The sequence below is a fragment of the Nonomuraea sp. NPDC023979 genome, from assembly GCF_040639085.1.
GTDB classification, from domain to species: domain Bacteria; phylum Actinomycetota; class Actinomycetes; order Streptosporangiales; family Streptosporangiaceae; genus Nonomuraea; species Nonomuraea ceibae.
The window spans coordinates 1-221,942 of sequence record NZ_JBEZZG010000011.1; the positions used below are offsets into that span (position 1 = coordinate 1).

Consider the following 221,942-nt stretch of genomic DNA (forward strand, 5'->3'; position numbering starts at 1 on the left):
CCTTTCCGCTCGACTTGCATGTGTTAAGCACGCCGCCAGCGTTCGTCCTGAGCCAGGATCAAACTCTCCAAAAAAGGTTTGATACCAGGCAACATTATCTCCGTCATATTTGACGAGGTGTTGCATGAAAAACTTCATGCACTGGCTTTTGACACACTGTTGAGTTCTCAAGAAACGGACGCTTGCTCCCCAGTCCTGCGAGAGGCGCGATCTCGTCTTTCGCAATCTTATCAGGCCCGCCGATCGGCTGTCAAATCCGAGGATTTGTTTCCGATCGCTCAACCCATCTAGGATTGCGCACCCCGTCTCCGAGGCAACCCTCGTAACTTACCGTGGCATCCGGTTCCTGTCGAATCAACCGATTTCGCGGTGATCCAACAGACACCCGAGACGACTCGTGCCATGACGCGCAAGAGCGCCCACAGCCGAGTGGTTCGTTCTCAAGGGGCTGCCCTGGGGCCCGTCCGCCGTGTCAGGCGTCCGGCTCGCTCCCGGGGCGAGGTCAAACATTAGGTCGCGATTCGCCGGACGTCAAATCACACGCCGCTCACAGTTCGGACGAAGCCCGGCGGATCGCTTCGCCGCACCGCGCGAGCAGGGCGCGGAGGGTGTCGCGCTCCTCGTCGTCGAACTCGTCGGCGATCGCGCGCTCGATGACGACGGCGCGGGCGTCGGCCGTCTCCAGCGCCACGCGCCCCGGCTCGGTCAGCCGGGTCTCCAGCACGTTGCGGTGCCAGGGGTGCGGGGTGCGCTCGACCAGGCCGCGCTCCTCGAGGTTCTTGAGCACGACGGTCATCGCCTGCGGGGTGACCAGGCACGCCCTGGCCAGCGCGGCGCCCGAGATGCCGGGGTTGCCGGCCAGCGCGAACAGCGCCGCGTACTGCGGGACCGTCAGGCCCGCCGCCCGCACCGCGACCTGCTTGGCCGCGATCAGCTCCTGCTCGGCCCGCTTGATGTCGAGGCCGAGCCGCTCCTGCGCGGGCATGTCCACCATGGCGGCAAGCGTACAAGGCTTCGAGTCTTGATAATCATCAAAGCTTTGATATCGTCCCCTGCGCCAGCCATCACGAAGGAGATCGCAACGTGATTCCCGAGAGCCACCTCGACCTGCTGACCCGCCCGCTGTTCGCGCACCTGGCGACCGTCGGGCCCGGCGGCGCGCCGCAGGTGAACCCGGTCTGGACGGTGTGGGACGGCGAGCACCTGCGCTTCACGACCACCACCGACCGCCGCAAGTGCCGCAACGTCGCCGACCACCCGGAGGTGGCCGTCTCCGTCAACGACCCCGACCAGCCGTACCGCTATCTGGAGATCCGCGGCCTGGTCGAGCGCGTCGAGCCCGACCCGTCCGGCGACTTCTTCGACGTCCTGGCCACCCGCTACGGCCTGCCGTACGAGCGGCCGGTCGGCGACGCCGCCCGCCGCGTCGTGATCGTCGTCCGCCCCACGCACACGACCAGCCAGTAGCGCCGGGGCGCCCTCGGTCAGCGGGCGACGCTCGCGCGCACCTGCTCGGGGGAGACGAACAGCTCGGCCGCCATCCCCGCCTGCCGCGCCGCCACCACGTTCGCCTCGTTGTCGTCGAAGAACAGCACGTCGCCCGGGGCGACCCCGTGCCGGGAGGCGCAGATCTCGTACGCGCGGGGGTCGGGCTTGGCCACGCCGATCCGGCAGGAGTAGGTGAGCGCGTCGAAGCGGCCCAGCCAGTCGCCGTGCCGCTCCTCCCACACGGGCACCAGGTCCTCGATGATGTTCGACAGCAGCCCGAGCCTGCGTCCGCCGTCGGCCAGCTCGTGCACGAGGGCCACCATCTCGGGGTCGACGTGGGACCAGCTCTCCAGGTCGGCCTCGGTCAGCGCCGCCACGTCGGCGAACCGCGCGCCGAGCCGCTCGGCGACGGCCGCCCAGTAGAGGTCGCTCGGCTGCCCGGCGTCGTAGGGCGGCCGGCAGGCCCAGTACGCCTCCCAGAAGCGGTCCGCCGACACCCCGGCCAGGTCAACGAGCTGCTGCTTGGCCTCGTCGGTCTGCGTCCTGGCGATGACGCCGTACAAATCGAAAACGATCACTTCGGGCATGCTTCCGAGCTTATGCGCGTATCCTGCCCCGGTGACCAGTGCCGCCACACTAGCCCCGCCCACCACTCCTGAACCCCGTACGCGCGGGCACGCGAGCGCCTGGCTCGCGGGGGCGGCGGCGGGAGCCGTCGCGTTCAGCGGGACGGGCGCGGCGACGCTGAACGGCGACGAGCTGGCCACGATCAGCGCCGCGTCCCGCTCGCTCGCCGGGCTGTGGGAGCTGGCCCAGCACATCGACGGGCACTTCCTGCCTTACTACGTGTTCATGCACTTCTGGGCCAAGGCGGGCACGGCCGAGCTGTGGCTGCGGCTGCCGTCGGCGCTGGCGATCGCGGTGGCGGCGGGGCTGCTGGTCGCGCTGGGCAGGCGGCTGCACAGCACGCGGGCGGGGGTGACGGCGGCGGCGGTCTTCGCGGTGCTGCCGTCGGTGTCCTACTACGGGGCGTTCGCCCGCTCCTACGCGTTCGCCGCCGCGGCGGTCGTGCTGTCGTTCTGGGCGCTGCACCGGGCGGCCGAGCGGCCGGAGGCGGCCCGCCGGTGGGTGGTGTACGGGGTGAGCGTGGCGCTGGTGTGCTGCACGCACCTGTTCGCCGTGCTGGTGCTGCCCGCGCAGCTCGTGGCGGCCGTCGCGCTGCTGCCGCGGCGGGACCTGCTGCTGCGGGCGCTGCCCGCGCTGGCCGCCGGCGGCGTGCCGGCCGTGGTGCTCGGCCTGGTCGGCTACGGCGAGCGGCACGCGATCAGCTGGATCCCGCAGCGGGGTCCCGAGGTGCTGCTGAAGTTCCCGAAGATGGCGGCGGGCGCGGCCGAGGCGGGCCTGCCGCTGTTCGCGGTGGCGCTGGCGGGCGCGGGACTGCTGTGGTGGTCGGCGCGCACCCGCCCCGGGGGCCGGGTGTGGGCGGCGACGCTGCTCGGGTGGCTGGTCCTGCCGCCGCTGCTGCTGCTCGCGGTCTCCCACCTGGTGACACCTGCGTACGTGGACCGCTACCTTTTCGTCACCGCTCCGGCGCTGGCGCTGCTGGCTGGGCTGGCGGCGGCGAGCGTGCCGAGGATGGCCGTGGCCGCGTGCTGCGCGCTGGTGGCGGTGACGGTGGCGGCCGGGTTCGCCCAGCACGTCGAGGTGCGCGAGCCGAACGGCCGGTTCGAGGACGTCCCGTGGGCGCTGCGCAGGATGGACGTGCGGCCGGGTGACGCGATCGTCTACGGCCAGAGCTCGGTCAGGGCCGGGTTCGACTACTACGGCGCCGGGGCGACGCCGGACGACGTGCTCCGGATCGGCACGGCCCCGGACCCCGACGGGTTCGGCTTCCCCGAGCGCGACGACGTCGCCGAGGCGCTGGCCGGGCGGGAACGGGTGTGGGTCGTGTGGCGCGGCGCCAAGTCGAGCGGGGCCCGGCTGCCCCGGGTCGAGGCGGTGCGCGAGGCCGGGTTCGAGCAGAAGTCGGCCTGGCACTCGGCCGACCTGCCGGGACTCACGGTCGCGCTCTACACCGCCCCGTGAACGACCGGAGGCGGGCCCCCGGAACGAGAGCCCGCCTCCGCCTGATCCTGTGGGCCGTCAGCCGACCTCGACGCCGCCGATCGACTTCTTGCCGCGCCGCAGCACCAGGTAGCGCCCGTGCAGCAGGTCGTCGCCCGACGGGACGTAGGACTCGTCGGTGATCTTGACGTTGTTGAGGTAGGCGCCGCCCTCCTTGACCGCGCGCCGCGCCGCCGACTTGGACTCGACCAGGCCGCTGTCGGCCAGCAGGTCGACCAGCGTCGCGCCCAGCGCCGGCACGGTGGCCTTCGGCACCTCGGCCAGCGCGGCGCCGAGTGTCGCGGCCGGCAGCTCCTCCAGCGCGCCCTGGCCGAACAGCGCCTTGGACGCGGCGACCACGGCCGCCAGCTCCTGCTTGCCGTGCAGCAGCTCGGTGAGCTCCTCGGCCAGCGTGCGCTGCGCCTCACGGGCGAAGGGCCGCTCGGCGACCGCCTTCTCCAGCTCCTCGATCTCCTCCCGGCCGCGGAAGGTGAACACCTTGAGGTAGTGGATCACGTCACGGTCGTCGGAGTTGAGGAAGTACTGGTAGAAGGCGTACGGGGAGGTCATCTCCGGGTCGAGCCAGAGGGCGCCGCCCGCGGTCTTGCCGAACTTGGTGCCGTCGGCCTTGGTGATGAGCGGCAGCGTGAGCGCGTGCACGTGCGCGCCCTCGATGCGGCGCACCAGGTCGGCGCCCGCGGTGATGTTGCCCCACTGGTCGCTGCCGCCGATCTGCAGCGTGCAGCCGTAGCGCCGGAACAGCTCCAGGTAGTCGTTGGACTGCAGGATCTGGTAGCTGAACTCGGTGTAGCTCAGCCCCTCACCGGCCAGCCGGGCCGACACCGACTCGCGCGCCAGCATCCGGTTGACCGGGAAGTGCTTGCCGATGTCGCGCAGGAAGTCGATGGCCGACAGCTCGCCGGTCCAGTCGAGGTTGCTCACCATGAGGGCGGCGTTGGGCACCTCGCCGAAGTCGAGGAACCGGCCCACCTGGCCGCGCAGCCGCTCCACCCACTGGGCCACGACGTCGCCGGAGTTGAGCGAACGCTCGGTGTTGCGGCCGCTCGGGTCGCCGATCAGCCCGGTCGCGCCGCCGACGAGCCCGATCGGCCGGTGGCCGGCGAGCTGGAAGCGCCGCAGCGTGAGCAGCGGGACGAAGTGACCGACGTGCAGGGAGGCGGCGGTCGGGTCGAAGCCCGCATAGACCGTGATCGGCCCCTTGGCCATGGACGCGCGCAGGGCGTCGAGGTCGGTTGACTGCGCGATCAGGCCTCGCCAGGCGAGGTCGTCGAGGATGTCGGTCACGGTGCTGGCTTTCCGGTAGGTGTCGGGTGGTTACAGCGTGCCCGATCGCGTGGAGTGACCGCTACTTGGATAGTCTCGGTCCCCATGTGGAGGGTCCGTCGCGAGCTGGCCGTTTTCAAGATCTTAGGGGCTCTGGCGTGCGCCGGGCTCGCCGTCTACTGGTATCTCGGCGGCGACCTGCGCGGGGTGATCCTGGCCGTGCCCGCCGCCGTGCTGGTGGGCGCGATGGGCCTGCGTGACGTGCTGGTGCCGGTGCGGCTGGCGGCCGACGAGAGCGGCATCACCGTGACGCACGGCTTCGCCGGCCGGCGGCACGTGCCGTGGGAGGACATCCAGGACGTCAAGGTCGACGTGCGGACGCGGTTCGGGCTGCGCAGCGAGATGCTGGAGATCGACACCGGCGACCATCTGCACATCTTCAGCCCTCACGAGCTGGGCGCCTCGCCCACGGAGGTGGCCGCGGCGTTGCGCCGCCGCGGCACGTGAGCCCGGTACGGCGAGACGGTCGGGTCGGCGTCGATCCAGAACCGCCACGGCGTGTCCTTGGCGGTCGAGATCCCGGTCCGGGGACCTGACCGGATCCGCGCGCGGGCGGGCGGGCTGCCTTCGAGCACGGCCGCCGCCCCGGCCGGCCACCCGGTGAGCCGGTCTCCCGGCATGAAGCCGGGTGCCACCCCGTCCAGGACGGCGTCGAGCCCGTTGTGCTCGCGCCGCAGCCCGAGCGCCACGGCCAGCCTGGCGGGACCGCGGGCGAGGTCACGGTCCGCGGGCCGCCTGGTCCCGTTCGAGCGCCGCTCGCGCGCCAGGTCGAGGCCCGCCACCACCTCACCGGCCCGCAGCAGCACCGCCGAGCCGTGCTCCTCGGGCAGGCAGACCAGGTTGGCGCAGAAGTGCATCCCGTACGTGAAGTACACGTACAGGTGTCCCGGCGGGCCGAACATCACGGCGTTGCGCGGCGTCTTGCCCCGGTAGGTGTGGGCGGCGGGGTCCTCGCCGGGCCCGCCGTACGCCTCGACCTCGGTGAGGCGCACGGCGACGGACCCGTCGGCACCGCTGTGCACGAGGACGCGCCCGAGCAGGTCGGGCGCCACCTCGTGGGAGGGCCGGTCGAAGAAGCCGCGCGGGAGCGGCTCGAAGGACAGCGCGGATGACGACACTGCGGTCAGGACTCGCCCGCCGCCCAGGCCGCCTGCGCGTCGACCGACTCGCGCAGCGCGACGAGCTGGTCGCGGACACGGTCGGGGGCCGTGCCGCCGTGGGCCTTGCGGGCGGCCAGCGCGCCGGGCACGTTGAGCACGTCGCGCACGTCGGGCGTCAGGTGGGCCGACACCTTGGCCAGCTCGTCGTCGGTGAGGTCGCCGAGGTCCTTGTCGTTGACCTGGCACCACACGACCAGGTGGCCGACGGCCTCGTGCGCCTCGCGGAACGGCACGCCGCGCCGCACCAGCAGCTCGGCCAGGTCGGTGGCGAGCGCGAACCCGTCGGGGGCCGACGCCTCCATGCGGGCGGTGTTGACGCGCATGGTGGCGACCAGGCCGGCCATCGCGGGCAGGACGAGCAGCAGCGTGTCGACCGAGTCGAACACCGGCTCCTTGTCCTCCTGGAGGTCGCGGTTGTAGGTCAGCGGCAGGCCCTTGAGCGTCGTCAGCAGCGCCATGAGGTTGCCGATGAGGCGGCCGGACTTGCCTCGGGCCAGCTCGGCCACGTCGGGGTTCTTCTTCTGCGGCATGATCGACGAGCCGGTGGAGTAGGCGTCGTCCATCTCGATCCAGCGGAACTCCTGCGAGGCCCACAGGACGATCTCCTCGCCCAGCCGCGACAGGTGGGTGCCGATCATCGCCGCGGCGAACAGGAACTCGGCGGCGAAGTCGCGGTCGGCGACGGCGTCCATCGAGTTGGGAGCCGCCGAGGAGAAGCCGAGCTCCTCCGCCACGGCCTGCGGGTCGAGCGGCAGCGACGAGCCGGCCAGCGCGCCCGCGCCGAGCGGCGAGACGGCGGCGCGCCGGTCCCAGTCGGACAGCCGGTCGACGTCGCGGGCGAAGGCGTGCACGTGGGCCAGGAGCTGGTGGCCGAACGAGACGGGCTGGGCGTGCTGCAGGTGGGTCATGCCGGGCGCGGCCGTCTCGGCGTGCTGCTCGGCCTGCGCCATGAGCGCCGTCTCCAGCTCGACCAGCCGCGAGACGATCGTGCGGGCGTGGTCGCGCAGGTAGAGGCGCAGGTCGGTGGCGATCTGGTCGTTGCGGCTGCGGCCGGCGCGGAGCTTGCCGCCGAGCGAGCCGAGCCGCTCCAGCAGGCCGCGCTCCAGGGCGGTGTGCACGTCCTCGTCGGCGACCGTCGGCCGGAACTCTCCGGCCTTGCAGGCGCGCTCCAGGTCGTCGAGGGCGCCGATCATGCGCTCGAGCTCGTCCGCGCTGAGCAGCCCCGCCCTGTGCAGCACGCGGGCGTGCGCCCTGGACGCCGCCAGGTCGTACGGCACCAGCCGCCAGTCGAAGTGCACGCTCACCGACAGCCGGGTCAGCGCGTCGGACGGTCCCCCTTCGAAACGCCCGCCCCACAGCCGCATCGGCTTGCCATCACTCACCGTCATCTCCTCAAACTGTCCTGCCACCGTCTCCGCGACCATAGTGCACCCCGGCCGTTCCCCGTGTCGCGGGTCGCGGCGATCATGGAAGGCGGGTGCACGAACCCTGTGGCCTGGTCGTGGCCGGCGGTGTGGCGCCCGGCGGCGCCGGGAGGGCGGCGGACGTGCCGGGCCCTCCCGGGCGAGCCGGGACCACTCTCGCGGTCATGGGTCGAACTTCGTCACTCGGCGTGCTGGCTGCGCCTGTCGGCCGTCTTCAGCAGCGCCTCGGCCACCGCCTGCCCGCCGAGCGGGTCGCGGCTGATGACCAGGATCGTGTCGTCGCCGGCGACGGTGCCGAGGATGGACTCCCAGTCGGCGTGGTCGATGGCGGAGGCCAGGAACTGGGCGGCTCCCGGCGGTGTCCTGACGAGGATCAGGTTGGCCGACGCCTCGGCGCTGACCAGCAGTTCCTCGGCGATACGGTGCAGCCGGGCGGCCGGCGACTCGCCGGTGCCGAGCCGGGCGAGCGGGATGCGCCCGCCGCCCTCGCCGGGCAGCGCGTAGACGAGGGAGCCGTCCTCGGCGCGCAGCTTGAGCGCGCCGAGCTCGTCGAGGTCGCGGGACAGGGTGGCCTGGGTGACCTCCACGCCGCTCTCGGCGAGCAGCTTGGCCAGCTCCGGCTGGGAGCGGACGGGCTGGCGCTGCAGCAGGTCGGTGATCTTGGCCTGTCTGCCGGCCTTGGTCATCGGGATCGTCATGTCTCGCTCATCAGCCAGTGGAGCAGGGCCTTCTGCGCGTGCAGCCGGTTCTCCGCCTGGTCCCAGACGGCGCTGCGCGGGCCTTCGAGGACCTCGGCGGTGATCTCGTGGCCGCGGTAGGCGGGCAGGCAGTGCAGCACGATCGCCTCGGCGTCGGCGTGCTCCAGCAGCTCGTCGTTGACCTGGCAGGGCATGAGGTCGGCGATGCGCCGTTCCTTGCCGTCCTGGCCCATCGACACCCAGGTGTCGGTGGCGACCACGTGCGCGCCCTGGACGGCGGCCGCCGCGTCGGACAGCGCGACCACCGAGCCGCCGGTGCGGGCGGCGATGGCGGCGGCGCGGCCGAGGATGACGGCGTCGGGCTGGTAGCCGGGCGGGGCGGCGATCCGTACGTGCATGCCGGCGGTGGCGCCGCCGAGCAGGTAGGAGTGGGCCATGTTGTTGGCGCCGTCGCCGGTGTAGGCGAGGGTCAGCCCGGCGGTGCGGCCGAACCGCTCGCGCACCGTCTGCAGGTCGGCGAGGATCTGGCAGGGGTGGTAGTCGTCGGTGAGCGCGTTGACCACGGGCACGCCGGCGTGGGCGGCCATGGTCTCGATCAGCTCCTGGCCGCTGGTGCGCCAGACGATGGCGGACACCTGCCTGCCGAGCACGCGGGCGATGTCTTCAGTGGGCTCGCCGCGTCCCATGAGCGTGGAGACGCCGTCGACGATGAGCGGCAGGCCGCCGAGCTCGCCGATGCCGGTGTGGAAGGACACGCGGGTGCGCGCGGACGGCTTGTCGAACAGGACGGCGACCGACTGGGGGCCCTCGAAGGGCCGGTAGCCGAACCGGTCCTTCTTCATCGCGGCGGCCAGGTCGAGAACCTCGGCCTGCTCCTCGGGCGTGAGGTCGTCGTCCTTGAGGAAGTGGCGGGTCATTTGGCTGCCTCCGAGAGAATCCGGGGGAACGCCGTCACGAAGGCGTCGATCTCCTGCTCGGTCACGACCAGCGGGGGCGCGAGGCGTACGGCGTCGGGCTGCAGGGCGTTGACGAGGAAGCCGGCGTCGGCGGCGGCCTTCTGGACCCGCGCCGAGACCGGTTCGGTGAGGACGACGCCCAGCCACAGGCCGCGCCCGCGCACCCCCTTCAGCAGCGGGTGGCCGATCGCCTCCAGGCCGTCGCGCAGCCGCGCGGCGACCGTGCGGACGTGGCCGAGGTCGACGTTGGCGAGCACGGCCAGCGCGGCGGCGCAGGAGACCGGGTTGCCGCCGAACGTCGAGCCGTGGTCGCCCTTGTCGAACAGCGTGCCCGCCTCGCCGAAGCCGACGCAGGCGCCGATCGGCAGGCCGCCGCCGAGGCCCTTGGCCAGCGTGAGGATGTCGGGCGTGCAGCCGTCGGCCTGGTGGGCGAACCAGTGGCCGGTGCGGCCGATCGCCGACTGGATCTCATCGGCCACCAGCAGCGCGCCGGCGGCGTCGCAGATCTCGCGGGCGGCCGCCAGGTAGCCGTCGGGCGGCGGGACCACGCCCGCCTCGCCCTGCGTGGGCTCCAGGAAGACGGCGGCGCACTCGCCGGTCACGGCCGCCTTCAGCGCGTCGGCGTCGCCGTAGGGGACGAAGCGGACCTCGACCGGGAACGGGCCGAACTGGTCGCGGATCGCCTGCTTGCCGGTCAGCGACAGGGCGCCGAGGGTGCGGCCGTGGAAGCCGTTCTCGGCGGCGACGAAGTAGGTGCGGCCGTGGCGCTTGCCGTACTTGATGGCGAGCTTGAGCGCGGCCTCGTTGGCCTCGGTGCCGGAGTTGGCGAGGAAGACGCGGCCGGGGGCCTGGAGCAGCTCCAGCAGCTTCTCGGCGAGCAGCACCTCGGGCTCGTGCAGGAACAGGTTGCTCGTGTGGGCGAGCGTGGCCACCTGGGAGGAGACGGCCTCGACAAGCGCCGGGTGGGCGTGGCCGAGCGAGGTGACGGCGATGCCGCCGATGAAGTCGAGGTAGGCCCGGCCGTCGACGTCCCAGACGCGGGTGCCCTCGCCGCGCGCCAGCGCGACCGGGGGGACTCCGTAGTTGGGCATGAAGGCCTGCTCGAACCTGTCGAAGAGGCTCATGAGGGCACCACCATCGTTCCGATTCCTTCGTTGGTGAAGATTTCCAGCAGCAGCGCGTGCGGCTCCCGGCCGTCGAGCACGTGGGCCTGCGGCACGCCGCCCTTGACCGCGGTCAGGCACGCCTCCATCTTGGGCACCATGCCGCTCGACAGCGTCGGCATGAGCTCGGCCAGCTCGGCGGCGTCGAGCCGGCTGATGACCTCCGAGTCGTCGGGCCAGTTGGCGTACAGGCCCTCGACGTCGGTGAGGACGACGAGCTTGTCGGCCTGCAGCGCCACGGCGAGCGCGGCGGCCGCGGTGTCGGCGTTCACGTTGTAGATCTCCCCGTCGTCGCCGCGCGCCACGCTGGAGACGACGGGGATGCGGCCGTCGGCGAGCAGCGCGCGCACGGCTCCGGCCTGGACGTCGACGATCTCGCCGACCTGGCCGATGTCGACGGGGCTGCCGTCGACGACGGCGCTCTTGCGCTCGGCGGTGAACAGGTGGGCGTCCTCGCCCGACAGGCCGACGGCGAACGGGCCGTGCTGGTTGAGCAGCCCGACGATGTCGCGGCCGACCTGGCCGACCAGGACCATCCGGACGACCTGCATGGCCTCGGGCGTGGTCACGCGCAGCCCGGCGGTGAACGTGGACTCGATGCCGAGCTTGTCGAGGTGCTCGCTGATCTGCGGGCCGCCGCCGTGCACGACGACCGGGCGCAGCCCGGCGTAGCGCAGGAAGACGACGTCCTCGGCGAACGACGCCCTGAGGGACTCGTCGGTCATGGCGTTGCCGCCGTACTTGATGACGACGGTCGCGCCGTGGAAGCGCGTCAGCCAGGGCAGCGCCTCGATGAGCGTGCCGGCCTTCGCCTGCGCGGTGCCGGCCCTCATGAGGAGTACGCCGAGTTCTCGTGGACGTAGTCGGCCGTCAGGTCCGTGGTGTGGACGGTGGCCGTGTGGGGGCCGGCCGACAGGTCGATGGTGATCGTCACGTCGCGGGGGCGCATGTCGACCTTGGCGCGGTCGTCGCCGACGGCCCCGGCGCGGCAGATCCAGATGCCGTTGATGGCGACGTTGAGCCGGTCGGGCTCGAAGACGGCGTCGGTGGTGCCGACGGCGGCCAGCACCCGGCCCCAGTTGGGGTCCTCGCCGTGGATGGCGCACTTGAGCAGGTTGGAGCGGGAGACCGCGCGGCCGACGGTGACGGCGTCGTCCTCGGAGGCGGCGCCGATGACCTCGATGGCGATGGCCTTGGAGGCGCCCTCGGCGTCGACGAGGAGCTGGCGGGCGAGGTCGGCGCAGACCTCGGTGACCTTCTGCTCGAACTCGGCGAGCTCGGGCCTCACGCCCGCAGCGCCGCTGGACAGCAGCAGGACGGTGTCGTTGGTCGACATGCAGCCGTCGGTGTCGAGCCGGTCGAAGGTGCGCGAGGTGGCGCGGCGCAGCACGGTGTCGAGCTGCTCGGCGGTCAGGTCGGCGTCGGTGGTGATGACGCAGAGCATGGTGGCCAGGCCGGGGGCGAGCATGCCCGCGCCTTTGGCCATGCCGCCCACCATGTAGCCGTCGCCGCGCTTGAAGGAGATCTTGGAGACGGTGTCGGTGGTGCGGATCGCGTCGGCGGCGGCCAGGCCGCCGTCGCGGGAGAGCTGGGAGGCGGCCAGCTCGACGCCGGGCAGCAGCGCGTCCATCGGCAGCCGCTCGCCGATCAGGCCGGTGGAGCAGACCGCGATCTCTCCCGCGGAGTCGCCGAGCGCGGCGGCGGCCTTCTCGGCCGTGGCGTGGGTGTCCTGGAAGCCCTCGGGGCCGGTGCAGGCGTTGGCGCCGCCGGAGTTGAGCACCACCGCTCGCAACCGCCCGCCGCGCAGCACCTGCTGCGACCAGAGCACCGGGGCGGCCTTCACGCGGTTGGCCGTGAAGACGCCGGCGGCGGCACGGCTCGGCCCGTCGTTGACGACGAGGGCCAGGTCGCGGGCGCCGCCGGCCTTGATGCCTGCGGCTATGCCCGCGGCCCTGAAGCCGAGGGGGGCGGTCACGCTCATGGAGCAACTCCTGTCGTGGGAAGTCCGAGCTCTTCCGGGAGGCCGAGGGCGAGGTTGGCGCTCTGGATCGCGCCTCCGGCCGTGCCCTTGGTCAGGTTGTCGATGGCGATGACGGCGATCACCCGGCCCGCGCGCTCGTCGAGCGCGACCTGGAGGGCGGCGGTGTTGGCGCCGTAGGTCATGGCGGTGGCGGGCCAGGCTCCCTCGGGGAGCAGGTGGACGAACGGCTCCGCCTTGTAGGCCATCTCGTAGGCCGCCCGGAGCGAGTCGCGGGTGACGCCGGGCCGGGCGGGGGCCGTGCAGGTGGCCAGGATGCCGCGGCTCATGGGGGCGAGCGTCGGGGTGAACGAGACCCGTACGGGCGCGCCCGCGGCGGCGCTGAGGCCCTGCTCCATCTCGGGGGTGTGGCGGTGGACACCGCCGGCGCTGTAGGCGCTGACGGAGCCCATGACCTCGCTGCCGAGCAGGCTGGGCTTGAGCGACTTGCCGGCGCCGCTGGTGCCGCTGGCGGCGACGACGACCACGTCCGGCTCGGCGAGCCCGGCGGCGAACGCGGGCGTCAGCGCGAGCAGCACGGAGGTGGGGTAGCAGCCGGGGACGGCGACGCGGCGGGTGCTCCGGAGCGCTTCGCGCTGGCCGGGCAGCTCGGGCAGGCCGTAGGGCCAGGTGCCGGCGTGCTCGCCGCCGTAGAACTCCTGCCAGGCGGCGGGGTCGGCGAGCCGGTGGTCGGCGCCGCAGTCGACGACGAGCGTCGCGGGGCCGAGCTGGGCGGCCACGGCGGCGGAGTGGCCGTGGGGCAGGGCGAGGAAGACGACATCGTGCCCGGCGAGGGCGTCGGCGGTGGTCTCCTGGATGACCCGGTCGGCCAGCTGCGGCAGGTGGGGCTGGTGGGAGCCGAGCGCGCTGCCGGCGCTGGACGCCGCGGTGAGGGCGCCGATCTCCAGCTCCGGATGGCCGAGCAGCAGGCGGAGCAGCTCGCCGCCCGCATAGCCGCTGGCTCCGGCGATCGCGGCTCTCATCTGACCTCCTGCATATTCATGCATCATAGCTCATAGGCTTGCTTGTAAAGACTATGTACTCCCGATGATGAACATGCAAGTCGAGGCGTCTCGCCGTCCCACATGTCGAGATCAGGAACTCCGGAACATTGGTCTAGCGCGACGTACTAACCGGTCGGTACTGTGATTTATCCGGATGCCGTTCCACTGCGGGAGTTCTGCGTCATGACCCTGTCGCACGCCGAGGTGCAAGCCCAGCTCACCGGCCCTGGCCAGCTCTTCGAGGTCGAGGAGATCGGCGAGAGCGGGATACGGACGTGGAAGCACGCCCCCGGCCACTTCCGCACCCTGCTGGAGAACAGCGCCTTCCACGGCGACAAGGTCTTCCTGGTGTACGAGGACGAGCACGTCACGTTCGAGGACCACTTCCGCAGGGCCGCCACGCTCGCCAACCGGCTCGTCGAGGAGTACGGGGTCCGCAAGGGCGACCGGGTCGCCGTGGCCATGCGCAACTACCCGGAGTGGTCGATCGCGTTCTCGGCGGCGCTGGCCGCCGGGGCCATCGCGGTGCCGCTCAACGCCTGGTGGACGGAGAAGGAGCTGGCCTACGGGGTCAGCGACTCGGGCGCCAAGGTGATCGTCGCCGACGGGGAGCGCGCGGCCCGGCTGACGGGCACCGGCGTGCCGCTGATCGTCGCCCGCGGCGAGGTCCCGGCGGGCGCGCGCTCGTTCGAGGACGTGCTGGGCGTGGTCGAGCCCGGCGTGCGGCTGCCCGACGTGGAGCTGTCCCCCGAGGACCCGGCCACGATCTTCTACACCTCCGGCACCACCGGCAGCCCCAAGGGCGCGCTGGGCAGCCACCGCAACCTGGGCCAGGCGCCGATGACGGTCGCCTACGGGCTGATGCGCGCGGTGACGATGGCGGGCAAGGACTACGCCGAGGCGTCGGCGGTGCGCCGGGTGACGCTGCTGACGGTGCCGCTGTTCCACGTGACGGGCTGCTTCTCGGCGCTGATGACGACGATCTTCAGCGGCGGCGGCCTGGTGCTCATGTACAAGTGGGACCCCAAGCAGGCGCTGGAGCTGATCGAGCGGGAGAAGGTCACCGCGATGATCGGCGTGCCGACGAACGCCTGGCAGCTCATGTCGCACCCCGACTTCGGCAAGCACGACCTGTCCTCGCTGACGACGCTCGGCTACGGCGGCGCCCCCGCCCCGCCCAAGCTGCTGGAGCGCATCACCGCGAACCTGCCCGACCGGGCGCCGTCCAACGGCTACGGCATGACCGAGACGACCGCGCTGGCCATCGGCAACGGCGGCGCCGACTACCAGGCCAAGCCCGACAGCATCGGCCGCCCGACGGCCGTGGTGGACGTGCGCGTGGTGGACCCGATGGGCGAGGAGCTGCCGCCGGGCGAGGTGGGCGAGCTCTGCCTGCGCGGCCCGAACGTGATCATGGGCTACTGGAACAAGCCGCAGGCCACCGCCGAGACGTTCGTCGACAACTGGCTGCACACGGGCGACCTGGCCAGGATCGACGAGGAGGGCTTCGTCTACATCGTCGACCGGGCCAAGGACATGGTGATCAGGGGCGGCGAGAACGTCTACTGCGCCGAGGTCGAGGCCGCGCTGTTCGAGCACCCGGCGGTGGACGACGTGGCGGTGATCGGCGTGCCGCACGACGAGCTGGGCGAGGAGGTCGGGGCGGTGATCCGGCTCGCCCCGGGCGCCTCGGCCACGCGCGAGGAGCTGACGGCGTTCCTGGCCGACCGGATCGCCAAGTTCAAGATCCCGGCGCACGTGTGGTTCCGCGACACCGAGCTGCCCCGCAACCCCGGCGGCAAGATCCTCAAGACCCGCCTGCGCAGGGAGGTGCTGGGCGCCTAACCGCGCAGCAGCTCCAGCAGCGACTCGACGTACGGCTGCGTGGCGCCGCGGTGGCGGCGCGGCGTGGCCACGCCAATGTGGCGCGCCGGGGCGGGCGGCTCCAGCGGCACGGCCACCAGGCCGGGCGTGTCGCCGAGCGCGACGCTCGGGATGAGCGCGACGCCGACGCCCGCGCCGACCAGCGACTGGGCGAACCCGTAGTCGGTGGCCGCGCAGCAGACGCGCGGCTCGAACCCGGCCAGCGCGGCGTAGCGGTCCATCAGCCCGGCCGTCTTGAGGCAGCCGAGCACCCACCGCTCGCCCGCCAGCTCGGCCAGGTGCACGGCGGCGCGCCCGGCGTGCGGGTGGCCCGCGGGCAGCACCACCTGGAGCGGGTCGGCGGCGAGCGGCGTCCAGTCGAGGCCGGACCGGTCACCCGGCCTGGCGGGCGGCGGGCCGTCGAAGTGGTAGGCGAGGGCGAGGTCGGCCCGCCCCTCCCGGACGAGCGGCAGGCTCTCCTCCGGCTCCCGTTCCAGGATCGTCAGCTCCGCCTCGGGGTGCCGGGCGCTGAAGGCGGCCAGCGCGGCCGGCAGCAGCCGCCTGCCGCCGCTGGCGAACGCCGCGACCGTGAACCGCGCGCTCTGGCGGGAGAGCCGGTCGAGGCGCTCCTGGGCGTCGGCCAGCTCGGCCGCGATGGCGTCGGCGGTCTCCACCAGCGTGCGCCCGGCCGCGGTGAGCGTCACGCCGCGCGTGCTGCGCTCGACCACCGGGAGGCCGAGGCCGCGTTCGAGGGCGGCGATCTGCTGGGAGACGGCCGACGGGGTGAAGCGCAGGGTGGCGGCGGCGCGGTTGAAGCTGCCGTGCCGGGCGACCTCGCGCAGCACCCGCAGGCGCTGGACATCGATCATCAGTGCTCCTTACGACCGGATAAGCAGATCACCACTACCGCTGATGACTGTAGTGCCGCGAGGCTGTGCGCATGGACAGTGTGTGCGTGATCGGCGGCAGCCGGTACTTCGGCAGGCGGGTGGTCGAGCGCCTGCGCGACGAGGGGGCCGACGTGACCGTGGTCAGCCGCGGCTCGGCCCCCGTGCCCGAAGGGGTGCGGCACGTGGCGGCCGACCGCGACGACGAGGCGGGGCTGCGGGCCGCGCTCGCGGGACGCTCCTTCGACGTGGTGCTCGACCAGGTCTGCTACACGCCGCTGCAGGCGGCGTCGGCGCGGCGCGTCTTCGCCGGGCGCGCCGGCCGCTACGTGATGACCTCGACGGCCGAGGTGTACGACCGGCTCGACGGCGGCCCGTGGGCGGAGGACGCGGTGGACGCGGGCGCCTGGCCGGTGCGGCCGGAGCTGCCGTGGCGCGACCCGGGCTTCCTGGCGGCCCATTACGGCGAGGGCAAGCGGCAGGCGGAGGCGGTGCTGGCCGGGCGCCCGCCGTTCGAGGTGGTGGCGGTGCGCACCGCGCACGTGCTGGGCGGGGCCGACTTCACCGGGCGGCTGGCCCACTACGCGCGGCGGATGCGCGACGGCGTCCCCATCGTGGTGCACCGGCGGCCCCGCCCGGCGACGTTCGTCAGCCACGAGGAGATCGCCGACGTGCTCGTGTGGGCGGTGCGCGGCTCGTTCACCGGGCCGGTCAACGCCTGCTCGCACGGGGCGGCCGACGTGTTCGGCCTGTGCGACGCACTGGCCGCCGCGGGGGCCGGCCGGGCCGTCTACACCGTCGGCGAGGAGGTGTCCCCGTACTCGTTCGGGCGCGCGTACGCCCTGGACAACGGCCGGGCGAGCGGGCTCGGGTTCCGCTTCTCGGAGCTGGGCGCCTGGCTGCCCGGGGTGGCGGCGGAGGTTGTGGCGGGGGTGGCAGGGTGCGCGTGATCGGGGACGTCCGCGTGGGCGCCGTCGGGCTGGGCGCGATGCCGCTGTCCGTCGAGGGGCGGCCGGACCGCGACCGGGCCGTGGCCACGATCCGCGCGGCGCTGGACGCCGGCGTCACGCTGATCGACACGGCCGACTCCTACCACTGGCACGCCGGCGAGGAGGGCCACAACGAGCGGCTCGTCGCCCGGGCCCTGCGGGGCGTCGACGGCGTCCTGGTGGCCACCAAGGGCGGGCGGGGGCGGCCCGGCGACGGCTCCTGGACGGTGAACGGCGACCCGCGCCACCTCAGGCGCGCCTGCGAGGCGTCGCTGCGGCGGCTGGGCGCCGAGGCCATCGGCCTGTACCAGCTGCACAAGCCGGACCCGGCGGTGCCGTTCGCCGAGTCGGTCGGGGCGCTGCGCGAGCTGCACGACGAGGGCAAGATCCGCATGATCGGCCTGTCGAACGTGGACCGCGACCAGATCGCCCTGGCCCGGCTCGACCTGGGCGAAAGGCTGGTGTCGGTGCAGAACCGCTTCTCCCCCGCCGTCCGCGACGGCGAGCCGGAGCTGCGGCTGTGCGACGAGCTCGGGCTGGCGTTCCTGCCGTGGAGCCCGCTCGGCGGCATCTCCCGCAGCGCCCTGGAGAGCGGCGAGCCCGCCGGGGGGACCGTCTTCCACGAGGTCGCCCGCGAGCGCGGGGTGAGCCCGCAGCGCGTCTGCCTCGCCTGGCTGCTCGCGCTGAGCCCGCGGGTGATTCCCATCCCGGGCGCGACCCGGCCTGCCTCGATCACCGACTCGGCCGCCGCCGCCGGGCTGAAGCTCACCCCCGGCGAGCTCGCCCGCCTGAACCGCCGCCCGGAGGCCGCATTACCTCACGCGTAATCGCGCCGCCTACGCCCGTGATGGCACGGTTGCGGTGTCGGACAGAATCCTTGAAGGAGAAGCGAGATGACCACTCTCACCGTCGCCACCACCGGCCGCGCCAAGTTCCTGCGCCTCGTGCTGGCCCTCGACGCCGTCGTCACCGGCGCCAACGGGCTGGTCTACCTCGCCGGGGCCGGCCTGGTGAGCGACCTGCTCGGGCCGGACGCGGGCCTGCTGCGCGGCATCGGGGCGTTCCTGCTCGTGTACGGCGTCGCCGTCGGCCTCCTGGCGGCCAGGGGCACGGTCAGCCAGGCGGGCGTCAAGGCCGTGATCGGGCTGAACATCGCCTGGACGCTCGGCAGCGTCGCCGCCGTGATCACCGGGATGATGGAGTTCACCACGATCGGCGCCGTGTGGGCCATCGCCCAGGCGCTCGTGGTGGGCGTGTTCGCCGAGCTGCAGATCATGGGCCTGCGCAAGCTCCGCTGACCCGGGCGGAAAACGGTTTGCCGGGAACGCGCACGGGCGTGGACAATCGACGCCCGTGCGCCGTCGTGTGATATCCCAGCTCAGCAGACTCGCCCCGGACCTGAGCCCGCTGCGTGACTCGCGTGACTTCCGGCTGCTGATGGCCTCCGGCGTCGTGACGATGTTCGGCACGTTCATCACGATGGTGGCGCTGCCGTTCCAGATGTGGCAGCTCACCGGCTCGTACGTGGCCGTCGGGATGATGAGCCTGGTCGAGTTCGTGCCCATGGTCGTGTTCGGGCTGTGGGGCGGCGCGATCGCCGACTCCCTCGACCGGCGCAGGATCATCCTGCTGAGCGAGGTCGGGCTGGCCGTGACGGCGGCGGCGCTCATGGTCAACGCCATGCTGCCGGAGCCGCAGATCTGGGTGCTGTACGTGGTCGGGGCGCTGGCGATGGCCATCTCGTGCCTGCAGCGGCCCAGCATGGAGTCGCTGATCCCGCAGGTGGTCAAGCACGAGCAGCTCGGCGCCGCGGCGGTGCTGACGAGCCTGCGGTGGAACTTCGGCGCGATCGCCGCCCCCGCGCTGGGCGGCTGGCTGGTGGCCGAATGGGGTGCGGCCTTCGCCTACGGGCTCGACACGGTCAGCTTCCTGCTGTCGCTGGCGCTGCTGTGGCGGATCGGATCCCGCCCGCCGGCCGAGGACGCCCAGCCCGCCTCGATCAGGTCGCTGATCGACGGGCTGCGCTACGCGGTGAGCCGCAAGGACCTGGTCGGCACCTACCTGGTGGACATCGCGGCGATGGTGTTCGCCATGTCCACCGCGCTGTTCCCCGGCCTGGCCGAGGAGTACGGGGCGCTGCCGGCCGTCGGCCTGCTCTACTCGGCGGGCGCGATCGGCTCCCTCATCGCCTCGGTGACCGGCGGCTGGGCGGCCCGGGTGCAGCGGCAGGGGCTCGGCGTGATCGTGGCCGCGTCGGTGTGGGGCGTCGCGGTGGCGCTGGCCGCCGCGATCCCGCAGTTCTGGGCGCTGGTCGCCTGCCTGGCCCTGGCCGGGGCCGCCGACATGATCAGCGGCATCTTCCGGATGACGATGTGGAACCAGACGATCCCGAACGAGATGCGCGGCCGGCTGGCGGGCATCGAGCTGCTGTCCTACTCGACCGGGCCGATGCTGGGCAACGCCAGGGCGTCGCTGATGGGCCAGCTCGGCGGGCCGAGGCTGTCGCTGGGCCTGGGCGGGCTGATGTGCGTGGGCGCGGTCGCGCTGCTGAGCGCGGCGCTGCCCGCCTTCCGCCGCTACGACGCCCGTACCGACGAGCACGCGCTGGCGGAGCGGGCGCGCCGCGCCCAGGAGCCGACGACCGCCTAGGCCGGGCTCACGCCGGGCTGCTCTCCGGCTCGAAGGCGCTCAGGCTCGGGTCGTAGTCCGAGGCGCCGATGTCGTACATGGGCGTCATCCAGTGATAGAAGTTGTCGCCGCGCTCCCGGAGCAGGTCGTACAGCCTGCGCATGAGGCGCTGACGGACCGGGCGCAGCTCGGGGTGCTCGTAGCGGTTGCTGAGCTCGTGCGGGTCGCCGGCGAGGTCGTACAGCTCGTTGACGGACTCGGGGTTGACCACCAGCTTGTAGCGCTCGTCGCGGATCATCCGCTGCGGGTAGGGGAAGTGGTGGCCGTGGAACTCGGCGACCAGCTCGGGGGCCCACTCCGGCCGCTCGCCGCGCACCAGCGGGACCAGGCTGCGGCTGTCGACCGCCGGGGAGGTGTCGCAGCCGGCCAGGTCGAGGATCGTCGCCGTGCAGTCGGTGAGCGTGACGAACTCGTCCCTGACCTGCGGCTGCGCCCCCGGGACGCGGATGATGCCGGGGATGCGGTAGATGTCCTCGTACATCGCCGGGCCCTTGTCGTGCAGCCGGTGCGCCCCGGTGAACTCGCCGTGGTCCGCGGTGAAGAACACCCCGGTCCGGTCGGAGAGGCCAAGCTCGTCGAGCCTGTCCAGGATGCGGCCGATCTGCTGGTCGATGAGCGTCACGTACCCCCAGTAGACGGCGATCAGCTTGCGCGTCACCTCGATGGGGATCGTGTCGAACGTCCAGTGCTCGCTGTAGTTGCGCTGCACCGGCGGCTTGCCCTCGAACGTCTCAGCGATCGAGGGCGGCAGCTCGACCAGCGCCGGGTCGTACAGGTCGAAGTACTCGTCCGGCAGCAAGTAGGGCAGGTGCGGCCCGAAGAAGTGGGTCGCCAGGAAGAACGGCTCCCCGGTGGCCGCGTAACGGTCCAGGTGCTCGATCGCCCGCGTCGCCAGGTAGTGCTCGAACGTGGCCTCCACCGGCTGGTGCAGCCGCGCCGCCAGCAGGTTGCCCGGGTTGCCGTTGGGCGTGGTGCCGCGGATCAGGTCCGAGATCCGGTACGGCGGCAGGTCACGCTCCTTCAGGTACGCCAGGTAGTCGGGGTGGTCGACGGGGTTGTGCCAGCCGGGCAGGTCGGGGCCGTCGAAGCCGTACGAGGCGGCGTTGCGGTGGGTGCCGCCGTGCCACTTGCCGATCAGCCCGAGCCGGTAGCCGCGCTCCTTCAGCGCCTCCGGGAAGGTGAAGGCGTCGTCGCGCAGGTCCTCCAGGTAGCCGACGTTGCGCTCGTAGTTGGCCAGCAGCCGGTGCCGGAACGGCGCCTGCCCGGTGAGCAGGCTGGCCCGCGCCGGGGTGCAGATGGCCGTGGGCGTGTAGAACCGGTCGAACCGCGTGCCGGTCTCGGCCAGCCGGTCGAGATTCGGCGTGGCGACGTGCGGGTTGCCGTAGCAGCCCAGCGTGTCGACGCGGTGCTGGTCGGTCATCAGGAACAGCAGGTTCACTTACTGTAGGCCTTCGTGTAGAGATCGCCGGTGTAGTAGGTGGCCGGGTCGGGGGCCGACGGGAGCTGGCCGGTGCTGACGAAGAACTCGCTCAGGCTGTTCAGCCACTTGCCGACGCTGCCGTCCTGGGTCTTGGCGACCAGGTCGGCGGTCGACATCGTCTGCACGTTCGCCGCGTCGGCCGCGACCTTGGCCTTGTCGAGCTTGAGCAGGGCCGCCGCCTCGGCGATCGCCTCGTCCGGGTGGGCGGCGCGCCAGTCGTTGGCCTCCTGCAGCACCTTGAGCACCTTCTCGGTCAGCTCAGGCGCCACCTCGTTGCCGCCGACGAACGCGGTCGGGAACGAGTTGTCCGGGAACTCCTTGGTGCTGGCCAGCTCGACCGTGCCGGGCACCTTGGCCTTGATCGTGTCGATCAGCGGGTACCAGATGCCGGCGCCGTCGATCTGCCCGGCGGCGAACGCGGAGACGACCGTGGCCGGGTCCATCGGCACCTTCTCGATGTCCTCGACGGTCATGCCGGCCTTCCGCAGGGCCAGGTTGAGCACCATGTCGCCGGAGGTGCCCTCGGGCACGCCGACCTTCTTGCCCTTCAGGTCCCGGATGCTCGCGATGCCGGGCCGGGCGATGACGCGGTCGGCGTAGGCGAGGGTGTTGACGGCCACGACCTTGGCCTTGCCGGACGCGGGCAGCCACATGGCGCCCGGGCCGATGTAGCCGAAGTCGAGGTCGCCCGCGCCGAGCGCCTGGATCTGCAGCGGGCCGTTGGTGAACACCTTGATCTCGGGCGTCAGGCCCTGCTTCTCCCACAGGCCCTGCTTGTCGGCGATGGCCAGCAGGCTGGCGCCGTTGTAGTCGCTGATGTAGCCGAAGCGGACGGTGGAGCCGTCCTCGGAGCACGCGGACACGGACAGCGACATCATGATCACCGCTGTGGCGGCCGTCAGGGCGCGGCGAAGCACACGCATGGCGGGTACGTCCTTTCCGGGGGGTTTCGTCGGCCGATCAGGCCGCGGGAGCTTGGTGGTAGACGGAGTGCCAGACCTCGTTGCGAATGCGGCCGAACTCGGGCGACAGGCGGATCTCCTCGGTGCGCGGGTAGGGCAGGCCGACGTCGATGATCCGCTGGACCCGGCCGGGCCTGGCGGCCATGACGATCACCCGGCTGGCCAGGTAGACGGCCTCGTCCACGTCGTGGGTGATGAACATGACCGTGCGCTGGTCCTGGCTCCAGGTGTGCAGGAGCTGGTCCTGGAGCTGCACCCGGGTGAGCGCGTCGAGGGCGCCGAACGGCTCGTCCATGAGCAGCACCTTCGGGTTGACCGCGTAGGCGCGGGCGATGGCGCAGCGCTGCTTCATGCCGCCGGACAGCGTCTTGGGCAGCGCGTCGGCGAAGTCCGACAGGCCGACGAGCTCGATGGCCCGCTCGGCGCGGCGCTTGCGCTCCTCCGCCGGGAGGTCGGCCAGCTTCAGCCCGAACTCGACGTTCTTGCGCACGGTCAGCCAGGGGAACAGCGCGTACTGCTGGAAGATCACGCCGCGGTCGGGGCCGGGGCCGGCGACCGGCTCGCCGTCCACGAGCACCTGGCCCGCCGACGGCTCGACGAGCCCGGCGGCCATGCTCATCAGCGTGCTCTTGCCGCACCCCGACGGGCCGACGACGGTGACGAACTCCTGGTCGGCGATGTCCAGGCTGACGTGGTCGAGCGCGGTGAACGTGCCCTCGCGCATCGGGTAGGTCTTGACGACGTCCCTGAAGGAGATCTTGGTGGTCATCGGCGCTCCTGCCAGTCGGTGAGTCGTCGCTCGGCCAGGAGCAGCAGCCGGTCCATCAGCAGGCCGAGCACGCCGATGGCGATCAGTCCGACGAAGATCGTGGACAGGTCGTAGTAGAGCTGGGCCTGCTGCATCCGGAAGCCGAGCCCCTCCTGCGCGGCGATCAGCTCGGCGGCCACCAGCGTGCCCCACGCCGAGCCGAGCCCGACCCGCATGCCGACCAGGATGAACGGCGTGGAGGCCGGCACCACGACCTTGAGGAAGATGGTCCGGTCCGAGGCGCCGAGCACCCGGGCGGCGTTGATCAGCGTCTTGTCCACGTCCACCACGCCCTGGAACGTCGCCACGACGCTCGACAGGAACGACGCCAGGAAGATCACGAAGACCTTGGGCACCTCGCCGATGCCCATGAGCACGATGGCCAGCGGAATGATCGCCAGCGGCGGGATCGTGCGGAAGAACTGCACGTACGGCTCCAGCAGGCCGCGCGCGGTGGCGTACCAGCCCATCAGGAACCCGACCGGCACGGCCAGCAGCGTGCCCAGCAGGAAGCCGAGCAGCACGCGGCGCAGGCTGGCCAGCGCGTCCATCGCCAGCGTGCCGTCGGCGACCAGCTCGACCGCCCGGGCGGCGACCTCGGCCGGGCCGGGCATGCCCTGCACGCCGACCGACGCCAGCAGCGTCCAGACCGCCAGGCCGATGACGACGGCCACCAGGTTGAGCACGATCGAGCGGCGCGGCCTGCGCCCCTCGGCCCCGCCGCCCGTCTTGCGCTGCGGCGCGGAGATCGCGGTCATCGCCGCCTCCCAGGGTTCATGGTCTCCTCCGCTCGCTCCGGCGCCGCCGGAGGCCGCTCCGCCTCGTCGCCGTCCGCCGGATAGCGGGACAGCAGGGGCGATTCATGCAGGACCAGGGCGATCGCCCCGAGCGCGCCCGCGGCCTCGCCCAGCGTGGCCCTGCGCAGGCTCACCCGGTCGCGGGTGACGGGCATGATCTGCGCGCCCAGCGTCTCCCCGACCGGGTCCAGCAGCGCGGCCCCGGCCTCCGCCAGCTCGCCGCCGACGACGACCACGCTGGGGCCGATCGCGTTGCACAGCGCGGCGAGCACCGCACCGACGCGCGAGCCGACGTCGCGCAGCAGGCCGAGCGCGACGGCGTCGCCCTCGCGCACCGCCTTCACCAGCTCCGGCACGTCCTCGGCGCGCCCGCCCGCCGCCCGGTAGGCGTCGAGCACGGCCCTTATCGACGCGACGGTCTCCAGGCAGCCGGTCCCGCCGCAGTCACAGCGCGCGCCCGCCGGGTCGACCGTGATGTGGCCGAACTCCCCCGACAGCCCGTACGCGCCGCGGTGCAGCGATCCGCCGACCACCAGCCCGCCGCCGACACCGTGCGACAGCCGCAGGTAGAGCACGTCCTCGACACCGGTGGCCGCGCCCCAGATGGACTCGGCCAGCGCCGCCAGCCGGGTGTTGTTGTCGGCCAGCACCGGCACGCCGAAGCGCTCGCGCAGCAGCCCGGCGAGCCGTTCGTGCCCCCGGGGATCGCTCCCCCCGCGACCGTCACCGCGACCGTCACCGCGACCGTCCTCGGTTCTCGGGCCGCCGCCCACGGGGCCGACGACGCCGACGCCGATCGCGCTGAGCGCGCCGAGCCGCAGCGCGCCGCCGCCGTGGGCGCCGGTCAGGCCGCGCACCAGCCGGGCGGCGAGCTCCACCCGCTCCTCCCACGGCAGGCCGGCCGGATGCGGCTCGCTCGCCGAGCCGACGACCTCGTGCGCCACGTTGACGGCGGCGACGTGCACGGCGCGCCGGGCGAAGTCGATGCCGATGGCCTGGCCGGCGTCGGGATTGAGGGTGAGGGTCTCGGCGGGCCTGCCGCGTCCGCGCGGCGCCTCCTGCTGAGTGGCGGCGACGACGGCGCCGCTGGCCACGAGCTCGGCCAGGATGTCGTACAGGGTGGTGCGGGACAGGCCGCAGTGCTTGCCGAGCTCGCCGCGGCTCAGCGGGCCGTGCCGGCGCAACAGGCCGAGGACGAGCTCCTCGTGCCCGCGGCGCAACTGTGAGAGTGGACCGGGCATAGGGCAGAGTCTGCCGACCGCCACTCTTTTTGGTCAATAACCCGGAAAAAACGGTCCACGGGCCGAAATTTCGGCTTTCACCAGCAGAAATGACGCCGTAGATGATCGTGTACGGCCCGTAACGTTCGCGTAACGAGGGTTGCGGCGCGTGACGAACGGCGGGTTAATTTCGCAATCTGAGCAAATTTCACGGCGGCCTCCGCGGGCCGCCCGTTCCCGCCTGCGAGGCCCCATGCCCCTCCCCCCGATCGACCCCGCCGGCGCGACCGTCGTCCTGCGGCCCGAACGCGACGAGCCCGGCTACTGGGCCGGCAGCGCCGGCGTGCTGCACGACGGCGAGCGGTTCTGGCTCACCTACCGGCAGCGCCGCCCCCGGGGCGCCGACGCCGAGCGCGGCTGGCGCTGCGCCGTGGCCGTCTCCGACGACGGCGTGCGCTTCACCGACGTGTGGTCGGTGCGCAAGGACGAGCTCGGCACCCCCTCCATGGAACGCTTCTGCCTGACCCGCACCGCGTCCGGCGGCTACCGGCTGCTGATCTCGTACGTGGATCCGGCCGACAACCGCTGGCGGATCGACGGGCTGACCGCCGCCCACCCCGCGCGCTTCGACCTCGCCGCCCGCCGCCCGATCCTGACGGCCGCGTCCACCGGCACCGAGGGGGTCAAGGACCCGTACGCGCTGACCTGGGGCGGGGTGACGTACCTGTTCGCCAGCTACGCCGCCCCGTTCGCCGGGCCGCGCGCGGACGCCCACGCGAGCGGCGACGTCTACGCGGTCGGCGCCACCATCCACCCCACCGGCCTGGCCGTCTCCGACGACGGCGGCGAGGAGTTCCGCTGGGAAGGCGAGGCGCTGGCGGTCGGCGGCGGCTGGGACCGCTACCAGGCCCGGCTCAACAGCGTCGTGCCCGTCGAGGGCGGCTTCCTCGGCCTCTACGACGGCTCGGCCTCCCACGAGGAGAACTACGAGGAGCGCTGCGGCCTGGCCGTCTCCGCCGACCTGCGCTCCTGGCGCAGCCTCACGCCCGGCGGTCCCTGGTCGGTCTCGCCGTATGGCACCGGATCACTCCGCTACGTGAACGCGCTGGCCGTAGGGGACGAGTGGTGGTTCTACTACGAGCTGACCCGCGCCGACGGCTCCCACGACCTCCGCCTCACCAGGAGTTTGACCAGCGGACATGGACTGGCCGTCTAGAAGTCTGTAAGGATCTTCTGCGACGCCCTATTGTCCGGGTTCGTCAAGGAACATCCTGAAAGGCAACACATGCGGGTCGCACACGTCCTGGCCGCCGCCCTCACGGCTTCCACCCTCGTCTCCCTCCCCGCCCACGCGGCCGACCGGCCGTCCTTCCCGGCGGAGGTGTACGGCGGGGCCTGGCAGGCGGGGCACGTCCAGGGGATCGCGGTGGACGAGAAGAAGGGCTTCATGTACTTCTCGTTCACCAACCTCCTCGTCAAGACCGACCTGACCGGCAAGCCCGTCGGCTCGGTGACCGGCTTCACCGGCCACCTGGGCGACCTCGATCTCAACCGGCAGGACGGCCGCGTCTACGGCTCGCTGGAGTACAAGGACGCCAAGGCGTTCTACATCGCGATCTTCGACGTCGACCGCATCACCAGCCTCGGCATGGACGCCGAGAACTCCGACGTGGTCAAGACCGTCTACCTCAAGGAGGTCGTGGCCGACTACAGCGCCGACATGAACGGCGACGGCGTCTTCGACGGCAACGTGGCCGACACCCCCGACCACCGCTACGGCTGCAGCGGCATCGACGGCGTCGCGTTCGGGCCCGAGTTCGGCAAGCGGCACGGCAAGCAGAAGCTCACCGTCGCCTACGGCGTCTACTCCAACACCACCCGCGCCGACAACGACCACCAGGTCCTGCTGCAGTACGACGTGAACCAGTGGCGCAAGTACGAGCGCCCCCTCACCCAGTCGGCCCCGCACACCGCCGGACCCGACGCCCCCGCCGGCAAGTACTTCGTCCGCACCGGCAACACCAGGTACGGAGTGCAGAACCTGGAGTTCGACGGCCACAGCGGCACCTGGCTCATGGCCGCCTACAAGGGCGCCAAGCCGGGCTTCCCCAACTACTCGCTCTTCACCGTCGACGCCTCGGCCAAGCCCGTCACCGGGCCCGTCGAGGGCCAGCCGCAGCCGGAGCAGGGCGCCATCCTCCCCCTCGCCCCCAAGGGCCTGCACGACCCGCAGAGCGGCGTCCGAGGCTGGGAGTCGGGCGGCCAGTACGGCCTGGCCTCGCTGGACGACGGCCGCTTCTACGTCGTCAAGGACGGCAAGATCGTCGAGGACGGGGTGACCAAGCAGACCGCCCACGCCCAGCTCCACCGCTGGACCGCCCAGCCCCCGAACCCCTTCGAGCCCATCGGCTGACCCGCACCGCCCCGCCGGGCGCCGGAGCACGCCCGCTCCGGCGCCCTACGCGTCCTCGCGCCACCCGTCGTAGCGCTCCACCAGCTCGTCGACCTTCACCGGATCCACCCCGTCGGCGCCGTCGAGCACCACGACCCACTGGGCGTCCTCGGCGTCGTCCTCCCCCGCCAGGGTCTCCCGCACCACCCGCGGCACCCCCAGCCCCGGGAACCACTCCCCCAGCGTCTCGGCCACCTCTTCGGCGTCGTCCCTCTCACCGAACACGAGCAGCTGCCTCATAGAGCCGCATTCTCTCACCACTCGTCAGCCCGGCACTCGTTCACCTACAGTGATCGAAGTAGCTTGCTACGGTAAGAACCATGACGGCCGAAGCGGTGAGCCTGACGATGACGCCACCTTCGCTACCCGACTGGGTGTTCCCGCCACCGCAGGGCTTCACGGCGGAAGACCTCGATCACATTCCGGATCTGCCTGCGCACACGGAGTTGATTGACGGAAGCTTGGTCTTCGTGAGCCCACAGCGAGACTTCCACACCTCGGCGCTGTTCTTGCTGGCCGTGGGGCTGCGCGCGGCGGCCCCCGAAGGGCACCGGGTCCGCCGCGAGATGAGCGTGAAGCTCGGCCCCCGGCAGCGCCCCGAGCCGGACCTCATCGTCCTCGGCCCCCGGGCCGTCATCCGCCCCGACGCCACCTTCTACGAGGCCGCCGACGTGGTGCTGGCGGCGGAGGTGGTCTCGCCCGAGTCGGAGGAGCGCGACCGCGACCGCAAGCCCGTCCTCTACGCCGAAGCCGGCATCCCGCACTTCTGGCGCGTCGAAAGCGACTCCGGCAGGCCCGTCGTCTACGTCCACGAGCTCAACCCGCCCACCCGCTCCTACGTGCCCACCGGCATCTACCACGACCGCCTCAAGGTCACCGTCCCCTTCGACATCGACCTCGACCTCACCGAGATCGACGCCTTCTAGGCATGGCGAGGGCCGGTACGGGAGTCCGTACCGGCCCTGGGGGTCGGGGTCAGGAGGTGCGCAGGTGGGCGCCGACGCGGTCGGCGGCGAGGGCGACGGCGGCGTCGCGGGCGGCCGTCGTCTCCTCCACCGTCAGCGTGCGGTCCGGGGCGCGGAAGCGCAGGCTGTAGGCGAGCGACTTGTTGCCTTCGCCCACCTGCTCGCCCGCGTAGACGTCGAACAGCCGCACCGACTCCAGCAGCTCGCCCGCCCCGTCACGCAGCGCGGCCTCGACGTCCGCGACCGGGGTGAAGTCGGGGACGACGAGCGCCACGTCCTGGGTGGCGATCGGGTAGGACGAGATGGCCGGGGCGTCGACGGGGCCGGTCAGCGCCGCCTCCAGGCGGGTCAGCTCCAGCTCCAGCGCGGCGGTGCGCGGCGGCAGCCCGTAGGCCTCGACCACGCGCGGGTGCAGCTCGCCGGCGTGGCCGATGAGCGTGTCGCCCAGGTAGAGGGCGGCGCAGCGGCCCGGGTGCCACGGCTCGTGCTGGTCGGCGGTGATCGACAGCTCCAGCCCGGCCTCGCCGGCGATCAGGCGGGCGGCCTGGACGGCGTCGGCCCAGGAGGCCTGGCGGCCGGCGCCCCACCAGCCGGAGCGCTCGAACTCGCCGGCGAGCACGGCCGCGACCCGGATCGGCTGGTCGGGCAGCGCCTCCTCGATGGAGGCGAGCTCGTCGGCCGTGGGGCGGCGTTCGACGCCGAGCACCGGCGCGACCGAGGGGGCGCCCTCGCGCGGCCGGTAGACCGCGCCGGTCTCGAACAGCGCCACGTCGGCGAAGCCGCGCCCGGCGTTGCGGACCAGGACCTTGAGCAGCCCCGGCAGCAGCGTGGTGCGCATCAGCGGCTCGTCCTCGGCCAGCGGGTTGGACAGCCGCATGGCCCGGCGGCGCGCGTCGTCGGCGGGCAGCTGGAGCCGGTCGAAGTCGTCGGCGCTGATGAACGGGTAGGCCAGCACCTCGACGTAGCCCGCCTCGGCGAGCGCCCGGCCGACGCGCCTGCGCAGCCGCTGCCCTTCGGTGAGCCCGGCGCCGGCCGGGGCCTTGGGCAGCACGGAGGGCAGCTTCTCGTAGCCCTCCAGCCGGATGACCTCTTCGGCCAGGTCGTTGGGGTCGGTGAGGTCGGGGCGCCACGACGGCGGCGTCACCGTAATCATGTCGTCGCCGGTGACGGCCAGCCGGGCGGCCAGCTCGCCGCCGGTGACGACGCCGGTCGGGTCGACGCCGCCGCTGCGCACCGCCGGGTCGGCGCCGTCGGTGACGACGCAGCCGACCTGCTCCAGGCGGTGGACGACGGTCTCCTTGGAGTAGGGCAGGCCCGCGATGTCGCCGGGGTGGCTCGCCGGGATGGCGATGCGGGCGGGCGTCACGTCCACCTCGGCGTGCGTGACGCCCGGCTGGACGGTGGCGCCGCCGAGCTCCGCCAGCAGCGACACGGCCCGCCAGGAGGCGACGAGCGGCAGCTCGCGGTCGACGCCCCGCTCGAACCGCTTGGACGCCTCGGAGACGAGGTTGTGCCTGCGGGACTCGCGGGAGATGCCGGTCGCGGAGAAGTGCGCGGCCTCGATGACGATGTCGGTCGAGCCCTCGGAGATCTCGGTCTGCAGGCCGCCCATGGTGCCGGCCATCGAGATCGGCCCGGACTCGTCGGTGATGAGGATGTCGTCGGGGTCGAGGTCGCGTACGACGTGGTCGAGCGTCTCCAGCCGCTCGCCCGCGCGCGCCCGGCGCACCACGACGGGGCCGGTGAGCTTGGCGCCGTCGAAGGCGTGCAGCGGCTGGCCGAGCTCCAGCATGAGGTAGTTGGTGATGTCGACGGCGAGCGACACGGGCCGCATGCCGGCGCGGGTGAGGCGTACGCGCATCCACAGCGGGCTCTGCGCGGCCGGGTCGAAGCCGGTGACGCGGCGCAGCACGAACCGGTCGCAGGCGGTCTCGTCGGCGATGGACGCCGGCCAGGACTGCTCGGTCTCGGCGGGCGGCTCGACGGCGGCGGGGTCGCGGAACGGCACGCCGAAGGCGGTGGCGACCTCGCGGGCCACGCCCCGGATCGACAGCGCGTAGCCGATGTCGGGGGTGATCTCCAGCTCCAGCACGTCGTCGCGCAGGCCGAGCAGCTCGACCACGTCGGCGCCGATGGGCGTGCCCTCGGGCAGCACCATGATGCCGCCGTGGTCGTCGCCCAGGCCCAGCTCGCGCTCGGAGCAGATCATGCCCTCGGACATGCGGCCGTAGGTCTTGCGGGCGCCGACCTCGAACCCGCCGGGCAGCACGCCGCCCGGCAGGACGACCGGGACGCGGTCGCCGGCGGCGAAGTTGGTGGCGCCGCAGACGATCTCGCGGGGCGCGGCCTCGCCGACCTCGACCTTGCAGTGGCGGATCGGCTTCTTGAAGCCGGTCAGCTCCTCGATCTCCAGCACCTCGCCGACGACGACGTTCTTGACGTCGTGGCCGTGCGAGGTGATGGACTCCAGCTTGAGCCCTGCCGCGGTGAGCTGGTCGGCCACCTCTTGCGCGGTGACCGCCGCCGGGAGATCGACACACTCCCGCAGCCAGGAAAGCGGGACCCTCATCAGATCTCCATTCCGAACGGGAGCGTGAAGCGCACGTCTCCCTCGATCATGTCGCGCATGTCCTCGGCGTTGTGGCGGAACATCAGCGTCCGCTCGATGCCCATCCCGAAGGCGAACCCGGAGTAGACCGACGGGTCGACGCCGCAGGCGACGAGCACCCGCGGGTTGACCATGCCGCAGCCGCCCCACTCGATCCAGCCCTCGCTCTTGCAGGTGCGGCAGGGCGGGTTGCCGGGCACCGCGGAGGCGCCGCGGCACACGAAGCACTTCAGGTCCAGCTCGGCCGACGGCTCGGTGAACGGGAAGTAGTTGGGCCGGAACCGGGTCGTGATGCCCTCGCCGAACATGACCTCGGCGAACCGGTCGAGCGTGCCCTTGAGGTGGGCCATCGTCAGGCCCTTGTCGACGGCCAGGCCCTCGGTCTGGTGGAAGACCGGGGTGTGCGTGGCGTCGAGCTCGTCGGTGCGGAACGTCTTGCCGGGCGCGATCGCGTAGCAGGGCACGCCGCGCTCCAGCAGCGCGCGGATCTGCAGCGGCGAGGTCTGGGTGCGCAGCACCATGCCCGAGTCGGCGGAGCCGACGAAGAACGTGTCGTGCTCGGAGCGGGCCGGGTGGTCCTTGGCGATGTTGAGCGCCTCGAAGTTGAACCATTCGCCTTCGAGCTCGGGGCCTTCGACGACCTCGTAGCCCATGGCGACGAAGGTGTCGGCGATGCGCTCCTGCATCGTGGTCAGCGGGTGGCGGGCGCCGCGCGGGCGCCGGTCCCAGGGCAGGGTGACGTCGACGGTCTCCTCGACGAGCACGCGGGCGTCGCGTTCGGCCTCCAGCTCGGCCTGGCGGGCGGCCAGCGCCTCGCCGATGGCCCTGCGGGCGGCGCCGACGCGCTTGCCGGCCTCGGCGCGGGCGGCCGGAGGCAGGGCGCCGATCTCGCGGTTGGCCAGGGCGATGGGCGAGCGGTCGCCGGCGTGCGCCAGCCTGGCCTGCTTGAGTGCGTCGAGCGTGTCGGCCGCCTTGATCGCCTCCAGGGCGCCGGCCTCCATGCGCGCCACCTCGTCGGCGTGCAGCGGGGTGACCTCGACGGGGTCGTAGTCAGACAAGAGTGAGCTCCGTATCCAGGGCTTGAGCGGGAAAAGTCTAGTGGCCCGGCCCACCGGTCCTGTTTATGCGAAGTCAGGAGTGCCGGTGGGCATGGTAAATCGGAACTCCGCGCCGCCCTCGGGGGCGCGCTGCACGATGATGGTGCCGCCGTGCGCCTCGACCAGGCCCTTGACGATGAACAGGCCCAGGCCGGTGCCGCCCCGCCGGCGGCTGTTGCCGCCGCGCCAGAACTGCCTGAAGACGCGCGGAGCCAGCTCGGGCTTGACGCCCTCGCCCTCGTCGCGCACCGACACGGCCACTCCCCATTCGACGGACTCGATCTCGATCGTCACAGTTCCGCGCCCGTGACGCACTCCGTTTTCCACCAGGTTAGCCAGGATCTGGTCAACCTTGTCCTGGTCGAGCCACATCTCGGGCAGGTCGTCGCCGACGACGAGGCGGAAGCGGTCCTCCTGCTCGCCCGCGGCGACCCGGCCGGCGATGACCCGGCGCGCCCGCGCGGGCAGGTCGACGACCTGGCGGTGCAGCTCCAGCCGGCCCGACTCGATGCGGGAGACGTCGAGCAGCTCGGTGATGAGCCGGGTGACGCGGTCGGCGTCGTTGTTGACGGTCTCCAGCATGACGCGCTTCTGCTCGTCGGTGAAGCGCGTCCACTTGGCGAGCAGCGTGGCGGTGAAGCCCTTGACGCTGGTCAGCGGGGAGCGCAGCTCGTGGGCGACGGTGGAGACCAGGTCGGCGCGGCTGCGCTCCAGCCGGGCGCGGGCGCCGCCGTCGCGCAGGGTGATCGTGACGCGCTCGACGTCGCCGCACCGCTCGGGCTCGCGCACGAGCCTGGCCGCCACGTACAGCTCCTGGCCGCCGGGCAGGTGGAGCGGGCGCTCGGGGACGCGGCTGCGGGTGCGCAGGCCGCCCTCGGGGTCGAGGGCCTTCCACCACTCGCGCCCGTCGTTGTCGCGGAAGGGGAAGACCTCGCTCATGTCGCGGCCGACGGCGCGCTCGGCCGTCACGGAGGTGAGGCGGGCGGCGGCCCGGTTGACGGCGAGGACACGGCCGAACCGGTCGGTCACGATGAGCCCGTCGGGCAGGTCGTCGATGGCGATCGAACACGCGGCGGCCACCACCCGCCCGTCGGTGTCTGCGCCGTGCACGACCTCGCCTCCTCCGCCTACAAGGCCGACAATAGCGGGTTTCCCGCCGCCTAGGGCACTCGCTGAGCCCTCGCGGACGAGTAAAGGCAGACCGCCGCGGCGGTCGCCAGGTTGAGGCTTTCCGCCTGCCCGTAGATGGGCACCCGGACCACGTCGTCGGCGAGCGCGAGCACGTCGTCGGGCAGCCCCCACGCCTCGTTGCCGAAGATCCACGCGGCCGGCCCGGACAGGTCGACGTCGTCGAGGGTGTGCTTGCCCGCGCCGTCGGCCGCCAGCACGCGCAGCCCGCGCTCCTTGAGCCGCGCCACGGCCGCCGCCACCGGCTCGCCGATGACGACCGGCAGGTGGAACAGGCTCCCGGCGCTGGCGCGCACGCACTTGCCGTTGTACGGGTCGACGGAGGCGTCGGTGAAGACCACGGCGTCGGCCCCGACGGCGTCGGCGGCCCGCATCACGGTGCCGGCGTTGCCCGGGTCGCGTACGTGGGCGAGCAGGGCGACCAGCTTCGGCTCGGCGGGCAGCGCCTCGCCGAGCGGCACGTGGACGTGGCGGCAGACGGCCAGCAGCCCCTGCGGGGTGACGGTCTGCGACAGCTCGGCCATGACCTCGCCGCTGGCCCGGTGGACCGGCAGGCCCTGGAGGGTGGCCTGGGTGACGAGCTCGGGATGGCGCAGCTCGGCCTCGGCGGTGGTGAACAGCTCCAGCGTCACGCCGTCGAGCTTGAGCGCCTCGCGCACCGCCTGCGGGCCCTCGGCCAGGAACTTGCGGTCCTGTTCGCGGAAGGCGCGCTTGGTGAGCCTGCGGGCCGCCTTCACGCGCGGCGACCTCAGGTTGGTCAGCTCGGTCCCGGCCATCTCATCCCCCTGGCTCTCACAACGGTCGGCCCGGACGACCGGCTTCGGGCGAACCGGTCCCGGGCACGGCAAAGGGCCCACCGTCAGGCGGGCCCTTGGCTCAGCTCGGTACGGCTCAGCTCGCGGCCGGCGCGTTCACGTTCGCCGGGAGCGCCTTCTTGGCGGCCTCGACGAGCGTGGCGAAGGTCTGGCTGTCGTTCACCGCGAGGTCGGCGAGGATCTTGCGGTCGACCTCGATGTTGGCCAGACGCAGACCCTGGATCAGGCGGTTGTAGGTGATGCCGTTCTGGCGGGCGGCGGCGTTGATCCGCTGGATCCAGAGACGACGGAACGTGCCCTTACGGTCCTTGCGGTCCCGGTAGGCGTACGTCATCGAGTGGAGCATCTGCTCCTTGGCCTTGCGGTAGAGCCGCGACCGCTGGCCACGGTAACCGCTCGCCCGCTCGAGGACGACCTTGCGCTTCTTCTTGGCGTTGAGCGCCCGCTTCACGCGTGCCATGTTTCTTCTCCCCGGGGAAAGTTCGCGCTACTTGGCGAGCAGCTTCTTGATCTTCTTGGAATCGGCGTCGGAAAGGACGACCTCGTTCTTGAGACGGCGCGTCAGCGTGGACGACTTCCACTCGTTGTAGTGCGCGCGGTTGGCGCGGCGGCGCTTGACCTTGCCGGTGCCGGTGAGCCGGAACCGCTTCTTCGCACCGCTGTGCGTCTTCATCTTCGGCATGTCGCCGTCTCTCCTCATTCGGTCGTGCCGGTGGCCGGGCCGGTGCTGGCCGGCCCGGTCGCGGCGTCTTCGTGTGGCGGGGTGGCCTGCTCGGGTGTCCAGTAAGGCTAAACCCGAACCGCGGGTCACACTTCCTCTACGGAAGGCTCCTCGCTGCCACGCTGTGCCTTGGCGGCGGCCTTCTCGGCCTTGGCCTCGGCCTTCTTCTTGTGCGGACCGATCACCATGATCATGTTTCGGCCGTCCTGCTTGGGCTGGGATTCGACGAACCCGAGCTCCTGGACGTCCTCGGCGAGCCGCTGCAGCAGCCGGAAGCCGAGCTCCGGCCGGGACTGCTCACGGCCGCGGAACATGATCGTGACTTTGACCTTGTCTCCCGCCTTGAGGAACCGCACCACGTGACCCTTCTTGGTCTCGTAGTCGTGCGGGTCGATCTTCGGCCGGAGCTTGATCTCCTTGATGATCGTGTGCGCCTGATTCTTGCGCGCTTCGCGCGCCTTCATCGCGGACTCGTACTTGAACTTGCCGTAGTCCATGAGCTTGCACACGGGCGGTCGAGCCGTCGCCGCGACCTCGACGAGGTCCAGGTCGGCTTCCTGGGCGAGCTTCAGGGCGTCGTGAATGGACACGATGCCCACCTGCTCGCCGTTCGGGCCCACGAGGCGGACCTCGGGAACTCGGATACGCTCGTTGATGCGGGGCTCAGTGCTGATGGGGCCTCCTAGGTTTGCGATCCCTACGTGCTCGTCGTGCCGGGCAGCTCTTCGCCGCAACGCGAAAAGCCCCGCACGTCGCGCATGCGGGGCCACTGAGCTTTTCGGCTTCGTGGCCTCAAGCTCCCCGGAGTAGTCCGGCGTGATCCTTTACCCGGCCACCTCGCGGCGACTCGGGTGGGAGGGAGACCTCCGCTTGCGCGTCCAGCAAGTCATGCCGGACCGATCAGAGAGCTACATTACCACAACCACGGAGCTTCCTCGAATCATCCCCGCTGGTCATCCGCGCTGGTCATGCCCGCTCGCTGGATCGCCTGAGGATCTCCGCCTCGCCGGCCGCGCGCATGGCGTCCACCGGCACGTCCGTGCGGCCGGTCATGAGCTCCACCTGCCGCACCGCCTGGTGCAGCAGCATGGCGAACCCGCCGACCACGGTGCCGCCCGCCGCGCGCACGGCCGCCGCCGCGACGGTCGGCCAGGGCGCGTAGACCACGTCGAAGAGCGCCGGCACCCGCGCCAGCCGGTCGGCGTAGGCGTCGGCGGCACCGCCGGGCAGCGTCGAGACGACCAGGTCGGCCTCCAGCGCGGCGTCGAGCTTGTCGAACGTCCGCACCGAGAGCGTCACTCCGAGCCGTTCGGCCACGGCCGCGGTCTCCCCCGCCCGGGCCGGATCGCGCACGATCAGCGTCACCGCGAACAGCCCCAGCTCGCGCAGCGCCGCGAGCGCCGACCCGGCCGTGGCGCCGCCGCCGAGCACGGTGGCCGAGCGCGGCGCTGGCACCCCGGCCTCCGCCAGCGCCTGGGTGATCCCGTACACGTCGGTGTTGTCGCCGTGCGCGGCGCCATCGGAGAACACCACGGTGTTGGCGCCGCCCACCTCGACGGCCAGCTCCGAGACGGTGTCGAGCAGGGGCAGCACGGCGCGCTTGAGCGGCATCGTGAGCGACAGCCCCGCCCACGCGCTCGCGTCACCGGCGCGCTCGCCGCGCACCGGGCGCAGCTCGCGCAGCTTCGCGGGCAGCCGCGCCTCGTCGCACTCGAACGCCTCGTAGCTCCAGCCGGTCAGGCCCATCTCCCGGTACGCCGCCCGGTGCAGGAACGGCGAGAGCGAGTGGCTGATGGGCGAGCCCAGGACCGCGGCCCTCATCCCCGGATCAGCCGCCGTTCCGTCTGTATTCGGCGAGCAGCGCCTCGAACTCGGCCTCGGTGGTGGCGAACTTGGTCACGCTGCTCCTGCTGGGATCGGTGGCCACGAAGTACAGCCAGGAGCCCTTGGCGGGATTCAGCGCCGCCTCGATCGCGTGGTCGCCGGGGTTGGCGATCGGGCCCGGCGGCAGGCCGAGGTGCTTGTAGGTGTTGTACGGCGAATCGATCTCCAGCTCGGCGTGCGTGGCCGCGGTCTTGTAGCGCTTCCAGGCGTACATCACCGTGCTGTCCATGCGCAGGTGCATCTCCGGCTGGTGGTCGAGCCGGTTGTAGATGACCCGGGCGATCTTGGCCATGTCCTCGTGCCGGCCCGCCTCGGCCTGGACGATGCTGGCGATCGTGAGCATCTGGTGGGCGGTGAAGCCGCGCTTCCTCGCGGCGGCCTTGAGGTCGTGCTTCTCGGCCGACTGGTTGAACCGCTCGACCATCTGGCCCAGCATCTCGGACGCGGTGGCCTTGGGCTGGAATTCATAGGTGGCGGGGAAGGCGTAGCCCTCCAGCTTGCCCTTGGCGTAGCTGGGCAGGCCGAGCTCGTCGGGCTTCTTGGCCGCGGTCTCGAACTCCTTCACGTTCCTGCCGGTCGCCTCGGCGAGCTGGGTGAAGGTGTCGGACAGGCGTAGCCCCTCCTTGAGCGTCACCGTCAGGCGCAGCCGCGCGTCGGGGTGGAGCAGCTTGACGGCCTCGGCGGCGGCCATCTGCTTGCGGAGCTTGTACGAGCCGGGCTGCAGCGACGAGCTCTTGCCCGCGCTGTCGACGGCGTTGGTGAACGCCCTGGCGCTGGCGACGACCCCCTGCCGCTCCAGCTCCTGGGCCACCTCGGAGGCGCTCTGGCCGTCCTTGATCTCGATCACGACCTCGCCGCTGCCCTTGCCGGCGTAGTCGTCGGGGACGATGGCATCACTGACCCACAGGTAGCCGTAGTAGCCGCCACCGCCGATGATGCCCGCCAGCACGATGAACGCGAGCAGCGGGGCCAGGAAGCGGCCCCGGCTGCGGCGCCTGCGCCTTCTGCGCCCGCCGCGTCTGCCCGAGCCCCTGGCGCGACGCCCGCCCCGGCCGTCGTCGTCCTCGGCGCCGAGGAGGAAGTCCATGTCGAGATCGTTCATAGGTGAGCCGGCCAATCTCCCGGAACTGCTGGCCCGGGGTCACTCGGTGACACCCGGCGGTGGGGGGTCACCGAGCGGACGAGGGGGATGTGCCGGACACGCTGCGACGGCCGGCAGGGGTCACTGTGAGTAGCCATGCTAGAGGACGGAAAGAGCGTGTGTGTCCCGGGTCGGGAGCTTCGCGCGGTGACACCGGCGCGCTCCCGCGGGGTGGGATGCAGCCCGGCGAGCATCAGTTCGTCCCGAGGTTGTCGTTCGGCTCTTTCCGGTATCTCACGAACCCGCTCTCTTTGTCGGTGAATTTCGTGATTCTATGCACCGGATTCGTCGCGTTAAACCGGTGCGGATCACCCGTCGCCGGACACGCCACGCGCATCTGATCGTCACGCTGGGTAACAGTTTCCACGCGGCGGCACCGGCCGACGATCACTTTAGCGATCTTCGAGCGGTGGAGCACGGCCGTCATGCGGACGGGCCGTCGCCTGTCGCGGAAGGCGGGTCGACCGGCCGGCCCGGCGGCCTGCGGGTCGCGCGCTCGGCGTCGAGCGCGTCCTGCAGCAGCACCACGGCCGCCGCCTGGTCGATGACGCCGCGCTGCTTCTTGGCGCGCACGCCGCTGGCCCGCAGCCCCTGCTGGGCGGCCACCGTGGTGAGCCGCTCGTCGAAGAGCCGGACGGGCGTGGGGGCCAGCCGGGCGGCCAGCCGCGCCGCGAACTCGCGCGCCAGCTGGGCCGCCTGGCCCTGTCGGCCGGACAGCGAGGTGGGCAGCCCCACCACCACCTCGACGGCCTCGTGCTCTGCCGCGATCGCGGCGATGCGGTCGAGGTCGCCCTCGCCCCGCCTGACGGTCTCCACCGGCGTGGCGAGCATCCCCGAAGGGTCGCTGCGCGCCACGCCGATGCGTACGGACCCGACGTCGACGCCGAGCCGCGTGCCGAACCTCATCTCAGCCGAGCTGCTCGCCGACGGCCTGCTCGACCAGCCGCAACGCGTCGTCGATCGCGTCGGGCCTGGTGCCACCGCCCTGCGCGACGTCGTCCTTGCCGCCACCGCCACCCCCAAGCGCCTTGGCGGCGACGCCGACCAGTCTCCCGGCCTTGAGCCCGCGCTCGCGTCCCGCCTCGTTCACCGCGGCAACCACCACGGGCCGGTCGGAGGGGACTCCGGCGATCACGATGACCGCCGGACGGTCGGCCGGGAACCTCCCGCGCACGTCAAGCGCGAGCTTACGCAGATCGTCGGCGCTGGTGCCATCAGGCGCGCGGTGTGTCACCGCGGAGACTCCGCGCAGGTCGGCCGCCTGCGCGGCGAGCTCGCCCGCCACCTGGAGCACCTGGGCGGAGCGCAGCTTCTCCAGGTCCTTCTCGGCGGTGCGCAGCCGGGTGACGATGCCCTCGATGCGCTCGGGCAGCTCCTCGCGGCGCGCCTTGAGCTGCTCGGTGAGCTGGGCGACCAGCAGGCTCTCGCGCGCCAGGAAGCGGAAGGCGTCGATGCCGACCAGCGCCTCGACGCGGCGCACGCCCGCGCCGACCGACTGCTCGCCGAGCACCTTGACCAGGCCGAGCTGGCCGGAGCTGTGCACGTGGGTGCCGCCGCACAGCTCGCGCGAGTAGTCGCCGATCTCGACCACGCGGACCTCGTCGCCGTACTTCTCGCCGAACATCGCCAGCGCGCCCATCGCCCGCGCCTCGGCCTGCGAGGTGTAGAAGGCGTTGACCTTGAGGTCGTTGATCAGGACGGCGTTGACCTCGTCCTCGACGTCGCGCAGCACGCTCGGCGGGACCGCCCCGGCCGCGGTGAAGTCGAAGCGGAAGCGGCCGGGCGAGTTCTCCGAGCCGGCCTGGGCCGCCGACTCGCCGAGCGCGTTCTTGAAGCCGCGGTGGACCAGGTGGGTGGCGCTGTGGCTGCGCGAGATCGCGCGGCGGCGCTCCAGGTCGATCTCCGCGTGCGCCTCGTCGCCCGCACGCAGCTCGCCGGAGCGGACCTTGCCGCGGTGCACGACCAGGCCGGCGACCGGCGTCTGGACGTCGTGGATCTCCACCTCGGCGCCCGCGGTGCGGATGACGCCCTGGTCGGCGAGCTGGCCGCCGCCCTCGGCGTAGAAGGGGGTGCGGCCGAGGACGACCTCGACCTCGGTGCCCGCGCCCGCCGCCGGGACCGAGACGCCGCCCGACAGGATGCCGATGACGGTGGTGTCGGCCTCGGTCTCGTCGTAGCCGAGGAACTCGACCTTGCCCGCGCTCTCCAGGAGCTGCCCGAAGACGGAGATGTCGGCGTTGCCGGTCTTCTTCGCCGCCGCGTCGGCCTTGGCGCGCTCGCGCTGCTCCTTCATCAGCCGGCGGAAGCCCTCTTCGTCGACCTTGAGCCCCTGCTCGGCCGCCATCTCCAGGGTGAGGTCGATGGGGAAGCCGTAGGTGTCGTGAAGCTGGAACGCCTGGTCGCCGGAGAGCGTCGTGGCGGACTTGCGCTTGGTCTCCTCGACGGCCACGTCGAAGATCGCCGTGCCGGTGCGCAGCGTGCCGAGGAACGACGCCTCCTCGGCGTCGATGACCCCGTGGATCTGCGGCGCGTCGACCTTGAGCTCGGGATACTGCTCGCCCATGACGTTGATCGCCACGTCGGTGAGGGTGTGCATGTAGCGCTCGTCACCGGAGCCGAGCAGCCGCAGGTTGCGCACCGAGCGGCGCAGGATGCGGCGCAGCACGTAGCCGCGGCCCTCGTTGCTGGGCAGCACGCCGTCGGCGACCAGCATGGTGCCGGTGCGGACGTGGTCGGCGATCACGCGCAGGCTCACGTCGGTGCGCGGGTCGCTGCCGTAGCGGCTCTTGGTGAGCTCGGCCGCCTTGTCGAGGATCTTGTACGTGGTGTCGATCTCGTAGATGTTGTCGACGCCCTGCAGGATCGCCGCCATGCGCTCCAGGCCCATGCCGGTGTCGATGTTCTTCGCCGGCAGCTCGCCCGCCACGTCGAAGTCGACCTTGGTGCGGACCTGGCTGAGCTGGTACTGCATGAAGACGAGGTTCCACACCTCGAGGTAGCGGTCCTCGTCGGCGACCGGCCCGCCTTCCTTGCCGTACTCGGGGCCGCGGTCGTAGTAGATCTCCGAGCAGGGGCCGCCGGGGCCGGCGACGCCCATGTGCCAGTAGTTGTCCTCCAGGCCGCGGCGCTGGATGCGCTCGTCCGGCAGCCCGACCTTGTTGCGCCAGAGGTCGTAGGCCTCGTCGTCGTCCAGGTAGACGGTCGCCCAGAGCTTCTCCTCGGGGAAGCCGAAGCCGCCGTCGGACTCCGAGCGCGTCAGCAGCTCCCAGGCGAACGGGATCGCCTCGGCCTTGAAGTAGTCGCCGAAGGAGAAGTTGCCGAGCATCTGGAAGAACGTGGCGTGACGGGTGGTCTTGCCGACCTCGTCGATGTCGGGGGTGCGCACGCACTTCTGGGCGGTGGCCAGCCGGGACGCCGGAGGCTTGCGCTGCCCCAGGAAGTACGGCTTGAACGGCACCATACCGGCCGGAACCAGGAGAAGCGTGGGGTCCTCTGCGATCAGGCTGGCCGAGGGCACTACTTTGTGCCCACGCTCCTCGAAGAAGCGCAGGAAGCGGCGCGCGATCTCTGCCGACTCCATGGTGGCCATCCTTTGCTTTAGTGGTTGTCTTCAGCGTTGTCGAGACCGAAGCGGGCCCGCAACTCGATTTCGCGTCCGGCGGCCTCGCCGAGCGCGTCGGAGGTAAAGTCTCTCACCCGCACGAGCATGCCCGCGGCGCCGTCGGCGGTGCGGCGGGCGATGTGGTTGGGGTGCAGCGCCTGCAGCCTGCGCATCACCCACAGCGTGATGAGCGCGCCGAGCGACAGGTAGAACAGCCGTCTGATCATCGCCGTGATCACCGCCGCCCGGCCTTGCGCGGCCTGCGGGCCTCGATGGCCCTGCGGACGCCGTAGCTCAGCGACGACACCTTGATCAGCGGCCCGGTGAAGACGGTCTGGGTCACCGCGCTCAGCTTGGCGGCGTGCCCGCTGACCTGCTTGACGTCCCTGGCGATGGCCTCGACCGCGACGAGCTGCCGGTTGGTCTCGTTGACCGTGACGCTCATGTCGTCGAGCAGCGGCGTCAGGCGCGCGTTGAGCTCGGAGACCGCCTTGGTGGTCTCGGTGAGCAGCCTGGCGAGCTTGACGAGCACCATGGCGAGAACGCAGACCAGGACGATCCATCCCGTGGCGGCGATCAGCCCGGCGACCTCTCCAGCGGTAAGCATCCGCTCATCTCCCTCGTACGCTGGGCCGGAACGCCAAGACCCTATCGCGTCCCGGGGACGAGGTCGGTGAGGACATGTCAGGACGGGTCCGATCCCCTGAGGAACTCGCGGATCTTTCCCCAGCGTCCGGCGACCGGCGCCTCGGCTCCGTGCGTGGTCGGCTCGTAGTAGCGGCGCTCGCGCACCTGCTCGGGCGCGTAGTGCTGGCGGACCAGGCCGTGCTCGAAGTCGTGCGGGTACTTGTAGCCCTCGCCGTGGCCCAGCTTGGCGGCGCCCGGGTAGTGGGCGTCGCGCAGGTGGCCGGGGACCTGGCCGATGAGGCCGCGCCGCACGTCGCCGACGGCCGCGCCGATGGCCTTGACGACGGCGTTGGACTTGGGCGCCAGCGCGCAGTGGATGACGGCGTGCGCCAGGTTGATCTGGCCCTCGGGCAGGCCGATGAGCTGCACGGCCTGGGCGGCGGCGACGGCGGTCTGCAGGCAGGTGGGGTCGGCCAGGCCGACGTCCTCGGAGGCGAAGATGACCAGGCGGCGGGCGATGAACCGGGGGTCCTCGCCGGCCTCGATCATCCGGGCCAGGTAGTGCAGCGCGGCGTCGGCGTCGGAGCCGCGCATCGACTTGATGAAGGCGCTGATGACGTCGTAGTGCTGGTCGCCCTGCCGGTCGTAGCGGACGGCGGCCTTGTCGGCGGCCTTCTCCACGACCTCGACCGTGATCTCGTCGTCGAGCAGCGCGGCGGCCTCCAGGTAGGTCAGCGAGCGGCGGGCGTCGCCGCCGGCCAGCCGGACCAGGTGCTCCAGCGCCTCGTCGGCGAGCGTGGCGCGCCCGCCGAGCCCGCGCTCGTCGGAGACCGCGCGCCGCAGCACGGCGGCGATGTCGTCGTCGGTCAGCGACTCCAGCGTGAGCAGCAGCGAGCGCGACAGCAGCGGCGAGATGACGGAGAAGGCGGGGTTCTCGGTGGTGGCGCCGATGAAGGTGACCCAGCGGTTCTCCACGGCGGGCAGCAGCGCGTCCTGCTGGGCCTTGTTGAAGCGGTGGACCTCGTCGACGAACAGCACGGTCTGGCGGCCGGACATGCCGAGCTGGCGGCGGGCGTCGTCGATGGCGGCCCGGACGTCCTTGACCCCGGCCGAGACGGCGGAGATCTCCACGAAGCGCCGCTTGGTGACGTTGGAGACCACGTAGGCCAGCGTGGTCTTGCCGGTGCCGGGCGGTCCCCACAGGAACAGCGACATCGGCGCCTCGCTCTCGACCAGCCGGCGCAGGGGCGTGCCGGCGCCGAGCAGGTGGCGCTGGCCGATCACCTCGTCGAGCGTGCGGGGCCGCATGCGGACCGCCAGAGGCTGCGGCGTGGCCTCCTCAGCCGCTGAATCGAACAGACTCTCCACATCGCGAGTTTACGCGCCCGCCGCCACCGATCGTCCCGGGTCGCGTCCGTGGTCAGCGCCGTCGAGTCACTGCGGTGAGTTTTCGTCACTTACGTCCGGCACATCGCGGGGCCGGTAGCATTCGCGGAGTTATTTGGTCATGTGTCAGCAAAGATGGAGGACATACCGGTGAGCGGCGACGACGACGACCGCCAGAGCCAGCTGGCTCGCGAGCACAAGGAGCGGCAGGCGCAGCGCGCGGCGGGCCAGGCGTCCAAGGCCAGGCGCAACACCTTCATCGGCGCCGGCGTGGCCGTGGCCGTGGTGGCGGGCGGCATCTTCGCGGTGACCACCCTCGTCGGCGGCGACGACAAGCAGACGGTCGCGGCGGCGACCACGCCCACGGCCTCCGCCACGCCCTCGCCGCCGGTGACCGAGATGCCGTCGCCCACGGCGACGCCGACCGGCCCCGTGACGTGCGACTACAAGAAGGACACCTCCGGTGTCCCGGTCAAGTACGTGGGCATGCCGGGCAAGAAGCCCAACATGAAGCTCTCGAAGATGACGATCACCACCAACCACGGCGACATCGTCATCCAGGTCGACCCGGCGGTCACGCCGTGCTCGGTCAACTCGATGGCCTTCCTGGCCAAGAAGGGCTTCTACGACAACACCAAGTGCCACCGCCTGGTGACCCCGGAGACGTCCGGCCTGTTCCTGCTGCAGTGCGGCGACCCGAAGGCCAAGGCCGACGGCAAGAACCCGACCGACGGCCAGGGCACGGCCGGCTACGTCTTCCGTGACGAGGCCGCGGGCCTGGTGCCGTACACGAAGGGCGTGGTGTTCCTCACCCAGCCGCAGGACGCCGCCGGGCAGAACAGCAGCCAGTTTGCCATCTCGCTCTCGGACGAGAACGCCCAGATCGACCCGGTCTACTCGGTGCTCGGCATGGTCCAGTCGGGCCTGGAGATCATCGAGAAGGTCGCCAAGGACGGCGTCATCGTCAACGAGAACGACATCACCGGCGACGGCGGCTCCACGGCCCCCAAGACGCCGATCATCATCAAGAAGGTCACCCTCACCTGACGAGCGGCGACGGCAACGACAACGGCAGGCGTCCCGTCGGACGCCTGCCGTTGTCATGCGCGCCGGAGGCTCAGCTCTCCTTGGGCTGGGCGTCGACGCCCGCCTCCTTGCGCTGGACGCCGGTGATGGGCGTGGGCGCGCCGGTGAGCGGGTCGAAGCCGGAGGCGGTCTTCGGGAACGCGATCACGTCGCGGATCGAGTCGCCGCCCGACAGCAGCATGCAGATCCGGTCCCAGCCGTAGGCGATGCCGCCGTGCGGCGGCGGGCCGTACTTGAACGCCTCCAGCAGGAAGCCGAACTTGCTCTCCGCCTCCTCCTTGGAGATGCCGAGCACGTCGAAGACGCGCTGCTGCATCTCGGCGCGGTGGATACGGATGGAGCCGCCGCCGATCTCCATGCCGTTGCAGACCATGTCGTAGGCGTAGGCCAGCGCCTCGGCCGGGTGGTCCTGGAAGTTGTCGGCCCATTCGGGCTTGGGGCCGGTGAACGGGTGGTGCACGGCCGTCCAGCCGCCCTCGCCGTCCTCCTCGAACATGGGCGCGTCCACGACCCACAGGAACGACCACTGCGACTCGTCGATGAGCCCGCAGCGGCGGCCGATCTCCAGCCGGGCCGCGCCGAGCAGGTCGCGCGAGGCGCCGCGGGCGCCGGCCGCGAAGAAGACGGCGTCGCCCGGCTGCGCGCCGACCTTCGCCGCCAGGCCCGAGGTCTCGGACTCCGACAGGTTCTTGGCCACCGGGCCGCCGAGCGTGCCGTCCTCCTGGACGAGCACGTACGCCAGGCCCTTGGCGCCGCGGCTGCGCGCCCACTCCTGCCAGCCGTCGAGCTCCTTGCGCGTCTGCGAGGCGCCGCCGGGCATGACGACCGCGCCGACGTAGTCGGCCTGGAAGACGCGGAACGACGTGCCGGCGAAGTAGTCCGTCATCTCGACGAGCTCCTGGCCGAAGCGCAGGTCGGGCTTGTCGGAGCCGTAGCGGGCCATCGCGTCGGCGTAGGTCATGCGGGGCAGCGGCATGGGGATCTCGTAGCCGAGGATCTCCCGCCACAGCCTGCCGATCAGCTTCTCGCCGACCTCGATGACGTCCTCCTGGTCGACGAAGGACATCTCGACGTCGATCTGGGTGAACTCCGGCTGACGGTCGGCGCGCAGGTCCTCGTCGCGGTAGCACTTGGCGAGCTGGTAGTAGCGCTCCAGCCCGGCCACCTGGAGCAGCTGCTTGAACAGCTGCGGCGACTGCGGCAGCGCGTACCAGTTGCCCGGCTGCAGGCGCACCGGCACCAGGAAGTCGCGCGCGCCCTCGGGCGTGGAGCGGGTGAGCGTCGGCGTCTCGACGTAGACGAAGCCGAGCTCGTTCATCACCTCGTTGGCCAGGTAGGTGGCCTTGGAGCGGGTGCGCATCGCGGCGGCGACCTGCTGGCGGCGGATGTCGAGGTAGCGGTACTTCAGCCGCGCCTCCTCCGACACCCCCACGTTGCCCTCGATGGGGAACGGCAGCGGCGCCGACTCGCTGAGCACCTCGACCGTCTCGGCCACGACCTCGATCGCGCCGGTGGGCAGCTCGGGGTTCTCGTTGCCCTCGGGCCGCACCCGTACCAGGCCGGACACCTGCACGCAGTATTCGGCGCGCAGGTCGTGGGCGTGGTCCTCCTCGCGGAAGACCACCTGCGCCGAGCCGGAGGCGTCGCGCAGGTCGATGAAGACCACGCCGCCGTGATCACGGCGGCGGGCCACCCATCCTGCGAGCGTCACCTGCTGCCCGGCGTGCTCCTCGCGGAGCTCCCCGGCCTTATGCGTGCGGATCACTGCACTTTCCCCTTCAAGACGTCGACGACCTGGGCCAGCGGCACCTCGGTCTGCTCAGCGGTGGTCAGGTCTTTCACTTGCGCGGCCCCGGCGGCCAGGTCACGCTCGCCCAGGATGAGCGCGAACCGGGCGCCCGAGCGGTCGGCGCCCTTCATCGCGCCCTTGAGCCCCTTGCCGCCGAAGGCCATGTCGGCGCTGACGCCCGCCCCGCGCAGCTCCGCGACGAGGTGGAACATCCGGCGGCGGGCGTCGTCGCCCAGCGCGACACCGTACACCTGGACGCGGCCTGGCGCGGTCTCGGGCAGCAGGCCCTCGGCCTCCATCGCCAGGAACGTGCGGTCGACGCCGAGCGCCCAGCCGACGCTGGGCAGCGGCGGGCCGCCGAGCATCTCGCTGAGGCCGTCGTAGCGTCCGCCGCCGCCGATGGCCGACTGCGAGCCGAGCCCGCCGTGCACGAACTCGAACGTGGTGCGGGTGTAGTAGTCGAGGCCGCGCACGAGCTTGGGGTCGTCCTCGAAGGCGATGCCGGAGGCGGTCAGCAGGGACCGGACCTCCTCGTGGTAGGCCTTGCAGCCCTCGCACAGGTGGTCGACGATCAGCGGCGCGCCGGTGAGCTGGGCCTGCACCTCGGGCCGCTTGTCGTCCAGCACGCGCAACGGGTTGATCTCGATCCGGGCGCGGGTGTCGTCGTCGAGGTCGAGGCCGCGCAGGAAGTCCTGCAGCGCCGCCCGGTAGACGGGCCGGCAGGTCTTGTCACCCAGCGAGTTGAGCAGCAGCCGGACGTTGCGCAGCCCCAGCGCGGCGAAGCCCCGGGCGGCCAGCACGATCAGCTCGGTGTCGAGCGCGGGGTCCTCGGTGCCGAGCGCCTCCGCGCCGACCTGCCAGAAGTGCCGGTAGCGGCCCTTCTGCACGTTCTCGTAGCGGAACTGGCTGCCGGAGTACCACAGCTTGACCGGGAGCTGCCCGGCCTGCAGGTTGTGCTGCAGGACGGCGCGCACCACGGACGCGGTGCCCTCGGGCCGCAGGGTCAGCGAGCGGCCGGCCTTGTCGGGGAAGGTGTACATCTCCTTGGAGACGATGTCGGTCGACTCGCCTACGCCCCTGGCGAACAGCTGCGTGTCTTCGAAGACGGGCGTCTCGACATAGCCGTAGCCCGCCAGCCGTACCGGGGCGACGAGCGCCTCGCGGACGGCGAGAACCTGCTCGGAGCGGGGTGGCAGCCAGTCGAACGTGCCCTTCGGTGCTTGGAAAGTCATCAGATTCCTCGTGTGGGACCGGCGTGCGGCGCGGCCTCCTTGAGATAAGGATTGGTGGCGCGCTCGTGGCCGATCGTGGTCTGTGGTCCGTGGCCCGGCAGGACGACCGTATCGTCAGGCAGCGTCAGGCACTTGGCAGCGAGGCTGCGCAGGATCGTCGGATAGTCACCGCCCGGCAGGTCGGTGCGGCCGATGGAGCCGGCGAACAGCAGGTCACCCGCGAACATGATCTCGTCAGCGGGCAGCCTGAAGCTCACCGACCCCCTGGTATGGCCGGGCGTGTGGTCGACGGTGAACTCCATGCCGGCCAGCTCCAGCACGGCGCCGTCGGACAGCTCGCGGACGTCGTCGGGCTCGCTCAGCGTGATGCCGCCGAACAGCGACGCGCTCGTCGGCGACCAGCCGGCCGCCGGGTCGCTCAGCAGGTGCCGGTCCTCGGGGTGGATCCAGGCGGGGACGTCGCGCGCGCCGCAGACCGGGGCCACCGACCACACGTGGTCGAGGTGGCCGTGGGTGAGCAGGACCGCGACCGGCTTGAGGCGGTGCTCGCGCAGCAGCTCCTCGACTCCCTCGGTGGCGTCCTGACCTGGGTCGATGATGACGCACTCCTCGCCCGCAGCGGGCGCGACGGCGTAACAATTGGCCTGGAAGGCCCCTGCGGGGAAGCCGGCGATGAGCATCTGCCTCAGCTGATCTCGTCAAAAATGCCAATGGGAATGTAACCGAAGGGTACCGGTGCGGGTCGCCGGGCTGCGAATCATTACCCGTTGGCCGATACGATTCGCCCACCTCAGTTGATTGACTATGGGAGGCAAAGCGGTGGCCACGGGGAAGGACCGGCAGAAGCAGCTGGCACGCGAGCACTACGAGCGGCAGATGCAGCGCCGCCTGGAGCGTGAGCAGCGCAACAAGCGCACCGCGATCATCGGCTCCACGGTGGGCGTGGTCGTCGTGGTGGGCGGCATCGTCGCCGCGGTGGCGATGCTGGGCGGTGGCGACTCCGCGACGGAGGCAGCCAGCACCCCGACCGCCTCCGCGCCGCAGGAGACCGCCTCCGCGGCCGCGCAGCCCAAGCCGTACGATCCGGCGACCGGCACGTGCGGCTACGTCGCCGACACGGCGGGCGGACAGGTCAAGGACGTCGGCATGCCGCCGGCGGAGGTGAAGCTCAAGCCGGCCACCAAGACGATGACGCTGGAGACCAATCTCGGCGACATCGTGGTGACGCTGGACAACGCCAAGGCGCCGTGCACCGTCAACTCGCTGGACCACCTGGCGAGCAAGAACTTCTACGACGGCAGCAAGTGCCACCGGCTCGGCAACGACAAGTTCCCGATGCTGCAGTGCGGCGACCCGAAGGCCAAGGCCGACGGCAAGGCCCAGGGCGACGGCTCGGGCGGGCCCGGCTACGTGATGGTCGAGGAGAACCTGGAGGGCGCCACCTACAAGCGCGGCGTGATGGCGATGGCCAAGACGCAGGCGCCGGGCTCGACGGGGAGCCAGTTCTTCCTCGTGTACGGCGACATCGGTCTCACCCCCGATTACACACCGGTGGGTACGATCACGAAGGGGCTCGACATCCTGGACAAGGTGAACAAGGCGGGCGTCATCGGCGATTCGGGTGATGGGACCGGAGCTCCCAAGGAAACCGTCGAAATCAAAGACGTGACAATCAGTGGCAAGAGCTGACGTAATACAAACTAGGGACGAAGAGTCCCGAAGGGTCTGATGGAAAGTGCGGGAGGACACGGTGAGCACCGACCCGTGGGGCCGGGTAGACGACGACGGCACCGTCTACGTGCGTACGGCTGAGGGAGAGCGGGCCGTCGGGTCCTGGCAGGCCGGCGAGCCCGAAGAGGCACTGGCCTACTTCCATCGCAAGTACGACGAACTGGCCGGCCAGGTCCAGCTCCTGGAGCAGCGCGTGCGCGGCACCGACCTGGCTCCGGCGCAGGCCGAGGCCAGCATCGTCAAGCTGCGTGAGGCGGTCTCCGACGCGCACGCCGTCGGCGACCTGGGCGCGCTGACGGCCCGCCTCGACACCCTCTCGGAGCTGGTCGCCCAGCGCCGCGAGGAGGTCAAGGCGGCGCGTGAGCAGGCCCGGGTCGAGGCCAGGGGCGTCAAGGAGCGGATCGTCGCCGAGGCCGAGCGCATCGCCGACGAGACCACTCACTGGAAGTCCGGCGGCGAGCGGCTGCGCCAGCTCGTCGAGGAGTGGAAGGCCGCCGACCGCATCGACCGGGTCACCGAGGCGCAGCTGTGGAAGCGGCTCTCGGCCGCCCGCACGGCCTTCGCCAAGCGGCGCAAGCAGTACTTCGCCGGGCTCGACGAGCAGCGTGAGGGCGTGCGCGCCGCCAAGGAGGCCATCGTGGCCGAGGCGGAGGCGATCGCCGGCTCGACCGACTGGGGCGAGACCGCGGCCGTCTACCGCGACCTGATGCAGCGCTGGAAGAGCGCCGGCCGCGCCTCCCGCGAGGTCGAGGACGAGCTGTGGGCGCGCTTCAAGGGCGCCCAGGACCAGTTCTTCCAGGCGCGTTCGGCCGTCTTCGCCGAGCGTGACGCCTCGCTGGCCGCCAACGCGGAGGTGAAGCAGGAGCTGCTGATCGAGGCCGAGAAGCTGCTCCCGGTCACCGACGTGCGCGCGGCCCGGGCGGCGCTGCGCAACCTGCTGGAGCGCTGGGAGGCCGCCGGCCCGGTGCCGCGCGAGCAGCGCGACCGGCTGGAGGGCGGGCTGCGCAAGGTCGACGACGCCGTGCGCAAGGCCGAGGACGCCGAGTGGAAGCGCTCCAACCCCGAGGCCCGCGCCCGCGCGCAGAGCACGGTCGACCAGCTCCGCACCTCGATCGAGCAGCTGGAGAAGCGGCTGGCCAAGGCCCAGGCCAACGGCCGGGCCAAGGACGCCAAGGAGGCCGAGGAGGCGATCATCGCGCGCCGCTCCTGGCTGGAGGAGGCCGAGCGCACGCTGGCCGAGTTCAGCTGACGCGCGTGGACGAGATCCGGTCCGCCGTCCCCGGCGACTATGACGCGATCGCGGCGGTGGTCGACGAGTGGTGGGGGCGGCCGATACTGCCCGTGCTCCCCCGGCTCTTCCTCGACCACTTTCACCGCACGAGCTTCGTCGCCGAGGGGCCGGCCGGGCTGGCCGGCTTCCTCGTCGGCCTCGTCTCGCCGTCGCTGCCCGGCGAGGCGTACATCCACTTCGTCGGCGTCAGCCCGCGCGAGCGGGCGGCCGGCCTGGGCAGGCGCCTGTACGGGCGCTTCTTCGACCTGGCCCGTGAGCACGGCTGCCACGTGGTCAGGGCGATCACCTCCTCCGTCAGCACGGCGTCGATCGCCTTCCACCGGCGTCTGGGGTTCGCGGTGAGCCCGCCGGTGCCCGGCTACAACGGCCCCGGTAACGACCTGGTCACGTTCTCCCGGCAGCTCTGAGACCTATGCTGGCCGTCATGGATCCCGTGACGGCCGCGCGCACCCTCGTCGAGGAGCTCTTTCCCGGCGCCCTGTACGCCTTCCTCGGCGGCAGCTCGGTGACCGGGCGGCGCACGCCCACCTCCGACCTCGACGTCGTCGTGGTGATCGACGGCCTGGCCCGGCCGGTGAAGGAGTCGCGCCGGTGGAGGGAGTGGCCGGTGGAGCTGCTCGTGCACAGCCGCACCAGCCTGCTCGCCTTCGTCGAGCAGGACGTCGCGCGCGACCGGCCCACGCTGATGCGCCTGTGCGCCGACGGCGTCCTGCTCGTGGACCGCTCGGACGGCCAGGCCGCCGAGCTCCAGCGCGAGCTGCGCGCCCGCCTCGACGCCGGTCCTGGCCCGCTGCCCGCGCCCCGGCTCGACCGGGCCCGCTACGTGCTGTCGGACCTGCTGGACGACCTGGCGGGCGGCGGCGACCCCGGCGAGCGCGCCTTCACCTCCTGGCACGTCGTCGAGGAGACCGCCCGGCTGGCGCTGTCGCTGGCGGGCCGCTGGCACGGCAGCGGCAAGTGGCTGCTGCGCGAGCTGCGCGCCCAGGACCCCGAGCTGGCCGCCGAGCTGCTGGCCGCCCGCGACGACCCGGCCCGGCTGGCCGCCGCCGCGACCGGCGTCCTCGACCGCGCCGGCGGCCGCCTGTGGGAGGGCCACCGCATCGAGGCCGACCCGTTCCACCAGCCGCTGCGCCACGTGCCGTCCTCCGGCCTGTCCGGCGGCACCGCGCAGACGCCCGGCATGCGGCGGCTGGCCGCGATCAGCGACGGCACGACCGGGTCGCGGCGGCTGTGGATGGGCCAGACGCACGTCTCCCCCGCCACCCGCTCGGCCGACCACCACCACGGCGCCTCGGAGACCGCCATCTACGTGGTCAGCGGCACCCCGTCGTTCGTCTTCCTGGAGGACGGTCGCGAGCGGCGCGTCGACACCGGGCCCGGCGACTACGTCTTCGTGCCCCCGTACGTGCCGCACCGCGAGGAGAACCCCGACCCCTCGCGGGAGGCCGTCGTCGTCATCGCGCGCAGCACCCAGGAGGCGATCGTCGTCAACCTGCCCGACCTGCGGCCCCGCTAGCTGCCCGCGCCGCTCACCCGGTAGACGTCGAAGACGCCCTGGATGCTCCTGACGGCCTTGAGCACGTGGCCCAGGTGCTTGGGATCGCCCATCTCGAAGGTGAACTTGCTGACCGCCACCCGGTCGCGCGAGGTGGTGACGGAGGCGCTGAGGATGTTGACGTGCTGGTCGGACAGCGTACGGGTGACGTCGGACAGCAGGCGCGGCCGGTCGAGCGCCTCCACCTGGATCGCCACCAGGAACACGCTGTCGTCGCCCGGCGACCAGCTCACCTCGACCAGCCGGTCGGGCTGAGTGCGCAGCTGCTGGACGTTGGTGCAGTCGGCGCGGTGCACCGAGACGCCGTGGCCGCGGGTGACGAACCCGACGATCTCGTCACCAGGCACCGGCGTGCAGCACTTGGACAGCCGCACCCACACGTCGGCGTCGCCCGCCACGACCACGCCGGCCCCGCCGCCCCTGGGACGGCCGCGCAGGCGCGTGGGCAGCGACGTCTCGGCGATGTCCTCCTCGGCGCTCTCCACCCCGCCGATGGACGCCACGAGCTTCTGCACGACCGTCTGCGCGGCCGTGTGGCCCTCGCCCACGGCCGCGTACAGGGCCGAGACGTCCGGGTAGCGCAGGTCGCGGGCCAGGGCCAGCAGCGCCTCGCCGGACATCAGCCGCTGCAGCGGCAGGCCCTGCTTGCGCATCGCCCGCCCGATGGCCTCCTTGCCCGCCTCGATCGCGGTCTCGCGGCGCTCCTTGGAGAACCACTGCCGGATCTTGTTACGGGCGCGGCCGGACTTGACGAACTTGAGCCAGTCGCGCGACGGCCCGGCGTCGGGCGACTTGGAGGTGAAGATCTCGACGGTGTCGCCGTTGCCCAGCCGCGACTCCAGCGGCACCAGCCGGCCGTTGACCCGGGCGCCGATGCACCGGTGGCCCACCTCGGTGTGCACGGCGTAGGCGAAGTCGACCGGCGTGCCCCCTTCGGGCAGCGGGATGACCTGGCCCTTGGGGGTGAAGACGTAGACCTCCGACACCGACAGGTCGAAGCGCAGCGACTCCAGGAACTCGCCCGGGTCGGCGGTCTCCTTCTGCCAGTCGAGGAGCTGGCGCAGCCAGGCCATGTCGCTGCCCGGCTTGACCTTGCCGGCGGGTCCGGGGCCGCCGACCTCCTCCTTGTACTTCCAGTGCGCGGCCACGCCGTATTCGGCCCTGTGGTGCATGCCGTGGGTGCGGATCTGCAGCTCCACCGGCTTGCCCTCGGGACCGATCACCGTCGTGTGCAGCGACTGGTACATGTTGAACTTGGGCATCGCGATGTAGTCCTTGAACCGGCCAGGGACCGGGTTCCAGCGCGCGTGGATCGTTCCGAGCGCCGCATAGCAGTCGCGCACGCTGTCGACGAGGACCCGGATGCCCACCAGGTCGTAGATGTCGTCGAAGGCCACGTCGCGGGCGATCATCTTCTGGTAGACCGAGTAGTAGTGCTTCGGCCGGCCCTTGACCACGGCGCGGATCTTGGCGTCGCGCAGGTCGCCGGAGACCTTCTCGATGACCTCCTGCAGGAACAGGTCGCGGCGCGGCGCCCGCTCCGACACCATGCGCGCGATCTCGTCGTAGCGCTTGGGGTAGAGCATGGCGAACGCCAGGTCCTCCAGCTCCCACTTGATCGTGTTCATGCCCAGGCGGTGGGCCAGCGGGGCGAAGATCTCCAGGGTCTCGCGGGACTTCTGATGGCGCTTGTGCTCCGGCAGATAGCGCATCGTGCGCATGTTGTGGAGCCGGTCGGCCAGCTTGATGATGAGCACCCGGATGTCGCGCGACATGGCGACGACCATCTTGCGCACGGTCTCGGCCTGGGCGGCGTCACCGAACTTGACCTTGTCGAGCTTGGTGACGCCGTCGACCAGCGAGCCGATCGTGTCGCCGAAGTCGCCGCGCAGCTCGTCCAGGCTGTAGGCGGTGTCCTCGACCGTGTCGTGCAGCAGGGCGGCGCAGAGCGTCTCGTCGTCGGTGCCGAGCTCGGCCAGGATCGTCGCCACGGCCAGCGGGTGCGTGATGTACGGGTCGCCGCTCTTGCGCTTCTGATCGCGGTGGTGATAGGCGGCCACGTCGTAGGCGCGCTCGATCAGCCGCAGGTCGGCCTTGGGATGGGTGGCGCGGACGGTCCGGAACAGCGGCTCCAGCACCGGGTTCATGCCACCACCCCCAAATCGCCGTCGACGTGCCGCGGGCGCGCCGGGCACGGTCTCGGCGCTGCCTGCGTCCGCTACGTCGGGCGCGACCACATCACGGGGCACTCAGACTCCTCACTTTCGAGTCCAGGTCCCCCAGTGTATCCAGGCGGCGAACCTGGGCCGCCGCGGGTCCTGCTCAGACGATCACCAGGGCGTGGGTCTCCACCCCCGTCAGGCGCTCGCGCCCCTTGAGGAAGGCGAGCTCCATGAGGACGGCCACGCCGACGACCTCGGCTCCGGCCCTGCGCACCAGCTCGACCGTCGCCTCCGCCGTGCCGCCGGTGGCCAGCACGTCGTCGACGATGAGGACGCGGTCGCCGGGCTGGAACGCGTCGGCGTGCACCTCGATGGTCGCGGAACCGTACTCCAGATCGTAGGACGCCTCCAGCGTGGCGGCAGGCAGTTTGCCCTTCTTCCTGACCGGCACGAATCCCGCGGCGGCCCGGTAGGCGACCGGGGCGGCCAGGATGAAGCCGCGCGCCTCGATGCCGACGATCTTGTCGACCTCGTGCAGCCCCGCCAGCTCGTCCACCACGGCCGCGAACGCCACCGGGTCGTCCAGCAGCGGGGTGATGTCCTTGAACAGCACCCCGGGCTGCGGATAGTCGGGGATGTCCCGGATGCGCTCCAGGATCATCGTGCTCAGCTCGGTCTTCACGTCACTCCTCGGGGGCTGTCCACGCTTGCGGGCTCCATGATGGCCCATGACGGGCGGTAATCCGACCAGCGCCCCCGGAGCCCACCCGCGGCCCCGCGAGCGCTCAGGGGGCGTTCAGACGCACTCACGGGGGCGTTCAGACGCGCGGACGCCCCCGCCCGGTCGCATGGGCGGGGGCGTCGGCGAAGCGGTCAGCCCTTGGCCGTGGCCGCGCTCCTGGAGCCCTTCGACCCCTTGGCGCCCTTGCCGCCCCCGGTGGAGGCCAGCCGGCGGGCGATGGCCTGGTAGCGCGGCTCCCGCTCCTTGAGCGTCACCAGCAGCGGCGTGGCCACGCAGATCGAGGAGTAGGTGCCGACGATCATGCCGACGAACAGGGCCAGCGACAGGTCCTTCAGCGTGCCCGCGCCCAGCACCGTGGTGCCGATGAACAGGATCGCCGCCACCGGCAGGATCGCCACCAGCGAGGTGTTGAGCGAGCGGATCAGCGTGTGGTTCAGGGCGTCGTTGGCCGCCATCGAGTAGGTCTGCTTCGACGTCGCGCCCAGCTTGGCCGTGACCTCCTTGATCATGTCGAACACCACGACCGCGTCGTACAGCGAGTAGCCGAGGATCGTCAGGAAGCCCAGCAGCGTCGCCGGTGTGACCTCGAAGCCCGACCAGGCGTAGATGCCGGCCGTGATGACCAGGTCGTGGATGAGCGCGACGATCGCCGCCAGCGCCATCTTCGGCTCGAACGCCATCGACAGGTACAGGATGATCGCCACCATGAAGACGGCCAGGCCCCACCAGGCCTTGGTGGACACCTCACCGCCCCACGAGGCGCCGATCGACTGGATGTTGACGTCGTCGACCGTGACGCCGTACTCCTTGGCGATGACGCTCTGCAGCTCGAGGGTCTTGCTCTCGGGCAGCGTCTCGGTCGTGACCCGGTAGCGCTCGCCGGCCGTCTGCACGATCGGCTGGTGCACGCCCTCGTCCAGGAACGTCTCGCGGACCTGCTCGATGCCGACCGTCGTCTTCGGCTGCCAGGAGAAGACCGATCCGCCCTTGAACTCGACGCCCAGGTTGAGCCCGTTGATCAGCAGACCGGCGATGGAGATCGCCAGCAGGATGCCCGACAGGCTGTACCACAGCCGCCACTTGCCGACGAAGTCGACGTCGATCTCGCCCCGATAGAGGCGACGCCCCAGTCCCATCTCAGGCCTCCTGCGGGGTGGTCTTGTGGCCGGAGCCGGTGGAGGAGTCGAGGCTCATGCGCTCGGCGTCCAGACCGGACAGCGGGTGCCCCTTGGCGAAGAACTTCACCCTCGCCAGCAACGCGATGAACGGCTTCGTGAACATGAACACCACCACGATGTCGATCAGCGTGGTCAGGCCCATCGCGAACGCGAATCCCGCCACACCGCCGACCGCCAGCAGGTAGAGCACGACCGCTGCGATGAACATGACGGCGTCGGCGATCAGGATCGTGCGCCGCGCGCGGACCCAGGCCACCTCGACGGCCGCGCGCAGCGACCGCCTGCCTTCCTTCATCTCGTCACGGATGCGTTCGAAGTACACGATGAAGGAGTCGGCCGTGATGCCGATCGAGACCACCAGGCCGATGATGTGCGGCAGCGACAGCCGGAAGCCGGCGTTGTGGCCGAGCACGACGACCGCGGTGTAGGTGAGGATCGAGGCCACCACGAGGCTCAGCACGGCGACGATGCCCAGGCCGCGGTAGTAGAGGAGGCAGTAGACGACGACCAGCGCCAGGCCGATGATGCCGGAGACGAGGCCGCCTTCGAGCTGGTCCTGGCCCAGCGTCGAGGAGACGGTGTCGATGGAGCTGCGCTCGAACTTCAGCGGGAGCGCGCCGTACTTGAGCTGCTCGGCCAGCTCACCGGCGCTCTGCTGGTCGAAGCCGCCGGTGATCTCGGCGCGTCCGCCGGGAATCGGGCTGATGATGTTGGGGGCGGTGATGACCACGCCGTCGAGGACGACCGCGACCTTGTTGCGCGGCTCCTGGGAGTTGAAGGCGGCCGAGGTGAGCTTGCTCCACTCCGTCGCGCCCTTGCTCTTGAAGTCGAGCTGGACGACCCACTCGGTGCTGCCCTGCTGGACGCCGGAGGTCGCGGTGTCGATGTCGGTGCCGACGACCTTGGCGACGTCGAGAATGTACTTGAAGCTGCCGTCCGACTCACAGGCGGCGTACTGCTTGTTCGGGTCGTCCTGGACGCCCTGGCCCCGGTTCTTCGGGTCGGTGCAGTCGAGCGCGTGGAACTGCTTGAGCACCGCCGGGTCGACGCCATCGGTGTTGATGCCGGCGTTGGGGTCCTGAGAGGGCTCCGGGGTCGGCGTCGCGGCCTTCTGGTCGCCCTTCTGGTCACCCTTTTGGTCGCCTTGCTTGTCACCCTGCTTGTCGTCGCCCTGACGGTCGTCGCCCTGTCTCGCCGTCTGCGACGGGCTCGGGACGGGCGAGGTCAGCGCCGACGACAGGGCCTTGCCCGTCGGGGACGCGCTGGGCTGGTTGCCGCCCGGCGAGCGCGAGGGCATCGACCGGGGCTGCACCGTGGTGGTCGGGGTGGCGTCGGGGGAGGCGTCCGGCGAGGCCGGGGTGGCGTCGGGGGAGGCGCCGGGCGAGGAGGAGACGCCCGGCGACGCGGAGCCGCTGGGCGTCGGGGCCTCGGTGGCGAGCTGCTCCTGGCCGAGCTGCGTCATCTCCATCCAGAGCACCTGCCGGAACCGCAGCTCCGCGGTGGTGGCGACCAGCTTGATGGCCTCGCTCTGCCCGACGCCCGGGATCGAGATGATGATGTTGTCGCCGGACTTGGCGACCTCTGCGTCGGAGATGCCGGTGCCGTTGACCCGGTCGCGGATGATGTTGACCGCGCGGTCAAGGATCTCCTCAGGCGGAGCCGCACCGGTCTGGGTGACGGGTGACAGCGTCACCGTCGTGCCGCCGGCGAGGTCGAGTCCCAGCTTGGGCGTGTACGCCTTCTGCAAGAACATCGTCCCGGCCAGGGCGAGGATGAGCGCCAGGAGCAGCAGGAGCGTGCGCCCCGGCTTGCTGTGGCTGCTGGTCGGTCGGGCCACTGGTCGTCAGTTCTTTCGGATAGGGGTTGGTGGCTGAGCCTTCTCAGGACTTCTTGGAGTCCTCACCGTCGGCGGTGCCGCTCTCACCGGTGACGGTGTCATCGCTCTCATCCGCGGCGGGCTCGTCGGCCACCGGCTCACCCGGCGTCACGACGCGGCCGATGGCGGCCTTGACCCAGCGGGTCTCGATGCCGGGGGCCACCTCAAGGACGACGTCCTCGTTGTCCACCACGACGACCGTGGCGAACAGGCCGGTGGTCGTCATCACGCGGGTGCCGGGCGTCAAGGAGTTCTGCATCTTGATCGCCTCCTGCTGGCGCTTGCGCTGCGGGCGGATCAGCAGGAAGTAGAACACCACCACCAGAAGGATCAGCGGCAGGATGCTTCCGAGTTGTCCCATGTCCATCAGGGGCGACCTTCCATCTCGTACAAAGAAGTTTGACACCGGCCTCGCGCCGGAAATTCCGTGCGTTGCTTCGGGCCGCGCCGCTCAGCCCGTCAGCCTACACAGCCAGCCAAGCCACGGAGTGTAGGCGGTTGTTGCGAAACGCGGCAACGAAGCAGCGTTTCGGCGCGCGGGGAAGTTCCCAATTTGAAACGGTTGCAACCGTTCTGTAATCAGTCGAGAGATGTCGCTCCGAATGCATGTGGTGGGGGGGTCATGCCTAGGTGCGTCCAGGCGGCGGCGGTGGCCACACGGCCGCGCGGCGTGCGCGCGAGCAGCCCCTGACGCACCAGGAACGGCTCGGCCACCACCTCCACGGTCTCCGGCTCCTCGCCCACGGCCACGGCCAGCGTCGACAGCCCGACGGGCCCGCCGCCGAACTTGCGCAGCAGCGCGCCCAGCACCGCCCGGTCGAGCCGGTCGAGCCCTTCGGCATCGACTTCGTAAAGATTGAGCGCCGCCGCCGCGATCTCCCGGTCGATGACCCCGCCGGCGCGCACGTCGGCGAAGTCGCGCACCCGGCGCAGCAGCCGGTTGGCGATGCGGGGCGTGCCGCGCGAGCGGCCGGCGATCTCGCGGGCGCCCTCCTCCGGCAGGTCGACGCCCAGCAGCCCGGCCGAGCGGTGCAGCACCAGCTCCAGCTCCTCGGGCTCGTAGAAGTCCATGTGCGCGGTGAAGCCGAACCTGTCACGCAGCGGCGCGGGCAGCAGCCCCGCCCGGGTCGTGGCGCCGACCAGCGTGAACGGCGCGATCTCCAGCGGGATCGCGGTCGCGCCCGGCCCCTTGCCGACCACGATGTCGACCCGGAAGTCCTCCATCGCCAGGTAGAGCATCTCCTCGGCGGGCCTGGCCATCCGGTGGATCTCGTCGATGAACAGCACCTCGCCCTCGGCCAGCGTCGACAGGATCGCCGCCAGGTCGCCGGCCCGCTCCAGCGCCGGGCCCGAGGTGATGCGCAGCGGGGCGCCCAGCTCCGCCGCGATGATCATGGCGAGCGTCGTCTTGCCGAGCCCCGGCGAGCCGCTCATCAGCACGTGGTCGGGCGGGCGCTGCCGGCGCAGCGCGCTCTCCAGCACCAGCGACAGCTGCTCCCTGACCCGGGACTGGCCGATGAACTCCGCCAGCCGCTTGGGCCGCAGCGCGGCCTCGATCTGCAGCTCGTCGCCGCCGGCGTCGGGCGACACCAGCTCCCGTTCGAAACTCACGTCTCACCCGCCTCCCGCGTCGCCCTCCAGCATCCCACCGCGCCGGGACCGCCCGCGCCACCGGGCTTCATCGCACGCTCAGCGCGCGCAGCGCCGACTTGAGCAGCGCGGCCACCTGCGGGGTGCGCCCGGCGGCCACCTCGGCGTCGGCCTCGGGCTCCACCGCGGCGACGGCCTCGTCGGCGTCGCGCGCCGAATAGCCCAGTCCGACCAGGCCCGAGTGCACCTGGTCGCGCCACAGCGCCACGCGCCGCTCGCCGCGGATCGCCGCGTTGACGGCCTCCTCCGGGGTGCCGAGGCGGTCCTTGAGCTCCAGCACGATCCGCTGCGCGCCCTTCTGCCCGATGCCCGGGACCTGCGTGAGCGCCTTGAGATCGGCGGCGGCCACGGCCACCCGCAGCGCGTTGGGCGTGTGGACGGCGAGCATCGCCAGCGCCAGCTTGGGCCCGACGCCGCTGGCCGTCTGCAGCAGCTCGAACACGGCCCGCTCGTCGTCGGTCGCGAACCCGTACAGCGTCAGCGACTCCTCACGCACCACCAGCGAGGTGGCCAGCCGGGCCTCCTCGCCCAGACGGAGCGTGGCGAGCGTGCCGGGGGTGCAGTGGGTCAGGATGCCGACGCCGCCGACCTCGATGACCGCCCCGTCGGGAGCGATCGCGGCCACCCGGCCGGCCACCGACGCGATCACGACGCGCTCCCCTCGCCACGCCCACCGGACCGCCGCGCCACGACGGGCTGTCCGGGCTGTTCGGGCTGATTCGGCTGTACGGATTGTCCAGGCTGTACGGGCTGTCCTGGCTGCACGTGCTTCCCGGGCTCTACGGGTTGGCCCAGCTGCACGGGTGGGCGGGACTGCCGGGGCGCGGCGGACTCTGGTGTCGGGGCGGGCTCCCGCGTCGGGGCGGACTGCCGGGGCCGTACGGGCTGCCGTGCCGGGGCGGGCTGGGCGGTGGTGCGGCGGCGGGCGGTGGCCAGGGCCTCGGCCAGGCGATGCTGCGGGCCGCCGCGCCACACGTGGCAGATGGCCAGCGCCAGCGCGTCGGCCGCGTCGGCGGGCTTGGGCATCTCCTTGAGGCGCAGCAGCCGCGTCACCATGGCGCCGATCTGCTTCTTGTCGGCCGTGCCGCTTCCGGTGATGGCGGCCTTGACCTCGGAGGGCGTGTGCAGCGCCACCGGGAGGCCGCGCCGGGCGGCGCACAGCACCGCGATGCCGGCGGCCTGGGCGGTGCCCATCACGGTGCGCACGTTGTGCTGGCTGAAGACGCGCTCCACGGCGACCGCGTCGGGGCGTACGTCGTCGAGCCAGCTCTCGATCCCCGCCTCGATGCCCACCAGGCGCGCGCCCAGCTCCTCGTCGGCGCCCGTGCGGATCACCCCGACGGCGACCAGCCCGAGCGGCGCGCCGGGGCGGCCCTCGACGGCCCCGATGCCGCACCGGGTCAGCCCCGGATCGACGCCCAACACCCGCACCGGTCTGCCTCCGTTCGCCGAACACCTGTTCGGCACGAGACTCTACCCCGGCGGGCCCGGTCGCGCACCGGGAAACGCCCGCCGGAAGCACCCGGTCCACCGAACTGGCGGCCGTCCGTGGCCATCGGGGGTGGCCCGCCGTGGCCCATCGGGAGTGGCCCGGCCAGTCAGTCGGGGCCCCGGGGGGCTGATCGGGTGGCCGGCGGTGGCCCTCGGGGCCGGTCGAGGCCCTCGACGCCAGTCGAGGTCCCCGGGGCCGGTCGATGCCCCCGGGGCCGGTCGAGTGGCCCGCCGTGGCCCATCGAGGCCGCCGGGGTCCATCGGGTCCGCCAGGCCGCTCGGGTGGGCGAGCCCCTCGGCGTGGGTCAGCTCCTCAGGATGGGGCGAACTCCCCTCCGGGCGGGCAAACCCCTCCGGGAGTGCGGGCCCCTCCGGGATGGCAACCCCTCGGGGTGGGCGAGCCCGGCGAGGTGGGCGGGTTAGAAGTAGTCCAGCATGTACGGCTTGGCGGCGAAGACGGTGTCGAGCACCTCGTCGTGGCGTTCGTCGCCGGACATCAGGCCGCTGCGGCGCAGCGTGGCGGCCGGGACGCCGGAGTAGAGGGCGGACAGGGCGTTGATCCCGAGCAGCGGGACGCCGTCCCCGGGGTCGCGGTCGAGCCGGGTGGCCGCGCCGGAGCCGCCGGAGAACTCCAGCCGCCAGACGCCGGAGTTGGCCGGGCGCAGCGGGTCGTCCACCCGCACCACGGCGGCCGCCGACACGCCCGCCGGATAGCCCCTTCGCTCGATCGCGGCGGCCAGGTCGAGCACCCGGAACATCCACCGGGTCTGCTCGACCGTCTCCTTGCCGCGCTCGCGCAGCAGCCACAGCACCGGGTCGTCGGGGGCGACGGTGGCGACCACCCGTTTGGCGATCGAGGAGGCAGTGCCCACCAGCGACCACAGCGCGGCGGCGGTGTCGGCGGAGCCCGCCACCAGGTTGTCGACCTCCATGTCGCCGCCGCTCCAGCGGTAGACGAGGAAGCCGTCGGCGGCCAGGTAGAGGAAGTCGTCCTCCTCGGCGAGCCACTGCCGCCAGATCGTCTCGTCCCAGGAGATGGGGCCGCTGGAGCGGGCGGCGCCGTGCACCCGGTGCAGGACCGAGATCACCTCGGCCGCGTCGTCGGGGCCCATGCGGCGCAGCTTGACCTGCTGCGACGGCGCGAGGACGCGCAGATCCTCGGCGCGCAGCGTCACGATGTGCCGCGCCCCGGCGTGCTCGAAGCCGAGCTTGCGGTAGATCGGCGTCGTGGCCGGGTAGAGGGCGGCCACGGCGTCGCCGAGCGTGACGGCGCGGTCCAGGGCCGCGCGCATGATCATGGTGCCCAGGCCGCGGCCCCGGTCCTCCGGGCTGACCGTGACGCTGGCGACCCCCGCCAGTGACTGCGGCCTGCCGTGCCACCACTGGGTGAACGGTCTCAGCCGGGTGGTGGCGGTCAGCCGGTCGCCGTCGAAGGCGCCGAGGTAGCGGCCTTCGGGCAGGCCGGGCAGCACGGTCGCGCGCCAGCTCCGCACGTCGGCGGCGGACAGCAGCCCGAAGGAGCGCTTACGGATGTCGAGGGCGGCGTCCAGGTCGTCGGCCGTCAGGTCACGGATCTCCACAGTGCCCCAACCTACGCAGCCGGGGCACTCCCCCGCGAACGGGTTTCGCGGCCGGTGGTGACGGCCAGCCGGTCCAGGTAGAGCAGTTGCGCGGCGACGGCGGCGGCCAGCATGAGCACGACGACGACCAGCGGGGTGGCGAGCCCGGCCGGGGCCGGTCCGCCGGCGAACTGGGACAGCGCCATCGCCTGGACGGCCGGGGCGGTGGCCAGGGCCGGATCCTGGACCGCCAGGAGGGGCCACAGCAGGTCCTGGGCGTTCACGAACGTGACGGCCAGCACCAGGATGCCCGCCATGGGCAGCGAGGGCAGCAGGACGCCGCTGAGGAAATCGCGCTCGTTCGCGGCGGCCAGGCCCTTGCACAGCAGCGTCAGCACGAGCAGCGCGGGCACGCTGACGAGCAGCGGCGGGATCAGCGCGACGAACGTGTCGATGAGGCCGAGGCCGCGCAGGGTGTTCCAGTTGGCGATGCTGAGCGGGCCGTCGCCGACGAACAGCCACGGCGCGAACGGCAGCAGCAGCCACTCGCTGCCCCGGCCGAGCGGTCGCAGCCCGCCGATGCCGAGCGCGGCCAGGTACGCCACGCCGACCGACACCACGGCGCCCACCAGGGCGGGGACCCACGTGTTGAGGTGCGTGCGCAGCCCCGGCGGCAGGCCGCGCTCCTCCCCGGGCTCGAACAGCGCCGCCACCCACGGCCAGGTCAGCCAGAGCGTCACGGCCGCGACGACGACCAGCGCCGCCACGCCCACGGCCACCGCCGCCGGCGACGCCCGCCGCTCCCCCGCCCCGGGCCCGGAAGCCTCGGCGCCGTACGGGAACGGGCCGCCACCGGGAGCGGAAGGCCCACCGGGGAAGCCGTCGCGGGGAGCTGAAGGCCCACCGGGGAAACCGCCGCCGGGCGCGGACGCGCCACCGCCCGGCGTGAAGAACCCGCCCCCGGCCGCGTGCCCTGCGGGGGCGGAGGCGCCCCCCTGGCCGGCGCCGGGTGCGTACCCGAAGGAGGGGACGTTCCCCGGCCCGCCGCCGGGCGCGTATCCGGCGGAGGGGGCGCTGCCCGGCCCGGTGCCAGGCGCGGGCCCGGCGGCCGCTGGGGTGTCCCCCGGGCGGGGGGCGGGTGCGTACGCGGAGGGCGGGACGGTGCTCGGGATCTTCCCGAGCCCGAGCCCCTGCCCGGCGGCGGCCGAGGCGGGGGTCAGGGGGCGGTGGGGGGTGAGGGTGATGCGCAGGCCGCTCGCGGCGGCGATGACGGCGGCGGCAACGCCCAGGACGCCGAGCAGGACGCCCAGGACGGTCGCGACGGAGGCGCCGAGGCCGAGCCGGATGGTCTTGAAGGCGAAGGTGTGCTGCAGCAGTGCGAGCGTCTGGGTCGAGTCGAGCGGCCCGCCCTGCGTGAGGGTGAGGCTCATCGTGAACGTCTGGAGCCCGGCGGCGACGGCGGCGAGCGCGACCAGGGCGCCGACGGCGAGCATCGAGCGGGTCACGGTCCCGCCGCGCAGCGCGGGCAGGAACGCCATCACGGCGAGCGCGCACACGACGCCGAACATGGCCGCCGCGAAGATCAGCCGGAAGGCCCCGGGGGCGGTGTCCGGCCGGGACAGCTCGCGGGCCACGGCGGTCAGGCCGCCGGTGCGCGGGTCGAGGCCGCGCAGCCAGGAGGCGGCCACGGCCGTCGGCGAGAACGTCACGAGGGCCAGCGACAGCGCGACGCGCCCGGCGCGCCGGGGCCAGGTGCCGGCCCGGTCCAGGGCGAGCGCCAGCAGCGGGGCGACCACGAGCGCCACGAGGAGCGGCATGAGCGTGATCGACAGGGTGAAGCCCAGGGCCGGCCAGAACGGGCCTTCGGCGTCGAGGACCGTGCCGTAGTTGTCCAGTCCGACGAACGTGCTGGGCCCGGTCAGCCCGCCCCTCTCGAAGCTGAAGGCGATCGTCTGCACGGTGGGCAGGACCAGCGTGATCAGCATGCCGATGACGGCGGGCATGAGGAGCAGCCAGCCCAGTGCGCGCGGCGGGGGTTCGGTGGCGGTGCGGGAGGTCACGACGCCCGACCTTACGCCGACTCGCGGCGGCGCGGCTACGCGACGGGCGAATGTCACAGCGCCCGCCGGCCCCCGCGCGGGGCGGGGGCGCGCGTCAGGCGTCGAGCTTCTCCATGACCTCGTCGGAGACGTCGAAGTTGGCGAAGACGTTCTGCACGTCGTCGCTGTCCTCCAGCGCCTCGATGAGGCGGAAGACCTTCTTGGCGCCCTCCTCGTCGAGGGGCACGCTCATCGTCGGCAGGAAGCTCGACTCGGCCGAGTCGTAGTCGATCCCGGCCTCCTGGAGCGCCTTGCGGACGGGGACGAGGTCACCTGCCTCGGAGACGACCTCGAAGGAGTCGCCGAGGTCGTTGACCTCCTCGGCGCCCGCCTCCAGCACGGCCATGAGGACGGTGTCCTCGTCGAGGCCGTTCTTGGGGACGAGCACGACGCCCTTGCGGTTGAACATGTAGGACACCGAGCCGGGGTCGGCCAGGGAGCCGCCGTTGCGGGTGAGCGCGACGCGCACCTCGGAGGCGGCGCGGTTGCGGTTGTCGGTGAGGCACTCGATGAGCACCGCGACGCCGCCGGGCGCGTAGCCCTCGTACATGATGGTCTGCCAGTCGGCGCCGCCCGCCTCCAGGCCGCCGCCGCGCTTGCGGGCCCGTTCGATGTTGTCGTTGGGCACCGAGTTCTTCTTCGCCTTGAAGATGGCGTCGAAGAGCGTCGGGTTGGCGTCCGGGTCAGGGCCGCCGGTCCTGGCCGCCACCTCGATGTTCTTGATGAGCTTGGCGAACAGCTTGCCGCGCTTGGCGTCGAGTGCGGCCTTCTTGTGCTTCGTCGTCGCCCATTTGGAGTGGCCGGACATCGGCTACTAGTCCCTCACTGTCGATACAACCATGTCTACGAAATACCGGTGCACGCGCGTGTCACCCGTGAGCTCCGGGTGGAACGAGGTCGCGAGCAGCGATCCTTGCCGGACCGCGACGATCCTATCCCCAGGCTCGGCCCTGCCCAGCACTGTGACGCCCGATCCGACGGATTCGACCCACGGCGCGCGGATGAAGATGGCGTGCACGGGCTCGCCCGCGAAGTCGAGATCGGCCTCGAAGGAGTCGACCTGGCGGCCGAAGGCGTTGCGGCGCACGACCATGTCGATGCCGCCGAACGTCTGCTGACCGGCGATGCCGTCCTCGATGCGGTCGGCCAGCATGATCATGCCGGCGCAGGAGCCGTAGGCGGGCATGCCGGACTTGATCCGCAGGCGCAGGGGTTCGAGCAGGTCGAAGGTGTCGGCGAGCTTCCAGATGGTGGTCGACTCGCCGCCGGGGATGATGAGCGCGTCGACGGCGTCGAGCTCGGCGGGCCGGCGCACGGTTGTGGCCGTCGCGCCCGCTTCCTGGAGCATGCGCACGTGCTCGCGCACGTCTCCTTGCAGGGCGAGTACACCGATCGAGGGCACGTTCTTCCTTCCGCCTGATGAGCCGACACCGCTTTCAACGTCACGGGCCCCGGACATCTTCCTACACGACGGCGGGGGCGAGCGCGCCGAGGTGGTGCCTGCGGGTGAACAGCACGGCCATGCCCACGCCGCAGCACAGCGCGCCGAGCAGGTACGGGACGGGCGTGCCGAGGTCCTCGCCGAGCTTGGTGGCGAGGTACGGGGCCAGGGCGCCGCCCATCCAGCGGACGAAGTTGTAGCCGGCGGAGGCGACGGGCCGGGGCGCGTCGGAGACCTCCATGGCCGATTCGGTGAAGACGGTGTTGCAGAGCCCGATCGGGACGCCGGTCAGCACGGTGAAGGCGACGATTCCGGCGTGCTGCCCGGCCGAGGCGGTGACGGCGATGCCGATCTGGCCCACGGCCAGCAGCGCGAGCGCCAGGTGGAGCACGCCGACCGGGCCGAGGCGGCGGCGCAGCGCGGGTGCGCCGAGCACCGAGGCGAGGGCGACGCAGACGCCCCAGCCGAAGAAGACGGCGCCGATGCCGTACGGGCTCATGCCGAGGATGAACGGGGTGAAGGCGAGCACGGTGAAGAAGGCGAAGTTGTAGAACAGCGCGGTGAAGGCGGTGGTGGACAGGCCGCCGTGGGCGAGGGCGCGCAGCGGGGCGCTCAGCCGGGTCCTGGTGGCGGGCGGCGGGGTGGCCTTGAGCAGGGTGAGGATGAGCAGGAACCCGGCGGCCATGAGGGTGGCGGTGCCGAAGAAGGGGGCGCGCCAGTTCCAGTCGCCGAGCAGCGCCCCGGCCAGCGGGCCGAGGGAGATGCCCAGGCCGAGCGCGGCCTCGTACAGGATGACGGCCGATTCGGCGCCGCCGGTGGCGGCGCCGACGATGACGGCCAGGGCGGTGGCGACGAACAGGGCGTTGCCGAGGCCCCAGCCGGCGCGGAAGCCGACGAGCTCGGCGACGCTGCCGGAGGTGCCGGCCAGGGCGGCGAACACGACGACGAGGGCGAGGCCGGCGAGCAGCGTGCGCTTGCCGCCGATGCGGCTGGAGACCCAGCCGGTGACGAGCATGGCGACGGCGGTCACCAGGAAGTAGCTGGTGAACAGCAGCGACACCTGGCTCGGGGTGGCGTCGAGGCCCTGGGCGATGGCGGGCAGGATGGGGTCGACCAGCCCGATGCCCATGAAGGCGACGACCGCGGCGAACGCGGTGGCCCACACGGACATCGGCTGGCGGAGGATTCCGCCTGACAAATGATGCTCCTTACCGATTTTTCCTGCCGAACTTCGCGAGCACCGGGAGGGCGGCGGCGAGCGTGTCGCGTTCGTCGCCGGTGAGCCCGGCCAGCTCCTCCGCGATGGCGGCGATCCTGGCGCGGCGCACGGCGAGCAGGCGCTCGCGGCCCTCGCCGGTGAGCTCGACGGTCCTGACGCGGGCGTCGGCCGGGTCGGCGCCCCGCGCCACGAGACCGGCCTCCTCCAGCCGGTTGATCTGCACGCTCATGGTCGGCAGCTGCACGGCGTGCTCCTCGGCCAGCTCCGTCATGCGGCGCGGGCCGGGCTCCAGCGAGCCGAGCACGGCGTACTGCTGGCTGGTGACCGGCTGGCCCGCGGCACTGCGCCGCAGGAGCAGCACCAGGTGGCGCAGCACGGTGGAGACCTGTTCGGCGAGCGCGAGTTCGGCGTCCTTCATACTTAGCCAGTCTAAATTAGCCAAGCTAAGTATTACAAATGAAAGAAGGCGGCACGGAGGCCGCCTTCTTCTCCTTACGGGCGTTCGGTCTCCAGGCGGACCGTCTCCTCGGCGGTCATCGTGCGGCTGCGCAGCGCCGGGTCGAGCGGGCGCAGGTAGGTCTGCTGCACGCCGGGCACCCGGTCCTCGACCACGTACGTGGCCCGCGTGTACGCCTCCGCGCCGGCCTCGCGCACCTGCGGGAGCACCTTGAAGTCGGCGGTGAGCAGGTCGCGCTCGATGCGCGTCAGCACGTAGCCGCGCTGGTTGTTGTAGAACTTCAGGTGCGGGTTGATCTTCAGGAACGGGTGCGCCGCCGGGTCGGAGTCGGCGCCGTCGCCGCCCGTGGAGATCGAGCTGGCCACCAGCTCGGAGCCGACCGACGGGCCGGTCGGGTCGTCGTAGTCGAGCTTGAGGTCGCTGGCCCAGTGCGCGTGCACGTCGCCGGTCAGCACTACCGGGTTGCGCACCCCGGCGTCGATCCAGCCCTGGGTGATGCGCCGGCGCGAGGCCACGTAGCCGTCCCAGGCGTCCTGGCTGGTGATCTTGGCGGGTCCGGCGTTGTTGTCACGCTGGGCGAAGAACACCTGCTGGCCGAGGATGTCCCACTGGGCGCGCGAGTGGCGGAAGCCGTCGAGCAGCCACGCCTCCTGCTCGGCCCCGGTGATCGAGCGGGCCGGGTCGACGGCGGCCGGGCAGTCGCGGTAGCCGTCGCCGCAGCCCTGGTCGTCGCGGTACTGGCGGGTGTCGAGCATGTGGAAGGTGGCCATCCGGCCCCACCGGACGCGCCGGTAGAGCTGCATGTCGATGCCGCGCGGCACGGACCTGCGGCGCAGCGGCATGTTCTCGTAGTAGGCGCGGAAGGCGGCCTCGCGCCGGGACAGGAAGCCCGGCTGCGGGATCTCCGGCTTCTCCGGCACCTCGTCGGCCCAGTTGTTGTCCAGCTCGTGGTCGTCCCACACGACCAGCCACGGCGAGGCGGCGTGCGCGGCCTGCAGGTCGGGGTCGGCCTTGTACTGGGCGTGCCGCTGCCGGTAGCCGGCCAGCGTCTCGGTCTCGGGGCCCTCGTGGTGGCGCACGTTGCCGCCGGGGCTGTTGTACGTCTCCCGCTTGTACTCGTACTGGTAGTCGCCCAGGTGCAGGACGATGTCGGGGCGGTCCTCGGCCATGCGGCGGTAGGAGGTGAAGTAGCCGTGCTCGTACTGGGCGCAGGAGGCGAACGCCATCGTGAGCGCGCCGCCGTACGACAGCGGGTGCGGCGCGGTCAGCGCCCGGCCGACGGGCGAGACGTACGGGCCGACGCGGAAGCGGTACCAGTATTCGCGGCCGGAGCTGAGGTGGCCCACCTCGACGTGCACGCTGTGCCCCCATTCGGGCGCGGCCACGGCCACGCCGGCGCGCACGAGGCGGCGGCAGCGCTCGTCGGCGTACACCTGCCACAGCACCGGGAAGGGGCGGTTCGGCATGCCGCCCATGCCGTCCTCGGCCAGCGGCTCCTGAGCGAGCCGGGTCCACAGCACGAAGCCGTCGTGGTCGGGGTCACCCGAGGCGACGCCGAGCGTGAAGGGGTCGGTGCGCAGGCCGCGGGAGGCGAGGGACTGGGCGGACTCGGCGGCGGGGTCGGGCACGGGATCGGGCTGGGCGTGGGCGGCGCCGGCGGGAACGGCCGCCGCGGCGCCCGCCGCCAGTCCGGTGACGAGGAAGTGCCGTCGGTTGAGCTCGGGCATGGCTGCTCCTTGAGACGATCAAGGCCGGGGACGAGCGTAGCCTGACTCAGGATCATGACTCATGAGTGAACGCCATGCGACACGTAAAAGGCGACATCCTTCGCGGATGCCGCCTTTTACGGAAGTTTTCGCCTTACCAGCCGCGCTCGGCGAGCCGGTGCGGCTGCGGGATCTCGTCCACGTTGATGCCGACCATGGCCTCGCCCAGACCGCGCGACACCTTGGCGATGACGTCCGGGTCGTCGTAGAAGGTGGTCGCCTTGACGATCGCCGCGGCGCGCTTGGCCGGGTCGCCCGACTTGAAGATGCCCGAGCCGACGAACACGCCCTCGGCGCCGAGCTGCATCATCATCGCGGCGTCGGCCGGGGTGGCGATGCCGCCCGCGGTGAACAGCACGACCGGCAGCTTGCCCGTCCTGGCCACCTCGGCGACCAGCTCGTACGGGGCCTGCAGTTCCTTGGCCGCCACGTACAGCTCGTCCTCGGGCAGCGAGGTCAGCCGCTTGATCTCGGCGCGGATCGTGCGCATGTGGGTGACGGCGTTGGACACGTCGCCGGTGCCGGCCTCGCCCTTGGAGCGGATCATGGCCGCGCCCTCGGTGATGCGGCGCAGCGCCTCGCCCAGGTTGGTCGCGCCGCACACGAACGGCACGGTGAACTGCCACTTGTCGATGTGGTTGGCGTAGTCGGCCGGGGTGAGCACCTCGGACTCGTCGACGTAGTCGACGCCCAGCGCCTGGAGCACGCGGGCCTCGACGAAGTGGCCGATGCGGGCCTTGGCCATGACGGGGATCGACACGGCGGCGATGATGCCGTCGATCATGTCGGGGTCGCTCATCCGCGAGACGCCACCCTGCGCGCGGATGTCGGCGGGCACCCGCTCCAGGGCCATGACGGCGACCGCTCCGGCGTCCTCGGCGATCTTGGCCTGCTCAGGGGTGACGACGTCCATGATGACGCCGCCCTTGAGCATCTCGGCCATGCCGCGCTTCACACGGGCGGTGCCGGTCTCGGGGCCGGCGGTCTTCTGGGCTTCGGGCGTGCTGCTGGACACGGTCATCCTCACGAGGCTCTGGGGGGCAACGGTAAGTTATCAAACCCATGGTAGGTCCTGATGTGGCACTTCCCCGCCTGCCACGATGTCAGCTTCGGCGGGGAGTTTTGTACGTCAAGGAGTCACAGGCTTGCGGCTGGCGAGCGCCACCCAGACCTGCCCGGGCGCGAAGTTCATCGGCTCGCCGCTCTGAGTGGTGAACGTCGTGCCGCCGTCCTCCGATTCCCGCTCCCACTTCGCCTTGTACGCCTTGCCGTCCCGCAGCACGATCGCCGAGCCCTTGCCGGTGGTGTGCACCAGCGGCGTGTAGCTCTGGTTGCTGTCGTGGAACTGCGAGCGCTCGGTCTTGGTGTACTGGATGACGATCGTCGGGGCGCCGAGCTGGCCGCCCTCGGCCGCCATGTCCTTCTTGCCGTCCTGCCAGATCAGCCACTGCTTCTTGGCCTCCGACCAGGCGAAGGTGAAGCGGGCCGCGGGCCACCTGACCGTGTAGGACTTGCGCTCGACGCCGCCCTCGGCGGGCGGGTCGCCGAAGGTGAAGCCGACGTCCTTGGCCTTGCTCGCCTTCGGCGCGGCGGCCAGCAGCTTCTTGGTGTGGGCGAACAGGTTGTAGGGGGCGAAGCGGCCGGGCTGGCGGAAGTACGCGCCGGGCACCCGGCTGTCGGAGACGTCGAACAGCGACGCCTCGGCGATGAACGGCAGCATCTTGGTCTGCGCGCCCGAGTAGGAGAACGCGGGCTTGCCGAACATGGGCGCGATGTGCAGGTCGGAGATGCGGGCGCTGCGGACCGGGCCGACCTTGGCCGGGATCTTCGACGAGAAGATCGCCATGAGCCGCGTCAGGCCCGCCTCGACCTGCTCGATGTAGACGATGTCCGCGCTCTTGAGCCCCATCTGCGGCTTGCCCGCGGCGGTGTTCTCGATCTTGACGGCGACCACCGGCTTGGCCCCGCCCGTCATCGGCAGGCCCGTGAACGGGTGCAGGTTCTCCGGCGTCGGCTCCTCGACCGGCGCCTGCGACGTGGCGGCCTGCGGCACGTTTCCGGGCGCGGGCTCCTCCGACGAGCAGGCCGCCAGCGGGAGAAGGACGGCCGCTCCGGCCAGCGTCACCGTGATCATCCGGGGTAGCCGCACCTGAAATCTCCTCCGCTCTTGCCTGAAACGGAAGGAAGCTTACCGGTCTACCCAAAATCGGGTCATTCAGTTGCCATGGCTGCCGGCGGATCGTCGTCGATCTCGAAGAAGTCGGGGTACTCGGTGTGCCCTGCCAGGCGCAGCGTGCGCGCCAGCCAGCGGCGCTGCGCCGTGCGCGTCACCCCGACCGCGTTGTTGTAGAAGCGGCGTGAGTAGACGACCTTGGCCACGGCCGCGTCGAGCTCCTCCAGCAGGTCCTCGCCGCCGGGAGCCTCGGCCAGCTTCTCCCGGAAGCGCTCCTGGTCGACCGCCGCCCGCAGCGCCCGCGACAGGTCGCTCTCGGCGTGCTCGCGCTCCTCCGGCCCGGCCGTCCTGGCCTCGTGCGCCGCCGCCGCCAGCACCAGCGACGTCGCCGGGTCGAGCAGCCGCGAGCCGGCCAGCTCCAGCACCACCGCCCGCCGCCGCGTCAGCGCCGCCTCCAGCGCCTCGCGGGCCAGCTCCAGCCGGATGTGCAGCCGGTCCAGGCGGCCCGCCCGCCAGGAGATGTAGACCGCCGTGAGCACCACGACGATGCCCACGATCAGCACGATCATGGTGGATGTCACAGGTCTTCCTCCACCCGGCCCGCCCCGCCGGCCGTCACCGTCTCGTACACCCGCACCACGTCACGCGCCACCGTCGACCAGTCGTACTTCATGACCGCGACCAGCGCCTCCTCCGCCAGCTTGGCCCGCCGCTCCGGCGCGTCGAGCAGCGCGGCCGCCTCCCGCGCGAGCGAGGCCGCGTCGCCGTTGGCGAACAGCGCGCCCGCCTGCCCCTCGCCCAGCACCCGCCGGAACGCCGGGATGTCGCTGGCCAGCACCGTCGCCCCGGAGGCCATCGCCTCGGCCAGCACGATCCCGAAGCTCTCCCCGCGCGTGTTGGGCGCGCAGAACACGTCGACCGAATGGTAGGCGCGGATCTTGTCGGCCTCGCTCACCATGCCCAGCACCGTCACCCGGTCGCGGAACGCCTTCGGCACCTTGTCGTAGACGTCCTTGGCGTCGCCCGGCCCGGCGATCAGCAGCTTCAGCTCCGGCCGCTCGGCCGCCAGCAGCTTGAACGCCTCCAGCAGGATCGGCAGCCCCTTGCGCTCCTCGTCCATCCGCCCCAGGAACCCGATCGTCGCCCCGTCGGGCCCCCACCCGTCGAGCGGCTCCGCCTCGGTGTAGCGGCCGACGGTCACCCCGTTGGGGATCAGCACCGTGTCGCCGCCGAACTGCTCCACCAGGCTCTTGCGGGCCGCGTCGGAGACCGCGATGCGCCCGCTCAGCTTCTCCAGCGCGCTGCGCAGCAGCGGCTCGGCCACCGCGATCGCCCGCGAGCGGGTGAAGGAGGCGTGGAACGTCGCCACGATCGGCCCCCTGGCCGCCCAGCAGGCCAGCACGCCCAGGCTGGGGATCAGCGGCTCGTGGATGTGCAGCACGTCGAAGCCGCCGGTGCGCACCCAGCGCCGCACCCGCGCCGCCGAGATGAACCCGAACGACATCCGCGCCACCGACCCGTTGTAGGGCACCGGCACCGCCCGGCCCGCGCCCGTCACGTACGGCGGGAGCTCGTCGTCGTCACTGGCCGGCGCGATCACCGACACCTCGTGCCCCTGCGCCATCAGCGCCTGCGCCAGGTCGTCGACGTGCTGCTTGACCCCGCCGGGCACGTCCCACGAATACGGGCACACGATCCCGACCCTCATGGCCGCAGGTCCTCCAGCCAGAGCCGCTGCAGCATGTGCCAGTCCTCCGGATGCTCGGCGATGCCCTTCTCGAACACCGCGGCCAGGCTCTGCGCCACCGCCGCCACCTTCTCCTTGCGGCTGCCCTCGGCCGGGACCGGGATCTCCTCGTGGATGTGGATGCGCCAGTCGTCGCCCTCGAACGACAGGATCGCCGGCAGCAGCGCCGCGCCCGTCTGCACCGCCAGCAGCGGCGGCCCGGCCGGCATCTTCGTCGTCGCGCCGAAGAACTCCACCTCGACGCCGCTCTTGGTCAGGTCGCGCTCGGCCGGCAGGCACACCACGCCGCCCTTGCGCACCCGGGTCGCCAGCGTGCCGAAGTTGTGGCCGTCGCCGCCGGTGAGCGGCAGCACCTCCATGCCCAGGCCCTCGCGGAAGCGCACGTAACGGCGGAACAGCGACTCCGGCCGCAGCCGCTCGGCGACCGTGGTGAACGGGTGGCCGACCGCCACCAGCCAGGCGCCCGCCTGGTCCCAGTTGCCCATGTGCGGCAGCGCCAGCACCACGCCGCGCCCGGCCGCCACCGTGTCGTGCACGTGCTCGGCGCCGACCGTGTGGCTGCGCCGCACGATCTCCTCCGTCGTCATCGACGGCAGCCGGAAGATCTCGTGGAAGTAGCGGAAATAGGAGCGCATCCCGGCCCGGGTCAGCTCCCGCAGCTCCGCGCTGCCGGGCGCGAGCCCGGTCACCCTGGCCAGGTTGGACTCCAGCCGGCGCACCGACCGGCCGCCCCTGGCCCACACCCGGTCCGCCAGGAACCGGAACACCGCCGCCGTGGGCCGCTCGGGCAGCAGCGGGACCACGGTCCAGCCCGCCGCGAACCCCGCGGCCACGACTCGATCGGTGAAAGACGGCTTGCCGCTCATCGCTCCCTCGTCTGCCGGTAGACGTGAACCACGCGCTGTACCACGGTGACGGCACTGGCCGCCGCGAGCAACCACATGCCGGCCTCCAGGACGTAGGGCACCCCCAGCCCGGAGAAGCAGGTCGCCACCAGTGCGACCACGAGCCGCTCCGGCCGCTCGGCGAGCCCCACGTCGCAGGTCAGCCCGAGCCCCTCGGCCCGCGCCTTCGCATAGGACACCAGCGCGCCCGCCACCAGGCAGAACAGCGTCACCGCCGCCATCAGCGCGTCGCCCGTGGAGATGAAGTAGAGGATCAGCCCGGCGAAGATCGCCGCGTCGGCGACCCGGTCGAGCGTGGAGTCGAGGAAGGCCCCCCAGGTGCTGCCCCCTCCCCCGCCCAGCCGCGCCACCACGCCGTCGAGCAGGTCGAACAGCACGAAAACGGTGATCACCAGAGCGCCCGCGGTGAGCAGGCCCAGGGGGAAGAACAGCAGGGCGGACACGACAGTGCCGAGGGTGCCGATCGCCGTGACGGCGTCGGGGCCGATCCCGCGGCGGACCAGGGCCCTGCCCAGCGGGGTGAGTATCCGGGTCATGGCCGGGCGCAGGAGTTTCAGCATCGCGCTGTCGATCGTAGGCCATCCTGAGGGCGGCGACTTTCTTTGCCCTGCCCCCCTTGTGATATTCGCCACAGGGGTATTTGGTGAACACACCGCGTCCATGCGGTTGCCAGAACCCCTCCGCGCGGGCGCGGCGTTGGCACGCACCGACGACGCGGGAGGCGAAGTGGCGGACAAGAACGCGAACGCGGCCATGGGAGCCGCGGGCAGGGCACCAGCGGCCGACAAGGCGGACGCGATACGCAATGTCGTCCTGGTCGGCCACTCCGGATCGGGCAAGACGACCCTCGTCGAGCAGCTCCTGGCCGCCACCGGCACCATCCAGCGGGCCGGCCGCGTGGAGGACGGCAACACCGTCAGCGACTTCGACGAGGTCGAGGTGCGCCAGCAGCGCTCGGTCAACCTGGCCCTGGCCCCGCTGACGCACAACGGCATCAAGATCAACCTGCTCGACACCCCCGGCTACGCCGACTTCGTCGGCGACCTGCGCGCCGGGCTGCGGGCCGCCGACGCCGCGCTGTTCGTCGTGTCGGCCTGCGACGGCGTCGACGGGCTCACCCAGATGCTGTGGGAGGAGTGCTCGCGCGTCGGCATGCCCAGGGCCGTCGTCATCACCAAGATCGACCACCAGCGGGCCGACTTCGACGAGGTGCTCGCCACCTGCCAGGACGTCTTCGGCGACGGCGTCGCCCCCCTCTACCTGCCCGTGATCACCAACGGGCGCGTCAACGGCCTGATCGGGCTGCTGACGCAGAAGTTCTACAACTACGCCACCGGCTCGCGCACCGAGAACGCCCCCGGCCCCGAGTACGAGACCCGCATCGAGGAGTACCGCGGCCCGCTGATCGAGGGCATCATCCAGGAGAGCGAGGACGAGTCGCTCATGGAGCGCTACCTGGAGGGCGACCCGATCGACACCGGCGTGCTCGTCGACGACCTGGAGAAGGCCGTCGCCCGCGGCAGCTTCTACCCCGTGCTCTGCACCGGGCTCGGCGTCGGCGCCCAGGAGCTGCTGGAGCTCATCACGCAGGGCTTCCCCTCCCCGCTCGAACACCCGATGCCCGAGATCACCACGCTCGACGGCAAGCCCGTCACCGGCATCGCCTGCGACCCCGACGGCCCCCTGGTCGCCGAGGTCGTCAAGACCACCAGCGACCCGTACGTGGGCCGCATCAGCCTGGTGCGCGTCTTCTCCGGCACGCTGCGCCCCGACATGACCGTGCACGTCTCCGGGCACGGCCTGGCCGAGCGCGGCCACGAGGACCACGACGTCGACGAGCGCATCGGCACCCTGACCTGCCCGCTCGGCAAGCAGCAGCGCCCCGCGGCCAAGGGCATGGCGGGCGACATCGTGGCCGTGGCCAAGCTGTCGCGCGCCGAGACCGGCGACACCCTGTCGGAGGTCGACCGGCCGCTGCTGATGACCTCCTGGGCGATGCCCGAGCCGCTGCTGCCGGTCGCCATCCGCGCCAGGTCCAAGGCCGACGAGGACAAGCTCGCCCAGGCCCTGGGCCGCCTGGTCGCCGAGGACCCGACGCTGCGCCTGGAGAACAACGCCGAGACCCGCCAGCTCGTGCTGTGGTGCATGGGCGAGGCGCACACCGACGTGCTGCTCGACCGCCTGGCCAGGCGGCACGGCGTCGAGGTCGAGCGGATCGAGCTGCGGGTGCCGCTGCGCGAGACGTTCGGCGGGCGCTGCCAGGCGATGGGGCGCAACGTCAAGCAGACCGGCGGCCACGGCCAGTACGCGATCTGCCATCTGGAGGTCGAGCCGCTGCCGTCCGGGGGCGGGTTCGAGTTCGTCGACAAGATCGTCGGCGGTGTGGTGCCGCGCCAGTTCATCCCGTCGGTCGAGAAGGGCGTGCGGGCCCAGATGGAGCGCGGCGTCGTGGCCGGCTACCCGATGGTGGACGTGCGCGTCACCCTGTACGACGGCAAGGCGCACTCGGTCGACTCCTCCGACATGGCCTTCCAGATCGCCGGCCAGCTCGCGCTCAAGGAGGCGGCGGCCAAGGTGCCCACGCTGCTGCTGGAGCCGGTCGACGAGCTGTCGGTGCTGGTCGCCGACGACTACGTGGGCCCGGTGATGTCGGACCTGTCGTCGCGGCGCGGCCGGGTGCTCGGCACCGAGCCCGTCGGCACCGGCCGCACCCTGGTCAAGGCCGAGGTGCCCGAGCTGGAGATCACCCGTTACGCGATCGACCTGCGCTCGATGTCGCACGGCACGGGCACCTTCCAGCGCACGTTCCTGCGCTACGAGCCGCTGCCGTCGCACCTGGCCGACAAGGTGGCGGCCGCCGACTGACCGGCGTCCCGGGAGGGCGCACGGCCCTCCCGGGAACCACCTGCCCCGGCGATAACAGAAGTGTCACGGCCCGATTTCGTTTTTCCGGTCAGAGCACGTCAGCGGGGATGCCACACTGGTGGGCACTATGCGAACCGGACGCCCCCTCCTAGCCGCAGCCGCCCTCGCAGTCGTCGCCACCGGAGCCGCCTACACCTTCGGGCCAGGCGCCGTGGCCGACCAGGGCAAGGCCAAGGCCCAGAAGAAGCCGGCCGCCGACACCGTCGTGACGGCCGCGTGCACGCCCGACGCCCGCCACCCCAAGCGCCAGCTGCGCGGCGTGTGGATCGCCACCGTGCAGAACATCGACTGGCCCTCCCGCACCGGCCTGTCCGCCGAGCGGCAGAAGGCCGAGTACGTCAAGCTGCTCGACGCCGCCGCCAAGCGCAAGTTCAACGCGGTGTTCGTGCAGGTGCGGCCCGCCTCCGACGCGCTGTACAAGTCGTCGATCGAGCCGTGGACGCGCTTCCTGACGGGCACCGCGGGCAAGGACCCGGGCTGGGACCCGCTGCCGTGGCTCATCGAGGAGTCACACAAGCGGGGCATGGAGTTCCACGCCTGGTTCAACCCGTACCGGGCCTCCTACGACGCCGACATGTCCAAGCTGCCGGCGAGCCACCCGGCCAAGCGCCACCCCGGCTGGACCGTCAAGTACGGCGACCGCCTCTACTACAACCCCGGCCTGCCGCAGGTCCGCGAGCACGTGACCAAGGTCGTCACCGACGTGGTCAAGCGCTACGACGTCGACGGGGTCCACTTCGACGACTACTTCTACCCGTACCCGGGTGAGGGCGGGACGTTCGACGATGCCGCCGCCTTTACAAAGTATGGCAAGGGCAAGAAGCTCGCCGACTGGCGGCGGCAGAACGTCAACAAGCTCATCGCCCAGGTCGACGAGGCCGTGCACGCGACCAAGCAGCACGTGAAGTTCGGCGTCAGCCCGTTCGGCATCTGGCGCAACAAGTCCGACGACCCGAGCGGGTCGGCGACGGGCGGCATGTCCGCCTACGACTCGATCTTCGCCGACGCCCGCGCCTGGATCAAGGCGGGCACCGTCGACTACGTGATGCCGCAGCTCTACTGGTCGCGCGGCCACAAGACGGCCGGCTACAAGGCGCTGGCGCCGTGGTGGGCCGACGCCGTCGAGGGCAGCGGCGTGCACCTGTACATCGGCCAGGCCCTCTACCGGGTCGGCGCCCGCGACGAGGCCGCCTGGACCAAGCCCGGCGAGCTGTCGGCGCACCTGACGCTCAACCGCCGGCATGAGCAGATCAGGGGCGACGTCTACTTCAGCGCCAAGCAGCTGCTCACCAACCCGCTCGGCGCGATCGACCAGGTCGCCAAGACGCACTACCGCCGCCCGGCGCTGCTGCCCCTGATGAAGGAGCGCGGCGGCCAGGCGCCCGCCAAGCCCGCCGGGGTCAAGGCCGCGGGCACGGCCGTCACCTGGACGGCCTCGCCCGGGGCGCGCTCCTACGCCGTCTACCGGGTGCCGAAGTCGGGCGACGACTGCCACACCACCGACGCCCGCAACCTGGTCGCGGTCGTCAACGGCCCGTCGTTCACCGCCCCTTCGGCCGGCACCTACCTGGTGACCTCGCTCGACCGCCTGCACAACGAGAGCAAGGCCGTCAAGGTCAAGGTCGACCCCGTCTAGCCCCGGGGATCAGACCCAGGCGTCGGCCAGCATCTGGCGGGTGTCGCGCAGCAGCTGCGGCAGCACCTTGGTCTGGGCCACGACCGGCATGAAGTTGGTGTCGCCGCCCCACCGGGGCACCACGTGCTGGTGCAGGTGAGCGGCGATGCCGGCGCCCGCCACGTGGCCCAGGTTCATGCCGACGTTGAAGCCCTGCGCGCCGCTGGCCGCGCGCAGGGCGCGCAGCGAGCGCTGGGTGAAGTCGCCGAGCTCGGTCAGCTCCGCCGCGCCGAGGTCGGCGTAGTCGGAGACGTGACGGTACGGCACGACCATGAGATGGCCGGAGTTGTACGGGTAGAGGTTGAGCACGGCGTAGACCGTCTCGCCCCTGGCGACGATCAGGCCCTCCTCGTCGCTCATCTTGGGGATCGCGTCGAAGGGGCAGCCGTCGCCGGGCCCCTCCCCCGTCGGCTTGTTCTCGCCCTTGATGTAGGCCATGCGATGCGGGGTCCACAGACGCTGGAAGTTGTCGGGCGCCCCGGCCCCTGCCTGATCGTGCATACGTAGCAGCATAGGGCCACGACTTGGCGGACAAACGAGGCGTACATCCGGCACAATCCAGACACGCCGTCTAGGAGGCAGCCATGAGCGAAGCCATCGCCGAGCACGCCGACCCTCCCGCACCCGCCGAAGCCGCCGAAGCCGCCGAAGCCGCCGGCCCCGTCCAGCCGCCCGCCGCCCCCGTCGTCAAGGGCCGCATCACGGTGGCGGACGAGGTGGTGGAGAAGGTGGCCGCGCTGGCGGCGCAGGAGGTGGCGGGCGTCGCCGACATGGGCGGCGACCTCGCCCGCGCCTTCGAGTCCGTACGCGACCGCGTCGGCATCGGGTCGCGGCGCGGCAACCAGGGCGTGAGCGCGGAGATCCACGACCGGCAGGTGGCGATCGACCTGACGATCGTGGTCGAGTACGGCCACGTGGTGATGGAGGTCGCCGCCGAGGTCAAGGCGAACGTGGCGCGGAGCGTGAGCCGGATGCTGGGCATGCGCGTCATGGAGGTCAACGTGACCGTGGACGACGTCCGCCTGCCGGGCGAGGGCCGCGCGGCGCCAGACCCCGCCGGCGACGAGCCGTTCTGACCGCGCGCCGGGAGGCGCGGCCGGCTCAGGAGGTGTCGCGGATCCGGTCGGCCAGGTCGACGACGGCGCCGATCAGCTCCGGCCCGGTCAGCAGGGCCGGATCGTTGTGGCCGGCCCCGGGGACCTCGACGACGGTGACCGGCCCGCCCGCCGCCCCGGCGACCGCCCTGCTCTGCTCCGGCGGCACGATCGTGTCGGCGCTGCCGTACACGACCACGACCGGCGCCCGCACGCCGGCCAGGAGCCCGCTGACCGGGAAGCGGTCGCGCAGCAGCGCCCGCACCGGCAGGAACGGGTAGCTGACCTGCCCGGCCGCCGCCAGGTCGGTGAACGGCGAGCGCAGCACCATCCCGGCGGGCGGCCGGACGGTGGCCAGCCGGGTGGTCACGGCCGCCCCCAGGCTCTCCCCGAAGTAGATCACCGGCCCGTCGCCGGCGAACTCGCGCGCCGCCAGCGCGTCACGCAGCAGCCCCTCCTCGTCGGGGCTGCCCGGGTTGCCGCCGTAGCCCCGGTAGTCCATGAGCAGCACCGGCAGACCGTGCGCGGCCAGCGCCCTGGCCAGCGGCGCCCGGTGCAGCCGGTTGCCCGCGTTGCCGCCCGCGACGAGCACGGTCACCGGGTGGTCGCCGGGCACGTGCCAGGCGCCCAGCCGCAGCCCGTCGCCGGTGGTCAGCACGACGTCACGGGCGCCCGGGACTACCTGCCCGGCCGGCGGCACCGAGCCGCGGTCGGGCAGGTAGACCAGCTTCCGCTGGAACAGCCAGAGCAGCCCGGTGAGCAGCGCGAGCACGGCCAGGACGACGAGGGCTCCGAGGGCGACGCGCACGGGCCCAGTTCACCACAGGCCGGGGCCTCACTTCACGCGGGTCATGTCCGACTGGTAGCCGCCCCCGCCCGGGTACACCCAGGCGCCGGTGACGGTGTCGCCGTCGGCGGAGAACGTGCCCCGGTAGTAGGCGGGCGAGCCCTTCTCCAGGCCCCAGATGGTGAGCGTGTCGCCCTCCAGCTCATAGACGTAGTCGAGGGTGTTGCCGTTGCTGTCGTAGTAGCGGGACTTGATGTCCTCGCTCGGCTTGTCGGCGCCGAACGGGCGTTCGCGGCCGATCATCTCCACGCCCTTGACCGGCTGGCCCTCCTGGACCAGGTCGACGTCCTGGACGAGGAAGAAGCCGCCGTCGAGCCAGCGGTAGGTGACGGTGCCCTCCGCGCCACCGGTCACGTGCCAGGTGCCGACGAGCCGGTCAAGGGCCTTGAGCTGCATGTCTTCAGTCATGCCCGTATGACGGCGCGGCGCGGGAAAAGGAATCGGTCCGGCGGGAGAAATTTCTCAGAGGGTGGCGGGCAGGCCGAAGGCGGCGAACACCTCCGGGCCGAACGTGATGATCTCGGCGATCCGCCCGTCCTCCACCCGCAGCACGTCGAGGTTGACCGCGGTGAAGACGGTCTCGCCGGGCCGCCGCACGTAGTTGGCGGCGGCGGGCTGCCGGTTCGCCGTCGCCGCCAGCGCGCGCCACTCGCCCCACGCCTCGGGTCCTTCGAGGACCGGGGCCCACAGGCCGAGGATCGCGGCGCGGCCGTCGTACAGGCGGGTCGCGGGCGGCATCGTCTGGCGGGCGTCCTCGCGCAGCAGCTCGGCCAGCGCGGTGAGGTCGCCCGTCTCCGAGGCGCGCATGTAGCGGCGCAGCACCGCCCGCTCCTCGGCGCTCGGCTCGGTGGCGGGACCCCATTCGGCGCGCCGCTCGGGCAGGTGGGTGCGCAGCGTCGCGCGGGCGCGCTGCAACGCGCTCTTGACCGCGGCCACGCTCAGCTCCAGCGCCTGCGCGGTCTCCTCGGCCGGCCAGCCGGCCACGTCTCGCAGGATGAGCACCGCCCGCTGGCGCGGCGGCAGATGCTGGATGGCCGCCAGGTAGGCCAGCTCGATCGTCTCGCGGGCGACGGCGAGCGCGTCGGGCTCGCCCTCCCCCGGCCCGGCCAGGTCGAGCATCCGGTCCGGGTACGGCTGCAGCCACGGCACCTCGGCGGGCGTGCCGCCCATCGTGACCACGACCTCGCGGGAGCGCGCCGGGCCGGACAGCGCGTCGAGGCAGACGTTCGTGGCGATGCGGTAGAGCCACGCCCGCAGCGACGAGCGGCCCTCGAACGTGTCGCGCCTGCGCCACGCCTTCAGCAGCGCCTCCTGCACCATGTCCTCGGCGTCGGCGTAGGAGCCGAGCATGCGATAGCAGTGCACCTGGAGCTCGTGCCGGTGGCGCTCGGCCAGCCGCGCGAACGCCGCCTGGTCACCCGCCGCGATCGCCTTGGCCGTCTCGTCCATGCTCGTGCCTCCTCCGCTCCGCGGGCCATCGTACGTTCTAGGGTGGGCTCATGGAGCAGCTGGAACCCATGCCCGGCGACTGGCGGCGCGCCCTCGCCGTGGTCGCGCACCCCGACGACCTGGAGTACGGCTGCGCGGCGGCCGTGGCGACGTGGACCGGCGAAGGCCGGGAGGTCTCCTACCTGGTGGCAACCAGGGGCGAGGCGGGCATCGACACGCTACCTCCGGCCGAGGCCGCCCCGCTGCGCGAGCGCGAGGAGCGGACCGGCGCCGCCGTCGTCGGCGTGACGTCCGTGGAGTTCCTCGACCACCCCGACGGGGTGATCGAGTACGGGGTCGCGCTGCGCCGCGACATCACCGCGGCCATCCGCAGGCACCGGCCCGAGCTGCTCATCACGCTCAACTTCGCCGACACCTGGGGCGCCACCGCCTGGAACACCCCCGACCACCGGGCCGTCGGCCGGGCCGCGCTCGACGCCGCCGGCGACGCGGGCAACCGGTGGATCTTCCCCGACATCGAGGCCGAGCCCTGGGACGGCGTGCGCTGGGTCGCCGTGGCCGGCGACGACGACCCCACTCACGCGGTCGACGTCACCGCGGGCCTCGAGGCGGGCGTCCGGTCGCTGGCCGAGCACCGCGCCTACATCGAGGCCCTCACCGACCAGCCGCCGCAGGACTACGCCCGCTCGCTCGTCGAGGGGTTCGCCGCCGAGACGGCCGGGCGGTTCGGTGGCCGCCCGGCGATCCCGTTCAGGCTCTTCAGCCGCTGACCGGCCGGCCGCCGGCCAGCGGCTGATCGGCGGCCGATCAGCGGCTGGTCAGACCTGGACGCGACTCTCGACCGCGTTGACGATCTCGGCGATCGCCTCGTCCACCGCCACGCCGTTCTTCTGCTCCCCGCTGCGGTAGCGGAACGACACCGCGCCGTTGGCGATGTCGTCGTCGCCCGCGAGCAGCATGTACGGGACCTTCGACTTCTGCGCGTTGCGGATCTTCTTCTGCATGCGGTCGTCGGAGGCGTCGATGTCGACCCGGACGCCGCGCTCGCGCAGCTTCTTGGCCACGTCCTGAAGGTAGGGGACGTGCGCGTCGGCGATCGGGATGCCCACGACCTGGACCGGCGCCAGCCACGGGGGGAAGGCGCCCGCGTAGTGCTCGGTGAGCACGCCGAGGAAGCGCTCGACGGAGCCGAACAGCGCCCGGTGGATCATGACCGGGGTCTGGCGGCTGCCGTCGGCGGCCTGGTATTCGAGGCCGAACCGCTTGGGCTGGTTGAGGTCGAGCTGAATGGTGGACAGCTGCCAGGTGCGGCCGATGGCGTCCTTGGCCTGCACGGAGATCTTCGGCCCGTAGAAGGCGGCGCCGCCCGGGTCGTCCTTGAGCGTCAGCCCCGACTCGGTCGCCACCTGGCGCAGCGCCTCGGTGGCCTCCTCCCACTCGGCGGGGTCGCCGATGAACTTCTCGGAGTCGTCACGGGTGGACAGCTCCAGGTAGAAGTCGGACAGGCCGAAGTCGCGCAGCACGCTCAGCACGAACCGCAGCAGCGACTTGATCTCGTCGGCCATCTGCTCGCGGGTGGTGTAGATGTGCGCGTCGTCCTGCGTCATGCCGCGCACCCGGGTCAGGCCGTGGACCACGCCGGACTTCTCGTAGCGGTAGACGGAGCCGAACTCGCACAGCCGCAGCGGCAGGTCGCGGTAGGAGCGCCCACGCGCCCGGAAGATCAGGTTGTGCATCGGGCAGTTCATCGGCTTGACCCGGTATTCGACGCCCTCCAGCTCGAAGGCCGGGAACATGTCGTCGGCATACCACGGCAGGTGGCCGGAGGTCTCGAACAGCGACGACTTGGTGATGTGCGGCGTGTTGACGAACTCGTAGCCCGCCTCGGCCTGCCGCGCCCGCATGTAGTCTTCCATCTCCTTGCGGATGATCCCGCCCTTGGGATGGAAGATCGGCAGCCCGCTGCCCAGCTCCGGCGGGAAGCTGAACAGGTCGAGCTCGGCGCCGAGCTTGCGGTGGTCGCGCTTCTCGGCCTCCTCCAGCAGCTTGAGGTATTCGTCCTGCTTGTCGCGGGACTCCCAGGCGGTGCCGTAGATGCGCTGGAGCTGCGGGTTCTTCTCGCTGCCGCGCCAGTAGGCGCCGCCGGAGCGCATGAGCTTGAAAGCCGGGATGGACCGGGTCGACGGCACGTGCGGGCCGCGGCACAGGTCCTTCCAGTGGAGCTCGCCGGTCTTGGCGTCGAGGTTGTCGTAGATGGTCAGCTGACCGGCGCCGACCTCGACGGCCTCCTCGTCGGCCGCGCCGCCCTTGAGGCCGATGAGCTCCAGCTTGTAGGGCTCGTCGGCGAGCTCCTCGCGCGCCTCGTCGTCGGTGACGGGGCGGCGGGAGAACACCTGGCCCTGCTTGACGATCTCGCGCATGCGCTTCTCGACGCGCTTGAGGTCGTCGGGCTGGAACGCCTGGTCGACGTCGAAGTCGTAGTAGAAGCCGTTGTCGACCGGCGGGCCGATGCCCAGCTTGGCCTCGGGGAACAGCTCCTGCACCGCCTGGGCCATCACGTGGGCGGTGGAGTGCCGGATGATCGCCCGGCCTTCCTCGCTGGACGCCTCGACGGGCTCGACCACGTCGCCGTCGGCCAGCGGGTGGGCCAGGTCGCGCGCCTCGCCGTTGACGCGCGCCGCGACGACGGCGCGCCCGTCGGCCTCCAGGGCCTCGCCGGCCGTCGTGCCGGCCGCGACCACACGCTCGGCTCCGGCGAGGGTGATGCGTAGCTCGGCTGACACGGTGACTCCCTGGGATAGCACGCGGATCGGTGGGATCCGATGCTATCGCGGGTCGTACCCCAGCCTGGTCAGCTCCCGGCGGGTGCCCTCGAACACGTTGCGGTCGATCGGGCTGTTGGCGTGCTGGTGGATGGTCCACTCGCGCCACGGTCTCGGCACGGCCGGCCTGCCGCGCGGATGGTGCGGGCTGGCGATCCACAGCGGGTATTCGGCCAGGCCGGCGCAGTTGCCCGCGCCGGCGAACGACTGGAAGGTGTAGATGAACGGGCGCACCCCCGCCTGCCGCTCGACCGCCCGGCACCAGCGGCGGGCGTAGCGGGCGACCTCGTCCGGCTTGAGCCCGTCGCCCGTCTCCAGGTCGAGCGCGAGCAGGTCGCCGCGGCGCAGCCCGCCCGCCTGCCGGATCGTGCCCAGGAAGTGGCGCGCGTGCTGCTCCGGGTCGCCCTTGGGCCGGCCGAAGTGGTAGGCGCCGCAGACGATCCAGTTCTCCCGCATGCCGTCCCAGTTGCGGGCGAACCACCGGTCCGTCCAGTCTCCTCCCTCGGTGGCCTTGGCGAAGGCGAACGCCACTCCGGACCGGGCGTGGTCAGCCCAGTCGACGGAGCCCTGCCAGTTGGACACGTCGATGCCATGCAGCAAGCGCTTCACCTTTGCGGAGTCTAGGCAGGTGCCCGCCGCTCACCCACGGGACGCGCCGAGGAGCACCTGCCGGGCGCGCTCGCGGTCGCCGTAGACGGAGGCCACGAAATCGGTCACCCCGGCCGCGGCGAGGCCCTCGATCTGCTCCCGGACGGAGTCCTCGTCACCGATGACCGCCACGTCGCCGGGTCCCTCGGCGCCCTCGCGGTCCAGCATGGCCCGGTAGGAGGGCAGCTTGCCGTACATCGCGAAGATCTCGTCGGCGCGCGCCCGCGCGGCGGGGGCGTCGTCGGTGACGCAGACCGGCAGCGTGCAGACGATGCGCGGCCGCTCGCGGCCGGCCTCCTCCGCGGCGGCGTTGATCGTGGGGGCGATGTGGCCGGCGACGGTCTTCGGGCCGGTCATCCAGAGCACGGTGCCGTCGGCGACGGTGCCGGCGAGCCTGAGCATGCGCGGGCCGAGCGCCGCCACGAGCACCGGCAGGCCGGCGCCGGGCGTGCCCAGGCGCACGTTCGCGCGGAGCGTCTCGCCGCCGTAGGAGACCTGCTCGCCGCGGGTGGCGGGCAGCAGGATCTCCAGGTACTCCTTCATGTGCCGGGCCGGGCGGTCGTAGCTGTAGCCGAACACGTCCTCGATGACCACCTTGTGCGACAGCCCGATGCCGAGCGCCAGCCGCCCGCCGAGCGCCGCGTTGACGGTCATGGCCTGCTGCGCGAGCACCACCGGGTGGCGCGGATAGGTCGGCACCACGCCGGTGCCCAGCTCGATCCCGCCGCCCGCCCGGCTGCCGGCGACGGCCAGCGCGGTGAGCGCGTCGAGGCCGAAGATGTTCGACATCCAGGCCGAGTCGAACCCGTCGCTCTCCGCCTGGGCGATCCGCTCGCTCAGCTCGGCGAACGGGTCGTCCCCCTGGGGCTCGTTGATCAGAAGTCCGAATCGCATCGCTACAGAACTCCATTCTGGTGGCCGCAGGCGCGAGTCTAACCCGATCACCCAGGGTGTTGGCGGAGCCGTGCGGGCGGCGATTTGTAAAGTGGCTCCATGACCCACGAACGCGCGGGGAAGCCCGCTCAGCCCGCCGACCTGGTCGACGTCGCCAGGCTGGTGACCGCCTATTACACGCTGAAGCCGGATCCCGGCGAGGTCGCGCAGCGGGTGGCGTTCGGCACCTCGGGGCATCGCGGGTCGTCGCTGAAGACGGCCTTCAACGAGGACCACATCCTGGCCACCACCCAGGCCATCTGCGAATACCGGCAGGCGCAGGGCACCGACGGGCCGCTCTACCTGGGCATCGACACGCACGCGCTGTCGGAGCCCGCCCGCGTGTCGGCGCTGGAGGTGCTCGCCGCCAACGGGGTGCGGGTGCTGATCGACTCGCGCGACGGCTACACGCCCACGCCCGCCGTGTCGCACGCCATCCTCACCCACAACCGCGGCCGCACCACCGGCCTCGCCGACGGCGTCGTGATCACGCCGTCGCACAACCCGCCCTCCGACGGCGGCTTCAAGTACAACCCGCCGCACGGCGGCCCGGCCGACTCCGACGCCACCTCCTGGATCCAGGACCGGGCCAACCGCCTGCTGGCCGCCGGGCTCAAGAACGTCCCCCGGGTCAGCTACACCAAGGCGCTCGCCGAGGCCGGACGGCACGACTTCCTCGGCTCCTACGTCGACGACCTGCCCTCCGTCATCGACCTCGACGCCATCCGCGCCTCCGGCGTGCGCATCGGCGCCGACCCGCTCGGCGGCGCCGCCGTGGCCTACTGGGGGGAGATCGCCGAACGGCACCGGCTCGACCTCACCGTGGTCAACCCGCTCGTCGACCCCACCTGGCGCTTCATGACGCTCGACTGGGACGGCAAGATCCGCATGGACTGCTCCTCGCCGTACGCGATGGCGTCCCTCATCGCCGGGCGCGACGCGTACGACATCTCCACCGGCAACGACGCCGACTCCGACCGGCACGGGATCGTCACGCCCGACGGGCTGATGAACCCCAACCACTACCTCGCCGTCGCCATCTCCTACCTGTACGGGCACCGCGACGGCTGGCCCGGCGACGCCGGCGTCGGCAAGACGATGGTGAGCAGCGGCATCATCGACCGCGTCGCCGCGTCGCTCGGCAGGCGGCTGTACGAGGTGCCGGTGGGGTTCAAGTGGTTCGTGCCGGGGCTGCTCGACGGGTCGCTCGGGTTCGGCGGCGAGGAGAGCGCCGGGGCGTCGTTCCTGCGCCGCGACGGGTCGCCGTGGACCACGGACAAGGACGGGATCATCCTGGCGCTGCTCGCCTCGGAGATCCGCGCGGTCACCGGCAGGTCGCCGAGCGAGCACTACCGCGACCTCACCGCCGCCTACGGCGAGCCCGCCTACGCGCGGGTGGACGCGCCCGCCACCCGGGAGGAGAAGGCGGTGCTCGGCAAGCTGTCCGCCGACCAGGTGACGGCCTCCACCCTGGCCGGCGAGTCCATCACCGACGTGCAGACGGCCGCGCCGGGCAACGGGGCGAGCCTCGGCGGGGTGAAGGTGTCCACGGCCAGCGCCTGGTTCGCGGCCCGGCCGTCGGGGACCGAGGACGTGTACAAGATCTACGCCGAGTCCTTCAAGGGGCCCGACCACCTCGCCCAGGTCCAGGAGGAGGCCCGCTCCCTCGTCTCCGCCGCCCTGAACTGACCCACCCGCCCCCGGCCCCGGACGCGCGTCCCACCAGGAGACGGCCACCTCGCGGAGGTCACGGCCTCCGCGAGGGGGCGGGCCTCCTGGACGGGGGCGGGCCTTCGGAAGGGGCCGTACGCCTGGGAAGGGCCGCCTCCCCCAGAGGGCGTCCCCTCCCCCAGACGCGCGTCCCACCAGGAGACGGCCACCCCCCGGAAGTCGCGGCCTCCGGGAGGGGTGGTCAGTGGCCGGGCCTGGCGGGGGTCAGGGGAGTTGGCGGGTCGGTGGGGTGGGGACGCCGGTGCGGCTGAGGTCGGCGCGGCGGCCGGCGGCGACGCCGTCGCGGTAGCCGGTGCCGCTGGTGCGGGGGACGCTGAGGCGGACGCGCGGGTAGACGGCGGAGACGGCGCGGTCGACCTCGGCGCGGCGGTCGGCGAGGACCAGGGCGGTGCCGGCGACGGGCGACTCGTCCTCGGCGCGCCGTTCGGCCTCGCTCAGCAGCCGGTAGACCTCGTCGGTGAAACCGAGCAGCCAGGAGCGGCGGTAGGCGCGGACGGCGTCGACCCCGTCGGGCAGCCGGACGCGGGCCAGCCCGGAGGCCATCTGGAGCAGCAGCGACGTGGCGAGCAGTTCGGCACGTTCCAGGTCGGCGGCGAAGCCGAAGACGTGCACCCGGTGCCCGCCGTCGCCGCGCCCGATGAGCAGCGGCCGGCAGCGCAGCGCCTGCGCGACGAGGCTGACGAGCCGGGCCTTCTCCCTGGCCCACGGCCCGGGCAGGGTGACGATGCGGTCGCCGGGCCGCCGGCGGGGCTGTTCGGGGTCGAGGGCGTCGATGCCGTACTTGGCCATGAGCGCCGTGGCCGCCGCCATGAACGTGGCCCGCTCGTGCTCGTTGTCCGTGCGCTCGGCCTTGGCCAGCAGTTTCCTGACCCGTTCGAGCGTCCGCTCGCGCACCCTGGCGCCCCCGTTCCGTTCAGGACTTGGTCAGCACCCGCCCGTCGTCGGCGATGGCGGGGAAGGCGCCGGTGTCGACGATGCCGTGCTGGTGGAACAGCGCCTCGATGAGGGCGTGGGCCCGCGGCTCCAGCTTCCACAGGGCACGATACTCGCGCGCGGTGGCGAGCGAGATGCCGATCTCCTGGGCGATGTCGACGGTGCGCGGGACGATGCCCTTGGCGATCTGCCGGTCCCAGTAGGCGCGGGCGGCCCGCATGAGCGCGGCCCGCTGGGCGGTGTCGACGACCTGGGGGGTGGCGTCGAGCACGTCGACGTCCTCGTCCTCCTCGTCGACGAGTTCGGCCAGGGCCGGGGGGAGTGCGGGGCGGGCGGGCACGGGCTGGTGGTCGGGGTCGGGCTCCCAGGGCACGCGGGGGGCGGCGTCGATGAGCGCGGAGGTGTTGTAGAGGGCGGCGATCTGGGCGAGCAGGGCTTCCTGGCGGGCCTGGTCGACGGCGAGGCCGGTGTGCTCGACGGCCTGGTCCATGGCCTTGTCGAGCTTGGCGAGGGCGGCGCGCATCTTGCGTTCGGAGCCGCCTGACTCGCGCAGCGCCTTGGCGCGCTTGGCGGCCAGGGCGACGCGCGTGAGCCTGCGGTGCGCGTCGACCTCGCTGGCGGTGCGGTCGCTGACCTCGGCCAGGCCGAGGCGGACGAGGAGCCGTTCGGGGGTGAGCCGCCAGTTGATGCGCCCGGTGCCGCGGATGCGGTGGCGTTCGATGGCCATGCCGCGCTCCCACAGCCAGGCGGCGACGAGCGGGGCGGCGAGCCGGAAGATCGCTTCGGGGAGGCTGCGCGCGTCCATGCTGGACAGCACGGCGGTCAGGCAGGTCAGCGCCCACACGGCGATGCCGTCGATGCCGGCGGAGTAGTTCTCGCGCATGTTGCGCCGGGCGCGTACGGCGGAGGTGATGATGGCGACTTCGATGAAGGCGAACAGCAGCAGCCGCAGCGGCCCGTCGAGGCCGAGGACGTCGCCGGAGAAGCGCCACATGCCCTGGGCCGAGACGCCGGTGGCGATGGACGCGGCGACGATGGTCAGCAGGTCCTCGATGGGGCGGGGGGCGACGTAGCGGGCGACGAGCCAGGCGGTGGCGCGCCAGACGACGCGCAGGACCAGGAAGGCCAGCCCCAGCCCGGCCAGCGTGAGAACGGCGATGACGGCGGTCGCGAGCGGCTTCTCTGTGATGAAGGCCGCTATTTCCTCGAATGTGGGCATCAGTCACTATCCGTGAGGCTCAGTCTCGGGCTCCAAACGACGAGATCATCGCAGAATGTCGCCATCTTGTACGCCAAACGCCGCCTGCCGCCCCGGTTTGCCCGTCTTTCCCCGTACGCCCCAGGAGCAGCACAAGAAGCGGGGTTCGTACCGGACAGCTACCTTCCGTGCCGTCGCGGGAGGCGGGACCGCCGGACGAGGTGACCAGGACACTTGCGGTCGGCGGGACGGAATCTCATCATCAGGTGAGATGAAATCTCGTCCTTTCGGAGGGCACCAGCCACCCGTCACGGATGGGACCATCTATCGAGGGATTTATCCCAACATGGTGTGATGTATCCCAGCAGGACGGATTTCGATGTCAGACTCAGAGTTCCCGCTCGTCCAGTTCATGCGCGACGGGTTCGATCCGGCGGCCGAACTCGCCCGCATCCGGACCGAGCACCCGGTCTTCCCGATGGAGATCCCGGGCGGCCAGACGGTCTACCTGGTGACGCGGTGGGACGACGTGCGTGGCGTCCTCGGCGACCACGAGCGCTTCAGCAACGACTTCGCCGGCGTCATCGGCCTGGGCTCCAACCAGGAGGACCCGGGCGGCCTCGGCTTCCGCGACCCGCCCGAGCACACGCGGCTGCGCAAGTACCTGACGCCCGAGTTCACCATGCGGCGGCTGCGCAGGCTGGAGCCGCGGATCGAGGCGATGGTCGAGGAGCACCTGGACCGGATGGCGGCCAAGGGCTCACCGGTGGACCTGATGGAGGAGTTCGCGCTCCCCATCCCGTCGCTCGTCGTGTGCGAGCTGCTCGGCGTCCCGTACGAGGAGCGCGCCGACTTCGTCAAGCTCAGCACCGACCGGTTCGACTTCACCGCCGGGCCCGAGGCGTCGCTGCAGGCGATCAACGACGCGATGACGTACCTGGTCGACCTGGTCGCCCGTGAGCGGCAGAACCCCGGCGAGGGCCTGCTCGGCCAGCTGCTGCGCGAGCACGGCGACGAGCTCGACGACCGGACGCTCGCCAGCATGGCCGACGGCCTGCTGACCGGCGGGCACGACACGAGCACCAGCATGCTCGCGCTCGGCACGCTGTGGCTGCTGGAGAACCCCGAGCAGGCCGCCAAGGTGCGCGAGGTCGACGGCTACGTCAACGACGTCGTCGAGGAGCTGCTGCGCTACATGACGGTCGTGCAGGTGGCCTTCCCGCGCTTCGCCCGCGACGACCTGGAGCTGCACGGGCACCAGATCAAGAAGGGCGAGATGGTGCTGTGCTCGCTCGCCGCGGCCAACCGCGACCCGAACCTCGGCGACGACATGGACGAGGTGAAGCCGGGCCGCCCGACCGCGGGCTCGCACCTGGCGTTCGGGCACGGCATCCACCGCTGCATCGGCGCGCCGCTGGCCCAGATGGAGATGCGCATCGCCTTCCCGGCGCTGCTGCGCCGCTTCCCCGGGCTGCACGTGGCCGGGGAGATCCCGTGGCGCAAGCTGGCCATCGTCTACGGCGTGGAGAAGCTACCCGTCGCCTGGTAGAGGGGTTACGTTCGCGGTGTGAGCGATCCTGTCATCGACCTGACGGCGATCGGCGCCGTCGTGTTCGACACCGACGGCGTGGTCACCGACACCGCCCGGGGGCACGCGGCCGCCTGGAAGCACGTCTTCGACGCGTTCCTGCGCGGCCGCTGCGAGCCGTTCGACATCCGCGGCGACTACCTGCGCCACGTCGACGGGCGTCCGCGCCTCGACGGGGTGCGCACGTTCCTGGCCTCGCGCGGCATCACGCTGCCCGAGGGCGCGGCCGACGACCCGCCGGGCGCGCCGACCGTGCACGGGCTCGGCCTGGCCAAGGACCAGCTGTTCCTCGCCGAGGTGGACAAGTACGGCGTCGCCGCGTTCCCCGCCGCCGTGGCGCTGCTGCACGAGCTGCGCCGGCGCGGGGCCCGTACCGCCGGGGTGTCGGCCAGCCTGCACGGGCGCAGGCTGGTCGGGGCGGCGGGCGTGACGCACCTGTTCGACGTGCTGGTCGACGGGAGTGACGCGGCGCTGATGAACCTGCCGGGCAAGCCCGATCCGGCGCTGTTCCTGGAGGCGGTGCGCCGGCTGGCGCTGCCGGCCGTCCGGGCGGCGGTGGTGGAGACGGCGCTGCCGGGGATCGAGGCGGCCCGCAGGGGCGGGTTCGGGCTGGTGGTGGCGGTGGACCGCGACGACTCCGGCCTCGCGCGGGACGTGGGCGCGGTGGTGGCCGATCTCGGGGAGCTCACCGTGCGCGGGCGGGTTCTACCCTTGACGTCGTGACGGTGCTCATCGACCCGCCCAACTTCCCCGGGCCGCGCGGCCTGCTCTGGTCCCACCTGGTCAGCGACAGCTCGCTGGACGAGCTGCACGCCTTCGCGGTGCGGCTCGGCGTGCCCGGGCGCGCGTTCGACCGCGACCACTACGACGTGCCGGAGACGGCGCACGCGCACGCGGTGTCGCTCGGCGCGCATCCGGTCAGCTCGCGCGAGCTGCTGCACCGCCTCATCGCCTCGGGGCTGCGCCGCCGCAAGCCCCGCTGAGCTCGGCGAGCTCGCGCGCCATCGCGGCCCGCGCCCGCTCCTCCCACAGCTCCCGCGCGGCGGGCGTGCGATAGAGCTCCGGTACGGCCAGCAGCCGGCGCAGCACCTGGGCCCGGCCCCGCCTGAAGAGGTCGTCGGGCACGTGCGCGTACTCCTGGCGGATCGCCCGCGCGTAGGCGGCGTAGCCGTCGCCGCCGAGGACGGCCAGGTCGGCGTCGCACAGCACCGCGCCGTCGCGGTCGCCGGTGGTGACGGTGTCGTGCGCGGCGGTCAGCCGGACCAGCCTGGCGACCTCGGCCACCCGCGACGGCGGCACGCCGCAGCGCGGCAGCCTGGCCTGGGCGAGCTGGGCGCTGCGCTCCTCGTCCCAGCCGGGCCGCCCGTCGTAGACGGCGTCGTGGAACCAGGCGGCCAGCCGCACCGCCACGGGGTCGGCGGCGGAGCCCTCCAGCAGGCCGACGGCGGACAGCACCGCGCGCAGGTGGGCCAGGTCGTGGTAGCGCCGGTGCGGCTCGCTCCAGCGGGCCACCAGCTCCGCCCCCACAGCGAGCGCCGCCCGCGACTCCCCCGCCACCCCGGCCCACGCCTTCAGCACGCCTCCACCCTAGAACCCCGCGGCGGGCCGTGGCCGTGCGGCTGAGCTCGCCCCGCCTCAGCGCCGCCGCACCCGGACGCGCCACTCGCCGGGCCCCTCTCTCAGGTACGTGAAGCCGTAGTCGCCGTCGGCCAGCTGCCAGCACAGCAGGTTGAGGTCGTGGCCGGAGCGCAGCTCGACCGCCTCGTCGCGGCCGAGCCTGCGCAGCCGGTCGCGTACGGCGTCGGCGGCCGCGGCCTGGGGCAGCGTGTCCAGGTCGATCACCGGCCCCTCGGTGAGCGGGAACCAGCGGTGCGGCTGCGCGCCGAGCGCGGCGGTCGCGGCGGCCGGTCGGCCGAGCGCGGCCAGGACGCGTTCCTCGGTGGCGAAGTGGCGTCCGAGCTGGGTGAGCAGGTCGCGGGTGAGGGTCGCGAGCCGCGCCGGCGGGCAGGAGTCCGAGGCCGCCCGGGTGATCGCGTCGACGGCGGCGCGCAGCCGGGCGTGGTCGCGGGTCAGCCGTGACAGCGCGGGCGCGGCGCCGTAGGCGGGGAACAGCAGCCACTCCTCGTCCCTGATCTGCCGGATCACCTCGGCGCGTAGGTAGGCGGTCAGGGCGCGGGCCTCCCGTTCCGGGGAGCCGCCCCGGGCCGCCGCCGCGAGCAGGGCCCGGGCGCGGGCGGTGACCTGGGCCAGGAGCTGGGCGTGCTCGCCGGTGAGGGTGTGCGGGGTCTCGCCGTCCCTGGGGCGCGCGGCCGAGGTCCTGGCGTGCCGTCTCAGCTCCGCGGGCCGGCTCATCGGGCGACGCTCCGCTCGGTGGGGAGCCGCTGGCCCGGCACGCTGTCCGGGGTCAGCTCAGGCCGCGCCGGGAGGGCGGGCGGCTCCTCCGGCTCACCCGGCGCGGCCTCCGGGGCCTGTTCGGGCGGCGTGGCCCGTTTATGCTTGACGACCCGCACGCCGAGGCCGAGCCCCAGGGCGGCCGGCGCCAGGACCGTGCCCAGCACGGCGACGATGGCGATCATTTGTTCCTCCGATATCCGCCCCGTGCGGCCGGCGGGGCATCGATGGCCGGATCCTTCCGGTGTCCCGTACGCGCGCTCAGGGCCCGTACGTGCCCGCGTCGTGGCGCTCGCGCAGCCACCAGAAGCCGGCGGCCATGCCGGAGAACACCAGCCCGCCGACGCCCGACCCGCCTGCCAGGGAGAGCACGCCGAGCCCCAGGCTGAGCAGGAGCGGCAGCGTGAAGGCGGACGTGGCCGGGTCGCCGGACGGGGCGTCGTCCCCGAGAAGCCGGGCGTCGGTCGAGAAGTCCCGCGCGAAAGCCGGATCGTCGGCCAGCAGCCGGCACTGGATCTCCCGCAGCACTTCGCGATCTCGATCACTGAGCACGATACCTCCCCAGGACGCATTTGCATCGTAACACGATAGAAATCGGGTGAACATGGGCGGTCTTCCACCACGTTGACCTGGACTGATGTGCTGTCGCTGCGCCGCACGTCACCTCGTGACGCGATAGACTTGTCCGGTGTCCGACCATGAGAGCCCGCCCCTGACCAAGCAGGACTTCGAGGCGCTGGCCCGCTTCCGCTTCGGGATCCGCAGCTACCTGCGCTTCAGCGAGGAGACGGTGCGCGCCGACGGCCTCACCCCGCAGCAATACCAGCTGCTGCTGGCGCTGAAGGGCTTCCCCGGGCGGGAGTGGGCGACCGTGCGCGAGCTCGCCGACCGGCTCCAGCTCCGCCACCACAGCGTCGTCGAGCTGGTCAACCGCGCCCAGTCGCAGGGCCTGGTCAGGCGGGAGGCCCACCCCGACGACGGCCGCGCCGTGCGCGTCCTGGTGACGCCGGAGGGCGAGCAGGTGCTGACCCGCCTGAGCGCCCTGCACCGCGACGAGCTGCGCCGCATGCACACCGTGCTGACCCTGCCCGTCTGGACCAGCACCGGCTGACGGCCCCCGGCCCGCCGCCCGCCCGGGTCAGCGGCGGCGCCGGGCGGCCGCCGCGCGGATGGCCTCGGCGTACGGCTCGTCGGCCGCGCGCGTGGCGGGCGGCAGGTCGGCGTACGGGACGAGCGCCGGGTGGCCGGGATCGCGCGTGCTCATCCACGCCGACCAGGCGTCGTGGACGTCCTCGGCGCTCACCGCCTCGCCCTTGGCCCGCAGCAGCACCGCGTACAGGACGAACAGCCCGGTGGCGTCGTCCGGCGGGGCGGCTCCGGCGGGCAGCAGGCTCCGGATGAGGCGCGCGTCCGCGTCCAGGTAGGTCATGCCAGGAGTCTGCCCGCCATCAGCAGCAGATGCAGCAGCACGAACACGCCGGGCACGATCCGCTCGGTGCTGCCGAGGTCGGCGTAGCGGCCCCGCAGCGGCCCGGTCCGGCTGGCCAGGAGCGCCTGCCACTCGCTGCCGAACGGCTGCACGGGCAGTTGCAGCTCGATCTCGTTGATGACGGCGAACTTGGCCCGGTTGAGATCGCGGTAGCTGCGCAACTGCACCCACCAGGTGCCCGACAGCACCACTCCGACCAGCGCGAACACCACCGGGACCGGCCACGGCCTGACGCCGGTGAACAGCGACAGCGCGGCGACCGACAGCAGCGTGCTCTGGACGGACAGGAAGAAGGCGTTGGCCAGGGTGCGCCGGGCCGAGACCCGGTCGGCCATCTCCACCGCGACCTTGTAGAGCTCGATCACGGGAGCCAGGTCGTTGCCGGGGGCGGACATCCTCGATCACCTCAGTCGTTGGAGCGCGTAGGCCAGCAGGTGGTGGGTGGCCGCCGGGCCGCCGATGGCGATCCGGCTGACCAGCAGGGTCCTGGCGCCGTCCCCGGAGTTGGGCGAGCCGGGGGCCATCCGCGCCCAGGCGTGCCTGATGTGGGTCGCCAGATAGCGGGTGTCGCTGCCGGTGTCGGCGAGGACGACGACGCGGTGGACGGGGTAGCGGTCGATGACGCGCTGGAGTTCGTAGCCGGTGCCGACGTTCTCCTTCTGGAAGCCCGACAGGTCGATGACGACGAGGTCGGCGAGCTCCAGCAGGGTGTCGACGGCGCGTTTCCAGTAGCTCCCGTGGCACAGATAGGCGGACAAGGGGTAGCTGCCCTTGCGGTCCCAGACGCGCACGCCCTTGCCGCCGGTGCCCCTGATGGTGCGGAACCCGCTGGGCAGCGGCTCGGTGGACCGCGCGCCGAGCGCCCGCAGCATGCGCCGGTCGGAGGTGATGAACAGGTTCTTGAGCGTCCCGGTGCGCCGCGCCCGGGCCAGCTCGGAGTAGCTCACGGAGGCGGCGCTGCGCAGCAGGTGCACGTGCCCGCAGCGGCGGAAGGCCCCTTTGACGAAGTCGCGCACCCGTAACTCGTTCTCGAACAGCCGGAAGTAGGCGATGTCCAGCGGGGGCCGGCCGAAGACGTTGCGCTCGGCGGTGACCTTGGGCAGGCCGAAGGTGATGCTCGGGGGCGGATCGTAGTAGGTGATCCTCAGTTCGGGGATGACCGGGGCCCGGTACTGGGCCGGGGTGGCGGTGGCGGGCGGCATCAGCGCGGCGAAGGCCGGGTCCTGGGAGAGCCTGCGCACCTGCCAGGCCAGCAGCTGCCGGCGCGTGACGTCGACGGCGACGACGACGAGCACGGCCAGCCCGACCCCGCCGGCCAGGCCGGCGACCCAGATCGCCTCCTCCGCGCGCGAACCCATCCGCTCGGGGACGAGCTGGGTGCCCAGCGCGACGATCACCAGCGGGAACACCACCCACGGCACGGCCAGCAGCGCGACGTTGCCCACCGTGGTGCGGCCGGGCCGTGACTGGCGCAGGGCGGCGCCGTGCTGGGCCGTGGGCGGCAGCAGCAGCGCCTTGACCGGATCGCGCGCCTGCCGCCGCTGCGACAGCGCGATCTGCCAGCGGACCACGCTCGCGGCCAGCGCGATCGTGAACAGCGCGGAGATCACGCCGGTGCCGCCGGCCAGCCAGGGGAAGAGCTCGAAGTCGCGCGGGATCCGCACGACGACGGTCACGGCGGGGATCCGGCCGCTCATGTAGGAGGAGACCAGCCAGGCGATGCCGCCGGTGTAGAGGGCGCCGATCAGGTTGCCGCGTACGGCCTGCGCCTCCGCCGCCGGGTCGAGCCGATAGCGCATGCTCCGCCTCCGTCCGCGCCGCTTGCGGCCGCCCGAGACCCCCCGGCAATGGCAGCCATCCTGAATGGAACGCCACCAGCTCCGCCCCAGTCAACGCATATATGTGGCCCCGCCTGTCACACAGGTGGATATATCCCCCACCGGGGGAAACGGAGGACGCGGGAACCCCCGGCTGCGGGGTCAGCCGGCCTGCGAGCGGGCGCGGCGGGCGTAGGCGCGGGCGGCGCGGGCGCGGTCGCCGCAGCGGACGGAGCACCAGTGGCGGCGGCCGCGGCTCAGCAGGAAGCGTTGCAGGGCGCGGCCCCGCACGAGTTGAGGCGGCCGGCGTCCGGGCCGGTGAGGAGGTCGGCCGCGTCGGCCGCGAGAGCCGCGAGCGCGCGGTCGAGGATCTCGTTGACCGGGCACGGCGCCGCGCGGTACGGGCCGCGCCGGTCGTCCCAGTACAGCAGCGCCGCCGTGGGCGCCCTGCTCAGCGCGTCGTTGACGGCCGACAGCGCCGCGGGCAGAGCGGGCACCCCGGCCACGCGGGCGGCGAACAGCGACCTGACGTGCTCGCGCAGCGAGCGCAGCTGCGTCGCGCACATCTCCCGCACGCTGGCGTCGGCCGGAGCCAGGCCGCGCTCGGCCAGCCACCGGTTCGCCGCCTCCGGGGTGCCGAGAAGGTCGACGAACCGCCCTCCGGGCAGCGCGACGGCGCTGTTGGCGAAGTCGAGGGCGAGGTGGTCCGCCGCTCCCGGCGCGGCGTCCTCGGCGGCCCGACCGCCCTGTTCGAGTACGGCGGCCTGCGCTTCCTGACCGACCCGACCTTCGACGCCCCCCGCGACTACCTCGTGCCGCGCGGCCGGCTGACCAAGACGGCCCCCTCCGCCGCCGCCCCGGCCGACCTGGGCCGGATCGACGTGGTCCTGCTCTCCCACGACGAGCACCCCGACCACCTGGACGTCTCCGGCCGGGCGCTGCTCGCCGGCGTCCCGCGGACCCTCACCACGCCCGGAGGCGGCCAGCGCCTGGGCGGCGGGGCCAGGGGGCTGGCCGACTGGGAGTCGGTCGAGCTGGAGCGCCCCGGTGGCGGCACGGTCACGGTCACCGGCGTGCCCGCCGTCCACGGGCCCGGCGCCCGCGAGGACGTCGAGCCGTTCACCTGGCAGGTCGTCGGGTTCGTCCTGACCGGGGAGGGCCTGCCCACCGTCTACGTCAGCGGCGACAACGCCTCACTCGAACTCGTCGAGCGGACAGCTGGGCGCACTTCACCGAGGGGCGCGACGAGCTGGTGGCCGCCTTCACCGCCGCCGGGCCGCTCGACCGCCTGGACCTGGGCGAGCGGGGCTGACCCCGGGACGGCTCCCGCACCGCGTCCGCCCTGCCCCCGGGGCGCGGTCCGGGGTCAGCGGGCGGGGAACAGCGCGTCCGCGAGGGAACGGCCGGGCCGGACCGCCGGGGGGATGGCGAAGACGGCGCTGCCGGTGTGCTGGATGAAGGCGTTGAGCCGGTCGCCGGCGTCGGCCATCTTGCGCTGGGCGCGGACGAAGTCGCCAGGGTCCCGCAGGTAGGCGCAGAACAGGGTGCCGGTGTCGTAGCTGTTGTGCCCGGCCCCGGCGTGGTCGTGCAGCGGGTCGTCGTGGCTGTGGCCGGGCTTGTCGCCCCCGGGGTGCTCGTGGCCGGCGTCCGGCGCGGGCGGCGCCTGGAAGGCGTAGTCGTAGTTGTACGAGCGCCGCAGCATGGGGATGCCGTGGACCAGGGCCACGTGGGAGTCGGCCGGGATGAGGGGTTTGCCGTCGGGCCCCTTCTTGCCGAAGTCCGCGGGGGTGAACTCGTGGCCGCCGCTGAGCGGGGCGCCGCTGTCGCGGCGGCGGCCGATGGACCGGTCCTGCTTGTCGGCGGTGGAGGTGTCCCAGGTGGGCAGGTCCATCCGGATCTTGCGGAAGACCAGGTAGGTGCCGCCGGTGAACCAGGACGGCTCGTCCGGGGCGGTGACCCGTACGGCGTCGTCGAAGGCGGCGGTGCCCGGCCTGGGGTTGGCGGTGCCGTCCTTGTGCCCGAACAGGTTGCGCGGGGTGGCGTCGCCGAACCGGCCGAGGAAGCCCTGCTGGCTCCAGCGCAGCCGGGCGAGGCCGGGGGCGCGGCCGCGCAGGGCGCGGAAGGCGTGGCTGATGCTCTGCGGGTCGTCGCCGCAGATCTGCACGAACAGCTCGCCGCCGCTCCAGGCGGGCTGGAGCTGGTCGGTGGAGAAGGCCGGCAGCCGGCGCAGGTGCCGGGGCCGCTCCTTCTTACGGCCGATGCGGCCGAACAGCTCGGGTCCGAGGCCGAACGTCACGGTCAGCCGGGAGGGCGGCAGGCCGTCGGCGATGCCGGTGTCGGCAGGCATGCCGGGGCGGCTGGACGGGAGCGGCCCGGCGGGGCGGCCCCGCATGAGCCGTTCGGCGGCGGCGCTCCAGTGCTCCATGAGGCGCTGGAAGTTGACGGCGATCCGTTCGGTGGGCAGGGGCTTGCCCTTGGGGCCGGCGCTCTCGAGGTCGAAGGCGGCGAAGCAGGCGTAGAGCTGCTGGGGCGTGGCGATGCCGGGCTGCTGCGTCTCGTGACGCCGCTCCGGGGCCGCCTGCCTCGACGGGGTGGCCGGCGCGTCGTCTCCCGTGAGGGCCAGTGCCCCGCTCGCGCCCGCGGTCGCCACGAGCGAGGTGACCAGGGTGCGCCGGGAGAAGGCAGGCGTGGACGAACTGGGCATGGGTGTCCTCCAAGGCGAAGGGGGTCATAACCTTCAGGTAGCCTGAAGCCTAGGCGGCGGCACCGTCGCCCCTCTCCCCGGCCCCGCCCATGACTGCCCGAAACTCCCGGAAACGGCCCACACCCACATGAACCAGGCAGAGCACCCCGACCGGCTGGAGCGGGGACACCCGTTCCGGCAGTGGAAGACGTGGCGGATCCCCGGCACCGAGCTGACCCTCACCGGCTACTCCCGGGCGAACGACAAGACGTTCTTCCACATCCCCGAGCTGCGGTGCTGCCTCGACGCCGGCCTGTGCGAGGGGCGGCGGCCGGACACGGTCTTCCTCACCCACACCCACCACGACCACGCCAAGGACCTCGACCACCTGGCCGCCAACCCCTCCGGCGTGGACGTCTACCTGCCCGCCGAGGCGGTGCCGTACGCGGAGTCCTACATCCGCGCCTCCGCCGAGCTCAACCACGGGGCCGGGTTCGACCCCGCCCTGGCCGGGGGCCACCGCCTGCACGGCGTGGCCGGGGGCGACGAGTTCGGCTTCGGGCGCCGGGGACACCGGGTGCGCGTGGTGGAGTGCGAGCACAAGGTGCCCTGCGTCGGTTACGCCTTCTCGGAGCGGGTCAAGGCGCTGCGGCCGGAGTTCGAGGAGCTGCGGCGGTCACTGGCGGAGCGGGGCAGGGGCGCCGAGTTCGGGCGCCTGATGGCGCGCGAACGCGAGAAGGGCGTCGAGGTCGACGCCCTGACCACCCGGCCGCTCTTCGCCTATCTGGGTGACACGCACGTGCGCGTCTTCGAGCGCAACCCCTGGCTGTTCGGCTACCCGGTCGTCATCACCGAGTGCACCTTCCTGGAGGACGGCGAGCTGGAGCGCGCGGACCGGGTCGGGCACACGGTGTGGAGCCGGCTGCGCCCGATCGTCGAGGCGAACCCGCGTACGCTGTTCGTCCTGATCCACTTCAGCCTGCGCCACTCCGACCGGGAGGTGCTGGAGTTCTTCCGGCGGCAGCGGGAGCAGCCCGGCGCCTCGCGGCCGGACAACGTCCTGCTGTGGGTCCACCCGGACAGCCATCTGCCGGAGCAGCACCAGCACCGCCGCTGACCGTCAGCCGGGGCCGACACCCAGGGCCCGGCGGTGGGTGGCGGGGTCGGCCAGGACGTCGAGCATGGCGCGGGCGAGATCGCCGCGCGGCAGGCTCCAGCCGCGGACGCCGGCGGCGCACGCTCGTCCTCCTCAGCCCCGCCCGCGGCCGGTCCCGCCCCCGGCGTGCTCACCGAGGGCGGCGGGGGTGCGGCGAGGCGGCGGCCAGGAGGGCGCGGCCGGCGTCGGTGAGCTCGTGTGTGGCCGTGCGGCCGGCCCGGCTGCTGTCGATCAGCCCGGCGTCGCGCAGGACCGTCAGGTGCTCGCTGGCCGTCGGGGCGGTCACGCCCACCAGCCCGGCCACCACGCCCGTCTGCATCGGGGTGACGAGCGCGGCCAGGATGCCCGCCCGGGTCGTCCCCAGCAGCCGGTCGAGGGATCGCGGCGTGGCCGGCGCCGCCCACAGGTAACGCCCGGACGCCGGGTAGTAGATCGCCGGGGCCCAGTGGGCGGAGGTGGCGCACTGCACCCGGTCCGTGATGAACAGCGACGGGACGAGGATGAGCCCGTCCGGGCAGTCGACGTCGACGTCGACGGCCGACGCGACGGTGACGGTGTCGCCCTCCAGCGCCGTCGAGTGGTGCAGGCGCGGAAGGACCTCGCGCAGCCCCTCGCGGTTGACCTGGAGGGCCCGGTCCAGCATCTCGGCCCGCAGCGCCTGCCGCATGGACGGCCATTCCGGCTCCACGGCCGCCTTCCAGAGGCGGCGCACCGCGCAAGCGGCCTCCGCCCTGACCCGGCCGGGGTCGCCGAGCAGCCGGTGGCCCAGTCCGGCCTCCCGCCCGATCGCGGCGTCGGCGAGCTCGGCGCGGACCTGGTCCAGCGGGGTGGCGAGGAGGGCGGCCACGCACTCCTCGAACGACGGCTCGCTGGACATCGGCGACGGGTCGAGGAAGTCGGGCCGGTACGCGCCATCCGCCATGAAGATCGTGAGCGCGCCCAGGTCCAGCCCCGACAGGCGGTCGCGGCGACGGCGCAGCCACGGGTGGAACATCGGGTGACGCCGCGGCTCGGTCAGGAGCCGGGCGAGGCTGACCACCTCGTGGATCGGCGACATCGCCCACCGCACGCCCGCGGCCCCGGCGCCCAGTCGGTAGCGGATCATCTCCCCATTGTCGGGCCACACCATTAGGCCAGGGCCGAAGTGAGCGCGAGCGGGCCGCGGAGTCACGAGACTCGGGGCATGACGGAGACGAAGCCGACACCGGCGCGAACGATCCGGCTGGGCCCCGGCGGATCGGTCATCGAGGTCCTCGCCACCCCGGCGGAGACCGGCGGGACCATGAGCCTCTACAGGTGGCGCATGTCGCCCTCCAGCCGGGGCCCTTCCCCGCACTTCCACACGACCTTCAGCGAGACCTTCGTCGTCGAGGAGGGCGAGGTCGGCTACTTCGACGGGCGGGCCTGGCGGACCCTGCGTGCCGGGGACACCGCGCACGCCGCGGCGGGCGCCGTGCACGCGATCCGGAAGGACCGCCCCGAGCCCGCCACCCTCCTCATGGCCCTCTCACCGGGCGTGCCCCGGGAGGAGTACTTCGCGCGGCTCGCCACCGTGACCGAGCGCGACCAGGGCAGGCTCCACGAAGCCCACGACAACCATTTCGCCGGCCTTGACCTTGACGAGAACCAGGAAGACAGCTGATGACGAGCAACGACCTGCGCGGAGCCCTCAAGGGGCGCGTGCATTTGCCCGGTGACGACGGCTTCGACCAGGCGGCCACCGCGTGGAACCTGACCGTCGGGCAGCCGGTGGCCGCCGTGGCGGAGGCCGCGGACGCCGGCGACGTGGCGGCGCTCGTCCGCTACGCGCGCCGGGCGGGCCTGACGGTGACCGCGCAGCCGAGCGGCCACGGCGCCTCGGGTGACGTGGAAGGCGTGATCCTGCTGCGTACCGGCCGGTTGAACGAGGTGGAGGTGCGCGCGGAGGAGCGCGTGGCCCGGGTGGGCGCGGGCGCGAAGTGGGGGCAGGTGCTGGCGGCGGCCGGCCCGCTGGGGCTGGCCGGCCTGTCCGGCAGCGCGCCCGGGGTCAGCGTGACCGGCTACACCCTGGGCGGCGGGATCGGCTGGTTCAGCCGCGCGTACGGCTTCGCCTCCGACAGCGTGCGCGCCCTCGACGTCGTGGACGCCGACGGCGAGCCGGGCCGGGTGACCGCCGAGTCCGACCCCGACCTGTTCTGGGCGCTGCGCGGCGGTGGCGGGGACTTCGCGGTGGTGACCGCCGTCGAGCTGGAGCTGTATCCCGTGCCGGTCCTGTACGGCGGGCGCGTGATCTGGCCGCAGCACCGGACCGGGGAGGTGTACGACGCGTTCCTGGAGATCACCGCCGAGGCGCCGCGCGAGCTCAGCGTCTGGATCAACCGGTTCCAGCCGCCCGGCGCGCCGCCGATGGTGACGCTGGACCTGGCCTACCTGGGTGAGGCGGCCCGGGCCGAGGACCTGCTGGCGCGCCTCGGCAAGATCGAGGGCGCGCTCTCCGACAGCCGGGGCGTCGTCCCCCTTGCCGAGCTGGGCGGCATCACCGCCGAGCCGACCGACCCGGCCCCGTCCATCGCCCGGGCGGAGCTGCTCACCGGCCTGGACGCGGACGCGGTGGAGCGCCTGCTGGCCAAGCCGGTCGAACCGCTCATCAACGTGCAGATCAGGCATCTGGGCGGGGCGCTCGCCGAGCCGGGCGGCGGTGCCGGTGCGAGCGGCGCGCTGACCGAGCCGTACCTGCTCGGGCTGCTGGGGCTCGGGCTGCCGCACGCGGCCGACGCGACGCGCGCCAAGCAGGCCGAGGTCGTGGCCGACCTGGAGAGCCGCGTCAGCGGACGCAAGCCGTACACCATGCTCTCCCCCGGCGACACGGCGGCGCAGTCCTTCTCCGCCGGGACGCTCGCGCGGCTGCGGGAGATCAAGCGGGCCCGTGACCCGCACCACGTGTTCCGCGCGAACTACCCGGTGCTCGGCTAGCGGGGGCGGGCCAGGCGCTGGAGCTGCCCGGTGTGCACGTCGCTCACCCATTCCCAGCCGGGCTCGGCCGACGGCCCGATCCGGGGGTCGCTCGGCTCGTGGCCGTCCCGCAGGGCGTGCACGTACGCCCGGTCCAGGGTGATCCGGGCGCGGACCTGGCCCGCTCCGCCGGCGGAGCCGTGACCGGGGACGACGACGCCCGCGTCGCCCGCCACCTCCTCCAGCAGCCGCAGCGCCTCCAGGTAGTCCTCGACCGGGTCGGCGGCGTCCAGGTCGAGCATCGGGACCAGGACGTCGGAGAGCATGTCGCCGGCGACGAGAACCCCGCGTTCCTCGATCAGCAGCGCCGCGTGGCCCGGCGCGTGCGCCCGGTGCTCGACGATCCGGACCCGGGGACCGTCCCAGGGGATGTACGCGGTCCCGGCGGGCAGGCCGGTGATGTCGCCGAGCAGGTCGAGCGGCACCTGCCCGGCGACTTCCGTCCCGATCAGGTGGTCGGCGACGCGGGCCTTCGCGCCCGGGTCCGCGAGCTGGTCACGTACGGCGGCCGCGCAGCGCGCCGTGCCGTGGCGAGGCGCCTGGCCGAGCCGGGGGTGCCAGAGCAGGTGATCCCAGTCGGGATGGGTGGAGAACCCCGCCACGACGGGCTGTCCCAGCCCGTGCAGGTCGTCCGCGAGGCAGCCGAGCTCGGCGCCGGTCACGCCGGGGTCGATGAGCAGCACCCCGGCCGCGCCCCGCACGACGACGGCGTTGGTCCGCACGAACATGCTCTGGTGGATCAGCACCCCCTCGGCGACCTGCGTCAGCATGGCCACGCCCGGCGGCCCGCGGTCGTCGTGCGGTGCCGGGGCGCCTGCCCGGGCTCGGTGCCGTTCATCCGCCGCCTCCTGCGATGGGTGCTGAGATGCCGAAGGGAGCCGTGCCCCGCCAGGTCGCACAGCCTGGCCGGACGGGGCGCCCGCCGGTAGGGTCCGATCCTATGGGGCGTTCGAGGACCGGTTCCGGCCTGGCCGAGGACCTGCTCATCGAGCTGGACCGCGACGCCGGGGTGCCGCTGCACCGGCAGATCGAGACGTCCATCCGCGCGGGCATCCGGGCCGGCCGGCTGCGGGCGGGCGCCTCGCTGCCGCCCTCCCGCACCCTGGCGGCCGGGCTCGGCGTCTCCCGTGGCGTGGTCGTGGAGGCCTACCAGCAGCTCGTCGCCGAGGGCTACCTCGCCAGCCGGTCGGGCGGCTACACGCAGGTCGCCGCGTCGATGCCGCCGGTGGCCGCCGGCGCGGGCCCCGCGACCCCGGCGGCGCACGGCCCCGGCTTCCGGGTCGACTTCGGGTACGGGCGCACCGACGTGTCGCAGTTCCCCCGGGCCGCCTGGCTGCGCTCGGTCCGCGCCGTGCTCACCGCCACGCCCAACGACCGGTTCGCCTACCTCGACGGTCGTGGCGTGCCGGAGCTGCACACGGCCCTGTGCGACTACCTCAACCGGGTGCGCGGCACCTCGGCCGCGCCGGGCCACGTGGTCGTCTGCGGCGGCTACGGGCAGGGCATCGCGCTGCTGATCCAGGTGCTCGTCCAGCACGGCGCCAGGCGGATCGCCCTGGAGGACCCCTCGTCGAACGACGACGCCCTGGTGCTGGCCCGCGCCGCCGGTCTGGAGGTGGTCGGCGTCCCGGTGGGCCCGGACGGCGTCGAGGTCGGCGCGCTCCACCGGGCCGACGCCGACGCGGTCGTGCTCACGCCGTCGCACCAGTGGCCCACCGGCGGAGTGCTGTCGGCCCCGGCGCGGGCGGAGGTGATCCGCTGGGCGAAGCGGCGCGGCGCGCTCGTGATCGAGGACGACTACGACGCCGAGTACCGTTACGACCGCTCGCCGGTCGGCGCCATGCAGGGTCTGGCGCCCGATCATGTCGTCTACTGCGGCACGGCCAGCAAGACGCTCGCGCCCGGGTTGCGGCTCGGCTGGCTGGTCGTGCCCGCCCGGCTGGTGGGCGACGTCGCCGCGGCGAAGGTGCTCGCCGACCGGGGGTCGCCGGTCATCGACCAGCTGACGTTCGCCGACTTCCTGGCGCGCGGGGAGTTCGACCGCCACCTGCGCCGGATGCGCCCGGTCTACCGCCGCCGCCGTGACGCGCTGCTGGACGCCCTGCGCACTCAGCTGCCCGAGCTGCGACCGGCCGGGATCGCCGCCGGGCAGCACGTGGTCGCCTGGCTTCCGCCCGGCCTCGACGAGGCGGAGGTGGTGGCCGCCGCCGCCCGGCGCGGGCTCGGCATCCACGGCGTCGGCCCGTACCGGATCACCGGCGCCGGGCCGGGCGGCCTGATCTTCGGCTACGCCATCCTGGGCGAGGCCGCCATCGCCGAAGGGGTCGCGCTGCTCGCGGCGGCCGTGCGGGAGGTACGGGGACGCTGAGGCCATCAGCGTGCCGGGCGGATGTTCTGGTTCAGGTGGAACACGTTGGCCGGGTCGTACGCGGTCTTGAGCTCGGTCAGCCGGGCCAGTTTCGCGGCCGGGTACGCCCGCCGCACGCCGCTCTGCCCCTCGGCCAGCTCGTCGGCCGTCAGCGAGTTGACGTACACCCCGCTCGCGTACGGTTCGAGCGACGCCCCGGCGGCGCGGGCGGCGCCCATCCTGGCGTCGTCCTCGGCCGGGTCGGTCCAGCGGGACCCGGCCCCGAACTCGAACATCGTGCCCCGGTGGCTGAACGCCGCGTCCGCCTCGGGGACGTCGGCGATCGCGCCGCCGTGCGCCTGCAGGCCGACGCCCGGCAGGTACGGGTCCGCGCTCAGGTCGGCGCCGCCGCGCAGCAGGAACGCCTCGATCGCCGCGGTGGGGAATCGCCGCAGGTAGTGCGCCTTGGCGTAGCGGCGGTAGGCGTGGCCGCCGGTGGAGTCGTCGCGCCGCTGGAGTTCGAGGTAGGACGGGGTGGTGACGCGTGAGGCGACGGGACGCCCGAGCGCCCGCATCGCGGGGAGCAGCCGGCGGCCCTCGTCCGGGTCGCCGACCCACACGAACCCGGCCGTGGCGATCGGGCCTTCCGGGCCGCTGCCGACGCCGGCGGTGAACGTCGCCTGCCGGGGCGCGACGGCGTTCAGGTCGCGCCAGCCCTCGAGGACCGGGACGGCGTCCTCGGCGCGGAAGTCGAACTCGGCGACCAGCGTCCGCGTGCCCGTGTGATGCAGCCGGAACTCGAACTCGGTGACGACGCCGAAGTTGCCGCCGCCGCCGCGCAGGCCCCAGAACAGGTCGGGGTTCTCGGCACGGCTCGCGGTCACCACGTCCCCTTCGGCGGTGACCATCGTGTACGAGATGACGTTGTCGCAGGCCAGGCCGTACTGGCGGGCCAGCCAGCCCATGCCGCCGCCGAGCGTGAGCCCGCCGACGCCGGTGTGCGAGACGTTGCCGGCGGTGGTGGCCAGGCCGTACGCCTGGGACGCGCGGTCCAGCGCGCCGAGCAGCGCGCCGCCCTGCACCCGGGCCCGGCGGCGGGCCGGGTCGATCCGCACGCCGCCCATGGGCGTCAGGTCGATCATGAGTCCGCCGTCGGGGACGGCGAACCCGGCGGCGTTGTGGCCGCCGCAGCGCACGCCGATCTCCAGGTCCAGCTCCCGCGCCAGCCGCACGGCGGCGACCACGTCGGCGACGCCCGCCGCGCGGACGATCATCCGGGGCCGCCGGTCGACCATGGCGTTCCAGACGGTGCGGGCGCTGTCGTAACCGGCGTCGCCGGGGGTGAGGAGCCGGCCGTCGAAGCGAGTCGCTGTCGTTGTCATGCCCTGAGCGTGACACCGATCGGTACCCTCGATAAGGGCCGATCGCGCAGCCGCCCGGAGGACCAATTTCGTCCCGTATCTGGAATGCTGGCGGCGTGGTGGATGACCGGGTGATGAACGTGGTGGCGGCGGCCGTCGTCGAGCGGGGGCGCTTGCTCGTCGTCAGCAAGAAGGCCGCGCCGGAGGTGTTCTACCTGCCGGGAGGCAAGCCCGAGGCGGGAGAGAGCCCGAAGGAGACCCTGGTCCGGGAGCTGGACGAGGAGCTCGGCGTCGCGCCGCGCGACCTGGACCTGCTCGGCCTGGTGGAGGACGTGGCCGCGCTCGAGGGCGTGCCGATGCGCATGACGGTGTTCACGGCCGCGCTGACCGGACGCCCGAGGCCCGCGGCCGAGCTGGCCGCGCTGGGGTGGACCGACGGGCGCGACGGTTACGCGCCCCGCCTGGCCCCGGCGGTCCGTCACCACGTGCTTCCCGTGCTCGTCCGGGCCGGGGCCCTCGCCCTGGACGGACCCTAGACCGGCCCCCGGTCCTTCAGGGGCTGGCCGCCAGGCCGGCGAGGCCGGCGCGGGCGCGGGACTGCTCGGCGAGGTCGCCCACCTCGACGGCCGCGTCGAGCGCGTCACGGTAGAGACGCCGCGCCCGGCCGGCCTCGCCGAGCGCCAGTGCGGCCGTGGCCAGGCCGTTGAGGGCTTTGGCCTCGCCGCGCCGGTAGCCGAAGCGGCGGTACAGCTCCAGGGCGTCGCCGTGGTGCGCGCCCGCCTCGGCGGGCCGGCCGAGCCGCAGGCAGGCGATGCCGAGGTGGTGCAGGGCGTCGGCCTCGCCGCCCCGGCTGCCGATGGCGCGGAAGATCTCCAGCGCCTCGCGGTGCAGGGCGTCCGCCTCGGCGAAGCGGCCCTGCCGTTCCTGGGCGACACCGAGGTAGTCCGTGGTCACCGCCTCGCCGAAGCGGTCGCCGAGCTCGCGGAACAGCTCCAGCCCCCGGCGCAGCGCGGCGAGCGCGCCCTCGTGGTCGCCGGTCGCGGCCCGTACGTCGCCCAGGCCGGTCAGCGCCCGCGCCTGGCCGCGGCGGTCGTCGGCGGCCCGGCAGGCGGTCAGGGCCCGGTCGAAGTGCTCCGCCGCGAGCCGGTGGTCGCCCTGCAGGTGGTGCACCCAGCCGAGGTCGGTCAGCGCCCGGCCCTCACCGGCGGGGTCCGCCAGCCGCCGGGCCGCCTCCAGCGCCCTGCCGTACAGGGTGCGGGCGTCGTCGTGCAGCGCGTGGTCGTACAGGTAGCGGTAGAGGGTCGTGGCCAGCGCGCCCGTGTGGGCCGGCCAGTCGGTGTCGCAGGCGTGCGCGGCGGTCCGTACGAGATTGCCGCGTTCGGCGTCGAGCCAGGCGAGCGCTTCGGCGGCGTCGCGGAAGCGCGCCGCCGGGCGGCCGGTCCTCGGCCGCCGGTGCGCGCTGTCGGGATAGAGCAGGTCCATGGCGGCTGAGGCGGTGCACAGGTGGTGGTCGAGCAGCCGGGTCATGGCGGCGTGGCGTTCGGCGGGCGGTTCCTCGGCGGCGGTGTCGTGGGCGTACTGGCGCAGCAGGTCGTGGAAGCGGTAGCGGCCCGGCTCGTGCTGCTGGAGCATGTGCGTGTCGAGCAGCGACTCCAGCGTGTCCTCGGCGTCGGCTACGTCGAGCCCGGCCAGCGCGGCGGCGGCGGGCGGGGTGACGTCGCGGCCGGGGTGGAGGCCGAGCAGGCGGAACAGGTGGCGCTCGGTGTCGTCGAGCTGCTGGTAGGACAGGGCGAACGCGGCCGCCACGCCGCGCTCGGCGGTGGCCAGCTCCGACAGCCTGCGCCGTTCGTCGCGCAGGCGCTGGGCCAGGTAGGCGACGCTCCAGCGGGGCCGGTGCCGCAGCCGCGCCCCGGCGATCCGTACGGCGAGCGGCAGGAACCCGCACAGCAGCAGGACCTCGGCCACCGCGTCCGGCTCCCGTACGGCGCGCTCGCCCACGATCCGGGTGAACAGGTCGGTGGCGTCGGCGGCCGGCAGCACCTCCATGGGCAGGGACCGGACGCCGTCGAGATCGGTCAGCCGGCGCCGGCTGGTGATGAGGACGAGGCTGCCGGAGGGGCCGGGGAGCAGCGGGCGTACGTGCGCGGAGTCGGCGGCGTTGTCCAGGACGACGAGGACGCGGCGGCCGGCCAGCTCGGCCCGCCACAGCGCGGCGCGCTCCTCCAGGTGGGCGGGGACGGCCTCGGCGCGGACGCCGAGCTGGCGCAGCAGGGCCTCCAGCGCCTCGGACGTGCTCACCTGCTGCCTGCCCGCCGTGTGCGCGTGGAGGTCGACGAAGAGCCGGCCGTCGGGGTAGTGGTCGGCCAGCTGGTGGGCGGCGCGCACGGCGAGGGCGGTCTTGCCGATGCCGGCCATGCCGTCGATCGCGGTGATCGACGGCATGGGGCCGTCCCCGGCGATCAGCTGGGTCAGCTCGGCGGTGCGGCCGGCGAAGTCGGCGACGTCGTAGGGCAGGTACGTCGCGCTCTTCCCCTTCGGGCTCTCGTCAGCCCGTACGTCAGGGCCCTGGAGCACGGTCTCTTCCACGGACAGGAACGCGGGCCCCGGGTCGAGGCCCTGCTCATGGGCCAGCCGGGACCGGTAGGCGCGTCCGGCGGCCAGCGCGTCGGCCTGCCGTCCGGCGCGGTGCAGGGCCAGCATGAGCTGCCCGGTCAGCCGCTCGCGCAGCGGGTGGGCGGCCAGCTCCGCGCCGAGCCGGTCGATCAGGTCCTCGTGGCGTCCCTCGGCGAGCTCCAGGTCGGCCAGCCGTTCCACGGCGGTCAGCCGCCGGTCCTCCAGCCGCGCGCGGGCGTCCGGCGCGTACTCCGCCTGCACGTCGGCGAACGCGGGCCCGCGCCACAGCTCCAGCGCCGAGCGCAGCCGCCCGGCGGTGTGCCGTGGATCGTCCTCGGCCGTGGCCGTGAGCGTGGTGAAGTCCTCCAGGTCGAGCTGGCCGGGCCGGGTGGTGAGCACGTATCCGGCCACGCTCGTCCGGAGCTGGTCGGCCACGCCCGCCGCGCGCAGGACGCGCCGGATCGCCGCGAGCGCGGCGTGCACCTGGGCGCGCGCGGTGTCCGGCGGCGCCGGCCCCCACACCGCGTCGATCAGCCGTTCCACGCTCTGGGCGCGTCCCGCGTGGAGCAGCAGGTGGCCGAGGAAGGCACGGTGCCGGGGGGCGAGGGCGGGCAGCGGCCGGTCGCCTGCCGAGACCTCCACGGGACCCAGGATCAGGAAACGCGCAGACACCCCAGGATCGTACAAGTCACGGCATATCGGCGCTCCATAGCTCGCGCATAGCCGGCGCATCAAAGCCCTTGCCGAGACTCGTCAGCGGAAAGCGGCAACCAACTCTGCTGAGGAGTCACTCATGGAAGCACGGATGAAGAACCCCGCCCTGGTGCTGCCGGGCGCGATGCAGGCGCTGCTCGCGCTCGGCAAGGCGGCCGACCAGGCCGGGCTGCCGAAGGTCACGGTCGACCTGGTGCTGCTGCGGGCCAGCCAGATCAACGGGTGCAGCGTGTGCGTGGACATGCACGCCAAGGACCTGCGCAAGCAGGGCGAGAGCGACGAGCGGCTGTTCGCCGTGGCCGCCTGGCGCGAGACGCCGTACTTCACCGACGCCGAGCGCGCCGCGCTCGCCCTGACCGAGGAGGCCACCCGGCTGCCCGACGGCGGCCTGGTCAGCGACGCGGTGTGGGACGAGGCCGCGGACCACTACTCCGAGCAGGAGCTGGCCGGACTGCTGCTGCAGATCGCCACCGTCAACCTGTGGAACCGCCTCAACGCCGCCACCCGTCAGATCGCGGGCGCGGCATGGTGAGCGTCGCCCTCGTCACCGGGGCCACCCGGGGCATCGGCCTGGCGACCGCCCGGCTGCTGACCGAACGCGGCGTCACCGCGATCGTCGGCGCGCGCGACGAGGCCGCCGCCGAGCGGCTCGGCCTGCCGTACGTGCGCCTGGACGTCACGGACCCGGCTGGCGTCCGCGCCGCCGCCGAGCGGATCGAGCGGGAGTACGGCGGGCTCGACATCCTCGTCAACAACGCCGGGATCGTCCTGCCCGACGGGCCGCCGAGCCAGGCCACGGCCGAGCAGGCCCGGCTCATCTACGAGACGAACGTGTTCGGCGTCATCGAGGTCACGAACGCGATGCTGCCGATGCTGCGCCGCTCCCCTGCGGGGCGCGTGGTGAACGTCTCCAGCGAACGAGGCTCGATCACCCGCGCCCTGGACCGGGGGCACCCGCTGTGGCCGATGCTCAACGTGACCTACTGCTCGGCCAAGGCCGCGCTCAACATGATCACCGTGTCCTACGCCAAGGAGCTGCTGGACACCCCCGTCAAGGTCAACGCGGTCGACCCGGGCTGGGTGAAGACCGACATCAACCACGGCGCCGGGATCAAGACGCCCGAGGAGGGCGCCGCGCCGATCGTGGCCATGGCGCTGCTCGGCCCGGACGGCCCCACCGCCGCCTTCGTCCAGGACGAAGGCCCCATCCCCTTCTGAAGGAGTACATGCATGCGTGACATCGTGCGAGGCCAGGTGTTCCTGCCTGGCGACGACGGGTTCGACCGGGCCGCCGCGCCCTGGGCGATCGGGGTGCGCCAGCCGGTGGTCGCGGTCGCCGAGGTGGCCGACGCCGCCGACGTGGTGGCGCTCGTCCGCTACGCCCGCCAGGCCGGGCTGACCGTCACCGCCCAGCCGTCCGGTCACGGCGCCTCCGGTGACGTCGACGGGACGATCCTGGTGCGCACCGCCCGCCTGGACGAGATCACCGTCGACCCGGCCGGGCGGGTGGTCCGGGCCGGGGCGGGCGCGCGGTGGGGGCAGGTGCTGGCCGCCACCGGCAAGCACGGCCTCACCGGGCCGGCGGGCAGCAGCCCGGTGGTGTCCGTCGCCGGATTCGTCGCCGGCGGGGGCGTCTCCTGGTTCGGCCGCGCGTACGGCTGGGCCGCAGACTCCGTGCGCGCGTTCGAGATCGTCGACGCCGGGGGCGAACAGGTGCGGGTCACGGCGGACTCCGACGCCGACCTGTTCTGGGCGCTGCGCGGCGGTGGCGGCGACTACGGCATCATCACCGCCGTCGAGCTGGACCTGTACGAGGTGCCCGGCCTGTACGGCGGGCGCGTCGTGTGGCCGGCGGAGCGCACCGGCGAGGTGTTCGAGGCGTTCCGGGCCATCACGGCCGACGCGCCGCGCGAGCTGTCGCTGTGGCTCAACCGGATGGCCCCGCCGCCCCCCGCCCCGGCGACGGTCGGCATCGACGTGACCTTCCTCGGCGGGGCGGCCGAGGCGGAGGACCTGCTGGCCCCGCTGGCGGCGATCGGCGGCAGCCTGTCGGACAGCCGCGGCCCGATGGACGTCGCCGACCTGGGCGCCATCGCCGCCGAGCCGGTCGACCCCAGCCCGATGCTGGCCCGCACCGAACTGCTGACGGGGCTGCCCGTGGACGTCCTCGCGGACGCCGACCTCGCGCCGCTGCTGAACCTGCAGATCCGGCACCTGGGAGGCGCCCTGACCGAGGCGCGCCCGGACGGCGGCCCCGGCGGCGCGCTCGGCGAGCCGTACCTGCTCTACCTGCTCGGACTCCGGCTGCCGCACCTGGCCGAGGCCGTGCAGGCCAAGCAGGCCGCGCTGGTGGCCCAGCTGGGCGAGGCGGTCAGCGGGCGCAAGCCGTACACCTTCCTCGCCCCCGGCGAGAGCGCCGCCCAGGCCTTCCCCGCCGAGGTGCGGGCACGCCTGGAGCGGATCAAGCGCGAGCGCGACCCGGGCGGCGTCATCCGCGCCAACTTCCCGATCACAAGCTGAGCCCGTACCCGCCTGCGACGAAGGGCTCCGGATCCACCCCGGAGCCCTTCCTGCCGTCGGGTATGTCGCGGTGCTTCGGGTGTCGCTCGGTAGTGAACTGTGCGCCTCAGCTTCACCAAGATCCCGGGATTCGGCTACATTCATGACAATGGCCATGTTCACCTGCGCCACGTGCGGTACGGCTGTGACGTTGGACCTGGAGGAGATCGGCTACCCCGCTGATCTCCAGCCCGGTCGTGAGCTCGGCCTGGCTGACGAGAAGCCGCAGCTGATCCCGCGAGGCAGGTTCGCGGTCAATCCGCGGCCGGTCGGATGGAAGCCGTACATCGCGATCGCGGGGCACGGCCGCGAGTTCGTGTCCGACGGGCCAGGCAGGTCGGTCGTGGTGAACGCGGCGGACATCATCGCGTTGACTCCCTCTCCGGATCCCCCCGCGGGCGGATGCTGCGGCTGGGGGCCGGACGACGGGCCCAACCTGGCGTGCGAGGCATGCGGCAGAGAGCTCGCCACCGAGGTGAACGACTGCGGTATGCGCTGGTGGTGGGTCACGCTCTTCCTCGACGGCGTGCTCGGCGCTCCTCCCTCACCCTCTGCGCGAACCCCGCCTGCTGCCCAGCGGAGGCATGACGAGATGCGACGGCTGCGGTGACCCAGGACGGATCGCTCCCGGGACCGGCCGAAGGGCCGTGATCCTCGTGGCAGAGCTCCCGCGCCGTCCTTGCCGTAGCCGGCGACCTTGAAGCCTTCGGCGTACAGGTCGCCGGTACGCTTCTGCGTCCCGGCGTACGTGGACGCGGCTGCGACCAAGGCGTACCCATCGAGACCATCGCCGATCTCGTCGGGCACGCGGGCACCAGCGTCACGGAAGCGGTCTACCGGCACCAGCTACGGCCGGTGATCACCAACGGTGCCCAGACGATGAACACGATCTTCGGCGACAGCCGGCACGGGTAGAGAGTCCGAGTGAGATGGCTCCCCGATTGGCTCCCATCGACTTCCCAGAGATGCAGAAAGGGCCCCGGATCTACTCCGAAGCCCCTCTGACCTGCTACTTCCTGGTGGGCGATACTGGGATCGAACCAGTGACCTCTTCGGTGTGAACGAAGCGCTCTCCCGCTGAGCTAATCGCCCGCCCTGTGCGGCTCCTCGCGGTGCCGACGGGGAAAACCATACCGCACTCCCGACCCCCTGGCGAAACGGTTGCCCGGCGGGGGCGGGAGGCGGCCGGGCGGGATTCGGGTGAAAGGCGGCGGTTGCCCATCAGCGGGAGGGCCGGGTGGCATACCATCGTCGTGTCCCGGGTAGACGCGGACCGTGATCCATCTCAGGAACGTTCTTGGTGCGCTCGCCGGGACTGGCCCCACAACACGCAAAACCCTCGCAAATACGACCCGATTGATGCCGTTTAGCCAGGTAGATGCCCAAATGTCCAGCTGTGAGTTGCGTTACAGAAGGGCCTTGGAGCGGAATCTTTCCTACAGGTTTCTTCGTTCCGCGTCATAGCTCCGGACGAAGTCCGCCCAGAGCAGTGCAAGCCCCGTAGAGGGGACCTACGACGAAAAGGTTTGGCTGACGATGAACAGCACCACCGTCTCCGCCGAGCTTGGCCTTCGGCTTGTGGTCCCCGACCGTAGTACCGTCCCCCTGCTCGCCGGGCTGAGCTACACAGCCGACGACCCGTACGCCATCCGCATGGCTTTCCACGTGGGGAACGACGAACCGGTCGAGTGGATCTTCGCCCGTGAGCTGCTCACGGTGGGCATCGTGCGCCGGGTCGGCGACGGTGACGTGCAGGTGTGGCCGGCGCGCAACGACGGCGAGCGGACCCTGCACATCAGCCTGACCTCGCCGTTCGGGCAGGCGCTCTTCGAGGTGCCGCTGGCCCCGCTGACCGAGTTCCTGCACCGCACGTACGAGAAGGTGCCGGCCGGCCGCGAGACCGACTACATGGACCTGGACGCCGAGCTGACCAACATGCTCTGGCCGTCCTGAGTCAGGCGGGCAGCCTCTCCAGGGTCTTGCGCATCCGGGCGATCTCGATGCGCTGGCCCGCGTAGACGTCCCTGGCCATCATGCGCATGCGCTGGTCCTTGCCCTCGGCCAGCTCCTCCCCCGCCATCTTCACCGCGCCCTCGTGGTGCCGGATCATGAGCTGCAGGAACATCCGGTCGAACGCGCCGCCGCGGGCGGCGCGCAGCGCCTGGAGCTGTTCCTCGGTGGCCATGCCGTAGCCGTCGCCGCCACGGTGGGCGTGCCCGCGGGGGGCGGGGCGGCCGACGAGCGCGAGCCAGTTCGTCATGAGGTCGATCTCGGGCTGCTGGGTGAGCGCGATCTGGTCGGCGAACCTGCGGACTTCCTCGCTGCGGCCTCGGTTGGCGACCAGGCTCGTCATCTCCAGGGCCTGGCGGTGGTGCGGGATCATGCCTTCGGCGAAGCGCACGTCGGCGGCTGCGGGGGTGGCCGCGCCCTGCCCGACGCGTTCGCCGGGGGTGGCCGTGCGGCCCGGCGCGCCGGGCTTTTCGGGCACGATGACGGGCGCTCCGGTGCCGACCGCCGACGGCCCGCTCGGCGCCTGTGAGCAGGCAGCCAGGGCGTTCAGCATCAGAACTGTGACCAATAGTGCGCGCATTCCGGACCTCGCTGGCATAGCTTCCATACTGAGCTATGAAACGAGGGGGACAGGCGTGATCTTGGCCAGGCTACGGGGGGCCGTGCTGTGCGCGGCCGTTCTGCTCGTATCCGCATGCGCGGCGGGCCCGGAGCGACCACCGCAGGCCGATCCGCCGGGCTCCACGGCCGGGACGCCGGCGGGCCAGGCGCTCAAGCCGGGCGAGATCCGGATGAGCGACAACGTCAAGCACGTGGCGAACGTCCCGCGCGCCGCCCCGCTCAACGGCCCGATGGACTGGAACACCGACCTGGCCTTCCAGGGCGACTACGCGTACATGGGCAACTTCGGCGGCTTCACGGTCTTCGACATCAGCGACCCGGCCAACCCCAAGACGGTGAGCCAGGTGGCCTGCCCGGCCCAGCAGAACGACGTGTCGGTCTACCGCGACCTGCTGATCCTGTCGGTGGACGAGCCGCGCAGCGGCGAGGGCTGCGACTCGACCGACGGCGAGCGCGCCTGGGAAGGGCTGCGCATCTTCGACATCAGCGACAAGTCCAGCCCGCGGTTCGTGTCGGCCGTGGCGACCGACTGCGGCTCGCACACGCACACGATGGTGCCCAAGGACGACACGCTGTTCGTGTACGTGTCGTCGCCGGGGCCCGAGCCGGAGTCGACGACCTGCCCGCCGCCGCACAAGCTGATCCAGATCGTCGAGATCCCGATGGCCAACCCGGCCGCCGCCCGCGTCGCGGCCTCGCCCGACCTGCCCATCCAGGGGCACGAGGAGGCCACCGGCTGCCACGACATCACCGCCTACCCGGAGAAGAACCTGGCCGCGGCCGCCTGCTTCGGCGACGGCTTCCTGCTGGACATCGCCGACCCGCTCAACCCCAAGCTGCTGCAGCAGGTCAGCGACCGGGAGAACTTCCAGATCTGGCACTCGGCGACGTTCAACAACGACGCGACCAAGGTGCTGTTCACCGACGAGCTCGGCGGCGGCTCGGCGGCCACCTGCGACCGCAACACGCCCGCCACCAAGGGCGCCGACGCGGTCTACGACCTGGTCGACGGCCAGTTGCAGAAGCGCGGCTACTTCAAGATCCCGCGTGAGCAGCAGGAGAACGAGAACTGCGTCGCCCACAACGGCTCCCTGCTGCCCGTGCCGGGCAAGGACATCATGGTCCAGGCCTGGTACCAGGGCGGGGTGTCGTTCGTCGACTTCACCGACTCCGACAACCCCAAGGAGATCGGCTTCTTCGAGCGCGGCCCGTTCGACGGTGACGACGGCGGCATCGCGGGCTCGTGGTCGGCCTACTACTACAACGGGTACGTGTACTCGGCGGACATCCGGGAGGGCCTGGACGTGCTGCGGATCGACGACCCGCTGACCGACCCGGCCGCGAAGGTGGAGATGGCCGACTTCAACGTCCAGACGCAGAAGAGCTACTGAGCGCCGCGCCAGCCGCTGTAGGCGGTGGTCCAGGACGAGGTGAGCACCGCGCCCTGGACCGGCGCCCGCCATTCGACGGCGAACCGTGACGGCAGGCCGTGCGCGCCGAGCGTGAGCGTCCAGACGAGGGTGCTGCGCGCCAGCTCGTCCCTGCTCCAGCCGCCGGCGATGTCGCGCAGCAGCTCCTGGACGTCCTGCGGGGCGTCCGTGGCGGGCACCTCACCGCGGTGGACGTCTCCCGTACGGTTCACGCCGGTGGTGGCGGCGGCCAGCGCGGCGGCGGTGCCGGTGGAGGCCAGGACGGCGATCACGCGGGCGTGGTCGGCCACGCCTTCGGGGACCCTGCCGGGGCGGCCGTCGCGGACGGTGACCTCGACGGGCCTGTTCTCGGAGGCGGGCGAGATGACGGTCATGGCGAGCTCGGCGCCGCCCCGGCGGTGGGCGATGCGGCCCCGGGCGTCGGCGTAGAAGTCGCTCTGCGACAGCCCGCCCTCGTAGGTGAAGTCGGCCGCCGGGGTGCGCGCCAGCGCCTGCCGTAAGGAGGCGGCGAGCGACGGCCCGGCCGGCGGGGAGGCGGCGGGCAGGGGGCGGACGGCCGCGGTGGTGACGGCGGGGTCGCCGCCGCCCTGCCACCAGGCCAGGCCGGCGGCCACGACGGCGGCCGCGGCCGCGACGGACACCACGCCCGCCGGCGCCCTGTTCCGCCGTCGTGCCGGTGTCGCGCCCTGCCCCGCCATCACGTCTCCGCTCGCCTCGTCATGATCACGCCCGCCGGACCCGGCGGGTCAGGGGTTGAGGTCGGCGGCGGAGCGCTCGGCGAAGACGCGCATGGCCTTGGCCGTGATCGGCCCCGGCGCGGCCGGCAGCTCGGTCTCGTCGACGAGGCTGATCGGCTGCACGTCGCGCGTGGTCGAGGTGAGGAACGCCTCCTCGGCCCCGTAGAGGGCGCTCAGCGGCACGTCGACCTCCTCGGCGCCGAACCACTCCAGGACCAGGGCGCGGGTGACGCCGGCCAGGCAGCCGGACTCGAGCGTCGGCGTGAGCAGCTGCCCGTCGCGCACGATGAAGACGTTGGACCCGGTGCCCTCGCACAGGTTGCCGGCCAGGTTGCCGAAAACGGCCTCGCCGCCGCCGCGCGCCTTGGCGTAGGCCAGGGCCTTGGCGTTGTCGCCGTAGGAGGTGCTCTTGACGCCGGACAGCGCGCCGCGCTCGTTGCGCGGCCAGGGCACGACGGTGACCTTGGCCGTGGCGGGGAACGGCTTCTGCTCGTCGACGATGACGACGCAGGTGGTGCCCTGGTCGCCGCGGTCGGAGCCGAGCGGGCCCGGGCCGCTGGTGTAGGTGATGCGGATGCGGCCGAGCGCCCAGGCGGGGGCGGCTTCCAGGCACCGGGCGACGCCGTCGGCGATCGCGTCGAGGTCGGGCTCCGGCAGGTCCATGCGGCGGGCCGACAGCGCGAGCCGGTCGAGGTGGCGGGTGAGCGCGAAGACCTCGCCGCGGACGATCTTCACGGTCTCGAAGACGCCGTCGCCGACCATGAGCCCGTGGTCGAACACCGAGACGGTGGCCTGCGCGGGGTCGATCAGCTCTCCGTTGACCCAGACCGGGATGTTCATCGATTTCCTCCTGAGGATGCCAGTGCCATGAGCCTGGACGCCTTGAGCTCGGTTTCGAGCCACTCTCGCCGGGGGTCGCTGCTCCAGGTGATGCCCGCTCCGGTGCCGAAGCGGATCTCGCCGCCGCTCATCCAGAACGTCCTGATGCCGACGGCCAGCGCCGCCGTGCCCCGGTCGGCGTCGACCCAGCCCACTGCCCCACAGTAGGGCCCGCGCGGCTCGGGTTCGAGCGCATTGATGATGCGCAGGGCCGACGACTTGGGCGCGCCGGTGACCGAACCGGGCGGGAACGTGGCGGCGAACAGCTCGGGCCAGCCCGCTCCCGGCGCGAGCCTGGCGCGCACGGTGGAGACGAGGTGGACGAGCCCGGGGTGCTCCTCGACGGCGCACAGCCGGGGCACCTCTACGGTGCCGACGGCCGCGACCCGGCCGAGGTCGTTGCGGACCAGGTCGACGATCATCACGTTCTCGGCGTGGTCCTTCTCCAGCAGGTCGCCGGCGGTGGCGCCGGTGCCCTTGATGGGGCCGGACTCGACGACGTCGCCGTCGCGCGACAGGTAGAGCTCGGGCGAGGCGGACACGACGGCGAGGCCGGGCACCTGGATGACGCCCGCGTAGGGGGCGGGGTTGCCCTCGGCGAGGCGGGCGGCGAGGGCGAGCGGGCCGGCCCCGTCGGGGAGCGGCGCGGTCAGCACCCGGCACAGGTTGGCCTGGTAGACCTCGCCGCGTTCGATGTGGTCGCGGATGGTGCGGACGCCCCGCTCGTAGGCGTCCTGGTCGAGGGAGCCGCGCCAGTCGCCGGGGCGGGGGCCCTGCCAGGGGGCGCGCGGGCGGGGCAGCGGGGCCTGGCGCACCTGGTCGAAGCGGGCGCAGGTGACCTTGCCCTCGAAGCCGACCACGACGGCCCACCAGCCTTCGGAGTCGAGCGCGGCCAGGTCGGTGGTCACGTCACGCAGCCCGGTGGCGAGCCGGCCGTTCAGGTGGGCGAAGCCGTACACGCTTCCCATTCTTTCAGCATTCGGACAAACTCCAGCGCCGCAGGCAGTGGCGCTTCGGGCAGGGCAGCGTACACCTTCCGTACGGGCAGCTCGTCCCGCAGGGGGCGCAGCACGAGCCCGGCGGGGACGGCGCGGGCGGCGAGCTCGGGGACGAGGGTGACGCCGAGCCCGGCGGCGACGCAGCCGAACTTGCCCGACCACTCGGCCACCCGCAGCCCGCCGCGCGGGGTGAACCCGGCGGCGGCGCAGGCGGCGGCGAGCAGCGTCGGCTGGCCGCGCGGCGCCGCCTCGATCCACCGTTCGCCGGCCAGCTCGCGCAGGTCGACGGCGTCCTCACCGGCCAGCCGGTGCCCGTGCGGCAGGCAGACCAGCAGCCGGTCGTCGCGCAGGTGGACGACGCGGCCGCCACCGCTGGGCAGCCCGGCCGGGTAGTCGCTGATCACGGCCAGGTCCAGCGCACCGGCCTGGAGCCGTTCGGTGAGGCGAGGGCTGAGCGCTTCGACGAGCCGCAGCTCCACGCCGGGCCGCCGGTCGGCGAAGCGGCTGAGCGTCGCGGGCACCAGCTCGGCGTTGGCGGTGGCGAACGCGCCCACGCGCAGCGTGCCGCCGCTGCCGCCGTGGATGGCGGCCAGCTCCTCGCCGGCCCGGTCGAGCCGGTCGAGCACCGCGACGGCGTGCCGGTGCAGCGCGGCCCCGGCGGGGGTGAGCCGCACGCCCCTGGGCAGCCGCTCGAACAGCGGCCCGCCGGCGGCGCGTTCCAGGGCGGCGACGCGCCGGGAGACGGCCGACTGGGTCTGGCCGAGCAGCTCGGCGGCGGCCGTGAACGAGCCGCCCCTGGCCACCTCGTCGAACAGGCGCAGGGCCGCGGTGTCAAAGGCATTCACGTCAGGCATGGCTGGCATGCAATCTAGTCGGTGGTGGAATACCGTGCGAATCCCTTCAATGGTGACGTGATTGCATTTCTTGGACAGGGACGCATGGGCGTCCCCATGGCCCGGCGGCTCGCCGAGGCCGGGCACGAGGTGACGACGTGGCGGCGCGGGACCGGGATCTCGCCCGCCGAGGCGGTGGCCGGGGCGGACCTGGTCATCACGATGCTGCGCGACGACGACGCGGTGCGCGAGGTGCTGACGGCGGCGCTGCCGGGGCTGCGGCCCGGCGTGACCGTGGTGGAGATGTCGACGATCGGCCCGGACGCGGTGCGCGAGCTGCGGGCGCTGCTGCCGCCCGAGGCGGGCCTGGTGGACGCGCCGGTGCTCGGCAGCGTCGCCCCCGCGGCCGAGGGCACGCTGACCGTGCTGGCCGGGGGCGACGTGGCGGCCGTGCGCGAGGTGCTGGCGGTGTTCGGCACCGTGCGGGAGCTCGGGCCGCTGGGCGCGGGCGCGGCGCTGAAGCTCGCCGTCATGAGCGCGCTCGTGCCCGCCCAGGTGCTGCTCGCGGAGACGTTCGCGTACGGCGAGGCGCACGGCGTGGACCGGGACGCGCTCGCCGCCGTGCTGGCGGGCACCCCGCTCGGCGCGCTGGCCGGTCGGCTGGCCGCGCCCGCGCGGGAGACCCGTTACGCGCTCGGGCTGGCGGCCAAGGACCTGGACCTGGCCGCGTGGGACGGCGCCTCGCTGGCCGCCGCCGCGCTGCGCCGCCTGCGCGAGGCCGAGGCGGCGGGCCTGGGAGAGCGCGACCTGACCGCGATCGCCGGGCACGTCGGGCGGCCCGCCGCGCCGGGCCGGGCGGTGCCGCTGAACCCGGCGGCGGTGCCGGCCACGAACGGCATGTACTCGCACGCGGTCCGCGTGGGCGACATGCTGTACGTCTCGGGCCAGGCGGCCTTCGACGCGAACGGCGACGTGATCGGCGAGGGCTCGATGGCAGCCCAGGCCGAGTGCGTCTTCGAGAACCTGTCGCGCATCCTGGCCGACCAGGGCGCCACGTTCGCCGATCTCGCCTTCATCCGCACGTACCTGACGAACATGGACGACAGGGTCGAGTACGGGCGCGTACGGCGGAAGTACATCACCGGGACGCCGCCGGCGAGCACGACCGTGGAGGTGTCCCGGCTGTTCATGCCCGGCCTGCTGCTGGAGGTGGACGCGATCGTGGCGCTGCCCCGGCGTTAGGCCAGCGGGCCGGTCACCGACTCGACGGCCTCGACCACGCCGCCGTCGGCGACGAGCCGCACGGCGGCCTCGATCTCCGGCGCGAGGAAGCGGTCGGGGCCGGGACCCGGCACGGTCTCGCGCAGCGCCTTGACCACGGCGGCCGTGGCGGGGGCGGGCTCGAGCGGGCGGCGCAGGTCGAGCGCGCGGGCGGCGGTGAGCACCTCGACGGCCAGCACCCGGGTCAGCCCGTCGACGGAGCGGCGCAGCTTGCGGGCGGCCGACCAGCCCATCGAGACGTGGTCCTCCTGCATGGCCGAGCTCGGGATGGAGTCGACGCTGGCGGGCACGGCCAGGCGCTTGAGCTCCGAGACGATCGCGGCCTGCGTGTACTGGGCGATCATGTGGCCGGAGTCGACGCCGGGGTCGTCGGCCAGGAACGCGGGCAGCCCGTGGTTGCGCGCCACGTCCAGGAAGCGGTCGGTGCGCCGCTCGGACATCGAGGCCAGGTCGGCGGCCACGATCGCCAGGAAGTCGAGCACGTACGCGACGGGCGCGCCGTGGAAGTTGCCGTTGGACTCGACGCGGCCGTCGGCGAGCACCGCCGGGTTGTCGACGGCGCTGGCCAGCTCCCAGCCGGCGACGGCGGCGGCGTGCGCGATCGTGTCGCGGGCGGCGCCGGCGACCTGGGGGGCGCAGCGCAGCGAGTAGGCGTCCTGGACGCGGGTGCAGCTCTCCGGGTCGCGGTGGCTGGCCATGATGCCGGAGCCGGCCAGGATCTTCACCATGTTGGCGGCGGCGAGCGCCTGGCCGGGCTGCGGGCGCAGCGCCTGCAGCTCGGGGGCGAACACGCGGTCGGTGCCGAGCAGCGCCTCGACGCTCATCGCGGCGCTCACGTCGGCGGTGCGCACGAGCCGGGTGAGGTCGTCGATGGCCAGCACGAGCATGCCGAGCATGCCGTCGGTGCCGTTGATGAGCGCCAGGCCCTCCTTGGCGGCCAGCTCGACGGGCTCGATACCGGCCTGCTTGAGCGCCTCGCCCGCCGCCGTGACGTTGCCGGACCGGTCGCGGACGACGCCCTCGCCCATGAGCGTGAGCGCGACGTGCGCCAGCGGGGCCAGGTCGCCGGAGCAGCCGAGGCTGCCGTACTCGTGGACGACCGGCGTGATGCCGGAGCTGATGAGGGCGGCCAGGGCCTTGGCCGTGGTCGGCCGCACGCCGGTGTGGCCGGTGGCGAGCGTGTGCAGGCGCAGCAGCATGAGCGCGCGCACCACCTCGGTCTCCACCTCGGGCCCGTTGCCGGCGGCGTGGGAGCGCACCAGGGAGCGCTGGAGCTGGGCGCGCAGCGAGGGGTCGATGTGGCGGGTGGCCAGCGCGCCGAACCCGGTGGACACCCCGTACGCGGGGACCGGGCTCTCGGCCAGCTCGTCCACCCGCTGCCTGGAGGCCGCGACGGCGGCCATGGCGTCGTCGGTGAGGCGTACGGCGGCGCCGTGGCGGGCCACCCGGATGACGTCGTCGAAGGTGAGGGGTTCGGGACCGACGTTCACGACTCCGTTGTCGCGCATGATGTGTTTTCTCCCGCTTAGGTAACCGGCGATTGCCAGGTTAGCTCCTTACTCCAGGGCGCTGTCACGTGGCTCGGGAAGAGCGCCGCCAGCTCACTCCTGCCCGCGTCGGTGAGGGTCAGCGCACGCGGCGCCGCGCCCTGCCGGAACCAGCCGCGTTCCAGCAGCACCGCCGTGACCGCCGCGCCGAGCGCGCCGCCGAGATGGGGCCGCCGCTCGGTCCAGTCAAGGCATTCCGGGGCGAAGCGCCGCCTGGTCGCGCGCGCCCCGGCCACGTGCACGCCGATCCCGGCCAGCAGCCGCTCCCCCTCGGCGGTGACCTCCTCCCCCGCCAGGCAGCCGCTGCCGCGCAACGCCTCCAGCAGCGCCACCCCCGCCTTCCCCGCCAGGTGGTCGTAACACGTACGCGCCTCCTCCAGCAGGCGGGCCTGCCGCGACTGGCGCAGCGACCGCACCGGCGGGCGGGCGCTGACGCGGGCCAGCACCTCCAGGACCTCGGCCACCTCCGGCCCGGACAGGCGGTAGTAGCGGTGCCGGCCCTGCCGGACCACGGTCACGAAGCCGCCGTCGAGCAGCCGCGCCAGGTGCGCGCTCGCGGTGGCGGCGCTCACCCCGGCCAGCCGGGCCAGCTCGCCCGCCGCCAGCGCGCGCCCGCCCAGCAGCGCCGTCAGGATGGCCGCCCGGGTCGGGTCGGCGATCAGCGCCGCCACGGGGGCGATGTCGGCGTCACGAACGGTGTGGTCAGCAGCCATACCGTGACGTTAACCCACCCATCCTTCGCCGCCGGACGAAGCAATAGGCTCGCGACCGTGATAAACGAGGCAAAGGACCGCGCAGGTGACAACTGAGGCAAAGGTCGCGCTCGTCACGGGCGCGTCGCGGGGGCTCGGCGCGGTCATCGCGCGCAGGCTGGCGGGCGACGGCTGGACCGTCGCGGTGAACTACCGCTCCGACCACGACGGAGCCGAGCGGGTGGCGGACGGGATCCGGGCCGCGGGCGGCCGGGCGGAGGCGTTCGCCGCCGACGTGACCGACGAGGAGTCGACCCGCGCGCTGGCCGAGGCCGTCGCCGGGCGGCTCGGGCCGGTCGGCGCGCTCGTGCTCAACGCCACCGGGCCGCAGCCCGAGGTGCCGATCGAGAACCTGACCTGGCAGGACCACCTCGACCAGCTCACGTTCTTCGTCAAGAGCCCCACCCTGCTCGTACGGGCCTTCCTGCCCGGATGGAAGGAGCGCGGCGGCGGCCGGGTGATCCAGATCGGCTCCGACGTGGTCGACCGCGCGCTGCCCCGCATGTCCGCCTACATCGCGGCCAAGGCGGCGCAGCAGGCGCTCACCCGTTCCTGGGCCCGCGAGCTCGGCCCGCACGGCGTCACCGTCAACCTCGTCGCCCCCGGCTGGATCCCGGTCGAGCGCCACGCGGGCCTGGAGGTGGACGAGTACCTGTCGGAGGTGCCGCTGGGCCGCATGGGCACCCCCGGCGACATCGCCGGAGCGGTCTGCTTCCTCGCCTCGGACGCGGCCGCGTTCATCACGGGCGAGCGCGTCACCGTCAACGGCGGGCACACTTAGACACCCGGTTGCCGTCAACGGCGGGCACACTTAGACCCCCGGTTGAACGTGCGGCGGCCAGGATCGGGCCATGACCGATTCCGCGACGAACCCCGCGATCGCCGTGGCCGAGGCCGCCGACCGCTGCCTGGCCCTGGCCGCCACCTGGCTCGCCTGGGACGGCAGGCCGATCGTCACCGAGGGCCTGTGGACCCCCGCCAAGGCCGCCCGCCGCATCCAGGACCACCTCGTCGACCACCTGGCCGAGGTGGAGGCGCTGCTGGCGGGCGAGCCGCCGCTCGACACCCCCTGGCACGGGCGGACCGTGACGCTCGACTCCGACTGGGCCCGCTTCACCGAGCTCGACCTGGACGAGGCGCGCGCCCGCTGGCCCCGCCTGGCCCAGGCGTACGTGCACCGCTACGCCACCGCCCCCGACGCCTGGGACACCCCGCGCGACCCGAACTGGACGCTGCGTGAGATCGCCGCCCATGTCGCCGGGATCACCTGGTACGCCGAGCAGGTCGGAGCGCTCCGGTTTGGGGAGTCGGCGAGTTTTCGCTAGAGTTCTCTCGTCGCCCGGCACCGGCCGGGCGGGCGCGGAAGTGGCTCAGTGGTAGAGCATCACCTTGCCAAGGTGAGGGTCGCGGGTTCGAATCCCGTCTTCCGCTCCAAGGACGATTAGCTCAGCGGGAGAGCGCTTCCCTGACACGGAAGAGGTCACTGGTTCAATCCCAGTATCGTCCACACGGTCACTTTTCAAATGGCGCGCCGGCCCGCCACGGCGGATGCTGGGGTGCATGAGCGGCGATGAACCCAGCGACCTGATCCGCAGCGTGTCACGCGCACTGCGCGTGCTGGAGGAGGTCGCCCAGTCCGACCGGCCGCTGACGGTCAAGGTGATCGCCCGCCGGTGCGGGCTCAACCTCTCCACCTCCTACCATCTGGTCCGCACGCTCTGCTACGAGGGCTACCTGCTCCGGCTGCCCAGCGGCGACTACCTGCCCGGCCCGCAGGTGGCCGAGCGCTTCCACGACATGCTCGGCGCGCTGGGCCGCCCGCCCAACGCCCGTGCCGTGCTCGGCCACCTGGCCGCCAGCACCGGCCACACCGCCTACCTGGCGCGGCTGACCGAGGGACGGCTGGTGGTCGCCGAGGTGGCCGAGGGCCTCTACTCGCCGTGGCTGGAGGACCTCCAGGCCGGGCTGGAGGCCGCGCCGCACGCGACCGCGCTCGGCAAGGCGCTGCTGGTCGCGCTCCCGCCCGCCGAGCGGCGCGCGATCCTGGAGGAGTCGGGGCTGCGCCGCTTCACCTCCCGCACGCCCGCCACCGCCGACGACGTGGAGAAGGAGTTGTACGGGCTGCGTCCCGGGCAGGTGGTGGAGGAACACGGCCAGTACCGGGAAGAGGTGGCGTGCGCGGCCATCACCGTGCCCGTGCCGACCGGCGGCGACGGTGACTGCCGCTGGACCCTCGGGATCTCCACGCTCGGCCTGGAGATCCCGCCGTGGGCGCCGTCCGTGCTGCGGGAGGCCGCCAGGGACCTGGGAGGCAAGGATCCGTGAAGGTGATCGTCGTGGGGGCGGCGGGCGTGATCGGGCGAGGCGTGCTCCGAGCGTGCCTGGCCGACGACCGCGTCGGGGCAGTCCTCGCCGTCGGCCGCGTCCCCACCGGGGAGCGGCATCCCAAGCTGCGCGAGCTCGTCCGCCCCGACCTGTCCGACCTCGCGCCCGTACGGGACGCGCTGGCGGGCCACGACGCCTGCTTCTGCTGCCCGGAGGGCTCCCCGGCGGACGTCGCCCTGGCCGCCGGGGCGGCGCTGGCGGAGGTCGCCCCGGGGTCGGCGTTCCTGTACGTGTCGGGCGCGGAGGACGGGGACCCGACCGAGGAGGCGCTGCTGGCGCTGCCGCTGCGGGCCTACATCTTCCGGCCCGGGTATGTGCCCGGGTACGTGCCACGCGGGGTGCCCGGGTATGGACAGCCCATGCACGGCACTGTCGCGCGCACCCGCCTGCACCGGCCGGCCTACGTGGCCGCGGCGCCGTTCCGCCTGCTGCTGCGCCTCCTGCGCCCGGCGGCGGCGGTCACCACGGCCGAGCGGCTCGGGCGGGCTATGATCGCCGTTGCCGAACGGGGGGCTCCGCGGCGGATCCTCACGGCGGCCGACATCGACGCCTGGTGAACCGCTGGAATAAACAGGCAGCCTCGATTGCTGAGCTGGCTGTTGAAACTTCAACAGTATGGGCTGGTGACCAATATGCAGTTCGGGATCTTCAGTGTCGGCGACGTGACCACCGACCCGACGACGGGCCGCACCCCGACCGAGGCGGAGCGGATCCAGGCGATGGTGACGATCGCGCTCAAGGCCGAGGAGGTCGGGCTCGACGTGTTCGCCACCGGCGAGCACCACAACCCGCCGTTCGTGCCGTCCTCCCCCACGACCATGCTCGGCTACATCGCCGCCAGGACCGAGCGGCTGCAGTTGTCCACCGCCACCACGCTGATCACGACCAACGACCCCGTCAAGATCGCCGAGGACTACGCGATGCTGCAGCACCTGTCCGGAGGCCGGGTCGACCTCATGATGGGCCGCGGCAACACCGGGCCCGTCTACCCGTGGTTCGGCCAGGACATCCGCCAGGGCATCCCGCTCGCCATCGAGAACTACGCGCTGCTCCACCGGCTGTGGCGCGAGGACGTCGTGGACTGGGAGGGCCGCTTCCGCACCCCGCTGCAGGGCTTCACGTCCACGCCCCGGCCGCTCGACGGCGTGCCGCCGTTCGTGTGGCACGGCTCCATCCGCAGCCCGGAGATCGCCGAGCAGGCCGCCTACTACGGTGACGGGTTCTTCGCCAACAACATCTTCTGGCCGAAGGAGCACTTCGTCCGGCTCATCACCCTCTACCGGCAGCGCTACGCCCACTACGGGCACGGCACCCCGGAACAGGCCATCGTCGGGCTCGGCGGCCAGGTGTTCATGCGCAAGAACTCGCAGGACGCCGTGCGCGAGTTCCGGCCGTACTTCGACAACGCCCCCGTGTACGGTCACGGGCCGTCGCTGGAGGAGTTCACCGCCGAGACGCCGCTGACCGTGGGCAGCCCGCAGCAGGTCATCGACCGGACCCTGGAGTTCCGCGAGCACTTCGGCGACTACCAGCGGCAGCTGTTCCTCATGGACCACGCGGGGCTGCCGCTCAAGACGGTCCTGGAGCAGCTCGACCTGCTCGGCGAGGAGGTCGTGCCGGTGCTGCGCGCCGAGTTCGCCAAGGGCCGCCCGGCCGAGGTGCCGGACGCGCCCACCCACGCCTCCCTGCTGGCGGCCCGCACCGAACAGCCCTCCCAGCCCGCCCCCCGTTCGTAAAGGAGAAACCTCGATGAAGCTCGTCGTCGTCACGGCGGGACTGACCCAGCCGTCCTCCACCCGCCTGCTGGCCGACCGCCTCGCCGAGGCGGCCGGGCGGCGGCTCGGCGGCGCCACGCCGCGCGTCGTCGAGCTGCGGGAGCTGGCGGTGGACATCGCCAACAACTTCGTCACCGGCTTCGCCGGGGCCCGGCTGCGCTCGGCGCTGGACGCCGTGGCCGAGGCCGACGGGGTCATCGCGGTCACGCCGGTGTTCAGCGCGTCCTACAGCGGGCTGTTCAAGTCGTTCTTCGACCTGCTGGACCAGGACGCGCTGGCGGGCACCCCGGTGCTCATCGCCGCCACCGGCGGCACCGCGCGGCACTCGCTGGCGCTGGAGCACGCGCTCCGGCCGCTGTTCGCCTACCTGCGCGCCGTGGTCGTGCCCACGGCGGTGTACGCGGCGTCGGAGGACTGGGGCGGCACCGGCGACGCCTACACCGGCGGCCTGCCGGACCGCATCACCCGCGCGTCGGGCGAGCTGGCCGACCTCATGCTCCGCCTGGCCCCCGCGCGGGAGCCGAAGGCCGGGCAGACCGAGGACGTGAGCGGGCCGCCGGAGATCGAGGAGGTCGTCCCGTTCGAGCAGCAGCTCGCGGCGGTCCGCCAGGGATAAGCCCGTAGATCGCCCGACATTTCCGCATATCGGGTCCGGATATCGCATCCGGATCTGCGGGCGATCGTCAGCGCGTGCCGGTGATCGTCCGAGGGCCGGGGCGGGGCTTCAGGGGCGGATCTGCCGCAGGATCGACTCGTCGGTGATCGCGCTGTCCCGGGCGAGCAGGAACGCCTTGCTGAGGATCTCCGCCAGCCGGCCGTCCTCCTCGAACGGCAGGAACTGCCTGCCCGTGGCCCGGCGGGCGACCACGCACAGGTAGACGTCGCCCGGCTCCATGAAGACGGCGCCGCTGCTCAGATGGATGCGGTAGGTGCGCAGGTCGCCGCGGACGATCAGCTGCCGGTCGGCCAGCTCGCAGCGGCCGGCGATCGCGGTGCGCGGCAGGATGCGGGCGAGCGCGTCGCGGCGCACCTCCGCCGACGGGGGCAGCTCGGCGTCCGGCAGCGTGCGCCAGTAGGCGCGGTGCCGCTCGCCGCCCCGGCCCGACCAGCCCGGGTCGGCGCCGATCGAGGTGACGGCGACGAACAGGTCCACGTCACGCATGGCCTCGCTGAACACCAGCGGCGGCACCTCGGCCAGGGCCGCCTCCGCCCACCGGCGGCCCGCGCGCCGTTCGAAGCGGACCGCGCCGGTCGAGGCCACCAGCTCACCGCCCTCGCGCCCGGCCGACACGTAGCGGAAGCGCGCCCGCCAGGCGCCCTCGGCCAGCTCCTTGCGGGCGTCGGCCTCGTCGTGGTGGTGCAGCCACTCGGCCTGCCAGCCGCGCTCCTTGACCAGGGCGTAGAGGCGGTCGTGGACGACGAGGTGGGCGGCGAACCGCTCGGAGCGGGGCGAGGTCTCCAGCTCGGCCGGGGTGAGGAGGTAGACCTCGCGGAACGCCTGCTTGAACGGCTGGCGCAGCTGCCGCGCCGTCACCGTCTCGCGCCACTCGCGCACCTCGTCCAGGGAGGCGCGGGCCGGATGCCACAGCCGGACGCGGTCCCTCACCGGCTCGGAATCGCCGGGCAGAAAGGACCCGCCCGGCAGGAAGGGCTCGCCGTCGCCGCTCTGCCAGATCAGGGCGCGGGTGACGGCTCCGGTGATCGGGTGGTCGCGGTAGTGGCGGGCCCACTCCTCGTACGGCCACGAACGGTCGACGGTGAACAGGGACTCCAGGCGGGCCCGCTCGGCCGACAGGGTGCGGCGGACCTCCTTGGCCACGGCCTTGATCTCGGCCGCGAGCTCGGGGCCGCCGCCGAGGTCACCGGGCAGGCTCCGGCGGACCGTGCCGTCGTCGGAGCGGGCGGAGACGCGTACGGTCCGGGCGTCCTCGACCGCGAGCGTGACCGTCCACGGGGCGCACCGCCACGAGCGGGTGCCGTCGGCGGCCAGCCCGTGCGCGGGGACGGCGCGCTCGACGAGCTGGGCGGCGGTGATGCCGTCGCGGGCCGCCGCCGTGGTGAGGGCCGCGTCGATCTGCTTGTGCAGCGCCCGGCTCCTGACCGTCCGCTGGAGGCGGCGCAGCGCCTCGACCGCGCCGTCGCACTCGGCCATCGCGTGGACGGCCGCGCCGGCCAGCTTGAGATCCATCACCACCTCGCGCCCGCCGCCCGCCGCGGCCTCCGCCAGCCGGGCCAGCGCCGCCACGGCCCCGTCGACGCCGGTGAGCACCGCCGCCCAGGCGAAACCCCGGGCCATGTCACTGTTGACCTCGACCCGCAGCAGCCGGACGTGCCCGGCGGGCAGCGGGCCGTCGAACGCGCGCACCGCCGCCGCCACCAGCTCCGCCGCGCCGTCGGCCGCCAGCAGGTCCACGGCGCGGGCACGCCACGCCTTCGTCGGCCGCGGGCTGCCCGCCTCCGCCAGATGCTCCACCAGCTCCACCAGGTGCGGAGCCGGCGAACCGCCCAGGTGGGCGCGGACCAGGGCGCCCCAGCCGTCGAGGCCCAGCGGCAGGGGCGGCGCCTCCGGGTTGACCGGAGCCAGCGCCCGCTGCACCAGCCGGCTCTCCTGCCCGCCCAGGTAGAAGCGTCCCGCCTCGTCGATCAGCCGCTCGGCCACCGCCCACAGCCCCGCCCGCCGCTCCGGGGGGAACGCGGCGGCGCGCTCGCCCAGCAGCGGGATCCACTCCAGGTCGTGCCAGCCGTTGCCGCCCCTGCCGATCACCTCGCACAGCTCCGTCAGCTCCTCGACGCTCCACCCGTCGGACCGGGTGAACGCCAGCGTGAACTCCTCGCTGTGGTCGTCGGCCGTCAGCCGGGCGAGGGCGAGCGCCGCCCGGCGGCACGTCTCGTGGTCCGCCTCGCGCAGCTCCGCCGCCACCGCGCGGCGCACCGGCCTCACCCGGTCGCGCAGCTTCTCCCGTACGTCGTGCGCGGTCAGCGGGACCGCGGCCATCTCCCGGTCATGGGCGGCCAGCTCGTCGAGCGAGGGAATCATGCGGCCGATCCTGCCGTACCGCACCGACAATCCGCCCCTCCAGGCGAACCTCCCCACCGGGCCCGGCCCCGTACGGAAAGGGCCGCCCTGGTGACCGCCTGCGGGCCCTCCCGGTGAGGTGGCGGCCCCTGGAAGGCGCAGACGGGCTCCCGCCCAGCGCCGGTCACCGCACGGGGGTTGGCCCCCGCCTGGGTCGGCCACGGCCCGGGGATGCCAACCGCCCGGGAATACCACCCCCGCCCGCGGATCGCCCGATTGGGGCGGTTCCCTGGGCGGCGGGCGGGCGGGCCAAACGGCCGGGCCGGATGGGTCAGCGGAGGAAGGCGGCGGGGACGCCGGCGTCGACCGGGATGTGGAGGCCCGTGGTGACGCTGAGGTCGCCGGAGGTGAGGGCGAGGACGGCGGCGGCGACGTGCTCCGGCAGGACTTCCTGCTTGAGCAGCGTGCGCTGGGCGTAGAACTCGCCGAGCTTCTCCTCCTCGACCCCGTAGACGGCGGCCCGGTTGGCGCCCCAGCCGGAGGCGAAGATGCCGGAGCCGCGGACGACGCCGTCGGGGTTGACGCCGTTGACGCGGATGCCGTGGCCGCCCAGTTCGGCGGCGAGGAGCCGTACCTGGTGGGCCTGGTCGGCCTTGGCGGCGCCGTAGGCGACGTTGTTGGGCCCGGCGAAGACGGAGTTCTTGGAGGAGATGTAGACGATGTCGCCGCCCGTGCCCTGGTCGATGAGGACGCGGGCGCTCTCGCGGGAGACGAGGAACGAGCCGCGCGCCATCACGTCGTGCTGCAGGTCCCAGTCGTCGAGGGTGGTCTCCAGGAGGGAGCGCGACAGGGACAGGCCGGCGTTGTTGACGACGAGGTCGATGCCGCCGAAGGCGAGGACGGCCTGCCGTACGGCGTCGGTGACCTGGTCCTCGGAGGTGACGTCGACGGCGACGGCGATGGCGGCGTCGGCGGGCCGGTGGGCGCGGGCGCCGAGTTCGGCGGCGACCTTCTCGGCGGCGGCGTGGTCGCGGTCGGCGACGACGACGCAGGCGCCTTCGGCGGCGAGGCGGCGGGCGGTGGCGGCGCCGATGCCGGAGCCGCCGCCGGTGACGAACGCGACGCGCCCGGCGAGCGGCTTGGGCGCGGGCAGGCGGCGGAGTTTGGCCTCTTCGAGCTCCCAGTACTCGATGCGGAACTTCTCGGCCTCGTCGATGGGCCGGTACGACGACAGGGCCTCGGCGCCGCGCATCACGTTGACGGCGTTGACGTAGAACTCGCCGGCGACGCGGGCGGTCTGCTTGTCCTTGCCGAAGCTGAACATGCCGACGCCGGGGACGAGCACGATGGCCGGGTCGGCCCCGCGCATGGGCGGCGAGCCGGGCGTGGCGTGGCGAGCGTAGTAGGCGGCGTACTCCTCGCGGTAGGCGGCGTGCAGTTCGCGCAGCCTGGCCAGGGCGTCGGGCAGGGGCGCGTCGGGCGGCAGGTCGAGGACGAGCGGCGCGACCTTGGTGCGCAGGAAGTGGTCGGGGCAGGAGGTGCCGAGGGCGGCCAGGCGGGGGTGTTCGGCGCGGGACAGGAAGTCGAGCACCTCGGGGCTGTCGGTGTAGTGGCCGACCTGCCGGGTGTCGGTGCCGGCCAGGCCGCGGATCACGGGGAACAGCTCGGCGGCGCGGCGGCGGCGGGCGTCCTCGGGCAGCGGCTGGTGGACGACGGGGCCGAACGGGTCGGGGCGGCCGTGCTCGGCGATGTAGCGCTCGGCGGTGCGGATGATGTCGAGGGCGTTGGCCTGGCATTCGTCGCTGGTGGCGCCCCAGGCGGTGATGCCGTGGCCGCCGAGGACGCAGCCGATGGCGGCGGGGTTCGCCTCCTTGACGGCGGCGATGTCGAGGCCGAGCTGGAAGCCGGGCCGCCGCCAGGGCACCCACACCACGCGGTCGCCGAAGATCCGCTCGGTCAGCGCGGGCCCGTCGGCGGCGGTGGCGATGGCGATGCCGGAGTCGGGGTGCAGGTGGTCGACGTGGGCGGCGTCGACGAGGGCGTGCATGGCGGTGTCGATGGACGGGGCGGCGCCGCCCTTGCCGTGCAGGCAGTAGTCGAACGCGGCGACCATCTCGTCCTCGCGTTCGACGCCCGGGTAGACGGCGGTGAGGGCGCGGACGCGGTCGAGGCGGAGCACGGCCAGCCCGGCGGCGGTCAGCGTGCCGAGGTCGCCGCCGGAGCCCTTGACCCACATGAGCTCGACGTCGCCGCCGGTGACGGGGTCGGTGCCGGTGCCCTTGGCGGAGGCGTTGCCGCCGGCGTAGTTGGTGTTGCGCGGGTCGGAGCCGAGCGTGTGCGCCCGGGCGAGCAGTTCGTCGACGACGGTCATCAGGCTCCCCATCCTGCCTGGTTGCCGCCCACCCGATCGGCGGCGATTTTCGCGAAATATCCGGACTTGGCGTAGGCGGCCATCGGGTCGGGCGCCAGCCCCATCTCCTCACGCAGCTCGGCCAGCAGCGGCCGCACGTCGGTGTTGTACGCGTCCATGAGCACCGCGTTCGCGCCGAGCACGTCACCGGCGCGCTGCGCGGCGGCGAGCGCGTCGCGGTCGACGAGCAGCGCCTTGGCGGTGGCCTCCTGGACGTTCATGACGGACCGGATCTGCCCGGGGATCTTCGGCTCGATGTTGTGGCACTGGTCGAGCATGAACGCGGTCCGCTCGGTGTAACCGCCGCCGCCGATCACCTCGAACATGATGCGGAACAGCTGGAACGGGTCGGCCGCCCCCACCATGAGGTCGTCGTCGGCGTAGAAGCGCGAGTTGAAGTCGAACCCGCCGAGCTTCCCCTCGCGCAGCAGGAACGCCACGATGAACTCGATGTTCGTGCCCGGCGCGTGGTGCCCGGTGTCGACGACGACCTGGGCCTTGGGCCCGAGCCGCACGCAGTGGGCGTAGGCGGTGCCCCAGTCGGGCACGTCGGTCACGTAGAAGGCGGGCTCGAACAGCTTGTACTCCAGCAGGAAGCGCTGCCCGTCGCCGAGCCGCTCGTACACGCTCGACAGGGCCTCGGCCAGCCGGTCCTGCCGGGCGCGGATGTCGTCCTGGCCGGGGTAGTTGGTGCCGTCGGAGAACCACAGTTTCAGCGTGTCGGACCCGGTCTCGTCCATGATGTCCACGCACTCCAGCAGGTGCGCCAGCGCCTTGGCGCGCACCGCCGGGTCGGGGTGGGTGACGCTGCCCAGCTTGTAGTCGTCGTCCTGGAACACGTTGGAGTTGATCGCGCCGATCCCGACGCCCAGCTCGGCGGCGTGCCGGGCCAGGTCGGCGTAGGAGTCCACCCTGTCCCAGGGGATGTGCAGGGCGACGGTGGGCGCCACGCCGGTGAACCGGTGCACCTGCGCGGCGTCGGCGATCTTCTCGTACGGGTCGCGAGGGACTCCCGGTTGCGCGAAGACCTTGAACCGGGTCCCGGAGTTGCCGTAGGCCCACGAGGGGGTCTCTATCCGCTGCTTCCGCAGCGCTTCCTTGATCATCCACTTCCCCGAATCAGTCCAGATGGAAGACTTCGCCGAGCCTGACCATGCTCTCGTCGGGCCGGCCTTCCTCGAAGAACGGCGCCATGTCGCGCTGCCAGCGGGCGTTCACCTCGGTGGCGGCCATCGCGTGCCGGGCGGCGGCGAAGTCGTCGGTCTCCAGGTAGCCGACGAGCAGCCCGTCGTCGCGCAGGAAGAGCGAGTAGTTGCGCCATCCGGCCTCCCGCAGCGCGTCGAGCATGCCGGGCCACACCTGCCGGTGCCGTTCCCGGTACTCGTCGAGGCGGTCGGGCCGTACGTTCAGCAGGAAGCACACCCGCTCCACGCGCGATCTCCTTCGTTAGGAACGTTTTAACCAGTCGCCTCCGGAATCTAGGTGCTGTTCCTTCCGCCGTCAATGCGTCCAGGAGCACTCTGGCGCAGATGTGATTGTTACGTTTTAATCAGGCTGTGCGATTCACGGCTGTTGATCTGGGTGCGTCCAGCGGACGGGTGATGCGGGCCGACGTGTCGGCCGGGCGGATGACGCTGACGGAGGTGCACCGCTTCCCCAACCGGCCCGTACGGGTGTCCGGGACCCTGCACTGGGACATCCTCGGCCTCTATCGGGGCGTGCTCGACGGGCTGCGGGCGGCGGGACCGGCCGAGTCCGTCGGCATCGACTCCTGGGCCGTCGACTACGGGCTGCTCGACGGCGCCGGGCGCCTGATCGGCAACCCGGTGCACTACCGCGACGCGCGCACCGCCGGCGTCACCGCGCGGGTGGACCCGTACGAGGTGACGGGGTTGCAGTTCCTGCCGTTCAACACGGTCAACCAGCTGCTGCGCGAGCGCCTCGACGGGGCCGCGACGATGCTGATGATCCCGGACCTGCTCGGCTACTGGCTGACCGGAACGATCGGGGCCGAGCGGACGAACGCCTCCACGACCGGCCTGTACGACGTGAGGCGGCGCGACTGGGCGTGGGACCTGATCGACACGCTGGGCCTGCCGCGCCGGATCTTCCCGCCGATCGCCGCGGACGGCGGCGGCGCCGCGCTGCTGGACGACGTGGCCGAGGAGGTCGGCTACCAGACCCGGGTGGTCAGGGTCGCCTCGCACGACACCGCCTCCGCCGTGGTGGCCGTGCCCGCCGAGACCTCCCGGTTCGCCTACATCTCGTGCGGCACCTGGTCGCTGGTCGGCGTGGAGCTGCCCGCGCCGGTGCTCACCGAGGAGAGCCGGCTGGCGAACTTCACCAACGAGGCGGGCGTCGACGGCACCACCCGCTACCTGCGCAACGTCATGGGCCTGTGGATCCTCCAGGAGTGCCTGCGCGTGTGGGGGAACCCGCCGCTGGAGCCGCTGCTGGCCGAGGCGGAGCGCGCCCGCGCCGAGGCGGTCGTCGACCCGGACGACCCGGCGTTCCTGCCGCCCGGCGACATGCCCGCGCGCATCGCCGATCACTGCGCGAGGACCGGGCAGCGCGCTCCGGAGGGGCGGGCGCAGGTCGTACGATGCATCCTGCGGAGCCTCGCCCTCGCCTACCGGCGGGCGATCGACGACGCGGTGCGGCTCAGCGGCCGGCCCGTCGAGGTCGTCCACCTGGTCGGCGGCGGCTCGCTCAACGAGCTGCTGTGCCGGCTGACGGCCCGGGCGACCGGGCTGCCGGTCGTCGCCGGGCCCGTCGAGGCGGCCGCGCTCGGCAACGCGCTGATGCAGGCCCGGGCGCGCGGCCTGGTCGGCGACCTGGCCGAGATGCGGGACCTGATCCGGCGCAGCGCGGGCGTGCGCACCTACGAGCCACACGGGGGCGAAGATGACCACGGTGAGCATTAAGGACGTGGCGGCCCTGGCCGGGGTGTCCCCCGGCACGGTGTCCAACGTGCTCAACCGGCCCGAGAAGGTGGCCGGCTCGACCCGCGACCGGGTGGAGACCGCGATCAGGCAGCTCGGCTTCGTCCGCCACGGCTCGGCCTCCACGCTGCGCGCCGGCCACAGCCGCACGGTCGGCCTGTCGGTGATCGACATCGGCAACCCGTTCTTCACCGACGTGGCCGCCGGGGTGGAGGACCTGGCCAGCGAGCGCGGCTACGCGGTCATCCTGGGCAACTCCTCCGGCAGCCCGGCCAAGGAGGAGCGCAACCTGCTGGTCTTCGCCGAGCAGCGGGTGCGCGGGGTGCTCATCACGCCGTCGGGCGCCGACCCGCGCCGGCTCGCCATGCTGCGCGAGCGCGGCATCGCCGTCGTGCTGGTCGACCACCCGGCCGAGCGGCCCGACCAGTGCGCGGTCGCGGTCAACGACGTCGCCGGCGGCTCCCTGGCGGTGACGCACCTGCTGGCGGGCGGGGCCGACCGGATCGCGTACGTGTCGGGACCCGCCTCGATCCGGCAGTGCCAGGACCGGCTGCGGGGGGCCGGGCGGGCGCTGGCGGCGGCCGGGCGCGACCCGGCGGAGCTGCGGGAGCTGGCCATGCCGGCGATGACGGCGGCGGCGGGCCAGCAGGCCGCCCTGACGCTGCTCGCCGAGGACGCGCTGCCCGACGCGCTGTTCTGCGCCAACGACCTGCTGGCGCTCGGCGTGCTGCGCGGGCTGCTCCAGGCGGGGGTGCGGGTGCCCGCCGACGTGTCGCTGATCGGCTATGACGACATCGACTTCGCCTCGGCGTCCGCGGTGTCGCTGAGCTCGATCCGGCAGCCGACCTACCAGCTCGGGCGGGCGGCGACCGAGCTGCTGCTGGACGAGTGCGACAACCCGGCCACACACGCCCACCAGCAGGTCATGTTCCAGCCGGACCTCGTCGTGCGGGAGTCCACGCGGTAGCTTGGGACATAAGCGGAGCAACGGGGTGAATGATGTCAAATGGTGTTCGTCATGGGCTGGGGTTCCTCGCGGGTCTGCTCCTGCCGCCGCTCGCAGCCCTGGCCCTGATGTACGGGGTGTCACACCTCTCGCTCACGCTGGCGCAACGCTTCGAGCTGTCGTTCCCGGGGCTCGGGCTCGTCGTGCTCGCCGGGGCCGGGCTGGCGTTCCTCGCCGGGTCACGGATCTCCCCCGTCGCCTCGCTCATGGGCGGGCTGCTGTACGTGCTGCTGGGCGTGGTGCCGTTCCTGACGATGTACGGCATCGAGTTCCGGCCCGAGCAGCTGCTGCCCGGCCTCCTGCGCAACGGCTACACCGGCCTGGCGCTCCAGGGCATCCTGCTCATGCTCGGCGTGATGCTGCTGGCGGCCTCGGCGTTCCCGTCGCGCTGGCGGGGTCGGGCCAGGGCCGACGCCGCGCCCGCCTACCCGGGCTACCCGCCTCCCGCCTACCCGGGTCCCGCCGACCAGGCCCCTTACCAGGACCCCTACCAGGCGCGGCCGTACCCGCCGGAGCCGTCCTACGGCGCCGAGTCCCGTCCCGAGGACACCACCCGGCCGATGCACCGCGAGTGAGCCCGGCGCCGCCTGGCAGAATGCCGCCATGCGCGACTCCACGATCGACGACTTCCTGACCACGCTGGCCGACCGGGTCCCCGCGCCGGGCGGCGGCGCGACCGCCGCGCTCCATGCGGCGCAGGCCGCCGCGCTCCTCGGCATGGTCGCCCGCTACACCACCGGCGAGAAGTACGCCGAGCACGCCCGGGCCGTCGAGGCCGTGATCGCGGAGACCGACACGCTGCGCGCCGGCGCGCTGGACCTGGCCGAGGCCGACGCGGCTGCGTTCACCGCCGTCACCGACGCCTACCGGCTGCCCAAGGGCGAGGCGCGCACCGCCGCGATCGCCGCCGCGCTGGCCGGAGCCGCCGAGCCGCCCGCCCGGGTGGCCGAGACCGCCGCGCGCCTGGTGGAGCTCTGCGAGCTGCTGCTGCCGATCGGCAACCGCAACCTGGTCACCGACGTGGCCGCCGCCGCCGAGGCCGCCCGCGCCGCGCTCACCACGGCCCGCGTCAACGTCGAGGTCAACGTCTCCGGCCTCACCGACCCGGCCGCCCGCGAGCGGCTGCGCGACCGGCTGGCCGTCGTGGCCGGGGCCGTGGCCCGCGCCGACGCCGTGACGGCCGCCGTACTGAAGGAGATCACGCGATGACCGCGCGCAAGCTGACGGGCAAGGAGCTGGCGGCGGCCATCAGGGCGCAGACGGCGGCCGAGGTGGCCGCCGGGCCGCAGCCGAGGCTCGCCGTGGTCGTCGCCACCGGCGACGAGGCGAGCCTGTGGTACGTGCGGTCCATCGCCAAGGCCGCCGAGGGCGTGGGCATCGCCGCCGACGTCGTCGACCTGGGGCCCGACGCGCGGCCGGAGCAGATCCGCGAGACGCTGGCCCGGCTCAGCGCCGACGCGGGCGTGCACGGCGTGATGCTGCAGACGCCGCTGCCCGAGGGCGCCGTCGCGCAGGAGCTGGCCGGCGCGATCGACGCGCGCAAGGACGTCGACGGGGCCAACCCGCTGTCGCTGGGCCGGCTGGCCGCCGGGCTGCCCGCGTTCGTGCCGGCGACGGCGGCGGCCGTGATGGCGCTGCTCGACCACTACGGGGTCGAGCTCGCGGGCCGGCGGGCCGTGGTGGTGGGGCGCTCGACGGTCGTCGGCAAGCCGCTGGCGCACCTGCTGCTCGACCGGCACGCCACGGTCACCGTCTGCCACTCGCGCACCCGCGACCTGGCGTCCGTGACCGCGACCGGCGAGATCCTGGTGGCCGCCGTGGGGCGGGCCGGGCTGATCGGCGCCGGCCACGTCGCCCCCGGCGCGGTGGTGATCGACGTCGGCACCAACCCCACCGACGACGGCGGTCTGACCGGCGACGTCGACTTCGACGCGGTCGCGGAGCGGGCCTCGGCCCTCACCCCGGTCCCCGGCGGCGTCGGCCCCGTCACCACCGCCCTGCTGCTGCGCCACACCGCCCGCGCGGCGAACCTGCCGTGAACCTCCGGCCGTACATTTCCGAAAGGCTCTTCCATGCGTGACGTCCTGATCATCCAGAACAGCCGGAGCGGCGGCCCGGGCCGGTTCGGCGGCTGGCTGGAGGAGGCGGGGCTGCGGCTGGACGTGGTCCACGCGCACGAGGGCGCCCCGGTGCCCGACCGGCTCACCCACGACGCCATGATCATGCTGGGCGGCGGCTACCTGCCGAGCGAGGACGACCGGGCCCCGTGGCTGGCCCCGGCCAGGCGGCTGGTGGGCGAGGCGATCGAGCGCGGCGTCCCGCTGTTCGGCATCTGCCTGGGCGGCCAGATGCTCGCCGAGGTGGCCGGCGGCGAGGTCACCGGCGACGCGGGCGCGCCCGAGAACGGCAGCGTCCCGGTCACGATCAGGTCCGAGGCCGCCGCCGACGCCCTCTTCCAGGACCTGCCTCCGGTGGTGCCCGCCATCGAGCACCACAAGGACGCGATCACCGCGCTGCCGCCCGGCGCGGTGTGGCTGGCCGAGACCGAACGCTGCCCCTACCAGGCGTTCCGCGTGGGCGAGCAGGCGTGGGGCGTGCAGTTCCACCCCGAGGTGCTGCCGGAGCGCATCCGCCAGTGGGAGGTGGACGGCTTCGACCCCGACGAGGTCTACGCCCGCGCGGTCGCCGACGAGCCGGTCTCCACGCCGATCTGGCGCGAGGTGGCCGCCCGCTTCGCCAAGCTCGTCTGACGAGTGGCGGGCGAGGCGCTCAGCCCGTGTAGGCGTCCCAGCCGAGCTTGACGGCGACGGCCAGGCCGCAGGCGGCGGCCAGGTAGCGCAGGCTTTGACCGGGCAGGCGGCGGGCGATCTTGGGGCCGAGCCAGCCGCCGGCCAGGAAGCCCGCCGCCAGCGGCGCCGCCGCCCCCCAGTCGACCGGCCCGAACAGCGCGAACCCGGTCGCCGCCACCGCGTTGGCCAGCCCGGACAGCACGTTCTTCAGCGCGTTGAGCTTGGCCGGGGTGCCCGCCAGCATCGACGACAGCACCGCGAACATGAGGATGCCGCCCGCCGCCCCGAAGTAGCCGACGTAGATCGCCACGGCGAACAGCGCGCACCGGGTGAGCAGCCCGTGCTCGCTGTGCCGCTCCCCCTTCGGCGGCCGGATCAGCAGCAGCGACGCCAGGCCGATGAGCCACGGGGCGATCTGCTCGAACGTCCGCGACGGCGTCACCAGCAGCAGGTACGCGCCCGTGGCCCCGCCGAGTGCGGTCAGCCAGCCGAGCCGGAGCACCCGGGGCGCCTGGCCGGCCAGCTCGGGCCGTGAGCCGAGGGCCGCGCCGAGGCCGGTGAACAGCAACGCGACGGTGTTGGTGACGTTCGCGGTGAGCGGCGGCAGGCCGAACGCCAGCAGCGCCGGGTAGGAGACGATCGAGGCGAGGCTCACCACGGTGCTGACCACTCCGGCCGCCAGCCCGACTCCGAGCAGCCCGAGAACCTCGCCGACGATCACCCAGACATGCTAGGGGTTGTCCGTTTTGTCCAGCCCACCGGGCCGGCGTCCGCGTGCCATCATCCCGAGCCCGGCCAGCCCAGCCAGCCCCGCCGCGCCGAGGAGCAGCCCGCCCGCCGCCCACCCGCGCTGGCGGGCCACCCGGCGCTCCACCTCGGCGTACGGGGTCGTGGAGAACGACACCAGCTCGTAGCGGGAGGCGTACCGTCCCGGCAGCGCCCGCTCCAGCGCGTGCTCCAGCCGCTTGCCCGCCAGGAACATCCGGGAGCCGACCTTGTCCCGCATCTCGACGAAGTTCGCCAGCGCCAGCCGGGCGATCACGTCCGTGTCGGCCCGGCGGCGCTCGAACAGCGCCAGCGCCCCGGCGAAGTCGTCGCCCGTCTCGTCCAGGCACCGGTCCAGCTCGACGCAGTCCTCGAAACCGCAGTTGGCGCCCTGGCCGTAGAACGGCACGATGGCGTGCGCGGCGTCGCCCACCAGGCCGACCACGGCGGCGTCGGTGGTCACGTGCCACGGGTCGCAGCGCATGGTGACGAGGTGGCCGACCGGGTTCGCCGCGAAGTCCGCGGCCAGGTCCGGCATCAGCGCGGAGGCGTCGGGGTAGTGCTCGGCGAAGTGCTCCCGCACCCGCGCCGGGTCGCCGAGCTCGGCGAACGCGCGGTGCGGCCAGAAGAGCGTGCAGGTGAAGGAGCCGTCGGGGTTCGGCAGCGCGATCATCATCGACGCGCCGCGCGGCCAGATGTGCAGCGCGCCCCGCTCCAGCGCGAACGCGCCGCCCCTGGCCGGGATCGTGAGCTCCTTGTAGCCGTAGTCGAGGTAGCTCTGGCTGAAGCTCACGCCGGGCAGCGCCTGCAGCCGGGCCCGCACCGCGCTGAACGCGCCGTCGGCGCCGATCACCACCCGTGCCCGCGCCTCGCCCGGTCCGGTCTCCGTCTCGAACGTCAGCCGCCCTGTCCGCTCGTCCAGCCCGGTGAGCCGGTGGCCGAAGCGGACCTCGACGCCGGGCAGCGCCGTGGCGGCGTCCAGCAGCTTCATGTTCAGCTCGGCGCGGCCGATGGAGTTGATCGCCTGCCGGTGGTCGGCGCTGTAGGGCTGGAAGGTCAGGCCGCCGTCGAGCGCGTGCATCATCCGGCCCGGCATCGGGATCGCGTCCTTGAGCACCTCCCGGTCGAGCCCGACCCGGCGCAGCGCGTCGATGCCCCGCTCGGAGATCGCCAGGTTGATCGACCTGCCCCGGTCCGCGCCGCGCTCGCGCGGGTCCTGGCGGCGCTCGTACAGCGTCACCCGGTGCGAGCGGCGGGCCAGGAAGCAGGCGAGCAGGCAGCCGACGAGGCCGGCGCCGACGATCGTGACCTCCATCCTTCCTTCGTACGGCGGGCGGCGGGGAATGTCCAGCTATCCGAGTGCGGCGTCGACGGCGCGGACCGTGGCCTGCCAGATCGGCGAACGCGGATCGATCACGTCGAAGTGGTCGCCGGGCATCTCCACGTACGTCACCCGGTCCCCCGCCGTGGCGGCGGCGCGCGCGTAGCGTCGCGCGAAGTCGCGCAGGTCCGAGTCGTCCCCGGTGCCCTGGACGACGACCTGCCTGACCTTCAGCGGCAGCCGGGCGAGCGGGGCGGCCTGCGCGTACAGGTCCGCGGGGCCGCCCGGCTCGGGCTGCCCCGGCGGCCCGGGAGGCGGGGCGGGGGCGCCGAGCGCGTCGGCCACGGCGCCCTGGCCGATCCAGCGCCTGCCGCCTTCGACCAGGTCGAGCACGCCCGCGAGCGACACCGCGACCTTGGCGGGGGCGCCGTCAGCGACGGCGCGCAGGGCGAGCTGCGCGCCCGCCGAATGGCCCGCCACGGCGACCCGGTCCAGGTCGAGCGGCGCGTCCAGGCCGGTCAGCGCCTTCAGCCCGGCCGCCACGTCGGCCGTCGTCGCCTCCCACCCGTGCAGGTCCGGCGGCCGGTACTCCAGGTTCCAGACCGCGTGGCCGCTGCCGGTGAGGTCGGCGCAGAGCGCCTCCATGAGGTCGGCCTGCCACACCGACCGCCAGTACCCGCCGTGCACCAGCGCCACCACCGGCAGCCCGCCGTCCCCGGGCAGCCGTTCGGGCAGGTACAGCTCGCCCCACTGCTGCCGGTGCTCCCCGTACGCGACACGGCGGCGCGGGTGGCGCAGGCGGTGCACGGCGTGGCGGATCGCCCACGACAGGCCGTCGAGCCCGCGCCCGTGGATGTGCGTGGCGCCCTCGCCGGTCTCGACGCCGTCGGCCCGCCAGACGTCCAGCCAGACGACCAGGCCGAGCGGCTCGCGCATCAGGCTCCTGATGCCCTCGTCCGGGCCCGGGATGATCACGACCGCCCGTTCGGAGCCGCTCCGGCGCCTGGCGGTGCGGGCCCGGACGGCGGCGGCGTCACGCGCGTACGTGATCACCCCGCGCACGCCCAGCGCAGTGAACTCGCCTTCGGCGATCTCGCCCAGCAGAGCTTCGTCGATCGCCGCTCCCGGCCCGATCAGCACCAAGACATCGCTCACGAATCCCGACACTACAGAACTTCCTCCCAGCAAGCCCACGTTCGTGCTGGTATCGGGATGGAGATCGAATTCCGGTCTTCCGGAAGGCGTGCCGCGGCCTAGTTGAAAGGTCGTAAGTTGGGTCGGGTGCGTGTAAAGCAGCTTCACCCGTGGCCTGACAGTGTCGCCGAGGCGGAGGCGATCCAGGAGCGGCTCCGGCCTCACATCGAGCTGGACGGGCCCGGCACGTTCACCACGGTCGCGGGCCTCGACGTGCACTACCACGGGCGGGGCGACGACCACGACGCGCTGTCGGCCGCCGTCGTCGTGCTCGACGCCGAGACGCTCGACGTCGTGGAACGGGTGGTCGTGCACGGGCGGGCGGCCTTCCCGTACGTGCCCGGCCTGTTCGCCTTCCGCGAGCTGCCCGCGCTCGTCGAGGCGCTCGAACGGCTCACCGTCACGCCGGACCTGCTCGTCTGCGACGGCTACGGGCTCGCGCACCCGCGCGGCTTCGGCCTGGCCTGCCACCTGGGCGTCCTCACCGGGCTGCCGTCGCTCGGGGTCGGCAAGACGCCGTTCGTCGGCGCCCACGAACCGCCCGGAGCGGCGCGCGGCTCCTGGTCGCCCATCGTCCTCGACGGCGTCCCCGTGGGACGGGCGCTGCGCACCCGGACCGGCACCAAGCCGGTGTACGTGTCCCAGGGGCACCGCGTCAGCCTCGACACCGTCACCGGCCAGGTGCTGCGCCTGTCGCCCCGCTACCGGCTGCCCGAGCCGGTACGCCAGGCCGACCACCTGGCCCGCCACGGCACCTGACCTTCTTTGGGCCTGCGGCCCGTCCGGGCTCGCGGGCCCCACTGCGTCAGCGGCGGAACGTCCAGGCCAGCAGCCACACGCTGAGCCCGAACAGCACCATGCCCAGCGGCACGTGCACGGCGACCGCGCCCGAACCGCCCACCATGGACTGGACCAGGCCCAGCAGCAGCACCGCCAGGCCGACCAGCGACGGCCACAGCGGGCCCCGGCCCGGCCGCCACACGAGCACCGCGCTGACGACCAGCGCCAGGCCCAGCAGGTGGACGGCGCCCGCGCCCGCGCCGTGCAGCGCCCGGCCCGCACCCTCCATCAGCTGCCCGGCCGTCACGGCCTGGAGCAGCACGGCGGCGGCGTTCAGCAGGGCGACTGCTTTGAAGGCGGTCAGATATCCGCTCGTCCTGGGGGCGACCTCGGTGACCACGCGACTCTCCTTCGCTCGGTGCGGGCCCCCAGCATCCCGGCGCCGCGGCGCCCGTACATCCACCCCACGTCGTCATCCGCCCTACACCCCCGGTCGTACACCCCTACCGCCCCCACCCCACGACCGCGCACACCCGGGGGCCGGGACCGCGGGTGGAGGGGCAGGGCGGCCCGACAGCCGCGACGCCCCAAGGGAACCACCCCCCGAGGGGGCCCACCCCCCGGGGGTCACGCCGGGGGCCACGCCGGAGGGCCACGCCGGGGGCCCACCCCAGAGGGCCCACCCCCGGAGGGGCCGCGCCCGGAGGGCCGGGACCTCGAGGAAGCCCGGGAGCGGATGCCCGGAAGGGTGTGGCCCGGCGGCCGCCGCACCTGAGGTGAGCCCCCAAGAGGCCCGTACCCAAGGGCCTGGGCCTCGGGGAGCCGGGAGCGGTCCGGCGGCCGGGGTGCCCGAGGTAGGCCACCCCCGAGGGGCCGCACCCGAGGGGAGCCGCGCCCGTGGGGCGACCCCGAGGGGACGCACCCGAGCGGGCCCGAAGGGGACGCACCCCAAGGAGCGGGGCCCTTCCCCCAGGGGTTCCTAAGGCTCGTCCGGGTGGGGGCCGGAGTGGGGGAGGGGTGGGAGGACTGCCTGGGCGTCGGCGCCGCTGATCCAGAGGCCGATCATGAAGGCGGCCGTGGCTTCCAGGAGTTTGGCCCGGTCGAGGCCGCCGCCGTGGACGGGGGTGCAGCCCAGGTCGGTGACGAGGGTGCGGGCGAGGCCGAGGGCGTGGTCGTCGTCGCCGCAGAGGGGCACGGCGAGCGGCCGGCCGTCGAACACCGGGGGCGTCATGCGCCACACGTCCACGTGGCAGAGGTTGAACGCCTTCACCACGTGCCCGCCGGTGAGGGCGGCGATCCGTTCGGCGACGGAGCGCGTCACGTCGTACGCGCCGGGCCCGACGGCGTTGGTCACGTCGATCAGCGGCTTGCCGCGCAGCGCCGGTCCGGCGGCCCGTACCACCTGGTCGGCCGCCTCCTCCAGCACGGCCACCACGACCACGTCGCCGAACGCGGCGGCCTCCTCGAACGTGCCCGCCGTGGCGGGCAGGCCGTGCGGGGCGGCGGCGGTCAGGGTGGCGGCGGTCGCCGCGGCGCGGCCGGGGTCGCGGCCGCTGACCATCAGGGCGTGGCCCGCGCGGGCCCACTGCGTGCCGAGGGCGTCGGCCATGCCGCCGGCGCCGAGAATGCCGATCCTCATGCTCATCCTTCCGAGGACGTCTGCTTGCATGGGGACTCTAGGAATGCCAATACGCACCGGACGGTGCCTATCGGGAGGGCTCGTGTTTCTCGCCGACTGCCAGGCGCGGCTGGCCTTCGACCTGATCTCCAACACGTGGAACGCGGTCGTCCTGTGGTCGCTGCGCGACGGCCCGCGCCGGCCGGCGGACCTGCGGGCGGGCATCGGCGGCATCAGCGCCAAGGTGCTGACGGAGACGCTGCGCCGGCTGGAGTTCCACGGCCTGGTGACGCGGCGGGCGTACGCAGAGGCGCCGCCCCGGGTGGAGTACGAGCTGACGGCGCTGGGCCGGAGCCTGCTGGGGCCGATCGGCGTGCTGGGCGAGTGGGCCTTCGAGCACGCCGAGGAGGTGATGGCCGCCCAGGACGCGAGCCCCGGGCAGCCGGTCAGCGGGTGAAGAGCTGTTCCAGGACGACGGCCACCCCGTCCTCGTCGTTGGACAGCGTGCGCCGCCCGGCGGCTCGCAGCACCATGGGGTGGGAGTTGGCCATGGCGTAGCCGGCTCCGGCGTAGGCCAGCACGGCGAGGTCGTTGGGCATGTCGCCGAAGGCCACCACGTCGTCAGGCCCGGCTCCGAGCCGGTCGCAGAAGGCGGCCAGGGTGCCGGCCTTGGTCACCCCGGGGGCGCTGATCTCCAGGAGTCCGGGCACGCCCGAGTGGGTGACCTCGGCTTGCCCCTCGACGGCCGCGGTCGCCGCGGTGAACAGGTCGTCCAGCGGGTGCTCGGGCAGCCAGGCGAGCAGCTTCACGATGGGCTCGCCCGCCGCGCACACGTCGGGCACCGAGCGGCGCCAGGCCTCGTCGCCGGGGTGGCTGCGGCCGTAGCCGGGCTGGCACAGCACGGCGTGGCCGGTCTCGGCGCCGAACGCGATGCCGGGCAGCGCCTCGGTCAGCGCGCCGACGACCTTCCTGGCCGCCGCCGGGTCGAGGGCGTGCATGGTGACGATCTCGTCGGCGGTCACGTCGTACACGATGGCGCCGTTGCTGCACACGGCGGTGCCGAGCGCGCCGGCCCGGCGGGCGATGGGGGCCATGGAGCGGGGCGGGCGGGCGGTGACGAACACGATTTCGGCCCCGGCGTCGCGGGCCAGCCGCAGCGCGTCCCGGGTGCGGGGGGAGACGGTGCCGTCGGAGCGCAGGAGGGTTCCGTCGAGGTCGGTGGCGACGATGCGCGGAGGGTTCACGTACCCGATTATGGGCGCCGGCCGCCTTCCGGGCCGGGCCGCCCGGCGGTAGGGTGCGCCGCGTGACCTCCCCCGAGCACGCAGACGACCGGACAAATGACCGGGCAGGCGACCGTGCGGACGATCGTGCGGACGATCGTGCGGACGATCGTGCGGACGATCGTGCGGACGACCGTGCGGACGACCGGGCCCATGCCCGGCCGGACGGCCGCGCCGGCGGCCGGCCTGATGATCGGGTCGCCTCGGTGTTCCGGTTCGCGACCGAGCTGGTCGCGTGGGTGGCGGCGCCGTGGGCGCTGGCCTCGTTCTCGGTGCCGCTGGCGGTGCTGTCGGTGGTGGTGCTGATCGGGCTGCCGACGGTGTTCGCGACGCCGGGCGACAAGCGGCAGGTGCTCGTGGCGGTGCCGGGGCCGGTGACGATCGCGCTGGTGCTGCTGCAGCTCGCGGTGGCGGTGGCGGCGTCGTGGGCGGCCTGGCATCCGGTGGCCGCCGGGGTCGTGTCGGCGCTGGCGGCGGTGACGGCGGTGCTGGAGCTGCCGCGCTGGCGGTGGCTGCTGCGGCGCTAGATCCGCAGCTCCGGGGGCAGCCGGACGCCGGCCTGGGCGATCTCCAGGCCGAGGAGCTCGCCGGAGTCGCCGTAGCCGAGCACGACGTCCTCGGCGACGACGTGGCGGGTCGCCTCGCCGGGCGCCGCCTCGGGCCTCATCGCGACGTAGGCGACGTCGTGCCCGGCGTCCCAGTCGACGTACACGGTCAGCGGGCGCCTGCCACCGGGCTCGTCGTCCCAGGCGAGCAGGCCCTCCCGGGCCTCGTGGGAGCCCGCGAGCGCCGCCCGCACGGTGACGAGGGCGAGCTCGACGGCGCGCAGCGAGTCGTCGGCGGTGACCTTCCGCTCGTGCTCCCACCCGGCCAGCCCGTCGATCCGGTACGGGCACGACCACTCCCCCGTGGGCTCCTCGTACGGCATCCCGACCGCCGCGACCACCTCCCCCGGCGGCTCGGTGCGCAACGTCAGCGTCCGTCGGGCGATCTCGTACATGCTGGCTGATCTACCCATGACTCATACCCGGAAAGACTGTCAGAGCGCGGGACTCTGGCCGACATGCCGGACATATCGGATGCTGTGGGGGGCGGGAGCCCACGGATCCGCCGCCCGGACTACTGGTGTGCGGCTCCCGCCCCATAGTCTTCCTACCGGTCGTGAGGGGGCCTGGGGATGGATGAGCCGTTCGGAACACGGTTGCGGGCGAGGATGGACAAGTACGGACCGCTGTGCGTGGGCATCGATCCGAGCCCGGAGCTGCTCGGGGCGTGGGGCCTCGACGACTCGCCGATGGGGCTGGAGCGCTTCAGCCGCACGGTCGCCGACTCGGTGGGCGACCTGGTCGCCGTGATGAAGCCGCAGTCGGCCTTCTACGAGCGCTGGGGCAGCCGCGGCATCGCGGTGCTGGAGCGCACGATCGCCGACCTGCGCGACGCGGGCACGCTGGTGCTGCTCGACGTCAAACGCGGCGACATCGGCAGCACGATGGCCGCCTACGCCGAGGCGTACCTCGACCGGGGCAGCCCGCTGGCCGCCGACGCGGTGACGCTCAGCCCGTACCTGGGCTTCGGCAGCCTGAGCGGCGCGATCACCTCCGCGCTCGCCGGCGACGCGGGCGTGTTCGTGCTCGCCCGCACCTCCAACCCCGAGGCGGCCGCGCTGCAGAGCGCGGTCGCCGGGGAGGTGTACGCGGGGGTGCGGGCGGCCAACGAGGGGGTGCGGCCGCTCGGCTCGGTCGGCGTGGTCGTCGGCGCGACCGTCGCCTCGCCGGGCTACGCGCTCGACCGGCTCAACGGGCCGGTGCTGGCGCCGGGGCTCGGCGCGCAGGGCGCCTCGCCCGCCGACGTGGGCCGGCGGTTCGCCTCGGTACGGCACGCGGTGGTGCCGTCGGTGTCCCGGGCGGTGCTGGACGACCCGGCGCGGCTGCGCGCCCGTACCGAGCGTTACCGGGACGAGTGCGCCAAGGCGCTGTCGCTCTGAAGGGCCCGGTTGACGGCGGCGAGCACGGCGTGCACCGACGCGGTGAGGACCGACGAGTCGCGGCCCGCGCCCCAGCGGGTGACGCCGCCGGCGCGCGCCTCGACGTAGGCGACGGCCTGGCTGCCGCTGCCCGTGCCGGTGGCGTGCTCGGCGTAGTGCAGGATGTCGGCCTCGACGCCGGCCCCGGCCAGCGCGGCGGCGAGCGCGGCCAGCGGCCCGTTGCCGGTGCCGCGCAGCGGCGTGCCGTCGTCCAGCGTGCCGGTGAACTCGTGGGTCCCCGGCGCGGTCTCGGCGGTGCGCCAGCCGGTCACCGCGAGCGGCCCCGCCACGTCCAGGTACGTCCGCCTGAACAGCGTCCACAGCCGCTCGGCGGTGATCTCCTCGCCGCTGCCGTCGGCGTCGCGCTGCACCACGGCGGAGAAGTCGATCTGCAGCCTGCGTGGCAGCTCCAGCCCGTGGCGGGCGCCGAGCAGGTAGGCGATGCCGCCCTTGCCCGACTGGCTGTTGACGCGGATGACCGCCTGGTAGCCGCGGCCCACGTCGGCCGGGTCGATCGGCAGGTAGGGCACCTCCCAGGGCGCCTGTGACTCCGGCACGCCGAGCTCGGCGGCCCGCCGGGCGTGGTGGGCCAGGCCCTTCTTGATCGCGTCCTGGTGGGTGCCGGAGAAGGCGGTGTGGACGAGGTCGCCCGCGTACGGGTGGCGCTCGGGCACGGGCAGCCGGTTGCAGTGCTCGACGGTGCGCCTGACCTCGTCGATGTCGGACAGGTCGATCATCGGGTCGACGCCCTGGGCGTGCAGGTTGAGCGCGAGCGTGACGAGGTCGACGTTGCCGGTGCGCTCGCCGTTGCCGAACAGGCAGCCCTCCACCCGCTGCGCCCCGGCCAGCACGGCCAGCTCGGCGCAGGCGACGCCGGTGCCGCGGTCGTTGTGCGGGTGCACCGACAGGATGACCGAGTCGCGCCGGGCCAGGTGGCGGTGCATGTACTCGATCTGGTCGGCGTACACGTTGGGGGTGGCGATCTCGACGGTGGCGGGCAGGTTGTGGATCACCGGCCGGTCGGGGCTCGCGTCCCACAGCGCGGTCAGCTCGTCGCACACCTCCAGCACGTAGTCGGGCTCGGTGAGGTTGAACACCTCGGGCGAGAACTGGTAGCGCACGCCGTCGCGGGCGTCGCCCAGCCTGGCGACGAGCGCGGCGGCGTCCACGATGAGCGCGCGCAGCTCGTCGCGGTCGCGCCCGAGCACCACGTCGCGCCAGACGGGGGCGGTGGCGGTGTAGAGGTGCACGACGACGCGGGGCAGCCCTTCGGCGGCGGCGTAGGTGCGCTCGATCAGGTCGGCCCTGGCCGGGGTGAACACCACGACGGTCACGTCGTCGGGCACCGTCCCGGAGGTGGCGAGCTGCCGGACGAAGTCGAAGTCCGTCCGGCTGGCCGACGGGTAGCCGACCTCGATCTCCTTGTAGCCCATGCGCACCAGCAGCTCGAACATGCGCCGTTTGCGCGCGGGGTCCATCGGCTCGGCCAGCGCCTGGTTGCCGTCGCGCAGGTCGACGGGCACCCAGAGCGGGGCCCGCGTGGTCCGGTTCGCCGGCCACTGCCGGTCGGTGAGGGGCACGCTGACCCGCTCGTGCGCGGGCCGGTAGCGGTGCGAGGGCATGACGCTGGGCTGTTGCGGATTCCACCGCATGGTCGTCTCCTTCTCTGGTCAAGAACGCGGACCGGCAGCACTCGACCCCGCCGCGGCGGGGTGCCGGCCCTGGGTCAGGCCCCGCCGCGGCGGCCGAGAAGGAGACCGCGGTACGTCATGTCGGGTACGATAGCCACAACTCAGGTCCTCAGACAAGCTGAGAGGTGGATTCGGATGGCGCTCGGAGCGCTGCGTCCCAGCCCGCTGGTCGAGCAGGCCACCGCCCGCCTGCGCGAGCAGATCACCGGCGGCCACTGGCCAGTCGGCACCCGCCTGCCCAGCGAGAACGCGCTGGCCCAGACCCTCGGCGTCGGCCGCTCCACCGTGCGCGAGGCGCTGCGCGCCCTCACCGGCGCCGGCCTGGTCCAGCCGCGCCAGGGCAGCGGCGTCTTCGTCATCGCCGCCGAACCGGCCGAGGACTGGCCCGCCCGCCTGCGCCGCGCCGCCATCACCGACGTGTACGAGGTCCGCGTGATCGTCGAGACCCGGGCCGCGCGGCTGGCGGCGGCCCGCCGTACCGACGACGACGTGAGGGCGCTCCGGGCGGCGCTGGCGGCCCGGCGGGCGGCGGCCGGCGGCGGCGACGCGGCCTTCGTGGACGCCGACATCGCCCTGCACGCGGCCGTCGTCGCGGCGGCGGGCAACCCGGTGCTGACCGGTCTTTTCGCCGAGTTCGCGCCCGCGCTGCGCGAGCGGCTGATCGACCTGGTGGAGCTGCTGGGGCTGCGGCACGACGACGCCAACCCCGGCGACGACGCGCACGCCCGCCTGGTCGAGGCCGTCGAGGCGGGCGACCCCGACACCGCGGAAGCCGTCCTCCAGACGGAACTGGACCGGACCCTGGCCCTGCTCCGGAAGGCGTAGGGAGCTGCCGGGCGCCTAGCCGGTGGGGCCCGCGTCCGGGCGGGTCACGTCGTCCTCGTCGTCGTCCCGCTCCTCACCCTCGGCCCTGCCCTCGGCCTCATCATCGTCCGCGGGCTCGTCCCTGGCCTCCGGCGGGTCCACGGGGACGGGCCGGCGGAGCCGGGGCGTGGTCGACCCGGACCGCTCGGCGACCACGTCGCTCTCCCCGCCCAGACCGGAGACGGCCTCCGGCAACTCGTCCGTTCTGTCGCTCATGCCCCCTCTCTTCCCCTCTGACCTCGGCTGATGCCCCGGGCGCGGGTGGCGGCGCCGCTTATTCGGTGGCGGCCGGGGGACGGATGGCCGACGATGCCGGGATGACGACCTCGGACACGAGCGAACCCGTACCCGCGCGATGGACGCGGGCGACCGTCTACCCCGACATGTGGGTCGACCCGGACGACGACCCCCGCGAGAGCGACGCCGCGCCCACCGGCGAGCGCGGCATCCTGCTCGACTACCTGCGCCACTACCGGCTCACCCTGGAGATGAAGTGCGCGGACCTGGACGCCGAGCAGCTCGCCCGGCGCTCCGCGCCGCCGTCCACCATGTCGCTGCTCGGGCTGGTGCGGCACCTGGCCGAGGGTGAGCGGCACCTGCGCCGGGTGATGGCCGGCGAGGACGCTCCCCCGCTCTACCGCACCGAGCAGGACCGCGACGGCGACTGGAACGGCGCGGTCGCCGACCCGGAGGTCGTCGCGGACGCCTGGCGGCGGTGGCGGGCCGAGTCGGCGGCCACCGACCGGTACGTGGCCGGGGTCGACGACCTCGGCGCCTGGAACGCGGGAGCCTCCGACCTCGGCCCCGACGGCGCGAACCTGCAGCTGCGCGACATGCTGGTGGCGCAGATCGCCGAGTACGCGCGCCACTGCGGCCACGCCGACCTGCTGCGCGAACGCATCGACGGCCGCACCGGCCAGTGACCCGCCAGCGGTCAGGCCAGGGCGGCGTCCCTCCCGGGCCAGGGCGCCGAGCTCAGGCCAGGGCGGCGTCGATCTCGGCGCGGGTGGGCATCGAGGTGCTGGCGCCCTCCCGCTGCACCGACAGCGCCGCCGCCGCCGAGGCGAACCGCAGCGCGCCGGCCGCCTCCCGCCCCTCGGCGCGGGCCACCGCGAACGCCCCGGCGAAGGTGTCGCCGGCGGCCGTGGTGTCGACCGCCCTGACCTTGACGGCCGGCACGCGCAGCCGCTCCCCCGTGCGCCCGCCGTACAGGGCGCCCTCGGAGCCGAGCGTGATGACGGCCTCGTCGACCCGTTGCAGCAGCGCGTCCATCGCCGCCTCCGGGTCGGCGGCGCCGGTGATGTCGGCGGCCTCGTGCTCGTTGGGCAGCAGCAGCGTGACCGCGTCGAGCAGGGCGGCGGGCAGCGGCTGGGACGGCGCCGGGGTCAGGATGACGGGCACCCCGGCCTCGCGGGCGGCCCCGGCGGCGGCGACGACGGCCTCCATGGGCAGTTCGAGCTGCAGCAGCAGCGCCTGGGAGGCGGCGATGACGGCGCGTTCCTCCTCGGTCGGCCCCACGACGGTGCCGTTGGCGCCCGGCACCACGATGATCGAGTTGCCGCCGTCGTCGTCGACCACGATGTGCGCGATGCCGGACCTGCCGGACACCTGGCGCAGCAGGGCGACGTCCACGCCGGCCCCGGCGAGCGTGTCGCGCATCTCGGCGCCGAAGGCGTCGTCGCCGACCGCGCCGAGGAAGGCCACCCGGGCTCCCGCGCGGGCGGCGGCGATGGCCTGGTTGGCGCCCTTGCCGCCGGGGATGGTGCGGAACTCCCGGCCCGTCACCGTCTCGCCCCGTTTGGGAGCCTGGGAGACGTACGCCACGAGGTCCATGTTCGCGCTGCCGAATACCGAGATCATGAGGTCATCATCTCCTGCGTGCGGCGGGCCAACTCCTCCAGCGTGATGCCGTCGAAGCCGGTCAGGCTGCTGGCCAGGCTGTCGCGCATGCGCCACCGGGCGGGGACGCCGCCGTTGAGCGCGCCCACGACGGAGCCCGCGGTGGCGCCGGCCGAGTCGGTGTCCCAGCCTCCGGCGACCGCCCCGGCGATGGTGGCGGTGAAGTCGCCCCGGCCGTGCACGAGCGTGGCGGCGACGAGGGCGGCGTTGTTGATCGTGTGCACCCAGTGCAGGCCGCCGTGCCGCTCGTGCAGCCGGTCGACGACGCGTTCGAAGTCGCTCTCGCGTCCGGCGTCGTCGACCGCCTGGCGGACGGCCCGGTGCAGCCGGGAGCGCGGCGGCACCACGGACAGCCCGGCCTCGACGACCTCCTCCACGCTGCCGGCGACCATCGAGGAGGCGCACATGGCCGCCACGAACATGGCGCCGTAGACGCCGTTGGCGGTGTGGGTGAGCCGGGCGTCGCGCCAGGCCAGCCCGGCCGCCGCGCCCGGGTCGCCCGGGTTGACCCACCCGTACACGTCGGCCCTGATCAGCGCGCCGATCCACTCCCGGAACGGGTTGCGGTAGGTGGCGGTCGCGGGCGGCTCGATCCCGGCGAGTAGGTTGCGGTAGGCGACGCGCTCGGCGGTGAACGTGCGCCCGGCGGGCAGCTCGTCGAGCCACAGCTTGGCCACGTCGCCGGTGGTGAAGTCTCGCCCGTGCCGTTCGAGCAGGGACAGGGCGAGCAGCGGGTAGTTGAGGTCGTCGTCCTCGGGGATGCCGTCGATGTTCTCGGCCAGGGAGTTGACGGCGCTGCGCCGGTTCCACGGCCAGCGCGCGGCCACGTCGGCGGGCAGCCCCTCGGCGGTGAACCAGCCGCGGATCGGCCAGTTGCCGGTGGCCTCGGCGATCTCCCTGATGCCCGCGCGGGGGATCTTCTCCACCGGCTTGCCGAGCACGCAGCCCGCCGCCCGGCCCTGCCAGGCGCCCAGCACCCGCTCCGGGGAGACGGCGGCGCCGGGCCTGGGCGCCGGCCAGCCGGGGCAGGCGTCGATGACGGCGGCCAGGTCGCCGGGCTCGTCGAGCGGGGACGGGACGGCGGCAAGCTCGTCCAGCAGCTCCTCGGCCAGGCCGCGCAGCCGCTGCGCCCCGGGCTCGGAGGCGCCGGCGCGCGGCGGCGCGTCGTGCCCCCCGGCGGCGTGCCAGCGCGCCGCGACGGCGCTCGCGTCACGGCCGTCCTCTGCGGCCTGGCGGAGCTCGTGCCCCACCAGGTCCTCGGGCTGCACCCAGGTCAGCCGGATCATGTCAGTCCTCCAGGAGACCGGCGAAGGCCGCCTCGTGGGCGCGGCGGCGGGCCAGGTCGCCGGCGTGGACGCGGCGCGCCACCTCGGCGATGACGCGGCCGGGCCCGACGATGTCGGTGCGGCTGGCCGTGCCCACCTGCTCGACCCACTCGGCGGGGACGGCGGCCAGGCCGCCGAGCGCGCCCGCGATCGCGCCGCCCATCGAGGCGATGGAGTCGGCGTCGCGGCCGTAGTTGACGCCGCCGAGCACGGTGTCGCGGTAGTCGCCCTTGGCGATGACGAGGAAGGCCAGCGCCAGCGGCAGCTCCTCGATGCTGTGCGTGCGGCTCGGGCGGCGGGCGCCGAGGCCCTGGTCGCGGTAGGTGTCGGCGACGGTGTCGTACGGGCGCATGGCGGCGCGCAGCGTGGCGAACGAGCCGTCCCAGTGGCCGAGGCCGCGGGCCGCCTCGCACACGGCCTCGATGGCGGCGCGGGTGCCGTCCTTGGCCAGGCGCAGGCAGGCGGCGACGACGGAGTCGGGGGTGGCGCCGGGCCGCATGGCCTCGGCGACGGCGGCGGCCATGACGCCGGCGGCCTCGCGGCCGTAGCTGGACTGGTGGGCGCCGGTCAGGTCGATGGCCTCGGCGTAGGCGGCGTCGGGGTCGGCGGCGTTGACGATGCCGACCGGGGCGACGTACATGGCGGCGCCGCAGTTGACGATGTTGCCGACGCCCGCCTCGCGCGGGTCGACGTGCCCGTAGTGCAGCCGGGCCACGATCCACTTCTCGGCCAGGAAGATCCGCTGCAGCGGCAGCGCCTCGGCCTCCAGCTCGGGGATCCACTGGCGCTGCCCCATGAGCTCGGGCACCAGGTGCTCGGCCATCGCGTACGCGCCGAGGTGGCCGCCGACCTTCTCGTAGACGCGGATCAGCGCGTGCGTCATCAGGGTGTCGTCGGTGATGTGGCCGTCGCCCTTGTGGTACGGGGCGATGGGCCGGGCGTTGCGCCAGTCCTCGTTGAACGGCGGCACGATGCCCTCGACCTGGCCGCCGTAGCGTTCGACGATCTGCTCGGGGGTCCACCCCTCGGTGGCGCCGCCCAGCGCGTCACCGACCGCCGCCCCCGCCACGCAGCCGATCGCCCTGTCGTCAAGCGGCGTCATGAAAGTCCCTCCACAATGTCGATGAGATCCTGGCCTGCCGTTTCGGGCAGGCAGCAGCCGGCCAGCCTGCGGGCCGATGCGGTCCACCCCTCCGGGATCGCACCGTACCCCCCGCAGGCGCCGGTGATCGCGCCGGTCAGCGCCGGCGCGGAGTCGGCGAGCGCGGCCAGGCAGGCCGCGGCCGGCACGGCCCGGACGAGCGCCCCCTGGGCGGCCTCGGTCAGGGCCAGCGCCACGGGCACCGTCTGCGCGGCGCCCACCCCGTAGCTGTAGACGTGGTCGAGCAGCGCGGCGTCGAGCGCGGGCACCGCCGCGAACGGGTCGCCCGCCGCGCGGGCCGCCGCCAGCGCCACGCGGGCGTTGTGCCCGATGGCGGTGTCCTCGGGCAGGACGTCCAGCGCGGCGGCCACCGCGCGGGTGGCCGAGCCGGTGGCGACCGCCTCGGCCACGGCCGCCGCCATCGCGAGCGCGCCGAGGACGCCGTCGCCCGCGTTGGTGACCCGGGCGTCGTCGCCGGGGTCGCGGCCGAGCGCGCCGAAGGCGACCGCCCGGACGGCGGCGGCGTCGTCGAAGTGGTGCGGGTTGTCGTGGCCGCTCGCGGGCGGCTCGACGCCCCGGGCGAGGTTGTCCAGCGCGGTGGCCACGGACACGCGCGTCCGGATGTCGTCGCGGCCGGCCAGGGCGCGGAACGCCTCGGCGCGGGGCCGGTCGATGGTGAGCGCCGTCCAGGCGAGCCATTCGGCGTCGTCGGACGGGCCGACGGCCAGCGGCGCGATCGGCTGGTTGAGCGCGAACGGCACCGGCAGCGTGGTGACCTGGTGCTCCTCGGCGAACGCGTCGAGCTCGCGGTGCAGGCGCCGGCTCCACGGCGCGTGCAGCGCCGCCCGGTGCCTGCTCGCGGGCCAGCCCGCGGCGTCGCCCACGGCGAGCCCGGCGAAGGCCCCCGTGATCCTGTCCCCCGACATCGTCCTCAGCGTCCTCTCGTGTCTGCCACGGCCCCGGCCAGCTCGTCGGCGACGTCCAGCACGTGCTTCCCGGCCACGACGGGCAGGCATTTCCCGGTGACCGGGCCGATGCGGGCCGCCCACCGCCCGGGCACGCCGCCCTCTCCGGAGGTCGCGCCCGCGACGGCTCCGGCGATGGCGCCGATGGTGTCGGCGTCGCGGCCCAGGGAGACCCCGAACGTCACCGACGCCTCCACCTGGCCGCCGCCCGCCAGGTAGGCGGCCAGCGCCAGCGCGACGGCCTCCGGCGCCACGTCGGTCCACGGGTAGTGGCGGACGACGACGGCCTCGTGCAGCGCCTCGACCAGCGGCCCGTCGTCGCCGTCCGGGGACGGCGGGCCGGACCGTTCCAGCACCGCGACAGCGCGGCCGATCGCCCGCGCCGTCCAGGAATCGGCGGGCACCACCGCGAGCGCCGCGCCGACCGCGTCGCCCGGCGCGGCGCCGCCCATGGCGGCGGCGACCGCCCCGGCGACCGCGCGGCCGCCGAGAATGCCCTCGCCCGACTGGCTGACGAGCCCGTCCTGTTCGACCAGCCGCGCCGCCTCCGCCGGGTCGCCGGGACAGAAGATCCCGTACGGCGCGGCCCGCATGGCCAGCCCGTCGGACCAGCCGTGCTGGTGCACCATCCCGGTCAGCGGCGGCTCCAGCCCGCGGCGCAGCGCCTCGATGGTGCCGAGCTCGGAGAACCCGGCGCCGCGCATCGGCCCGGTCACCAGCGGGATGATCCGCTCCCGGTAGGCGGCGGCCACGTCGGCCGGGGTCAGGTCGTGCCCGTGCGCCACCAGCAGCGACGCGGCGAAGATGGCGTACTCGGTGTCGTCGGTGCCGCCGCCCTCGATCTCGGTGAGCCGCCCCCAGCGGCGGCGGATCTCGGCGGGGGTCAGGTTCTCGGCGGGCGCCCCGAGGGCGTCGCCGGCCGCCAGGCCGAGCAGACACCCCCGGGCCCTGTCGCGATACGTCACCGCTGGTACCGCTCCAGCACCCCGTTGCCCTCCTCGACGAGCCGCTTGGCCGCCTCGTCCAGGGTGATCTTGTTGGCGAAGAACTCCTGCAGCACCGGCGTGGCGACCTTGCTCTTCCACTCGTCGAACCCGTTCACCTTGAGGAACGGCGCGACGACGAGGCTCTTGGCGGAGGCGGTGGCCACGTCCCAGCCGTTCTCCTCGGTGGTGATGGCGGGGTCGGCGGCGGCCTTCTGCGAGGTCGGCAGCAGCCAGTCGCCCTTGGCGAGCTTGGCCTGGTTGGGGCCGTTGAGGAAGAACGCCATGAACTTCATGGCCTCCTCCGGGTGCTTGCTGTCGGCGGCGATGGACAGCGTCTGGGAGACCGCGCCCTGCTCGGTGGTGGTGCCCTTGAGCGGCGGCAGCGTCACCCACTCGAAGCCGTCGGGCGCCTGCTCGGCGACCTGCTGGCGCAGGTAGACGCCGACGGGCAGCATCGCGTACTTGTCGGCGAAGAAGCCGGGCAGCGGGTCGGCGGTGCCCATGCCGAGCGCCGAGGTGTCGGCCGTCTTGTCCTTGTAGAGCTGGTCGTGGATGCGCTGGAGGACTTCCTTCTCCTCCGCGCCGACCTTGACGGTGGTCTTGCCGTCGGCGCCCGTCTGGAAGAAGGTGCCGCCGAAGTTGAGCGCCAGGTTGAGCGTCTTGTTGACGGGCGACTTCATCGGCCAGGCGACGCCGAACGTGTCGCCCTTGGTGAGCTTCTTGCTGACCTCGGCGAACTCGTCCCACGTCCACGGCTCGCCGGCGGTGGGGATGCGCACCTTGGCGGCGTCCAGGAGCTTCTTGTTGGCGATGATGACCTGCGACTCCTGCAGGAACGGCACGCCGTAGACGCCCTGGTTGCCCTTGCCGTCGTCGAAGGTGACGGTGTCCCAGGCGGCCTGCGGGATGTCGGACTTGAGCTCGTCCGGCACCTTGCCGGTCAGGTCGAGCAGGTAGCCCTTGGAGGCGAAGCCGGACAGCGCCGGGGAGTCGTCGTGGATGACGTCCGGCGCGTCGCCGCCCTCGAAGGAGGTGACGAGCTGGTCGTTGACGTTGTCCCAGCTGCCCTGGACGTAGGTGACCTGGATGTTCGGGTTGGCCTTGTTCCACTCCTCGACGAGCGCCTTGTTGGCCGCGACCGACTCCTTCTGCCAGGCGAGGCTGAGGAAGTCGAGCTTGACCGGCTCGTTCGGGGTGCCGGAGGACCCGCTGTCCCCGCCGCTGCCGCCGCACCCGGCGGCCAGCGCGACGACCGCCGCCGCAGCCAACGCGGATTTGATACGCATGTGAGCCCTCCTAGCCCTTCACAGCGCCGGCCATCAGACCTGACCTCAGCCTGCGCTGGATGATTGCGAAAAAGATCAGGCTCGGGATCGTCGCCATGAGCGACGCCGCGGCGAGCGGGCCGAGCCTCGACACGCCCTCCGGGCCGGTGAACCTCACCAGCGTCAGGGGGAGCGTCATCACGTCCGGGTCCTTCAGGACCACGAGCGCGAACAGGAACTCGTTCCACGAGGAGATGAACGAGAACAGCAGTGTCGCCACCACGCCGGGCGCGAGCAGCGGCGCGACGACGCTGACGATCGCCCGCAGCCGGGTCGCCCCGTCGACGGAGGCGGCCTCCTCCAGCTCGCGCGGCACCGAGCGCACGTAGCCCTGGAGCATCCACAGCGCGAACGGCAGCGTGAACGTCACGTGCACGACGACGAGTCCCGGCAGGGTGTTCACCAGGTCGAGCTGCCGCAGCACCATGAACAGCGGGATGATGATCAGGATGAACGGGAACACCTGGCTGACGAGCACCCAGCCGAGCGCGACCCGCTTGAGCGCGCCCTGGTAGCGGGCCAGCGCGTAGGAGGCGGGCAGCGCCACGGCCACCGTCAGCGCCGAGCTGGCCAGGGCCACGACCAGGCTGCGCAGCCCGGCCCCGACGAGGTCCTGCTCGCTGAACGCGTCGGAGAAGTTGGCCAGCGTCGGGCTGCGCGGGATCCACGTGGGGTCGAGGCTCGCCATCTCCTGCGGCGTCTTCAGCGCCGTCGACAGCAGCCACACCAGCGGGAAGGCCAGGAACACCATGTACGCCAGCAGCGCGACGTACTGGGGGATCTTCTTCATGACGCCTCCCTCAGTTGCCGCCACAGATAGACGCCGAGCAGGCCGAGCACGACGATGACGATGCTGACGCCGAGCGCGGCCGCGTAGCCGAAGAAGCCGTAGCGGAACGCCTCCTCGTAGGCGAACAGCATCGGCAGCCGCGTCTGCCCGCCGGGCCCGCCCTGGGTGAGCACGTAGACCAGGCTGAACTGGTTGACGTTCCACACGAAGTCGAGCGAGGTGATGGTGACGATGATGGGGCGCAGCTGGGGCAGCGTGATGCTCCAGAACTTGCGCCAGGTGCCCGCGCCGTCCATCGCGCCGGCCTCGTACAGCTCCCTGGGCACGTTCTGCAGGCCGGCCAGCAGCACCACGGTGGTCTGCGGCATGCCGCTCCAGATGCCCATGACGATGATGGCGGGCAGCGCCCAGGAGAAGTCGGCCAGCCAGTTGATGTCGGTGCCGAGCGTGCTGTTCACGATGCCGGCGTCGGGGTGGTAGACGAGCCGCCACATCAGGCCGATGACCACGGGCGGCATCGCCCACGGCACGACGGCGAGCACCCGGGCCAGGCCGCGCAGGAACAGCTTCTGGTTGAGCAGCAGCGCCAGCCCCAGCGAGGCGAGGAACTGCAGCACGGTCACGGTGACCGACCAGATCAGGCCGATCCGCATGGACGACCAGAAGTCGCCGTCGCCGAGCAGGTCGGCGAAGTTCTCCAGGCCGACGAAGCTCGTCTCGTGGTTGCGCCCGGCCTCGGCGTCGGTGAACGCCAGCCCGATCCCGTACAGCAGCGGGCCCACGCTGAACAGCACCACCGGCACCAGCGCCGGCAGCATCAGCACCCACATCTCGCGGGTCTGCCTCGGCCGCTGCCGGCCGCGCGCGTGCCGCGCCGGCGGCGCCGGCTTCGTCGCGGTGGCCGTCATGACCTGCCCCCCTCCCTCTTGTCAGCTCGTGTACGGCCCGCCGCCCGGGAAGCCGGGTAGGGCTCCTCCCCCGTCGTCGAGGCGCGCACCGCCAGGCGGGGCGGGACCGTCACCAGGCGGGGCTCGCGGTCGCCGTGCTGCAGCCGGTCCAGCAGCAGCTCGGCCGCGGCCTTGCCGCGTTCGGCCGAGCCGAGCGAGACGCTGGTCAGCGACGGCCAGGAGGCCGCGGCCAGGTCGGTGTCGTCCATGCCGACCACGGCCACGTCCTCGGGCACCCGCCGGCCGGCGGCGCGCAGCACGTCGAGCGCGCCGAGCGCGATGAGGTCGTTGGCGCACATGAGCGCGTCGACCCCGGGCTCGCGGAGCAGCAGCTCGGCGACGGCCCGGGCGCCTTCGGCGCGGTAGAAGTCGCCGATCTCGACCAGGTTCTCGTCGTAGGGCAGCCCGAGCGTCTCCAGCGCCTCGCGGTAGGCGGCGCCGCGGGCCGCGCCGGGCACGGTGTCGAGCGGGCCGTTGACCATGCCGATGCGCCGCCGCCCGAGCGCGTGCAGGTGGTCGACGGCCAGCTTGACGCCGGTGCGCGAGTCGGCACGCACGTTGTCGACCGGGGTGCCCTCCGGCACCGATCCGATGATCACGACGGGGGCGCGGGCGGCGCGCAGCATCTGCAGGTGCTGTTCGGTGACGCGCAGCGGGCTCATGATGAGCCCGTCGACGTAGCGTTCGCCGAGGCTGTGCAGCACGTCGATCTCGTCGGCGGCCACGGCGTCGGTGGAGTGCAGCACGAGCCGGTAGCCGGCGGCCTTGAGCACGGGCTGGATCTGCCGCAGCATGGCGAGGTAGGCGGGGTTGCCGACGTCGGCCATGGCGAAGGCGACCTGGTGGGTGCGGCGCGACTTGAGCGAGCGGGCCACGGCGTTGCGCACGTAGCCGAGCTCGTCGGCGGCGGCCATCACCTTGCGCACGGTCTCCTGCCTGGTCGGCAGGCCGTTGAGCACCCGCGACACCGAGGCGATGGAGACACCGGCGCGCTCGGCGATCGTGGTGATCGTGGGTCCGTCGGCCAAGGCTGTCCTTCCAGATTCGTAAACGATTTCAGACACCTGCTGTAAACGTTTACGGTGTTTGGCACATGAAACAGCCCCCGTAACCGCAGGGTCAAGTCACGATCCCATAACACCAGGTCAGGGGGCTGTTTCCCAAATCGGGGCCAGGCGGACGGCTACGGAGCGTCAGTCGCGGGCCGAGGCGGGCACCGGGTCGGGGGCCGGCGTCAGCCGGTCGAGCGAACGGATGGACGGGGCCCCGGTGAGCGCCACGACGGCCGACAGGACGGCGGGCACGATCAGCGCGATCGGCAGCGAGGACGCCTCCGCCACGTAGCCGAGCACGGCGGGGCCGACCAGGAGCCCGCTGTAGCCGAAGGCCGTCACCAGCGACAGCGCCTTGCCGACGGGCCCGCCCGCGGCGCCGACCGCGCTGAAGATCACCGGCACGACGGTGGCGAGGCCGACGCCCGCCAGGGCCCAGCCGGTCCAGGCGCAGGCCAGCGCGAGCGAGCCGGTCGCCGGGGCGGCGAGCACGAGCACGTAGCCGCAGGTGGCGAGCAGCCCGGCAAGCTGGATGGTGCGGATCGAGCCGAGGCGGGCCCGGATCGGGTCGCCCAGCAGGCGGATGGTGGTCATGGCGACGGCGAAGACCGTGTAGGCCAGCGGCGCGGCTGCCGGGTCGGCGTCGAGGACCCAGCGGGCGTGCAGCGCGGCCCAGTCGATCGCGGCGCCCTCGGCCAGGTGCCCGGCGAAGGCGGCGACGCCGAGCAGCGCGATCAGCCCCCACTTCAGCGGCGACCCGGACCGGGCGGCCTGCTGCTCGGCGGCGTGCGCGGGCGGGTCGGGCAGCAGCAGCCGCGCCGCCGGCAGGTACAGGAACGGCACCACCACGCCCGCCACGACGAGCAGCGCCTGGGCGTCCAGCCCGGCCTGCAGCACCAGGGCGGTGATCGCGCCGCCGGCCGCCCCGCCGAGGCTCCAGGTGCCGTGGAACGCCGAGATGATCGGCCGCGCGTAACGCCGCTCGACCTCGACCGAGTGGGCGTTCATGGCCACCTCGGTGACGCCCAGCCCCAGGCCGAACAGCACCGCCAGCACCGCCAGCCACAGGTAGTCGGGCGCGAGCGCGGGCCCGAGCAGTACCACGGCCGACGCCGGCCCGGCGAACCAGCACACCGCCCGGCTGGACCACCGGTCGACCAGCGGCCCGGCCACGAGCATCGACACCAGCGCGCCGCCCGAGATGAGCAGCAGCACGCTGCCCAGCCGGGCCGGGCCGAGGTCCAGCCGGTCGTTCAGCGACGGCAGCCCGGCCGCCCACAGGCCCATGACGAGTCCCGCCAGGAAGAAGAAACCGAACACCCCGATACGGGCACGTCGAGCGTCATCGCGTCTTTTGTTCACGTCTAGAGCATAATGAGAGTCACGATGTCTGGGAACAGTGGAGCGACGACGACCGGCGAGCTGCGCGCGCACAACCGGGTGCGGCTGCTGCGCGCCGTGCACGACGGCGGGGCCACGCTGACCCGGTCGCGGCTCACCCGCGATCTGGAGCTGGCCAGGGGCACCGCGTCGGTGCTGGTCGGCGGTCTGGCCGAGGACGCGCTGCTGCACGAGGAGCCGGCCCCGGAGCAGGCCAGGGGCCGCCCGACGATGGTGCCGGGGCCACATCCGCGAGGTCCCGTCGTGCTGGCCGCCGACCTGCGGGAGGACGCCTGGGAGCTGGCGGCGTGCGAGCTGGGCGGCCGGACGGCCGTGCTGGAGGTGCGCGGCCACGACGGCACCCCGCGCGGCGCGCTGGAGCCGCTGGGGGCCGCGCTGCGCGAGCACCGGGCGCGCCTTCGCGGACGGGCCGTGGGCGCCGGCGTGGCGGTGGCGGGCCCGATCGGCCCCGGCGGCCGGGCGGACGTGCCGCACCTGGGCTGGCGCGCGGTCGACGTGCCCGCCCTGCTGGGGCTGCCACCCGGCTGGGTCCGGGTCGGCAACGACACCGCGCTGGCCGGGCTGGCCGAGGCCAGGCGCGGGCTGCTGCGCGGCGTCGGCGTCGGCCTGCACCTGCACGTGGACTTCGACCTGGGCGGGGTGCTCGTCGTCGGCGGCCGGCCGCTGGAGGGCGCCGGCGGGATGGGCGCCGAGTTCGGCCACATGCCGCTGACCGGTGGCTCGCTGCCGTGCGCGTGCGGCGCGACGGGCTGCTGGGCGCTCGACGTGGGCGCGAACGCGCTGCTGCGTCACATGGGCCTGGCCCACGGCGGCGGCCGGGGCCGCGAGCAGGCCGAGCGGGTGATGGCCGCGGCGCGGGCGGGCGAGCCGGCCGCGGCGCGCGCGGTGGCGGCCGCCGCGCGGGCGCTCGGCCGGGGCGCGGCCGCCCTGGTCAACGCGCACGACCCGGAGGTGGTGACGCTCTCCGGGCTGGCCGCCGACCTGCACGGACAGGCCGGCGCGGTGCTGGCGGAGTCGCTGACGGGCGGGCTGATGACGATCCGCCGCGAGCGCCCGCCGCTCGTCACCCCGGCCGCGCTGGGCCGGCGCGCCTCGCTGGTGGGCGCGATGGAGTCGGTCTTCGACGCGTTCCTGACCCCGGAGGGCCTGGCCGGCTGGCTCGCCCGCGACACGCCCGGGAGCACAGTGTGATGCATACCACGAAATATCGCTAGAAAGCACGCTTTAAGGCTCAAAACGACCATCCCGTACGTGATCCGTACGGCGATCCCGGCGGGTCTGTGCACCGGCGGCGGCGGTGAGGCGTCGAGCAGGCAGGTGACCTGACGCGAGGGGGACGGCCGATGGATCTGGAGATCGCGTTGCGCATGTGCGAGGCGGCGTTGCGGCAGGCTTCCCGGGAGGGTTCGGCGATCTCCGTGGCGGTGGTCGACGCGGGCGGACATCTGGTGTCTTTCCAGCGTATGGCGGGTGCGGGGTTCGCCGGCACCACGCTCGCGCCCGGCCGGGCGAGCGCCGCCGCGGCCCACCGCAGGCCGACGGCCGAGCTGTCGGGGACGGGCGGCCCGGGAGCCGGGCCGTGGGAGCGCACTCCGGGCGGTCTGCCGCTGTGGTCCGGCCGCGGCCGGAGCGGGTGCGTGGCCGGCGGCGTGGGGGTCAGCGGCGGCACCCCGGAGCAGGACCAGGCGTGCGCCGAAGCGGCCGCCTCGGTGTGGCGGACACGTTGACCGGGCGCTTTGGGCAACACGAACCGCTGGTATCCGCCATGATTAGCCACTGCACTACGGGTAACAGAAACCCCGATCGTCAACTCCCCGAGGAGAGAACAGCAGATGGCACTTCCCACTCTTACCCCAGAGCAGCGCAAGGCCGCGCTGGAGAAGGCCGCGGAGGCTCGCGCCGCCCGCACCGCCCTGCTCGCCAAGGTCAAGACCGGCGAGCTGTCGTTCTCGCAGCTGCTGGAGCGCGATGACGACATCGCCAAGAAGATCAAGGTGTCGCAGGCCCTGCGCGCCGTGAAGGGCGTCGGCCCGGCCAAGGCCACCGCGCTCATGGAGGAGGCGGGCGTCGACGAGAAGCGCCGCCTCGGCGGCCTGGGCGCCCAGCAGCGCAAGAAGCTGGTCGACGCGCTCGGCTAAACCGGCCGGGCGGCCAGGTCCGCGCGCAGCGCCGCGCGGACCGGCCGGCAACGCTCCAGGAGACCGGCACACCCCTCCGCATCACCGGCCGCCTCCCGGAGAGATCCGCGACGCCCCCGCCAGGGACCTCCCCGGTGCCGCCCCCGGGAGGGCCGGGGCTCAGCTGCGCAGGTAGGCCAGCACCGCGAGCACGCGCCGATGTTGGTCGCTGTCGTCGGCGTAGAGGCCGAGCTTGCTGAAGATGCTCCTGATGTGCTTCTCCACGGCCCCGTCGCTGATCACGAGCTGGCGGCCGATCGCGGGGTTGGACTTGCCCTCCGCCATCAGGCCGAGCACCTCACGCTCCCGCGGTGTGAGCTGGGCCAGCGGGTCGTCCTTGCGCCTGCGCACCATCAACTGCGACACCACCTGCGGATCGAACACGGTCCCGCCTGCGGCGACCCGCCGCAGGCCCTCCATGAACTCGTCCACGTCGACGACCCGGTCCTTCAGCAGGTAGCCCACCGCGCCCCGGGCGTCGGCGAGCAGGTCGTCGGCGTAGGAGACCTCGACGTACTGCGACAGGATGAGCACCGGCGCGCCCGGCACCCGGCGGCGCGCCTCCACGGCGGCGCGCAGCCCCTCGTCGGTGAACGACGGCGGCATGCGCACGTCCACCACCGACACGTCGGGCCGGTGCTCGGCCACCGCCTCGACGAGGCCGTCGCCGTCACCGACGGTCGCGACCACCTCGCAGCCGAACTCCTCGAGCAGCCTGACCAGGCCCTCCCTGATCAGAACCGCGTCATCGGCCACGACTACGCGCACGGTACCTCCGCTGCTATCACTGTCGGCCCGCCGTCGGGCGAGTGCACCTCCAGCTCCCCGTCGACCGCGCGGAGCCGGTCGGCCAGCCCGGCGAGACCATGTCCCTTGGCGACGTGGGCGCCGCCGACCCCATCATCCACGATCGTCAGCACGAGGGCGTCGTCGGTGTGGGTGAGGCGGATGGTGCACACGCTCGCCTGGCTGTGCTTGGCGACGTTGGTGAGGGTCTCGGCGACGACGAAGTAGACGGCGTTCTCCACCGCGGCCTCGTACCGGCCGGTGGCGCGCACGTCCAGCTCGACGGGGACGATCGAGCGCCCGGCCAGGGCGGCGAGCGCCGGGGCCAGGCCGCGGTCGGACAGGATGGGCGGGGCGATGCCGCGCGAGAGCGCGCGCAGCTCGTCGAGCGTCTCGCGGGTGGCGGAGATCGCGGAGGTGAGCGTGGCCTGGGCGGCCTCGGGGTCCTTCTTCAGCTGCCGCTGGGCCCGCGAGAGCTCCATGGCCAGCGACACCAGGCGCTGCTGCGGCCCGTCGTGGATGTCGCGCTCCAGCTTGCGCAGCGCGTTGGCCTCGGCCGACACGGCGGCGGCGCGGCCCTGGGCCAGGTCGTCGATGCGCTCCTGCAGCTCGGCGACGCCGGTGAGCAGGGCCCGGCCGAGCCCGGCGCGCACCAGCGCCGCCCCGCGCACGGTGAAGGGCAGGATGAGCAGGAACAGCAGCCCCAGCGCCACGTAGAAGATCGAGTTGATCAGGTAGCCGTCGCCCAGGCCGAGCAGCTCGGGCAGCTCCACGTTGTCCTCGATGCGTGAGGTGATGAGCCCGTAGATCGGGTAGGTCAGGCCGGCAAGCGGCAGCGCCCAGCAGACCACGGTGAGCACGAACGCGATCAGCGCGGGCGGGAAGTTCACGATGGAGTGCAGCAGGTCGAGCCAGGACTGCCCGCTGGTGAGCGGGTTGACGATCCGCCGGAAGCGGCCCGCCCCGGGCGGGGCCGGCTTGTAGCGGGGCCGCACCGGGGGCCGCTTGAGCACGTCGGACAGCCAGCCGCGCTCCGCGTCGGCGAATCCCCTGGCAGCCAAAAGGGTGGCCGCGAGCACCGGCACGCCGATCCACACCACGGCGGTGCCGACGCCGGCGGACAGGCCGACCAGGGTGACGGCGAAGCCGATCAGCGTGGTGGGGAACCCCACCAGGGTGTAGCGGGTGTCGAGCATGACCCGCCGAATCAGGGAGCGCATGCCTCCACGCTAGAGCCCCGGAAAGCCGTTTTCGAACCGGTGCGCCGGTCTTGCGATGGTAGGGCCAGCCCCACCCCCGGGGTGGTGGCGGGACGACCGCAAGACGGTGGTTCGCGGCAATGTGCGCGAGCCGCCCGGACGGAAGCCTTGGGACATCGCCCCACCCCCGATGAAACGAGGCTTCCATGACCGTCCTGCTGGAGCGGCCCGCCCTGCCCGAGCAGCCGGCGCGCACCGGTTCCCCGCGCCGGGCCAGGGACCCGTTCATCGACATCCTGCGGGTGTTCGGGATGGCGCTGGTCGTGCTGCAGCACTGGACGATCCCGGTCCTGGACTACGACGGGGCGCGGCTGACCACCGGCAACGCGCTGGCCGAGCCGGGCGTGTGGGTGGTCACGTGGATCAGCCAGGTGATGCCGCTGGTGTTCTTCGCGGGCGGGGCGGCCAACGCGATCAGCTTCGGGCGGGCGGCGCACGGCGGGCCGCAGTGGATCGTCACGCGGGTGCGCAGGCTGGCGTGGCCGCTGCTGCCGCTGGCGGCGGTGTGGCTGCCGCTGCCCCACGTGCTGATGACGCTGGGCGTGCCGGAGCAGCCGCTGGAGGTGGGGGCTCGCCTCACCGGGCAGCTCCTGTGGTTCCTGGCGGTCTACCTGATCGCGGTGACGGCGACGCCGTACCTGCTGCGGCTGCACGCCGCGCACGGGTGGCGGGTGGTGGCCGTGCTGGCGGCGGCCGCGGTGCTGACCGACGTGGTGCGCTTCTCGACCGGCGTGGACGCGCTGGGCTACGCGAACATCGTGTTCGTGTGGCTGGCGGTGCACCAGCTCGGCTTCCTGTACGCCGGCGGCCGGCTGCGGCTGCCCGTGCTCATGGCGGCGGGCGGCTTCGGCGCGGCGGCGCTCCTGGTGGCGTACGGGCCCTACCCCGGCAGCATGATCGGGCTGCCCGGCGCGGAGATGTCGAACATGGCGCCGCCCACGCTGGCGATGCTGGCCGTCTCGTTCGGGCAGGTGGGGCTGGCGGCGCTGCTGCGGCCGTGGATCGTGCGGCTGCCGCTGACGCGGGTGCTGGCCTGGGCCGGGCCGCGCATCATGACCGCCTACCTGTGGCACATGCCGGCGCTGTTCGCGGTGACGGGCGTGGTCGTGGTGGCGATGCGGGTCCAGACGCCCACGCCGGGCAGCGCGTTCTGGCTGGCCGGATGGCCGGTGTGGTTCGGCGCGCTGTGCCTGCTGCTGTGGCCGCTGCTGCGCTGGTTCTCCCGGTTCGAGGAGCCGCCCGCGCTGCCGTACGGGCGAGCCACCTGGGCGACGGCGCTCACGTCGGCGGCGCTGACGGGCGGCGGGCTGCTGGCGCTCACGGTCGCCGGGTTCGCGCCCGGCGGGGTGCCGTTCCTGGGCGTCATCGCGGTCCTCGGCGGGCTGCTCCTGACCGGGCCGCGCACCCGGATGTGAGGGCGCCGGTTCGACCACGCGGTGAACTTCGGCAGGATAGGGGTGTGAGCCTTCTCGTTGACCGCCTGCCGGAAGAGATCGACGCCGATCCCGACGCCATTTTCGACGCCTTCGCGTCCTGGAACTCCGAACGGGGGCTCACCCTCTATCCCGCCCAGGAGGAGGCGCTGATCGAGGTGGTGTCGGGCAGCAACCTGATCCTGGCCACGCCGACCGGCTCGGGCAAGAGCCTGGTGGCCGCCGGGGCCCACTTCGCCGCCCTGACCCGGGACGTGCGCACCTTCTACACCGCGCCGATCAAGGCGCTGGTGTCGGAGAAGTTCTTCGACCTGTGCGCGATCTTCGGCACCGAGAACGTCGGCATGATGACCGGCGACGCGAGCGTCAACGCGGGCGCGCCGATCATCTGCTGCACCGCCGAGATCCTGGCCAACGTGGCGCTGCGCGACGGCGCGGCGGCCGACATCGGCCAGGTGGTGATGGACGAGTTCCACTTCTACGCCGAGCCCGACCGGGGCTGGGCCTGGCAGGTGCCGCTGCTGGAGCTGCCGAACGTGCAGTTCATCCTGATGTCGGCGACGCTCGGCGACGTCTCGATGTTCGAGCGCGACCTGACCCGGCGCACCGGGCGGCCGACGGCCGTGGTCAAGCACGCCGAGCGGCCGGTCCCGCTGGTCTACTCCTACCGGATGACGCCGCTGCACGAGTCGCTGGAGGAGATGCTCTCCACCGGCCAGGCTCCCGTCTACGTGGTGCACTTCACGCAGGCGGCGGCGATGGAGCGGGCCCAGGCGCTGATGAGCATCAACATGGCCTCCAAGGCGGAGAAGGAGGCCATCGCCGCGATGATCGGCGGCTTCCGCTTCACCACCCGCTTCGGCCGGGCGCTGTCGCGGCTGGTGCGCCACGGCATCGGCGTGCACCACGCCGGCATGCTGCCGAAGTACCGGCGGCTGGTGGAGCGGCTGGCGCAGGCCGGGCTGCTCAAGGTCATCTGCGGCACCGACACGCTGGGCGTCGGCGTCAACGTGCCGATCCGCACGGTGCTGTTCACGGCGCTGTCGAAGTACGACGGCAACAAGGTGCGCCGGCTGCGCGCCCGCGAGTTCCACCAGATCGCCGGCCGGGCGGGCCGGGCCGGGTTCGACACGATCGGCTACGTGGCCTGCCAGGCGCCCGAGCACGACATCGAGAACGCCAAGGCCCTCGCCAAGATCGGCGACGACCCGAAGCGGCGGCGCGGCTATGCCCGCAAGAAGCCGCCGGAGGGGTTCGTCGGCTGGAGCGAGGAGACGTTCGAGAAGCTCCAGCAGGCCGAGCCCGAGCCGCTCAACTCGCGCTTCAAGGTGAGCAACGCGATGCTGCTGGCGGTGATCAACCGGCCGGGCGACTGCTTCCAGGCGATGAAGCACCTGCTGACCGACAACCACGAGGACCGCAAGTGGCAGCGGCGGCACATCAGCCAGGCCATCGCCATCTACCGGTCGCTGCTGGCGGGCGGCGTGGTCGAGCAGCTCGCCGAGCCCGACGAGCAGGGCCGCAGGGCCCGGCTGACGATCCAGCTCCAGGACGACTTCGCGCTCAACCAGGCGCTGTCGACGTTCGCGCTGGCCGCCTTCGACCTGCTCGACCGCGAGTCGCCGAGCTACGCGCTCGACATGGTGTCGATCGTGGAGTCGATCCTCGACGACCCGCGCCAGATCCTGTCGGCCCAGCTGAAGAAGGCCAGGGGCGAGGCGGTCGCGCAGATGAAGGCCGACGGCATGGAGTACGAGGAGCGCATGGAGGCGCTGGCCGAGGTCATGTACCCGATGCCGCTGGACGACCTGCTGCTCGGCGCGTACGAGACCTACCGGCGCGGCCACCCGTGGGTGGGCGACTACACGGTCAGCCCGAAGGCCGTGGTGCGCGACATGTTCGAGCGGGCGATGACGTTCGGCGAGTACATCCAGTTCTACGAGCTGGCCCGGTCGGAGGGCACGGTGCTGCGCTACCTGGCCGACGCCTACCGGACGCTGTCGCGCACGGTGCCCGAGCACCTGAAGACCGAGGACCTGACCGACCTCATCGAGTGGCTGGGCGAGCTGGTCCGCCAGGTCGACTCCAGCCTGATCGACGAGTGGGAGAAGCTGGCCAACCCGGATCTGGCGCTGGAGGAGCGCGAGGCGCTGGAGACGAAGGTGCGGCCGGTGACGGGCAACACCCGGGCGTTCCGGGTGCTGGTGCGCAACGCGATGTTCCGGCTGGTGGAGCTGTGCGCGCTGGAGAAGGAGGAGGAGCTGGAGGAGCTGGCTCCCGACGTCGACTGGGGTGCCGCGCTCGACGCCTACTACGCCGACCACGAGGAGATCCTCACCGACGCCGACGCGCGCGGGCCCGCGCTGCTGCGCATCGAGGAGGAGAGCGGGCTGTGGACGGTGCGCCAGACGATCAAGGACCCGGCGGGCGACGGAGACTGGGGCATCGACGCGCAGATCGACCTGGCCGCCTCCGACGAGGAGGGGCGCGCGGTCGTCCACGTGACGGGGCTCAACCGGCTCTAGGGGAGATAGCCGTGTGCCGGAACGGACTGGCAAGGGCGCTCCGGCACACGCCTGTTCTCTTATTCTCCGGTCGCGTACTTCGGCAACGCGTCATGACAATGTCTCAAGATCGGGACATTTCCCGTCAGCAGGCGGCGATGCGGCAAATCTTCCCGAGCATCCGCTTGGCGTCCTTCGTCTGCTGCTTGAAGTCGGCGGCGGCGGGCTTGCCCCACTCCCCCGACACCGTGTAGACGATCAGCGCGTTGGCGCGGCGCGTCACGACGGCCCGCTCGCCGCCGATGGCCGGCTTCTTGCTCTGGTACGCCTGGCCGGTGATCGAGACGCCCTCGTCGCCGAGCCGTACGGGACGGTAGGAGTAGCGGTAGTCGGCGGTGCCGCAGGCGCGCACGGCCGCGCGCAGGTCGCGCACGGCCTTCTTCGCCGCCCCCGCCGAGCCGTAGAGGATGACCTGCTCGGACTTGGAGTAGTCGGGCACGGCCGTGTAGGTGAGCGTCTTGGCGGCGGTGCGCCCGGCGCGGCCCAGCGTGGCCTTCTGGCACGGGTTGACGACCAGCCGGGCGCTCGTCCTGCCGCTGACCTGCCAGCTGTGCTCGGGGTTCGGGTCGTGCTTGGCCGCGTCCTTCTCGTACAGCATGAAGCCGCCGGGGATGCCCAGGGCGAGGGCGGCGGTTAACGCCACAATGGAGACCATGAGGCAAGATTGTACGAACGCCTGACGTCTAGCGGCGCAGGTTGGCCGTCCAGGCGTCGAGCTGCGACTGCCAGCCGTCGACGGTCTCCGGCCTGCCCGGCACGCCGGGGCGGGTCTGCCAGGGCAGCGGCCCGCTCTCCCGCCTGTACTCCACGCCGATCGCGTCCAGCCGTTCCAGGTGGGCGGCCAGCCTCTGGCGGAAGTCCGGCAGGTCCCGGCCGGCGGGGCTCCACACGGTCTCGGCGAAGGCCGCCAGCCTCGGGAAGGCCATGTAGTCGACCTGCCGCGGCGAGTCGATGAGCTCGGTCCACACGGCGCACTGCGAGCCCAGCACCCGCTCGGCGGCGGGCTCGCCGCGCAGCTCGGCGGGGATCGGCTCGAAGGCGTAGACGTCCTCCAGCGTGAGCACGGTGCCGAACGGGACCGGCTCGTCCTCGCCCGGCCCCTGCCGGTAGTCGAAGTAGACCGACGTGTTGGGGGTGCTGATCACGTCGTGGCCGTTCCTGGCGGCGGTGACCGCGCCGAGGTCGCCGCGCCAGGAGGCGACGACCGCGCCGGGCGCGAGCCCGCCTTCGAGGATCTCGTCCCAGCCGACGAGCCGCCGCCCGCGGGCGCTCAGGTAGGTGTCGAAGCGGTGGATGTACCAGCTCTGCAGCTCCTCCTCCCCGGCCAGGCCGAGCTCGCGGATGCGGGCCTGGGCGGCGGGGCTGTCACGCCACTGCTGCTTGGGGCACTCGTCGCCGCCGACGCACACGTACGGGCTCGGGAACAGCTCCAGGACCTCGTCGAAGACGTCCTCGAAGAACCGGATCGTGCTCTCCTCGGCGTTGAGCACGTTCGTGCCGATGCCCCAGCCGGTGCGCACCTCCAGCGGCGTGTCCAGGTTGCCGAGCTCGGGGTAGGCGGCGATGGCGGCCTGGGTGTGTCCGGGCAGGTCGATCTCGGGGACGACGGTGATGTTGCGCTGCCCGGCGTAGGCGACGATCTCCCTGATGTCGTCCTGGGTGTAGTAGCCGCCGTGCGGGCGGCCGTCGAACGGCCCGTTCCAGCCGGTCTGGCTCTGCGTGCGCCAGGCGCCGACCCCGGTGAGCCGGGGGTGGCGGCGGATCTCCACCCGCCAGCCCTGGTCGTCGGTCAGGTGCAGGTGGAGCACGTTGAGCTTGTGCAGGGCCATCAGGTCGACGAACCTCAGCAGGTCCTGCTTGGTCATGAAATGCCGGGCCACGTCGAGGAGGCAGCCGCGCCAGCCGAAGCGCGGCTCGTCCTCGACGTGGGCGGCCCTGATCTCCAGCTCGCCGCCGGGCCCGGCCTTGCGGAAGGCGGCCGGGGGCATGAGCTGCCTGAGCGTCTGCGCCGCGTAGAACGCCCCGGCGGGGCCGCCCGCGGCGATCCGGACGCCGTCCTCGCCGACGGTCAGCCGGTACGCCTCGGGCGGCAGGTCGGCCAGGGCGAGCGTGATCGTGCCCGGCCCCGGAGCGGCGGGCGGCAGGTCGCCGCCGGTCACGGGGCCGATCTCGCTCCGCAGCCAGGCGGCCGCCGCGCGCAGCGCCGGATCGGCGGCGAGCGCGGTGTCCGGGCCGAGGACGAAGCGTCCCGGCAGGACCTGGCAGTGGACGGGCTTGGGCACGATCATGAACGGTTTCCCCCTAGTGACAGGTGACGGTGGCGTCGGCGAAGTCGACGTGGTCGGAGTAGGCGTTGTCGCCGCCGTTGGTGGCGACCAGCCGCACGTGGCGGGCGCCCTCGACGGAGGCGGTGACCTCGACGGCCGGGTCGGCGCCGGTGACGAGCTCGGAGGCGGCGACGCGCCCGCCGTCGGCCCACACCTCGAAGCGGGCCGAGCCGGCCTGGCCGACCTCGTCGTCGACGCCGCCCAGGAACCGGACCGTGGCGCAGCGGCCCGCGGTGTAGTACTCGATCTCGGCGGGCGCGTGCGCGCCGAGCCCCTTGGCGTACCGGACGCCCTCGATGGTGAGCGGGCGGCCGTCGCCGGCGGCGCGCTCGCCGTTGCTGGCGTCCTTCTCGACGGGGCCGAAGTGGTTCTTGGCCGCCGTCCAGGTCAGGTCGCTGAGGTGGGTGGTGCCGGCGCCCGGAGCGCGCGCGACCCTGACGACCGCCTCGCCCGGCACCCGGCCGCCGGCGAAGGCGGCGACGGCGGCGAGCCGGTGCTCGGTGAGCGCCGCGCCGCCGGGCGGGGTGACGGCCCAGGTGACGGCGAACGTCTCGCCGCCGCGCAGCCTGCCGGTGGCGGCGGGCGTGCGCGCCTCGGCCCGCCACCCCTCGGGTACGGCCAGCGTCACGGTCAGGTCGCGCAGCGCGCCGGTGGCGCCGGTGTTGACCACCCGGGTGACGATCTCGCCGGTCGCGCCGGGCTCCAGCACGGAGGGCCGGTCGTCGCCGAGCGCGGCCGGGTCGACCTCGAACGTGACCAGCGGCGTACCGGCGCGGCCGTCCGACACCCGGTACATGGCGGCGCCGTGCGCGGGGACCTGGGCGGCCAGCTCGCCGGTGCTGCCGGTCACCGCGCCGGTCCACAGGTCCTCGATCCGGTGGTGGCCGGGGCCGAGGTCCGTGGAGATCGTCGCGGCCCGGTCGCTCTCGTTGAACAGCACGATCGCCCGGTCGCCGCCCGCCAGCGGCTTGACCAGCACGTGGTACCAGCCGTCGGAGCGGGCCAGGGCGCCGTGCGCGCCGAGCGGGTCCCGGGCGACGGCGATCACCTCAGGGTCGGCGACGATCTCGCGCGGCGCCCTGGCCGGGTCGGCCTGGAGGATCAGCGGGGCAGCGCCTATCGCCCACAGGGAGAACTGGGCGCGGTACTCGGTGGCGGTCATGCCGCCCAGCCCGGCCTGGATGAGGTCGGGGTCGGCCCAGCTTCCCGCGCCCGCGTACTCGGCGCGCAGCTGGTTGAACTCCCAGATGTCGACCATGGTCGCGTAGCTGTCGGCGATGGGCCGGTTGAAGACGTTGGTCCGCCAGGTGGTGGCCCCGGCCTCCTTGCCCCACAGCCACGGGACGGTGCTGCCGTCCTCGTTGTTCATCGCGAACACGACGCCGTCCCCGAGCGCCTGGCGCATGCGCGGGTAGAGCGTCCGGGCGATCCGCTCGACGTTCTGGCCGGGGAAGTCGGCCTTGGGGATGTCGCACCAGTCGTACTTGACGTAGCCGACGCCCCACGCCTTGACCTGGGCGGCGTCGGCGGCCTCGGAGCCGTAAGAGCCCGGGCCGCCGCCGGCGCACGCCTTGGTGCCCGCCGACAGGCTCACGCCCAGGTCGAGCCCCTTGCCGCGCACGTACGCGGCCAGGGCCTCGATCCCGGAGGGGAAGCGGGCCGGGTCGGCGGCCAGCGCGCCGCCGGAGCGCTGCGGGGCCAGCCAGCAGCCGTCGAGGATGACGTACCGGTAGCCGAGTGGCGCGAGCGGGGCGAGCGCGTCGGCGGCGGCCCTGACGGACGTCTCGGAGACCGAGCAGCCGAGCGAGCGGCTGCTCCAGCCCATCGGCGGCCCCGCCGCGGGGGCCTGGGCGGCGGCGGGTAAGGGGACGGAGAGCATGGTGAGGAGGACCGCCGCGAGGGCGGCCGGTGCGGTGCGCATGGGGGTCCCGTCAGGTCGGGTTGAGTGCGGGGGTGCCCGGCTCGATGACGAAGGAGCCGGAGGTGTAGGCCGGGGCGTACGGCTCGGTCACGCGCGACAGCGAGCGGAAGTCGACCTTCATCTCGCGCTCGCTGATGCGGGTGCGGACGTAGCCGCGGCGGCCGTTGAAGAACTTGACGTGCGGGTTCTCGGCGAGCAGGTTCCGCGTGTCGGGATACTCGTCCATGCCGTTGCCCGCGCTGGTGACCGACGTGGTGACGAGCTCGACGGCGACGGACTTCGACTCCGGGTCGCGGTAGTCGCGCTTGATCTCGCCCGCCCAGTGGGAGTGCACGTCGCCGGTGAGCACGACGGCGTTGCGCCCGTACGTGTCGACGGCGGCGGCCAGGCGGTCCCGGGAGGCGACGTAGCCGTCCCAGCCCTCGTTGGAGTAGCCCTTGCCCTCGCCGTTGGTCCAGTCCATCTCCATCATGAAGACCTGCTGGCCGAGCAGGTCCCAGGTGGCCCGCGAGCCCTTCAGCTCACCGTCGAGCCAGGCCTCCTGCTCCTGGCCGAGGATGGTGCGGTTGGGCGCGAAACGTTCCGCGCAGTCGGGGCCGACGGTGCCGCTGCGGCCGGTGCACGCGTACAGGTCGCGGTACTGGCGGGTGTCGAGCAGGTGCAGGTTGGCCACGGCGCCCCAGCGGATCGAGCGGTGCAGGCGCAGCGACGACCCGTCCGGCCGCTGGGCGCGCCGCAGCGGCATGTTCTCGTAGTACGCCTGGAAGGCCTCGGCGCGGCGCTTGAGGAAGGGCGGGTCGGGCTGCTCGGGGACGTCGCCGGCCCAGCCGTTCTCGATGTCGTGGTCGTCCCACACCACCACCCAGGGGGCGATCGCGTGGGCCATGCGCAGCTCCGGGTCGGCCTTGTGCTGGGCGTGGCGCAGCCGGTAGCCGGCCAGGTCCAGGCACTCGCCGCCGGCCTGGTCGCGGACGGGGTACTTGTAGTCGCCGTACTCGTAGATGTAGTCGCCGAGGAAGGCGATCAGGTCGGGCTGGTCCTCGGCCATCCTGCGGTACGGGGTGAACCAGCCGCTCTGGTAGTCGGCGCAGGAGGTGAACGACAGGTTCAGGTCGCGGCTGCGCCCGCCGGGGGCCGGGGCGGTGACGGTGCGGCCGGTCTCGGAGATCTCGCCGCCGGTGCGGAAGCGGTAGAAGTACTCGGCGCCGGAGTCGAGGCCGTCGAGCTCCACGTGGACGCTGTGCGCCTCCTCGCGGCGGGCGATCTCGACGCCGTGGCGCACCACGTGCTTGAAGTTCTCGTCCTTGGCGACCTGCCACTGGACGGGGACGGGACGGGACGGCATGCCGCCGAAGCCGTCGAGGGCGAGGGGATCGGGGGCGAGCCGCGTCCAGAGCACCACGCCGTCGGAGGCGGGCTCGCCGGAGGCGACGCCGAGCTGGAAGGGGTCGGACAGGGGGGTGCGAGCGGCCGCCGCGCGCACCGGGCCGGGGCTCAGTGCGGCGGCGAGGCCCACGCTCGCGCCCCCGGCGAACAACGCACGCCGGGTGATCATGGGTGGGGGGGCTCCCTACTCGATGGTGGCGTTGCCCTCGGCGACCGCCTGGTCCGCGGCCTGCTTGGGGGTGAGCTTGCCGAGGTACATCTCGTTGAAGATCTGGTTCAGCTTGGTCTCGAACCCGGTGAAGCCGGTCGTGACCGGCAGCGGGAAGGTCGTGCCCTCGGCCTCCTCCAGGAACGGGGAGACGTCCAGGCCCTTGGCCTTCCAGTAGTCGACGTAGCCCTGGGCGAGGCCGTTGATCGCGGGGAAGACGTAGCCGCCGTCGGCCATGAGCTTCTGCGGCTCCTCGGTGCCGAGGTAGGCGGCCAGCTTCATGGCCTCCTCGGGGTGCTCGCTCTTGGCGTAGACGGCCTCCGACAGGCCGTTGAGGTTGACCGAGCGGCCCTGCGGGCCCTCCGGCATGAGCGCGACGCCCATCTCGAACCCGGCGCCCGGCGCGACGAACGGCAGCAGCGCGTTGTTGGCCGGGAACATCGCCACCTCACCGGCGGTGAACATGTCGGTGATCTTGCCGGTGGGCGGGTTCGTCTGGCTGGCGGGCGGCGACACGTGGTGCTTGTTGACCAGGTCGACGCCCCACTGCAGGGCCTGGACCGACGCCTCGTCGTTGAAGGTGTACTTGCCGAACGGCTTGTCCAGGAGCTTGCCGCCGTTGGAGTTCACCCAGTTCATCCACTGGGTCTGGTAGTGGTTCCAGGAGCCGAACCCGTACGTCTTGACCTTGCCCGGGTCGAAGCCGTCCTCGCCGGGGTGCTTGCCGGCCTCGTCGACGGTCAGCTTGCGGGCGACCTCCAGGAGGGTGCCGCCGCCGTCGGGGCTCCAGGTGAGCTTGTCCGGCATCTCGACGCCGGCCTTCTTGAACAGGTCCTTGTTGTAGAGCAGGCCGACGGTGCCCCAGTCCTTCGGGACGCCGTACAGCTTGCCCTCGTAGGTGAAGGAGCCGACGACGGTCGGGTGGTACTTGGAGGCGTCGACCTTGACCTCGGCGAGCACGCCCTTGGTGACGTACTCGGGGAACTGGGTGGGGGTCATCCAGAACACGTCGGGCGCGCTGCCCGCCACGGCGTCGGCGGTCAGCTTGGTCCAGTACTGGTCGTAGGGCAGCAGCTCGATCTGCACGTCGATGGTCGGGTTGGCCTTCTCGAAGGCGGCCATGACCTTCTCGTAGCCGGCCTTCTGCTGCTCGTCCCAGAGCCGGTAGGTGAGCGTGACCTTCTCGCCGCCGCCACCGTCGCCGCCACCGGCGTCGCCGGAGCCGCAGGCGGTCAGGGTGAGCAGGGCGGCGGCGGCCAGCAGGGCGGCCTGGCGGGTTCGGGGGGTTCGCATGATGGGGCTCTCCTACTTGAGGCCGGTGAGGACGACCGACCGGACGATGTACTTCTGGAAGAAAATGAAGATCGCCACCATGGGGACGAGGGCGATCAGGCCGCCGGCCATCATGAGGTTGTGGTCGACGCCGATGCCGACCTTGAGCGCGGCGATGGCCACCGTGATGACCTTGGTGCCGTCGCCGCTGGTGATGATCAGGGGCCACAGGAAGCTGTTCCACGACGAGATCACCGTGATGATCGTCAGCGTGCCGATCGCGGGCTTGCACAGCGGCAGCAGGATGCGCACCAGCACCGTCAGCGGCCCCGCGCCGTCGATCCGCGCGGCCTCCTCCAGCCCGGCGGGCAGGCCCTTGAAGAACTGCCGCATCAGGAAGATGCCGTACGGGGTGCCCAGGATGTACGGGGCCAGCAGCCCGTACCAGGTGTTGACCAGGTCGAGCTCGCGCATGATGAGGAACAGCGGGATCATCGTCACCGCGCTCGGCACCATCATCGTGGCCACGTACAGCCAGAAGAGCACGTCCCTGCCGCGGAAGTTCAGCCGGGCGAAGGCGTAGGCGGCGAACGTGGTGAACACGAGCTGGCCCAGCGTCAGCAGCACGGTCATGACGAGCGTGTTGAGGATGTAGCGGGGGAAGTCGCCGCCGAGGATCTGGCCCAGGTTGTCCAGCGTCGGCGGCAGTCCGGGCAGCCACGGCTCGGTGGAGTTGAGCTGCGCCTTGGTCTTGAACGCGGTCAGCACCACCAGCAGGTAGGGGAAGACCGAGATGAACGCGCCCGCCACGAGCGCGGCGTAGAGCAGGATCCGCTTCGTCATCTGTCTCTCAGCTCAGGTCGTAGGTGGTGCGCTTGCCGAAGAACCTGACCTGCACCAGCGTGACCACCAGGATGATCACGAAGAGCAGCATCGACAGCGTGGAGGCGTAGCCGAAGTCGAACTGCCGGAAGGCGGTCTCGAAGATCGTGAAGTTGAGGACGGCGGTGCTGCCCGAGGGGCCGCCGTTCGTCATCACGTAGACGGTGTCGAACACCTGGAAGGCGCCGATCATGTTCGTCACCATGACGAAGAACATCGTGGGGTTGAGCAGCGGCAGCGTCAGCCGCCAGAACCGCTGGCGCGGGGTGGCGCCGTCGGTGGCCGCCGCGTCGTACAGCTCCTGCGGGATGCCCTGCAGCCCGGCCAGGAAGAACAGCATGTTGTAGCCGCTGTACTGCCACACGGTGACCAGGGCGACGGCCGGCATCGCCCACGCCGAGTCCGACAGCCAGTCGGGCCCGGTGATCCCCACCATCGACAGCGCCCGGTTGATGGCGCCGTCACGCGGATCGAAGATCCAGTTCCAGACCAGGCCGAGCACGATCGGGGTGGCCATCCACGGCACCACGAACAGCGACCGGTAGAACCGCACGCCTTTGACCCGCTGGTTGAGCAGCATGGCGGCGCCCAGCGCGATCACCGTCTGCAACGGCACGCACAGCGCCACGTACAGGACCGTCACCCAGAGCGAGTGCCAGGCCTCGCCGTCGCCGAGCAGCCGGGCGTAGTTGTCCAGGCCCGCGAACGACGGGTCCGACAGCAGCTCCCAGTCGAAGAAGCTGAGGACCAGGACGATGACCACGGGCAGCAGCAGGAACGCCACCACGCCCAGCAGGCTCGGCCCGACGAACAGGTAGGCGTACCAGGCTCCGCGGCGCCTCACGACGGCTCCGTGCTGGTGGGCCTCATGATCCGCCGGGTGGTCTCCAGGCCCCACGCGTCCAGGGCGGCGATCGGGTCGCTGGAGCCGCGCAGCCCGCCGGTCGCGCCGACGTGCGCGGCCCACTCCTCGCGCGCCTCCACCTCGGGGCGGACGATGAGGCAGTCGGGGTCGTTGACCCACCAGCGGGCGTGCAGGAACTCGCGGGCCGCGCCGGTCAGCCGGGCGCCGAGCTGCGACGGCTGGCTGATGTCGCCCTTCCGCGGGTGCAGCGTGGGCGCGATGTCGGGGCTGACGCGCATGATGTCGACCAGGCCGATGCTCGGCAGCATTGGCGCGCCGCACCCGTGCAGCGTGGCGTCCGGGCCGGCGCCCTCGCGGACGAGCTCCAGGCCGCGCCGGTAGGCGGCGATCGGGTCGAGGCCGGCGTGCCTGCGCCCGGCGAGCGCGCCGGCGTAGAGGTAGTCGAGCTTGAAGTGGCTGATGCCGATCTCCGCGAACCGCGCGAACACCCCCACCAGGTACGCGGCCGCGTCGGGGTGGGTGACGTCGAGCACGGCCAGGTCCTGGTCCCACATGTGACCGGCGTGCGCTCCGCCGACGAGCCAGTCGGGGTGCTCGCGGAACAGGCGGCTGTCGTGCCCGGCGAGGAACGGCGCGGTCCAGATCCCGGCGCGGGCGCCGGTCGCGGTGATCTCGCCGACGGCCCGCTCCAGCGAGCCGAAGCCCGGCCTGGGGTCGAGCCAGTCGCCGATGCCCGCCTCGTAGCCGTCGTCGATGAGGAACATGTCCGCGCCGAGCTCGTGCTCGGCGGCCAGCGCCAGGTTCTCCAGCACGTCGGCCTCGGTGACCTTGTCGAAGTAGCCGTACCAGGTGCACCACATCGGCGGCACCGCCGGGAAGGCGCGGCCCGGGGCCAGGCTGTCGGCCCAGTGGCGCAGCGCGCGGTCCAGGCCGCCCTCGACGCGTTCGTGCCGTACGGGTCCGTCGGCGGAGATCACCAGCCGGCCGTCCACCGGCCGCGCCCGGATGGAGGGCACGGCGAGCGGGCCGGGCGCCGACCACAGCTCGACCGGGCCGCCGTCGCCCGGGTCGACGGCGAGCAGGCCCTCGCCCTGGAACGAGCCGGCGGGGACCGGCGTCCCGGGGCGGTAACAGAGGGTCTGGATGTTGCCGTCGGCCGGGCGGGGAGGGGTGTCGTCCAGCCGGTACGCGCCGGTGGGGCTCCACGACTGCCAGCCGTGCTCGAACACCCGGGCCTTCTCCGGCGCGCACGCGACCTCGCCGATGTCTGCGAAAGACACTCGAACCTCATCTCACTTACGAAGGAGCGCTTCATTAGTAGCAGTGTTGAGTTCTGTGGGTCAATGGTGGTTTACCGGGTCATGTGGGGGTTCTTGATGGTCTTGCTGTTGCCCGGCGGCTGGCATAATCGGCGCATACAAAGGAGACCTACATAAGGACGGGGCGTTGGCAGACCTACGCGGCGGCGACCTGTCCCGGCTCAGGCAGCTCAACTCGCTGACCGCGATCAGGGCGCTGCGCGAGACCGGCCCGCTCACCCTCTCCGCCCTCGCCGAACGGACCGGGCTCTCCCGCCCCTCCACCAAGGAGGTCGTCGACGAGCTCAGCTCCCTCGGCTGGGTGGAGGAGGTGCCGCCCAGCCCCGGCACCATGGGCCGCCCCGCGCGCCGCTACCGCTTCCGCGCCGAGAACGGCCACCTCGTCGGCGTCGACATAGGCGGCCACAACGTCCGCGCCGCCCTGTCCGACCTCGACGGCCGCGTGCTCGCCGAGACCCGGCAGCCGGTCGAGCCCGACGCCCCCCTCGACGAACGCCTCGACGCCATCGAACGCGCCGTCTCCGGCTGCCTGACCCTCAGCCGCCGCACCCCCGACGACCTGTGGGTCCTCGCCGCCGGCACCACCGGCGTGATCAGCCCCGACGGCCGCATCTCCTTCTCGGCCGCCGTCCCCGCCTGGACCGGCCTCGACCTGGCCGGCCGCCTGCGGGAGATGTTCCCGTGCGAGATCCTCGTCGAGAACGACAGCCGCCTCGCCGCCCTGGCCGAAGCCCGCCGCGGCGTCGCCCGCGACGCCCGCGACGTCGTCTTCCTGCACGTCGGCAGGCGCATGGGCACCGGGCTCATCATCGACGGCAAGGTCCACCGCGGCTTCGGCGCCGCCGCCGGCGAGATCGCCATGCTGCCCGAGGCCCGCTGGTTCGACGCCCCCGACCACCTCAACACCAGCGCCGCCGTGCCGCCCGGCACCCCGCCCGAGGACGCCGCCGGCCACACCCTCGCCGCCGCCCGCGACGGCGACCCCGTCGCCCTCGAAGCCGTCGGCCGCTACCTCGACGACCTCGCCGTCGGCACCGCCGCCATGGTCCTCCTCCTCGACCCCCAGGTCGTCGTCCTCGGCGGCGGCTTCTCCCGCTCCGCCGACGTCCTCCTCGGCCCCCTCCGCGAACGCCTCGAACGCCGCTGCATCCGCACCCCCGAGATCCGCGCCTCCACGCTCGGCGACGAATGCGTGGTGGTCGGCGCCATCGACTACGCCGTCGAGCACGTCGAACGCCGCTTCTTCACCCCCGAGGCCGGCCCCCTCCCCCTCTCCCGCTGACCGCCCACCCGCGCGCGGCGCCGGCCGCCGCACGCCGTCCGGTCGGCGCGGCGGTGCGCCGCTCATCCCCGCACGCGGGCCCGGTAGGCGCGCGGCGGCACCCCGTGCTCCCTGCGGAAGGCGCGGCTGAAGTGGAACGGGCTGACGAAGCCCGACGCCGCCGCCACCCGGCCCACGTCCAGGTCCGTCGCCTCCAGCAGCATCGCCGCATGCCGCAGCCGAGCCTCCCGCACCGCCCGCATCGGCGACCGCCCCGTCTCCTCCGCGAACAGGTGCGCGAACCGCGACGGCGACAGCGCGACGGCCCGCGCCAGCGACCCCACGGTGTGCGGCGCCCCCGGCTCGGCCGCGATCAACGCCAGCGCCCGCCGCACCCGCCCGTCGCCGCCCTCCTCCCCGGCCCGCACCGACGCGGTCGCCACGACCAGCACCTCCTCCACCGCCCCCATCACCAACTCCCGCGCCGCCCCCACCCCCGCCACCACCGCCACCTCCCCGGCCGCCGTCTCGCCCGCCCAGCCAGCGGCCGCCGTCCCACCGCTCCCCCCGGGTGCGCCCGCCGCCGTCCCACCGCTCTCCTCGGGTGCGCCCTCCGGAGCGGGAGCGGCGCTCACGCGCTCCACCGCCCCCCGCGCTTCGGCCGGGCGCGTCCCGCCGCCCATCGCCTCACGCACCGCTGTCTCGCCGGCCGCCGTTGGTGCGTCCGTCAGCGTCGGGGCGGGGTCCTTGGGGTCGTACGGGCTCTGGGGCCCTTCCTGGGACGTGGTGGCAGGGGCCGGCGCGTAGGAGGCCGGGGGGAGCCAGCGGGCGTCGTGCAGGGCGCGGCGGAAGGCGGCGTCGATGCGGTCGCGTACCGCCTCGGGGACGTCGGCGACCAGGTGGCAGCCCGGCGCGAGGGCGTGGGGCGCCAGCCAGCCGGTCCACGACGGGCGCGGCTGGAAGTGCACCCACCAGAAGCGCCACCGCCGGGCCCCGGGCGCCACCCGGTAGTGGTGCGGCTCCCCCGACGCGAGCACCACCAGGGACCCCGGCCCGGCACGCAGCGCCGCCCCACCCTGCTCGACGAGCCCCTCCCCCGCCTGGGTCCACATGAGCAGCCAGCTGGGCGCCCCGGCGGCCCGGCGGGTGGCGTACCCGGGCGGCTGGTCGTAGTGCCCCAGGACGATCAGCTCGGCAGCAGGAACAGTCATGTCGTCAGCGGTCACCGTCATACCCTCGCACGCCCCCGCCGCCTAGCGTGAACGGCATGAACCTCAACGACTTCCACGACCGGGGCTTCGTCATCGTCCCCGCGCTGCTGGCTCCGGAGGAGGTGGCGGAGCTGCGTGACGAGTTCATGGCGCTGCACGCCGCGGGCCCCATTCCCGGGCATTTCACGCCGACGCCGCAGGAGCCCGGCGGCCCGTACGACATCCTGCGCGACTATCCCCGCGTGATGCACCCGCACCAGGTGAACGACGTGGCGCTGCGCTACCTGCTGGACGCGCGCATCGGCGCGATCCTGGCGGACCTGCTGGGCGAGGAGCCGATAGCAGCCCAGAGCATGTTCTACTTCAAGCCGCCGGGCGCCCGGGGCCAGGCGCTGCACCAGGACAACTTCTATCTGCGGGTCGAGCCGGGCACGTGCGTGGCGGCGTGGGTGGCGCTGGACCGAGTGGACCGCGCGAACGGCGGCCTGGAGGTGGTGCCGGGCACGCACCTGATGGACCTGTTCTGCCCGGAGGAGGCGGACCACGACGTCTCCTTCACCAGGGAGTACGTGCCGCCGCCCCCCGGCCTGGAGCGCGTGCCGGTCGACATGGAGCCGGGTGACGTGCTGTTCTTCAACGGCAGCCTGGTGCACGGCTCGGAGCCGAACAGCACGGCCGACCGGTTCCGCCGCAGCTTCATCTGCCATTACGTCGGCCGTTCCGCGGAGCGGATCGCCGCCTACTACCCGACGCTCACCATGTCAGGCGAGCCGGTCACGCTGGAGGCGGCCACGGGCGGCGGCCCGTGCGGCACCGAGGCGGGCGCGCCCGCGGGCCCGCACTAGCGGGGGCCAGTCGGGGCCGAGCCAGTCAGAGCCGGACCAGTCAGAGCCGGGCCGGCCGGGGGCCGGGGTCAGCCTCCGGAGTGGTCGGTCTCGGCGTCCTCGGGGACGACGGTGTCCCAGGGGTCGTCGAGCCAGCCGTCGGGCAGCTGGACCTTGGTGCGTTCGCCGGACTTGCCGCGCGGGGTGTCGGTGTTGGGCGGCCACGGCTGGTCGTGGTCGAGCTTGGCGAGGCTCGCGCGCAGCCCGTCGAGCGACTCGGCGGTGGCGAGCTCGCGGCGCAGCTCGGCGCCGACGGTGAAGCCCTTGAGATACCAGCCGACATGCTTGCGGAAGTCGGCGATCGCGTAGCGCTCGATGTCGAAGCAGGTGGTGAGCCCTTCGGCGTGGCGGGCCATCACGGCGGCCACCTCGCCGAGGGTGGGCCGGGTGCGTTCGGCGCTGCCGCGGAAGGCGTTCTCCAGGTCCTTGAACAGCCACGGCCGTCCCAGGCAGCCGCGGCCGACGACGACGCCGTCGCAGCCGGTGCGGGCGACCATGCGCAGGGCGTCGTCGGCGCACCAGATGTCGCCGTTGCCGAGCACGGGGATCTCGGGCACGGCCTCCTTGAGGCGGGCGATGGCGTCCCAGTCGGCGACGCCGCCGTAGTGCTGGCGGGCGGTGCGGGCGTGCAGGGCGATGGCGGCGAGGCCCTCCTCGACGGCGATGCGGCCGGCGTCGAGGTAGGTGAGGTGGTCGTCGTCGATGCCCTTGCGCATCTTCATCGTGACGGGCAGCGCGCCCGCGCCGGCAACGGCCTCGCGCAGGATGCGCCGCAGCAGGTTGCGCTTGTACGGCAGGGCGGAGCCGCCGCCGCGCCTGGTCACCTTGGGCACCGGGCAGCCGAAGTTGAGGTCGACGTGGTCGGCCAGGTCCTCTTCGGCGATCATCCGGACCGCCCGGCCGACGATCGCCGGGTCGACCCCGTACAGCTGGATGCTCCTGGGCTTCTCCGACTCCGCGAACCTGATCATGCGCAGCGTCTTGGGGTTGCGCTCGACCAGCGCCCGCGTCGTGATCATCTCGCACACGAACAGCCCGGCGCCCTGCTCGCGGCAGAGCACCCGGAACGGCGCGTTGGTGATGCCCGCCATCGGCGCCAGCACGACGGGCGGCCACACCCCGATGGGCCCAATCTTCACCCCGTCAGTTGTAGCGCAGGTCGGGCCGGGAGCGGTATTCGCGGATAGTCTGTGACACGGCATCTCGCGTGGGGAGTGATGGATGCTTCTTCGAGTCCGCCTGGCGCTGCCCGACAAGCCGGGTTCGCTCGCGCAGATCACCACGGTCCTGGGCTCCGCGGGGGCGGACATCACCCAGGTGACGGTTCTCGACAGGGGCGCGGGCATGGCCGTCGACGACCTGACGCTCTTCTGTCCTGAGGACATCTCCAAGCCGGAGCTCCGCGAGAGCCTGGAGTCGGTCGCGGACGTGACGGTCGAGGGCGTCTGGACCACCCGCGAGGCCCCGGGCACCTATCCCGAGCTGGAGATCCTGAAGTACATCACCACGGCGGGCGACCGGGCGCTGACCACGCTCGTCGACTCGCTGCCGGTGCTGTTCAGCGCCGACTGGGCGGCGACGGCCACCGAGCGCGGCGTCGTCTACGCGAGCTGGCGCGCCCCGCAGGAGATCACGCTCCCGGAGCTCATCCCGGCCCGTCCCACGGCGGTCACGCTCGACGGCGGCCCGCACCTCATCCACGCGCCGCTGCCGCCGCTGGCCCTGACGCTGATGCTGGCCCGCTCCGAGGGCCCGGCGTTCCACCGCACCGAGGTCCACCGCCTCACGCGCATCCTGGAGATCTTCCTCAGCCTCCCGGCGACCGAGCGCAGCGTCGCCCGTCAGCTCCGCAAGAGTTGACGGGTGAGCAACCGCTCGGAAAACCCGCTAGAGTTGGGCGGGCAACGCGGAAGTGGCTCAGTGGTAGAGCATCACCTTGCCAAGGTGAGGGTCGCGGGTTCGAATCCCGTCTTCCGCTCGGAGTTCTACTCTCCTGGTGGAGTGGCCGAGAGGCGAGGCAGCGGCCTGCAAAGCCGTCCACACGGGTTCAAATCCCGTCTCCACCTCCAAGGACGATTAGCTCAGCGGGAGAGCGCTTCCCTGACACGGAAGAGGTCACTGGTTCAATCCCAGTATCGTCCACCACCATGTTCATGCCCGGTCATGCGGGCTCCCGGGAGCGGGATCGTCGCCGCGAGCGACCAGACCTCCGATGTTTCGGACCTCTCAGTGAGGCGCGCGGCGGTGTCAGCGCGCGGTGGAGGGGGATTGTTGCATGCATGCGACCCAACACAGTGGAGATCAAGTTAACGGTTGACGGCCCCCGGGTCCGGGCGGCCATGCGCGCGTTCGGGCTGGAGCCGGACGACGGGCAGGATCTGAAGATCTACTTCTGCGAGGACACCGCCGACGGGCTCGCCCCCGGCACCCCGCTGCTCGACGCCGGCGTGGTGCTGCGGGTGCGCGACACCGGCAACCGCAAGAGCGACTCCACCATCAAGCTGCGCCCCTGCCGGCGCTCGCAGCTCAACGACTACTGGCTCGGCGCGACCGACGGCGACGGATGGGAGTTCAAGCTGGAGGCCGACTGGTCCGGGCCGCGCAAGGTGCTCACCGCCTCGTGCACCGCGCGCCGGTCGCCGGAACGGATCGAGGCCGTCTACACGGGCAACCGGTCGATCAAGGGGCTGTTCACCGACAAGCAGGAACGCTTCCTCAGGACGTGCGCGGGCCTGCACGTCAACCTGCGCACCCTGCGGCTGCTGCCGCCGGTCGAGGCGACCCGCTGGGGGCCGCTGGAGCTCGACGCGTCCGGCCGCAAGCTCACCGCGCTGGCCGAGCGGTGGGTGGTCGGCGACGAGCTCGACTTCCTGGAGCTGTCGCTGCGCGTCTCCCCGGAGAGCGCCGTCGCCGCGCAGGCGTCGCTGGAGGAGCTGGTCCGGGGCCACGGCGTCGAGATCAGCTCGGGTGAGGAGTCGAAGACTCGCCGCGTCCTGCGCCACCTGGTGGCGGCCGTCGCCTGACCAGCCACACCGGGCCGCCTCAGGCTGCACCAGGCCGCATCGGGCCACACCGCGCCGCCGCACCGGGCCGCACCGGGCCGCGCCAGGCTGCACCGGGGCCGTCGGTGGGCGGGTCCGATGATGGCGGCGGCGTCACCGCCGAGGCGGGCGGGGCGCGTGTTCTTTCTGACTCGGGGCATGGACGGCTGTGATCCTTTGGGTTAGTTTGCGCGGCATGAGGCTTCGTTTCGCGATCAGCGCCCTGTCGGCCGCCGCCTGCGTGCTCGCCGCCGCGCCCGCGCCCGTCCACGCCGTGGGCCCGTCGCCAGGTGGGGAAGCGCCGGGCGGGGAAGCGCAGGGCTGGGAGCTGCCGGGCTGGGAGCTGAAGGAGACCGGCGTGACCGCGCGGCTGCGCGGCCTCGCGCCGGTGAGCCGGGACGTGGTGTGGGCCTCCGGCTCGGAAGGCACCGTGCTGCGCACCGTCAACGGCGGCCGGAGCTGGGAGAACGTGTCACCGCCCGGCACCGGCGCGCTGCAGTTCCGGGACGTGGAGGCGTTCGACGCGCACCGGGCCGTGGTGCTGTCGATCGGCGCGGGCGCCGACTCGCGGATCTACCGGACCGAGGACGGCGGCCGTACCTGGACCGAGACGTTCAGGAACGACGAACCGCAGGCGTTCTACGACTGCGTGGCGTTCTTCGACCGGCGGCGCGGGCTGGCGATGAGCGACCCGGTCGACGGCCGGTTCCGCATCCTGGCGACCGAGGACGGCGGGCGGAGCTGGCAGGTGCTGCCCGCCGACGGGATGCCGCCGGCGCTGCCGGGCGAGGCGGGGTTCGCGGCGAGCGGGCAGTGCCTGGTGACGGCTGGCGGCCGGGACGTGTGGCTGGCCGCCGGCGGGGCCGAGCGGGCGCGCGTCTTCCACTCGCGCGACCGGGGCCGCACCTGGACCGTGGCGGACACGCCGATCCCGGCGGGCGACCCGGCGCGCGGCGTGTTCGCGCTGGCCTTCCGCGACCCCCGCCACGGGCTCGCGGTGGGCGGCGACTACCGTCCGGGCGAGCCCTCGCCCAGCGCGGGCGCGGTGACGCGGGACGGCGGGCGCACCTGGCGGACCGCCTCGACGCCGCCGCCCGCCTACAGGTCGGGGGTGACGTGGCTGCCCCACCTGCCGTTCGCGGCCGTCGCGGTCGGGCCCACCGGCAGCGACATCACCTACACCGGCGGGCGGACGTGGCGGACGTTCGACACCGGCTCGTACGACACGGTGTCGTGCACCCGCGACCTGTCGTGCTGGGCCGCCGGGGAGCAGGGCCGGGTCGCCCGGCTCAAACTCGGCCACCGTTAGCCCCGGTCGGTCAACGGCCGCTCGGCGCAGCCAGCCGGCCGGTCAGCGGACGCCCCGGCACAGGCCGGGCCACCGCAGGCCGGTCGGACAGGCCGTCAGCGGACGCCGCGCGGGCGGAACTGAACGCTGATCCGCGGCCCGGTCGCGCGGGCGGTCTTGGGCACGGCGTGTTCCCAGGTGCGCTGGCAGCTGCCGCCCATCACGACGAGGTCGCCGTGGCCGAGGTCATAGCGCAGGGAGGGGCCGCCGCCGCGCGGGCGCAGCATCAGCGGCCGCGGGCTGCCGACCGAGAGGATCGCCACCATCGTGTCCTCGGTCGCGCCCCGGCCGATCGTGTCGCCGTGCCAGGCCACGCTGTCGCGCCCGTCGCGGTAGAAGCACAGCCCGGCGGTGCGGAACGGGTCGGCCGCGTAGTGCTCGTCGAGCGCCCGCATGGCGTCGGCGAGCACCGGGTCGGGCAGCGTCTCGCCCTCCTCGTAGAACTTCAGCAGCCGGGGCACGTCGACCACCCGGTCGTACATCCGGCGCCGCTCGGCCCGCCACGGCACCCGCTCGGCCAGCCGCTCGAACAGCAGGTCGGCCCCCGACAGCCAGCCGGGACGCACGTCGAGCCACGCGCCGCGGCCGAGATCGGTGCGGCGGACCGTCGAGCCGAGCGGGCCGAGCCCGAGCTCCTCGTCCATGCCGAGCAGAGATGCCTGGAATACCGCGCTCATGGCGTCGAGTGTACGTTATTGTTCAAACAAAGATTCGACTGCGTGTCGTGCCCGGCATCGCGGGCCGGGGCGTGCGAGGCTCGGATTCGGCGTCGCCGTGGAGACGGGGCCACCCATGCACACCGCGTGAAGGAGCACGTCATGCTCACCACCCAGTTCCTGCCGGGCACCCCGTGCTGGATCGACTACGGCAGCCCCGCCCTCGAGGCCACGGCCGCCTTCTACACCGGCCTGTTCGGCTGGCGGTTCGAGTCGTTCGGACCCGACATGGAGTACGGCGTGTGCCGGGCCGACGGCAAGACCGTCGCCGCGATCGGCACGCTGACCGACGAGGGCGACTCGCCCGCCTGGATGCTCTACTTCGCCACCACCGACTGCGACGCCGCCGTCAAGGCCGTCGAGCAGGCGGGCGGCACGGTCCGGTCCGGGCCCGGCGACATCGGCGGGCAGGGCCGCTTCGCCCAGCTCACCGACCCGTCCGGGGCCGAGTTCGCGCTGTGGGAGCCGGGCGGCCTGCGCGGGCTCGACCTGGTCACCGACCCCGGCTCGCTCGGCTGGGTGGAGCTCTACACGCCCGACGTCGAGGGCATGCGCGGCTTCTACCGGACGGTGTTCGGCTGGCGGTTCGAGGACATGCCGATGGGCGACTACACCTACCCGGTGGCCTCGCCGGCCGAGGGCGACCAGGCCGACACGGCGATGGCCGGCCTCGTCGAGCTGCGTGACGGCGGCCGGCCGCACTGGCTGCTCTACTTCGAGGTGCCCGACTGCGACGCGACCGTCGCCCGGTGTCAGGAGCTGGGCGGCACCGTGGCGGAGGCGGCGACGGACATCGAGGGCGTGGGCCGGATGGCCTTCCTGACCGATCCGCACGGCGCCCGGTTCGCGGTCATCACCAGCGCGGCGGCCTGACGGGGTCAGCCGCCACAGCTGGCTAGGGCGATGGAATCCCCCGCGCCCCTTTTAGCGGTCCCCGGCCCGGGGCGGGGGGTTCGTCACAGCACGGGCTCGGACGTGTCGGCGGGCTCGGGTGTGTCGGCGGGGTCGGGCGTGTCGGCGGGGTCGGGCAGCGGCTCCGGCTCCGGCTCGTCACCGACCTCCAGTCCGTTGGGGGCGATCTTGACCTCCCCGGAGCCGTGCAGGTTCCAGGTGTAGTCGCCGTTGCCGTCGTTGTTGATGTTGTAGACGACCTTGCCGTCGCCGGTCCAGCCGTACTGGGCGCTGCTGGTCACGTACCGGGAGGTGCACGAGCCGAAGCCGTCGGGGTTGTCGTTGAGTGTCTGCTTGAACTCGCACCACCCTGAGGTGATGACCGTGTCGTCGCGTTCGAGGCGCACCTGGACGGCGAACTTGTCGAAGCTCTCCCCGTAGACCGGTTCGGCCTGGTCCCACCTGAGCTCGATGCGGGCCCGCCGGGTGTTGCCGTCCTTGTAGACGCACGAGCGCGCCCACACGGTCATGTCCGGCTTGCCGGGGAGGTTGAAGCTCTTCTCGTTCCACGAGGCATGGCAGTTCCAGCTCGCGGCCTGGGCCGGGGGCGCCGTGAGGGCGGTGCCGCCGGCCAGCGCCACGGCGGCCATCGCGATCGTGGCGATCCTGCTGATCGAGGACATGTTCTGCTCTCCTGAAAGACGGGGGTCAGACGGAGATCAGGTTGCCGGACGGCCCCCCGGCACGTCGTTGGCCACGACTGCACAGTTCCTGTGCCCAGCCTCTACGGCAGCGGGCGCCGCCCGGCGAAGCCCAGGTCGGTGCGGTGGTACCAGCGCAGTTCCGGCTCGCCCTCGATCCAGCACAGCCGTACCGAGACGCCGTCGAGCTCGGCGGGGAAGTCGAGCAGGACGGGCGCGATGCCCTTGACCTCCAGCCCGCGCCCGGTCCAGGTGCTGACGATCTCCTCGATGCGGGCCTCGACGGCCTTGAGCTCGGGCACGCCGCCGAGGGGTGAGGAGCCGGTCGTCCGGCGGTCGAAGGCGATCTCGGCCAGGTCGGCGCGGGCGGCGACCAGGGTGGCGGCCTCGCACAGGATGGCCGGCATCAGGGCCCGCGCCTCGCCGGGGGTGAAGGTCCGTTCGCCGCCGTGCGCCCTGCCGGGCTCGCTGCCGTACGCGCCGCCGTACTCGCTGCCGTGTTCCATGCCGGAACGCTATCGGCTGGGCTCGTAGGCGTGGACGAGGAGCTGTTCGGCGTCGTCGAGGTAGGCGTCGAGGCAGGCGGCGGCGCGGTCGGGCTCACCGGCCTCGATGAGGCCGAGCAGCTCGCGGTTGCGCGCCACGAACGGCTCGTGGAAGGCGCGGGGGTTCTCCATGACGTGGAAGACGAGGCGCAGCTCGGCCAGCAGTTGCCGCATGGCCTCGTCCAGCCTGGGGCTGTCGTTGAGGGTCACCAGGGCCTGGTGGAAGCGGATGTTGGCGGTGCCGACCGCGTGCCAGTCACCGGCGGCGGCGGCCCGTTCGGCGTCGGCGACCGCCTCGCGGATGACGGCGAGCGCCCGGGCGGTCGGCTCGCGCCGCACGGCGGCCCCTTCGAGCACCCGGCGCACCCGGTAGAGGTCGGCTACGTCGTCGGCCGACAGGACGCGCACGAACACTCCGCGGTTGAGCCGGTGCTCCAGCAGCCGCTCGTGGCCGAGTAGCCGGAACGCCTCGCGCAGCGTGTTGCGCGACACCTCCAGCCGCTCGCAGATCGTCTCCTCCGACAGCCGGTCGCCGGGCTTGAACATGCCCTCGATGATGCGGTCGCGCAGGATGTCGGCGACGCGCTCGGCGGTGCTGCTGCGCCCGAGGCGGGACCGGTCCCGTACGAGATCCACGAGAGCTTCGTCCACAGGCAACAGGAAATCATCAAACAAACCTCTTGTCGAATCGTTCAACGATTCTTATGTTGATACCAACCCCCTGACGAAGGAGCGATGCTGATGTCAAGCTCCACGCAACAGACCCGGCGGGTGATCCTCGCCAGCCTGATCGGCACGTCGCTGGAGTGGTACGACTTCTTCCTCTACACCACGGCCGCGACGCTGGTCTTCGGCAAGCTGTTCTTCCCGACGTTCGACCCGCTCAGCGCGACCCTGCTGGCGCTCACCACCAACGCGGTCGCGTTCGTGGCCAGGCCGCTGGGCGGCATCGTGTTCGGCCACTTCGGCGACCGGGCCGGCCGCAAGACCGTGCTGGTCGTCACGCTGCTGCTGATGGGGGCCGCCACGTTCCTCATCGGCGTGCTGCCGGGCTACGACAGCATCGGCGTGCTCGCGCCCGTCATGCTGGCCCTGCTCCGCTTCGTCCAGGGCCTCGGGCTGGGCGGCGAGTGGGGCGGCGCGGTGCTCATGTCGCTGGAGCACGGCGACCCCCGCCGCCGCGGCTTCAACGCGAGCTGGCCGCAGGTGGGCGTGCCCGCCGGCTACGTGCTGGCCACCGGCACGCTGGCCGTGCTGTCGTTCACCCTGCCGGACGCCGCGTTCCTGTCGTGGGGCTGGCGGGTGCCGTTCCTGCTGTCGGGGGTGCTGGTCCTCGTCGGCCTGTGGGTGCGGCTGAGGGTGACCGAGTCGCCGCTGTTCGAGCGGGTCGAGCAGCAGGGCGCCAAGGCGCGGATGCCGCTGGTCGAGGTGCTGCGCACGCACCCGCGCGCGCTGCTGTCGGCCTTCACCGCGCGCATCGGCGTGGACGTCGCCTTCTACACCTTCACCGCCTACATCCTCGTCCACCTGACCGGCCCGCTCGGACTGGACCGGTCGGTCGGGCTCAACGCGGTCCTCATCGGCTCGGCGCTGCAGCTCGCGCTGATCCCGCTGTTCGGCGCCCTGTCCGACCGCTACGGCAGGCGCCCGGTCTACCTGGCGGGCGTGATCGGCGCCGCGGTGTGGGTGTTCGCGTTCTTCCCGCTGCTGGAGACGCGCTCGTTCCCGCTGATCGCGCTGGCGGCGGTCGTGGCGCTGATCACGCACGCGGCCATGTACGGCCCGCAGGCCGCCTTCATCGCCGAGCTGTTCAGCACCCGGCTGCGCTACAGCGGCGCCTCGATGGGCTACCAGGTGGCCGGGATCGTCGGCGGCGCGCTCGCCCCGATCATCGCGATCAAGCTGTTCGACGCGTTCGGCACCACGCTGGCGGTGTCGCTGTACGTGGTGGCCGCGCTCGCCGTCACCGCCGTGGGCCTGGCCATCGCGCCGGAGACCCGCGACCTCGACCTGGCCGCCGACCCCGGCACGCAGCCGCAGCGCGCCTGACCCCCGCTCCCCCGGTCCGCCGCGGAAGCCGCGGGCGGCGGCTGCCACCGCCGCCCGCGCGGCGGTCCCGGGCTCGCCGTCGGGCCGGCCCGCCAGGCCACGGGGGCCGGGCCGGTCCGCCGATGTGATCTCTATCACAGGCCGGGCGTTGTAACGGAATCGCCGCCGATTCCCGGAACGCCGGACACGGTTTACGCATAAACTGCGCGCCTGTGAGCCTCCCTGTACGTGCACGGTCCCCCAGGCCGGGCGGCGGCCGCCACCGCCGTCCCGTCCCCACGTCCCTGCCCCCGGACGCGCCCGTCCTCGTGCTCGCGGCGCCGGGCGGCACCTCAGGCGTGCCGGCCGAGATCGCCGCCGTCGTGCGGGTCGACAACCCCCAGATCGAGGTACGGCTCACCGCCGTGGACGAGCTGGCCGCCTCGCTGCCGGCCGACCGCGACTCCGTCGTCGTCCCCCTGCTGACGTGGGACGACCCGGTCGTGCTCACCGAGATCTCCGAGTCCGTGGCCAAGAGCGGCGCCCCCGCCGTGATGACCGAGGCGCTCGGCCCCCACCCGCTGCTGGCCGAGGCGCTGCACATCCGGCTGGCCGAGCGCGGCCTGGCCAGGGCCGACCGCGTCCGCCTGCTCAACGTCTCCAGCCCGGTCGACGGCGTCATCCTCGGCACCGTCGGCGGCGAGCGGGCCGTGCACGCCGTGCAGGCCACGGCGGTGCTGCTGGCCTCCCGGCTCACGCTGCCGGTCGTCGCCGCCTCCCTCGACAGCGACCCCGGCGTGCCCGTGGCCGCCGAGCGGCTGCGCGCCGCCGGCGCCGAGCGGCTGGCCATCGCGCCCTGCCTGATCGGCCACGAGGCGCCCGCCGGCCTCGTCGAGCGGGCCGCCGCGTCGGTCGACGCCGGTCACGCCGAGCCGCTCGGCTCGCACGGCGCCATCGCCGAGCTGGTCGCGCGCGCCTACGGCAGTCAGCTCGCCACCTGACGTACTTGTCGGACCCGGCGTCCTTGTGAAGATCGGCCCGCCCGCGTTACCTTCTCCGCATGCGCCGGGTGGTGTGCAAGGGCGGGCGGCTGTGGCTCGGTGAGGTCACCGAAGCCGACGTCGCCGCGCTGCACGCCGTCTACGGCGACCCGGGCGCGACCCAGCACATGCCGTTCGCGCCGCTGTCGCTGCCGCAGGTGGCCGGCCTCGTCGACGAGGCGGTGCGGGCGGCGGCGGCCGAGCCGCGCAGGCTCTACGTGCTGGCGGTGCTCGAACCCGGCGAGCCGGAGGCCATCGGCGTGGCGCGGCTGCGCGTCGACGCCGAGCATCCGCACAGCGCCGAGATCGGCCTCGGGCTGCGCCCCGACCACTGGGGCCGCGGCATGGGCACCGACCTGGTGCGGCTGCTGCTGAAGTTCGGCTTCAAGCAGCTCGGCCTGCACCGCATCTGGGGCGCCCGCTCCCCCGCCAACCTGCCCGCGCAGCTCGCGATGCTCACGGCCGGGATGGTAGAGGAGGGCGTCCTGCGCCACCACGTGTCCACGCCGTGGGGTTGGCGCGACTCGGTCATCCACGCCGCCCTGGAGGACGAGTGGACCGACCGCTGATCGGGCTCACCGCACCAGCCTGAAGAACGCGCGCACGTCGTCCACCAGCAGGTCGGGCGCCTCCATCGCGGCGAAGTGGCCGCCCCTGCCGAACTCCGACCAGTGCACGACGTGGTGCTCGCGCTCGGCAAAGCGCCGGATGCCGGGGTCGCCGGGGAAGACGGCCACGCCGTGCGGGAGCGGCGACGGCTCCGGCCGGCCGAACCAGGAGGCGGCGCTCTCCTTGTAGAGCCGGGCGGAGGAGGCGGCGGTGCCGGTCAGCCAGTAGAGGCTGATGTTGGTGAGCAGCTGGTCGCGGTCGACGGCGTCCTCGGGCAGCTCGCGGGCCGGGTCGGTCCACTCCTTGAACTTCTCGGCGATCCAGGCGAGCTGCCCGGCCGGGGAGTCGTGCAGGCCGAAGGCGAGCGTCTGCGGCCGGGTGGCCTGCATGATCGCGTATCCGCGGCCGTCCTCGTCCGCGTACAGGCTCATCCTGGACAGCTCGGCCTCCGTGAGGCCCTCCAGCTCGGCGGGGTCGCCGGTGGGATGGCCGAGGCCGCCGTTGACGTGCACGCCCACGACGCGGTCCGGGTCGAGCCTGCCGACCATCGGGGAGATCGTCGCGCCGGTGTCGCCGCCCTGCGTGCCGTAGCGGTCGTAGCCGAGGCGGCTCATCAGCTCCTTCCAGGCGCGCGCGACCCTGGCCACGTCCCAGCCGCGCTCGCGGGTGGGGCCCGAGAAGCCGAAGCCGGGGATGGACGGGGCCACCAGGTGGAAGGCGTCGGCGGGGTCGCCGCCGTGCGCGCGCGGGTCGGTGAGCGGGCCGATGACCTTCATGAACTCGACGACCGACCCCGGCCAGCCGTGCGTGATCAGCAGCGGCAGCGCGTCCGGCTCCGGCGAGCGCACGTGCAGGAAGTGCACGTCCTGCCCGTCGATCTCGGTGACGAACTGCGGGTGGGCGTTCAGCGCCGCCTCGTGCTCGCGCCAGTCGTAGCGGGTGCGCCAGTGCTCGGCCAGCCTCCTGGCGTACGCGACCGGCACGCCGTACGACCAGCCGGCGCCGTCGAGCTCGTCGGGCCAGCGGGTGCGGGCGAGGCGTTCACGCAGGTCGTCGAGGTCGGCCTGCGGGATGTCGATGCGGAAGGGCTTCATGACCACCACGCTAGGACCGGCCTAGGACAGGTAGGGTCCTAGGATGCTGGAGACGTCGGCGCGGCTGCTCAAACTGCTGTCCCTGCTGCAGACCCACCGGGAGTGGTCAGGGACGGAGCTGGCCGGGCGGCTCGGCGTCACCGCGCGCACGGTGCGGCGCGACGTGGAGCGGCTGCGCGAGCTCGGCTACCAGGTGCACGCCACCGCCGGGGCGCCCGGCTACCGGCTGGGCGCGGGCGGCAACCTGCCGCCGCTGCTGCTCGACGACGAGGAGGCCGTCGCCGTGGCGGTCGGGCTGCGCACCGCCGCCCAGGGCAGCGTGGCGGGCATCGAGGAGACGTCGCTGCGCGCCCTGGCCAAGCTGGAGCGGGTGCTGCCGTCGCGGCTGCGGCGCCGGGTCAACGCGGTGCAGTCGATGACCGTGCCGATGACGGGGCGGGCGCCCGCGGTCGATCCGGACGCGCTGGCGGCGATCGCGGCGGCCTGCCGTGACCACGAGAGCCTGCGGTTCGACTATTGCGGCGCGGGCGGCGCCGTGACGACGCGCGTCGTGGAGCCGCACCGGCTGGTGGCCACCGGGCGGCGCTGGTACCTGGTCGCCTTCGACCCCGGCCGTGACGACTGGCGGCTGTTCCGGGTGGACCGGGTGCGGCTGCGGACGCCGAACGGGCCGAGGTTCACCCCGCGCCGCCCGCCCGACACCGATCTGGCGGGCTACGCCTCCCGCCGGATCGCCGAGGCGCCGTACCGCTTCCGGGGCCGGTTCACCGTGCACGCCCCCGCCGCGGCGGTCGCCGAGCGGCTGTCCCCGTCCGCCGCCGCCGTCGAACCGCTCAGCCCGGCCTCCTGCCTGCTGACCGCGGGCGGCGACTCGCTGGACGAGATGGCGTCCTGGCTGGTGTCGCTGGGCGTGCCGTTCGAGGTCCACGAGCCGCCGGAGCTGGCCGATCACCTGCGCGTGCTGGCGGCGCGGCTGGCCGGCGCGGCGGGCGGCCAGTGAGCCGGCCGGAAATTGTCGGTGGCGGCCCCTACGATGAGGCTCCTCACAGGAGGGATGGCCCATGCTCGACACGCTGATCGTGCCGCTGTTCGTCACCACCGACCTGCCGCCGGATGCCGACCTGGCCGGGTTCGGCCGGCTGCTCGCCGAGTCCGCGCGCACGCTGGGCGGCGAGGGCGCGGGCTATGACGCCGTCCTGTCGGGCAAGGTGTTCTGGCTCGACCGGCCCGTGGCGCCCGGCCAGCATCCCCCGGCGGTGTCGGAGTCACGCTTCGCCGGCCTGCTCGGCCACGTGACGGTGCCCGGCGCGGGCCACACCTCGCGCCAGGTGGTCGCCGACGTCCGCCGCGCCGTCGGCGCGGCCGTGACCGGCCACTACGGTGACGTGGGCGTCCTGCCGGCGGTCTTCGCCATCCGCGACAGCGACGTGCGCGAGCGCACCCCCGACGACGCCCTCCCCGTCGACCCCCTCCCCGTCGACGCCGTCCCCGTCGACGCGTTGCTCACCGCGCACCGCTGACCGGCCCGCGTCCCCGCTTCCCGCCCTGGCGCGTCGCGGCTCAGGCGGCCAGGCCCATCAGCACGTACGCGGCCCACAGGTCCGGCCTGGTGGCGCCGTGCCTGTCGCGTGCCTCCAGGGTCACCTCGCGCAGCGCCTGCGCCCGCCCGGCGCCGTCGCGGATCCTCGCGTGCAGCCGCCGCGTCACCGCCCGCCTGACCTCCCCGCCGACCGGCCACATCGGCGCCACCGCGGCCCCGGCCCCCGCGCGCAGCAGCGCCTGCCCCAGCACCGCCGCGCCGCCGCTCTCGCACGAGCCGAGCACGACCAGCCCGGCCCCGATCCGCATCCCGGCGATCCGCCGCGCGGTCAGCAGCCCGTCGCCCAGCCTGACGCCCGACCCGAACGGGTCCTCCCCGTCGTAGGAGCCGTGGCAGGCCAGGTGGATCCGGTCCCAGTCGCCTTCCAGCAGCGCGGCCGTGGCATCCGGCCCGGTGTGCGCGCCCTGGCCGCCGTCGCGCGCGATCTCCGCGGCCTCGTTCTCGTACGCGACCCGCGCCACCGCGTCCTGCGCGTAGCCGACCACCAGCGAACGCCGCCCCCGCGCCGCCTGCCGCCGGGCGAGGCCGCCCAGCATGGCCAGCGACGGCGCGTAGGCCACCGGGCAGCGTTCGAGCAGCAGCCGGCCGCCGGGGGCCAGCGCGTGCAGCGGCAACCGGTCCAGCTCCCCGTACGGGACGAGGTAGAGCATGTCCAGGGCGTCGCCGAGCGCGTCGAGGGCGTCGCCCAGGAGCAGGTCGCCGAGCAGCGCCCAGTCGTCGCCCCACCGGCCCTCGCCGCCTGCCGCCGCGAGCAGTTCCGTTCCCACCCGGGTGCCGAACGCCCTCGGCTGCGCCCACCCGGTCCGGTGCGCGAGCACCAGCACCCGGCCGCCGCTCAGGTAGAACCCCAGCACCCCGGTCACCCCCGCGCCCCTGCGCGCCCCGGCTGCTTCGGCCGCCCCGGTTGCCCTGATTGCCCCGGTTGCTTCGGCTGTCCCGAGCACCCCGGCCATCGCCTCCACTGCCTCGGCCACGACGCCCTCGTCGTGCCACCCCGGGCCTGGCCCGTCGGCCCGGCCCACGGGGCCGAGCTGGACGGCCAGGAGCCTGGCCTTCGCCCGCTCGGCATGCGCCCACGCGGTCCGGCCCCGCCCCAGCCGCACGGCCAGCTCGACGGCCCTGTCACGCAGCGCCCCGGCGACGCCGTCGCCGGCGCGTTCGGACAGCTCACCGGCCGCCTCGGCGTCCGCCAGCGCCGCCGCCAGGTCACCGAGCCGTTCCGAGGCGACCGCCCTGTCCTGGTACGCGCGGCCCAGCGCCTCCTCCTGCCCGGTGCCGCGCAGCAGCGCGATGGCCTCCGAGGCGCGCTGCCGCGCCCGCGCGTGCTCCCCGGCCCGCACGTCGAGCGCGGCCAGCCTGCCGAGCGCCAGCCCCTCCCCGGCCGCGAACCCGATCCGCCGCGCCAGCCCCAGCGCCTCCTCCAGCCCCGCCACAGCCTCCGGCCCACCCGCCCCGAGCCCGTACCCCTGGGCTTGCAAGGTCGCCTGCCGGATCAACCCCAGCACCACGGCCCGCCGCCGCCCCCGGGCCCGGTCGACCTCCACCGCCCGCGCGCCGAACGACCGCGCCCGCGCCGTCTCCCCCAGCTCCCGGTACGCCTCCGCGAGGCCGTCGCAGGCCGCCCCGACGAGCCTGTCGTCGCCTGCCGCCTCGCCCAGCACCAGGGCCTCCAGGCAGCCCGTGACCGCCTCCCCCGGCTCGCCCTGCACCAGCCGCAGCCGGGACCGCGCCACCAGCAGCTCGGCCCTGGGCACCCGCCACGCCGGCCCGCCCGTCAGCGCCAGCCCTTCGGCCAGCACCGCTCCGGCCTCCGCGAGCCGCCGCGCCTCGACCAGCGCCGCCCCCAGCACGGCCAGCACCCGCACCAGCCGCACCGGCAACGCCGCCCCCGCCGAGCCGGCTGTGCTTGCCGTGCCTGCCGCCGGGGTCGCCCGGACGGGCTCGCGGGCGAGCTGGGCGGCCTTGGTCAGGTGATCGACCGCCTTGGCGGCCCGCCCCTGTGCCAGCGCCGCCGCGCCGAGGTTGCGCAGATGCTCCACCAGACGGGCGTCACCCAGCTCGCACCCCTGGGCGGCGTAGTCGTGCGCCACCGCGGGCTCCTCCGCCTCCAACGCCAGCTCGGCCAGCTTCGCCAGCAGCCGCGAGCGGCGTCCCGGGTCGTCGTTCACCTGGAGCGCCTGCCGGGCCGGCGCGAGCACCCCGGCCAGGTCTGCCGCCGCTTCGGCCTCCTCGATGCGCAGCCACTCGGCCGGCGCCTCCGCCGGGTCCCCTTCCCGCCGCAGCCCCGCGACCGCCCGTGCCAGCGCCGCCCGCCCGCGCGCCCGCTCCCCGAGCGCCAGCTGCAGCTCCGCCACCCGGACCAGCACCGCCACCTCGACCTGCCCCGCCATCAGCCAGTACGGCGCCTCTGCCCCCGCCGGCCCATCGCCTGAACACGCCGTGCCCTCCGTCGGGGCGCGATGGCCGTACGACGGCTCGGCCGGCTGGGGGGCCGGGTCGTCGGCCAGGGCCGCCAGCCCTTCCTCCAGGGCGGAACGGGCACGCACCAGCGCCCCGCGCGCCTCCAGCGCGAACCCGAGCCGTACCGCCGCGAACGCGCCGGGACGGCCCGTGTGACGCAGCCCCGCCGCCGCCCGTTCGAGCGCCTCGATCTCCCCGTCCGCGTCACCGGTACGCGCGGCCAGCACCGCCAGGCGGTCCTGGACGATCGCCTCGCGCACCGGGTCACCCGCTGCCATCCCCAGGGCCGATTCCAGCAGCTCCCCCGCCGCGACCGCCCACGCGCCCCGGGCCCCGGCACTGTCCGAAGCCTTGGCCGCCAGCCCCCGCCGCACCTCGGCGAGCCACCCGTCACCGGCTCCCCCGCGGTCCCCGAAGGCGGCGCCCGGCTCGTTCCCGAACCCGGCTGCCAGTTCCGCCGCTGCTCGCGACGGCCGGCCTGCCTCCGCCTGGGGGCGGGAAGGCGTGCCGGGCGATGCCGAGGCCGGGTGAAGCGCCAGGTCGGCCTGCGCCAGCGTGGCGGAGAACAGCGCCTCCAGGTCCCCCTCGGAGGCGGCCAGCTCGAAGGCGCGGGCGAGTTCCGTACGGGCGTCGTCCGGCCGGTTCAGGTCGCCGAGGCAGGCGCCGCGCAGGGTGCGGGCGGCGGCCTCGCGGGACGGGGCGCCGAGGCGGGCGTAGGCGTCGGCGGCCGTGGCGAGGTCCTGGGCGGCCTGGTCCGGGTCGCCCTCGGCGTAGGCGAGGGTGCCGAGCTGGTGGCGGACGGCGGCGAGGCCGTCCTGGTGACCGATCGCGTTGTACGCGCGTTCGGCCCGTTCGAAGGCCTGCCGGGCGGCGGGCAGGTCGCCGCGGGCGCGGCGGCGGCGGGCGATCCGGTACCACTCGTCGGCGGGATCGCGCCGGTTCCCCCGGCGGCGGACGATCTCGACGATGGCCGTCTCGCACGCGGCGGCGTGGCCGGCGTGGCCGAGGGCGTGGAGGAGCCGCGCGTGGGCGTCGAGCGCCTGGCAGGCGTCGTCCCAGGAGCCGTGCGTCTCCAGCTCGGCGGCGCAGGTGGTGATCACCTCGGCGGCGGCGGGCAGATGGCCGAGCTCGGCGCCGCACCGGGCGCTGACGATGAGGACGCGGGCGGCGCGTACGCTCTCGCCGAGCGCCAGGTACAGCTCGCGGGCGCGGCTCGAACGCTCCAGCGCGGCCTCCGGGTCGCCCGCGGCCAGGTGCGCGGCGGCGGCCTGTTCCTGCTGGGACGCCTCCGCCTCGGCCAGGCCCGCCTGGCGGCAGAGGTCGGCGGCACGCAGGTGCAGGGCGGCGGCGCGGGCCGGATCGTTCCCGCCGCTCGCCGCCGCGCCCATCCGGCCGGTCTCCGCCGCCTCCGCGTGCGCGTCGCCCAGGTCGCGGTACGTGATCGCGGCCTGTTCGTACGAGCGCAGCGCCGCCTCCCACTCGCCCAGCTCCTCGTGGCAGCGGCCGATCAGGGAACGCGCCCGCGCGGCGCCGGCCGGGGCGCCCGCGTCGGTGAAGGCCCGTTCGGCACCTACGAGCAGTTCGGCGGCGATGCGATGCCTGCCCCGGTCCGCGAACAGGCCGGCGATGCCGAGCAGCCGGGTCGCCAGGGCGTCCGGTTCTTCGGCGGGGGCCGGGCCGGGTCGTCCGGCGAGGGGCAGGAGGGCGCGGGTCAGGTCGTCGTCGACGTCCAGCGCGAGCCGCGCGGCGGCCTCCGCCGGCTCCGGCCCGGCCGTGGCCAGGGGCGACGGGTGCTCGGGCAGGCGGGCGAGGGTGCGGGCCAGGTGAGCGTGCAGGGCGGGGTCGAGGGCGGTGGCGGGCACGGTCAGGGCCTCGGCCAGGTCGGCGGGGTCGCCCAGCACGTCGAACCGCAGCAGCAGCGCCTCGGCCAGCGGGGCCGGGACGGCGGGCTGGTCGGGCAGCGTCTTGGCGGCCGTCTCGGCGGCCTGGCGGGCGGCCTGCACGGCGTCGTCGAGGTCCTGGCGTCCCTGGCCGGCCAGGGCGCGGCGGCGCAGCATGAGGGACAGCAGCGCGTACGCCTCCGCCGGCTCCTCGCCGGCGTCGATCACCTGCCGTAAGGCGGTCACCGCCTCGTCGGCGGCGGGCAGGCCGGGGTCGAGCCGGAGCGCCCGGGCGAGCAGCAGGAGCGCCCGGGGCCGCATCGGGTCGGCGCCGGAACACGCCGCCACGGCTTCCCGCGCCGCCGTGATCGCTTCGTCCGCCCGGGCGTCCCGCTGCCCTCCCACGACCCCGAGGGCGTCCTGACCGTGAGGCGGCCCCACCGGAGTGGCGCCCCCACCGTACGGACGTGCCGCCCGTTCAGGGGCCGCCCCACGAGAACCCACGTCGCCCCGCCCTCCAGCGGCGGCCGCGCCATCCGGGGTGCCGGTCTGCCGCCCAGAAGCGGGTGCGCCGCCGGGGCCCGTCGCCGTAGTGGCGTCCTCGCCGAGGAGGCCGCTCGGTCCCCTGAGGGCGGGTTCAGGGGTGGCGTGGTGGGTGAGGGCGTTGGCGAGGTTGGCGAGGAGGCGGGGACGGTCGGGGTGGCCGGGGTAGGCGCGGGTGGCCGCGTGGCGCAGGGCGTGCAGGGCGGTGTCCAGGTCGGCGGGGTGGCCGGTGGCGCGGTAGCGGCGCCAGCGGCGGCCGGCGAGGAGGTCGAGCCGGGCGATGGGGTCGCGGCCGAGTTCGGCGGGGATGTCGCCGGGCGGTTCGCCGAGGGCGGCGAGCATTTCGCGGGCGGCCTCCAGGGAGCGTTCGTCGCCGGTGACGGCGTACCACTCGACGAGCCCGGAGGCGTACGCGGCGAGGACGCGGGGGTGGGCGGCGCGGGGCTCGTGCCAGAAGTCGAGGGCCGCCTGCCCGGTGCGGATGAACGCGAGCAGGTCGGCGTCGTGCGCGGACTGGGCGGCGCGCCGCCCGGCGAGCTCCAGGAGGGCGAGGAGCGCCTGGGAGCGTTCCGGGCCGTCGGGCCGCCAGGCGGCGGTGAGGTGGGCGCGGGTGAGCTCGTCGTCGCCGGGCATGGCGCGGCCGAGGGCGGCGGCGAGGGCGCCGAGGTGGCGGGGGTCGCCGAGGGCGGCGCGGAAGAGGACGTGGACGGCGTCGTCGAGCGCCTCGGGCCGGCCGGTCGCGCGGTGCAGGCGGGTGAGGCCGTCGCCGAGGAGGGCGAGGGCGCGGGACGCCCAGGCGCCGTCGGCCTCCTGGAGGAGGACCTGGGCGAGCCGGTCGCACACCTCGGGGGTCGGTTCGGCGAGGGCGCGGCGGACGAGGGTGTGCAGGAGGAGGGCGACGTGGGGGTGGGCGCCGGGGTCGACGTGGCGGAAGAGCTCTTCGACGAGTTTGGCCCAGGTCTCGGGGGTGTCGGCGGCGCCGGGGCCGCGCAGCCGTTCGGGCAGGCCACGCGGGTCGACGACGGCCACGGCGGCGAAGAACACGCCGGCCACGGCGGCTTCGGCGCCCTCTCCGGGGTCGAGGCGGTAGCGGGCCAGGTGGAGCATGCCGATGAGCCGCCAGGTGACGGCGTCGGCGGGGCCGCCGTCGCAGGCGAGCATGGCCTGTTCGGCTTCGGCGAGCGCCGTCTCGTCCCGCACCGGCCCGGGGTCGGCGTCCCGGTCGAACGCCGCGATGCGGGAGGCGAGAGCCCAGGCCGGATCGTTCATGAAGGCAACACTCTCACTGGTGCGCGCCGGCGTACAGGACCGCCCCTGCCGGGGGGCGCCGGTAGGTAAGCGCTTACAGTTCTGGTGTGTGCCACGGGACTTCCACTGTCGTACAGGCCCAGGTGAGAAGCCTGTCCGGGGGGTAGGCATGCAGGCATGCTCTACGGCAAGGAACACGTCCGGCGCTACCGTGAGACCGACGGCGCCGAGGGACACGACTGGAACGGCACGACGGTGCTGCTGCTGACCACCAAGGGCCGCACGTCGGGCGACCCGTACACGACGCCGCTGATCTACCAGCGGCACGGCGACGACCTCGTGCTCGTCGCCTCGAAGGGCGGCGACCCGGACCATCCCGACTGGTACAAGAACCTGCGGGCCGAGCCTGAGGTGGAGGCGCAGGTCAAGGGTGACCGGTTCAAGGCCCGCGCCCGTACCGCCACCCCTGAGGAGCGGCCGGAGCTGTGGCGGCTGATGGCCGCCGCGTGGCCCGACTACGACGAGTACACGAAGAAGACCGACCGGGAGATCCCGATCGTGGTGCTGGAGCGCACCCGCTAACCGGGGGTCAGAAGGTCACCAGCGGGTCGCCGAGGAAGTCGGCGATAAAGTTGACGAAGAAGAACCCGAAGAAGACGACGTTGAGCCCGAGCACGGCGTAGTGCCACGGGCGGGGCCGGGCGGGCCTGGGCAGCTTGCTGTTGAGGTACATGAGGAAGAACGGGTAGATGAGCGCGCCCAGGTTCGACATGTTGGCCGACCACTCCACCAGCGCGACGGGCAGGCTGAGGTGGATGACGACGGAGATCACCACCAGCAGGACGATCATGAACGGGTAGTAGAACCGGCGCGGGTCGCCCTCCACCAGCCGGCGCAGGCGCGGGCTGGTGGCGTGGGCGGCGTCGGTGGTCACCCGGACCATGGCCTCGAAGATGCCGAGCTGGGTGGAGAACAGCACGAGCACGCCGAGGACGAGCGCGACGGCGAACATGGCCCCGCCGTACTCGTCGCCGAGCGCGACGGCCACGAACGTGGGCACGTCGGCCCTGGTGGGCCGCTCGCCGGAGAGCGCGACGGCCTGGGACATGAGGATCGTGGGCAGCAGCATGCCGAGGATGGCGCCGACGAAGAACACGCCCCACATGTCGACCATGAGCAGCCGGTACCAGCGCCGCCACAGTCCCCGGTTGCGTTCGTCGTCGGGGAAGGTGACGCCGCTGGCCAGGATCTCGCGCCGGTCGCCGCGCAGCCCGGAGATGAACCCGGTGCGGTGGCCCATGCCGTAGCCCTTGTCCCGGTAGTGCCCCATGACGTACCAGTTGAGGCCGGAGGCCAGCGCGGTGAAGCCGGCCAGCGCGCCGAGCTGGGTGGCGGTGATGCCGGCGGGCGGGGCGGCGGGGGTGACGAAGCCGCGGATGCCCTCCCACCACAGCTCCCACGGCACCACGAGCAGGTCGATGGCCAGCAGCGCGAGCAGGATGACCGACACGAGCAGCCAGTTGGCCAGCTCCAGCGCCCGGCTGATCCGGCGGGCCAGCGCGGTGATCAGGAAGACGACCACGAGCAGCGCGATGGCCCACAGCCGGGGTTCCTCGGCCCCGGCAGGCGGGATGCGGCCGTGGACGAGCGCGTACACGCCCTGTCCCGCCGAGGCGGCCCAGCCGCCGGCGATGAAGGAGAACAGGACGATCAGCACCGACAGCGGCACCCACAGCCGCCGGCCGGGCGGCACGCGCCCCCAGGCGACGACCGGCGCCTCGCCGGTGGCGACGACGTAGCGGGAGCATTCGACGTTGTAGAACGTCTGGAGCAGCGCCGAGACGAGGATCACCCAGCCGACGCCGACGAAGCCGTACTGGCCGACGCTGAGCGGGCCGAGCAGCCATTCGCCGCTGCCGATCGAGATGCCGAGGGCGATCAGGCTGGGCCCGACCGCGTACTTGAACAGTTGCGCCGGGCCGATCCGGGAGACCTTGAAGACCTCCTCCGGCGTGGGCAGGTCGGTGACGCCGAGATCCGGGCGGCTGACTCCGAGTGGGTGCGCCATGTCCTCGCCTCCTGCCCCCAGCGTGAGCCGGGGCAGGAGGGTCGGCAAGGCCCAATCAGCGCGTGAGCGAGTCGTACAGGGCGAGGGTGCGGCGGGCGACGGTGGCCCAGGAGAAGTGCTCGACGGCGCGGGCGCGACCGGCCCGGCCGAGGGCGGCGGCGCGGGCGGGGTCGGCGAGCAGGGCGTTGACGCGCGCGGCGAGGTCGCCGGCGAAGCGTTCCGGGTCGTGCGGGGTGCCGTCGGGGCCCTGGTCGATCGGGACGAGCAGGCCGGTCTCGCCGTCGGCGACGACCTCGGGGATGCCGCCGGTGGCGGTGGCGACCACGGCGGTCTCGCAGGCCATCGCCTCCAGGTTGACGATGCCCATCGGCTCGTAGACCGACGGGCACACGAACACGGCCGCGTGGGTGAGGAGCTGGATGACCTCGGGCTTGGGCAGCATCTCGGAGATCCAGAACACGCCCTCGCGGTCCAGCCCGCGCACCAGCGCGGTGACCTCGGCCTCGATCTCGGGCGTGTCGGGCGCGCCCGCGCACAGCACGAGCTGCGCGCCGGGGTCGAGGGCGCGCGCCGCGTGCAGGAGGTGGACGAGCCCCTTCTGGCGGGTGATCCGGCCCACGAAGATCACGTACGGCCGGTCGGGGTCTATCCCATACTTTTTCAGGACATCCTGGTCGATGTCCGGGGCGTACTCGGCGGTGTCGATGCCGTTGTGGATCACCGTGACCTTGGCCGGGTCGATCCCCGGATAGGCCGACAGCACGTCGCGGCGCATGCCCTCCGACACCGCGATCACCGCGTCGGCCGCCGCCAGCGCGGTGCGCTCGGCCCACGACGAGATCGCGTAGCCGCCGCCGAGCTGCTCGGCCTTCCACGGCCGCAGCGGTTCGAGGCTGTGCGTGGTGACCACGTGCGGCACGCCGTGGAGCAGCTTCGCGACATGCCCGGCAAAGTTGGCGTACCAGGTATGCGAATGGACCACGTCCGCGCCCGCGCAGGCGGCGGCCATCTCCAGGTCCACCCCGAGCACCTGGAGGGCCGCGTTCGCCGCCCCCAGCCCGGCGGGCGTACGGTATGCCGACACGCCCGGCTCGTCCCGGTCCGCGCCGAAGCAGCGGACCCGCACGTCGGCCAGCTCGCGCAGCTCCCTGGCCAGATACTCCAGGTGCACGCCGGCCCCGCCGTAGACCTCCGGTGGGTACTCCCTGCTCAGCAGATCAACACGCATGACACGACCATACGAGGAAGTGCCTCCCCGCGACACGGCGACAAGCCCGACATGCGGAACGACCGCCCGCCGCGTGGCGTACATAACCCGAGAGAACGGGACACGACGGGAGGGAGCCGGACGCGCATTCGTCGATAGATCGGCCGATTGAGGGTAGCGTCCAGGACATGAGGTCCCGGAGGGTGCTTGCGGTCGTGCTGGCAGGTGGAGAGGGAAAGAGGCTCATGCCTCTCACGGCGGATCGGGCGAAACCGGCGGTGCCGTTCGGCGGGATGTACCGGCTCATCGACTTCGTGCTGTCCAACCTCGCCAACGGCGGCTATCTGAAGATCGTCGTACTGACCCAGTACAAGAACCACAGCCTCGACCGCCACGTCTCGCGCACCTGGCGGCTGTCGGCCATGCTCGGAAACTACGTGACGCCGGTGCCCGCGCAGCAGCGGCTGGGCCCGCGCTGGTTCTCCGGCTCGGCCGACGCGCTCTTCCAGAACCTGAACCTGATCTACGACGAGATGCCCGAGCACGTGATCGTGTTCGGCGCCGACCACATCTACCGCATGGATCCGCGGCAGATGGTCGACCAGCACGAGGACTCCGGTGCCGACGTGACCGTGGCCGCCATCCGGCAGCCGCTGTCGCTGGCCGACCAGTTCGGCGTGATCGAGACCGACCCGGAGGGCCGGCGCATCGTGGCGTTCCGGGAGAAGCCCAAGGACGCCGTCGGGCTGGCCGACTCGCCCGACGAGGTCTACGCCTCGATGGGCAACTACGTGTTCAAGACGCAGGCGATGATCGACGCGCTGCGCGAGGACGCCCTCGACCCCACGAGCAAGCACGACCTGGGCGGCAACATCATCCCGATGATGGTCAAGTCCGGCGGGGCCGACGTGTACGACTTCGCCAACAACGTGGTGCCCGGTTCGAGCGAGCGCGACCGGGGCTACTGGCGCGACGTGGGCACGCTCGACGCCTACTACGAGGCGCACATGGACCTGATCGCCGCGCATCCGGTCTTCAACCTGTACAACGACAAGTGGCCCATCCACACCGGGCACGACCCGCTGCCGCCCGCCAAGTTCGTGCACAACGACGGCGACCGCGTCGGCCGGGCCATCGACTCGCTGGTCTCGCCCGGCGTCATCGTCTCCGGCGGCACCGCCTACCGCTCGATCCTGTCGCCCAAGGTCGTGCTGCACTCCCACTCGCTGGTGGAGGACTCGGTGCTGATGGAGAACGTCAAGGTGGGGCGCGGCGCGATCGTGCGCAAGGCCATCATCGACAAGAACGTCGTCATCCCCGACGGCGCCCGCATCGGCTTCGACCTGGACTACGACCGCACCCGGTTCGCGCTGACCCGCGGCGGCGTCGTGGTCATCGGCAAGAACGAGATCGTCGACCGGTGAGCCGTAGAGTGTGGGGGTGCAGCCTGATCTCCGCCAACCGCTGATCCGCGACCTGAGCGAGTCCGACCTGCCCCGCCGGCACTGGCGGGGCGACGACGAGGACGGCGGCGTGTGGCTGTTCGAGAGCGTCGAGGGCGACGGCGAGCAGTGGGCGATCCGGCAGATCGAGATCCGCGCCGGGCGTCAGGTGCACCGCTACTGGTGGCGGCACCTGCAGGACGAGCACGGCTTCCTGACCGATCAGGCGCTGGAGATCTGGGAGCTGACCGAGATCAGCGCGCCGGCGTTCGAGGCCGTGTGGGAGGCGGGCGGCTGACCGGTGCTGGACGAGGGCGGACATGGCGAGGCCCCGGGCTCGGCGGGCGAGCTCCGGGACCGTGGTGACGCCGGTCAGTCGGCCAGCGTGTAGAGCCAGCCGCTGCGGTGGTAGTCGCTGCCCCACCAGCCGTGGTGGTCGTCGCAGTCGGTCTCGTCGTACGTGCCGGACGAGACGGTGTTGTCGTCGTGGATCTTCTGCCAGGTGGCGCTCTTCCCGTCGCAGCCCGGCCATTTGTCGGCGGCGGCCGGGCTCGCGAGGGTCGCGGTCAGGGCGGCCGCGGCGAGGACGGCGCCGCCGGCGGCGGCAAGGATGGCTTTCATGATATTCCCCCCGTGATCACGAAGTGTCATCGCTGCATCACTATACGGAGCCAGCCGCCGGGCGGGGGAACGCCACGCGGGCCGCGCTCAGCGCGGGCAGGGGCGGCCCGCCTCCCGGGCGAGCGAGGCGGTGGCGATGGCGGCGTCGAGCCGGTCGCGGGTGCCGGTCAGGTCGCGGATCTGCCGGTCGATGCGGTCGCGCTCGGCGGCGAGCCGGTCGAGCAGCCCCTCGCTGACCTCCTCCGACTCGATGCACGGCAGCAGCTCCACGATCGTCCGGCTGGACAGCCCGGCGGCGTAGAGCTCCTGGATGAGGCGGACGCGCTCCACGGCGGCGGGCGGGTAGTGGCGCTGGCCGGAGGCGCTGCGCGCGGCGGCGAGCAGGCTCTGCTCCTCGTAGTAGCGCAGCGCCCGCACGCTCACGCCGGTCGCGGCGGCCAGCTCCCCGATGCGCATGCCCGCTCCCCTCCGGCTTGCCTCTGACGTCAACGTCAGGTTTTAGCGTAGCCCCGACCGACGACATCGGAGGCACATCATGAAGATCACGGGTTCCGTCGCCCTCGTCACCGGGGCCGGCCGGGGCATCGGGCGGCACTTCGCCCGGCAGCTGCTGGAGCGGGGAGCGGCCAAGGTGTACGCGGCCGTACGCGATCCGCGCACCGCCGACGTCCCCGGGGCGGAGGTGCTGCGCGTCGACGTCACCGACCCCGGCACGATCGCGGCGGCGGCGCGGGCCGCCGGCGACGTCACCTTCCTCGTCAACAACGCGGGCGTCTCCACCGGCCACGACCTGGTGGGCGGCGACCCGGAGCGGGTGCGGCTGGAGATGGAGACGAACTTCTTCGGCCCGCTGGCCATGATCCGGGCCTTCGCGCCGGTGCTGGCCGCCAACGGGGGCGGCGCGGTGCTCAACGTGCTGTCGGCGCTGTCGTGGGTGTCCTACCCCGGGTCGGGCGCGTACGCCGCGTCGAAGGCCGCCGCGTGGAGCCTGACCAACGGCGCCCGGCTGGAGCTCGCCGGGCAGGGCACCCAGGTGACGGGGCTGCTCATGGCGAGCACCGACACCGACATGATGGCCGGCTACGACGTGCCCAAGAACGACCCGGCCGACGTCGTGCGGGCCGCGCTGGACGGCGTCGAGGCCGGACGGGCCGAGGTCGTCGCCGACGACGGCACCGCCCGGATCAAGGCCGCCCTGTCGGCCGACCCCGCCGTCCTCTACCCGGGGGTGTTGTGAACGCGGTGCTGTTGAACGCGGTGCCGCTCCAGGGATTCGAACCCCGAACCTCCGCCTCCTGAGGGCGGCGCCTCTGCCAGTTGGGCCAGAGCGGCGTGGGCCCCGGACGGGCCGGCGGGAGGCCCGGCCCGGGGCATGAGCTCGGTCCGCCCGGGGGCCGCCAGCCCCGCCGCGCAGGCCTTGCTCGCGGCGCCTTTCCCTTCAGGGCCGCTGGATCCTGGTGACGCGCATGAAAAAGCCGCCTCGGGGTCGAGCCCGGGCGGCCGTCCTGGTGTCCTCGTCAGGTCACCCGGAGGCCGGAGGCGTCAGTGCCAGGGATGTCACCGCTCGCCTCCTTCTCGTATGTCGTTCCGGACAGCTTCAAGGTAGCCCGGAGATCGTGCGGGACGCCACCGAATATCCGGTCAGCCCGCGCCCAGCGACTGCGCGTACGGGCCGCTGGTGCGCTCGAAGCGCAGCGCCGCGTGCGAGGTGGCGCTCTGCACGTCCCGCCAGTGGCGCTGCAGGTCGCTGTCGTCCCGCTGGGCCTGGCTGCCGCCCGACTCGAAGAGCCGGGCGGCGGCGGCGCGGACGAGCTGGGCCGCGAGCGAGGCGTCCCGGGCGTTGCGCGCGGCCGTCGCGGGCGCGACGCGGCCCAGGTCGGCGATCGCCGTGGCCCGCTCGGTGAGCAGCAGGGCCGCGTCCAGCTCGGCGCTGGAGCGGGCCAGCTCCAGCTGGGCGGGCGGCGGCAGGCCGGGCCCCTTGGCCGTCTGCTGCGCGGTCCACGCGCGCAGCATCGCGGTGGCGGAGCCGAGCGCGGGCGCGGCGAACAGCGCGCCCGCCACGGCCGCCAGCGGCGTCTGGTGGCACGGCGCGGCCGAGTGCTCGCTGTGCCCCCGGAACACCGCGCCCTGCGGCACCGCGCGGTGGCGGGGCACCAGGACGCCGTCGGCGACCACGGTGTTGCTGCCGGTGCCGCGCATGCCGAGCGTGAACCAGGTGTTCCTGATCCGGTAGTCGCCGCGCGGCACGGCGAAGAACCTCGGCCCGTCCGGCGCGGGCGCGCACAGCAGCGCCCAGTCGGAGAAGTCGACGCCGCTGAGGAAGTGCCACTCCCCCGAGAGCCGCCACCCGCCGGACGTCTCCTCGGCCGTGCCCGACGGGACGAGCGCCGCCGAGATCGCCGCGTCCGGCCCCTCGCGCCAGACCTCCGCCTGCCCCTCGGCCGGGAGGTAGGCGGCCATGCGGCCCGAGGTGGCCACGATCAGCGCGCACCACGACGCGGACGCGCACGACTCCCCCACCGTCGCGAGGGCCCGCCGCAGCTCGGTGAACGCCGCCTCGGCCCCGCCATGCCCGCGCGGGACGAAGTGGCGGGCGAACCCGGCGTCGAGGATCGCCGCGACGACGTCCTCCGGCAGCCGCCGCGCGGCCTCCGCCTCGGCGGCCCGCTCGCCGGCGAGCTTGGCGACGGCGTCCGCCGCTTCGAGCAGGCCCGTGGCCTCGTGGTCGGTCATGATCCACTCCTTCGTACGGATGCCGTCATGGGGAACTCGCCGGGGCCGATCGTGATCACTTCGGCGCCGCCCCGGGCCACGGCGCGGTGCCGCCTGGCCAGGGGCGCGAGCTGGGAGAGGCAGGCCTCGACGAGCGTCCAGCCGCCCTCGGGCCGGTCGGTGAGCAGGCCGTCGAGTGCGGGCCAGAACAGCACCGGCTCGGCCAGTTGCAGCGCCCAGAACTCGGGCGTGACCGCCTCCTCGTCGGTGACCCACCGCCCGGTCCGGCACGAGCGCACCGGGACGCGTGGCGGGCTCAGGCGCATCCCCTCCAGGCAGCGGACCAGCTCCTCGGCGGCCGGCCGCAGCACCGGGCTGTGGAACGGCTGGAGCGCCCGGACCCTGCGGCACATGAAGCCCTTGCCGCGCAACGTCTCCTCGGCGGCCTCCAGCGCCGGATCGGGCCCGGACACGATGCACTGCCGGGGCGCGTTCCAGGCCCCCACCACGACCCCGCCGAGCTCCCCGCCGGGGCCGCCGGACAGGTGGGGGGCGAGGTCGTCCGGGGTGGCGGCCACGGCGAGCATGCCGCCCGGGGGCATCAGGCGGGCCGCGTCGGCGCGGCGGCACATCAGCTCCGCGCCGTCGGCCGGGCTGAACACGCCGGCGAGCGCGGCGGCGGCCAGTTCGCCCACGCTGTGCCCGAGCAGCGCGTCAACCGGCCTGCCCGCGTCGGTGAGGGCCCGGCCGATCGCCAGATTCACCGCGAACAGCAGGGGCTGGGCCCGGGTGACGTCGTCGATCGGCACCCGGGGCGCGGCTGACAGCCAGTCGTCGCGCAGCTCGCCGCCCCGGCGGCCGCAGGCGTCGAAGAACTCGTCCATGGCCGCCGTGAAGGCCGCCTGCTCGCGGTAGAGCTCGGCGGCCATGCGCGGGTACTGGGCGCCCTGCCCCGGCAGGAGCAGCACCGTGCGCCTCTCGGTCTGTCGCATGCCGCCAGCTTGCGTGACCGATCTTGAGCCGGGCTCGAGGCTGCCTCGATACGTAGTCGGTGACAGAGCCGTGTGCGGGCCATGACAGGTCCGTCCAGCAGGGTCGGAACCGCACGTCGGCAAGAAGGGGGTGGATTCCGTGGAAGGTACGGACGCGGCCGGGGGGATCGGCGTCGTTCTCGGTACGGATCATGTGATCTTCAGGGAGTGCCTGAGGGACTGGATCGGCAGGTTGCACGGCATCAGCGTCGTTGGGGAGGCGCGCTCGCCGGCCGAGGTCCCGCAGGTGGCCGCGCGGGTGCGGCCGGACGTGGTGCTGGCCGGGGCGGGCGGCGGCCCGCAGGAGGCCGAGTGGCGGGCGCTGCGGCAGGTCCGGCGGCACCTGGCGGACGTCAAGATCGTGGTGGTGGCGCTGAGCCACACCGTCGACCTGGGCGAGCTGGCCGGGCACGGCGCGCACTGGTGCCTGCCGGCGACCAGCACACGGGCGGACCTCGTGCTGGTGCTGCGCAACCTCACCCGGCTGGAGCCCGGCCCGTCGCCGCGCCGGCCCGGGTGCGAGCGGCGGCGCGAGGCCGATGCCGAGGCGGGGCCGCGCTGGACGGCCCGCCTGTCCGTCCGCGAGCGGCAGGTGCTCGACCTGGTCTCCCAGGCGCTGAGCAACGCGCAGATCGGCGCCCGGCTGTCGATCACCGAGGGGACGGTGAAGCGGCATCTGCGCAACATCTACGGCAAGCTCGGGGCGGTGTCGCGCATCGACGCGGTCAACAAGGCGGCCGGCCTCCCCACCGCGCGGGCGGCGTCCCCCGGGCAGGCCCACTGCCTCGGCGCCCGCTGAACCGCCCGGCCGGCCGCGCCGGGGCCCGTCGGTCCGCCGCAGCCGCTGGGCGGGCCAGGGTGGACGGGCCTTGAAGTGGACGGGCCTCGATGTGAACGGGCCTTGAAGCGGACGGGTCAGGCGGGGATGGCCAGGACGCGGCCGCCCCGCAGGACCTCGCGGTGCAGGCGCTGGACCGCCGGCGACGGGTCCAGGCCCAGCTCGCGGTCGAGGACCTCGCGCAGCCCCTGGAAGGCGGCCAACGCCTCGCCGCGCCGGCCCGCCTGGCTGAGGACGGTGATGAGCTGGGCGTGCAGCCACTCGTGCAGCGGGTTCTCGGCGATCAGGCTGCGCAGCTCGCCGATCAGCTCCCGGTGCCGCCCGAGGTGCATGTCGGCCTCGATGCGCAGCTCCAGCGCGTGGGTGCGGCGTTCGGCCAGGTGGACGACGTGGGAGCGGAGCAGGGGGCCCTGGGTCACGTTGGCCAGGGGCGGCCCCTGCCACAGCCCCAGCGCCTGGCGCAGGTCGGCGGCGGCGGCCTCGTGCTGCCCGGCGCGGGCGAAGCCCTCGGCCCGGGTGACCAGGTGGTCGAAGCGGTCCTGGTCGAGCTGGTCCTGGTCGACCAGGAGCGTGTAGCCGAACGGCTTGGTCAGCAGCAGTTCGCGCCCGGAGCCGCTGAGGCGCTCGCGCTGGATCAGGTTGCGTATTTGGTAGATGTAGGTCTGGGTGGTGGTGAGGGCGCTCTTGGGCGGGTTGTCGTCCCACAGTTCGCGGATGATGGAATCGACCAGCACCAGGCGATTGGCGGAAACGAGCAGCAGCGCGAGCACCTGGCGAACCTTGGGCGCACTTGGCGTGCAGGCCCGGCCGGCATGCACCACCTCCATCGGTCCAAGCACCGAGAAATTGGTTTTGGGCATCATGTCTCCCCGTCAGTTGATGGAACACGACATGCGGCGACCCCTAATACCCGGCGAGAATATAGCAAGATGGAACATGTCTCGAATGTCGTGCCTCTAAAGAGGTATGCTCCATCGAAGGTGAGCCGCCCGCATGTAATTCACCGCTGCGACGAGGCGGACATTGATGGACGGGCAGGTAAATGGTTCACTTCGCAACCGTTTAATGTCTTATCACTACATGTGGTAAGCGCACGCTACCGCATGCGCGGTAACCGCCACGTACTGCAATTGCAGTAGGCCGATTGGCGGCGCACCCGTTATTGTGGCGACGTGAGACAACGAGGTATAAGGCGCCATATTCCCCGACTTCCCGCTCTCGTTGTCGACGCGATCGCCGGCGCCGCGGTGAGTATTTCGGCGCTTCTCGCACCGTATTTGGACACGCCCGAACCAGCGGCCCGGCATTTACCGGTGCTGACCGTGCTCATGGGCGCCGCCGTCGCCGTCCGGCGGGTCGTGCCGGTGCCCGCGCTGTTCCTCACCCTGCTGGCCTCGGCGCTGGCCGACCCGCTCGACGTGGTGGAGCCGGCCATGGCCGCGATCCTGCTGACCGCGTACACGGTGGGGGCGGTGAGCGAGCGCGGGACCGCCGTGGCGGTGGCGGCCGGCGGGTCGGCGCTGCTCGTCGCGGTGCACTTCCTCGTCCAGGGGACCACCTGGCCCGACGCGCAGAGCGGGCCGCCGCCGTTCATCGCCGCGACGCTGGCGGGCGGCGCGGTGGGGCAGGCCGCCGTGACGCGGCGCCAGCTCGTCGCCGCGCTGGAGGAACGGGCCCGGCGGGCGGAGCTGGCGCTGGAGGAGGAGGCCAGGCGGCGGGTCGTCGAGGAGCGCATGCACATCGCGCGCGAGGTCCACGACCTGGTCGCCCACCACATCTCGGTCGTCAACGTGCAGGCCGGGGTGGCCGCCCACCTGCTGCGGCACCGGCCCGACGCGGCCGAGGAGGCGCTGGCGCACGTCCGGGCGGCCGGCCGCACCGTGCTCAACGAGCTCGGCGCGGTGCTCGACGTGCTGCGCGGGTCGGGCGACGCGCGGGCGCCGCTGGAGCCGCTGCCGGGGCTCGCCGACCTGGACCCGCTGCTGGAGTCGTTCGCCCGCACCGGGCTCAAGGTGGACCGGACCGTCTCCGGCCTGGCCGTGCCGCTCCCGCCGGCGGTCGACCTGTGCGCGTACCGGACGATCCAGGAGTCGCTCACCAACGCCCGCAAGTACGGGCGCGGCCACGTCCGGATGACGATGGCCTACACCGCCGGCGAGCTGACCATCGACGTGCGCAACCAGCGGGCCGGGACGGCCGGGGCCGATCCTGGCACCGGGCACGGCCTGATCGGCATGCGCGAGCGCGTCGCGTCCGTCGGCGGCGTGCTCAGCGCCGGGCCCGCCCGGGGCGGGGAGTTCGCGGTGGTGGCCCGGCTGCCGCTGACGGGAAGCCAACTCACCGAGAGGAACCAGGATGATCCGCGTGTTGCTCGCTGACGACCAGACCCTGATCCGGAAGGGATTCCGCTCGCTCATCGAGACGGCTGCCGACCTGTGCGTGGTCGGGGAGGCGCAGACCGGGCTGGAGACGGTGCGGCTGGCCCGCGAGACCCGCGCCGACGTGATCCTCATGGACATCCGGATGCCGGAGATGGACGGGCTGGCGGCCACCCGGGAGATCACCGCCGACGAGAGCCTGACGGGGGTGCGCATCCTGGTGCTGACGACGTTCGAGATCGACGAGTACGTGTTCCAGGCGCTGCGGGCGGGCGCCAGCGGCTTCCTCGGCAAGGACGTGGAGCCGGGCGAGCTGCTGGCCGCGATCCGCGTCGTGGCGGCCGGGGAGGCGCTGCTGTCGCCGAAGGCCACCAAGGGGCTGATCGCCCGCTTCCTCAACCAGCCGGTGAAGGCCGACACCGAGGCGGGCGGGGTGCTGGAGGCGCTGACGGCCCGCGAGCTGGAGATCGTCGTGCACGTGGCCACCGGGGCCTCCAACGAGGAGATCGCCGAGGAGCTGTGCCTGTCCCCGTACACGGTGAAGACGCACGTCAACCGGGCGATGGCGAAGCTGGGCGCGCGGGACAGGGCGCAGCTCGTGGTGACCGCCTACCAGGCCGGCCTGGTCACGGTGGCGAGCGCCTGACACCGCTGTCAAGGCCGTCTCGTACGGACGCATGATCTCGCGGATACTGCGATCGGACGACGCGGACGAGGTCGCGGCTGCTGCATCGTGGGACCATGATTGAGGTCACCAACCTGAAGAAGCGCTACGGGGACACGCTGGCGGTCGACGACCTGACTTTCACTGTCAGGCCCGGCGTCGTCACCGGGTTCCTGGGGCCCAACGGGTCGGGCAAGTCCACCACGATGCGGCTCATCCTCGGCCTGGACGCGCCCACGGAGGGCGTGGCGCTGGTCAACGGGCGGCCCGTCCGCGAGCACGCGGCGCCGCTGCGCGAGATCGGCGCGCTGCTGGAGGCCAAGGCGGCCCACCCGGGCAGGTCGGCGTTCAACCATCTGGCGGCGCTGGCGGCGACCAACGGCATCCCCCGGCGGCGCGTCCGCGAGGTGCTGGAGCTGGTCGGGCTCAGCGAGGTGGCGCACCGGCGGGCGGGCGGTTTCTCCCTCGGCATGGCGCAGCGGCTGGGCATCGCCGCGGCGCTGCTCGGCGACCCCGCGACGGTCGTGCTGGACGAGCCCGTCAACGGCCTGGACCCCGAGGGCATCGTGTGGATCCGCAGGCTGCTCAAGGGGCTGGCGGCCGAGGGCCGGACGGTGTTCCTGTCGTCGCACCTGATGGGCGAGCTGGCCGAGACGGCCGAGCAGGTCGTGGTCATCGGGCAGGGCAGGCTGATCGCGGACGAGCCGGTCGGCGAGCTGATCAGGTCGGTGTCGGAGCGCCGGATGCGGGTGCTGGTGCGCACTCCGGACCCGGTGCGGCTGTGCAACCTGATCCAGCGCGCGGGCGTGACCATCACCCGGCGGCACGACGACCTGCTGGAGATCGAGGGCGTCCCGGCGGAGCGGATCGGCGACGAGGCGGCGGCGTGCGGCCTGCCGCTGCACGAGCTGACGACCGCGCGGGCCTCGCTGGAGGAGGCGTTCATGGAGCTGACGGGCCTGTCGGTGGAGTTCCGCGCGCCCACCGGCGTAGGGATCGCGTCATGAGCCGGCCCGTGAGCCATCCCGCGAGCGCCGCGGCGGTGGCGCCCGGCGTGAGCCTGGCCCGCGCGGTCAACGGCGAGTGGATCAAGCTGAGGTCGGTGCGCTCGACCACCGTCGCCCTGCTGCTGTCGGTCGTCGTGTTCGTCGGCGTGGGGCTGATCACCGCCGGCGCCATGGCCGAGCCGCTGGCGGCGGGCACGCTGGAGCCGGACGGGCCGCCGTTCCAGCCGAGCACCCCGACCGGCGCCACCCTCGGCGGCGTCGCCTTCGCCCAGCTGCTCATCGGCGCGCTCGGCGTGCTGTACGTGTCGTCGGAGTACTCGACGGGGCTGATCCGCGCCACGTTCTCGGCGGTGCCGAGGCGGCTGCCGGTGCTGTGGGCCAAGTGCGTGGTCTTCGCCGGGGTCGTGCTCGCCCTGATGCTCCTCTCCTCGCTGGTGTCGTTCCTGGCCGGGTCGGCGCTCCTCGGCGCGCACGGCGTCGCGCCGTCGCTGGGCGACCCGGGCGTGCTGCGGGCGGTGCTGGCCGCGCCGGTGTACCTGACCGGGGTCGGGGTGGCGGCGATCGCGCTGGCCACGCTGATGCGCAGCACGGCGATGGCGGTCTCCGTCGTGTCGTTCGCCGTCTTCCTGCTCGACTCGCTGGCCGGGATGCTGCTGCCGGAGGGCGTCGCCGACGCGGTCACGCCCTACCTGCCGGCCACCGCGGGCAAGGCGTTCATGGCCGAGACGCAGGCCGGCGGGGTGCTGGCGCCGCTGCCGGGCTTCCTCGTGTTCTGCGCGTACCTCGTGGCGCTGCTCGGGCTCGCCGCCTGGACGCTGCGCCGGCGCGACGCCTGACCGGCGGAACGCCAGGCTGGGACCCCAACGGTCCTCGAGCGGCGCTCGAGGACCGTCGCACATGTTCACCTGCGACAGCCGATGTCGCAAAAGGAGCGTGTGCGTCTCATGGACCGACGAACCGTGATCACCGGAATGGGCGTACGCGCGCCCGGTGGTGCGGGGACGAAGTCTTTCTTCGAGCTCTTGTCCTCCGGGCGGACGTCCAC

At 73.1% G+C, this 221,942-nt stretch carries 216 protein-coding genes, 7 tRNA genes, 1 rRNA gene and 2 pseudogenes (1 of these 226 running past the window's edge); 87 read left to right on the plus strand and 139 right to left on the minus strand.

Annotated elements, in window-relative coordinates:
- Together AB0G11_RS20500 and AB0G11_RS20505 are read right to left on the minus strand one after the other, a co-directional pair.
- Nucleotides 1-74 (minus strand): 16S ribosomal RNA (locus tag AB0G11_RS20500); the annotation flags it as partial.
- Nucleotides 75-547: 473 nt separating this feature from the next.
- A complete protein-coding gene (locus AB0G11_RS20505) occupies nt 548-994 on the minus strand; it encodes a MarR family transcriptional regulator (RefSeq protein ID WP_219502260.1) in 447 nt (148 codons plus the stop codon).
- Between the two features lie 89 nt (nt 995-1,083).
- Between AB0G11_RS20505 and AB0G11_RS20510 the strand changes: the two genes are divergently transcribed.
- Nucleotides 1,084-1,467, plus strand: coding sequence for a PPOX class F420-dependent oxidoreductase (locus AB0G11_RS20510; RefSeq protein ID WP_308125664.1), 384 nt, complete (start codon nt 1,084-1,086; stop codon nt 1,465-1,467).
- A gap of 17 nt (nt 1,468-1,484) precedes the next feature.
- On the opposite strand, the gene AB0G11_RS20515 is transcribed toward AB0G11_RS20510, so the two are convergent.
- Nucleotides 1,485-2,075, minus strand: coding sequence for an HAD family phosphatase (locus tag AB0G11_RS20515; protein ID WP_219502257.1), 591 nt, complete (start codon nt 2,073-2,075; stop codon nt 1,485-1,487).
- Between the two features lie 31 nt (nt 2,076-2,106).
- On the opposite strand from AB0G11_RS20515, the gene AB0G11_RS20520 reads away from it, so the two are divergent.
- A complete protein-coding gene (locus AB0G11_RS20520) occupies nt 2,107-3,573 on the plus strand; it encodes a glycosyltransferase family 39 protein (protein WP_219502256.1) in 1,467 nt (488 codons plus the stop codon).
- Nucleotides 3,574-3,630: 57 nt separating this feature from the next.
- Here the strand turns inward: AB0G11_RS20520 and tyrS are convergent, their stop codons facing one another.
- Nucleotides 3,631-4,896, minus strand: a complete 1,266-nt coding sequence (gene tyrS, locus AB0G11_RS20525) for a tyrosine--tRNA ligase (protein ID WP_219502254.1) — start codon at nt 4,894-4,896, stop codon at nt 3,631-3,633.
- Between the two features lie 84 nt (nt 4,897-4,980).
- Here tyrS and AB0G11_RS20530 point away from each other — a divergent pair, with 84 nt between their 5' ends.
- Nucleotides 4,981-5,382: a PH domain-containing protein gene (locus tag AB0G11_RS20530; RefSeq protein WP_219502253.1), complete on the plus strand. Its 402-nt coding sequence runs from the start codon at nt 4,981-4,983 to the stop codon at nt 5,380-5,382.
- Here AB0G11_RS20530 and AB0G11_RS20535 read toward each other — a convergent pair.
- From AB0G11_RS20535 to argC, 8 genes are all read right to left on the minus strand, one after another.
- Nucleotides 5,322-6,053, minus strand: a complete 732-nt coding sequence (locus AB0G11_RS20535) for a DNA-3-methyladenine glycosylase (protein ID WP_357587433.1) — start codon at nt 6,051-6,053, stop codon at nt 5,322-5,324. The two genes, AB0G11_RS20530 and AB0G11_RS20535, sit on opposite strands and share 61 nt — an antisense overlap.
- A 5-nt stretch (nt 6,054-6,058) precedes the next feature.
- Entirely contained in the window at nt 6,059-7,483 is a 1,425-nt protein-coding gene (argH, locus tag AB0G11_RS20540) for an argininosuccinate lyase (RefSeq protein WP_357587435.1), read from the minus strand.
- 215 nt (nt 7,484-7,698) lie between these two features.
- The gene (locus AB0G11_RS20545) at nt 7,699-8,217 is read right to left on the minus strand and encodes an arginine repressor (RefSeq protein ID WP_219502250.1); all 519 of its coding nucleotides are present in this window, start codon (nt 8,215-8,217) and stop codon (nt 7,699-7,701) included.
- On the minus strand, nt 8,214-9,134 hold the full coding sequence (gene argF, locus AB0G11_RS20550) for an ornithine carbamoyltransferase (protein WP_357587437.1): 921 nt from the start codon (nt 9,132-9,134) through the stop codon (nt 8,214-8,216). The genes AB0G11_RS20545 and argF overlap by 4 nt, the downstream gene beginning before the upstream one ends.
- Nucleotides 9,131-10,297, minus strand: coding sequence for an acetylornithine transaminase (locus tag AB0G11_RS20555; protein ID WP_357587439.1), 1,167 nt, complete (start codon nt 10,295-10,297; stop codon nt 9,131-9,133). Before AB0G11_RS20555 ends, argF begins: the two co-directional genes overlap by 4 nt.
- Nucleotides 10,294-11,169, minus strand: coding sequence for an acetylglutamate kinase (gene argB, locus AB0G11_RS20560; protein WP_357587440.1), 876 nt, complete (start codon nt 11,167-11,169; stop codon nt 10,294-10,296). The genes AB0G11_RS20555 and argB overlap by 4 nt, the downstream gene beginning before the upstream one ends.
- The gene (argJ, locus tag AB0G11_RS20565) at nt 11,166-12,317 is read right to left on the minus strand and encodes a bifunctional glutamate N-acetyltransferase/amino-acid acetyltransferase ArgJ (RefSeq protein WP_357587442.1); all 1,152 of its coding nucleotides are present in this window, start codon (nt 12,315-12,317) and stop codon (nt 11,166-11,168) included. The genes argB and argJ overlap by 4 nt, the downstream gene beginning before the upstream one ends.
- Nucleotides 12,314-13,336 (minus strand): N-acetyl-gamma-glutamyl-phosphate reductase, encoded by a 1,023-nt coding sequence (gene argC, locus AB0G11_RS20570; protein ID WP_357587444.1) that lies wholly within the window; start codon nt 13,334-13,336, stop codon nt 12,314-12,316. Before argC ends, argJ begins: the two co-directional genes overlap by 4 nt.
- A gap of 204 nt (nt 13,337-13,540) precedes the next feature.
- On the opposite strand from argC, the gene AB0G11_RS20575 reads away from it, so the two are divergent.
- Nucleotides 13,541-15,202 (plus strand): class I adenylate-forming enzyme family protein, encoded by a 1,662-nt coding sequence (locus AB0G11_RS20575; RefSeq protein WP_357587446.1) that lies wholly within the window; start codon nt 13,541-13,543, stop codon nt 15,200-15,202.
- Here the strand turns inward: AB0G11_RS20575 and AB0G11_RS20580 are convergent.
- Nucleotides 15,199-16,089 (minus strand): LysR family transcriptional regulator, encoded by an 891-nt coding sequence (locus AB0G11_RS20580; RefSeq protein WP_219502225.1) that lies wholly within the window; start codon nt 16,087-16,089, stop codon nt 15,199-15,201. The two genes, AB0G11_RS20575 and AB0G11_RS20580, sit on opposite strands and share 4 nt — an antisense overlap.
- Before the next feature lie 71 nt (nt 16,090-16,160).
- On the opposite strand from AB0G11_RS20580, the gene AB0G11_RS20585 reads away from it, so the two are divergent.
- From AB0G11_RS20585 to AB0G11_RS20600, 4 genes are all read left to right on the plus strand, one after another.
- Nucleotides 16,161-17,057 (plus strand): NAD-dependent epimerase/dehydratase family protein, encoded by an 897-nt coding sequence (locus tag AB0G11_RS20585; protein ID WP_357587448.1) that lies wholly within the window; start codon nt 16,161-16,163, stop codon nt 17,055-17,057.
- Nucleotides 17,048-17,923, plus strand: a complete 876-nt coding sequence (locus tag AB0G11_RS20590) for an aldo/keto reductase (RefSeq protein ID WP_357587450.1) — start codon at nt 17,048-17,050, stop codon at nt 17,921-17,923. Before AB0G11_RS20585 ends, AB0G11_RS20590 begins: the two co-directional genes overlap by 10 nt.
- A gap of 66 nt (nt 17,924-17,989) precedes the next feature.
- Entirely contained in the window at nt 17,990-18,394 is a 405-nt protein-coding gene (locus tag AB0G11_RS20595; RefSeq protein WP_357587452.1) for a hypothetical protein, read from the plus strand.
- Between the two features lie 55 nt (nt 18,395-18,449).
- Nucleotides 18,450-19,745, plus strand: a complete 1,296-nt coding sequence (locus tag AB0G11_RS20600; protein ID WP_357587454.1) for an MFS transporter — start codon at nt 18,450-18,452, stop codon at nt 19,743-19,745.
- A gap of 7 nt (nt 19,746-19,752) precedes the next feature.
- Here AB0G11_RS20600 and AB0G11_RS20605 read toward each other — a convergent pair whose 3' ends face one another.
- Genes AB0G11_RS20605 through AB0G11_RS20625 form a run of 5 tightly spaced genes read right to left on the minus strand, consistent with a single transcriptional unit; the run spans nt 19,753 to nt 25,072 of the window.
- The gene (locus tag AB0G11_RS20605; protein ID WP_357587456.1) at nt 19,753-21,222 is read right to left on the minus strand and encodes a sulfatase-like hydrolase/transferase; all 1,470 of its coding nucleotides are present in this window, start codon (nt 21,220-21,222) and stop codon (nt 19,753-19,755) included.
- The gene (locus tag AB0G11_RS20610; protein ID WP_357587458.1) at nt 21,219-22,187 is read right to left on the minus strand and encodes an aliphatic sulfonate ABC transporter substrate-binding protein; all 969 of its coding nucleotides are present in this window, start codon (nt 22,185-22,187) and stop codon (nt 21,219-21,221) included. The genes AB0G11_RS20605 and AB0G11_RS20610 overlap by 4 nt, the downstream gene beginning before the upstream one ends.
- Before the next feature lie 37 nt (nt 22,188-22,224).
- Nucleotides 22,225-22,995, minus strand: a complete 771-nt coding sequence (locus tag AB0G11_RS20615; protein WP_357587460.1) for an ABC transporter ATP-binding protein — start codon at nt 22,993-22,995, stop codon at nt 22,225-22,227.
- Complete coding sequence (locus tag AB0G11_RS20620; protein WP_219502212.1) at nt 22,992-23,792, minus strand: ABC transporter permease; 801 nt, start codon at nt 23,790-23,792, stop codon at nt 22,992-22,994. Before AB0G11_RS20620 ends, AB0G11_RS20615 begins: the two co-directional genes overlap by 4 nt.
- Nucleotides 23,789-25,072 carry an ROK family protein gene (locus AB0G11_RS20625; RefSeq protein WP_357587462.1) on the minus strand — a complete coding sequence of 428 codons (1,284 nt, stop codon included), beginning with the start codon at nt 25,070-25,072 and terminating at the stop codon, nt 23,789-23,791. The genes AB0G11_RS20620 and AB0G11_RS20625 overlap by 4 nt, the downstream gene beginning before the upstream one ends.
- 232 nt (nt 25,073-25,304) lie before the next feature.
- Between AB0G11_RS20625 and AB0G11_RS20630 the strand changes: the two genes are divergently transcribed.
- Together AB0G11_RS20630 and AB0G11_RS20635 are read left to right on the plus strand one after the other, a co-directional pair.
- Nucleotides 25,305-26,267, plus strand: coding sequence for a hypothetical protein (locus AB0G11_RS20630; RefSeq protein ID WP_357587463.1), 963 nt, complete (start codon nt 25,305-25,307; stop codon nt 26,265-26,267).
- 69 nt (nt 26,268-26,336) lie between these two features.
- A complete protein-coding gene (locus tag AB0G11_RS20635; RefSeq protein ID WP_219502206.1) occupies nt 26,337-27,464 on the plus strand; it encodes a hypothetical protein in 1,128 nt (375 codons plus the stop codon).
- Between the two features lie 45 nt (nt 27,465-27,509).
- Here AB0G11_RS20635 and AB0G11_RS20640 read toward each other — a convergent pair whose 3' ends face one another.
- Complete coding sequence (locus AB0G11_RS20640; RefSeq protein ID WP_219502205.1) at nt 27,510-27,743, minus strand: hypothetical protein; 234 nt, start codon at nt 27,741-27,743, stop codon at nt 27,510-27,512.
- A 107-nt stretch (nt 27,744-27,850) separates the two neighbouring features.
- Here AB0G11_RS20640 and AB0G11_RS20645 point away from each other — a divergent pair, with 107 nt between their 5' ends.
- The gene (locus AB0G11_RS20645) at nt 27,851-28,429 is read left to right on the plus strand and encodes a Uma2 family endonuclease (RefSeq protein WP_357587681.1); all 579 of its coding nucleotides are present in this window, start codon (nt 27,851-27,853) and stop codon (nt 28,427-28,429) included.
- A gap of 49 nt (nt 28,430-28,478) precedes the next feature.
- On the opposite strand, the gene AB0G11_RS20650 is transcribed toward AB0G11_RS20645, so the two are convergent.
- The 15 genes from AB0G11_RS20650 to AB0G11_RS20720 form a co-directional block, all read right to left on the minus strand.
- Entirely contained in the window at nt 28,479-31,037 is a 2,559-nt protein-coding gene (locus AB0G11_RS20650; RefSeq protein WP_357587465.1) for a phenylalanine--tRNA ligase subunit beta, read from the minus strand.
- Nucleotides 31,037-32,077: a phenylalanine--tRNA ligase subunit alpha gene (pheS, locus tag AB0G11_RS20655; RefSeq protein WP_246644347.1), complete on the minus strand. Its 1,041-nt coding sequence runs from the start codon at nt 32,075-32,077 to the stop codon at nt 31,037-31,039. Before pheS ends, AB0G11_RS20650 begins: the two co-directional genes overlap by 1 nt.
- A gap of 120 nt (nt 32,078-32,197) precedes the next feature.
- Nucleotides 32,198-33,283, minus strand: coding sequence for an ATP-binding protein (locus AB0G11_RS20660; RefSeq protein ID WP_308125661.1), 1,086 nt, complete (start codon nt 33,281-33,283; stop codon nt 32,198-32,200).
- A 50-nt stretch (nt 33,284-33,333) separates the two neighbouring features.
- Entirely contained in the window at nt 33,334-34,137 is an 804-nt protein-coding gene (locus tag AB0G11_RS20665) for an RNA methyltransferase (RefSeq protein WP_357587467.1), read from the minus strand.
- A gap of 115 nt (nt 34,138-34,252) precedes the next feature.
- A complete protein-coding gene (rplT, locus tag AB0G11_RS20670) occupies nt 34,253-34,636 on the minus strand; it encodes a 50S ribosomal protein L20 (protein ID WP_049568547.1) in 384 nt (127 codons plus the stop codon).
- A gap of 27 nt (nt 34,637-34,663) precedes the next feature.
- Nucleotides 34,664-34,858: a 50S ribosomal protein L35 gene (gene rpmI, locus AB0G11_RS20675; protein ID WP_219502200.1), complete on the minus strand. Its 195-nt coding sequence runs from the start codon at nt 34,856-34,858 to the stop codon at nt 34,664-34,666.
- A gap of 125 nt (nt 34,859-34,983) precedes the next feature.
- Entirely contained in the window at nt 34,984-35,571 is a 588-nt protein-coding gene (gene infC / locus AB0G11_RS20680) for a translation initiation factor IF-3 (RefSeq protein ID WP_219502280.1), read from the minus strand.
- Nucleotides 35,572-35,863: 292 nt separating this feature from the next.
- A complete protein-coding gene (locus AB0G11_RS20685; RefSeq protein WP_357587469.1) occupies nt 35,864-36,718 on the minus strand; it encodes a shikimate dehydrogenase in 855 nt (284 codons plus the stop codon).
- 7 nt (nt 36,719-36,725) lie between these two features.
- Entirely contained in the window at nt 36,726-37,883 is a 1,158-nt protein-coding gene (gene mltG, locus AB0G11_RS20690) for an endolytic transglycosylase MltG (protein WP_219502197.1), read from the minus strand.
- A gap of 232 nt (nt 37,884-38,115) precedes the next feature.
- The gene (locus AB0G11_RS20695; protein WP_357587471.1) at nt 38,116-38,349 is read right to left on the minus strand and encodes a hypothetical protein; all 234 of its coding nucleotides are present in this window, start codon (nt 38,347-38,349) and stop codon (nt 38,116-38,118) included.
- Nucleotides 38,346-38,828, minus strand: coding sequence for a Holliday junction resolvase RuvX (ruvX, locus tag AB0G11_RS20700; protein ID WP_219502196.1), 483 nt, complete (start codon nt 38,826-38,828; stop codon nt 38,346-38,348). The genes AB0G11_RS20695 and ruvX overlap by 4 nt, the downstream gene beginning before the upstream one ends.
- Before the next feature lies 1 nt (nt 38,829).
- Nucleotides 38,830-41,502: an alanine--tRNA ligase gene (gene alaS, locus AB0G11_RS20705; RefSeq protein ID WP_357587473.1), complete on the minus strand. Its 2,673-nt coding sequence runs from the start codon at nt 41,500-41,502 to the stop codon at nt 38,830-38,832.
- Between the two features lie 17 nt (nt 41,503-41,519).
- Nucleotides 41,520-41,750: a hypothetical protein gene (locus AB0G11_RS20710; RefSeq protein ID WP_219502194.1), complete on the minus strand. Its 231-nt coding sequence runs from the start codon at nt 41,748-41,750 to the stop codon at nt 41,520-41,522.
- A gap of 8 nt (nt 41,751-41,758) precedes the next feature.
- Entirely contained in the window at nt 41,759-42,130 is a 372-nt protein-coding gene (locus AB0G11_RS20715) for a DUF948 domain-containing protein (protein ID WP_049568533.1), read from the minus strand.
- 77 nt (nt 42,131-42,207) lie between these two features.
- Nucleotides 42,208-43,458, minus strand: a complete 1,251-nt coding sequence (locus AB0G11_RS20720) for a replication-associated recombination protein A (protein ID WP_246644345.1) — start codon at nt 43,456-43,458, stop codon at nt 42,208-42,210.
- A gap of 228 nt (nt 43,459-43,686) precedes the next feature.
- Between AB0G11_RS20720 and AB0G11_RS20725 the strand changes: the two genes are divergently transcribed.
- Nucleotides 43,687-44,583 carry a peptidylprolyl isomerase gene (locus AB0G11_RS20725; protein ID WP_219502192.1) on the plus strand — a complete coding sequence of 299 codons (897 nt, stop codon included), beginning with the start codon at nt 43,687-43,689 and terminating at the stop codon, nt 44,581-44,583.
- Nucleotides 44,584-44,653: 70 nt separating this feature from the next.
- Here the strand turns inward: AB0G11_RS20725 and aspS are convergent, their stop codons facing one another.
- Genes aspS through AB0G11_RS20740 form a run of 3 tightly spaced genes read right to left on the minus strand, consistent with a single transcriptional unit; the run spans nt 44,654 to nt 48,323 of the window.
- On the minus strand, nt 44,654-46,387 hold the full coding sequence (gene aspS, locus AB0G11_RS20730) for an aspartate--tRNA ligase (protein ID WP_219502191.1): 1,734 nt from the start codon (nt 46,385-46,387) through the stop codon (nt 44,654-44,656).
- The gene (hisS, locus tag AB0G11_RS20735; RefSeq protein ID WP_219502190.1) at nt 46,384-47,643 is read right to left on the minus strand and encodes a histidine--tRNA ligase; all 1,260 of its coding nucleotides are present in this window, start codon (nt 47,641-47,643) and stop codon (nt 46,384-46,386) included. Before hisS ends, aspS begins: the two co-directional genes overlap by 4 nt.
- On the minus strand, nt 47,643-48,323 hold the full coding sequence (locus AB0G11_RS20740; RefSeq protein ID WP_219502183.1) for an MBL fold metallo-hydrolase: 681 nt from the start codon (nt 48,321-48,323) through the stop codon (nt 47,643-47,645). Before AB0G11_RS20740 ends, hisS begins: the two co-directional genes overlap by 1 nt.
- Before the next feature lie 139 nt (nt 48,324-48,462).
- On the opposite strand from AB0G11_RS20740, the gene AB0G11_RS20745 reads away from it, so the two are divergent.
- From AB0G11_RS20745 to AB0G11_RS20760, 4 genes are all read left to right on the plus strand, one after another.
- Nucleotides 48,463-49,332, plus strand: coding sequence for a peptidylprolyl isomerase (locus AB0G11_RS20745; protein ID WP_308125660.1), 870 nt, complete (start codon nt 48,463-48,465; stop codon nt 49,330-49,332).
- Between the two features lie 61 nt (nt 49,333-49,393).
- Nucleotides 49,394-50,623 carry a DUF349 domain-containing protein gene (locus tag AB0G11_RS20750; protein ID WP_219502179.1) on the plus strand — a complete coding sequence of 410 codons (1,230 nt, stop codon included), beginning with the start codon at nt 49,394-49,396 and terminating at the stop codon, nt 50,621-50,623.
- The gene (locus AB0G11_RS20755) at nt 50,620-51,072 is read left to right on the plus strand and encodes a GNAT family N-acetyltransferase (RefSeq protein ID WP_357587683.1); all 453 of its coding nucleotides are present in this window, start codon (nt 50,620-50,622) and stop codon (nt 51,070-51,072) included. The genes AB0G11_RS20750 and AB0G11_RS20755 overlap by 4 nt, the downstream gene beginning before the upstream one ends.
- 17 nt (nt 51,073-51,089) lie before the next feature.
- Nucleotides 51,090-52,181 (plus strand): cupin domain-containing protein, encoded by a 1,092-nt coding sequence (locus AB0G11_RS20760; protein ID WP_357587475.1) that lies wholly within the window; start codon nt 51,090-51,092, stop codon nt 52,179-52,181.
- On the opposite strand, the gene AB0G11_RS20765 is transcribed toward AB0G11_RS20760, so the two are convergent.
- The 21 genes and pseudogenes from AB0G11_RS20765 to pgsA all read right to left on the minus strand — a co-directional run bounded on the left by AB0G11_RS20765 (nt 52,178) and on the right by pgsA (nt 75,245).
- Nucleotides 52,178-54,367: a bifunctional (p)ppGpp synthetase/guanosine-3',5'-bis(diphosphate) 3'-pyrophosphohydrolase gene (locus AB0G11_RS20765; RefSeq protein ID WP_219502174.1), complete on the minus strand. Its 2,190-nt coding sequence runs from the start codon at nt 54,365-54,367 to the stop codon at nt 52,178-52,180. The genes AB0G11_RS20760 and AB0G11_RS20765 overlap by 4 nt on opposite strands.
- A gap of 175 nt (nt 54,368-54,542) precedes the next feature.
- On the minus strand, nt 54,543-55,064 hold the full coding sequence (locus tag AB0G11_RS20770; RefSeq protein ID WP_219502173.1) for an adenine phosphoribosyltransferase: 522 nt from the start codon (nt 55,062-55,064) through the stop codon (nt 54,543-54,545).
- A gap of 191 nt (nt 55,065-55,255) precedes the next feature.
- Nucleotides 55,256-56,260: a protein translocase subunit SecF gene (gene secF / locus AB0G11_RS20775; protein WP_219502172.1), complete on the minus strand. Its 1,005-nt coding sequence runs from the start codon at nt 56,258-56,260 to the stop codon at nt 55,256-55,258.
- A 1-nt stretch (nt 56,261) separates the two neighbouring features.
- A complete protein-coding gene (secD, locus tag AB0G11_RS20780) occupies nt 56,262-58,139 on the minus strand; it encodes a protein translocase subunit SecD (RefSeq protein WP_357587477.1) in 1,878 nt (625 codons plus the stop codon).
- Between the two features lie 43 nt (nt 58,140-58,182).
- Complete coding sequence (gene yajC, locus AB0G11_RS20785; RefSeq protein WP_246644319.1) at nt 58,183-58,539, minus strand: preprotein translocase subunit YajC; 357 nt, start codon at nt 58,537-58,539, stop codon at nt 58,183-58,185.
- Nucleotides 58,540-58,757: 218 nt separating this feature from the next.
- Nucleotides 58,758-59,789: a Holliday junction branch migration DNA helicase RuvB gene (gene ruvB, locus AB0G11_RS20790; protein ID WP_219502170.1), complete on the minus strand. Its 1,032-nt coding sequence runs from the start codon at nt 59,787-59,789 to the stop codon at nt 58,758-58,760.
- 67 nt (nt 59,790-59,856) lie between these two features.
- Nucleotides 59,857-60,477, minus strand: a complete 621-nt coding sequence (gene ruvA, locus AB0G11_RS20795; protein ID WP_219502169.1) for a Holliday junction branch migration protein RuvA — start codon at nt 60,475-60,477, stop codon at nt 59,857-59,859.
- 287 nt (nt 60,478-60,764) lie between these two features.
- Nucleotides 60,765-61,259, minus strand: a pseudogene (ruvC, locus tag AB0G11_RS20800) (crossover junction endodeoxyribonuclease RuvC); the annotation flags it as partial.
- 479 nt (nt 61,260-61,738) lie between these two features.
- A complete protein-coding gene (locus AB0G11_RS20805; RefSeq protein WP_308125658.1) occupies nt 61,739-62,899 on the minus strand; it encodes a GNAT family N-acetyltransferase in 1,161 nt (386 codons plus the stop codon).
- Nucleotides 62,900-62,910: 11 nt separating this feature from the next.
- On the minus strand, nt 62,911-64,938 hold the full coding sequence (locus tag AB0G11_RS20810) for a sugar ABC transporter permease (protein ID WP_357587479.1): 2,028 nt from the start codon (nt 64,936-64,938) through the stop codon (nt 62,911-62,913).
- Between the two features lie 94 nt (nt 64,939-65,032).
- Nucleotides 65,033-65,785: a YebC/PmpR family DNA-binding transcriptional regulator gene (locus AB0G11_RS20815; RefSeq protein ID WP_219502167.1), complete on the minus strand. Its 753-nt coding sequence runs from the start codon at nt 65,783-65,785 to the stop codon at nt 65,033-65,035.
- 6 nt (nt 65,786-65,791) lie between these two features.
- Nucleotides 65,792-66,436, minus strand: coding sequence for a pyridoxal 5'-phosphate synthase glutaminase subunit PdxT (pdxT, locus tag AB0G11_RS20820; RefSeq protein ID WP_357587481.1), 645 nt, complete (start codon nt 66,434-66,436; stop codon nt 65,792-65,794).
- A 4-nt stretch (nt 66,437-66,440) separates the two neighbouring features.
- Nucleotides 66,441-67,616 carry an MFS transporter gene (locus tag AB0G11_RS20825; RefSeq protein ID WP_357587483.1) on the minus strand — a complete coding sequence of 392 codons (1,176 nt, stop codon included), beginning with the start codon at nt 67,614-67,616 and terminating at the stop codon, nt 66,441-66,443.
- A 10-nt stretch (nt 67,617-67,626) separates the two neighbouring features.
- The gene (locus AB0G11_RS20830) at nt 67,627-68,055 is read right to left on the minus strand and encodes a MarR family transcriptional regulator (protein WP_219502165.1); all 429 of its coding nucleotides are present in this window, start codon (nt 68,053-68,055) and stop codon (nt 67,627-67,629) included.
- A gap of 74 nt (nt 68,056-68,129) precedes the next feature.
- On the minus strand, nt 68,130-69,821 hold the full coding sequence (locus tag AB0G11_RS20835) for an alkaline phosphatase D family protein (RefSeq protein ID WP_357587485.1): 1,692 nt from the start codon (nt 69,819-69,821) through the stop codon (nt 68,130-68,132).
- A 133-nt stretch (nt 69,822-69,954) separates the two neighbouring features.
- Nucleotides 69,955-70,881 carry a pyridoxal 5'-phosphate synthase lyase subunit PdxS gene (pdxS, locus tag AB0G11_RS20840; protein ID WP_219502163.1) on the minus strand — a complete coding sequence of 309 codons (927 nt, stop codon included), beginning with the start codon at nt 70,879-70,881 and terminating at the stop codon, nt 69,955-69,957.
- 108 nt (nt 70,882-70,989) lie between these two features.
- A complete protein-coding gene (locus AB0G11_RS20845; RefSeq protein WP_357587487.1) occupies nt 70,990-72,009 on the minus strand; it encodes a DUF3048 domain-containing protein in 1,020 nt (339 codons plus the stop codon).
- A gap of 62 nt (nt 72,010-72,071) precedes the next feature.
- Nucleotides 72,072-72,614: a hypothetical protein gene (locus AB0G11_RS20850; protein WP_308125656.1), complete on the minus strand. Its 543-nt coding sequence runs from the start codon at nt 72,612-72,614 to the stop codon at nt 72,072-72,074.
- A complete protein-coding gene (locus AB0G11_RS20855) occupies nt 72,611-73,741 on the minus strand; it encodes a glycosyltransferase family 4 protein (RefSeq protein WP_219502161.1) in 1,131 nt (376 codons plus the stop codon). The genes AB0G11_RS20850 and AB0G11_RS20855 overlap by 4 nt, the downstream gene beginning before the upstream one ends.
- Nucleotides 73,738-74,646, minus strand: coding sequence for a phosphatidylinositol mannoside acyltransferase (locus AB0G11_RS20860; protein ID WP_219502159.1), 909 nt, complete (start codon nt 74,644-74,646; stop codon nt 73,738-73,740). The genes AB0G11_RS20855 and AB0G11_RS20860 overlap by 4 nt, the downstream gene beginning before the upstream one ends.
- A complete protein-coding gene (gene pgsA / locus AB0G11_RS20865) occupies nt 74,643-75,245 on the minus strand; it encodes a phosphatidylinositol phosphate synthase (RefSeq protein ID WP_219502156.1) in 603 nt (200 codons plus the stop codon). The genes AB0G11_RS20860 and pgsA overlap by 4 nt, the downstream gene beginning before the upstream one ends.
- 166 nt (nt 75,246-75,411) lie before the next feature.
- Here pgsA and AB0G11_RS20870 point away from each other — a divergent pair, with 166 nt between their 5' ends.
- Entirely contained in the window at nt 75,412-77,550 is a 2,139-nt protein-coding gene (locus AB0G11_RS20870) for an elongation factor G-like protein EF-G2 (protein WP_357587489.1), read from the plus strand.
- A 127-nt stretch (nt 77,551-77,677) separates the two neighbouring features.
- The gene (locus tag AB0G11_RS20875) at nt 77,678-79,246 is read left to right on the plus strand and encodes a family 10 glycosylhydrolase (protein ID WP_357587491.1); all 1,569 of its coding nucleotides are present in this window, start codon (nt 77,678-77,680) and stop codon (nt 79,244-79,246) included.
- A 9-nt stretch (nt 79,247-79,255) separates the two neighbouring features.
- On the opposite strand, the gene AB0G11_RS20880 is transcribed toward AB0G11_RS20875, so the two are convergent.
- Complete coding sequence (locus AB0G11_RS20880) at nt 79,256-79,786, minus strand: HIT domain-containing protein (RefSeq protein ID WP_246644316.1); 531 nt, start codon at nt 79,784-79,786, stop codon at nt 79,256-79,258.
- Nucleotides 79,787-79,869: 83 nt separating this feature from the next.
- Between AB0G11_RS20880 and AB0G11_RS20885 the strand changes: the two genes are divergently transcribed.
- Nucleotides 79,870-80,361, plus strand: a complete 492-nt coding sequence (locus tag AB0G11_RS20885) for an Asp23/Gls24 family envelope stress response protein (protein ID WP_357587493.1) — start codon at nt 79,870-79,872, stop codon at nt 80,359-80,361.
- Nucleotides 80,362-80,386: 25 nt separating this feature from the next.
- Here the strand turns inward: AB0G11_RS20885 and AB0G11_RS20890 are convergent, their stop codons facing one another.
- Genes AB0G11_RS20890 through AB0G11_RS20900 form a run of 3 tightly spaced genes read right to left on the minus strand, consistent with a single transcriptional unit; the run spans nt 80,387 to nt 82,675 of the window.
- Nucleotides 80,387-81,187, minus strand: a complete 801-nt coding sequence (locus AB0G11_RS20890) for an alpha/beta hydrolase (protein WP_357587496.1) — start codon at nt 81,185-81,187, stop codon at nt 80,387-80,389.
- Between the two features lie 27 nt (nt 81,188-81,214).
- Nucleotides 81,215-81,634, minus strand: a complete 420-nt coding sequence (locus AB0G11_RS20895) for a DUF1579 domain-containing protein (RefSeq protein ID WP_219502145.1) — start codon at nt 81,632-81,634, stop codon at nt 81,215-81,217.
- 54 nt (nt 81,635-81,688) lie between these two features.
- Entirely contained in the window at nt 81,689-82,675 is a 987-nt protein-coding gene (locus AB0G11_RS20900; protein ID WP_219502143.1) for an RNA polymerase subunit sigma-70, read from the minus strand.
- A gap of 50 nt (nt 82,676-82,725) precedes the next feature.
- Here AB0G11_RS20900 and AB0G11_RS20905 point away from each other — a divergent pair, with 50 nt between their 5' ends.
- A complete protein-coding gene (locus AB0G11_RS20905) occupies nt 82,726-83,445 on the plus strand; it encodes a PIG-L deacetylase family protein (protein ID WP_357587497.1) in 720 nt (239 codons plus the stop codon).
- Between the two features lie 48 nt (nt 83,446-83,493).
- Here AB0G11_RS20905 and thrS read toward each other — a convergent pair whose 3' ends face one another.
- From thrS to AB0G11_RS20920, 3 genes are read right to left on the minus strand one after another with little or no spacing between them, the layout of a single operon-like run.
- Nucleotides 83,494-85,479 carry a threonine--tRNA ligase gene (gene thrS, locus AB0G11_RS20910; RefSeq protein ID WP_357587499.1) on the minus strand — a complete coding sequence of 662 codons (1,986 nt, stop codon included), beginning with the start codon at nt 85,477-85,479 and terminating at the stop codon, nt 83,494-83,496.
- Nucleotides 85,480-85,500: 21 nt separating this feature from the next.
- Nucleotides 85,501-86,106 (minus strand): GH25 family lysozyme, encoded by a 606-nt coding sequence (locus AB0G11_RS20915; protein WP_219502137.1) that lies wholly within the window; start codon nt 86,104-86,106, stop codon nt 85,501-85,503.
- Nucleotides 86,107-86,136: 30 nt separating this feature from the next.
- Nucleotides 86,137-87,039 carry a TIGR03564 family F420-dependent LLM class oxidoreductase gene (locus tag AB0G11_RS20920; RefSeq protein ID WP_219502135.1) on the minus strand — a complete coding sequence of 301 codons (903 nt, stop codon included), beginning with the start codon at nt 87,037-87,039 and terminating at the stop codon, nt 86,137-86,139.
- Nucleotides 87,040-87,138: 99 nt separating this feature from the next.
- Here AB0G11_RS20920 and pgm point away from each other — a divergent pair, with 99 nt between their 5' ends.
- Nucleotides 87,139-88,767 (plus strand): phosphoglucomutase (alpha-D-glucose-1,6-bisphosphate-dependent), encoded by a 1,629-nt coding sequence (pgm, locus tag AB0G11_RS20925; protein ID WP_219502133.1) that lies wholly within the window; start codon nt 87,139-87,141, stop codon nt 88,765-88,767.
- 246 nt (nt 88,768-89,013) lie between these two features.
- Here the strand turns inward: pgm and AB0G11_RS20930 are convergent, their stop codons facing one another.
- Both AB0G11_RS20930 and AB0G11_RS20935 read right to left on the minus strand, forming a co-directional pair.
- Complete coding sequence (locus AB0G11_RS20930) at nt 89,014-89,703, minus strand: DUF2786 domain-containing protein (protein ID WP_219502131.1); 690 nt, start codon at nt 89,701-89,703, stop codon at nt 89,014-89,016.
- A gap of 19 nt (nt 89,704-89,722) precedes the next feature.
- Nucleotides 89,723-90,961 carry a hypothetical protein gene (locus AB0G11_RS20935; RefSeq protein WP_219502130.1) on the minus strand — a complete coding sequence of 413 codons (1,239 nt, stop codon included), beginning with the start codon at nt 90,959-90,961 and terminating at the stop codon, nt 89,723-89,725.
- Between the two features lie 358 nt (nt 90,962-91,319).
- Here AB0G11_RS20935 and AB0G11_RS20940 point away from each other — a divergent pair, with 358 nt between their 5' ends.
- Genes AB0G11_RS20940 through AB0G11_RS20950 form a run of 3 tightly spaced genes read left to right on the plus strand, consistent with a single transcriptional unit; the run spans nt 91,320 to nt 93,511 of the window.
- Nucleotides 91,320-92,489, plus strand: a complete 1,170-nt coding sequence (locus AB0G11_RS20940) for a cytochrome P450 (RefSeq protein WP_219502128.1) — start codon at nt 91,320-91,322, stop codon at nt 92,487-92,489.
- An 18-nt stretch (nt 92,490-92,507) separates the two neighbouring features.
- Entirely contained in the window at nt 92,508-93,251 is a 744-nt protein-coding gene (locus AB0G11_RS20945; protein ID WP_357587501.1) for an HAD family hydrolase, read from the plus strand.
- On the plus strand, nt 93,248-93,511 hold the full coding sequence (locus AB0G11_RS20950) for a DUF4031 domain-containing protein (RefSeq protein WP_219502124.1): 264 nt from the start codon (nt 93,248-93,250) through the stop codon (nt 93,509-93,511). The genes AB0G11_RS20945 and AB0G11_RS20950 overlap by 4 nt, the downstream gene beginning before the upstream one ends.
- Here the strand turns inward: AB0G11_RS20950 and AB0G11_RS20955 are convergent.
- From AB0G11_RS20955 to AB0G11_RS20970, 4 genes are all read right to left on the minus strand, one after another.
- Nucleotides 93,474-94,106 carry a metal-dependent phosphohydrolase gene (locus AB0G11_RS20955; protein WP_357587503.1) on the minus strand — a complete coding sequence of 211 codons (633 nt, stop codon included), beginning with the start codon at nt 94,104-94,106 and terminating at the stop codon, nt 93,474-93,476. The two genes, AB0G11_RS20950 and AB0G11_RS20955, sit on opposite strands and share 38 nt — an antisense overlap.
- A gap of 57 nt (nt 94,107-94,163) precedes the next feature.
- Complete coding sequence (locus AB0G11_RS20960) at nt 94,164-94,880, minus strand: hemerythrin domain-containing protein (protein ID WP_357587504.1); 717 nt, start codon at nt 94,878-94,880, stop codon at nt 94,164-94,166.
- Nucleotides 94,877-95,104 (minus strand): hypothetical protein, encoded by a 228-nt coding sequence (locus AB0G11_RS20965; protein ID WP_357587506.1) that lies wholly within the window; start codon nt 95,102-95,104, stop codon nt 94,877-94,879. Before AB0G11_RS20965 ends, AB0G11_RS20960 begins: the two co-directional genes overlap by 4 nt.
- A gap of 76 nt (nt 95,105-95,180) precedes the next feature.
- A complete protein-coding gene (locus AB0G11_RS20970; protein ID WP_357587507.1) occupies nt 95,181-95,471 on the minus strand; it encodes a DUF3040 domain-containing protein in 291 nt (96 codons plus the stop codon).
- 136 nt (nt 95,472-95,607) lie between these two features.
- On the opposite strand from AB0G11_RS20970, the gene AB0G11_RS20975 reads away from it, so the two are divergent.
- Complete coding sequence (locus AB0G11_RS20975) at nt 95,608-96,030, plus strand: helix-turn-helix domain-containing protein (protein ID WP_357587508.1); 423 nt, start codon at nt 95,608-95,610, stop codon at nt 96,028-96,030.
- 27 nt (nt 96,031-96,057) lie between these two features.
- Here AB0G11_RS20975 and AB0G11_RS20980 read toward each other — a convergent pair whose 3' ends face one another.
- The 5 genes from AB0G11_RS20980 to AB0G11_RS21000 form a co-directional block, all read right to left on the minus strand.
- Nucleotides 96,058-96,348 (minus strand): hypothetical protein, encoded by a 291-nt coding sequence (locus tag AB0G11_RS20980; RefSeq protein WP_219502116.1) that lies wholly within the window; start codon nt 96,346-96,348, stop codon nt 96,058-96,060.
- Nucleotides 96,345-96,803 carry a hypothetical protein gene (locus AB0G11_RS20985; protein WP_219502115.1) on the minus strand — a complete coding sequence of 153 codons (459 nt, stop codon included), beginning with the start codon at nt 96,801-96,803 and terminating at the stop codon, nt 96,345-96,347. The genes AB0G11_RS20980 and AB0G11_RS20985 overlap by 4 nt, the downstream gene beginning before the upstream one ends.
- A gap of 6 nt (nt 96,804-96,809) precedes the next feature.
- The gene (locus AB0G11_RS20990; protein ID WP_219502107.1) at nt 96,810-98,207 is read right to left on the minus strand and encodes a hypothetical protein; all 1,398 of its coding nucleotides are present in this window, start codon (nt 98,205-98,207) and stop codon (nt 96,810-96,812) included.
- Nucleotides 98,208-98,387: 180 nt separating this feature from the next.
- On the minus strand, nt 98,388-98,516 hold the full coding sequence (locus AB0G11_RS20995; protein WP_357587509.1) for a CGNR zinc finger domain-containing protein: 129 nt from the start codon (nt 98,514-98,516) through the stop codon (nt 98,388-98,390).
- Complete coding sequence (locus tag AB0G11_RS21000) at nt 98,483-99,142, minus strand: ABATE domain-containing protein (protein ID WP_357587511.1); 660 nt, start codon at nt 99,140-99,142, stop codon at nt 98,483-98,485. The genes AB0G11_RS20995 and AB0G11_RS21000 overlap by 34 nt, the downstream gene beginning before the upstream one ends.
- Here AB0G11_RS21000 and AB0G11_RS21005 point away from each other — a divergent pair.
- Nucleotides 99,038-99,361: pseudogene (locus tag AB0G11_RS21005) on the plus strand (MBL fold metallo-hydrolase); the annotation flags it as partial. The gene AB0G11_RS21000 and the pseudogene AB0G11_RS21005 overlap by 105 nt on opposite strands.
- A 230-nt stretch (nt 99,362-99,591) precedes the next feature.
- Here the strand turns inward: AB0G11_RS21005 and AB0G11_RS21010 are convergent.
- Nucleotides 99,592-100,929: a Dyp-type peroxidase gene (locus AB0G11_RS21010; RefSeq protein ID WP_357587513.1), complete on the minus strand. Its 1,338-nt coding sequence runs from the start codon at nt 100,927-100,929 to the stop codon at nt 99,592-99,594.
- A gap of 127 nt (nt 100,930-101,056) precedes the next feature.
- Here AB0G11_RS21010 and AB0G11_RS21015 point away from each other — a divergent pair, with 127 nt between their 5' ends.
- Nucleotides 101,057-102,025, plus strand: coding sequence for an MBL fold metallo-hydrolase (locus tag AB0G11_RS21015; RefSeq protein WP_357587515.1), 969 nt, complete (start codon nt 101,057-101,059; stop codon nt 102,023-102,025).
- A 169-nt stretch (nt 102,026-102,194) separates the two neighbouring features.
- Here AB0G11_RS21015 and AB0G11_RS21020 read toward each other — a convergent pair whose 3' ends face one another.
- Nucleotides 102,195-103,169 carry a DUF5937 family protein gene (locus AB0G11_RS21020; protein ID WP_357587517.1) on the minus strand — a complete coding sequence of 325 codons (975 nt, stop codon included), beginning with the start codon at nt 103,167-103,169 and terminating at the stop codon, nt 102,195-102,197.
- A 78-nt stretch (nt 103,170-103,247) separates the two neighbouring features.
- On the opposite strand from AB0G11_RS21020, the gene AB0G11_RS21025 reads away from it, so the two are divergent.
- Together AB0G11_RS21025 and AB0G11_RS21030 are read left to right on the plus strand one after the other, a co-directional pair.
- Nucleotides 103,248-103,706, plus strand: coding sequence for a cupin domain-containing protein (locus AB0G11_RS21025; RefSeq protein WP_357587519.1), 459 nt, complete (start codon nt 103,248-103,250; stop codon nt 103,704-103,706).
- A complete protein-coding gene (locus tag AB0G11_RS21030) occupies nt 103,706-105,016 on the plus strand; it encodes an FAD-binding oxidoreductase (RefSeq protein ID WP_357587521.1) in 1,311 nt (436 codons plus the stop codon). The genes AB0G11_RS21025 and AB0G11_RS21030 overlap by 1 nt, the downstream gene beginning before the upstream one ends.
- Here AB0G11_RS21030 and AB0G11_RS21035 read toward each other — a convergent pair.
- Nucleotides 105,013-105,825, minus strand: coding sequence for an MBL fold metallo-hydrolase (locus AB0G11_RS21035; RefSeq protein ID WP_357587523.1), 813 nt, complete (start codon nt 105,823-105,825; stop codon nt 105,013-105,015). The two genes, AB0G11_RS21030 and AB0G11_RS21035, sit on opposite strands and share 4 nt — an antisense overlap.
- Nucleotides 105,826-105,995: 170 nt before the next feature.
- Between AB0G11_RS21035 and AB0G11_RS21040 the strand changes: the two genes are divergently transcribed.
- Nucleotides 105,996-107,423, plus strand: a complete 1,428-nt coding sequence (locus tag AB0G11_RS21040; protein WP_357587525.1) for a PLP-dependent aminotransferase family protein — start codon at nt 105,996-105,998, stop codon at nt 107,421-107,423.
- A 5-nt stretch (nt 107,424-107,428) separates the two neighbouring features.
- Here the strand turns inward: AB0G11_RS21040 and AB0G11_RS21045 are convergent, their stop codons facing one another.
- Nucleotides 107,429-108,784 (minus strand): FAD-dependent oxidoreductase, encoded by a 1,356-nt coding sequence (locus AB0G11_RS21045; RefSeq protein ID WP_357587527.1) that lies wholly within the window; start codon nt 108,782-108,784, stop codon nt 107,429-107,431.
- A gap of 95 nt (nt 108,785-108,879) precedes the next feature.
- Here AB0G11_RS21045 and AB0G11_RS21050 point away from each other — a divergent pair, with 95 nt between their 5' ends.
- Nucleotides 108,880-109,299, plus strand: a complete 420-nt coding sequence (locus AB0G11_RS21050; protein WP_357587529.1) for an NUDIX domain-containing protein — start codon at nt 108,880-108,882, stop codon at nt 109,297-109,299.
- A 16-nt stretch (nt 109,300-109,315) separates the two neighbouring features.
- Here AB0G11_RS21050 and AB0G11_RS21055 read toward each other — a convergent pair whose 3' ends face one another.
- Nucleotides 109,316-112,048 (minus strand): BTAD domain-containing putative transcriptional regulator, encoded by a 2,733-nt coding sequence (locus AB0G11_RS21055; RefSeq protein ID WP_357587531.1) that lies wholly within the window; start codon nt 112,046-112,048, stop codon nt 109,316-109,318.
- A gap of 121 nt (nt 112,049-112,169) precedes the next feature.
- Between AB0G11_RS21055 and AB0G11_RS21060 the strand changes: the two genes are divergently transcribed.
- From AB0G11_RS21060 to AB0G11_RS21075, 4 genes are all read left to right on the plus strand, one after another.
- Nucleotides 112,170-112,622, plus strand: a complete 453-nt coding sequence (locus AB0G11_RS21060) for a carboxymuconolactone decarboxylase family protein (protein ID WP_219502089.1) — start codon at nt 112,170-112,172, stop codon at nt 112,620-112,622.
- Entirely contained in the window at nt 112,616-113,308 is a 693-nt protein-coding gene (locus tag AB0G11_RS21065; protein ID WP_357587533.1) for an SDR family oxidoreductase, read from the plus strand. Before AB0G11_RS21060 ends, AB0G11_RS21065 begins: the two co-directional genes overlap by 7 nt.
- Nucleotides 113,309-113,320: 12 nt before the next feature.
- Complete coding sequence (locus tag AB0G11_RS21070) at nt 113,321-114,610, plus strand: FAD-dependent oxidoreductase (RefSeq protein ID WP_219502087.1); 1,290 nt, start codon at nt 113,321-113,323, stop codon at nt 114,608-114,610.
- Between the two features lie 184 nt (nt 114,611-114,794).
- A complete protein-coding gene (locus AB0G11_RS21075; RefSeq protein ID WP_357587535.1) occupies nt 114,795-115,259 on the plus strand; it encodes a hypothetical protein in 465 nt (154 codons plus the stop codon).
- 407 nt (nt 115,260-115,666) lie between these two features.
- Here the strand turns inward: AB0G11_RS21075 and AB0G11_RS21080 are convergent.
- Nucleotides 115,667-115,741: transfer RNA gene (locus tag AB0G11_RS21080), tRNA-Val, on the minus strand.
- Nucleotides 115,742-116,185: 444 nt separating this feature from the next.
- On the opposite strand from AB0G11_RS21080, the gene AB0G11_RS21085 reads away from it, so the two are divergent.
- Nucleotides 116,186-116,602 (plus strand): SsgA family sporulation/cell division regulator, encoded by a 417-nt coding sequence (locus AB0G11_RS21085; protein WP_049570603.1) that lies wholly within the window; start codon nt 116,186-116,188, stop codon nt 116,600-116,602.
- Nucleotide 116,603: 1 nt separating this feature from the next.
- On the opposite strand, the gene AB0G11_RS21090 is transcribed toward AB0G11_RS21085, so the two are convergent.
- On the minus strand, nt 116,604-117,212 hold the full coding sequence (locus AB0G11_RS21090; protein WP_357587537.1) for a DUF305 domain-containing protein: 609 nt from the start codon (nt 117,210-117,212) through the stop codon (nt 116,604-116,606).
- 82 nt (nt 117,213-117,294) lie between these two features.
- On the opposite strand from AB0G11_RS21090, the gene AB0G11_RS21095 reads away from it, so the two are divergent.
- Complete coding sequence (locus AB0G11_RS21095; RefSeq protein ID WP_357587539.1) at nt 117,295-118,671, plus strand: hypothetical protein; 1,377 nt, start codon at nt 117,295-117,297, stop codon at nt 118,669-118,671.
- On the opposite strand, the gene AB0G11_RS21100 is transcribed toward AB0G11_RS21095, so the two are convergent.
- The 4 genes from AB0G11_RS21100 to AB0G11_RS21115 all read right to left on the minus strand — a co-directional run bounded on the left by AB0G11_RS21100 (nt 118,665) and on the right by AB0G11_RS21115 (nt 122,178).
- Nucleotides 118,665-119,354 (minus strand): hypothetical protein, encoded by a 690-nt coding sequence (locus tag AB0G11_RS21100; RefSeq protein ID WP_357587541.1) that lies wholly within the window; start codon nt 119,352-119,354, stop codon nt 118,665-118,667. The two genes, AB0G11_RS21095 and AB0G11_RS21100, sit on opposite strands and share 7 nt — an antisense overlap.
- A gap of 102 nt (nt 119,355-119,456) precedes the next feature.
- Entirely contained in the window at nt 119,457-120,287 is an 831-nt protein-coding gene (locus AB0G11_RS21105; RefSeq protein WP_219502050.1) for an aminotransferase class IV, read from the minus strand.
- The gene (locus tag AB0G11_RS21110; RefSeq protein ID WP_357587543.1) at nt 120,284-121,294 is read right to left on the minus strand and encodes a chorismate-binding protein; all 1,011 of its coding nucleotides are present in this window, start codon (nt 121,292-121,294) and stop codon (nt 120,284-120,286) included. The genes AB0G11_RS21105 and AB0G11_RS21110 overlap by 4 nt, the downstream gene beginning before the upstream one ends.
- The gene (locus AB0G11_RS21115) at nt 121,264-122,178 is read right to left on the minus strand and encodes a LysR family transcriptional regulator (protein ID WP_246644312.1); all 915 of its coding nucleotides are present in this window, start codon (nt 122,176-122,178) and stop codon (nt 121,264-121,266) included. Before AB0G11_RS21115 ends, AB0G11_RS21110 begins: the two co-directional genes overlap by 31 nt.
- A gap of 57 nt (nt 122,179-122,235) precedes the next feature.
- Here AB0G11_RS21115 and AB0G11_RS21120 point away from each other — a divergent pair, with 57 nt between their 5' ends.
- Nucleotides 122,236-123,399 carry an NAD(P)-binding domain-containing protein gene (locus AB0G11_RS21120; protein WP_357587544.1) on the plus strand — a complete coding sequence of 388 codons (1,164 nt, stop codon included), beginning with the start codon at nt 122,236-122,238 and terminating at the stop codon, nt 123,397-123,399.
- Here AB0G11_RS21120 and hutH read toward each other — a convergent pair.
- Both hutH and AB0G11_RS21130 read right to left on the minus strand, forming a co-directional pair.
- Nucleotides 123,396-124,946 (minus strand): histidine ammonia-lyase, encoded by a 1,551-nt coding sequence (hutH, locus tag AB0G11_RS21125; RefSeq protein ID WP_357587546.1) that lies wholly within the window; start codon nt 124,944-124,946, stop codon nt 123,396-123,398. The genes AB0G11_RS21120 and hutH overlap by 4 nt on opposite strands.
- A gap of 17 nt (nt 124,947-124,963) precedes the next feature.
- Nucleotides 124,964-125,698 (minus strand): helix-turn-helix transcriptional regulator, encoded by a 735-nt coding sequence (locus AB0G11_RS21130; RefSeq protein ID WP_357587548.1) that lies wholly within the window; start codon nt 125,696-125,698, stop codon nt 124,964-124,966.
- 85 nt (nt 125,699-125,783) lie between these two features.
- Here AB0G11_RS21130 and AB0G11_RS21135 point away from each other — a divergent pair, with 85 nt between their 5' ends.
- The 8 genes from AB0G11_RS21135 to AB0G11_RS21170 all read left to right on the plus strand — a co-directional run bounded on the left by AB0G11_RS21135 (nt 125,784) and on the right by AB0G11_RS21170 (nt 130,513).
- Complete coding sequence (locus tag AB0G11_RS21135; RefSeq protein WP_357587550.1) at nt 125,784-126,518, plus strand: SDR family oxidoreductase; 735 nt, start codon at nt 125,784-125,786, stop codon at nt 126,516-126,518.
- 70 nt (nt 126,519-126,588) lie between these two features.
- A complete protein-coding gene (locus tag AB0G11_RS21140) occupies nt 126,589-127,062 on the plus strand; it encodes a hypothetical protein (protein WP_357587552.1) in 474 nt (157 codons plus the stop codon).
- Nucleotides 127,063-127,096: 34 nt separating this feature from the next.
- A tRNA-Gly gene (locus tag AB0G11_RS21145) sits at nt 127,097-127,171 on the plus strand.
- Between the two features lies 1 nt (nt 127,172).
- Nucleotides 127,173-127,244 (plus strand) — tRNA-Val (locus tag AB0G11_RS21150).
- A 53-nt stretch (nt 127,245-127,297) separates the two neighbouring features.
- The gene (locus tag AB0G11_RS21155; RefSeq protein WP_219502026.1) at nt 127,298-128,062 is read left to right on the plus strand and encodes a helix-turn-helix domain-containing protein; all 765 of its coding nucleotides are present in this window, start codon (nt 127,298-127,300) and stop codon (nt 128,060-128,062) included.
- Nucleotides 128,059-128,679: an epimerase gene (locus tag AB0G11_RS21160; RefSeq protein WP_357587554.1), complete on the plus strand. Its 621-nt coding sequence runs from the start codon at nt 128,059-128,061 to the stop codon at nt 128,677-128,679. Before AB0G11_RS21155 ends, AB0G11_RS21160 begins: the two co-directional genes overlap by 4 nt.
- Nucleotides 128,680-128,754: 75 nt before the next feature.
- Nucleotides 128,755-129,858: an LLM class flavin-dependent oxidoreductase gene (locus AB0G11_RS21165; RefSeq protein ID WP_357587685.1), complete on the plus strand. Its 1,104-nt coding sequence runs from the start codon at nt 128,755-128,757 to the stop codon at nt 129,856-129,858.
- 13 nt (nt 129,859-129,871) lie between these two features.
- Nucleotides 129,872-130,513, plus strand: a complete 642-nt coding sequence (locus tag AB0G11_RS21170) for an FMN reductase (protein WP_357587556.1) — start codon at nt 129,872-129,874, stop codon at nt 130,511-130,513.
- 108 nt (nt 130,514-130,621) lie between these two features.
- On the opposite strand, the gene AB0G11_RS21175 is transcribed toward AB0G11_RS21170, so the two are convergent.
- The 4 genes from AB0G11_RS21175 to AB0G11_RS21190 all read right to left on the minus strand — a co-directional run bounded on the left by AB0G11_RS21175 (nt 130,622) and on the right by AB0G11_RS21190 (nt 136,754).
- Nucleotides 130,622-132,934, minus strand: coding sequence for a DUF4132 domain-containing protein (locus AB0G11_RS21175; RefSeq protein WP_357587558.1), 2,313 nt, complete (start codon nt 132,932-132,934; stop codon nt 130,622-130,624).
- 310 nt (nt 132,935-133,244) lie between these two features.
- Nucleotides 133,245-135,284, minus strand: a complete 2,040-nt coding sequence (locus tag AB0G11_RS21180; RefSeq protein WP_246644311.1) for a bifunctional aldolase/short-chain dehydrogenase — start codon at nt 135,282-135,284, stop codon at nt 133,245-133,247.
- Nucleotides 135,284-136,429 carry an L-rhamnose isomerase gene (gene rhaI / locus AB0G11_RS21185; protein ID WP_219502016.1) on the minus strand — a complete coding sequence of 382 codons (1,146 nt, stop codon included), beginning with the start codon at nt 136,427-136,429 and terminating at the stop codon, nt 135,284-135,286. Before rhaI ends, AB0G11_RS21180 begins: the two co-directional genes overlap by 1 nt.
- Nucleotides 136,430-136,442: 13 nt before the next feature.
- Nucleotides 136,443-136,754, minus strand: coding sequence for an L-rhamnose mutarotase (locus AB0G11_RS21190; protein WP_219502014.1), 312 nt, complete (start codon nt 136,752-136,754; stop codon nt 136,443-136,445).
- 170 nt (nt 136,755-136,924) lie between these two features.
- Between AB0G11_RS21190 and AB0G11_RS21195 the strand changes: the two genes are divergently transcribed.
- The 6 genes from AB0G11_RS21195 (at nt 136,925) to AB0G11_RS21220 (ending at nt 142,021) form a co-directional block, all read left to right on the plus strand.
- Complete coding sequence (locus AB0G11_RS21195) at nt 136,925-138,247, plus strand: rhamnulokinase family protein (RefSeq protein WP_357587687.1); 1,323 nt, start codon at nt 136,925-136,927, stop codon at nt 138,245-138,247.
- Nucleotides 138,228-139,232, plus strand: coding sequence for a LacI family DNA-binding transcriptional regulator (locus tag AB0G11_RS21200; RefSeq protein ID WP_219502012.1), 1,005 nt, complete (start codon nt 138,228-138,230; stop codon nt 139,230-139,232). Before AB0G11_RS21195 ends, AB0G11_RS21200 begins: the two co-directional genes overlap by 20 nt.
- A 116-nt stretch (nt 139,233-139,348) precedes the next feature.
- Entirely contained in the window at nt 139,349-139,846 is a 498-nt protein-coding gene (locus AB0G11_RS21205; RefSeq protein ID WP_357587560.1) for a hypothetical protein, read from the plus strand.
- Between the two features lie 28 nt (nt 139,847-139,874).
- Nucleotides 139,875-140,480, plus strand: coding sequence for a cyclodeaminase/cyclohydrolase family protein (locus AB0G11_RS21210; RefSeq protein WP_357587562.1), 606 nt, complete (start codon nt 139,875-139,877; stop codon nt 140,478-140,480).
- Nucleotides 140,477-141,310, plus strand: a complete 834-nt coding sequence (locus AB0G11_RS21215) for a bifunctional 5,10-methylenetetrahydrofolate dehydrogenase/5,10-methenyltetrahydrofolate cyclohydrolase (protein ID WP_357587564.1) — start codon at nt 140,477-140,479, stop codon at nt 141,308-141,310. The genes AB0G11_RS21210 and AB0G11_RS21215 overlap by 4 nt, the downstream gene beginning before the upstream one ends.
- A 33-nt stretch (nt 141,311-141,343) precedes the next feature.
- Nucleotides 141,344-142,021 carry a type 1 glutamine amidotransferase gene (locus tag AB0G11_RS21220; RefSeq protein WP_219502005.1) on the plus strand — a complete coding sequence of 226 codons (678 nt, stop codon included), beginning with the start codon at nt 141,344-141,346 and terminating at the stop codon, nt 142,019-142,021.
- A 19-nt stretch (nt 142,022-142,040) separates the two neighbouring features.
- On the opposite strand, the gene AB0G11_RS21225 is transcribed toward AB0G11_RS21220, so the two are convergent.
- The 3 genes from AB0G11_RS21225 to AB0G11_RS21235 are packed head-to-tail and all read right to left on the minus strand — an operon-like array spanning nt 142,041 to nt 145,301.
- Nucleotides 142,041-142,781, minus strand: a complete 741-nt coding sequence (locus tag AB0G11_RS21225; protein ID WP_357587566.1) for a sulfite exporter TauE/SafE family protein — start codon at nt 142,779-142,781, stop codon at nt 142,041-142,043.
- A 9-nt stretch (nt 142,782-142,790) separates the two neighbouring features.
- Nucleotides 142,791-144,140, minus strand: a complete 1,350-nt coding sequence (locus AB0G11_RS21230) for an NAD(P)/FAD-dependent oxidoreductase (RefSeq protein WP_357587568.1) — start codon at nt 144,138-144,140, stop codon at nt 142,791-142,793.
- Between the two features lie 36 nt (nt 144,141-144,176).
- Entirely contained in the window at nt 144,177-145,301 is a 1,125-nt protein-coding gene (locus AB0G11_RS21235; RefSeq protein WP_357587570.1) for an alpha/beta hydrolase, read from the minus strand.
- 126 nt (nt 145,302-145,427) lie between these two features.
- Between AB0G11_RS21235 and AB0G11_RS21240 the strand changes: the two genes are divergently transcribed.
- Nucleotides 145,428-146,099 (plus strand): endonuclease V, encoded by a 672-nt coding sequence (locus tag AB0G11_RS21240; RefSeq protein WP_219501999.1) that lies wholly within the window; start codon nt 145,428-145,430, stop codon nt 146,097-146,099.
- Nucleotides 146,100-146,145: 46 nt separating this feature from the next.
- On the opposite strand, the gene AB0G11_RS21245 is transcribed toward AB0G11_RS21240, so the two are convergent.
- Together AB0G11_RS21245 and AB0G11_RS21250 are read right to left on the minus strand one after the other, a co-directional pair.
- Nucleotides 146,146-146,520, minus strand: coding sequence for a hypothetical protein (locus AB0G11_RS21245; RefSeq protein WP_219501997.1), 375 nt, complete (start codon nt 146,518-146,520; stop codon nt 146,146-146,148).
- Between the two features lie 579 nt (nt 146,521-147,099).
- A complete protein-coding gene (locus AB0G11_RS21250) occupies nt 147,100-147,759 on the minus strand; it encodes an NAD(P)-binding domain-containing protein (protein ID WP_357587572.1) in 660 nt (219 codons plus the stop codon).
- Between the two features lie 82 nt (nt 147,760-147,841).
- On the opposite strand from AB0G11_RS21250, the gene AB0G11_RS21255 reads away from it, so the two are divergent.
- Nucleotides 147,842-148,195, plus strand: coding sequence for a helix-turn-helix domain-containing protein (locus tag AB0G11_RS21255; RefSeq protein ID WP_357587574.1), 354 nt, complete (start codon nt 147,842-147,844; stop codon nt 148,193-148,195).
- On the opposite strand, the gene AB0G11_RS21260 is transcribed toward AB0G11_RS21255, so the two are convergent.
- Nucleotides 148,185-148,982 (minus strand): HAD family hydrolase, encoded by a 798-nt coding sequence (locus AB0G11_RS21260; protein ID WP_219501990.1) that lies wholly within the window; start codon nt 148,980-148,982, stop codon nt 148,185-148,187. The genes AB0G11_RS21255 and AB0G11_RS21260 overlap by 11 nt on opposite strands.
- Nucleotides 148,983-148,990: 8 nt before the next feature.
- A complete protein-coding gene (locus tag AB0G11_RS21265; protein ID WP_357587576.1) occupies nt 148,991-149,176 on the minus strand; it encodes a hypothetical protein in 186 nt (61 codons plus the stop codon).
- Between the two features lie 51 nt (nt 149,177-149,227).
- On the opposite strand from AB0G11_RS21265, the gene AB0G11_RS21270 reads away from it, so the two are divergent.
- Nucleotides 149,228-149,548: a hypothetical protein gene (locus AB0G11_RS21270; protein ID WP_357587578.1), complete on the plus strand. Its 321-nt coding sequence runs from the start codon at nt 149,228-149,230 to the stop codon at nt 149,546-149,548.
- On the opposite strand, the gene AB0G11_RS21275 is transcribed toward AB0G11_RS21270, so the two are convergent.
- Complete coding sequence (locus AB0G11_RS21275) at nt 149,545-150,021, minus strand: hypothetical protein (protein WP_357587580.1); 477 nt, start codon at nt 150,019-150,021, stop codon at nt 149,545-149,547. The two genes, AB0G11_RS21270 and AB0G11_RS21275, sit on opposite strands and share 4 nt — an antisense overlap.
- A 177-nt stretch (nt 150,022-150,198) precedes the next feature.
- On the opposite strand from AB0G11_RS21275, the gene pyrF reads away from it, so the two are divergent.
- Nucleotides 150,199-151,005: an orotidine-5'-phosphate decarboxylase gene (gene pyrF, locus AB0G11_RS21280; protein WP_219501984.1), complete on the plus strand. Its 807-nt coding sequence runs from the start codon at nt 150,199-150,201 to the stop codon at nt 151,003-151,005.
- On the opposite strand, the gene leuA is transcribed toward pyrF, so the two are convergent.
- A complete protein-coding gene (gene leuA, locus AB0G11_RS21285) occupies nt 150,969-152,696 on the minus strand; it encodes a 2-isopropylmalate synthase (protein ID WP_357587582.1) in 1,728 nt (575 codons plus the stop codon). The genes pyrF and leuA overlap by 37 nt on opposite strands.
- A 174-nt stretch (nt 152,697-152,870) precedes the next feature.
- Between leuA and AB0G11_RS21290 the strand changes: the two genes are divergently transcribed.
- The gene (locus AB0G11_RS21290; protein ID WP_357587583.1) at nt 152,871-153,560 is read left to right on the plus strand and encodes an FCD domain-containing protein; all 690 of its coding nucleotides are present in this window, start codon (nt 152,871-152,873) and stop codon (nt 153,558-153,560) included.
- A 15-nt stretch (nt 153,561-153,575) separates the two neighbouring features.
- Here the strand turns inward: AB0G11_RS21290 and AB0G11_RS21295 are convergent, their stop codons facing one another.
- Nucleotides 153,576-153,815, minus strand: a complete 240-nt coding sequence (locus AB0G11_RS21295) for a hypothetical protein (protein ID WP_219501980.1) — start codon at nt 153,813-153,815, stop codon at nt 153,576-153,578.
- 101 nt (nt 153,816-153,916) lie between these two features.
- Here AB0G11_RS21295 and AB0G11_RS21300 point away from each other — a divergent pair, with 101 nt between their 5' ends.
- The gene (locus AB0G11_RS21300) at nt 153,917-154,522 is read left to right on the plus strand and encodes a DinB family protein (protein WP_357587585.1); all 606 of its coding nucleotides are present in this window, start codon (nt 153,917-153,919) and stop codon (nt 154,520-154,522) included.
- A gap of 52 nt (nt 154,523-154,574) precedes the next feature.
- Here the strand turns inward: AB0G11_RS21300 and rbsK are convergent, their stop codons facing one another.
- The 10 genes from rbsK to AB0G11_RS21350 form a co-directional block, all read right to left on the minus strand.
- A complete protein-coding gene (gene rbsK / locus AB0G11_RS21305; RefSeq protein WP_219501978.1) occupies nt 154,575-155,459 on the minus strand; it encodes a ribokinase in 885 nt (294 codons plus the stop codon).
- Nucleotides 155,456-156,784, minus strand: a complete 1,329-nt coding sequence (locus tag AB0G11_RS21310) for an ADP-ribosylglycohydrolase family protein (protein WP_357587587.1) — start codon at nt 156,782-156,784, stop codon at nt 155,456-155,458. Before AB0G11_RS21310 ends, rbsK begins: the two co-directional genes overlap by 4 nt.
- A 1-nt stretch (nt 156,785) precedes the next feature.
- Entirely contained in the window at nt 156,786-157,925 is a 1,140-nt protein-coding gene (locus AB0G11_RS21315; protein ID WP_219501974.1) for an ADP-ribosylglycohydrolase family protein, read from the minus strand.
- Nucleotides 157,922-158,890 (minus strand): ADP-ribosylglycohydrolase family protein, encoded by a 969-nt coding sequence (locus AB0G11_RS21320; protein WP_357587589.1) that lies wholly within the window; start codon nt 158,888-158,890, stop codon nt 157,922-157,924. Before AB0G11_RS21320 ends, AB0G11_RS21315 begins: the two co-directional genes overlap by 4 nt.
- A gap of 5 nt (nt 158,891-158,895) precedes the next feature.
- Nucleotides 158,896-159,894, minus strand: a complete 999-nt coding sequence (locus AB0G11_RS21325; RefSeq protein WP_357587591.1) for an ADP-ribosylglycohydrolase family protein — start codon at nt 159,892-159,894, stop codon at nt 158,896-158,898.
- Entirely contained in the window at nt 159,891-161,201 is a 1,311-nt protein-coding gene (locus AB0G11_RS21330; RefSeq protein WP_357587593.1) for a sugar ABC transporter substrate-binding protein, read from the minus strand. The genes AB0G11_RS21325 and AB0G11_RS21330 overlap by 4 nt, the downstream gene beginning before the upstream one ends.
- A gap of 10 nt (nt 161,202-161,211) precedes the next feature.
- Nucleotides 161,212-162,030, minus strand: coding sequence for a carbohydrate ABC transporter permease (locus AB0G11_RS21335; protein WP_219519715.1), 819 nt, complete (start codon nt 162,028-162,030; stop codon nt 161,212-161,214).
- Complete coding sequence (locus AB0G11_RS21340; RefSeq protein ID WP_219519717.1) at nt 162,027-162,938, minus strand: sugar ABC transporter permease; 912 nt, start codon at nt 162,936-162,938, stop codon at nt 162,027-162,029. The genes AB0G11_RS21335 and AB0G11_RS21340 overlap by 4 nt, the downstream gene beginning before the upstream one ends.
- Nucleotides 162,935-164,005 carry a LacI family DNA-binding transcriptional regulator gene (locus AB0G11_RS21345; protein WP_219519719.1) on the minus strand — a complete coding sequence of 357 codons (1,071 nt, stop codon included), beginning with the start codon at nt 164,003-164,005 and terminating at the stop codon, nt 162,935-162,937. Before AB0G11_RS21345 ends, AB0G11_RS21340 begins: the two co-directional genes overlap by 4 nt.
- Before the next feature lie 165 nt (nt 164,006-164,170).
- Nucleotides 164,171-165,391 (minus strand): MFS transporter, encoded by a 1,221-nt coding sequence (locus tag AB0G11_RS21350; RefSeq protein ID WP_357587595.1) that lies wholly within the window; start codon nt 165,389-165,391, stop codon nt 164,171-164,173.
- 24 nt (nt 165,392-165,415) lie between these two features.
- Here AB0G11_RS21350 and AB0G11_RS21355 point away from each other — a divergent pair, with 24 nt between their 5' ends.
- From AB0G11_RS21355 to mihF, 3 genes are all read left to right on the plus strand, one after another.
- Nucleotides 165,416-166,621: an ROK family protein gene (locus tag AB0G11_RS21355; protein ID WP_357587597.1), complete on the plus strand. Its 1,206-nt coding sequence runs from the start codon at nt 165,416-165,418 to the stop codon at nt 166,619-166,621.
- Between the two features lie 152 nt (nt 166,622-166,773).
- On the plus strand, nt 166,774-167,157 hold the full coding sequence (locus AB0G11_RS21360; protein ID WP_219519204.1) for a heme-binding protein: 384 nt from the start codon (nt 166,774-166,776) through the stop codon (nt 167,155-167,157).
- Nucleotides 167,158-167,262: 105 nt separating this feature from the next.
- Nucleotides 167,263-167,568 carry an integration host factor, actinobacterial type gene (gene mihF, locus AB0G11_RS21365; RefSeq protein WP_049567253.1) on the plus strand — a complete coding sequence of 102 codons (306 nt, stop codon included), beginning with the start codon at nt 167,263-167,265 and terminating at the stop codon, nt 167,566-167,568.
- Between the two features lie 159 nt (nt 167,569-167,727).
- Here the strand turns inward: mihF and AB0G11_RS21370 are convergent, their stop codons facing one another.
- Both AB0G11_RS21370 and AB0G11_RS21375 read right to left on the minus strand, forming a co-directional pair.
- Complete coding sequence (locus tag AB0G11_RS21370; RefSeq protein WP_219519206.1) at nt 167,728-168,375, minus strand: response regulator transcription factor; 648 nt, start codon at nt 168,373-168,375, stop codon at nt 167,728-167,730.
- Nucleotides 168,366-169,613 carry a sensor domain-containing protein gene (locus AB0G11_RS21375; protein WP_357587599.1) on the minus strand — a complete coding sequence of 416 codons (1,248 nt, stop codon included), beginning with the start codon at nt 169,611-169,613 and terminating at the stop codon, nt 168,366-168,368. The genes AB0G11_RS21370 and AB0G11_RS21375 overlap by 10 nt, the downstream gene beginning before the upstream one ends.
- A gap of 185 nt (nt 169,614-169,798) precedes the next feature.
- Between AB0G11_RS21375 and AB0G11_RS21380 the strand changes: the two genes are divergently transcribed.
- A complete protein-coding gene (locus AB0G11_RS21380; protein WP_219519210.1) occupies nt 169,799-171,067 on the plus strand; it encodes an acyltransferase in 1,269 nt (422 codons plus the stop codon).
- Nucleotides 171,068-171,111: 44 nt separating this feature from the next.
- A complete protein-coding gene (locus AB0G11_RS21385; RefSeq protein WP_357587601.1) occupies nt 171,112-173,610 on the plus strand; it encodes a DUF3516 domain-containing protein in 2,499 nt (832 codons plus the stop codon).
- Nucleotides 173,611-173,734: 124 nt separating this feature from the next.
- Here the strand turns inward: AB0G11_RS21385 and AB0G11_RS21390 are convergent, their stop codons facing one another.
- The 8 genes from AB0G11_RS21390 to AB0G11_RS21425 are packed head-to-tail and all read right to left on the minus strand — an operon-like array spanning nt 173,735 to nt 183,790.
- Nucleotides 173,735-174,304 carry a hypothetical protein gene (locus AB0G11_RS21390; protein WP_219519214.1) on the minus strand — a complete coding sequence of 190 codons (570 nt, stop codon included), beginning with the start codon at nt 174,302-174,304 and terminating at the stop codon, nt 173,735-173,737.
- Between the two features lie 28 nt (nt 174,305-174,332).
- Nucleotides 174,333-175,937 carry a beta-N-acetylhexosaminidase gene (locus AB0G11_RS21395; RefSeq protein ID WP_357587603.1) on the minus strand — a complete coding sequence of 535 codons (1,605 nt, stop codon included), beginning with the start codon at nt 175,935-175,937 and terminating at the stop codon, nt 174,333-174,335.
- Nucleotides 175,938-175,950: 13 nt separating this feature from the next.
- The gene (locus AB0G11_RS21400) at nt 175,951-177,897 is read right to left on the minus strand and encodes an NPCBM/NEW2 domain-containing protein (protein ID WP_357587605.1); all 1,947 of its coding nucleotides are present in this window, start codon (nt 177,895-177,897) and stop codon (nt 175,951-175,953) included.
- Between the two features lie 10 nt (nt 177,898-177,907).
- Nucleotides 177,908-179,452 carry an alkaline phosphatase D family protein gene (locus tag AB0G11_RS21405; RefSeq protein ID WP_357587607.1) on the minus strand — a complete coding sequence of 515 codons (1,545 nt, stop codon included), beginning with the start codon at nt 179,450-179,452 and terminating at the stop codon, nt 177,908-177,910.
- Nucleotides 179,453-179,467: 15 nt separating this feature from the next.
- Nucleotides 179,468-180,784 (minus strand): sugar ABC transporter substrate-binding protein, encoded by a 1,317-nt coding sequence (locus tag AB0G11_RS21410; RefSeq protein ID WP_357587609.1) that lies wholly within the window; start codon nt 180,782-180,784, stop codon nt 179,468-179,470.
- A gap of 12 nt (nt 180,785-180,796) precedes the next feature.
- The gene (locus tag AB0G11_RS21415; protein WP_219519362.1) at nt 180,797-181,606 is read right to left on the minus strand and encodes a carbohydrate ABC transporter permease; all 810 of its coding nucleotides are present in this window, start codon (nt 181,604-181,606) and stop codon (nt 180,797-180,799) included.
- A gap of 7 nt (nt 181,607-181,613) precedes the next feature.
- On the minus strand, nt 181,614-182,489 hold the full coding sequence (locus AB0G11_RS21420; protein ID WP_357587611.1) for a sugar ABC transporter permease: 876 nt from the start codon (nt 182,487-182,489) through the stop codon (nt 181,614-181,616).
- A complete protein-coding gene (locus AB0G11_RS21425) occupies nt 182,486-183,790 on the minus strand; it encodes a glycoside hydrolase family 36 protein (RefSeq protein WP_357587613.1) in 1,305 nt (434 codons plus the stop codon). The genes AB0G11_RS21420 and AB0G11_RS21425 overlap by 4 nt, the downstream gene beginning before the upstream one ends.
- Nucleotides 183,791-183,956: 166 nt before the next feature.
- Between AB0G11_RS21425 and AB0G11_RS21430 the strand changes: the two genes are divergently transcribed.
- The gene (locus tag AB0G11_RS21430) at nt 183,957-185,111 is read left to right on the plus strand and encodes an ROK family protein (RefSeq protein WP_357587615.1); all 1,155 of its coding nucleotides are present in this window, start codon (nt 183,957-183,959) and stop codon (nt 185,109-185,111) included.
- Between the two features lie 62 nt (nt 185,112-185,173).
- Here the strand turns inward: AB0G11_RS21430 and AB0G11_RS21435 are convergent, their stop codons facing one another.
- Nucleotides 185,174-186,301 carry an AraC family transcriptional regulator gene (locus AB0G11_RS21435; RefSeq protein ID WP_357587617.1) on the minus strand — a complete coding sequence of 376 codons (1,128 nt, stop codon included), beginning with the start codon at nt 186,299-186,301 and terminating at the stop codon, nt 185,174-185,176.
- Between the two features lie 56 nt (nt 186,302-186,357).
- Between AB0G11_RS21435 and AB0G11_RS21440 the strand changes: the two genes are divergently transcribed.
- Entirely contained in the window at nt 186,358-187,146 is a 789-nt protein-coding gene (locus AB0G11_RS21440) for a phytanoyl-CoA dioxygenase family protein (protein ID WP_219509774.1), read from the plus strand.
- A 68-nt stretch (nt 187,147-187,214) separates the two neighbouring features.
- Here the strand turns inward: AB0G11_RS21440 and dusB are convergent, their stop codons facing one another.
- Nucleotides 187,215-188,324, minus strand: coding sequence for a tRNA dihydrouridine synthase DusB (gene dusB, locus AB0G11_RS21445; protein WP_357587619.1), 1,110 nt, complete (start codon nt 188,322-188,324; stop codon nt 187,215-187,217).
- An 82-nt stretch (nt 188,325-188,406) separates the two neighbouring features.
- On the opposite strand from dusB, the gene AB0G11_RS21450 reads away from it, so the two are divergent.
- The 6 genes from AB0G11_RS21450 (at nt 188,407) to AB0G11_RS21475 (ending at nt 191,535) form a co-directional block, all read left to right on the plus strand.
- Entirely contained in the window at nt 188,407-189,045 is a 639-nt protein-coding gene (locus tag AB0G11_RS21450) for an ACT domain-containing protein (protein WP_357587621.1), read from the plus strand.
- 46 nt (nt 189,046-189,091) lie between these two features.
- Nucleotides 189,092-189,163, plus strand: a tRNA-Gly gene (locus tag AB0G11_RS21455).
- Between the two features lie 17 nt (nt 189,164-189,180).
- Nucleotides 189,181-189,254, plus strand: a tRNA-Cys gene (locus AB0G11_RS21460).
- A 1-nt stretch (nt 189,255) separates the two neighbouring features.
- Nucleotides 189,256-189,330, plus strand: a tRNA-Val gene (locus AB0G11_RS21465).
- 134 nt (nt 189,331-189,464) lie between these two features.
- Nucleotides 189,465-190,208 carry a hypothetical protein gene (locus AB0G11_RS21470; RefSeq protein ID WP_357587623.1) on the plus strand — a complete coding sequence of 248 codons (744 nt, stop codon included), beginning with the start codon at nt 189,465-189,467 and terminating at the stop codon, nt 190,206-190,208.
- Between the two features lie 214 nt (nt 190,209-190,422).
- Nucleotides 190,423-191,535 carry an oxidoreductase gene (locus tag AB0G11_RS21475; RefSeq protein ID WP_357587625.1) on the plus strand — a complete coding sequence of 371 codons (1,113 nt, stop codon included), beginning with the start codon at nt 190,423-190,425 and terminating at the stop codon, nt 191,533-191,535.
- Nucleotides 191,536-191,630: 95 nt separating this feature from the next.
- On the opposite strand, the gene AB0G11_RS21480 is transcribed toward AB0G11_RS21475, so the two are convergent.
- A complete protein-coding gene (locus AB0G11_RS21480; protein ID WP_219509770.1) occupies nt 191,631-192,251 on the minus strand; it encodes an alpha-ketoglutarate-dependent dioxygenase AlkB in 621 nt (206 codons plus the stop codon).
- A gap of 141 nt (nt 192,252-192,392) precedes the next feature.
- Here AB0G11_RS21480 and AB0G11_RS21485 point away from each other — a divergent pair, with 141 nt between their 5' ends.
- Nucleotides 192,393-193,163 carry a VOC family protein gene (locus tag AB0G11_RS21485; RefSeq protein ID WP_357587627.1) on the plus strand — a complete coding sequence of 257 codons (771 nt, stop codon included), beginning with the start codon at nt 192,393-192,395 and terminating at the stop codon, nt 193,161-193,163.
- 83 nt (nt 193,164-193,246) lie between these two features.
- On the opposite strand, the gene AB0G11_RS21490 is transcribed toward AB0G11_RS21485, so the two are convergent.
- The 3 genes from AB0G11_RS21490 to AB0G11_RS21500 form a co-directional block, all read right to left on the minus strand.
- Nucleotides 193,247-193,864 (minus strand): hypothetical protein, encoded by a 618-nt coding sequence (locus AB0G11_RS21490; RefSeq protein WP_357587629.1) that lies wholly within the window; start codon nt 193,862-193,864, stop codon nt 193,247-193,249.
- A 101-nt stretch (nt 193,865-193,965) separates the two neighbouring features.
- A complete protein-coding gene (locus AB0G11_RS21495) occupies nt 193,966-194,388 on the minus strand; it encodes a DUF2203 domain-containing protein (RefSeq protein WP_357587631.1) in 423 nt (140 codons plus the stop codon).
- A gap of 9 nt (nt 194,389-194,397) precedes the next feature.
- Entirely contained in the window at nt 194,398-195,078 is a 681-nt protein-coding gene (locus tag AB0G11_RS21500; protein WP_308125982.1) for a GntR family transcriptional regulator, read from the minus strand.
- 90 nt (nt 195,079-195,168) lie between these two features.
- On the opposite strand from AB0G11_RS21500, the gene AB0G11_RS21505 reads away from it, so the two are divergent.
- The 3 genes from AB0G11_RS21505 to AB0G11_RS21515 all read left to right on the plus strand — a co-directional run bounded on the left by AB0G11_RS21505 (nt 195,169) and on the right by AB0G11_RS21515 (nt 198,064).
- Complete coding sequence (locus tag AB0G11_RS21505) at nt 195,169-196,476, plus strand: MFS transporter (protein WP_219509765.1); 1,308 nt, start codon at nt 195,169-195,171, stop codon at nt 196,474-196,476.
- Nucleotides 196,477-196,688: 212 nt separating this feature from the next.
- Nucleotides 196,689-197,456 carry a hypothetical protein gene (locus tag AB0G11_RS21510; RefSeq protein WP_308125981.1) on the plus strand — a complete coding sequence of 256 codons (768 nt, stop codon included), beginning with the start codon at nt 196,689-196,691 and terminating at the stop codon, nt 197,454-197,456.
- A gap of 59 nt (nt 197,457-197,515) precedes the next feature.
- Entirely contained in the window at nt 197,516-198,064 is a 549-nt protein-coding gene (locus AB0G11_RS21515; RefSeq protein WP_357587633.1) for a GNAT family protein, read from the plus strand.
- Between the two features lie 6 nt (nt 198,065-198,070).
- Here the strand turns inward: AB0G11_RS21515 and AB0G11_RS21520 are convergent, their stop codons facing one another.
- Nucleotides 198,071-199,198 carry an epoxide hydrolase family protein gene (locus tag AB0G11_RS21520; protein WP_219509763.1) on the minus strand — a complete coding sequence of 376 codons (1,128 nt, stop codon included), beginning with the start codon at nt 199,196-199,198 and terminating at the stop codon, nt 198,071-198,073.
- A gap of 43 nt (nt 199,199-199,241) precedes the next feature.
- On the opposite strand from AB0G11_RS21520, the gene AB0G11_RS21525 reads away from it, so the two are divergent.
- A complete protein-coding gene (locus tag AB0G11_RS21525) occupies nt 199,242-200,198 on the plus strand; it encodes a WYL domain-containing protein (protein ID WP_357587635.1) in 957 nt (318 codons plus the stop codon).
- 61 nt (nt 200,199-200,259) lie between these two features.
- Nucleotides 200,260-200,718, plus strand: a complete 459-nt coding sequence (locus AB0G11_RS21530) for a hypothetical protein (protein WP_357587636.1) — start codon at nt 200,260-200,262, stop codon at nt 200,716-200,718.
- 40 nt (nt 200,719-200,758) lie between these two features.
- Here AB0G11_RS21530 and AB0G11_RS21535 read toward each other — a convergent pair whose 3' ends face one another.
- Nucleotides 200,759-206,950, minus strand: a complete 6,192-nt coding sequence (locus AB0G11_RS21535; RefSeq protein WP_357587638.1) for a CHAT domain-containing tetratricopeptide repeat protein — start codon at nt 206,948-206,950, stop codon at nt 200,759-200,761.
- Between the two features lie 156 nt (nt 206,951-207,106).
- On the opposite strand from AB0G11_RS21535, the gene AB0G11_RS21540 reads away from it, so the two are divergent.
- Nucleotides 207,107-207,511, plus strand: coding sequence for a nitroreductase family deazaflavin-dependent oxidoreductase (locus AB0G11_RS21540; protein ID WP_357587640.1), 405 nt, complete (start codon nt 207,107-207,109; stop codon nt 207,509-207,511).
- A 7-nt stretch (nt 207,512-207,518) separates the two neighbouring features.
- Here AB0G11_RS21540 and AB0G11_RS21545 read toward each other — a convergent pair whose 3' ends face one another.
- Both AB0G11_RS21545 and glgA read right to left on the minus strand, forming a co-directional pair.
- The gene (locus AB0G11_RS21545; RefSeq protein WP_357587642.1) at nt 207,519-208,997 is read right to left on the minus strand and encodes an Nramp family divalent metal transporter; all 1,479 of its coding nucleotides are present in this window, start codon (nt 208,995-208,997) and stop codon (nt 207,519-207,521) included.
- Nucleotides 208,998-209,052: 55 nt separating this feature from the next.
- The gene (gene glgA / locus AB0G11_RS21550; protein ID WP_219509756.1) at nt 209,053-210,225 is read right to left on the minus strand and encodes a glycogen synthase; all 1,173 of its coding nucleotides are present in this window, start codon (nt 210,223-210,225) and stop codon (nt 209,053-209,055) included.
- A 167-nt stretch (nt 210,226-210,392) separates the two neighbouring features.
- On the opposite strand from glgA, the gene glgC reads away from it, so the two are divergent.
- The gene (gene glgC, locus AB0G11_RS21555; RefSeq protein WP_219509755.1) at nt 210,393-211,628 is read left to right on the plus strand and encodes a glucose-1-phosphate adenylyltransferase; all 1,236 of its coding nucleotides are present in this window, start codon (nt 210,393-210,395) and stop codon (nt 211,626-211,628) included.
- 16 nt (nt 211,629-211,644) lie between these two features.
- Nucleotides 211,645-211,944, plus strand: coding sequence for a hypothetical protein (locus AB0G11_RS21560; protein ID WP_357587644.1), 300 nt, complete (start codon nt 211,645-211,647; stop codon nt 211,942-211,944).
- Between the two features lie 74 nt (nt 211,945-212,018).
- On the opposite strand, the gene AB0G11_RS21565 is transcribed toward AB0G11_RS21560, so the two are convergent.
- Nucleotides 212,019-212,267, minus strand: coding sequence for a hypothetical protein (locus AB0G11_RS21565; protein ID WP_219509753.1), 249 nt, complete (start codon nt 212,265-212,267; stop codon nt 212,019-212,021).
- 87 nt (nt 212,268-212,354) lie between these two features.
- The gene (locus AB0G11_RS21570) at nt 212,355-212,723 is read right to left on the minus strand and encodes a MerR family transcriptional regulator (RefSeq protein ID WP_357587646.1); all 369 of its coding nucleotides are present in this window, start codon (nt 212,721-212,723) and stop codon (nt 212,355-212,357) included.
- A 79-nt stretch (nt 212,724-212,802) separates the two neighbouring features.
- On the opposite strand from AB0G11_RS21570, the gene AB0G11_RS21575 reads away from it, so the two are divergent.
- Complete coding sequence (locus AB0G11_RS21575) at nt 212,803-213,504, plus strand: SDR family oxidoreductase (RefSeq protein WP_357587648.1); 702 nt, start codon at nt 212,803-212,805, stop codon at nt 213,502-213,504.
- A 21-nt stretch (nt 213,505-213,525) separates the two neighbouring features.
- Here AB0G11_RS21575 and AB0G11_RS21580 read toward each other — a convergent pair.
- The 3 genes from AB0G11_RS21580 to AB0G11_RS21590 all read right to left on the minus strand — a co-directional run bounded on the left by AB0G11_RS21580 (nt 213,526) and on the right by AB0G11_RS21590 (nt 215,971).
- Nucleotides 213,526-213,599, minus strand: a tRNA-Leu gene (locus AB0G11_RS21580).
- A 309-nt stretch (nt 213,600-213,908) separates the two neighbouring features.
- A complete protein-coding gene (locus AB0G11_RS21585; protein ID WP_357587650.1) occupies nt 213,909-215,000 on the minus strand; it encodes a hydrolase in 1,092 nt (363 codons plus the stop codon).
- Nucleotides 214,997-215,971: an acyltransferase domain-containing protein gene (locus tag AB0G11_RS21590; protein ID WP_357587652.1), complete on the minus strand. Its 975-nt coding sequence runs from the start codon at nt 215,969-215,971 to the stop codon at nt 214,997-214,999. Before AB0G11_RS21590 ends, AB0G11_RS21585 begins: the two co-directional genes overlap by 4 nt.
- A 139-nt stretch (nt 215,972-216,110) precedes the next feature.
- Here AB0G11_RS21590 and AB0G11_RS21595 point away from each other — a divergent pair, with 139 nt between their 5' ends.
- A complete protein-coding gene (locus AB0G11_RS21595) occupies nt 216,111-216,809 on the plus strand; it encodes a response regulator transcription factor (protein ID WP_357587654.1) in 699 nt (232 codons plus the stop codon).
- A 116-nt stretch (nt 216,810-216,925) separates the two neighbouring features.
- On the opposite strand, the gene AB0G11_RS21600 is transcribed toward AB0G11_RS21595, so the two are convergent.
- Nucleotides 216,926-217,675: an AfsR/SARP family transcriptional regulator gene (locus tag AB0G11_RS21600; protein WP_357587656.1), complete on the minus strand. Its 750-nt coding sequence runs from the start codon at nt 217,673-217,675 to the stop codon at nt 216,926-216,928.
- A 486-nt stretch (nt 217,676-218,161) separates the two neighbouring features.
- Between AB0G11_RS21600 and AB0G11_RS21605 the strand changes: the two genes are divergently transcribed.
- From AB0G11_RS21605 to AB0G11_RS21625, 5 genes are all read left to right on the plus strand, one after another.
- Complete coding sequence (locus AB0G11_RS21605; protein WP_219509747.1) at nt 218,162-219,226, plus strand: histidine kinase; 1,065 nt, start codon at nt 218,162-218,164, stop codon at nt 219,224-219,226.
- Nucleotides 219,204-219,872, plus strand: coding sequence for a response regulator transcription factor (locus tag AB0G11_RS21610; RefSeq protein WP_357587658.1), 669 nt, complete (start codon nt 219,204-219,206; stop codon nt 219,870-219,872). The genes AB0G11_RS21605 and AB0G11_RS21610 overlap by 23 nt, the downstream gene beginning before the upstream one ends.
- Nucleotides 219,873-219,967: 95 nt before the next feature.
- The gene (locus AB0G11_RS21615; RefSeq protein ID WP_219509745.1) at nt 219,968-220,897 is read left to right on the plus strand and encodes an ATP-binding cassette domain-containing protein; all 930 of its coding nucleotides are present in this window, start codon (nt 219,968-219,970) and stop codon (nt 220,895-220,897) included.
- Complete coding sequence (locus AB0G11_RS21620; protein ID WP_219509744.1) at nt 220,894-221,733, plus strand: ABC transporter permease subunit; 840 nt, start codon at nt 220,894-220,896, stop codon at nt 221,731-221,733. Before AB0G11_RS21615 ends, AB0G11_RS21620 begins: the two co-directional genes overlap by 4 nt.
- A gap of 108 nt (nt 221,734-221,841) precedes the next feature.
- A protein-coding gene (locus AB0G11_RS21625) for a beta-ketoacyl-[acyl-carrier-protein] synthase family protein (protein WP_357587660.1) crosses the window boundary here: on the plus strand, nt 221,842-221,942 show its beginning. Its footprint extends 1,165 nt past the window's final position; the window shows 101 of its 1,266 coding nt (coding positions 1-101); it begins with the start codon at nt 221,842-221,844; its stop codon lies beyond the right edge, outside the window.

Bases quoted from the DNA above. Each gene is read 5' to 3' on its own strand.
- AB0G11_RS20505 (WP_219502260.1), bottom strand. From the start codon at position 994: ATGGTGGACATGCCCGCGCAGGAGCGGCTCGGCCTCGACATCAAGCGG.
- AB0G11_RS20515 (WP_219502257.1), bottom strand. From the start codon at position 2,075: ATGCCCGAAGTGATCGTTTTCGATTTGTACGGCGTCATCGCCAGGACG.
- AB0G11_RS20530 (WP_219502253.1), top strand. From the start codon at position 4,981: ATGTGGAGGGTCCGTCGCGAGCTGGCCGTTTTCAAGATCTTAGGGGCT.
- argH (WP_357587435.1), bottom strand. From the start codon at position 7,483: ATGACGGTGAGTGATGGCAAGCCGATGCGGCTGTGGGGCGGGCGTTTC.
- AB0G11_RS20545 (WP_219502250.1), bottom strand. From the start codon at position 8,217: ATGACGATCCCGATGACCAAGGCCGGCAGACAGGCCAAGATCACCGAC.
- argF (WP_357587437.1), bottom strand. From the start codon at position 9,134: ATGACCCGCCACTTCCTCAAGGACGACGACCTCACGCCCGAGGAGCAG.
- AB0G11_RS20555 (WP_357587439.1), bottom strand. From the start codon at position 10,297: ATGAGCCTCTTCGACAGGTTCGAGCAGGCCTTCATGCCCAACTACGGA.
- argB (WP_357587440.1), bottom strand. From the start codon at position 11,169: ATGAGGGCCGGCACCGCGCAGGCGAAGGCCGGCACGCTCATCGAGGCG.
- argJ (WP_357587442.1), bottom strand. From the start codon at position 12,317: ATGAGCGTGACCGCCCCCCTCGGCTTCAGGGCCGCGGGCATAGCCGCA.
- argC (WP_357587444.1), bottom strand. From the start codon at position 13,336: ATGAGAGCCGCGATCGCCGGAGCCAGCGGCTATGCGGGCGGCGAGCTG.
- AB0G11_RS20575 (WP_357587446.1), top strand. From the start codon at position 13,541: ATGACCCTGTCGCACGCCGAGGTGCAAGCCCAGCTCACCGGCCCTGGC.
- AB0G11_RS20580 (WP_219502225.1), bottom strand. From the start codon at position 16,089: ATGATCGATGTCCAGCGCCTGCGGGTGCTGCGCGAGGTCGCCCGGCAC.
- AB0G11_RS20585 (WP_357587448.1), top strand. From the start codon at position 16,161: ATGGACAGTGTGTGCGTGATCGGCGGCAGCCGGTACTTCGGCAGGCGG.
- AB0G11_RS20595 (WP_357587452.1), top strand. From the start codon at position 17,990: ATGACCACTCTCACCGTCGCCACCACCGGCCGCGCCAAGTTCCTGCGC.
- AB0G11_RS20610 (WP_357587458.1), bottom strand. From the start codon at position 22,187: ATGCGTGTGCTTCGCCGCGCCCTGACGGCCGCCACAGCGGTGATCATG.
- AB0G11_RS20615 (WP_357587460.1), bottom strand. From the start codon at position 22,995: ATGACCACCAAGATCTCCTTCAGGGACGTCGTCAAGACCTACCCGATG.
- AB0G11_RS20620 (WP_219502212.1), bottom strand. From the start codon at position 23,792: ATGACCGCGATCTCCGCGCCGCAGCGCAAGACGGGCGGCGGGGCCGAG.
- AB0G11_RS20625 (WP_357587462.1), bottom strand. From the start codon at position 25,072: ATGCCCGGTCCACTCTCACAGTTGCGCCGCGGGCACGAGGAGCTCGTC.
- AB0G11_RS20630 (WP_357587463.1), top strand. From the start codon at position 25,305: ATGCCCCTCCCCCCGATCGACCCCGCCGGCGCGACCGTCGTCCTGCGG.
- AB0G11_RS20635 (WP_219502206.1), top strand. From the start codon at position 26,337: ATGCGGGTCGCACACGTCCTGGCCGCCGCCCTCACGGCTTCCACCCTC.
- AB0G11_RS20640 (WP_219502205.1), bottom strand. From the start codon at position 27,743: ATGAGGCAGCTGCTCGTGTTCGGTGAGAGGGACGACGCCGAAGAGGTG.
- AB0G11_RS20645 (WP_357587681.1), top strand. From the start codon at position 27,851: ATGACGCCACCTTCGCTACCCGACTGGGTGTTCCCGCCACCGCAGGGC.
- AB0G11_RS20650 (WP_357587465.1), bottom strand. From the start codon at position 31,037: ATGAGGGTCCCGCTTTCCTGGCTGCGGGAGTGTGTCGATCTCCCGGCG.
- pheS (WP_246644347.1), bottom strand. From the start codon at position 32,077: ATGGAGGCCGGCGCCCTGGAGGCGATCAAGGCGGCCGACACGCTCGAC.
- AB0G11_RS20665 (WP_357587467.1), bottom strand. From the start codon at position 34,137: ATGGCCGGGACCGAGCTGACCAACCTGAGGTCGCCGCGCGTGAAGGCG.
- rplT (WP_049568547.1), bottom strand. From the start codon at position 34,636: ATGGCACGCGTGAAGCGGGCGCTCAACGCCAAGAAGAAGCGCAAGGTC.
- rpmI (WP_219502200.1), bottom strand. From the start codon at position 34,858: ATGCCGAAGATGAAGACGCACAGCGGTGCGAAGAAGCGGTTCCGGCTC.
- AB0G11_RS20685 (WP_357587469.1), bottom strand. From the start codon at position 36,718: ATGAGGGCCGCGGTCCTGGGCTCGCCCATCAGCCACTCGCTCTCGCCG.
- mltG (WP_219502197.1), bottom strand. From the start codon at position 37,883: ATGAACGATCTCGACATGGACTTCCTCCTCGGCGCCGAGGACGACGAC.
- AB0G11_RS20695 (WP_357587471.1), bottom strand. From the start codon at position 38,349: ATGACGGCCGTGCTCCACCGCTCGAAGATCGCTAAAGTGATCGTCGGC.
- ruvX (WP_219502196.1), bottom strand. From the start codon at position 38,828: ATGAGGTTCGGCACGCGGCTCGGCGTCGACGTCGGGTCCGTACGCATC.
- alaS (WP_357587473.1), bottom strand. From the start codon at position 41,502: ATGGAGTCGGCAGAGATCGCGCGCCGCTTCCTGCGCTTCTTCGAGGAG.
- AB0G11_RS20710 (WP_219502194.1), bottom strand. From the start codon at position 41,750: ATGATCAGACGGCTGTTCTACCTGTCGCTCGGCGCGCTCATCACGCTG.
- AB0G11_RS20715 (WP_049568533.1), bottom strand. From the start codon at position 42,130: ATGCTTACCGCTGGAGAGGTCGCCGGGCTGATCGCCGCCACGGGATGG.
- AB0G11_RS20720 (WP_246644345.1), bottom strand. From the start codon at position 43,458: ATGCGGCCCCGCACGCTCGACGAGGTGATCGGCCAGCGCCACCTGCTC.
- hisS (WP_219502190.1), bottom strand. From the start codon at position 47,643: ATGACTTTCCAAGCACCGAAGGGCACGTTCGACTGGCTGCCACCCCGC.
- AB0G11_RS20740 (WP_219502183.1), bottom strand. From the start codon at position 48,323: ATGCTCATCGCCGGCTTCCCCGCAGGGGCCTTCCAGGCCAATTGTTAC.
- AB0G11_RS20760 (WP_357587475.1), top strand. From the start codon at position 51,090: ATGGATCCCGTGACGGCCGCGCGCACCCTCGTCGAGGAGCTCTTTCCC.
- AB0G11_RS20765 (WP_219502174.1), bottom strand. From the start codon at position 54,367: ATGAACCCGGTGCTGGAGCCGCTGTTCCGGACCGTCCGCGCCACCCAT.
- secF (WP_219502172.1), bottom strand. From the start codon at position 56,260: ATGGGACTGGGGCGTCGCCTCTATCGGGGCGAGATCGACGTCGACTTC.
- yajC (WP_246644319.1), bottom strand. From the start codon at position 58,539: ATGGGACAACTCGGAAGCATCCTGCCGCTGATCCTTCTGGTGGTGGTG.
- AB0G11_RS20815 (WP_219502167.1), bottom strand. From the start codon at position 65,785: ATGTCCGGCCACTCCAAATGGGCGACGACGAAGCACAAGAAGGCCGCA.
- pdxT (WP_357587481.1), bottom strand. From the start codon at position 66,436: ATGTCCGGGGCCCGTGACGTTGAAAGCGGTGTCGGCTCATCAGGCGGA.
- AB0G11_RS20830 (WP_219502165.1), bottom strand. From the start codon at position 68,055: ATGAAGGACGCCGAACTCGCGCTCGCCGAACAGGTCTCCACCGTGCTG.
- AB0G11_RS20835 (WP_357587485.1), bottom strand. From the start codon at position 69,821: ATGCCCGAGCTCAACCGACGGCACTTCCTCGTCACCGGACTGGCGGCG.
- pdxS (WP_219502163.1), bottom strand. From the start codon at position 70,881: ATGACCGTGTCCAGCAGCACGCCCGAAGCCCAGAAGACCGCCGGCCCC.
- AB0G11_RS20855 (WP_219502161.1), bottom strand. From the start codon at position 73,741: ATGAGGGTCGGGATCGTGTGCCCGTATTCGTGGGACGTGCCCGGCGGG.
- AB0G11_RS20860 (WP_219502159.1), bottom strand. From the start codon at position 74,646: ATGAGCGGCAAGCCGTCTTTCACCGATCGAGTCGTGGCCGCGGGGTTC.
- pgsA (WP_219502156.1), bottom strand. From the start codon at position 75,245: ATGCTGAAACTCCTGCGCCCGGCCATGACCCGGATACTCACCCCGCTG.
- AB0G11_RS20875 (WP_357587491.1), top strand. From the start codon at position 77,678: ATGCGAACCGGACGCCCCCTCCTAGCCGCAGCCGCCCTCGCAGTCGTC.
- AB0G11_RS20880 (WP_246644316.1), bottom strand. From the start codon at position 79,786: ATGCACGATCAGGCAGGGGCCGGGGCGCCCGACAACTTCCAGCGTCTG.
- AB0G11_RS20885 (WP_357587493.1), top strand. From the start codon at position 79,870: ATGAGCGAAGCCATCGCCGAGCACGCCGACCCTCCCGCACCCGCCGAA.
- AB0G11_RS20895 (WP_219502145.1), bottom strand. From the start codon at position 81,634: ATGACTGAAGACATGCAGCTCAAGGCCCTTGACCGGCTCGTCGGCACC.
- AB0G11_RS20900 (WP_219502143.1), bottom strand. From the start codon at position 82,675: ATGGACGAGACGGCCAAGGCGATCGCGGCGGGTGACCAGGCGGCGTTC.
- AB0G11_RS20905 (WP_357587497.1), top strand. From the start codon at position 82,726: ATGGAGCAGCTGGAACCCATGCCCGGCGACTGGCGGCGCGCCCTCGCC.
- AB0G11_RS20920 (WP_219502135.1), bottom strand. From the start codon at position 87,039: ATGCGATTCGGACTTCTGATCAACGAGCCCCAGGGGGACGACCCGTTC.
- pgm (WP_219502133.1), top strand. From the start codon at position 87,139: ATGACCCACGAACGCGCGGGGAAGCCCGCTCAGCCCGCCGACCTGGTC.
- AB0G11_RS20935 (WP_219502130.1), bottom strand. From the start codon at position 90,961: ATGCCCACATTCGAGGAAATAGCGGCCTTCATCACAGAGAAGCCGCTC.
- AB0G11_RS20940 (WP_219502128.1), top strand. From the start codon at position 91,320: ATGTCAGACTCAGAGTTCCCGCTCGTCCAGTTCATGCGCGACGGGTTC.
- AB0G11_RS20960 (WP_357587504.1), bottom strand. From the start codon at position 94,880: ATGAGCCGGCCCGCGGAGCTGAGACGGCACGCCAGGACCTCGGCCGCG.
- AB0G11_RS20965 (WP_357587506.1), bottom strand. From the start codon at position 95,104: ATGATCGCCATCGTCGCCGTGCTGGGCACGGTCCTGGCGCCGGCCGCC.
- AB0G11_RS20980 (WP_219502116.1), bottom strand. From the start codon at position 96,348: ATGACCTACCTGGACGCGGACGCGCGCCTCATCCGGAGCCTGCTGCCC.
- AB0G11_RS20985 (WP_219502115.1), bottom strand. From the start codon at position 96,803: ATGTCCGCCCCCGGCAACGACCTGGCTCCCGTGATCGAGCTCTACAAG.
- AB0G11_RS20990 (WP_219502107.1), bottom strand. From the start codon at position 98,207: ATGCGCTATCGGCTCGACCCGGCGGCGGAGGCGCAGGCCGTACGCGGC.
- AB0G11_RS21010 (WP_357587513.1), bottom strand. From the start codon at position 100,929: ATGCCCAGTTCGTCCACGCCTGCCTTCTCCCGGCGCACCCTGGTCACC.
- AB0G11_RS21015 (WP_357587515.1), top strand. From the start codon at position 101,057: ATGAACCAGGCAGAGCACCCCGACCGGCTGGAGCGGGGACACCCGTTC.
- AB0G11_RS21020 (WP_357587517.1), bottom strand. From the start codon at position 103,169: ATGATCCGCTACCGACTGGGCGCCGGGGCCGCGGGCGTGCGGTGGGCG.
- AB0G11_RS21025 (WP_357587519.1), top strand. From the start codon at position 103,248: ATGACGGAGACGAAGCCGACACCGGCGCGAACGATCCGGCTGGGCCCC.
- AB0G11_RS21030 (WP_357587521.1), top strand. From the start codon at position 103,706: ATGACGAGCAACGACCTGCGCGGAGCCCTCAAGGGGCGCGTGCATTTG.
- AB0G11_RS21035 (WP_357587523.1), bottom strand. From the start codon at position 105,825: ATGCTGACGCAGGTCGCCGAGGGGGTGCTGATCCACCAGAGCATGTTC.
- AB0G11_RS21040 (WP_357587525.1), top strand. From the start codon at position 105,996: ATGGGGCGTTCGAGGACCGGTTCCGGCCTGGCCGAGGACCTGCTCATC.
- AB0G11_RS21045 (WP_357587527.1), bottom strand. From the start codon at position 108,784: ATGACAACGACAGCGACTCGCTTCGACGGCCGGCTCCTCACCCCCGGC.
- AB0G11_RS21060 (WP_219502089.1), top strand. From the start codon at position 112,170: ATGGAAGCACGGATGAAGAACCCCGCCCTGGTGCTGCCGGGCGCGATG.
- AB0G11_RS21065 (WP_357587533.1), top strand. From the start codon at position 112,616: ATGGTGAGCGTCGCCCTCGTCACCGGGGCCACCCGGGGCATCGGCCTG.
- AB0G11_RS21070 (WP_219502087.1), top strand. From the start codon at position 113,321: ATGCGTGACATCGTGCGAGGCCAGGTGTTCCTGCCTGGCGACGACGGG.
- AB0G11_RS21085 (WP_049570603.1), top strand. From the start codon at position 116,186: ATGAACAGCACCACCGTCTCCGCCGAGCTTGGCCTTCGGCTTGTGGTC.
- AB0G11_RS21090 (WP_357587537.1), bottom strand. From the start codon at position 117,212: ATGCTGAACGCCCTGGCTGCCTGCTCACAGGCGCCGAGCGGGCCGTCG.
- AB0G11_RS21105 (WP_219502050.1), bottom strand. From the start codon at position 120,287: ATGAACATCCCGGTCTGGGTCAACGGAGAGCTGATCGACCCCGCGCAG.
- AB0G11_RS21110 (WP_357587543.1), bottom strand. From the start codon at position 121,294: ATGGGAAGCGTGTACGGCTTCGCCCACCTGAACGGCCGGCTCGCCACC.
- AB0G11_RS21115 (WP_246644312.1), bottom strand. From the start codon at position 122,178: ATGCCTGACGTGAATGCCTTTGACACCGCGGCCCTGCGCCTGTTCGAC.
- hutH (WP_357587546.1), bottom strand. From the start codon at position 124,946: ATGCGCGACAACGGAGTCGTGAACGTCGGTCCCGAACCCCTCACCTTC.
- AB0G11_RS21130 (WP_357587548.1), bottom strand. From the start codon at position 125,698: ATGGCTGCTGACCACACCGTTCGTGACGCCGACATCGCCCCCGTGGCG.
- AB0G11_RS21140 (WP_357587552.1), top strand. From the start codon at position 126,589: ATGACCGATTCCGCGACGAACCCCGCGATCGCCGTGGCCGAGGCCGCC.
- AB0G11_RS21155 (WP_219502026.1), top strand. From the start codon at position 127,298: ATGAGCGGCGATGAACCCAGCGACCTGATCCGCAGCGTGTCACGCGCA.
- AB0G11_RS21165 (WP_357587685.1), top strand. From the start codon at position 128,755: ATGCAGTTCGGGATCTTCAGTGTCGGCGACGTGACCACCGACCCGACG.
- AB0G11_RS21170 (WP_357587556.1), top strand. From the start codon at position 129,872: ATGAAGCTCGTCGTCGTCACGGCGGGACTGACCCAGCCGTCCTCCACC.
- AB0G11_RS21175 (WP_357587558.1), bottom strand. From the start codon at position 132,934: ATGATTCCCTCGCTCGACGAGCTGGCCGCCCATGACCGGGAGATGGCC.
- AB0G11_RS21180 (WP_246644311.1), bottom strand. From the start codon at position 135,284: ATGACCGTCGTCGACGAACTGCTCGCCCGGGCGCACACGCTCGGCTCC.
- rhaI (WP_219502016.1), bottom strand. From the start codon at position 136,429: ATGATCAAGGAAGCGCTGCGGAAGCAGCGGATAGAGACCCCCTCGTGG.
- AB0G11_RS21195 (WP_357587687.1), top strand. From the start codon at position 136,925: ATGCGGGCCGACGTGTCGGCCGGGCGGATGACGCTGACGGAGGTGCAC.
- AB0G11_RS21200 (WP_219502012.1), top strand. From the start codon at position 138,228: ATGACCACGGTGAGCATTAAGGACGTGGCGGCCCTGGCCGGGGTGTCC.
- AB0G11_RS21210 (WP_357587562.1), top strand. From the start codon at position 139,875: ATGCGCGACTCCACGATCGACGACTTCCTGACCACGCTGGCCGACCGG.
- AB0G11_RS21215 (WP_357587564.1), top strand. From the start codon at position 140,477: ATGACCGCGCGCAAGCTGACGGGCAAGGAGCTGGCGGCGGCCATCAGG.
- AB0G11_RS21220 (WP_219502005.1), top strand. From the start codon at position 141,344: ATGCGTGACGTCCTGATCATCCAGAACAGCCGGAGCGGCGGCCCGGGC.
- AB0G11_RS21230 (WP_357587568.1), bottom strand. From the start codon at position 144,140: ATGGAGGTCACGATCGTCGGCGCCGGCCTCGTCGGCTGCCTGCTCGCC.
- AB0G11_RS21250 (WP_357587572.1), bottom strand. From the start codon at position 147,759: ATGAGGATCGGCATTCTCGGCGCCGGCGGCATGGCCGACGCCCTCGGC.
- AB0G11_RS21265 (WP_357587576.1), bottom strand. From the start codon at position 149,176: ATGGGCCCGGTCGTCCGCACGGTCGTCCGCACGATCGTCCGCACGATC.
- AB0G11_RS21275 (WP_357587580.1), bottom strand. From the start codon at position 150,021: ATGTACGAGATCGCCCGACGGACGCTGACGTTGCGCACCGAGCCGCCG.
- pyrF (WP_219501984.1), top strand. From the start codon at position 150,199: ATGGATGAGCCGTTCGGAACACGGTTGCGGGCGAGGATGGACAAGTAC.
- leuA (WP_357587582.1), bottom strand. From the start codon at position 152,696: ATGCGGTGGAATCCGCAACAGCCCAGCGTCATGCCCTCGCACCGCTAC.
- AB0G11_RS21290 (WP_357587583.1), top strand. From the start codon at position 152,871: ATGGCGCTCGGAGCGCTGCGTCCCAGCCCGCTGGTCGAGCAGGCCACC.
- AB0G11_RS21295 (WP_219501980.1), bottom strand. From the start codon at position 153,815: ATGAGCGACAGAACGGACGAGTTGCCGGAGGCCGTCTCCGGTCTGGGC.
- AB0G11_RS21300 (WP_357587585.1), top strand. From the start codon at position 153,917: ATGACGACCTCGGACACGAGCGAACCCGTACCCGCGCGATGGACGCGG.
- rbsK (WP_219501978.1), bottom strand. From the start codon at position 155,459: ATGATCTCGGTATTCGGCAGCGCGAACATGGACCTCGTGGCGTACGTC.
- AB0G11_RS21310 (WP_357587587.1), bottom strand. From the start codon at position 156,784: ATGATCCGGCTGACCTGGGTGCAGCCCGAGGACCTGGTGGGGCACGAG.
- AB0G11_RS21315 (WP_219501974.1), bottom strand. From the start codon at position 157,925: ATGACGCCGCTTGACGACAGGGCGATCGGCTGCGTGGCGGGGGCGGCG.
- AB0G11_RS21320 (WP_357587589.1), bottom strand. From the start codon at position 158,890: ATGTCGGGGGACAGGATCACGGGGGCCTTCGCCGGGCTCGCCGTGGGC.
- AB0G11_RS21330 (WP_357587593.1), bottom strand. From the start codon at position 161,201: ATGCGTATCAAATCCGCGTTGGCTGCGGCGGCGGTCGTCGCGCTGGCC.
- AB0G11_RS21335 (WP_219519715.1), bottom strand. From the start codon at position 162,030: ATGAAGAAGATCCCCCAGTACGTCGCGCTGCTGGCGTACATGGTGTTC.
- AB0G11_RS21340 (WP_219519717.1), bottom strand. From the start codon at position 162,938: ATGACGGCCACCGCGACGAAGCCGGCGCCGCCGGCGCGGCACGCGCGC.
- AB0G11_RS21355 (WP_357587597.1), top strand. From the start codon at position 165,416: ATGTCTGGGAACAGTGGAGCGACGACGACCGGCGAGCTGCGCGCGCAC.
- AB0G11_RS21360 (WP_219519204.1), top strand. From the start codon at position 166,774: ATGGATCTGGAGATCGCGTTGCGCATGTGCGAGGCGGCGTTGCGGCAG.
- mihF (WP_049567253.1), top strand. From the start codon at position 167,263: ATGGCACTTCCCACTCTTACCCCAGAGCAGCGCAAGGCCGCGCTGGAG.
- AB0G11_RS21375 (WP_357587599.1), bottom strand. From the start codon at position 169,613: ATGCGCTCCCTGATTCGGCGGGTCATGCTCGACACCCGCTACACCCTG.
- AB0G11_RS21380 (WP_219519210.1), top strand. From the start codon at position 169,799: ATGACCGTCCTGCTGGAGCGGCCCGCCCTGCCCGAGCAGCCGGCGCGC.
- AB0G11_RS21390 (WP_219519214.1), bottom strand. From the start codon at position 174,304: ATGGTCTCCATTGTGGCGTTAACCGCCGCCCTCGCCCTGGGCATCCCC.
- AB0G11_RS21395 (WP_357587603.1), bottom strand. From the start codon at position 175,937: ATGATCGTGCCCAAGCCCGTCCACTGCCAGGTCCTGCCGGGACGCTTC.
- AB0G11_RS21400 (WP_357587605.1), bottom strand. From the start codon at position 177,897: ATGCGCACCGCACCGGCCGCCCTCGCGGCGGTCCTCCTCACCATGCTC.
- AB0G11_RS21405 (WP_357587607.1), bottom strand. From the start codon at position 179,452: ATGATCACCCGGCGTGCGTTGTTCGCCGGGGGCGCGAGCGTGGGCCTC.
- AB0G11_RS21410 (WP_357587609.1), bottom strand. From the start codon at position 180,784: ATGCGAACCCCCCGAACCCGCCAGGCCGCCCTGCTGGCCGCCGCCGCC.
- AB0G11_RS21415 (WP_219519362.1), bottom strand. From the start codon at position 181,606: ATGACGAAGCGGATCCTGCTCTACGCCGCGCTCGTGGCGGGCGCGTTC.
- AB0G11_RS21435 (WP_357587617.1), bottom strand. From the start codon at position 186,301: ATGACTGTTCCTGCTGCCGAGCTGATCGTCCTGGGGCACTACGACCAG.
- AB0G11_RS21440 (WP_219509774.1), top strand. From the start codon at position 186,358: ATGAACCTCAACGACTTCCACGACCGGGGCTTCGTCATCGTCCCCGCG.
- AB0G11_RS21450 (WP_357587621.1), top strand. From the start codon at position 188,407: ATGCTTCTTCGAGTCCGCCTGGCGCTGCCCGACAAGCCGGGTTCGCTC.
- AB0G11_RS21470 (WP_357587623.1), top strand. From the start codon at position 189,465: ATGCGACCCAACACAGTGGAGATCAAGTTAACGGTTGACGGCCCCCGG.
- AB0G11_RS21475 (WP_357587625.1), top strand. From the start codon at position 190,423: ATGAGGCTTCGTTTCGCGATCAGCGCCCTGTCGGCCGCCGCCTGCGTG.
- AB0G11_RS21480 (WP_219509770.1), bottom strand. From the start codon at position 192,251: ATGAGCGCGGTATTCCAGGCATCTCTGCTCGGCATGGACGAGGAGCTC.
- AB0G11_RS21485 (WP_357587627.1), top strand. From the start codon at position 192,393: ATGCTCACCACCCAGTTCCTGCCGGGCACCCCGTGCTGGATCGACTAC.
- AB0G11_RS21490 (WP_357587629.1), bottom strand. From the start codon at position 193,864: ATGTCCTCGATCAGCAGGATCGCCACGATCGCGATGGCCGCCGTGGCG.
- AB0G11_RS21495 (WP_357587631.1), bottom strand. From the start codon at position 194,388: ATGGAACACGGCAGCGAGTACGGCGGCGCGTACGGCAGCGAGCCCGGC.
- AB0G11_RS21505 (WP_219509765.1), top strand. From the start codon at position 195,169: ATGTCAAGCTCCACGCAACAGACCCGGCGGGTGATCCTCGCCAGCCTG.
- AB0G11_RS21515 (WP_357587633.1), top strand. From the start codon at position 197,516: ATGCGCCGGGTGGTGTGCAAGGGCGGGCGGCTGTGGCTCGGTGAGGTC.
- AB0G11_RS21520 (WP_219509763.1), bottom strand. From the start codon at position 199,198: ATGAAGCCCTTCCGCATCGACATCCCGCAGGCCGACCTCGACGACCTG.
- AB0G11_RS21525 (WP_357587635.1), top strand. From the start codon at position 199,242: ATGCTGGAGACGTCGGCGCGGCTGCTCAAACTGCTGTCCCTGCTGCAG.
- AB0G11_RS21530 (WP_357587636.1), top strand. From the start codon at position 200,260: ATGCTCGACACGCTGATCGTGCCGCTGTTCGTCACCACCGACCTGCCG.
- AB0G11_RS21535 (WP_357587638.1), bottom strand. From the start codon at position 206,950: ATGAACGATCCGGCCTGGGCTCTCGCCTCCCGCATCGCGGCGTTCGAC.
- AB0G11_RS21540 (WP_357587640.1), top strand. From the start codon at position 207,107: ATGCTCTACGGCAAGGAACACGTCCGGCGCTACCGTGAGACCGACGGC.
- AB0G11_RS21545 (WP_357587642.1), bottom strand. From the start codon at position 208,997: ATGGCGCACCCACTCGGAGTCAGCCGCCCGGATCTCGGCGTCACCGAC.
- glgA (WP_219509756.1), bottom strand. From the start codon at position 210,225: ATGCGTGTTGATCTGCTGAGCAGGGAGTACCCACCGGAGGTCTACGGC.
- glgC (WP_219509755.1), top strand. From the start codon at position 210,393: ATGAGGTCCCGGAGGGTGCTTGCGGTCGTGCTGGCAGGTGGAGAGGGA.
- AB0G11_RS21565 (WP_219509753.1), bottom strand. From the start codon at position 212,267: ATGAAAGCCATCCTTGCCGCCGCCGGCGGCGCCGTCCTCGCCGCGGCC.
- AB0G11_RS21570 (WP_357587646.1), bottom strand. From the start codon at position 212,723: ATGCGCATCGGGGAGCTGGCCGCCGCGACCGGCGTGAGCGTGCGGGCG.
- AB0G11_RS21575 (WP_357587648.1), top strand. From the start codon at position 212,803: ATGAAGATCACGGGTTCCGTCGCCCTCGTCACCGGGGCCGGCCGGGGC.
- AB0G11_RS21585 (WP_357587650.1), bottom strand. From the start codon at position 215,000: ATGACCGACCACGAGGCCACGGGCCTGCTCGAAGCGGCGGACGCCGTC.
- AB0G11_RS21590 (WP_357587652.1), bottom strand. From the start codon at position 215,971: ATGCGACAGACCGAGAGGCGCACGGTGCTGCTCCTGCCGGGGCAGGGC.
- AB0G11_RS21600 (WP_357587656.1), bottom strand. From the start codon at position 217,675: ATGGAGGTGGTGCATGCCGGCCGGGCCTGCACGCCAAGTGCGCCCAAG.
- AB0G11_RS21610 (WP_357587658.1), top strand. From the start codon at position 219,204: ATGATCCGCGTGTTGCTCGCTGACGACCAGACCCTGATCCGGAAGGGA.
- AB0G11_RS21615 (WP_219509745.1), top strand. From the start codon at position 219,968: ATGATTGAGGTCACCAACCTGAAGAAGCGCTACGGGGACACGCTGGCG.
- AB0G11_RS21620 (WP_219509744.1), top strand. From the start codon at position 220,894: ATGAGCCGGCCCGTGAGCCATCCCGCGAGCGCCGCGGCGGTGGCGCCC.